This window comes from Pseudomonas sp. P1.31 (assembly GCF_001269815.1).
GTDB classification, from domain to species: Bacteria; Pseudomonadota; Gammaproteobacteria; order Pseudomonadales; family Pseudomonadaceae; genus Aquipseudomonas; species Aquipseudomonas rustica.
In genome coordinates this window covers 57672-285112 of sequence record NZ_LHVN01000032.1, presented here as the reverse complement: position 1 = coordinate 285112, position 227441 = coordinate 57672, and the positions used below count along the sequence as shown (strand labels likewise).

Here is a 227441-nt window from a genome sequence, read left to right as displayed (position 1 = left end):
GGCCAGGCCAGCAGTCAGGGTCAGAGCAGCGGCAGTAAACAGGGCAGTCAAAGTTTTCATCGGTTCAATCCTTTAGTGGTGTGTCTAATTGGGTGAGCTGTTTAAGTGAGTTCAGGTTAACCAGCGCAACTTAATTCACCCTTAAAAACTAGCACCGCCAACAAACTGCTCTTACAGGAGCGCGCCTGCTCGCGATGCAGATACCTAGATCTCCGCTCAATAACCGTTGTTCTTCAATACCTGATCAACACTGCCGGCCGCCGGACGCTTATAGAACTTCAACAGTTCGCTGGCGCGGTTGGTGAAGATGCCGTCAACACCCGCAGCCATCACTTTCTCGAAATCCACCGGCTCATCGACGGTGTAAACGTGAACGAGCATGCCTTGATCGTGGGTGTATTTATTCATCCACGGTTGCACCAGATCCGAATAGCTTTGATCGCCGCTGTTGGTCAACTTCGCGGAAGGGCCGGTGCCGATTGCACCCTGAGCCTTGGCGTAGTCGACCCACTGCTTGAACTCGGCTTCGGACTTAGGTTCCTGTTTGCCGTAGAAAACGTTTTTGTCCTTCTCGCCCGACTCGGCAAAGGTCACTTTCGATTTCGGTTCGATGCTGCCTTCGCCGACCCACAACAGGAGAATTTTCGGCACTTGCGGCATTTCTTTTTCCAGCAGTTCGAGGCTGTTTTTCTCGAATGTCTGCAGGATTACCTTGCCTTTACCCTGACCCACGCCCAACGGGCTCTTCGCCAGTTTCGAACCGGCCGGGCTCAGCCAGCCGCGATCCTGCAGTTTTTCCTTGAGGTCATGCTCGATGCCCGGGAACAGTTGCGGCTCTTTGGTTTCGATGTAAAGGCCTGGCTTGTGGTGCGGGTTGGCCTGGGCGATGTTGATGATTTCGTCCAGGGTCAGAATTTTCAGCCCGGCATAAGAAGGACGCGCGCGCTCCGGGTACTTGGCGTTGAACCAGCTGCCGGCGTCGAGGGTTTTCAGTTCGGCCATGGTGAAGGCGTTGGCCGGGCTGTCCTTGCGATCCGGGAACTTGCTCGCGACGTCGGTGGTGCGCTGCAGATTGTCATCGTGCAGGGCGAACAGCACGCCATCCTTGCTGCGCTGCAAATCCATTTCCAGATAATCAGCGCCGAGGTCGCGGGCCAGTGTGTAGGAGGCGGCGGTGGATTCCGGTGCATCGAAGGACGCGCCACGGTGAGCGATCACCGCCGGGTGCGGGATGCCATGCGCCCCGGCCACGGCGTCGGGATTGCTCTGGCTGGCGGCGTGCGCCTGACCGAATCCGAGCAACAGGCTCAGCATGAGGGCGCTTTTGGTGAAAGTGGCGGGCATGTTCGAGATCCTTTCGCGGGTCTGTTTCAAAGACGTACCTTTTAACAACTGAATCGATTGCGTGCTATCGCCAGACCGACATAAATGTATTAAAACCGAATTTTCCTACAATTCTGCTCGCCAACTGCAGTACGCTTGCCCTCGGCAGACGCCCCGGCAGAGGGCGCGCCACTCGATTACCTTGCGTGTAAACCATCGATCACTTTTCGTGAGGTTTACCATGCGCATCACCTCCCAACTCATCTGCCAGGCTGCCGACGACCTCAAGGGGTTTGTTGGCCTCAATCGTAAAACCGGTCAATACATCGTGCGTTTCAGCGAAGATTCGTTCGGCATGTACGTGGCCGATGACGGCATTATTCCGACCAGCGAATTCGTCTGGGCGCCGGCGACCGAGCAGACCATGACGCTTAAACGTGAGTTGATTCAGTTGCTGCTGGATCAGCATATTGATGAGCGGATCAACATTACCGAGCCGTTGCGGGTGTATATGCACAAGGTTGAAGTGCCGGAGATAGTGGCGGTGCGCAGCTTGGTGCGTGGTTGAGATTTTGCTGTGACTGAGAGCGCCTCTTCGCGAGCAAGCTCGGCTCCTACAAGGATTGGTGGGGCTCGCAAATCTTTTGTAGGAGCCGAGCTTGCTCGCGAAGGCGGCCTAGACTGCGCCGCCATCCTCACTTCCCAAACCGATACTCCCGCTCAACCCTGCAAACCCGCGTATGAAACTTCGAATACCAAATCGATCGCCCACGCTCCTGAATCACTCGATGCTCAGGATTCTGTCGCCACGCAAGAATCGCCGCCTCACTCTCCCAATACGACACAGTAATGCCGACACCATCCGCCCCACGAACCGACTCCACACCGAGATACCCCGGTTGCATATTCACCAGTTCTTCCATGCGCTCGGCGGCTGCGGCATAACCGTTATCACCCTCAGTGCGCGTCGAGGTGAAGATCACCGCAAAACACGAGGTCATCGCCGTGCCTCCGCGCAAACTTCGACAAACGCCCGCACCAGCGGCGGGATTTTGCCTTTGAGCGCCGCGCGTTCCGGCTGGAACAACGTCGCGACGAAGAACCGATGATCCTTGAGCTCGATCGCGCGTAAATCCCCCACCGAATCATGCCCTGTGGCGTGTAGGCCATTGCTCAGAAGATCACCCTCGAACTGCGGATTCACACCGTAGCGGCAGCGATAGCCTTCCTCAATTTCCGACGTTTCGTACGCCTTGGCGATCAGCGAGCCGGGAATCAAATGAATGCTGCCCACCGCTTCGACCAGTGAACAAGTCAACGGCGTGAGCAAAGCACGTTCGGAATCGGGCGACGTTTCGCCGTGCTCGGCGTCGACCCAGCCCAACACGTTGCGGGAAAATTCCAGCACGGCATGTTGAAAACCACCGCAGGTGCCGAGGAAAGGTCGCTGCTGCTCGCGGGCAAAACGGATGGCCCGTAGAGCGCCGGCTTCGTTTTTGTAAGGGCTGGCAGGAACGCACCAGATGCCGTCGAAACGATGCAGCGCGGTATCGGCGTGAATCTGGTCGGTGGCCAGCCATTCGAAATGCACGGGGCGGGCGAGGTGTTCAGCGACCAGCCCAAGGGCGACGGGGATGGCCTGATGGGCCGTCACCTGCGGGTCGTAATCGCCGATGAGGGCGATGGAAACAGCGTCCATGTAAATTCCTTTTTGAATAGATCGATGAACCCCTGTGGCGAGGGGATTTATCCCCGTTGGGCAGCGAAGCAGCCCCAAGATTTCAAGAGCGACGACTGCTTCGCAGCCGAACGGGGATAAATCCCCTCACCACAGAGTTTTGCGTTTGCTTTGAAGAAGGTGTGATTGCCCGCTAACGCCACTCACTATAGATTGGCGCTCACGCACTCAATATTGGCATTTCCCCAAGTGATCAATGCAGCGGCGCACTATCAGCTCGACTACCCCGATCTCGCCCTGATCCTCGCTCTAACGCGCGCCGGCTCTCTGGCCCGCGCATCTCAGCTGTTAAAAGTAGACGTCTCTACCGTGTTTCGCGCCGTGCGCCGTCTCGAAGCCGCACTCGGTCAGCAACTCTTCGAAAAAAGCCGCGCCGGTTACCTGCCGACCACCCTCGCACAGAACCTCGCCGAGCAGGCCGAACGCGCCGAGCAAGCCCTCGAAGCCGCGCGCATTGGCGTGGAGCAGGGCGGCGAAGTGATCAGCGGCACGGTGCGTCTGACCTGCACCGACTCGGTACTGCAAGGCCTGCTGCTGCCGGCGCTGGCGCAGTTCATGCCCAACTACCCGGCGCTGACCATCGAACTGAGCACCTCCAACGACTTCGCCAACCTCAGCCGCCGTGATGCCGACATTGCCCTGCGTCTCACGCGCACACCGCCGGAGCACTTGGTCGGACGGCAACTGGCGAAGATTTCCTACAGGGTCTGTGCCAGTCCGCGCTATCTGCAGAACGTCGATCCTACAGATCTGGCCGCGCTGACCTGGATCGCCCCGGATGACTTTCTGCCCGATCACCCGACCATCGCCTGGCGCCGTCAGCACTTGCCCGGCGTGGTGCCGGGTTATCGCTGCAACAGCATGCTCTCGGTGACGGAGTTGGTACGCGCCGGGCTCGGTGTGGCGGCATTGCCGGATTTTCTGATGGGCGATGACCTGCAAGCCTTGAGCGAACCGTTGCACGGTTACGACACCGCGCTGTGGCTGCTGACCCGTCCGGATTGCCGGGCGTTGCGCTCGGTGGTCACGCTGTTCGATGAACTTGGGCGGGCGCTGCGTCTGCCGTGATCAGCGCTGCGCAGACTGGCGCATGTGATCGTGCATCTCGCTGGTGAGACTTTCGATGCGCTCGGTCAGGCTTTTGGTCATCTCGGTGAGGCGGGTGTTTTGCTCCAGCAATTCCAGTAACTGCGCGGTGTTCTGTGCCGCTTGAGCCTGGCGCTCAGTGTTAGCTCGCGCGAGGTCTTCACGGTGCTGGGCGTCGGCGTCGGATTGCGCCTTGTCGCGCGCGGCCTGGCGGGTTTGCGCGAGCAGAATCAGCGGCGCGGCGTAGGCCGATTGCAGGCTGAACGCGAGGTTGAGCAGGATGAACGGGTAAACGTCGAACGTGGTCACGCCGAAAACGTTGAGGCAGACCCACAGCAACACGATCAGGGTTTGCGCGCCGAGAAATGTCGGCGTGCCGAAGAACCGCGCAAAGGCCTCGGCGCGCAAGGCGAAGGTGTCGTTGCCGAACGTGGTGGCGAGGTGGGCGTGAGGGCGGTGGAAGCGCAGGTGATCGGTGGGGTCGGTGGTGGGTTTTTCCGATGGGTCAGGGGTCATGATGGGCTCGGCGGGGTTGGGTGGCTGTGCATCACTATAGTCTTGCGTTGTGGCTGCCGGCCTCTTCGCGAGCAGGCTCGCTCCCACATTTGAACTGCATTCCTACTGATGAAACTCGGTCAAACTGTGGGAGCGGGCTTGCTCGCAAAGGCGGCGCCACGCTCACTCAAACTCTCGCGTCGTGCGCCAATGCGACACTGATCGTATTGCGCCCCGTATGTTTCGCCGTATACAACGCCTTGTCCGCATCCTCCAGCCAATCCACCGCGTCCTTATACCCGGCCTGATAGCGCGCCAGGCCAATACTCAAACTCACCCGCAAATCCGGCACATCCGGATGGCGATACTGCTCCAGTGCCTCGCGCAACTGCTCCATCAACACCTCGGCTTTGGCCAATGGCAACGTCGGCAGAATCACGCAAAACTCATCACCGCCATAACGCCCGGCCAACTCATAATCATCGAGCACACGCCTAAGCTCCTGACTCAATTGACGCAGCGCTGCATCGCCAACGATGTGCCCATAACTGTCGTTGATCACTTTGAAATGATCGATATCGATCAACGCCAATGTGGCTTGCGTGTTGTGCTGACGGCACTGCTGAAACTTTAGGTGCAACAGGTCTTTCCAGGCGCCGTGATTGAGCAGGCCGGTCAGGCTGTCGGTACGGCTGAGAGCACTCAGTGCACGTTTATGCTGGGACAGTTTGATCGCCAGTCGATAACAAACCATGCCCAGCGCCAGCGGATACAAGGTGAGCATCGGCAGACAGGCCCAGACTTGCGCCTGTGTCATCGTCAGACTGAATTTGAAACCGAAGATCAACCAGCCCAGCAACACGCCGACGAGTTGGGCGAGGGCGCCAAACACGAACAGTCGTTGGCCACCGGCCGCCACGTTGTTCATGGTCATCATCGACAGAATGGTCACGGTCGCCAGCGGACTGAACTGAAAACTCGCCGCCCAGAACCCGCCGCACAGCGAGTCATAAAGCATGTTGCGGCGCTCGGCCTGATAGGGGAAAGCAGAGCGCGTGGAGATCTGATACGCCAGATGCGGCCAGGCAAAGCCGTTAAACAGCAACAGTGGCCAGATCCAGCCCGGCATGTTCAGCGGATGCAGCGCGGCGCCGACACAGAAAAACCCGACGCCCAGACCGATGATCCGGGGCAGGTAAATACGTCTGGCGAATGACAAGCCTTTGCCGCGATTGTTTTCCATGGTGTCCTGCGCGTGATTCGTCCTGAAATACTTTGCAGTATATTTCCTCAGGTCGACCGTCTGTCGGTCGATTGTCGGACATTGTCATTTATTCCAACGGGAATGATCAGTGTCCTTCCGAGCCATTAATCGATGGCTCACGCAGAAGAGCGGCGACTTAGAGCTGATAACAGCCGAGAAACATGTCCAGAGCCGATTCAACGACGGTGTTCTGCATCTCGGCATCCAGCGGCGGTTGGCCCATGGAAATCTGTGGCCAGAAGCCAAACGACTTCAGCAGGCCTTGAACCTGATGCGCGGCGAACTCCGGATCGATAGGTTTCAATCGACCGTCGGCCACCGCCGCACGAATCCACACCGTCAGGCCTTCTTCGCGTTCGCCCATGCGCGCCACCATGTTCTGCGCACGCTCCGGGGAATGGATGGTGGCGGCAATCGCGACCCGCGCCAGGCCGAGGAAATTGTCGTCGGCCATCATCTGCAATTTGGCCAACAGCATCTGCCGCAGCTGCTCGCGCAAAGGCTTGTCGGCGCAATACGGTTCGCGCATTTCTGCGCTGATCCGCGCCCACAACTGATTCAGAATCTCGGCGAACAACTCTTCCTTGCTGGGGAAATGGTTGTACACCGTGCGCTTCGACACACCCGCCGTCGCGGCGATCTTATCCATGCTGGTGACCTCGAACCCGTTGGCACGAAATTCGGCAATCGCTGCCTGAATAATGGCTTCGCGTTTACGGTCGGTGAGGCGCTGTGGAGCTGTCATAAGTAAGCTTCGGCAGGAAATGAATGAAATTACACTCGGTAGTTTACTTGTCATCGTGTTTGATGCAACCTAGAAACTACACCGCTCAGTGTAATGTTGCGTTAATCCTCGCAACCTAAAAAACAGACAGTTCGGCCTGTGCGTGCAGCCTTGGCCATTTATCGTCCCACCGTGAAACGCCGTGAATTCCCCGGTTTTTCAGGAGTCATTCAGTCATGGCCAACCCAAATCCCGCTTCCACACCCGAAGCCTCACGCCAGGCTCAAGGGCTGTTCCGCAATCACGCGCCGGTGCAGCGCGAAGGCCTGCGCAAAATGTTGCGGATCATGTGGAACATGATCTTCCACAAACCCCGCGACACCCGGCCCGCCGCGCCGATCCCGGTGCAACCGCTGACCCGCGAAGACCTGCTGGCCGCGCCGAACCACAGCGTCTATCGCCTCGGCCACTCAACTCTTCTATTGAAAATGCGCGACAAATTCTGGATCACTGACCCGGTCTTCGCCGAGCGCGCTTCGCCCGTGCAATGGGCCGGCCCGAAACGTTTTCACCAGCCACCCATCAGCATCGACCAATTGCCGCCGATCGAAGCGGTGATCCTGTCGCACAACCACTACGACCACCTCGACTACCAAGCCGTACTTAAACTCGCTGAAAAAACCAACTACTTCCTGACCCCGCTCGGCGTCGGCGACACCCTGATCAAATGGGGCATCGACGCCAGCAAAGTGCGCCAGTACGACTGGTGGCAGGGCACCGAAATCGCCGGTATCCGCTTCATCGCCACCCCGTCGCAACACTTCTCCGGTCGAGGCCTGTTCGACGGCAACAGCACACTCTGGGCGTCGTGGGTAATGATCGACGGCGACACGCGCATCTTCTTCAGCGGCGACAGCGGCTACTTCGACGGCTTCAAACGCATCGGCGAAGAATACGGCCCGTTCGACCTGACCCTGATGGAAACCGGCGCCTACAACGTCGAATGGCCACACGTGCACATGCAACCGGAACAAACCCTGCAAGCGCACATCGACCTCAAGGGCCGCTGGCTGTTTCCAATCCACAACGGCACGTTCGATCTGGCCATGCATGCCTGGCACGAACCGTTCGACCGAATCCTCGCGCTGGCGTGGGAGCGCAGTGTGACGATCACGACGCCGCAGATGGGCGAGGCGTTTAATCTGGCGCAGCCGCAGCGGGGGAGTGCGTGGTGGTTGACGGTTGAAGGTGAGACTGAAGCAGCGGTGCAGGGCGCCTGACGCCTTATCGCGTCAAGCGAATACCACCTCAATACGCCCCTCTTTCCTTGAACGAGGGGCTGATTTCACCACTATTTGTACGTCTCGTCCGAGCCGAGAAAGACACTCCATCATCTTGGCTTCACTGATACCGCGAAATTTCCCGCGAAGCATTTCGGAGAGTTTGGGCTGAGACAAACCCAGAATTTCCGAAGCTTGAATTTGGGTCAGATGGCGTGCCTTTATGATTTCGCCGATCTTGGCCGCGAGTTGTGATTTGACCTGCATTTCACTGGCATTGGGCAAGCCGAGGTCTTGGTAGACGTTGCCGCTGCCTTCTTCAATTTCTATCATTTGATGATCCTTTGGCGTGATTCTGGGCAGCTCTAAGTCGGTTTCGGATTAGCTCAATGTCCGACTGAGCGGTTTTGATTCCAGACGTCGCCTTCTTCTGGAAACAGTGCAAAACGTAAACAGCGCTGTCGAAACGAACTGTGTAAACGGCGCGATAGGTGTTGGTATCGAAGTTCTCCACCAGTTCCAATACTCCTGCACCGCAAAAGCCCTTCAAAGGTTTTGCATCTGGGTGCTTCAGCCCATTTTGGGCGAGATCCAGTGCATAACCGAAAACGTCCTGCACGTCTGTGGGCATCTGCTTCAGGTCTTTTTTGCTGCTACACACCCACAAGAGCGGCTTCCTTGCACACATTCAAAATATACCTATGTTGGGATAATGGTCAACGATCCTTTTCATTGCTAACGCCTGGTTGAGACTTAGGCGTGATTTAGGGTGTACTGGTTTTTTGTACAGTTAATATTTGCTGGAATCAAATGCGTTTTGTATGCGTGTGAAACCATTTTCCGATCTCAGATTTTCAGTGCACAAATGCTGGCTGAATCTGGAAGAAATCACGTCAGAAAAAGCCTCCACCCAATGTAGCGGCTACAAGTCAGGCTGACTTTTCCTACTGCTGATTGTCCTTGTTGCTGACAGCGCTTTCTGACGGTGTCGGTAGGCTGTATCGCGAGTGAATGACTCACTCGCGTTTTTTCATACAAGGATGATCCACGTGAAACACCCCTTCAAACGCCGCATATACACGCTGGCGCAAGCAATCCTGATTTCGCTGACAGCCACGACCGTTGCCAGCACCGCCACCGCGAATAGCGCGCTCGAATACGCCAGCGTTACTGAGCTCGGCAACATGATGGCGAGCAATGAACTGACTGCCGTCGCACTGGTTGAGCACCTCACGCAGCGAATCGCTGACCTGGACAAACAAGGCCCGACCCTTCACGCCGTTATCGAGCTCAACCCGCAAGCGCTCGATATCGCCAAGGCACTGGATGAAGAGCGCGCAGCAGGTCAGACGCGGGGCGCGCTGCATGGCATTCCCGTGCTGCTCAAAGACAACTTCGACACCGCCGACAGTCTGCAAACCAGCGCGGGTTCTTTGGCGATGGTCGGTCAGCCGGCTGCCGCTGATGCTTTCGTGGTTAAGCAATTACGGGATGCTGGCGCGATTGTGTTGGGTAAAACCAACATGAGTGAGTGGGCTTACGTGCGGGACATGGATCTGCCGCATGGCTGGAGCGGTCGCGGTGGCCAAGGGAAAAACCCACATCTGGCGAGTGAAAGCACGTGCGGCTCCAGCTCCGGTTCGGCCTCTGCTGTGGCAGCAGGTTTTGCGCCGCTGTCCTTGGGCACTGAAACCAATGGTTCGATCACTTGCCCTGCGTCCGCCAATGGTGTGGTTGGGGTGAAACCGACATTAGGTCTGTTAAGCCGATCCGGGATCGTGCCGATCACTCGACTGCAAGACACTCCTGGAACCTTAAGCCGAACCGTTCGCGATGCGGCGCTGACCTTAAACCTCATGCAAGGCATCGATGCAGCGGACTCGGCCACCTCGGGCGCACCGACAGGAATCGATTACACCGCGCTGCTGAGCAACGATGCCCTGCAAGGCAAACGCATCGGTTATCCCGTTGCATACGTCGGCACCAACGGTAAGCCTCTGACCCCTGGCGTCGAATTTCTGATGGCCATGGCAGCGATGCAGGAACAAGGCGCCACGATCGTGCCCGTGACGATCCGCTTGCCAGACATCGATGGCTACATCCCCAGCCTGATGGGCGGAATGAAACACGAATTGCCGGAATACTTCGCAAGCCGTCCCGACCTGCCAATTCAGTCGCTGCAAGCGCTGATCGACTTCAACAAAACCAATCCCGGCACTGAAGGTCACGGACAAAGCATGCTCGAAGCGATCAACGATATGGACATGACCCATGATCAGGCACGTGCTTCGCTCGCAACCATCAGCGAAAAATTCAAGGGCGCCATCGACGAACAACTGCAAGAACACAATCTCGATGCAATGGTTGCCGAAGCCGACGGCTACTCGCAGTTCGCCGCCGCCGTCGCCGGCTATCCAGCGATCACTGTGCCATCGGGCATGGACGATGACGGACTGCCGACCTCGGTGTTCTTTTTCGGCAAAGCCTGGAGCGAACCGCAACTGTTCGCCATAGCCTACAGCTATGAACAAGCCTCGGCCGAACTGCACCATCCTGCCTTCAAGTAATCATCCGACCTGAGCAAAATCCCCACGCTCGACAGCGTTCTGCTGCATAGCCTGGGGATTCAATTTACGGCCTGGCGCGAACCCGGGAAAGAACACCAACCCCTGCGCTTCCAAGCGATACGCCAATGCCAGACGCGCCGCATCGGCCACATCCTGCTGCGCCTCAAACCGCTGAATGTCTTCGACAGACACCTGGGCCTCACGCGACAACTGCTCAGCGCTCCAGCCCAGCATGGCTCGGGCCTGCGTGCAATGCGTCGGGGTAAACTGGAAAAGCGCAATATGTTCGAGAATGAGGTTCATCGCAGAAGTGGCCATGGTGTGCTCCGGGCTCAAGAGTGCTGATTGAAAATATACTGTGTTTTTGTACAGTTGTTTTCGGCCGGGATCAAACGCATTTTTTGATTTTCCCTGATTCGCCGCCTCCAACCAGACGGACGGTGCCTGACCGAGTTGTCGCTGCTCTCTGAAACTCGTCCCGGTCTGCGGACGCAAGAACGATCGAAGGTAGGCAAGCTTACGGGTAACTGCTCTGTCGGCTGTGGGAGTGTTTGACGTGTGTTGGGACGTTGCAGAAAACTCCGACACCGTGTGGGTAGCTTTCCTTCAGGCGACACTGGGAAGGGCACGAGATCAGTGAAGTGGATACCGGTTGATCTAAGATGGCCTCAGTATTCAAAAGAGAAAACGCATGTTGATCTTCAATTGCACCGAAGCCGCCAGCAAGTTTTTCAGCCGGGTTCACAAAGGCAAAAAAATCACGCCGGTGGACAACAACCCCCCGTCGAAGGCCATTGAAGATGACGAGGCCAGCAATTCCGTAGAGCAATGGCTAGTTCATGCGATCACGGTGCAACGTAAGCACGTATTGTTGGTTATCCATGTGAAAACCCGTTACTGCATGGTCTTCGCCGAGGCGAAAAAAGCCGACGCAGAAGGTTTCGTTGCCTGGTTTGCTGATCGTTGGCGTGAAGGATTGATCCGCGATGCGATTAATCACGGCTTTATGGACTGGGTCGATGCCGGTGTCATGCCGGAGCGCATGGATCAAGGCTGTCACGATTACAGGTTTTATCGGCGTAGCCATCGCAGTGCGCAAAAACACATTGATGAAATTGCCTGGTATTTCCAAGGCAGTGCATCTGAGTCGGGCTGTTTACCACCGGGTGAACGGGCAGCCATTGGTTTCGATGCCGCGATGAATGACACGCCCAGAAGCAGCAAAGGTCAGAAAGATATGTACTGGCCGAATGTCGAAATGGTCGCTCACTGGTTGCGTGAATATTGCGCTGTTGATGAGGCGGGTATCGAACATGCCTTGAAGCGACGTCTGGAGGCGTGGCGAGAGATCAATGCTTGTCATAGGCGCTAGTGTGCAGCCCATGCTTGAGCAACTCGGGCGCGAAGTCATCAGTTATCACGCTTGTATGTTGCAGGGGGGGAATGCTGAGCAGTATGAGCGTCGCTCCAGCACTTCTGTATCCCGACATAGTCAGCCTGCTGGCGCCGTCAACCGGCAACTACCCCAAGGCTAACCGTCACTCCAGCCCCGGCGCCTCACGAATAATGAAGTGATCCAGGTTCTCGATATTGGCATTGAAGACCTCGAAGGGCTTTTCGGGGTTCTTCTTGCCGGGCACCTGCTTCAACTCCGGCGTCACCCCATAGAAGAAACAGAACAACGCCTTGTCGCTGTCCACCGCATGTTTGATCTCCTCCAGAAACGCCTTGCGCTTGCGGTAGGTGTCGATCAGCTTCTTGTTCAGATAAACGCTGACCGGATACGGCTTCTTCTTACTGTCCTCGGGCTTCTTGAACCAGACCTTGTCCTCGAAATCGATACGAAAACTGGCACTGTGGAAGTCCTCGATCTTCCTGATCCGCCCCCAGTAAATCAGCCCCTTGTTGTCCGTCAGATACTCAATCTTCTTGAAAAACGAACTGTACGGCGCCGAATGCTCGCCGACCTTCAACGGCATCCGCTTAAGCAACTCCTTGTCCGCGAAGTTGGAAACAAAACACTCCACCGGATGCGCAAACACACTGGTCTTGTCCGGCGCCGATTCGCGACTCGCCGACTCTTTACCACCGTCCGCCGCCGCCCGCACCGGATCATCCCGCAACACATCCGCCGCCCCCGCTGGCGCGACGGGCTTGCGCACATACTCACGCCGGGTCAGCAACAACTCTGATGGGAAATGTTCCTCACGCCCGTCATCCACCTCGCCATCCACCGTCTCAACGCCAGAAGCCAAAGCCTTCAAACTCACATACGGACAACCCGCCACATGCTGCGTAGTGGGCAGATTCTTGAAGTGCGGCGTGCGCACGTAGTTCACGTTCTTGGCGTTGAACGTGCCCAGTTCGTTTGACGCCTCGAACGCCGAGCGACAGGCATCGTTGGGGCACTGGAAATGTTCCTTCGCAGAGTCGAACGCCACCGTCTCATCGAAATTGAGATCGCGAACATCATAGATCGACAACTTGTCGTCGAGGCTGAGGCAGTAGGCGAGATCGAATTTCATGGTGGGGCTCGGATCCTTGAGTGGGGGAGGGGTATTAATAGCGGGAGGCGGGGCGGGTTGCACTGATTGTTTTCGGGATGATGCGGGATTTGTGGGAGCCAGGCTGCTGGCGCTTGGCGGTATCAACTCATTACCGAATCCAGACACCCGCCCGGCAGCAACACGTTTCAATTGTGGTGAGGGGATTTATCCCCGATGGGCAGCGAAGCTGCTCCCAAGGACTTTTGGCCACAAAAAAATCCGCTGCTTGAAAACTCAAACAGCGGACTCTGAAACCATCAGCCTCCACGCAACAATCGTGAAGCCTTACGCCACCAGGATTCATGACGAACAAACGGATCATTCGCCAACAAACAAGGCATATCCCGCAACCGAATCCACGGCTCATCCTGCCAGTGCAATGTACTCAGCGACATCTGCGGCCAACTCAAAACACTCAGCGTCGGCCGCTCGACAGAACGTGTCGGACGAGCATCACGCAGCATTGGCACAACCTGAAGCGTCACCCACTCACGGAGCTGTCGGTACTCAGGACAGTAGTGATAAATCAGCAAGGCGTACACTCCGGACTCACTCACCATCCACTGATCTTCTGTTTCGCCAAAAAGCTCCACGCACATCAACTGACGCTGATCTGCATCGAGTTTGCGTAGCTGGCGCTCATCAAGATGTTTACCCATCAACCGCCCTAGATCATGGACGCAGAACCACACCTGGTTCTCAACCAGAACGGCATGCAGGTGCGTTTTGTTGCGAGTAAATCGAGTCGGTAAAAGTGGCTCAGACATGGCGAGCCTCCGGGGTCGGAAGCGACGAGGGCGTTGTACGGGTACAGCGATTCACCTTCATCATGAAGGTTTGATATCCAGGCATTTCCATTTACCTCTGGCTGCTTTCTTAGGGCATTCGTTAGGGTGTCGGGAGCTAAGAAACCCACCAGAGACGGGCCGGACATATTCCCCTTTCGGGTCTTGTATTCGCCCACTCCCGACATAACGGGATTTTTCGCAGACGTAGAGAAACCGCAGACGAAAAAAAGCCGCATGACTGTCGGGTGCGGAGAACCGCTCTGGTTTAAGGCGTTTCTTAGGCGCCGAATCGAAAGCCTACGGGCTCAGCGCTAAACGGTCAACCGACCGATATCGATCAAAGTGTTTCGAAGAGGTAACGCGAATTTTAAATGTTTAATCTGAAGATTTTTTGTATTTCAGTGCGTAAAAGCTCACGATTTTTCGTTTGGCATTCCCAAATGATTGCCACTCTCCATCCATCATTTTTGAGGGATTCTTGCGCATTTTTATCTCGCTCAACGTTCTTCGCCAATTTGGGGAGCCAAAAATCCTGCCTACTTTTGGGTGTATAAGCATATTTGCAATCAGTATGTCTATGCCAAAAACAGCCATGTACAAATATGCACAAACGATGTTTGGGGAACACCAAATCAGGTTTTCCGGTTAGATCCTTCCTATGCAGACGATAACGAAGTCCCATTTCATGACATACCGAACGTACGGCCATTTCAGGCTGTGTATTTTTTCCCCTGATCATTGACATGATCTTGGAACGATGGGCCGGTGAGACTATATCTGCACTCATAAGATTTTTTCGTCGTCTCTGCGAATCGACTTTAAGGCGGATGCGTTTTGGGAGGGGGCAGTCCAAGGCGTCCTCTTGGTAAGCCTAGTGGTTTTCGAGATCCTATCTGAATTTAGTTTTCGAAAGCGGGCGCCGATTTTGGCAAGGACACTCCATGAACGACGTAGTCTGTCTTACTCGGGAAGTTTTACCCTTTAGCCTCAGTTGTAGTGCTCTTCCTTTACGCGCTTCTGACAAGTAGATATTGTGAATGGCATTGCGCCACCGTTAATCCATTTTGGTATGCCAAGAACCAAATGATTTCTTTGAGTCACGTCTGTTGGATGGCTATCGGTAAGATCCTTCAATACCAAGCTATAGGGCGTGCGAAATTGGCAAGCGGATCAAAGACAAGGAGTCGGCTCTGAAAGCAAAAAATACTTGTAGCAAGCTCATCATCGCGAAAGCAACGGTTGAGGTGAATGCATGGGTGTGTGGGTAGCGCTATGGCTAAGCTGAACCCTTTGCTTCGCATGGCAGTCATTGCCGGTGTTGAGGTTGCAGTTAAACTCCACATCAGACGGGGTGACAACCTCGATGCTAGCGATGGGAGTGGCGCAACTCCTCTAATGCTGGCCTCCGCTCGCAAGAAAGCGGGCGTTGTGCGGCTGCTGTTGGCGGCCGGAGCAAACCCACAGTTGCTCGACCCCAACGGCAAGTCTGCCCTTGAATATGCACAGAAGGCCGAGTGTTCCCAATGTATCTCTCAGTTAAGAGATGCACTTGAGTACCCCGTACGAGCGAATCATTACGACGTAAACGAAGAGCTTCTACCTCATTTCGGTGGTAAGCCGGGAGAGCTATTTCATCTACGCCAATCGAACGAGTCTCCGCGTCAATCCTCGGACAGTGAAACGCCCGCGTCCAGATGTCAGATTGAGGAGGTAGTTCTGTCTGTACAACCTCCAGATCTTGGGCCCAAAAGTGAGGAGCAGAGTTGCATCGTCGTGAATGAAGTGGCGGCGTACTCAAGTCTGATTGATCTTGACGATGAACCTCTCGATTTAGGGTTCGAAGATGAGTGGATGGTCGAGTCGGAAGCGGTTGCCCCCAAGGGAGACGCAAACGTAGCTAAAGCAATCGTTGAATTGCAAAGAGCGATGAGGCATCACAAGGCCATCGACACTGATATGGGGTGGGATGATGTCGATCTGTTTCTGCCAGAAAGGGCACATCCTTTAGAGATTAGTGATGGCGATGAAATCCGCGGTTTGCTCTTCCGAGGTTTGCGCGAAGGCACCGTATCTGAGACAGCTCTTATCGATTTATGTCTTAAGCCTGAATTCTCCAGTAATGAGAGTTTTCGGCGTCTCCTGACTATTGTATTAGGCGATCTTGGCGTCGTAATTGATGAATGGGAGAGAGACGACGAACAATCCGATCTTCTCGATCCTACAATGGACGAAGACGTCACACTATCAGAGGCCATGGAATTTGCAGCAGACCTCTCGTCAGGCCGCAATGAGCCGCTAAGATTTTATGTAAAGGGGTTGAAAAAAGAGTTACTCGGGGCAGCAGAAGAAATTTCTTTAAGCCGCGAGATGGCGGAAGCAAAAGCGCAAGCCCTGGATGAGCTTTCGTGCTGGCAATCGGGGCTTCATGTCGTTTTTGATGCTGCTGACAAGGTTGCGCTCGGGGAGGCAAGTCACGAGCAGTTCATGTCCCGAGATGATCTTCTAGGAGACTATGAGGGGCTGGAGCGCAATAGTGAGATATCTGCGGGTGAGGAAGTTTATCAGGCGGACGAAGAGTTCGGACTTGATCCTATCGCATCTTCCTTTGTCGCTGCAGTTTCAGCTGCTCGCTCTGCCGGCAACGACTCATCGAAAATCCGTGATGCACTTATTGCCGCCAACCTTTCCCGAATTTTTCTTATCGAACTTTCGAGAATTGCAAATTGTGATTTGGCAGGTGCAGGATTCGTTTCTGCAATTCAACGCCAAGAAGCTGCGCGGAAGATGATGATTCTTTCCAATCTTCGTTTGGTACTTTCTATAGCCAATAAGTATCGATGGTCCGAGCTGCCTTTTGATGATCTTGTGCAAGAAGGCAACATAGGTCTGATGAGGGCCGTTGAGCGCTACGACTGGCGTAAAGGATTCAGGTTTTCTACCTATGCTACTTGGTGGATTCGCCAGCAAATTACGCGTGCAATTGCCAATCAAGAGCGGGCGGTCCGTGTTCCTGTTCATATGCAAGATTTGGCGAGAGGTGTTTTACGAGAGCGGGATAAATTTGAGTTTCAGATGGGTGGGGCTGAAAGTGAGCGGAGTACGTCTGATCGAACAGGTATAGCTCTCGACAAACTAAAAATCCTTTTGACGGTATTTGAGAAAGTCAGCAGTTTAGACGAACCTATTGAAGAAAGCTCAAGATCGTTGGTTGATCTCTTGGTAGAGGAAGAACCATCAGACCCGGCGATTGCAGCAGAAAATGCTTCCTTAAGGGAAATTCTACTAGGCATGATTGGAGAACTCGACGAGCGTTCGGCCAAAGTTATCACTCTCCGTTTTGGCTTAGGCCAAGATGACGCCATGACCTTGGAAGAGATCGGCTGCCTATTTGATGTCACTCGTGAACGTATTCGACAGATTGAGTCAAAAGCGCTTAATAAACTATGCCATCCGATAAGAATGGAAAAGTTGATCTTGTATGTAGGCGACTACTTCGAGATTAAACAGTCCCTTTCCTCAGGAGGGCCGCCAGAATCCGGCTCAACTCAACCTGCTGAGCACAGCGGTAAAATTAAGGCAAGTAAATCGTTAGCTGTGAGTGAGGGCGAAGTCTAGATGAGGCTGCTTTATCCGGTGCTCCGACAAGACAAGTATTCTTTCACGAGCGATTTTTATTCGATCTTCTAGACTAGGGCTCTTGGCCTTTGTGTTGAAGAGCAAGCTTCCGGTGACAGGCGAACTCATGCATCGCTGCCAACACAGCTAGATGATCAGGTTCGTAGGATAGCCCGCAGTATGGCTGATGTGGGCTTCACACTTCTTTCTGGAACTACTTATTTCAAATGAACGAACGCACCAGGTATGCCCCTCCGCGAGCCAGCGCGATGTTGGAAGCCCTACGTGGCCTTGGATACTCGACCTCCTCAGCATTAGCTGATGTCATCGACAACGGTGTTTCCGCCGGAGCGTCTGAAATACATGTAACGTTCACTTGGGATGGTGACAAAAGCCGGATTTCGATTTTGGACAACGGGCGAGGCATGGACGACGCTGAGTTAGAGGTTGCAATGACTCTTGGTGCAAAAAGCCCACTTGATGATCGTGCGTCGAATGATCTCGGTCGTTTTGGGATGGGCTTGAAAACCGCGTCCTTTTCTCAGTGCCGCCGTCTCACTGTTGCATCTCGACAAATGAATGGGCCTCTTTCCTGTCTGCGATGGGATCTCGATGCCATAGCAGCATCGACGGACGTTGGATGGAGAATGTTTGAGGGGGCAGCTCATGGTTCCGAAGCTTTCGTTGAGCCTGCTTATTCCTCGCCCTCCGGAACAATAGTTCTCTGGGAAAACCTGGACCGAATCGTTACGCCTGGTTATACCTCTGATCATTTTGCCGACTTGATAGACGATGTTGAGCTACGTTTGGCAATGGTTTTTCATCGATTGCTAGAAGGGGCGAACCCAGTTTTCCGGCTATACCTCAACAGCAAAATAGTTAATCCATGGGATCCCTTTATGACGGGGCATCCTGCGAAGCCATGGCATTCGCCAGTGGCCAGAATTCACACGCCTTCAGGCATCGTGGAAGCTCAGTGCCACGTGTTACCACATAAAGATAGACTGTCTGAAGAGGAATTCAGTCGGTCGGGTGGGGCAGAGGGATGGACCTCTCAACAAGGATTTTATGTATATCGCAATCATCGCCTGCTTCTTGCCGGCGGATGGCTAGGAATTGGGCAAGGCCGTGCATGGAACCGAGAGGAGCCTCATCGGCTTGCTAGGATTAGGTTGGACATACCTAATACAGCCGATTCCGATTGGAAGATTGACGTTAAGAAATCCACCGCCCGGCCTCCTGTAACAGTGCGTCCGTGGCTTACGAAATTGGCTGAAGATACGAGAGAAAGAGCCAGAAGGGTATTTGCTTTTCGCGGCACGCCAATGCCTGGGCTTGGGGGAGTTAAGATTGAGCAACAAGCATGGCGTGTCGATAGGCTGAAGGATGGTGTTCGTTACCGCATTGATCAGCGGCATCCGGCCGTGGCCGCAGTAATTGAGGCTGTGGGTGGTAATGCAAACCTTGTGAAAGCCATGCTACGGGTTGTCGAGGAAACTGTGCCTGTGCAACGGATATGGCTCGATACAGCCGAGAATAAGGAAACGCCGCGCACCGGGTTTGAGGGGGAGCCCAACGCGGCAGTGATCGAGGTTGCAGGCGTACTTTTTAATGACTTGATCGAACGTAAGGGGTTAAGCATAGAAGATGCTCGTAAATCGATGCTTCGTACTGAGCCATTTCAAAAGTACCCAACACTGATTGCCAAATTAGGTGAAAACGAATGACCTCACCGGAAGAGATAGCTGCGCAACTAGAGCTACTGGAAAATGTGATCGCTACAGCGCAAAGGCTGGTAAAAACCGAGAAGGATAAGTCAAAAGTTACCCCAACCTTTATTGCCGAAAAGGTTCGGCTCGCGGCGGAAATGTTCTCCGGTGATTCATCTTTTATAGTGGATCAAGAAAAGGTTGTAGCCACGCTCATCCAGCGTTTCAGCCACTGGATCGGCAAATCGACCACGCTTAAAGACAACGCGGGGCACTTTGACTGGCTCACAGCCACGCGTAAACGAGATTGGCAATACTGGCGGCGTTATGAAGACTATTTGGAGTCTAAACTTTCCGACATAGTGGTCGAAGGAATTGATGAGGCTACTGATGACATCCTGGGCCTGTTGGAAGATCCGCAGCGTGTAGATGACTGGGATCGCAGAGGGCTTGTGGTCGGACACGTGCAATCCGGGAAAACCAGCAATTACTCAGGGCTTATTTGTAAGGCCGCCGATGCTGGCTATAAAATAATCATAGTGCTAGCGGGTATGCACAACAACCTGCGCTCGCAAACCCAAATGCGGCTAGAGGAAAGTTTCCTAGGCTACGAGACGACCATTGACCGTGATCCGGGCATGCCCATTGGCGTTGCGGAATTCGGCGAAGACCTAAAGACCAACTCTGCGACCACGCGAGCAGAGAACGGCGACTTCAACAACGCTATCGCTAAACATTTCCATGGTATTTCTCCTGAAGAGCGGCCGTGGCTTTTTGTGGTTAAGAAACAGAAATCTGTCTTAACTGCCCTGTTGAATTGGATACAAAAACGAGTAGCCGATAGCAACGATGCAAGTAATGGACGAAAGCTCGTCACAAAGCTGCCTCTATTGATGATCGACGACGAAGCAGATAACGCCTCGGTTGATACAGGTGAGCAGATGTTCAACGACGACGGCACGCCGGATGAGGAGCACCATCCTAAAACTATTAATAGCCTCATACGCCAATTGCTACACGCATTCTCACGTAAAGCCTATGTCGGTTACACGGCTACGCCCTTTGCAAACATTTTCATTCATCACAAAGGTGCTACGGCTAAGGAAGGCCCGGACCTTTTCCCTAGGTCTTTCATAATTAACTTGGCCGCTCCTTCCAACTACGTTGGTCCTGCCCGCATGTTCGGCAAAATGACTAAGGAAGGACGCAAAGGCGCGCTTCCCCTCTCACGAAATATCGCAGATCACTATGATGCTGAGTCGGATTCGGGATGGATGCCACCCAAGCACAAAAAGACACATGTTCCTACCTACAAAGGGCAGGAAATCATTCCGCCGTCCTTGAACGAGGCAATATGCGCTTTTGTGCTGGCTTGTGCCGTGCGAGAGCTACGCGGCCAAGATGGTCAGCACAATTCGATGCTAGTGCACGTTACCCGCTTCGTGGACGTGCAAAATCATGTACGCGAACAAATTGAGGCGGCCGTGCGTCGCATGCGCCAAAAAATCACTCGCCGTATTGATGCTCAAGAGCAAATTGAGCAGCTGCGCAATCTCTGGGAGCACGATTTTCTTCCGATACGTGATGAAGTGGTAAAACTTTCTCCTGTTGAGGATTGCCCCCCAGAGATGCCTAGCTGGGATGACATCCTTGCAGTCCTGCCTGATGTGCTGAATGACATAGAAGTTCGTTCCATCAACGGCACGGCTAAGGACGCGCTGGATTATGCGACACCCGGCGCGGTGCTGAAGGTAATTGCTGTTGGTGGTGACAAGCTTGCCCGTGGTCTGACGCTGGAGGGGCTGTGTGTGAGCTACTTCGTGCGTACGACAAAGATGTACGACACTCTCATGCAAATGGGACGTTGGTTTGGCTATCGTCCAGGCTATCTTGATCTATGTCGCCTATACACCTCTGCTGATCTGGTGAAGTGGTTTGGGCATATTGCTGATGCTTCGGAGGAACTACGGGAAGAATTCGATTTTATGGCTGAAGCGAAGCTGACGCCGGAGCAATACGGGCTTAAGGTAATGTCGCATGAGGTACTTACTGTCACCTCTCCGTTGAAAATGAGAAACGCGCAAACGCTATCGTTGACTTATAGCGGGACTCGACCACAGACCATCCTATTTCATCGTGACGCCAAGATTCAGCAACAGAATCTTGACGCTACCGACACTTTAATCAGGTCACTTGGCAATTCATGGGAGAACTCGCCAAAGCACGATCGCGATGGTGAGCCAGACTCATGGCCAAATGCGCGTCTTTGGAAGGACATAAACGTATCTGATGTTCTAACGTTCCTTGGTGCTTATGTGACGCATCCGAATGCCACCAGTGCCAAGTCTGTTTTGCTATCGGAATTCATAACCAAGATGGTCGGTACCGGGCAATTGACGAAGTGGAGCGTTGCTTTGCTCGGCGGTGGTAACGGCGTCGGTGATCAGCACGAATTCCCCGGTGGCGAACCTTCGAGCAGTTATTCGATCCGTAAGACTGAGGACTCTGTCGATCCTGAAAGGGTTGATCAAAAGAGTTTTGCCATAGGTGTGCTCACCGACCCAAAAGATGAGGGTATTGACCTAAGCGATGATGCTTGGCGAGAGGCACTAGCTCTTACTCGTGCGGCTTGGAAGCCTGAACCTTCACGCGGACGAACCTCGTTGCCGAACTTCCCGAGTGGCAAAGGCATTCGCGAAACTCGCGGAAGACTTGGTGGAGATGTGGACCGTGGATTGCTTTTGCTTTATCCGCTAACACCGCATTTTTACAAGGAAAAGACGCCTGAACGGTTGATCGTCCCCGGGTGGAGCAAGCCTATCATGGCTTTTGCCATCGCGTTCCCTAGCAGTGACAACCCAATTAGCGTGGAATACGAAGTTAACCTCCTCTACTGGATGCAAGAATATGGTCCGTCCGAATAAAGAGTTTCTGCTTGCATGGTCGTCGTTGTCCGGAAACGACATCATACCTGGCTGGCAGGTTATTTCCCTCGCTCCTGCAGGCCCTGTCGAAGTACAAGCAGGACGACGATCACCGTCCAACGTCGAGGCGATATTGTTCTGCTTTCCGACGGCCAAGCTGCCTCGCACAGAAAAATTGCCTGAAGGGCAGGGCTTTTTGGTAGAGCGAGCCGAACAATTAAATTCTCCAGGATTTAGGCTCGCACTCACTCGACAAGAAGCTGGAAGTATTGAACTCTTCACTGCGATGGTTTGTGATGTCGTCGGTGCATTAGACGAGACTGCAGCTACTGGCGTTGACGAAACTAAACTGTTGCGAGTTTTAATCGGTCGAGTATTTGCTTGGAAGCAGTTCATGTCGCGCGGTGCGAATCCTCTGAGTATTGAGGCAGAACTCGGCCTGATAGGCGAACTCAACTTCATGATTGCTCTCCTAGAAATGGGAGTTTCGGTTGAAGAGGTCCTTAAAGGTTGGGTGGGGCCAGATGACGCTCCACAAGATTTTCTATTGGGAGATGGTGCTTTTGAAGTCAAGGCGACGATGTCCACGTCTGGCTTCCCTGTGAGAATAACTTCTCTTGAGCAATTGGACGACTCCGTAGCGTCGCCTCTCTTTCTCTCCGCGGAGCGTTTCTCGCGTGAGGAGGGCGGGCAAACTCTTCCCGAGTTAGTCGTGAAAACCGAGCTACGGTTAGGTGGAGAATTTGGAACTGTTAACTTTCTAAGAGAAAGGCTTATGGTTGCTGGTTATTTCGAAGGACACTCAAGTCACTACACCAGAAAATTCGAATCGAAAGAAAGGCGGGTTTTTTCTATATCTAAAGGCTTCCCGAGATTGACACCCGGGACTGTTCCCGTTGGAGTCAGTCGGGCCCTCTATGAGATCAATCTAGACTACGCCGGAGATTTCTTATTGAGCCTCGATGTAGCACTGAAACAACTAGGAGTGAAGGGATGACGCTAGATGATTTTTTCGCAGAGACTCGGAGCGAGATAGCGATCCAGATGTTAGACGGCGCCACCTTTGGTGAGCTCGTTTTTTCCGAGGTGGTGATGCAGCACCTTGTTGACGCTGGAATGACTTTCGATCCAGTTGTTTGCCATTTTCAAGGGAAGGTAGGGAACGCAAATTTACGCTTAAGCGGATATGCGATGTCAGAGGACGCTGACCAGCTTGACCTTTTCGTAAGTCTTTACGAGGGCTTCGAAAGCCTGAGCCCGATATCCGATCAAGACATCAAAACAGCAGCGGCCCAATGTGTTCGCTTCTTAGAACTTTGCGCAGCCGGGCGCATCGCCGAAAAACTCGATCCCTCAAGTGATGTCCATTCACTTGCATTGACGATCCGCGAAATTTATGACGAGCTGGAGCAGGTTCGTGTCTACGTACTTGCAGACGGTATTGCAAAATCGAAGAGTTTCAAGCCCAGAGACGTTGGTGGGAAGCATGTGAAGCTTGAAGTCATGGATATGGAAAGGCTTTATCGACATCGTTCGGAAGGTAAGCCGCGTGATGAACTTGTAATCGATTTCAAAGAAGTTTCCGGGTCCCCGCTTCCGTGCGTATTTGTGCCAGGAGAGACTGGCGATTATGACTACGCTCTTACTGCGATCCCAGGGGAAGCACTCCGGTTTATTTATGAGAAATTTGGCCCTCGGTTACTCGAAGCTAACGTACGCTCCTTCTTAAGTGTGAAGGCGAAAGGCGTGAACGCAGGATTGCAGAACACTTTGCGGAGTGCACCTGAAAGATTCATGGCTTATAACAATGGGATTGTATTAGTCGCGGACGAGATGCGGTTGGATCGCGCTGGGGATGGATCGCCCGGTATTGCATGGTTACGTGGTATGCAAATCGTAAATGGAGGTCAAACCACTGCTTCAATTTTCTTTGCCAAAAAGAAATATGCGGATACAGATCTGAGCAAGGTTCGCGTCCCAGCTAAAATCATCGTAATGAAAGAGCAAGATCCAGCAAAAGAAGAGGCGCTTGTCTCCGATATTTCGCGGTATGCAAACAGTCAGAATGCTGTTCGGCAATCGGATCTATCAGCTAATAAGCCGTTCCATGTTGATATCGAACGGTTGTCTCTATCTGTTTATTGCCCTGATGGAATGGGAAGGTGGTTTTACGAGAGGGCTGCGGGCAGTTACAACACTCTGCTCTCCCGAGAAGGTACCACTCCAGCTAAGCTTCGAGCTCTGAGGGATTCCGTACCAACCTCAAGGAAAATTACAAAAACTGAGTTGGCTAAGTATTCAACTGCATGGGATGGATACGCTGACATTGTTAGTCTTGGCGCACAGAAGTGCTTTGATCGGTTTATGTTTGGTATGACTGACGCTGAGGCTAAAAGCACCTCCTTTAATCCGGATGTCTCCTATTTTAAGGCTATCGTCTCGAAAGCTTTGTTATTTAAGGCTGTTCATAAAGCTGCGCGACCATTGGTACCTGCTTTTTTAGCAAACGTTGCAGCATATACTGTTGCATTGATTTCCAAAACTTACGGGAAGTCTTTCAGCCACGAGCGAGTTTGGAGTAAGCAGGGGGTTTCCCCTCAGCTTGTTAAGCAAATTGAAATATGGGCGCGGGAGGTCAATGACCGCCTTTATGAGACAGCGAACGGCAGGATGATCTCTGAATGGGCAAAGCGTCCAGAGTGTCGGGAGGCTATGTTCTCTCGACCGTTCTCTTTACCGTTGGAAGTTATTCCTGAAACGTTGTAATAATTGTTTTAATCCATAAGGTCTTCAAGCCATTGGAGAAGGGGAAGTCGATTTATACCTCTGTTGTCGGAGGCAGGTCAGAAATTAAACTCCATTGTGAGTTCCTGCCTCCGAAACTACTTGTTGCCTTTGGTCGACAGCCTATCCGACTCGATCAGGTAATAGTTGATGTTTAGCTGTTTTTTCCTGATCGATACGAGTCGATGATCGCAGCAACAACTGCCGCGATTTTTCTGGCAAGAAGCGGAGGTACTGCGTTTCCGATTTGAGTGTACTGCTGTGTTCTGGTCCCTTCGAAGAAATAATTGTCAGGAAAAGTCTGCAATCGAGCAGCCTCTCGAACAGTCAGACTTCTGCACTGGCTTGGATCCGGATGAATGTAGTAATGACCATCTTTAGCTATGTGGGCGACCACTGTAGTTGAAGGGCCAGATGCTATTTGAACTCTGAAGCGGTCGTTAAAGGGAACCGAGTCGGATGTAACATTTTCATGCGCTGGGAGGAGCCGCGCAGGAAATTGATGAATTTTGGGTGAGGTGCCATTCAAAGTTGCGTAGCTTGCTGCAAATATATATCTATGGAGGTCGGAGCGCATATGGCCTCTAGCCTCGTGCTGCAATACTCCCTTCAATCGTGAGTCGAGGAACCATTCGCGCTGCTTTGTATTCATTTCTGGAAATGTTTTCCAAGGTATAAATCTATTGCCGCTAGAAGTCAGCTTGTTTGCGTCTTTAGCGGCATTTTTCATCGCATCTATTAATTTTCCCTGGCCAACTTCATAGGAAGGAAGAACCAAAGAGCTAGCTTCCTCCAAGGTGGAAAGCCAAGCTTCGAGGGAGTCTCCTCCTCTGGAAATTTTGCTCCGAATTGGAGGGAGTCCTGATAAAGCCTGCCCAACTGTAAAAGTTGTTTTGCTAGGCTCCATGACAAGCCCTTTCTGATTTTCCAGTAGAGCTCGGCAATTCGAGGCAACGTCAGAGCGGACTCCAAGTAAGATAACCCTGTGCCGAGCCTGCGGAAGACCGTAACGTTCTGCTTGAATAATAAAGTCGTGTGGATCGGGTCTATCTGCATTTTTAGGGACAACTAAGGAGCGGATGTTGTACGAAAGACCGTCACCAGGAGTCGACAAATCCTGGAGAATTTGCTCGAAAATATTCGAGCCGCTGTGCTTCGAGGACAATATGCCCTTCACATTCTCCATGACGAAGATCGTTGGTTTGAACTCGCGAATAATCCGCAGATATTCTTTGTAGAGAAAGTGCTTCTCATCGCTTTCAAACTCTTCTTGGCTTTCGCGTGTTCGACGGGAACGCCCAGCTAAGGAGTATGCTTGGCACGGAGGTCCACCAATCAGAACCCATTCATCTGCACCTGCCAGTGCTTTTCTAATCCAATTGTCCACTTCATCGGGTGATATTTTACCAAGCTCCGCGAGCTTGGCTTCTTGCGAAGCCTCCACTGCTTCCGCTGGTACGTCTTTATGTTTGAAAAACTCTTCACGAGTGATATCACCGCGAACATAGTCGTAGTAAGCCTCGGGCACTTCGCCTTTCGGAAAAGAGCGGAACAATGCGCGGAGCGACAGAGTTGCGTGAGCGACAGGATCTTTCTCGATCGACACACGAAGCTGGAACTTACGGACTCCTTTTTCATGGCCACCGATTGAAGAGAATCCCTCACCGAGTCCGCCCGGGCCAGCAAAGAGGTCGATGACCGGAATAGATTCCTTATATTTCATTGATTTATTCGATGCGCCTAAGACAAAAAATAATAAAAGCGCATGCAGCGCTTAAAGAAGTCGTATCTCCAAAGAGGCACGCACTATGTTCGATAAATGGTAACGGTTCACTAGGTGGTGGGCAAGAAATGAACCTCGGGCAGAGGATCAAAACAATACCGGATGTACGCGGAAAAGCGTCCAGTCATTTGCCTTTATTAAGCAATGCCCATAATCGTCAAATTAACGTTACGGTTGGTATGGTTTTAGGTGGGGGACGGATTGGTAGCGGTTTCAAGTGGGGTAGGATTTTTGACGTCTACGTATGAGGTAGTGAGCACCTATTTACCAATAAAAAGCCCCGATCAGATCGGGGCTTTTTGCTTTCTCGACTCGCCGACTCAAACCGCAATCGTCAAATCGTGCCAAGCGAGACTATTAGTCCCAGCTCAACGCACCACCAGTCTGATACTCAATTACCCGAGTCTCAAAGAAATTCTTCTCTTTCTTCAAGTCCATAATCTCGCTCATCCAAGGGAACGGGTTAGTCGTCCCTGGATATTCCTCTTTAAGGCCGATCTGCGACAAACGACGGTTAGCGATGAACTTCAGGTAGTCCTCCATCATCGCCGCGTTCATACCCAACACCCCGCGAGGCATGGTATCCCGTGCGTATTCAATCTCCAGCTGAGTCCCTTGCAGAATCATCTGGGTCGCTTCTTCCTTCATTTCAGCATCCCACAAATGCGGGTTTTCGATTTTGATCTGGTTGATCACGTCGATGCCGAAGTTCAGGTGCATGGATTCGTCGCGCAGGATGTATTGGAACTGCTCGGCGACGCCGGTCATTTTGTTGCGGCGGCCCATGGAGAGAATTTGGGTGAAGCCGCAGTAGAAGAAGATGCCTTCCAGAACGCAGTAGTAGGCGATCAGGTTGCGCAGCAGTTCTTTGTCGGTGTCCGGGGTGCCGGTTTCGAACTTCGGATCGGAGATCGAACGGGTGTACTTCAGGCCCCAGGCGGCTTTTTTCGCGACCGATGGGATCTCGTGGTACATGTTGAAGATTTCGCCTTCATCCATGGCCAGCGATTCGATGCAGTACTGGTAGGCGTGGGTGTGGATCGCCTCTTCGAAGGCCTGGCGCAGGATGTACTGGCGGCATTCCGGGTTGGTGATCAGGCGGTACACGGCCAGTACCAGGTTGTTGGCAACCAGGGAGTCGGCGGTGGAGAAGAAGCCGAGGTTGCGCATGACGATGCGGCGCTCGTCGTCGGTCAGGCCTTCCGGGTCTTTCCAGAGGGCGATGTCGGCGGTCATGTTGACTTCTTGCGGCATCCAGTGGTTTGCGCAACCGTCCAGATACTTCTGCCAGGCCCAGTCGTACTTGAATGGCACGAGTTGGTTGAGGTCGGCGCGGCAGTTGATCATGCGCTTTTCGTCAACGGCGACACGGGCGGAGGCGCCTTCGAGTTCGGCGAGGCCTTCGGCGACGTCGAGGGAGTTCAGTGCAGCCTTGGCGCGGGCCACGGCGGCCGAGTCGTCGGCGGTCACGGCGCGGGCTTCGATCGCGGCGGCACCGCCAGCGTTATCGAGGCGATCCATGTTGGCTTCGGTAGCGTGGCCGGCGTTGGCGCCTTTCACTGCTGCTATTTCACTGTCTTCTTTGTCGAATTCGTCCCAGCTCAGCATGACGTGTCGTCTCCTGCGTGAGGGCCTGTCGCCCGTGTGAAACCTGATTGGTTGGTTTTTCACACGGTCGTACAGACCGCGTTGGATCTTAAGGAATCGTTTTTTGCAGCTATACGCAGGCAATAAAACAGAATTTTTTCCGGGTTTCCGAGAGCCTCTGACGGGCGCAATCAGCGTTGAACACTGCTGCGGGGCTTCAGAATGGCTTTTGATCCCTGTAAGGGAATATTGCTAACCCGATTAGGGCGGCATTATAGGGAAAAAAATGAGGTCGTGGGGGAGGGCGAAAGCGCGCAGGGCGGTCGATCAGGAAGGGGATTTCAGTCGGAGCGAGGGTTTACAGGGCTTTCGCTGGGATTGGCCCCTGAGAATTTTTTTTGATTAATTTTTTCGTTGGGCTTTGGTTGCTCAAGAAATGAGCAAAAAACCGCGTTTTTCACTATATCTTGTGTTTTGCAACCCTTTTGACCGACTCCAGACACAACTGAGCCCGACCGAAGCCGGGCTGGAATCGACCCTCAATGAAGCGCTGAGAGATCCAATTCGGTGCAGTCTGCAATCATCAATTGGTGCAGCCGTTGCCCATCACGCTGTAACGCAGGATGTGGCGCTGGCCGGTGGAGTCGTCGTATTCCATTTTCATTGGCACAACTTCGCAGACATTCGGAACTTCGCTCATCGATACAACGTTGGCGATGTCCAGGTGGGTCGAGTAAGTGTATTCCTCGATGGCCGGTTTTTGCTGGGCGACATCAGTCGGGACCTCGTTTGCCATGGCGGTTGCGCACAGACTGCTGAGGGCCAGAACCAATAAAGCTTTCATTTCAAATTTACCTTTTTGAGGTCGAGTGGGGTCACGCAACCTTTTTAGGGTTGCGTGTGGAACTTCATCGTTTGCGGTTGTTACTTAAGAGCTGGATTAACGGCCTTCGTGGGGGCTGTAACGTTGTTAATCGCGTTTGCCTTGTCGGCGAGGTGAATTCTAGGGAGGTGGGGTGGGGGTAAACAGACCGGGTTTTGATAAACACTTTTCACATATTTGGTAACAATCCCCCCAAAAACACCTCAATCCCCCGTGTAGGAGCTGCCGAAGGCTGCGATCTTTTGACTTTGATTTCTAGAGGCAAGGTCAAAAGATCGCAGCCTTCGGCAGCTCCTGCACGGGCCATCGTGGGTGGGCGAGGGGTTGTTACTACCATCGTCGAATGGTTCTATGGGCCCGGCCCCGTTACAACAGGGTCATACAAAAACAACTATTACACCGAGGTAAGAAAGATGAGTGCGGCTTCTCTGTATCCCGTTCGTCCCGAGGTTTTGGCTAACACGCTGACTGACGAGGCGACCTACAAAGCCATGTACCAGCAGTCGGTCGTCAACCCTGACGGCTTCTGGCGTGAGCAAGCCAAGCGCCTCGACTGGATCAAGCCTTTCACCACGGTGAAACAGACTTCTTTCGACGATCACCACGTCGACATCAAATGGTTTGCCGACGGCACCCTGAACGTTTCCTACAACTGCCTCGACCGTCATCTGGCCGAGCGTGGCGATCAAGTGGCGATCATCTGGGAAGGCGACGATCCTTCCGAGAGCCGCAACATCACCTACCGCGAACTGCACGAACAAGTGTGCAAACTCGCCAACGCCCTGCGTGGTCAGGACGTGCACCGCGGCGACGTGGTGACCATTTATATGCCGATGATTCCCGAAGCCGTGGTCGCCATGCTGGCCTGCACCCGGATCGGCGCGATTCACTCGGTGGTGTTCGGTGGTTTCTCGCCGGAAGCCCTGGCCGGTCGCATCATCGACTGCAAATCGAAAGTGGTGATCACCGCTGACGAAGGCATCCGTGCCGGCAAGAAAATCTCCCTCAAGGCCAACGTCGACGACGCGCTGACCAACCCGGAAACCAGCAGCATTCAGAAAGTCATCGTCTGCAAGCGCACCGGTGGTGACATCAAGTGGAACCAGCATCGCGACATCTGGTACGAAGACCTGATGAAAGTGGCGGGCACCGTTTGCGCGCCGAAAGAAATGGGCGCTGAAGAAGCGCTGTTCATCCTTTATACCTCCGGCTCGACCGGCAAGCCGAAGGGCGTGCAACACACCACCGGCGGTTATCTGCTGTACGCGGCGATGACCCACGAGCGCGTGTTCGACTACCGTCCGGGCGAAGTTTACTGGTGCACCGCCGACGTCGGCTGGGTCACCGGCCACAGCTACATCGTCTACGGCCCGCTGGCGAATGGCGCGACCACGCTGCTGTTCGAAGGCGTGCCGAACTATCCGGACATCACCCGGGTGGCGAAGATCATCGACAAGCACAAGGTCAACATCCTCTACACCGCTCCAACCGCCATCCGCGCGATGATGGCCTCGGGTCAAGCCGCTGTTGAAGGCGCGGATGGCAGCAGTCTGCGTCTGCTCGGTTCGGTTGGCGAGCCGATCAACCCGGAAGCGTGGGATTGGTACTACAAGAATGTCGGCAAGTCGCGTTGCCCGATCGTTGATACCTGGTGGCAGACCGAAACCGGCGGCAACATGATGAGCCCGCTGCCGGGTGCGCACGCGCTGAAACCGGGTTCAGCGGCGCGTCCGTTCTTCGGTGTGGTGCCGGCGCTGGTCGACAACCTCGGTAACATTATCGAGGGCGAGGCTGAAGGCAATCTGGTGATTCTCGATTCGTGGCCAGGTCAGGCGCGCACGCTGTATGGCGATCACGATCGTTTCGTTGATACCTACTTCAAGACTTTCCGTGGCATGTACTTCACCGGTGACGGCGCGCGCCGTGATGCTGATGGTTATTACTGGATCACCGGGCGCGTCGATGACGTGCTCAACGTGTCCGGCCACCGCATGGGCACGGCGGAGATCGAGAGCGCGATGGTTGCGCATCCGAAAGTCGCTGAGGCGGCGGTGGTTGGGGTTCCGCATGACATCAAGGGGCAGGGCATTTATGTCTATGTCACGTTGAAGAATGGCGAGGAGCCGACCGAGCAGCTGCGTCTGGAGCTGAAGAACTGGGTGCGCAAAGAGATCGGGCCGATCGCTTCGCCGGACGTGATCCAGTGGGCACCGGGGCTGCCGAAGACGCGTTCGGGCAAGATCATGCGCCGCATTCTGCGCAAGATTGCCACGGCGGAATACGATGGGTTGGGGGATATCTCGACGCTGGCGGATCCGGGTGTGGTGCAGCATTTGATTGATACGCATAAGACGATGAATGTGGCTTAAGCGGTAGATGCTTAGGAGCCCTGTCCGGTGAATGCCGGGTGGGGCTTTTTTGTGTCTGTAGGGTTTGTGGCGGTCATGCTGGCCCCTTCGCGAGCAGGCTCACTCCTACAGGGATCGCATTCCACCTGAAGAAACGCGATCAACTGTAGGAGTGAGCCTGCTCGCGATCTGATCGTTCCCACGCTCTGCGTGGGAATGCAGCAAGGGACGCTCTGCGTCCCAGAAGCCGACGCAGAGCGTCGAGGGAGGCATTTCCACGCAGAGCGTGGGAACGATCAGCGGCTCAACCAATATTTATCGACCAGCGCCGTCAGCCCTTTCCTACTGTTACCCGCCGCCTTCCACGTAACCGAATGTGTAACCGGCCGCCCCGGAGCGGGGCATTGGGAAACGCATCGCCCCGTTTTAGAGCCTCCAAACCCCCGGTGAAAAATAAGACACAACGCTGCGCTTGCCGGATTAGAAGGGTTTGCGAATAATAGGCCCGCAATTTGCAGCATAGATCGGTTCACTGTCTTTCGCTCTTGCATGAATTTGCAAGGCTGTCAACGTGCTCAAGCGGGTTTCTCTGTGCATCTGTAATTAGTTGTCGCATTGAAGAAATATCGGCTTCGGGCCTGTCGTTAGAATGCCGATCACTCGCTCATCGTGGCTGATGTTGAAATCTCTCCAGGTTTCAACGGGAAATTTCCCACCGATGCAGCAACCGATTTCCCGATTCACCCATTCGCATATTGGGCTGTCGCTCACTCTGCCGTTTTTGCCCTTTACCGATGGAGTCCCAAGATGAAGAAACTTGTGCTGCTTGGCGCCCTGGCACTGTCCGTGCTGTCGCTGAATTCCTTCGCTGACGAAAAACCTCTGAAAATCGGTATCGAAGCGGCTTACCCTCCGTTCGCTTCGAAAGCACCGGACGGCAGCATCGTTGGTTTCGACTACGACATCGGCAACGCTCTGTGCGAGCAGATGCAGGTCAAGTGTGTGTGGGTCGAGCAAGAGTTCGACGGTCTGATCCCGGCACTGAAAGTGCGCAAGATCGACGCGATTCTGTCGTCCATGTCGATCACTGAAGATCGCAAGAAGTCGGTCGACTTCACCAACAAGTACTACAACACCCCGGCACGTCTGGTCATGAAGGCCGGTACTCAGGTCAGCGAAGGTCTGGCTGAGCTGAAGGGCAAGAACATCGGCGTACAGCGTGGTTCGATCCACGAACGTTTCGCCCGCGAAGTGCTGGCTCCACTGGGCGCCGAGATCAAGCCGTACGGTTCGCAGAACGAAATCTACCTCGACGTGGCTGCCGGTCGCCTCGACGGTACCGTGGCTGACGCAACCCTGCTGGACGACGGTTTCCTGAAAACCGACGCCGGTAAAGGCTTCGCGTTCGTCGGTCCTGCGTTCACCGACGTCAAATACTTCGGCGACGGCGTAGGCATCGCTGTGCGTAAGGGCGACGCCCTGAAAGACAAGATCAACGCTGCCATCGCGGCCATCCGCGAAAACGGCAAATACAAAGCAATCCAGGACAAGTACTTCGCCTTCGATATCTACGGCAAGTAACACGTCTCTGCGACAAGTCCGAAATGGCGCAAGCAACAGGATCTCTGAGGTTTGCGCCATTTTTTCATCCCAACTTTCGAGGACCTGAATCATGTTGAAAGGCTACGGGGCTGTCATCCTCGATGGCGCATGGCTGACGCTTCAGCTCGCCTTGTCGTCCATGGCTCTGGCCATCGTTCTCGGGCTGATCGGTGTCGCGTTGCGCCTGTCGCCAGTGCGCTGGCTGGCCTGGCTGGGCGATCTGTATTCCACGGTTATTCGCGGGATTCCCGATCTGGTGCTGATCCTGCTGATCTTTTACGGCGGTCAGGACTTGCTCAACCGCGTTGCGCCGCTGCTCGGCTTCAACGATTACATCGACCTGAATCCGCTGGCCGCCGGTATCGGCACCCTCGGTTTCATCTTCGGTGCGTACTTGTCGGAAACCTTCCGTGGCGCGTTCATGGCGATCCCCAAGGGCCAGGCCGAAGCCGGCATGGCGTACGGCATGAGCAGTTTTCAGGTGTTCTTCCGGGTGATGGTGCCGCAGATGATTCGTCTGGCGATTCCGGGTTTCACCAACAACTGGCTGGTACTGACCAAGGCCACCGCGCTGATTTCCGTGGTCGGTCTGCAAGACATGATGTTCAAGGCCAAGCAGGCGGCAGATGCCACCCGCGAACCTTTCACCTTCTTCCTCGCAGTGGCGGCGATGTACCTGGTGATCACCAGCGTCTCGTTGCTGGCATTGCGTCAACTTGAGAAGCGCTACTCGGTAGGCGTAAGGGCGGCTGATCTATGATCTTCGACTACAACGTCATTTGGGAGGCGATGCCGCTGTACCTCGGCGGGCTGTTGACCACCCTCAAATTGCTCGCGCTCTCGCTGTTTTTCGGTCTGCTGGCGGCACTGCCGCTGGGGCTGATGCGCGTCTCGAAAAATCCGGTGGTCAACGGTGCCGCGTGGCTTTACACCTACGTGATCCGTGGCACGCCGATGCTGGTGCAATTGTTTCTGATCTACTACGGTCTGGCGCAGTTCGAAGCGGTACGCGAAAGCTTTTTGTGGCCATGGCTGTCCAGCGCAACGTTCTGCGCGTGCCTGGCCTTCGCGGTCAACACCAGCGCCTACACCGCTGAAATCATCGCCGGCAGCCTCAAAGCCACGCCGAACGGTGAGATCGAAGCGGCGAAAGCCATGGGCATGTCGCGCTTCAAACTGTACAAACGCATTCTGCTGCCCTCGGCCCTGCGCCGGGCGCTGCCGCAGTACAGCAACGAAGTGATCATGATGCTGCAGACCACCAGTCTGGCGTCCATCGTGACCTTGATCGACATCACCGGCGCGGCCCGTACCGTCAACGCGCAGTACTATCTGCCGTTCGAGGCGTACATCACCGCTGGCGTTTTCTACCTCTGCCTGACGTTCATTCTGGTCAAGCTGTTCAAGCTGGCCGAGCGTCGCTGGTTGAGCTACCTCGCGCCGCGGAAGCATTGATATGGAACGCATCGACCACGTTTTGCCGTGGAGCCATCTAGGCAGCGAGCGCAAGATTTCCGTATTCCGCTTCGGACACGGCGAGCGCAAGGCTTACATTCAGGCCAGCCTGCACGCTGATGAATTGCCGGGTATGCGCACCGCTTGGGAGCTGAAAAAGCGCCTCGGCGAACTTGAAGCCAAAGGCTTGCTCAACGGTGTTATCGAGCTGGTGCCGGTCGCCAACCCGTTGGGCCTTGGGCAATTGCTGCAAGGCAATCATCAGGGCCGTTTCGAGGCGGGCAGCGGCAAGAATTTCAACCGTGATTTCGTTGAGCTGAGCGCGCCGGTTGCGGCCGCTTTGGCTGACAGTCTCGGTGATGATCCGCACGCCAATGTGCGCCTGATCCGTCAGGCGATGGCCGACCATCTCGCCGCATTACCGGAGGCGAGCAGCCAGTTGCAAGGCATGCAGCGTGTGTTGCTCAGCCATGCCTGCACCGCCGATGTGGTGCTCGATCTGCATTGCGATGCCGAAGCCGCGCTGCACATGTATGCGTTGCCGCAGCACTGGCCGCAGTGGCGTTCGTTGGCCGCGCACCTGAATGTGCGCGTGGGTTTGCTGGCGGAAGATTCCGGCGGCAGCTCGTTCGATGAGGCTTGCTCGTTGCCGTGGTTGCGTCTGTCGCGTCAGTTCCCCGATGCGCAGATTCCGCTGGCGTGCCTGGCGACGACGATTGAGCTGGGCGGTCAGGCCGACACCGGTCGCGCGGAGGCCGAGGCGTATGCTGAAGGCATTCTGGCGTTCCTCGCCGAGCAAGGTTTGATCACCGGCGAGTGGCCGAATCCTGCGCACGAAGCGTGCGAAGGCATGCCGTTTGAAGGCACCGAATTGCTCCTCGCACCGCACCCCGGCGTCGTAAGTTTTCTGCGCAAGCCCGGCGAGTGGGTCGAGGCGGGCGACGAGATTTTTGAAGTGATTGATCCTGTGTCCGATCGGGTCAGCACGGTGTGTGCTGGTACCTCCGGGGTGCTGTTTGCCATTGAACGGCTGCGCTATGCCCAACCCGGTTTCTGGCTGGCCAAGGTGGCGGGGCGCGAAGCGCTGCGTCACGGGCGCTTGCTCAACGACTGACTGACTGTTTTTGTGAGAACCGACCGCATGTACAAACTTGAAGTCCAAGACCTGCATAAACGCTATGGCAGTCACGAAGTGCTCAAGGGTGTTTCCCTGAAAGCGGCAGCTGGCGATGTGATCAGCATCATCGGCTCCAGTGGCTCCGGCAAAAGTACTTTCCTGCGCTGCATCAACCTGCTCGAGCAGCCGCACGCGGGCAAGATTCTACTCAACAACGAAGAGCTGAAACTGGTGGCGAACAAGGACGGCGCGCTGAAAGCCGCTGATCCGAAGCAGCTGCAACGCATGCGTTCGCGCCTGTCGATGGTGTTCCAGCATTTCAACCTGTGGTCGCACATGACCGCGATTGAAAACATCATGGAAGCGCCGGTTCACGTGCTCGGCGTACCCAAGTACGAAGCGCGCGAAAAAGCCGAGTACTACCTGAACAAGGTCGGCGTGGCCCATCGTAAAGATGCGTTCCCGGGCCACATGTCCGGTGGCGAGCAACAGCGTGTGGCGATCGCCCGTGCACTGGCGATGGAACCTGAGGTGATGCTGTTCGACGAACCGACCTCGGCCCTCGACCCTGAATTGGTTGGCGACGTGCTGAAGGTGATGCAAGCGCTGGCTCAGGAAGGTCGCACCATGGTTGTGGTGACGCACGAAATGGGCTTCGCCCGTGAAGTGTCGAACCAGTTGGTGTTCCTGCACAAAGGTGTGGTTGAAGAAAGCGGCAACCCGCGTGAAGTGCTGGTGAATCCGCAATCAGAACGTTTGCAACAATTCCTCTCGGGCAGCCTCAAGTAATCGCTGCCGTTATGCACCAAATTAGGTCATGCTTCGCGACCTGAAGGCTGGCTCCAATCCACTGTAGGAGCTGCCGAAGGCTGCGATCTTTTGATCTGTTTTTGAAGATCAAAAGATCGCAGCCTCGTTTCACTCGACAGCTCCTACATGGGAAAGGCATTTCATTCCGATGGTGGATCTGCGTCAGGCTCAAGATTTGTGTTCATTTACGGGCTAGCATTGGCCCATGCCTTCATCACTGTTCTTCGCTTCGGATTGCCCGCCCATGACTGCCCATCGAATTGGTTTCCTGATTTGGCCCAGCACTAAAGCGTTGACGCTGGCGCTGGCGGAGGAAGCCTTGCGTGTTGCTCAGCGGGTGCACCCGGACGTGGTTTACGAACTGTCGTTCCTGCAAGCCGAACCACCGGCCGAAGGTGCCTGGCAACTGCCCGGTGAAGCGTGGGCGGGCAAGCTCGAAAACTTCCAGAAACTGTTCCTGCTCGCTGACGAGCCGCCGACCACATTGGCCCCGGCACTCAGCAGTGCGCTCAAGCAATTGGTACGTGCCGGTACGGTCATCGGCGGTTTGTCTGCCGGTGTTTATCCGTTGGCACAACTCGGTTTGCTCGACGGTTATCGCGCGGCGGTGCACTGGCGCTGGCAGGACGATTTCGCTGAGCGCTTCCCGAAAGTCATCGCCACCAGTCATCTGTTCGACTGGGATCGTGATCGACTGACTGCCTGCGGCGGCATGTCGGTTCTCGATTTGCTGTTGGCGGTACTGGCCCGCGATCACGGTGCGGAACTGGCCGGCGCAGTGTCGGAAGAACTGGTCGTCGAGCGCATCCGCGAGGGTGGCGAGCGTCAGCGCATCCCGTTGCAGAACCGTCTCGGTTCCAGCCATCCGAAGCTCACCCAGGCGGTGTTGCTGATGGAAGCCAACATCGAAGAACCGCTGACCACCGACGAAATCGCCCAGCACGTGTGCGTGTCCCGTCGTCAGTTGGAGCGCATCTTCAAGCAATACCTCAACCGTGTGCCGAGCCAGTACTACCTGGAATTGCGCCTGAACAAGGCCCGGCAGATGTTGATGCAAACCAGCAAGTCGATCATCCAGATCGGCCTGTCGTGTGGCTTCTCATCGGGGCCGCATTTCTCCAGCGCCTACCGCAATTTCTTCGGCGCCACGCCGCGGGAAGATCGCAACCAGCGGCGCAGCAGCAGCCCGTTTGAATTGTCATCGGTGCCGCCAGAGCGCGGTTGATCGCCGCGCTTCAGTCGACGAACACTATTCGTCGATTTCCGAGCCCTCGGACGTTGAAACTTCCATCTCCGCCTCGTCGATCGTGCTTTCGATGCCAAAGTCCATGCCGTGCTTTTTGAAGTAGGCGCTGAGGATTATCTGGCTCTGCGCATCGAACGGGTTGTCGCGAAAGTTAATTGCTTCAGCAACCTCTCCGGGAAGTTCGAGGATATCGCTGGGCATCTCGGTGATCGCATTACTGCTTAAGTCGGCCTTCATCAGGCGCTTGAGCTGGAACAGGCCATCCGGGATTTGCTGGATGCCAGTGTTGTTGAGTATCAGGTCTGTCAGCGAATTCAGTTGTCGCAGATCCGGCGCCAGTGCCAAGGGATTGAAGCTCAGGTCGAGAATCTCAAGGTTCACCATCTCCCCGAGGGCCGCTCTACTGTGTGCGCTCAGAGTGATGTTGCATTCCGTCAGGTACAGCACGGTCAGATCACCCATTCTGAAAATCGCTTGAGGAATGTCCTCGAGTGAGAACTCGCGAATGTTCAGCGTCCTGAGTTTGGGAAAGCAATTCAGGAACTGGTTGGCACCCGACGTGGCGCCTTCTTCGCTAAACAAGGTCAAGGTCGACACATGACTGAAGTCTGCGTTCAGCGCCGGTAATTCCCCGATGATCGTGGTAGGCAGGTTGAGCTCATACAGCGTCTCACCATGCTCGCCGAGTTCGTCGAACTCGCTTTCTTTGCGCCAGCATTCTTCGACCAGGGCCTTGAACTCATCGCGTGCAGATTGCTCCTCCGCCAGTTCGACCAAGGTGAACGGGTTGTTGGTGAATGGATTGATGGCCGGAATATCACCGGTCCAGGCGTCCAGGCTCTCTCTGAGGTTCGAGTACTCGCTCTCCAGTCGAATCAGTTCAAGTCGGGCGTCATGTGTGAGCCCGGCCAGACGATAAAAAAACTGGCTGGCTTCCTGGTCGTTAAACAACGAATAAAGTTGTTTGACTCGCGTGATGTCGACCTCTTCACAGAGCACTCCCAGCGTCTGCCCAAACTGGTGAAAGTGCGCTCTGATCCTGTCGCGTGTCACGTTCGACCAGGGGTTGTGGGCGAAATCGAAACCTGAAGTGACTTCCGGCGGGTAATGGAAAAACCCCAAAGGAATGTCACTGATCTGGTTGTTGTTGAAAATACCGGTCGTCAGTTTCGGATGATTCACCAGGCCGTTAGGAAGATCAGCGATACCGGTGTCGCCGAGATCAATGTAGGCCAGCGCGGGCATGTTTGTGATGTCGGGCGCGCGTCCCAACGGATTGCGATACAGATCCAGCGCGCTCAGTGAGGTCAACCCGCTCAGCGTGGTCATTGCTGCGTCATCAAGGGTGATGCTGCACTCAGCCAGTATCAGTTGAGACAGATTGGGCATGACACTAACGGCTTGGGGCACTTTCCCAAGATTGAAACTGCGAATCTCCAGATGCTGCAATCGCGGGAAATACCGCAGAAAGCGGTCTGCGCCCAGCGTGCCATGACTGCCGTCCAGTGACAGGTGCGTGACGTGGCTGAAATCTGCTGTGAGCTGCGGAAGCTCCCCAACGATCGGAAGAGCGAATTGCAGCAGTGATCGTGCCTCGGGACTTTCGCTGTCGAGCGTTGTGCGTTCTAGCCAGCAACGCTGCAGAGCTTCCTTGAAGGCCAGTCGATTGTTTTTGGCTTCGGAGAACGTCGCAACATCCAGCCGCGTGCCGGTCACTGGATGCAGCCTGGGTGTTTGCGCTGTCCAGTCGTTCAGATCCTGTCGCAATTTAGCCAGTTCGGCAGTCAGCCGAGACAACTCCATGCGAGGGCCCGCCGGGTAGGTCATCAGTCTTTGCATGAATGCTTGAAATTGCTCAGGCGTAAATGACGGGTTGAGCGCCATCGCCTCTTGTTCAAGCACCGGAAGATAGGGGTTGAAGTGTCTATAGCCTTCGCTGCCTCCCGGTAAACGCATGGTGTGCGGATCGTAGGCTGGCTTGAGCTCACGGTGCAGGGCGAGGATTTTTTGCAGATCGTCGCGGGCTAATGCGTGCTTGCGGATAGTCTGCTTGAGCTTCGCGCCAGCACCGATGTCGATGCCCAGCGCGTCACGTGCATTGTCGGGCAAGGCTTGCAACACGGCGTTGTAGAAATCGAGCGCCGCCGACAATGGCTGGCTCTCATCGTCGAAAGCCTGGTAGCGGCCGTCTTCAAGCAGCACCAGGGTTTTGTGCTGGGTGGCATCGCCGGGGTCAATACTGTCGCGCAATGTGCCGCGAGTACCGTATTCACGGACGTCGATTCGCAGGTTTTTTGGCCATCCCGGGACACGTTCGAGTGAATGCAATGCCAGCCGATGAGTGTCCAGCGGGTTGATCGAATCCAGATACAAACCTTCAAAGGCGCGACTGCTACGAACGTCCTCCAGGGCCCAGCGCGACAGTTGCATGAGCCGTTTCGGGACGAGTGATTGCTTGAGTTGTTGGCGTTCTTCGCCCGTGGCAGTGCGCAGGATTTCCCGGACGACGCTGGTAGGGAGACCGGGCGTTGCGTCGATGAGTGCGCGCGAAGCGGCGTCGGTGCTGTATTCGAGTGCGCGGTAGCGTGCATTGAACAGGATGTTGCGACGTTCGGTGGCGATGTCCGCCAAGGTTTTGCGCAGTACGCGCGCACGTGCGGTAAAGGCTTGGGGAGGTCGGCCAGGTTCTTCTTTTAATAGTGTCTTGAGATCACTTTCATCGAGCTTCGCCAACAGGTTCGTGAGCAAATCACCTGACCCCGGCGGCGGTTCGTACAGCTCAATCATCGGCAAATCCTGGCGATTGCTTTGCCAGATGGTCTCACCTTTAGCGTTGAGTAAACGCAGGCTTTTGTCCTCGGGCCAAGGGCAATGTTCGGTCATTAGTTGCAATTGGGTGATCGGCTCGGCGCGGGAAAATTCTGCGAGGTGAGGGCTGTTCATTTGATCGATGAACGTGCGAATGCCTTTGTCGATGCTGAAGCGTTTGAGGGTGTCCTCCAGCAAGGGTGGAAGTGGCTCGCGCTCAGCGTGAAATTTGCGCAACACATCTTCGTGATAACCGCTGCTGCTGAGGGCGTGTTCCAGTTCGGTGGGTGACAGGCTGTCGACCGTGTGGCCGATGCGTCGCAGCAGTTTGTCGGTTGGCCAGGTGAGCGGGCGATCAAGTTCCGTTTGCCAGGTGCCCGTGTGGAAGTGTTGAAGCGCTGGAGGATAGGCATCCGCACGGGTCGGGTGATCAATTCGAAAGCCGCTGGTGCCTGGCTCAGGTCTGACGGCGAAGACTTTGCCGTCCAGCGGCAGCAGCAGTTTTCCATCGACCTGATGCAAACCGTGCTGATCAGGCAGGGATTCTTTCGCCAACGAAATCGCTTGCTCGTAGGGAGCCAGGTCAGCTTTCCAGTAGAGGGTTTTTCCGTTCGGTGCCCGAACCGGTTTGAAGCGGTCGATAAAACGCACGACTTGCTGCGGCAGTACGTTACGAAACTCGCCGGCGACCAGCATGCCGCCGGCGGCGAATATGCCCAGTTGCACGACGGATTCCACCGCGTCCAGCAGGTGCAGAAATGCCTCGGTTCGTTGCCCTTGCGCCCACTCGATAATGCCTTCGAAGGTCTCGTCCAGTAACTGATAGGCCATATAACCCAGCATCAGTTCGCCCAGAAACGGCACGAACGGCATGGCCACGAAAGCGGCGACGTTGAGCAGCGATGAAGCGATGTTCACCAGTGAATCCCAAAACGCCCAACGCGCTTGCTGATCAACCGATGCTGTTGGTACTGCAAGGCTTGGCCCGTCGTTGAGGATTTTGTTTAGTGCATCCTCAAATTGCTGCTGCCATAACGATGCCTGGATGATCTGGGCGCGAAACTGCAGGTCGGGTTTTTCAACCGCTACTTCACGCCAGGCAGGTTTTGGATCGCCTCGTTCGTGCGGGTAAAACTGAATCTGGGTCAAGCGTGCCTTGAGTGTTGAAAAGAAGCGGCCGCGCTCGCTGTGCGCAATAAACCGACTGAAAAAATCCTGGTAGTCGCTTTCGCGCAACTGACGCGTCAGTTCGGTGGAGAAGGCGACGCTGGAGGCGTATTCCTTGATCGGGTGCTCGGGGTCGTTCGGCACATAGGCCACCAGGCGACTTACGCGTTCGCTGCTGTTCAGATCCGGCGCAAAAACAATGATGCCGTGCAGTTCAGAGGACAGCAGTGACAGGCTCTGGCTGCGCAGGGGTTCGCCGTTGAGCCGCATGCCTTGCAGACCGTCGATCAAGCCGCTGATCAGACGGAACAGATCCTCCTGAATGTCGTTGTTCATCCGCGCGTACAACAGCGCCGATTTCAGTGCAGCCTTCTGACTGGTTTCAACGTGCAAACGTAAGGTCGCCGCGACGTCGGGTCGGGTGACACCCAGTTGATGTTGCAGATGCTGCTGGTATTGCGCGCCGATATCGAGCGTTCGGCACAGTTTGATGAAGTCGGGTATCGATAGCGTCCGGGTGATGTCCGGGAGCGTTTCGAACTGCTCGTGCTCGTCTGGCCGGGTGATGAAGCAGGAGTCGGGGTCGAACGCATCCGCTTCGGTTTCGTGGCGCTCGAAGTTATGCAGCGCCGCATCCAGCAATGACACGCTCCAGATCCGCTGGGCGCCCGTGGAGAATCCGAACCAGGGATTTGTCACCGGAATGTACAGGCGCACGAAGGTGTTTTTGACGTCGAGTGTCAGGCCGACTTGATCCTTGATGGCCGCTGTCAGCAACGGCGCGGCAAAGGCGTCGATATCCTTGAGATCGGCGAGCAGGCGATCCACCTGGTTTTGCGCTGTCCAGTACTGAGCATTCAGGGTGCGCAGATGAGCCTGATGCTGACGAGGAGAACTTGCCAGCCCTGGTTCAGAGTGTGGCGTGCCGCGCCGCAAAGCATGTCTTCGAAGTGCCGAAGCGTTCGCCAGCCAATCAGGCGTGGCGTGATGCAAATGCAGAAAATGTGTGTCGTCGTGCTCGGCCACGAAAGCGTCGAGACGGACGGTAGGTTGAAGCGGTTGTGACAGGTTCATACGCTCATCCATTAGCGTGTGGAGAGCGCCCAGCAAATCAGAAAAAAAATCATCATGTGCGGTACATAGTTACCGCACATGGAATTCTTCGATCAAATACAGTGAAGCCACCGCAGATCCGCCCGGGCAGTTTAAACTGCGCCTTTGCGACGCTATATGTCGCATTGCCGTAAACCCGGGAAAATCCGGGGTTTGCGCTATAAGAAGTTGTCGCTTGGCGGCAAGGCCGGGCTGAAAACTGTCCTTACAATCCCCCCATCGCTCGCCAGTTTCAGGCGGGTGTTCCTCTTCAGGAGACTCCGATGTCCGTTGAGCACGCTGCGGTACAACGCGCCGATTTCGACCAGGTAATGGTTCCCAACTACGCGCCTGCCGCTTTCATTCCGGTGCGTGGCGCCGGTTCCCGCGTCTGGGATCAGGCCGGCCGCGAGCTGATCGACTTCGCCGGCGGGATTGCCGTTAACGTATTGGGCCACGCGCACCCGGCGCTGGTCGGTGCATTGACCGAACAGGCGAACAAGCTGTGGCACGTGTCCAACGTGTTCACCAACGAGCCAGCCCTGCGTCTTGCGCACAAGCTGATCGACGCCACGTTCGCCGAGCGCGTGTTCTTCTGCAACTCCGGCGCTGAAGCCAACGAGGCCGCTTTCAAGCTGGCCCGTCGTGTTGCATTCGACCGTTTTGGCACTGAGAAGTACGAAATCATCGCCGCGCTGAACAGCTTCCACGGCCGTACTTTGTTCACTGTTAACGTCGGTGGCCAGTCGAAGTATTCCGACGGTTTCGGCCCGAAAATCACCGGCATCACCCACGTTCCTTATAACGACCTGGCCGCGCTGAAAGCGGCGGTTTCCGACAAGACCTGTGCGGTCGTGCTGGAGCCGATCCAGGGCGAGGGCGGCGTACTGCCAGCCGAATTGGCGTACCTGCAAGGTGCCCGCGAACTCTGCGACGCAAACAACGCGCTGCTGGTATTCGACGAAGTGCAAACCGGCATGGGCCGCAGCGGCAAGTTGTTCGCCTACCAGCATTACGGTGTGACCCCGGACATCCTCACCAGCGCCAAGAGCCTGGGCGGCGGTTTCCCGATCGCGGCGATGCTGACCACCGAAGCGCTGGCCAAACATCTTGTTGTTGGTACTCACGGCACCACCTACGGCGGTAACCCGCTGGCATGCGCGGTCGCGGAAGCGGTGATCGACGTGATCAATACCCCGGAAGTGCTGAACGGCGTGAACGCCAAGCACGACAAGTTCAAGGCGCGCCTCGAGCAGATCGGCGAGAAATACGGCCTGTTCACACAGGTGCGTGGCCTCGGTCTGCTGATCGGTTGCGTGCTCAGCGAAGCGTGGAAAGGCAAGGCAAAAGACATCTTCAACGCCGCTGAAAAAGAAGGCCTGATGATTCTGCAAGCCGGCCCGGACGTGATCCGTTTCGCTCCGAGCCTGGTGGTGGAAGACGCTGATATCGATGCCGGTCTGGATCGTTTCGAGCGCGCTGCTGCAGCACTGACGCAAGCCTGATAGACCCTTCGGCGCCTGAGTACTTGGGCGTCGAACCCAATTTTTGATACCGGGCAGATTCAACTGTTGGAGTCAGCCTTTGTGGTGAGGGGATTTATCCCCGACGGGGCGCGAAGCACCCCCAAAATCTGGGGCCGCTGCGCAGCCCATCGGGGCGGTGCGACGTTTCGCTAAATCCCCTCGCCACAAAGAGCCGATCCCACAATGTTCGATATTTTTTCTTCTGTGAATTGATAAGAGAAAAGGAGTGACACCATGCTGGTGATGCGCCCCGCGCAAATGGCTGATCTGGGCGAGGTACAGCGTCTGGCTGCGGACAGCCCGATTGGTGTCACTTCCTTGCCGGATGACGTGGAACGTCTGAGCGACAAGATCGCCGCGAGCGAAGCGTCGTTTTCCGCCGAAGTGAGCTTCAACGGTGAAGAGAGTTACTTCTTCGTTCTCGAAGAATCCACCACCGGCAAACTGGTCGGTTGCTCGGCGATTGTCGCGTCCGCCGGTTACTCGGAGCCGTTCTACAGCTTCCGTAACGAGACCTTCGTCCACGCTTCCCGCGAGCTGAAGATCCACAACAAGATCCACGTGCTCTCGCAGTGCCACGACCTGACCGGCAATAGCTTGCTGACCAGTTTCTACGTGCAGCGCGAGCTGGTCGGTTCGCCATGGTCGGAACTCAACTCCCGTGGCCGTCTGCTGTTTGTCGCCAGCCATCCCGAGCGTTTCGCTGATTCGGTGGTGACCGAGATCGTCGGTTACAGCGATGAGAATGGCGACTCGCCGTTCTGGGACGCGATTGGTCGTAACTTCTTCGACCTCAATTACGCCGAAGCCGAACGCCTGTGCGGGCTGAAAAGCCGCACGTTCCTCGCCGAGCTGATGCCGCATTACCCGATCTACGTGCCGTTGCTGCCGGATTCCGCCCAAGAGGCGATGGGCCAGGTGCACCCGCGTGCGCAGATCACCTTCGACATCCTGATGCGCGAAGGCTTCGAGACCGATCACTACATCGACATTTTCGACGGTGGGCCGACCCTGCATGCGCGTGTTTCGGGGATCCGTTCGATCGCCCAGAGCCGCGTGGTGCCAGTGAAGATCGGCGAGCCGGTGAAAGGCGCCGGACGCCAGTATCTGGTGGCGAACGCGCAGTTGCAGGATTACCGCGCGGTGCTGCTGGAACTGGATTACGCGCCGGGTAAACCGGTGACTCTGGATCTGGAAGCGGCCGAAGCCCTGGGCGTCGGTGAAGGTGCCAGCGTGCGCCTGGTGGCGGTTTAACGCCTTAGCGAGTTTCACGGGTGGCGAAGGCGGCCCGTTTGAGGAGATAGCATGATTGTTCGTCCCGTACGCAGCAGCGATTTATCCGCGCTGATCGACCTGGCCCGTAGCACCGGCACCGGTTTGACTACTTTGCCGGCCAACGAAGAACGTCTGGCCCATCGGGTCGGCTGGGCCGAGAAGACTTTTCGCGGCGAAGCCGGCCGTGGTGATGCGGACTACCTGTTCGTGCTCGAAGACGATGACGGCCGCGTGGTGGGGATTTCCGCCATTGCCGGCGCGGTCGGCATGCGTGAGCCTTGGTACAACTTCCGTGTCGGCCTGACCGTCAGCGCCTCGCAAGAACTGAATATCTATCGCGAGATTCCGACGCTGTTTCTGGCCAACGACCTGACCGGTAATTCCGAGCTGTGCTCGTTGTTCCTGCACGCCGATTACCGCAGCGGTCTGAACGGTCGCATGCTGTCGAAGGCGCGGATGCTGTTCATCGCGGAATTCCCTGAATTGTTCGGCAACAAGATCATCGCCGAAATGCGCGGTGTCTCCGATGACGCCGGTCGTTCGCCGTTCTGGGAAAGCCTCGGTCGGCACTTCTTCAAGATGGAATTCAGCCAGGCCGATTACCTCACCGGTGTCGGCAACAAGGCGTTCATCGCTGAACTGATGCCGAAATTCCCGCTGTACACCTGCTTCCTGTCCGAAGGCGCGCGTCAGGTCATCGGCCAGGTTCACCCGGACACCGAGCCAGCCTTGGCGATGCTCAAGGGCGAAGGTTTCAGCTATCAGGGTTACGTCGACATCTTCGACGCCGGCCCGGCCATCGAATGCGAAACCGGCAAGATCCGCGCGGTGCGTGACAGTGAAGCGCTGGTGCTCGCCGTGGGTACGCCGGGCGACGACGCCACGCCGTTCATCATCCATAACCGCAAGCGCGAAGACTGCCGCATCACCGCTGCGCCGGCGCGTCTCGCTGCTGGGACTTTGGTGGTCGATCCGCAGACCGCCAAACGTCTTCAACTCAACGCTGGCGATCAAGTGCGCGCCGTGGCGTTGTCCGCTGCACGGGAGTCGAAATAATGAATTCGCTATACATCGCAGGTGAGTGGCTGGCCGGTCAGGGCGAGGCCTTTCAATCGCTGAACCCGGTGACCCAGCAAGTGCTGTGGTCGGGGGAGGGCGCCACGGCGGCTCAGGTTGAATCGGCTGTGCAAGCTGCGCGTCAGGCGTTCCCGGGCTGGGCACGTCGCACGCTGGACGAGCGCATCACGGTGCTTGAGGCTTTCGCCGCGTCGCTGAAAAACCACGCTGACGAACTGGCTCGCACCATCGGTGAAGAGACCGGCAAACCGCTGTGGGAATCGGCGACCGAAGTGACCAGCATGGTCAACAAGATCGCGATTTCGGTGCAGAGCTACCGCGAGCGTACCGGCGAGAAGAGCGGCCCGTTGGGCGACGCCACTGCTGTGCTGCGCCACAAACCGCACGGTGTGGTGGCGGTGTTCGGCCCTTACAATTTTCCTGGCCACTTGCCAAACGGCCACATCGTTCCGGCGTTGCTGGCGGGTAACAGCGTGCTGTTCAAGCCAAGCGAACTGACCCCGAAAGTGGCCGAGTTGACGGTTAAGTGCTGGATCGAAGCCGGTCTGCCAGCGGGTGTTCTGAACCTGGTGCAAGGCGCCCGGGAAACCGGTATCGCACTGGCCGCGAACCCGGGTATCGATGGTTTGTTCTTCACCGGTTCGAGCCGCACCGGCAATCATCTGCACCAGCAATTCGCCGGTCGTCCGGACAAGATTCTGGCGCTGGAAATGGGTGGTAACAACCCGCTGGTGGTTGATCAGGTCGCGGATCTGGATGCAGCGGTTTACACGATTATTCAGTCGGCGTTCATTTCTGCCGGTCAGCGTTGCACCTGCGCACGCCGCCTGCTGGTGCCGCAAGGCGCGTGGGGCGACAGCCTGTTGAAGCGTCTGGTTGAAGTCAGCGCGACCATTGAAGTCGGCGCATTCGATCAGCAACCGGCCCCGTTCATGGGCTCGGTGATTTCCCTCGGCGCAGCGAAAGCGCTGATGGACGCTCAAGAACATCTGCTGGCCAACGGCGCAGTGTCGCTGCTGGAAATGACTCAGCCGCAAGCAAAAGCCGCGTTGCTGACGCCGGGCATCGTTGATGTGACGGAGGTCGCTGAGCGTCCGGACGAAGAACTGTTTGGCCCGTTGCTGCAAGTGATCCGCTACGTTGATTTTGAGGCAGCGATCGTTGAAGCCAACAACACCGCTTATGGCCTTGCTGCGGGTTTGCTGTCGGATTCCGAAGCGCGTTATCAGCAATTCTGGCTGGAAAGCCGTGCAGGCATCGTCAACTGGAACAAACAACTGACCGGCGCTGCGAGCAGCGCGCCGTTTGGTGGCGTCGGTGCCTCGGGCAACCATCGCGCCAGCGCCTATTACGCGGCGGATTACTGCGCGTACCCGGTGGCGTCGCTGGAGACGCCGAGCCTGGTGTTGCCATCGGCCCTCACGCCAGGCGTGAAAATGGCGTAACGGCCATTCGCGAGCAGGCTCGCTCCCACATTGGAATGCATTTCCCTGTGGGAGCGAGCCTGCTCGCGAAGGCCGCACCTCGGTCTAAAAGAATAGTTACTGAAGCCTATAACAACAGATTCTCGTGGAGCCTCGCTGATGAAATCCTATGAAGTCAATTTTGACGGTCTAGTGGGGCCGACCCATAACTACGGTGGTCTGTCCTACGGCAACGTTGCGTCCCAGAGCAACAGCCAGCAATCCTCGAACCCGAAGGAAGCGGCGCTGCAAGGTCTGGCGAAGATGAAAGCACTGATGGAAATGGGCTTTCAGCAAGGCGTACTGGCGCCGCAGGAACGTCCGGACGTGGCCGCTCTGCGCCGTCTGGGTTTCAGCGGTACCGACGCGCAAGTGATCGAGCGCGCCGCCAAAGAAGCCATGCCGCTGCTGGTCGCCAGTTGCTCGGCGTCGAGCATGTGGGTGGCTAACGCCGCCACGGTCAGCCCGAGTGCCGACACTGCTGACGGTCGCGTGCATTTCACCGCCGCCAACCTCAATTGCAAATACCACCGCAGCATCGAGCACCCGACCACCAGCCGTGTGCTCGGCGCAATGTTCGCCAATCAGCAGCACTTCGCCCATCACGCCGCGTTGCCGGCCGTGGCGCAGTTCGGCGACGAAGGCGCGGCCAACCACACGCGTTTCTGCCGTGAGTACGGCGAGGCGGGCGTTGAGTTCTTTGTGTTCGGTCGCAGCGCGTTCGACAACCGTTTCCCGGCGCCGCAAAAGTACCCGGCGCGCCAGACTCTCGAAGCTTCGCAAGCCGTTGCGCGTCTGCACGGTCTGCGTGACGAAGGCGTGGTTTACGCCCAGCAGAACCCGAACGTGATCGATCAGGGCGTGTTCCACAACGACGTGATTGCTGTGGGTAATGGCGAGGTCTTGTTCTATCACGAGGACGCGTTCCTCGACACCGAGTCGATGCTGGCCGAGCTGCAAAGCAAACTGGCCAAAGTCGGTGGTAACTTCCAATCGGTGTGTGTGCCGCGTTCGGCAGTCACCGTGGATGACGCAGTGCGTTCTTACCTGTTCAACAGCCAGTTGCTGTCGCGTCCTGACGGTTCGATGCTGCTGATCGTGCCGCAAGAGTGCCAGGCCAACGAGCGCGTCTGGGCTTACCTGCAAAGCCTGACCAGCTCCGGCGGTCTGATCCGCGAAGTGAAAGTTTTCGATCTCAAGCAAAGCATGCAGAACGGCGGTGGCCCGGCGTGCCTGCGACTGCGCGTCGCGCTCAACGAAACCGAACTGGCGGCGGTCAACCCAGGGGTTATCATGACGGCACCGTTGTACGGTTCGTTGACCGCATGGGTCGAGAAGCACTACCGCGACCGCCTGAGCGAAACCGATCTGGCGGATCCGCAGTTGTTGCTTGAATGCCGGACGGCACTGGATGAACTGACGCAAATCCTTAAACTGGGCGCGGTTTATCCATTCCAGATCAATTGATGGCCGGCGCGTCGCCCGAACGCGGCGCGCGGCTTGTCTCACCAAGAGAGTAAAAACATGAGCGATTCCCTGCAGCTGATCCTTGAAGACACCGACGGCACGCAACTGGAGACCTCCTGCACCCGCGTTGCGGTCATGTGGCAAGGCAAAGAGCTGTGGATCCAGCAGGACGGCCGTGGCCAGTTGCTGATCGGCGTGGACGTTGAAGAAGGTGACGCCGAATACGCCAACCTGCTGCTGCGCCCATTGGCGACTAATCTGGTAAGTCTGCAACTGGAAATGGAACCGGCTGACGCTGGCGACGACGAAGACCACGTGCACGGCCCGGATTGCAACCACGACCACTAAGGAAACCGTTCTATGCTCGCCCTCGGCAAACTGCTTGAACTGACCCTCGCCGGCCGCGAACCGGCGGAGAAGACTCAACTGACTGTCGAAGGCGTGCGTATGCGCTGGTTGAGCGAAGGGGCGCTGGAAGTCCGGCCACCCGAAGCGCGCGACAATGGCCTGGATCTGCTGCTGTCGGCAGGGATCCATGGCAACGAAACAGCGCCGATCGAGTTGCTTGATCGGCTGCTGCACGACATCGCACGCGGCGATCTGAAGCCGCGCGCACGCATTCTGTTCCTGTTCGGCAACCCCGAAGCGATTCGCAAAGGCGAGCGCTTTGTCGAGCAGGACGTCAATCGGCTGTTCAATGGCCGTCACGAACAAAGCAGTGGCTCAGAAGCGCTGCGAGCCTGTGAGCTGGAACGTTTGGCGGCGAGTTTCTTCAGCCTGCCGGATCGCCAGCGCCTGCACTACGACCTGCACACAGCGATTCGCGGCTCGAAGATCGAGCAGTTCGCGCTGTATCCGTGGAAGGAAGGTCGTCAGCATTCACGCCTTGAACTGGCGCGCCTGCGCGCTGCCGGGATGGAAGCGGTGCTGCTGCAGAACAAACCGTCGATTGTGTTCAGCTCTTATACCTACGACAAGCTCGGCGCCGAGGCTTTCACGCTGGAACTGGGCAAGGCGCGGCCGTTCGGGCAGAACGACGGGGTTAACGTCTCGCTGCTGGAAACTCGCTTAAAGCAAATCATCGAAGGCACTGAACCAGAGATGGCTAAAGCGCAGCTGGATGGTTTGCAGCTGTTCAGTGTGGCGCGGGAAATCATCAAGCACAGCGATGCGTTCCGCTTGAACCTGCCGCAGGACATTGAAAATTTTTCCGAGTTGGAGGTGGGTTATGTGTTGGCCGAAGATCTGGCCAATACCCGCTGGATCATTGAGGAAGAGGGCGCGCGCATCATCTTCCCTAATCCCAAGGTCAAGAACGGCCTGCGCGCGGGCATCCTGATCGTCCCGACCACAGATGAACACTTAACCTGAGTTCACCCCAGAACCCCTGTGGGAGCGGGCTTGCTCGCGAATGCGGTCTGTCGGTAACTCATTTGCTGACTGACACACCGCTTTCGCGAGCAAGCCCGCTCCCACATTTGGATTTGAGTGAGGCCCGAGACCTCACTCAGCTTTGGATTCAGACGGCTACTGCATGCGGCTCAGTACGGCGCAGTGCGCGAACCTTGCGTAGCGTATCCGCGCAAGTCCGCGCTGCTTCCTGACCCTTGTGTACAAAGTGCTCAAAGAAGAATTTCTGATGTTCGTCACCCGCATGGAAGTGATGCGGCGTCAGCGACACCGAGAACACCGGCACTTCGGTTTCCAACTGCACTTGCATCAGGCCGCTGACCACCGATTGGGCGACGAACTCGTGACGGTAGATGCCGCCATCCACCACCAGGGCTGCGGCGACGATGCCGGCGTAACGACCGGTTTTGGCCAGCAACTTGGCGTGTAGAGGCATTTCAAAAGCGCCGCCGACTTCGAAGATGTCGATGTCCGATTCCTGATAACCCAGGGCAATCATTTCGGCGACGAAGCCTTTTCGGCTCTGGTCGACGATTTCTTTGTGCCAGCAGGCCTGGATGAACGCAACGCGCTCGCCGTGTGGGTGTTTGCTTTTGCTGTCGATAGCGGTGGGTTGCATGTTCTGACTCCTGTTTGTGTGAAAAACAGGGCGTTATGAATCGAAAGGGATTCAAGGGTGCGCACACGCACAACATCGCGCGGACGGCCCTTTGGCGTTAATCCCGTTCTCTCTTCATCCGGACTATGACCGTCGGCCCCGGGATCACACCGGGTCTGCTGACCTTGCCGCCGATCTCAACCGAAGTCGTATTCGTCGCCAAGCGCTCGCGGGCTATGCGCATTGCGCGCAATTACCGCCGGTGGGGAATTGCACCCCGCCCTGAGAACGTTTTTGCCGCCCTTTCGCGGGCGGCGCAGCGTTTTTAACACATATTTTCCAGCCCTGCACAGAACCTGTGGGAGCGAGCTTGCTCGCGAAAGCGGTTTAACATTCAACGCGGATGCTGACTGCCAATCCGCTTTCGCGAGCAAGCTCGCTCCCACATGGGGTGTGCCTTCTCAAGGAGTAAGGTGCATTTTCCTTGTCCAGGGCTTGATTAATCGCCGCGATGACCGCAGTAATTCACCCTCGTAAAGGGATTTCCCCTGCTGAATTGAGGCCAGGTTTATGAGCGTTATCGATCTTCGCAGCGACACCGTCACCCAACCGACACCCGCCATGCTCGACGCGATGACCGCGGCCGACACCGGTGACGATGTGTACGGCGAAGACCCGACGGTCAATCGTCTGGAAGCCGAACTGGCTAAACGCTTGGGCTTTGCCGCAGCGCTGTTCGTGCCGACCGGCACCATGAGCAATCTGTTGGGATTGATGGCGCACTGCGAGCGCGGCGACGAATATGTCGTGGGTCAGCAGGCGCACACCTACAAGTACGAGGGCGGCGGCGCGGCGGTGCTCGGTTCGATTCAGCCGCAGCCGCTGGAAGTGCAGGCCGACGGTTCGCTGGATCTGGATCAAGTCGCGGCGGCGATCAAACCCGACGACTTCCATTTCGCTCGCACCCGTTTGCTGGCGCTGGAAAACACCATGCAAGGCAAAGTGCTGCCGCTGGAATATCTGGCGCGGGCGCGTAAATTCACCCAAGACCACGGCCTGCAGTTGCACCTCGACGGCGCGCGGCTTTACAACGCCGCGGTCAAGCTAGGTGTCGATGCGCGGGAAATCACTAAACATTTCGATTCGGTATCGGTGTGCCTGTCCAAAGGCCTTGGCGCGCCGGTGGGTTCGGTGTTGTGCGGTTCCGAGCAACTGATCGGCAAGGCCCGGCGTTTGCGCAAAATGGTCGGCGGCGGCATGCGTCAGGCCGGACTGCTGGCGGCGGCGGGGCGGTATGCGCTGGATCACAACGTCGAGCGTCTGGCGGATGACCACGCCAACGCGCAGTTTTTGGCCGATGGTCTGCGTGAAGCAGGTTTCAGCGTTGAACCGGTGCAAACCAACATGGTTTATGTGCAAATGGGCGACAAAGCCGAGGCGATCAAGGCGTTTGCCGGCGAACGCGGGATCAAGTTGAGCGCCGCCGCGCGTCTGCGTATGGTCACGCACATGGACGTCAGTCGCGCGCAAATCGAGCAAGTGATCGCGACATTCGTCGACTTTTCGCGCAAGTGACAGCGTTAGCCGTCCAATTGACCGTTTCTATCGTATAAACACGCTGTACCCCGCGCGCAGGGCCGATATAATGCGGCCCTTTGCCGTCGCTTCGTCTGTTGACGTTTCGAACAGGCCTTTGGCCGCAGCCTCCGTGGAAGAACCTAATGAAAAGCGCAGAAATCCGTGAAGCCTTCCTTCGCTTCTTCGAAGAGCAAGGCCACACCCGTGTAGCCTCCAGCTCTTTGATTCCGGGCAACGACCCAACCCTGCTGTTCACTAACGCGGGGATGAACCAGTTCAAGGACTGCTTCCTGGGCCAGGAAAAACGTGCGTATACCCGTGCGACCAGCAGCCAGAAATGCGTGCGTGCCGGTGGCAAGAACAGTGACCTGGAAAACGTCGGTTATACCGCTCGTCACCACACGTTCTTCGAAATGCTCGGTAACTTCAGCTTCGGTGACTATTTCAAGAAAGACGCGATTACCTACGCGTGGACCTTCCTGACCGGCGTTCTGCAACTGCCGAAGGAAAAACTCTGGGTCACCGTCTACGCCTCCGACGACGAAGCGTATGACATCTGGACCAAAGAAATCGGTGTGCCGGTCGAGCGCATGATCCGCATTGGCGACAACAAAGGCGCGCCGTACGCCTCCGACAACTTCTGGACCATGGGCGATACCGGCCCGTGCGGCCCGTGCACCGAGATTTTCTACGATCACGGCGACCACATCTGGGGCGGCCCGCCGGGCTCGCCGGAAGAAGACGGCGACCGTTACATCGAGATCTGGAACAACGTGTTCATGCAGTTCAACCGCACCGCCGATGGCGTGTTGCATCCGTTGCCAGCGCCGTCGGTCGACACCGGCATGGGCCTGGAGCGGATCAGTGCGGTGATGCAGCACGTCAATTCCAACTACGACATCGACCTGTTCAAAAACCTGCTGAAGGCCTCGGCTGAAGCGATCGGCTGTGAAAATGGCGATCAGTCTTCGTTGAAAGTCGTGTCCGACCACATTCGTTCGTGCGGTTTCCTGATCGCCGACGGCGTGCTGCCGTCCAACGAAGGTCGCGGTTATGTACTGCGCCGGATCATCCGTCGCGCTTGCCGTCACGGTAACAAGCTGGGCGCTACCGGCAGCTTCTTCTATAAAATCGTTGCCGCACTGGTTGCCGAGATGGGCGAAGCCTTCCCGGAACTGAAAAAGCAGCAAAGCAACATCGAGCGCGTGCTCAAGGCTGAAGAAGAGCAGTTCTCCAAGACGCTGGAGCACGGCCTGAAAATTCTCGAGCAGGATCTGCTGGAACTCAAAGGCACCGTGGTGCCGGGCGACGTAGTGTTCAAACTCTACGACACCTATGGTTTCCCGATGGACCTGACCGCCGACATCGCCCGCGAGCGCAGCCTGACTGTCGATGAAGTCGGCTTCGAACGTGAGATGGAAGCTCAGCGTGTGCGTGCGCGTTCGGCCAGCTCGTTCGGTCTGGACTACAACACCTTGGTCAAGGTTGACGTGGCCACCGAGTTCACCGGTTACAAAGACACCAGCGGTTCGGCAAAAATCGTTGCTATCTATAAAGATGGCCAGTCGGTCGACGTCTTGAATGAAGGCGAAGAGGCGGTGATCGTTCTGAATCAGACGCCGTTCTACGCTGAGTCCGGCGGCCAGATCGGCGACTGCGGTTATCTGCAGGCCGGCAGCAGCCGTTTCGAGGTGCGCGACACCACCAAAACCGGCGGCGCTTTCCTGCACCACGGTGTGCTGGATTCGGGCAGCCTGACCATCGGCGCGCCAGTGGAAACCCACGTCGACGCCGAAGTGCGTCACGCCACTTCTTTGAACCACTCGGCCACGCACTTGCTGCACGCTGCACTGCGCCAGGTTCTGGGCGAGCACGTTCAGCAGAAAGGTTCGTTGGTCGATAGTCAGCGCCTGCGTTTCGACTTCAGCCACTTTGAAGCGATCAAGCCTGAGCAGATCAAAGCGCTGGAAGACATCGTCAACGCCGAGATTCGCAAGAACTCCGCCGTTGAAACCGAAGAAACCGACATCGACACCGCGAAGAACAAAGGCGCGATGGCGCTGTTCGGCGAGAAGTACGGCGACAACGTGCGCGTGCTGAGCATGGGCGGCGATTTCTCCGTCGAACTGTGCGGCGGTATCCACGCCAACCGTACCGGCGACATCGGCCTGCTGAAAATCATCAGCGAAGGCGGTGTGGCTTCGGGTGTGCGTCGTATCGAAGCGGTCACCGGTGCCGCGGCACTGGCCTACTTGAATGCTGCAGAAGAACAACTCAAGGAAGCGGCCAGCCTGGTCAAGGGCAGCCGCGACAACCTGATCGACAAGCTGTCGGCTGTGCTCGAGCGCAATCGCCAACTGGAGAAGCAACTCGAGCAGTTGCAAGCCAAGGCGGCGAGTGCGGCGGGCGATGATCTGTCGTCCTCGGCACTGGACGTCAAAGGCGTGAAGGTTTTGGCCGCACGTCTGGATGGTCAGGACGCCAAGGCGCTGCTGGCGCTGGTTGATCAGTTGAAGAACAAACTCGGCCGCGCAGTGATCCTGCTCGGCAGTGTCCATGAGGAAAAGGTCGTTCTGGTTGCAGGCGTAACCAAAGACCTGACTGGCCAACTCAAAGCCGGTGATTTGATGAAGCAAGCTGCTGCGGCAGTGGGCGGGAAGGGCGGTGGTCGTCCGGACATGGCGCAGGGCGGTGGCGTTGATGCCGGCGCGCTGGATGGTGCACTGGCGCTGACCGTTCCATTCGTCGAGCAGGGTTTATAAGACGGTCCGTCGCGCCCGCAGTCTAGTGGCGGGCGCGGCGGCTGTTCGAGTGATTATTGGGCGCCCTTCATGGGCAGAGGCGGCTTTGAAATGGCTTTGATCGTACAGAAATTTGGAGGCACCTCGGTCGGTACTGTCGAGAGAATCGAGCAGGTCGCCGACAAGGTTAAGAAATTCCGCGATGCCGGCGATGACCTGGTGGTTGTGCTGTCTGCAATGAGCGGCGAAACCAACCGTCTGATCGATCTGGCCAAGCAAATCAGTGGCGACGGTCAACCGGTTCCGCGTGAGCTGGACGTGATTGTTTCCACCGGTGAGCAGGTGACGATTGCCCTGTTGGCCATGGCGCTGATCAAGCGCGGTGTGCCGGCGGTGTCGTACACCGGTAATCAGGTGCGGATCCTGACCGACAGTGCGCACAATAAAGCGCGTATCTTGCAGATTGATGACCAGAAGATTCGTGGTGATCTGAAAGCAGGTCGCGTGGTAGTTGTCGCCGGTTTCCAGGGCGTCGACGAGCACGGCAACATTACCACTCTCGGTCGTGGCGGTTCCGACACCACCGGCGTGGCACTGGCTGCGGCGTTGAAGGCTGACGAGTGCCAGATCTACACCGACGTTGATGGTGTTTACACCACTGACCCGCGTGTGGTGCCGGTCGCTCAGCGTCTGGACAAGATCACCTTCGAAGAGATGCTGGAAATGGCCAGCCTCGGTTCCAAGGTGTTGCAGATCCGTGCCGTGGAATTCGCCGGCAAGTACAACGTTCCGCTGCGCGTACTGCACAGCTTCAAGGAGGGTCCGGGCACCCTCATTACTATTGATGAAGAGGAAACCATGGAACAGCCGATCATTTCCGGCATCGCTTTCAACCGCGATGAAGCCAAGCTGACCATCCGTGGCGTGCCAGACACCCCGGGCGTGGCGTTCAAGATTCTCGGCCCGATCAGTGCCGCGAACATCGAAGTCGACATGATCGTGCAGAACGTCGCGCACGATAACACCACCGACTTCACCTTCACCGTACACCGCAACGACTTCCAGGCCGCACAGAACGTGCTGGAAAACACTGCTCGCGAGATCGGTGCCCGTGAAGTGGTTGGCGACATCAAGATTGCCAAGGTCTCGATCGTCGGCGTCGGCATGCGTTCCCACGCAGGCGTGGCCAGCCGCATGTTCGAATCGCTGGCAAAAGAAAGCATCAACATCCAGATGATCTCGACTTCGGAAATCAAGGTTTCCGTGGTGATTGAAGAGAAGTACCTGGAACTGGCCGTGCGCGCTCTGCACACGGCTTTCGAACTGGATGCGCCGGCCCGTCAAGGCGAGTAATTCCGTTCAACTGAAGGGCGCGGTCTGACCGCGCCCTTTATTTTTTTGAATGGCGTGAGCCCTGACTGTTCTTTTGCTCGCGCTGGTCAATACTCAGGCATGTAGGGCTACGATCGCTCCGGTTGTAGGTCGGGTGCCTTTTTTTTGCAGACTGTTGTCCCTGAACTGAATTGCGTAAGGAGAAAGGTATGCTGATTCTGACCCGTCGGTGCGCAGAAAGCCTGATTATCGGTGACGGCGAAATCACCGTGACCGTGCTCGGCGTTAAAGGAAACCAAGTGCGCATCGGTGTGAACGCGCCGAAAGAGGTTGCCGTGCACCGTGAGGAAATTTACCTGCGTATAAAGAAAGAGAAGGACGAAGAACCAAGCCATTAATTTTTATCGATTTTTATGTTTGCAAACGGGGAAAAGGTTGGTTAAGATACGCCCCGTGTTGCGGAGAGCTGGCCGAGTGGCCGAAGGCGCTCCCCTGCTAAGGGAGTACACCTCAAAAGGGTGTCGGGGGTTCGAATCCCCCGTTCTCCGCCATTATTTGCTTAGTACGTCGTAATCTGGCTTTTTCTGTAAGTTGTTGAAATTAATAGAAAAAGTGGTTGGAATAGAGATTAGACGGGCTATAATGCGGCGCAACAAATGCACTCGTAGCTCAGCTGGATAGAGTACTCGGCTACGAACCGAGCGGTCACAGGTTCGAATCCTGTCGAGTGCACCATTTAAGAGTCAGTTACAGCAATGTAAATGACTTGGCTTCAACCAGATGTGATCTGGTCTAAAAACACAAATGCACTCGTAGCTCAGCTGGATAGAGTACTCGGCTACGAACCGAGCGGTCACAGGTTCGAATCCTGTCGAGTGCACCATTTAAGAGTTACTTGCAGCAATGCAGATAACTTGGCTTCATCCAGTTGTGGTCTGGGCTAAAAACACAAAATGCACTCGTAGCTCAGCTGGATAGAGTACTCGGCTACGAACCGAGCGGTCACAGGTTCGAATCCTGTCGAGTGCACCATATACCGAAAAGCCCGCGTTTATCGCGGGCTTTTTGCTGTCCGGGATTTGGCTTTTTCCTTCACGCATCCCCTCTGATCAAAATCGATTTGTGCCGTTCGGCCTCGCTTGAGGTCGTAACGATACGTTGTCGTCGATGTCCGAATGTTGATCTTGTCCGGCTTGCCTAAAGCGCTTTCGACATCTTGCGCGCTCATCCCTGTGATAACGCGCCGATTGATGATCGCCTGGCGGCGTTGTCTCGCGTCGATCACGTTGCCGCAGATGTGCTCCGCGCCGCCGACAATGCCCGGTGCTCGGCCTCTGGTATTCATACCGGATGTTTCTTCGTGATTGGCTTCGGGCATCACCGCCACGACAGATCCGGGCGAGTAGGGGTGTACTTCCTGCACGAAGAGGTGTTCACCGTGCGCGCAACTCATCGTGGTAAACGTGATGCTGCCGTCCGCCGCTTCACAGCGATGCAATGTGGTGGTGGCCCCGGCGTGCGGTAGGCAGAGCAAAAAAGTCATTACGAAAAAAGATGATTTGAGTGGCATTCGACGTCCTCCATGACGATCTACGCTCAAGGGTAGTCGCTACATTTTGCGCTGCCGGTGTGTTTTCTTTTCAAGATGAGTCGTCGCATTTGCATGGATCAGGATGGCGCTCAGGTTTGTCTCGCAAGCGCTTGTTTCAGCCGTGATTTTTTAACGTATTAAACCGTCAGGCGTGTATCATTGCGCCCGTCAGCCCCGCCGGGGCTTATGGAAAACCTCCATGGACTTACCCAGTAGTTGTTCAGTAACCCGTTTCACCAATCATGAATTGACTGATTGATTCTTCCGGCGTGCCCCGCTGCTGGGAGTGGAGTTCGCCTATGTCCGAAATCGAAGTAAAGAAAACACAGGAAAGCCTGCAGGATCGCCTGGCCCAAGTGGTCGAGCTGCTGCAGCGCCAACGAGTCGTCGAAGACCTGACTCATCGCCAGGAAGGCGCGCACAACGACCGGGTGGAAAACCTGGTTCACCGGCAGAATCTGGTCGAGTTGCAACGCAAACTCGATGATCTGCACTCCGCTGACGTTGCCTACATTCTTGAAGCCTTGCCGCTGGACGATCGTCTGACGCTCTGGCAACTGGTCAAGGCTGATCGCGACGGCGACATTCTTCTCGAAGTATCCGATTCCGTTCGTGAAACGCTGATCGCCGACATGGACGATCACGAACTCCTGGCTGCAGCCAAGGACATGGACGCCGACGAACTTGCTGACCTGGCTTCCGAGCTGCCGCGAGACGTCGTCCATGGACTGATGGAGAGCCTCGATAACCAGCAGCGTGAGCGCGTGCGTTCGGCCCTGTCTTATGACGAGGAGCAGGTCGGTGCGCTGATGGACTTCGAGATGGTGACGATCCGTGAGGATGTCAGTCTCGAAGTGGTGCTGCGTTATCTGCGCCGTCTCAAAGAGCTGCCAGGCCATACCGACAAACTGTTTGTGGTCGATTACGACGGCGTGCTCAAGGGCGTGCTGCCGATCAAACGTTTGCTGGTCAACGATCCGGACAAACAAGTGGCCGAGGTGATGGCCAGCGACCCGGTGAGTTTCCATCCGGACGAAGACGCCTATGACGCCGCTCAGGCGTTCGAGCGTTATGACTTGATCTCGGCCCCGGTGGTCGACAAGAACGGCAAGCTGATCGGTCGTCTGACCATCGACGAAATGGTCGACCTGATTCGTGAAGAGAGCGAAAACGAAGTCCTCAACATGGCGGGTCTGCGTGAAGAGGAAGACATCTTCGCCTCCGTGTGGAAGTCGCTGCGTAACCGTTGGGCGTGGCTGGCAGTCAACCTGATCACCGCGTTTGTAGCTTCGCGAGTGATTGGTCTGTTTGAAGGCTCGATCGAGAAGCTGGTAGCGCTGGCGGCGTTGATGCCGATCGTGGCGGGTATTGGTGGCAACTCCGGTAACCAGACGATCACCATGATCGTTCGCGCCATGGCGCTCGATCAGGTCAGCACCGGCAATACCTCGCGTCTGATGCGCAAGGAACTGGCGGTCGGTTTGATCAACGGCCTGGTCTGGGGCGGGGTGATCGGTGTGGTCGCTTATCTGCTCTACGGCAGTTGGTCATTGGGTGTGGTGATGACGGCGGCGATGACGCTCAACCTGCTGCTGGCAGCGCTGATGGGCGTACTGATCCCGATGACGCTGGCCAAAATGGGCCGCGACCCGGCCATGGGCGCCAGCGTGATGATCACCGCGATGACCGACAGCGGTGGCTTCTTCATCTTCCTCGGGTTGGCGACAATCTTCCTGCTCTGACCCGCTGCAAACAAAGAGCCCGCCAAATTGGCGGGCTTTTTTGTGCCTGACAGGCAATACAAAACAATTGTGGTGAGGGGATTTATCCCCGATGGACTGCACAGCAGTCCCAAAGATTCCGGGGCCGCTGCGCAGCGCATCGGGGATAAATCCCCTCACCACAGATGCATTGCCAAGCTGCTGCTGTGTCAAATCCCAAGCAAAAAAAAGCCAGCAATCATGCTGGCTTGAGATATTCGGTGTAGCTCAGGACGCGTCTGCGGCCATCTCGGCGTCGTGTGCGATCAACGACACCAATGCGTTCTGTTGACGGTGCGACAGCTGGCGGAAGCGTTGCAGCAACTCACGTTCGTGAAGCGACAGCTCAGGGCTATCGAGGCGCATGCTCAATTCTTCGCCCAGTGCACCTTCTTGAATAAGGCTCTGCTCAAGGCGCGCGATGATTTCGGAGTTCATGCTGCGATGATGATTGCGAGCCACCTCGGCAATGCGTTCACGCATTCCGTCTGGCAGACGTACGACGAACTTGTCAGCCGTACGGCTGGAATAAATTGCCTGTTTCAATGGGCGCATATATTTAACCGGTTAGTTCAGGGGAGCGGTTCTCGGGAATGGCCGCAGGATGTGTGATAGGACAAGCATCCGGACCAAATGGTTCAACCTGAATTGTTAAGAGGCGCGCATCATGCCTCAAAATTGCCAGTTCATTGGCGTCAATTCTGTGACAAATATTGAGCCGGGTAAAGGCGTAATGCCAGCACCAATTGTCAGAAATGCGGACTGGTTTGAAATCTTTGCCTTCGTCCGAATCACTGCCCGCTTCCTGTTGCACATCAATGGGTGTCCAAAGACCTCAGAACGTGCATGCTATGCGGCTTTCTATCCTTGTTCCTTACCTGTACAGGATAGTGGCAATTTGCCGATTTACTAGGGGCAGACCCGTGCCAGAGGGCATTTTCAGGATGGATGGCAAGCTTATTTATCTGATGGGGCCGTCCGGTTCAGGCAAGGACAGCCTGATCGAGGCCGCACGCGAACCGTTGCGTGCGATGAATTGCGGAATCATTCGCCGAGTGATTACCCGATCAGCAGAGTCTGTGGGTGAGGACGCGGTCGGCGTTACGCCAGAAGAGTTTGAGCGCCGCCAGCAAGCCGGTGACTTCGCGCTGGCCTGGCACGCTAATGGCCTCGCTTACGGCATTCCAGTAGAAATGGATCGGTGGCTAAAAAAAGGGCGAAACGTCTTGGTGAATGGCTCGCGGGCCAACCTGCGTCAAGCGCAGGAGCTGTATCCAACGCTGGTGCCAGTGCTGTTGACGGTGAGGGATGAAGTGTTGCGTGAACGCTTGCTCAAACGAGGCCGTGAGACCCTTGAGCAAATCGATGCGAGGCTGGCGCGCAATGCGCTGTTCAAAGACCGACGAGCCAGCGACACGCCCGTGAATCTGATCGACAACTCCGGCGATCTGGCGACCGCCGTCAATCAATTGCTGGATGTGCTCAATCTCAACGCAGCACCGGGTCAAACTTGATCCGACGCCCGGCCACCAACGCCAGCACAAATAACACCGCAAACACGCCGCAGCCAATCAGGGGCAGGGTGACCTGGGTGTCCTCGAACAGCGAAAAATGCAAAACGCCACTCAATAAGGCGAGGATCAGAAATCCTGCAGCTGATTTGGACATGCTGTACTCCTGAAGATATTTCAAAAAACCAGACGATCGGAAACCTGCGCCGGCAAAGCCTGTTCGGCCTCGCTTACAGCTCTTGGGCCGTAGCTGCCCTGATCGCTCAGCACCGCCAGTTGCGGCTGCTTCTGCACTTGCAGGTAATGTGGCATGCGCTGGGCGACCGTCTCATGACTATCCGGGGCGAAGTGAAAGCCCACCAAGACCGCCAATGCGATTGCGTTTGCAAGCAAGAGGGTGCTGTTCATGAGGCGGACTCCGATTGTTCTTCTATGGAACAGACATAGCAGCCGCCGTGCCAACAGTCTAACCGCTGTTAAGTCCTTTAAAAACAAGCATTTGAGAGGGTTTTTCGCAACGCGCGGGTTGCAATCTGCAATGATGGCATTTTGTGGTAGTGCAAAATGCACGGTAAAACATCCCGCAGCCTTGCAGGCCGCCTGCCTACACTTAAAAAGCCCTACGGATGACATGACAAATCAGGGCCTGGCCGTTACCATGCACGCCGTCCGTCGCGCCGCGTCTGCCCGCGACAACTCAGTGTCTCAGTAGCTCAATTGGATAGAGCATCCCCCTCCTAAGGGGAAGGTTGCAGGTTCGAACCCCGCCTGGGACACCATATAATTCGGGACTTTCGAGCAGAAGCCAATGCTGGTCATCTTCCTGTGGCAGCAGGGTGACAGCCGCAGTCCCAAGAAGCCCCGTCTAGAGTTCGCTTGACGGGGCTTTTTCATATCCGCCTCGCAATTCACGAATAGCGGTATAAGTTGAAGTGCGCTCCAGCCAATGGCTCATTCGGACATATGAGGGTGAACTTTGAATCATGAATTATGGCTGGAGCCTGATGGCCTCCAACTGTTCTGTATCTCTGGGCCTCAGGGCGATGAGTCCCGCGCCCTTCTTGAGCCTGGTTCTAAGCTGATTTGGGAAGTTGAGGCGGCGAGCCGCTTCGAAGCGATGAATAAGTACTATGAGTACATGGATTGGGGGGAGTGGACCACGGATTTTCCCGAGCTGGATAAAACTCCTTACGGAGGGCCTGGCTGGGAGGATTACTCCGCATGACACATGGAAGGGCGTAATTATTTTTATCCTCCGCATGAGTCGTTGCCGAGATAATTATGCCGCTCCACCGGCGCTCACCGAATTCGGATCTCCTTCGCCCCAGCCAGCTTTCAGCATCGCGCTCTGACAAACACATCAGGAATCTTCAGTCACCCACCCTCAGGGAACGCCACCCGTTGCCGATAACGTACTCGGTGACTTCAAAGTCGCGTGAAATTCCTTGATGGCATTTTGCCGCCAGCTATCATCGTCGCGCCCGAAATTGCCCTCACTTCAATTGCCTGGAAATCTTCGATGCTGTCGTATCACCAAAAGCGTTTTCTGATCGTCGATGATTTCTCGGATTTTCGCAGTTCGGTTCGCTCGATGCTGCGTGAGCTTGGGGTCAAGGACGTCGACACTGCGGACACCGGTGAGCAGGCGCTGAAGATGTGTGCGCAGAAATCCTACGATTTTATCCTGCAGGATTTCCATCTCGGCGACGGCAAGAAGAACGGTCAGCAGGTGCTTGAAGACCTGATGCTGGAAAAGCTCATCAGCCATGAAGCGGTGTTTGTCATGGTCACCGCCGAGACCAGTCAGGCGATGGTGCTCAGTGCGTTGGAGCATGAGCCGGACGCGTATCTGACCAAGCCGTTCAACCGTTCGGGTCTGGCGCAGCGACTGGAGCGTCTGGAGCAGCGCAAGACTTTGCTCAAACCGATTCTGCAGGCCCTCGACCGTGGCAAACCGGTTGAGGTGCTTAACGCCTGCATCGCGTTGTGCAAGCAGGACATTCGCTACTCGCCGTTGTGCCTGCGTTACCGCGCCGATGCGCTGCGCGATCTCAATCAGAACGAAGCGCTGGAGCGCCTCTACGACGGCATCATTGCTGACCGGCCTTTGCCGTGGGCGTTTGCCGGGTTGGGCAAACTGTTGTTCAAGCGCGGGCAGATTGCGCAGGCCAAAGGCGTTTACGAAAAAGCCCTGAAGGTGTTTCCGATGATGCCGTCGCTGTATGACGGCATGGCCGATGTGCTGGTGGCGGAGGGTGATACCAAAGGCGCGCAGCGGGTGCTTGAAGAGGCGATTCGCTTGTCGCCGCTGGCGGTGCGCCGGCAGGCCTTGCTCGGCAAACTGGCGATGACCAATGAAGATTTTGACACCGCCTCGCGGGCTTATCGGCAGGCCGTGGCGCAGGGCGCGCAGTCGCGTTTCAAGGATGCGGAAAGCAATCTCGGTCTGGCCCACGCGTTGATCAGCAAGGGCAGCGAGCGCGGTCTCGATACGCGCACACGACTCGAGATCAACACCACGCTCAGCGCCGTGGCCAAGGAAAACCCGAGCGACCCGGGCCTGCAAATTCGTGCGCGGTTGATGAAGGCCACCAGCCTGTTGCTCAACGATGCCGAAACCGCTGACAAACTCACCGAACAAGCGATGTTGCGTCTCGACGGCATGGAGCAATTCATGAGTCCTGAGGCCGCGCTGTTGGTGGCCAAACAACTGCAAATGCTCGGTCAGGCCGAGGCGGGCACTTCAATGCTCAAGAGCTGCGCGGAGATCTACGGCGATGATCCGGCGGTGATGAAAGACATCGCCAAGCTTACCGATGACCCGACTATCCTCAGTTCGAGCAACGCCGCTGCCGACCTCAACCGTCAGGGCGTGCGCGTGTACAAGACCGGCAATCTGGTGGAGGCCCGCGATGTGTTCCGCAAGGCGCTGAAGTTGCAGCCGAAGAACATCAGTATTGCGTTGAACTTGGCCCAGTCGCTGCTGCACGGTACCGACACGTCGGTGCCGTCGGCGGAGCTGGAAGAATGTCGGGCCTGCCTGAAAATGGTCGGCCTGATGCCCGACACCGACGCGCGTCATGCGCGTTACCAGAAGCTGAAAAGCAAGGCGTTTGGCGAATGAACCACGACGAGCAAACACTGGATTTTTCCACGGTGATCGCCTCCACCGTACACGACATGAAGAACTCGCTGGCCATGCTCATGCAGGCGCACAGCCAATGGCTAGCGCGGTTGCCGCCAGCGCAGCGCGAGGGTTCTGAGCTGGGCGTGATCGACTTCGAGTTCGCTCACCTCAACGGCATGCTCGTGCAGTTGCTCGGGCTGTATAAGCTCGGTGTTAATCAGATGCCGTTGCAGCCGGCGTATCACGAACTCGACGACTTCATCGAGGCGCAACTGGCGGCGCATCAGGAAGTGTTCGCCAGTCGCGGGATCATCGCCACCTATGAAATTGATCCGCTGTGTCCGCTGGGTTTCTTCGACCGTGAACTGATTGCTTCGGTGCTCGGCAACTGCATCAACAATGCGATCCGCTATGCCCGCGAGTCGTTGCTGATTACTGTCAGCGACGAGGCGGGGCAGTTGGTGCTGACCATCAATGATGACGGCGACGGTTACCCGGCCGAGATGCTCGAGCGTCAGGCCGATTACGTGCAGGGCATCAATCACAGCAGCGGCAGCACGGGATTGGGTCTGTATTTCGCCCACCGTATTGCCGCATTGCACCAACGCAACGGCGTCGAAGGACGCACCGAAATCAGCAACGGCGGCCCACTCGGTGGCGGCCTCTTCAGCCTCTTCCTCCCCTGAGACGTTCGACTGATCGTGACGGCAACGTTCTCCCCGTGTAGGAGCTGCCGAAGGCTGCGATCTTTTGATCTTGTTTCTAACGGCAACATCAAAAGATCGCAGCCTTCGGCAGCTCCTACAGAAGATCGGATATTTATTTGACGCTGCTTGATATTCCGAACAGCCGCAGCCTATTTTGTCCGGGTCGCCGTTCGCGGCTCGCACAACAACAAGGATTGCGTCATGACAACCGATGGCCAGCGCTCACTCGCACAGCGATTGACGGGCATTGATGAGATTGAATGTGTCACGCCGGATTTGAACGGCGTGCCGCGAGGCAAGGTGATGACCGCCGAGGGTTTCCTCGAAGGGCGGCGTTTGCAGATGGCGCGGGGTGTGCTGCTGCAATGCATCATGGGCGGTTACCCGGCGGCGAAGTTTTACGGCAGCGATGACGGTGACCTGGCGCTGGTGGCCGAACCGAGCATGATTCATCCGTTGCCGTGGAGCGACGAGCCGCGCGCATGGGCGATCTGCGATGCCGATGAGCTGACCGGCGAAAGCTCCAACCTGTCGACCCGTGGCCAGTTGAAGAAAGTCATCGCCCGTTATGCGGCGTTGGGCCTGGCGCCGGTGGTGGCGACCGAGCTGGAATTCTTTGTCTTCGCACCCAATACCGATCCGAATCAACCGTTCCGCCCACCCATTGGTCTCGACGGTCGCCGCGAGGATGGGCAATCGGCGTTCAGCGTCAGTTCCAACAACGGTCTGCGGCCGTTCTTCAACGAAGTCTATAAATGCATGGCGGCCCTCGGTTTGCCGCGCGACACCTTCATGCATGAAATGGGCGTCAGCCAGTTTGAGATCAACCTGCTGCACGGTGATCCGCTGCTGCTGGCCGACCAGACCTTCCTGTTCAAACACTTGCTCAAAGAAGTCGCGCTCAAACACGGGCTGACCGTGGTGTGCATGGCCAAACCGCTGGCGCACACTCCGGGCAGTTCGATGCACATTCACCAGAGCATCGTCGAGATCGGCAGCGGCAAGAATGTGTTCAGCGACGAGAAGGGTCAGCCGACCGCAATGTTCCGCCACTTCATCGGCGGGCAGCAGGCGGGCATGGCTGAATTCACCGCGCTGTTTGCGCCCAACGTGAACTCCTATCAGCGCCTGTGTCATCCATTTGCATCGCCGAACAATGCCTGCTGGTCGCACGACAATCGCGCCGCCGGCTTACGGATTCCCGCCAGCTCGCCGGTGGCCCGTCGCGTCGAAAACCGTTTGCCGGGCGCCGACGCCAATCCGTATCTGGCAATCGCCGCCAGCCTGGCCGCGGGCTTGCATGGCATCGAGCATGAGCTGGAACCGACCGAAGCGATTCAGGGCGAATTCGAAGTGCCGGACAATCTGTCGCTGCCGTGTACCTTGCATGCCGCACTCGAGCGTCTGAAACGTAGCCAATTGGCCATGGAACTGTTCGGCAAGGAGTTCATCGAAGGCTACATCGCTTCGAAGACCATGGAGTTGACGAGTTTCTTTGATGAAATTACCCCCTGGGAACGACGTGTTCTAGCAGCCCAGGCCTGACGAACTGTCGCCACCGGGCTATCGTTTGATAGCCCGGACTCACTGCAAGGAGCCGCTCGGAACGCCGATGCGCCAAATCTGGAAATCCTTTCGAGCGCTGTATTTCGCCTCGCTGATGATGTTGATCGGCTCGGGCCTTTTGTCTACTTATCTGGCTTTGCGCCTGGCCGCCGACAATGTCGACGGGCTGTGGGTCGGTGCGCTGATGGCCTGCAACTATTTTGGTCTGGTGCTGGGCGGCAAGATCGGTCACCGCTTGATCGCCCGTGTTGGGCATATCCGGGCGTATTCGGCGTGCGCCGGGATCGTCGGTGCGGCGGTGCTCGGGCATGGTCTGGTGGACTGGCTGCCGGCGTGGCTGGTGCTGCGGACGATTGTCGGTCTGGGCATGATGTGTCAATACATGGTGATCGAGAGCTGGCTCAACGAACAGGCCGACGCCAATCAGCGCGGGCTGGTGTTCAGCGGATACATGATCGCTTCGTATCTGGGGCTGGTGTTGGGTCAGTTGATTCTGGTCATGCACCCGGGGTTGGGGCCGGAGCTGTTGATGTTGGTCGCGCTGTGTTTCGCCCTGTGCCTGGTGCCGGTGACGCTGACCCGACGGATTCACCCGGCGCCGCTGCATCCTGCGCCGATGGAACCGCGCTTCTTCATTAAACGTGTGCCGCAGTCGCTGAGTACGGTGCTCGGCGCGGGTTTGATCATTGGTGCGTTTTACGGTCTGGCGCCGTTGTATGCCTCGCAGCAAGGGCTCTCGACCGAGCAGGTCGGTCTGTTTATGGGTAGCTGCATTTTTGCCGGGCTGCTGGTGCAGTGGCCGCTGGGCTGGTTGTCCGACCGCTATGATCGTGCGCTGCTGATTCGCTGCTTTGCCGGGTTTCTCGCGGTGGCGGCGCTGCCGTTGGCGATCATGCCGGAGGTGCCGCTGGAGGTGCTGTTTGTGGTCGGCTTCTTCTGCTCGCTGGTGCAGTTCTGTCTGTATCCGCTGGCAGTGGCGTTTTCCAATGACCACGTTGAGGGCGATCGCCGGGTTTCGCTGACGGCGATGCTGCTGGTGACGTATGGCGTCGGTGCGAGCATCGGGCCGTTACTGGCAGGCGTGTTAATGAAGTTTCTCGGCAGCCAGAGCCTGTATGCGTTTTTCAGCTTCTTTGCGTTGGTGCTGGTGTGGCGAATTCGCCCGAAAGCCGTGACCAATCTGCACCAGGTTGATGACGCGCCGCTGCATCACGTGGCGATGCCGGACAGCATGTCGAGCTCACCGCTGGTGGCAGCGCTGGATCCAAGGGTAGATGAACAGGTGGTGCAGGATCAGATGCAGACGCCGGTCGAGCCCGAGCCAGAGCCGGAAGTGGAGCCTGAATCTGAGACTCCGCCGGAGCCAGTGGTGGAAACGGAGCCGGATGATGGCAGCGATAAACCGACGCCAGACATCAGTGGCGCCAGACCCTGACTATGACTGCAATATTCACCTATGGTGAACACAGATTTAATGATGAATGGATAACCCTGTGGTGAGTGAATTCTCGTGGTGAGGGGATTCATCCCCGATGGGCTGCGAAGCAGCCCCAAACCCTGAATGTACATTCTTCCTGACACACCACATTGCATGGTTTTACGACTGCTGCGCAGCCGGTCGGGGATAAATCCCCTCACCACAAGAACTCACTCACCACAGATTCTTGGTTGAATTCTCACAGGCACAAAAAAGGGCCGTCCCGCCAAGGACTGCCCTTTTTTTATTTGCCGCTATAAATCACATATCGTCTTTATCGAAACGCCGTGCTTCACGCTGCAACTGATACACAAAGCGCTCAACGTTCCGCGCCGCCTGGCCACTGATGTTGTGGAAGCGCAGACCCGCAAAGGTGATGTTGAGTTTTTCTTCGAAATGCAGATAACGCAGTTCAACCGAAGTCGGCTGATTGCCGAACAGCGGCGGGGCGATCAGGCGGTCGTAGACCTGGCCCAGTTGCAGGCGGTCAGTGATGTCGCCTTCAAAGCGCAGCTTGCAACCGGTGGCGGAGATGTCCAGCAGCTTGCCGTTGATCGGCGCCTTGAGTTTCTCGCCGCCGAGTTCGACGTTGACCAGATCGGTCAGCTTCAGCGCGGCGCGGAAGGCGTTGCGGCGCTGGTGGTAAACCACTTCGGTCGGCAGTTCGCCGGTGTAGAAGCGGTCGCCGTCGGCATCGACGATGTCCAGCGTGCCATTGCATTCCCAGGCGATGCGCACGCCTTCATGGAAACCCTCAACCTTGAACGGCTCGCCCGCCAGCAGAAAGCGTTCACCGTCACGTGGCACCATTTCATCGAGGTTGATCGAAGCGGTATCGCGGTCAACCTTGATCAGGTAGCTCTGGAAACGCTGGCTGCGCTCGTGAAAGGTGATGATCAGCGGATCATGGCTGTCTTGCAGCTGACGCAGGTTGCTGGAGATTTCCAGAGGTGTGGTGAGCACCTTTGGAGGCTGCGGAGCATCATCCGCGCTGAGGGCGTTGGACACGGTTTATCAATCTCCAGACAAAATATGACGACTAGCCAGCATTTTGCCAGCATGTTTCGCGAGTTGATAGAGCTGGCGCATCAACGACTCATGCCTGGCTGAGCGGACGCGGCATCGCGGGTTTGGCAAACGTGCCGCTGGCGTCATACAACGCTGGCGCTTCGCCCCCGGTGAGGATCTTCAGTTGGTTGCTGGTCGCGGCCTGTTGCATGAGGATCGACTGGCCGTTTTTGACGTTGGCCGCCTGACATTGGGCGATGAGATCGGTCAGGGCATCGCCCTGGGTCAGCAGCTGCTGGCCAACGCTCGATTGCGCGGCCAGTTGCTCGAGACCTTGACGGTCTGGCGTCAGGTTGAGGCTGACGAGGATTTCGCTGCGCTTGCGGCCATGCTGTTCAAGCAGAATGATCAGTGCCTGTTTGGTTGCCAGAATCTCTTCGAGCAGGGGCATGTCGCGACCGTGCAAAGCGAGGGACTCGGTTTGCAATAACTCCAGCAATTGTTGAGCTGGAGCAAAGTCGTCGTTGATCAGTTGCAATAAATTAGTGTCGTGCATGGCTGGCCTTGGGTTTTAAGCGTCCAAAAGCCTCGCGCTGGCAAAAGCCTAGCGCTGGGCTTCGAAGTTGAGCAGTTTGCTGGCTACACGGTTGCTGTCGACTTTATAGCTGCCATCGGCAATCGCGGCTTTCAACTCGGCCACACGGGCTTTGTCGACAGCAGGCTGATCGCGCAGCTTGTCAGTGACCTTCTGCAACTGTTGAGCCTCATTGCTGAGGTGTACCGATTCCCCGCTTTTAGCGGTACTGGCCGTTTCGGCCTGAGTATTCAGCGGCGCGGAAGTGCCGTTTTCGGCGGTTTCCTTGGGCGCGCTGGTACGTGTACTGCCTGTCAGTGACGAGGAGCTGTTCAAACGGCTGAAATCGATGACCATGATAAAAACCTCTGGGAATTTGGACGCTTGCCATGTTTTCGGCCATCTCCTGGAAAACTTTAGGCACATTTAGCAATGAAAGCTGCATGCACCCGCGCGCGTCCTGCTGCGGCACAGTTTAGGGAACAGCCATGGCCAGCGCCAGTTTTCTCCTCGGTGTTTACATGGAAACTTCCACCTGTCCCGGCGCGATGATTTGCGCCTTGATCACCCGTTGCGAATTGAGGTTTTTCACTCGGATCTGTTCTTTCAGTCCGCCGTTGGACAGGGCTTCACCGGGCATGCGCACGGCGAGTGTGCCGCTGCGCGCGGTGATGACCACTTGATCACCTTTGCGCACGACTTCGGCCTGTTCCAGGTGGACTTGGGTAATCACCTGATCGGCGACCGTTGGTCGGGTCAATTTTTGCCCGATCGCTTCGTCTACCGAGGTCAGAAAACCTTGATTGATCTGACTGACATCGCGCTCGCGCAAGGTCACGTCTTGAGGTTCGATAATCCCGGCGCGTCTGAGCGCTCGGGTGGTGGTGACAATCTCGCGAAACAGGCGGACTTGAGCGGGTACGAACACCGTCCAGGGCGAACTGCCTTCACAGCGAACCTTGACCGTCACTCGGCCCAAAGGACGGGGGGTGTTCTCCAGCGACGCTGTCAATTCCTTGTCGCACATCGGCATGCGCATGCGCGGATCGAGCTGCTTGACTTCGATCTCGTAGCGGCCTTCGGTTTGACTGGTTGCCAAATAGTCTTCTACGGTGAACTCAAGAAAGCCCTGAGTGACGCCGATAAGCATGTCAGGCAAGGTAACCGAATCCGCAATGGCAGGGCTGCCAGCGAGCAAACAGCAGGCGGCAGACACCGCGCAAAGCCCTTTGCGAAGGGGAGAGGTCAGGTGTCGGAAAAATGTCGTTTGAGCGTTCATACGAGTTAAAAAGCAAGCGCCGTGCCGTTTAGCAATGAATGTGCGTCGCAACAACACTTGGCGTTGAGGTAGGAGTCTGGGCATGGCTGGTGTAATGGATTCGGTAAACCAGCGCACGCAACTGGTGGGGCAGAATCGCCTGGAGCTGTTGTTGTTCCGTCTCGACGGTCAGCAGCTCTACGGAATCAACGTGTTCAAGGTGCGGGAAGTGCTGCAATGCCCGTCGCTGACGTTGATGCCCAAGTCCAGTCCTGTCGTGTGCGGGGTGGCAAATATCCGGGGGGCGACCATTCCGATCCTTGATCTGGCGATGGCGACCGGCTCCGGCGCGTTGAAAGACAAGAACAACCCGTTCGTGATCATCACGGAGTACAACACCAAGACCCAGGGTTTCCTGGTGCGCTCGGTGGAGCGCATCGTCAACATGAACTGGGAAGAGATTCATCCGCCGCCCAAGGGCACGGGTCGCGATCATTACCTGACCGCTGTGACTCGGGTGGACAATCAGTTAGTCGAAATCATCGACGTCGAGAAAGTGCTGGCGGAAGTTGCGCCGACACCGGAAGCGATTTCGGTGGGCGTGGTCGATGTCGAGACCCAGTCCAAAGCGTTGTCGCTGCGGGTGCTGACGGTCGATGACTCGTCAGTGGCGCGCAAGCAGGTGTCGCGTTGTCTGCAAACGGTCGGCGTCGAAGTGGTGGCGCTGAACGACGGCAAACAGGCGCTGGATTACCTGCGCAAGCTGGTCGATGAGGGCAAAAAGCCAGAAGAAGAGTTTCTGATGATGATTTCCGACATCGAGATGCCGGAGATGGACGGATACACTTTGACGGCCGAGATCCGCAGCGACCCACGCATGCAAAAGCTTCATATCATCCTGCATACTTCGTTGTCCGGGGTATTCAATCAGGCGATGGTCAAGAAAGTCGGCGCCGATGACTTTCTGGCCAAATTCCGCCCTGATGACCTGGCATCCCGGGTAGTCGACCGGATCAAAGCAGCAGATATCAGCTAGGAGCGCTTTGCTCCTGGCGGTCAACACGATTTAAGAGGCGGCATCATTGTCTACGGGTAATTTGGATTTCGAACAGTTCCGGGTCTTCCTGGAAAAAGCCTGTGGCATTTTGCTCGGTGAAAACAAGCAGTACCTGGTCTCGAGCCGTCTCAACAAACTGATGGAACAGCAAGGCATCAAATCCCTGGGTGAGCTGGTGCAGCGCATCCAGACCCAGCCGCGCAGCGGTTTGCGTGAGCAGGTGGTCGATGCCATGACGACCAACGAAACCCTGTGGTTTCGTGACACCTATCCGTTTGAAGTCTTGAAGAAAAAAGTCCTGCCCGAAGCGATCAAGGCCAGCCCTAACCAGCGTCTGCGGATCTGGTCGGCGGCGTGCTCGTCGGGTCAGGAACCGTATTCGCTGTCGATGTCGATCGATGAGTTCGAACGCACTAACCTCGGTCAGCTGAAGATGGGCGTGCAGATTGTAGCCACCGATCTGTCCGGCCTGATGCTCAACAACTGCAAGACCGGCGAGTACGACAGCCTGGCCATCGGTCGTGGTTTGTCGCCGGAACGTCTGCAGCGTTACTTCGATCCGAAAGGCCCGGGGCGCTGGGTGATCAAGGCGCCGATCAAAAGCCGCGTCGAGTTCCGCTCGTTCAACCTGCTCGACAGCTATGCCGCGCTGGGCAAGTTCGACATCGTGTTCTGCCGCAACGTGTTGATCTACTTTTCTGCCGAAGTGAAGAAAGACATCCTGCTGCGCATTCACAGCACGCTGAAGCCGGGCGGTTATCTGTTCCTTGGCGCATCGGAAGCGCTGAACGGTTTGCCGGATCATTACCAGATGGTGCAGTGCAGCCCGGGGATTATTTACCAGGCGAAATGAAGCATGTGCAGAAGAAGGGAGCCCTCAGGGGCTCCTTTTTTTTGCCGCATGCTTCACGTAGGAGCTGCCGAAGGCTGCGATCTTTTGATTTTGTTTTTTAAGATCAAGATCTAAAGATCGCAGCCTTCGGCAGCTCCTACAGGTGGAGGTGCTCGCAGGGCGAAGCGGCAGAAAAGCGGCATCTGGCGGAAACCGCTTGCCGCTTTTCTGGCATTGCCGCTTTGCCGGCTGCCCGCAAAGCCCCGGTTTACGGGGTTTCCTCTGTTTGGCACGCGGCTTGCTAAAGCTCATGTACGAAAAACCGGTCACCTGAAGGTTCCCGACATGAGCATCAGCTTCGATAAAGCGCTCGGCATTCACGAAAAAGCATTGGGCTTCCGCGCCCAGCGTGCCGAAGTGCTGGCCAACAACATCGCCAACGCCGATACCCCGAACTACAAGGCGCGGGATCTGGACTTCTCGAAAGTGCTCGAAGCACAGACCCAGAAGAATGCCAACGGCACCATCGCCCTGAACATGACCAACAGCCGTCACATCGAAGCTGAAGGCCTGGGCAATGGCGACGAATCGCTGCTGTATCGCACGCCGATGCAACCTTCGATCGACCAGAACACCGTGGATGCGCAACTGGAACAGTCCAACTACGCGGAAAACGCCGTGGGCTTCCAGGCCAGCTTCACGCTGCTCAACAGCAAATTCAAAGGGCTGGTCTCAGCCCTGCGCGGAGAGTAATCCATGTCCCTGTCCAGCGTTTTCAACATTGCCGGCAGCGGCATGAGCGCACAAACCACGCGTCTGAACACCGTGGCGTCGAACATCGCCAACGCCGAAACCGTTTCCTCGAGCATCGACCAGACCTACCGCGCCCGTCACCCGGTGTTCGCCACCATGTTCCAGGGCGGCCAAAACGCTGGCAGTAACTCGCTGTTCCAGAGTCAGGACGCCGCGGGGCAGGGCGTGCAGGTACTCGGTGTGGTCGAAGACCAGAGCAACCTCGAAGCGCGTTACGAGCCGAACCATCCGGCGGCCGACGCCAAAGGCTACGTCTACTACCCGAACGTCAACGTGGTGGAAGAAATGGCTGACATGATTTCCGCGAGCCGTTCGTTCCAGACCAACGCCGAAATGATGAACACCGCCAAAACCATGATGCAGAAGGTACTGACCCTCGGTCAGTAATAAGGGGCGACTGCCATGAGCGTTACCGATACCACCAGCTCCCTGAGCATGAACGACATTCTGGCCAACTCGTCGAAGACGGCCAGCAGCAGCACCTCCGGCGGCATCGCTTCGGCGACCAACAGCGCCACCGGTGGCCAGGCGCTGGGCAAAGATGCGTTCCTGCAATTGCTGGTGACCCAGCTGAAAAACCAGAACCCGCTCGATCCGCAGGACAACAGTGCGTTCGTTGCACAGTTGGCGCAGTTCAGCAGCCTGGAAGGCATCACCACACTGAACAGCACCGTCAGCTCGCTGGCCGGTAACTACAACTCTTCGCAAGCGTTGCAGGCGTCGTCGTTGGTCGGTCGCAACGTGATCGTGCAGACCAACACCGCGCAGCTCGACGACCCAACCAAAGGCCTGACCGGTTCGGTCACCGTGCCTTCGTCGATCGCCGGCGGCACCGTCACCATCACCGATAAGGACGGCAAAGCTGTTCGCACCATCGATCTGGGCAGCCGCGCGGCCGGCGATGCCAGCTTCACTTGGGACGGCAAGGATTCTTCCGGCACCGTGGTGCCGGTCGGTACTTACACCTTCAAGGCCAGCGCACCGATCGATGGCGCCGCAACGGATCTGGCCACTTACCTGCCGGCCACGGTCAACAGCGTGACCATCAGCCAGACCGGCGGCGAGCTGATGCTCAACCTGGCCGGCAAGGGCAGCGTTGCCCTGTCCAAAGTACAAACCATTGGTATATAGAGCCGATTAACCCGGCACAAAGGAGTGGAATATGTCTTTCAATATCGGCCTTAGCGGTCTCTATGCAGCCAACAAACAACTGGACGTGACCGGCAACAACATCGCCAACGTTGCCACCGCCGGTTTCAAATCCTCGCGCGCAGAATTCGAAGACGTCTACTCGGCGACTCGTCTGGGCAGCGGCAGCAAAGTGATTGGTAACGGCGTGCGCCTGGCCAACGTTTCGCAGCAGTTCACCCAGGGTGACATCAGCAACACCGGTAACGTGCTCGACATGGGCATCAACGGTTCGGGCTTCTTCACCATGAGCAACAACGGTTCGGTGTCGTACACCCGTGCCGGTACGTTCAAGGTCGACAACGCCGGTTACATCACCAACACCGATTACACCTCGCGTCTGCAGGGTTACGGTGTGGATGCCGATGGCAAGATCATCAACGGTGTACTGACTGACCTGAAAATCGACACCTCGAACCTGGCGCCGAAATCGACATCGTCGGTGACCTCGAGCATCAACCTGAATTCCTCGGTGGCGCCGATCGATGAAACGGCCAACCCGTTTGATCCGAGCAAGACCACGTCGTACACCAAGTCTTTCAGCACCCCGATCTATGACACGCAAGGCAACTCGCACGTCATGGATCAATACATGGTGAAGACCGGTGAAAACACCTGGAAGGTTTACACGCTGGTGGATGGCCGCAACCCGGACGCTACCGGCAGTGATCCAACCAAGACCCCGCCCGTGGCTTCGACGCTGTCGTTCGACTCTTCGGGCAAACTGACTCAGGTCAGCACGCCGAATCCAGCGGATCCGACCAAGCCGATTCTCAGCAGTGACCTGACGCTGAAAGGCTGGGTACCGGGGACTGTGAAAGATGGCACCTTCACGCCTAACGGTGCGGCTGCGAATGCTGACGGTGTGACCATTTCCATGGCCAAGACCACTCAGTACAACGCTGATACTGCGCGTTCGATTCCGACTCAGGATGGTTATGCCACCGGGCAGATCACTAACCTGACGATTGATGGCACCGGTACCTTGTTCGCCAACTTCAGTAACAATCAGAGCAAGGCGATTGGGCAGGTTGCGTTGGCCAGTTTCACTAACGAGCAGGGTTTGCAGGCCGTTGGTGGTACTAGCTGGAAGGAGACGTTTGCTTCGGGTATTCCGGGGTACGATGCGCCGGAGACCGGGACTTTGGGTTCGATCGCGTCGAACTCGCTGGAGGAGTCGAACGTTAACCTGACGAATGAGTTGGTTGATTTGATCAAGGGTCAGAGTAACTATCAGGCGAATGCGAAGACGATTTCTACGCAGAGCACGATTATGCAGACCATTATTCAGATGACCTGATTTTTGGTTTTGCTGTTTGAGAAGGGCCCCTCTTTTTGAGGGGCTTTTTTTTGGGTTTGGGTTTATATCCGTTGCTGCGGGGGTGGCTGATTATGGTTCCGCCCTTACGGCGGGTCACTTTTGGCAAACGCCCCAAAAGTAACCAAAAGGTCTGTGCCCTGACGTCCGGCCCTCGCTAAGGCTCGGGTTCCTTCGCTCCGGGTTCATCCGGGGGCATCGCCTACGGTTTGCTTCGCTGCACCTCCTCTCGATGCTTTCCCCGTATGAATCCCTTCACTCAGCCTCCCGACGGGCTCTAAGATCAAGATCAAAAGCAGGCGAGCTGACACTCGGCCTAGTGGTTGGCTTGGGTTCGCCGCGATTTCATGTAGGAGCTGCCGAAGGCTGCGATCTTTTGACTTTGCTGTTGTAGGAGCCGAGCTTGCTCGCGAAGGCGGTCTGACTATTCAAATGTAGGAGCTGCCGAAGGCTGCGATCTTTTGACTTTGCTGTTGTAGGAGCTGAGCTTGCTCGCGAAGGCGGTCTGACAGCCGGCCGGTTTCTGTCAGTTGAATACTATTCGAATGTAGGAGCTGCCGAAGGCTGCGATCTTTTGCTGTTGTCACTAGTAGCAAGATCAACAGATCGCAGCCTTCGGCAGCTCCTACAGGGAGTTGGGGCAAAAAAAAGCCCCCAACAAACCAGAGGTCTGTCAGGGGCTTTTTCAATCAGGTGTTTTTCAACACCCGATTTCGCTCAGCTTATTGGCAAGCTTCGCAATCCGGCTCGTCGATCGCGCAGGCTTTTGGCACTGGCGCTGGGCCGGCTGGAGCAGCCAGGACCGAATCATCACCGTGGTTGCCGCCGCTGGATACAGCGTTCAGCTTGCTGGTGCTGATGGTCGACTTCTCGGTGCTGGTCGCGGCCAGGGCACGGAGGTAGTAGGTGGTTTTCAGGCCACGGTACCAAGCCATGCGGTAGGTCACGTCGAGTTTCTTGCCCGATGCGCCAGCGATGTACAGGTTCAGCGATTGGGCCTGGTCGATCCACTTCTGACGACGGCTGGCCGCGTCAACGATCCACTTGGTGTCCACTTCGAAGGCAGTCGCGTAGAGCTCTTTGAGTTCTTGCGGGATGCGCTCGATTTGCTGAACCGAACCGTCGTAGTACTTCAGGTCGTTGATCATGACCGAGTCCCACAGACCGCGAGCCTTGAGGTCGCGAACCAGGTACGGGTTGATCACGGTGAATTCGCCCGACAGGTTCGATTTCACATACAGGTTCTGGTAGGTCGGTTCGATCGACTGCGAGACGCCAGTGATGTTGGCGATGGTCGCGGTCGGTGCGATGGCCATGATGTTGGAGTTACGAATGCCTTTCTGTACACGGGCGCGAACCGGTGCCCAGTCCAGGGATTCGTTCAAGTCAACGTCGATGTACTTCTGGCCACGTTGCTCGATCAGGATCTGTTGCGAATCCAGTGGCAGGATGCCTTTGGACCACAGCGAACCCTGGAACGTCTCGTACGCACCGCGCTCGTCGGCCAGGTCGCAGGACGCCTGGATTGCGTAGTAGCTGACCGCTTCCATCGACTTGTCGGCGAATTCGACGGCAGCGTCGGAACCGTAAGGGATGTGCTGCAGGTACAGCGCGTCCTGGAAGCCCATGATGCCCAGACCGACCGGACGGTGCTTGAAGTTGGAGTTCTTCGCTTGTGGCACCGAGTAGTAGTTGATGTCGATAACGTTATCGAGCATGCGCACGGCGGTGTTCACGGTGCGTTCCAGCTTGGCGGTGTCGAGCTTGCCGTTGACGATGTGGTTCGGCAGGTTGATCGAGCCCAGGTTACAAACGGCGATTTCGTCCTTGTTGGTGTTCAAGGTGATTTCGGTGCACAGGTTCGAGCTGTGAACTACGCCGACGTGCTGCTGCGGGCTGCGCAGGTTGCACGGGTCTTTGAAGGTCAGCCATGGGTGGCCGGTTTCAAACAGCATGGAGAGCATTTTGCGCCACAGGTCTTTAGCCTGAATGGTCTTGAACAGACGAACCTTGCCTGGGTATTCGGTCAGGGCTTCGTAGTACTCGTAACGCTCTTCGAAGGCTTTACCGGTCAGGTCGTGCAGGTCCGGTACTTCGGATGGCGAGAACAGGGTCCACTTGCCGTCGTCGAAGACACGCTTCATGAACAGGTCAGGGATCCAGTTGGCAGTGTTCATGTCGTGGGTACGACGACGATCATCACCGGTGTTCTTGCGGAGTTCGATGAACTCCTCGATGTCCATGTGCCAGGTTTCCAGGTAAGCGCAGACAGCGCCTTTGCGCTTGCCACCCTGGTTAACGGCGACGGCGGTGTCGTTCACGACTTTCAGGAACGGAACCACGCCTTGCGACTTGCCGTTGGTGCCCTTGATGTACGAACCCAGTGCACGCACCGGCGTCCAGTCGTTGCCCAGGCCGCCAGCGAATTTCGACAACATGGCGTTGTCGTGGATCGCGTGGTAGATACCCGACAGGTCATCCGGCACGGTGGTCAGGTAGCAGCTCGACAGCTGTGGACGCAGGGTACCGGCGTTGAACAGGGTTGGCGTCGACGACATGTAGTCGAAGGACGACAGCAGGTTGTAGAACTCGATCGCACGGTCTTCTTTCTGCTTCTCTTCGATCGCCAGGCCCATGGCCACGCGCATGAAGAAGATCTGCGGCAGTTCGAAGCGGATACCGTCCTTGTGGATGAAGTAACGGTCGTACAGGGTTTGCAGGCCCAGGTAGGTGAATTGCTGATCGCGCTCGTGGTTGATCGCCTTGCCCAGTTTTTCCAGGTCGAAGGTGGCCAGCACAGGGTTCAGCAGTTCGAACTCGATACCTTTGGCGATGTAAGCCGGCAGTGCTTTGGCGTACAGGTCGACCATTTCGTGGTGAGTAGCGCTTTCGGCCACACCGAGGAAGCCCAGGCCTTCGGCACGCAGGGTGTCCATCAGCAGGCGGGCGGTGACGAACGAGTAGTTCGGCTCGCGTTCAACCAGAGTACGGGCGGTCATCACCAGCGCGGTGTTGACGTCGGTCAGGGCCACGCCGTCGTACAGGTTTTTCAGGGTTTCGCGCTGGATCAGGTCGCCGTCGACTTCTTCCAGACCTTCGCACGCTTCGGTGACGATGGTGTTCAGGCGGCCCATGTCCAGCGGCGCCAGGCTGCCGTCAGCGCGGGTGATGCGGATCGACGGGTGAGCGTTGACCGCTTCTTCGGTCGGGGCGTGGGCAGCGCGTTCTTTCGAACGACCGTCACGGTAGATCACGTAGTCGCGCGCCACTTTCTGCTCGCCGGCACGCATCAGGGCCAGTTCAACCTGGTCCTGGATTTCTTCGATGTGGATGGTGCCGCCCGAAGGCATGCGACGCTTGAAGGTCGCGGTGACTTGTTCGGTCAGGCGGGCAACGGTGTCGTGGATTCGCGACGAGGCGGCAGCGGTGCCGCCCTCAACTGCGAGGAACGCTTTGGTGATAGCGACGGTGATCTTGTCATCGGTGTAAGGAACGACAGTGCCATTACGCTTGATCACGCGCAGTTGACCAGGCGCGGTGGCTGCCAGATCCGAATTCGAATCAGCGGCCTGCGGCAAGGTGCCCTGCGGGTTCTCGCGAGTTGTGTCGGTTTGCATGGGGGGTGATCTCCACATTCTCTAGTTTGTTTGGGCACCATCATGGTGCCCACCGTTCTGGCCAGAAGCACTACAACCGACGGGCGTCGGGCATAACAACTTCGGACCAGTAGGAAAAAGGCTAATGACGCCGCGTCCCTGCCGAAGTTTTTGGCTGCGAGCCAAGGCTCGAGCCGGGTTCCATCCCGGGTGACAGTAATGACTGCAACACCCGTACCGTTTCGGTCGTTTCCGACCTGAAAAACGGTGCCATCCGCAAGTGCGGTTTGGTCTTCAGAAAACTTGCTTGGTTCAACCGGAAACCGGCAATAAATCGCTTGAGTTTCAGGTCTGAAATGTGGTTGGGCTTTTCAGTCAAAAACCCTATATGTAGGGTTTTTTTTGCGCCGTGCTACAAGATAATGCGTTTCGAGGGGTGTTGCAACGTACTACCTGTGGATAAACCTGTGCGTAAATTGTGTAAGAAAGGTGGAATTCTCGTGTAGGCCGCGAACCTGCTGAGCTAGACCGTTTGTCACCGTTTTCTCACCGGGAAAAACGCTTCAGCGGATTTTTAAGGGCGCGAACCCTACCACAAAAAATCGCCTTGTCCGAACGCATTTACCGACTTGTGTTCTGGCTGTACGCCGTTTATACAATCGGGCCATGTGAACGCGACAAAAGCACGAGAGGATCCCCCGTAGGAGCTGCCGAAGGCTGCGATCTTTTGATCTTGAAAAAAACAAAATCAAAAGATCGCAGCCTCGTTTCACTCGACAGCTCCTACAGGGGATCGTCTGGATTCGGGCAATCGTCTTCCTTTATTAATAACAATAGAAAGCAGAGGTCACCGGTGGAGCAACAAGCCTGGCAGGTATTGATCGTCGAGGATGACCAGCGACTGGCCGAACTCACGCGCGACTACCTGCAAGCCAATGGACTGCGCGTGGAAATCGAAGGCAACGGTGCGCTCGCCGCAGCGCGGATCATCAATGAGCAACCGGATCTGGTGATCCTCGACCTGATGCTGCCCGGCGAAGATGGCCTGAGCATCTGCCGCAAAGTCCGCGACCGTTACGACGGGCCGATCCTGATGCTCACCGCGCGCACCGACGATGCCGACCAGATCCAAGGCCTCGACCTCGGCGCCGACGATTACGTGTGCAAACCGGTGCGCCCGCGTCTGTTATTGGCGCGGATTCAGGCGTTGCTGCGACGCAGTGACTCACCCGAACCGACCAGCGAAAAAAGCCGTCGCCTGCAATTCGGCCCGCTGGTGATCGACAACGCATTGCGCGAAGCCTGGCTCAGCGATAACGGCATCGAACTGACCAGCGCCGAATTCGATCTGCTCTGGCTGCTGGTCTCCAACGCCGGGCGCATTCTCTCGCGTGAAGAAATCTTCACTGCTTTGCGCGGCATCGGTTACGACGGCCAGGATCGCTCAATCGATGTGCGCATCTCGCGCATTCGCCCGAAAATCGGCGACGACCCCGACCATCCACGCCTGATCAAAACCGTGCGCAGCAAAGGCTACCTGTTCGTCCCTGAAGCCTGCGTAGACCTGCCGCTGTGAACTCGATCTTCCTGCGCATTTATGGCGGCATGTGCGCAGCGATCATTCTGGTGGCAGTGCTCGGCGTGCTGGCGCTGAACCTGCTCAACCAAGTGCGCAGCGAGCAGTACCGCGAGCGTCTGGCCCACGGCACGTTCTCGCTGATGGCCAGCAACCTGCAACCGATGAACGAAACCGAACGCCATCGCGCACTGTTGGTGTGGGAGCGGTTGCTGGGGATTCCGCTGGCGCTGAAAAAGTTTACCGACACTGATCTCGACCTGACCCAACGCACCCGCGTGCAGCGCGGCCAGGCTTTGGTCGAACAGACCGGCCCGCACGCGGCGAAGGTCTATCGACTGGTCAGCGACAAAGAGCAGCTTGTGCTCGTAGGCGAGGTGCAGCAGATCAGCGAGCAACTGGCCCGCGCGACTATTTACCTGCTCGCCGATGAGCTGGTGCGCGTGCCGGTCGCCGACCAACCGAAACGGCTGGCGCAGATAAAGGAAGAGAAGGGCTTCGGATTCGATTTGCGTTTGGTCACGGTGGATGACGCCGACATGGACGAAGACCAGAGCCGCCGCGTGGCCGAGGGCGACACGGTGATGGCGCTGGGCAAGGGCGGCGATTCGATCCGCGTGTTCGCCGGTATGGTCGGCACGCCGTGGGTGCTGGAGATCGGCCCGCTGTATCAGATGAATCCCTATCCGCCGGAGTGGCTGGTGCTGATCGCCGCGCTCGGGCTGAGTCTGATCGGCTTGATCGTTTACTTGCTGGTGCGCCAACTCGAACGGCGTTTGCGCGGTCTCGAAGCGGCGGCCACGCGCATCGCCAAGGGCAGTCTGGAAACCCGTGTGCCGGCGCGCGGTGCCGACTCGGTCGGACGGCTGGCGGCGGCGTTCAATGGCATGGCTGAGCATTTGCAGCAGTTGCTGGCGATCCAGCGTGAACTGGTGCGCGCGGTGTCCCATGAGTTGCGCACGCCGGTGGCGCGTCTGCGTTTCGGTCTGGAAATGATCGGCTCGGCGACCACCCCGCAAGCGCTGGAAAAATACCGCGAGGGCATGGATCACGACATCGAGGATCTCGATAAGCTGGTCGATGAAATGCTCACCTACGCGCGACTGGAGCAGGGCTCACCGGCGCTGACCTTCCAGCGGATTGATCTGGATGCGTTGGTCAATCAGGTCATCGAAGAATTGGCGCCGTTGCGCGCCGAGGTCACGGTGCAGCGCGGGCTGTGTCTGTCGGCTGCGGACAACGACGATGCCTGGGTCGAGGCTGAGCCGCGTTATCTGCATCGCGCGTTGCAGAATCTGGTGAGCAACGCCATGCGTCATGCCCGTTCGAACGTGACGGTGAGTTATCAGGTCGGGCAATTGCGTTGCCGGGTCGACGTTGAGGATGACGGGCCGGGTGTGCCGGAAGTTGCCTGGGAGAAAATCTTCACGCCGTTTCTGCGCCTGGATGACAGCCGCACGCGGGCGTCGGGCGGGCACGGGTTGGGGTTGTCGATTGTGCGGCGGATTATTCACTGGCACGACGGCCGGGCGTTGATTGGCAAGAGCAAGAGTTTGGGCGGGGCGTGTTTTAGTTTGAGTTGGCCGCGGAATCAGGAACGCCGTTGAGAAATTTAGTGATTTTGCTGGCCCCATCGCGAGCAGGCTCACTCCTACATTTGGAATGCGTTCCCCTGTAGGAGTGAGCCTGCTCGCGATGGGGTCAGCGGCCACCCTACAAATCCTCAGGCCTTAATGCTGACCAAACTCAATAACTGCCCATCCCGCACGCCAAACTGCGCATCCAGCTCCGTCCCGCTGCACCACTCAGCCGACAAATCCGTCAGCAGCCGCAACCGAACCTCACCCGCCTCAGACCATTCCAGCACTTCCGCATGCTCGAAATAAAAGCGCTTCTGCACGATCGGATACAGCGCTTTGAACAAACTCTCCTTCACCGAAAACGTCAGCGTCACCCACAACGCCAACTGATCCCGCGAGCCTGCCGCCATGCGCTGCATTTCCGCCGGCGTGAGGATTTCTCCGGCGAGGCGTTCGGCGCGTTCGGCGTTGAGCAGGTTTTCCAGATCCATGCCCAAACCGCGCCAATGCTGTTTATTGGCAACAATTGCCGCCGCGCGCCCGGTGCTGTGGGTGATCGAGCCGCATATATGCGCCGGCCACACCGGTGCACGATCTTCGCCAATCGGCGGAACCACGCTGGAGCCTTCCAGTTGCTGCAACGCTGCCCGTGCGCAGATCCGCCCCGCGAGAAATTCAGCCTGACGCTTGGCCACCGAACGCTGAATGCTCGGCGGCGGCTCGATGGCGCTGCGACGAAAGTCATCGCCGAGCAGTTGCGCCGGATCGAAGTGAGTACTGAGCAGCACGGTATCGGCCAGCACCGAGGGCAACGGCCAATCGGCATCGAGCGGGGTGCAGCAGGCGGGGAGGGTGAAGTTCATGGCGGGCATTTTGCCGGTTAGCACCCACGCTGACCAGTGCCTGCCCGTGTAGGAGCTGCCGAAGGCTGCGATCTTGATCGTTCCCACGCTCTGCGTGGGAATGCCTAAATAGACGCTCTGCGTCCGCGTTGGGACGCAGAGCGTCCCGGGCTGCATTCCCACGCAGAGCGTGGGAACGATCAGGGTCGGGGACGGTTAGCTGAAGATTTTCTGGAAGAACGCTTTCATGTCCGCCCAGGATTTTTCATCCGCCGCCTTGTTGTAACCAATATCCGGCCCACCATGTTCGCCATGGCTCAAACGATCCGCATCCGGATTGGTAAAACCATGCTTGGCGCCCTCAAGCGTGACGAACTTGTAGTTGGCCCCGGCCTTGTCCATTTCCGACTTGAAGGCGATGACATTGTTCGGCGTGACCATGCTGTCCAGCGCGCCATGCTCCACCAGAATTTTCGCCTTCACACTGCCAGGCGTCGCCGGCGTATTGGTCGCCAACGCGCCGTGGAAACTCACCACGCCCAACAACGGCGCACCCTGACGCGCCGCGTTCAGCACCACGCCCCCGCCGAAGCAATAACCGATGGCCGCGAGTTTGTTTACGTCGGTCTGTGGCTGCTTCTTCAGCAAATCCAGACCGGCTTCGAAGCGTTTGCTCGATGCCGCCGAATCCTTGGTCGCCGCCTGCATGAACGCCATTGCATCTTTCGGGTGCTCGGTGTTCTTGCCTTCACCGTACATATCAATCGCCAGCGCGCTGTAGCCAAGCTCGGCGAGATCACGCGCACGGCGTTTGGCGTAATCGTTCAGGCCCCACCATTCATGCACCACGACGACACCCGGGCGTGCGCCTTTTATAGCGTCGTCATAAGCGTAATAACCGATCAGTTTGGTGCCGTCGGCACTCTGGTAGGGGATTTCTTCGGTCTTGATCGCTGCCTGAGTCAGGCTGCTGACCGCCAGCAAAGTGAGGGCGAGGAACAGGCGCATGGTCGGGGTCTCTTTATCGAAAGTGGTCAAAACAGCCTAGTCGATTTGGTTCAGGTCAGGTTCAGAGACGGTTCAGGGGCGGTACAGGGGCTGGTCAGTAACCTTGCGCCATACCCAAACAGCACTGTGAAAGAGGAAATACCCATGACTCGTATAAACAAACTGCTGCTGGCATTTACCCTGTTGGGCTCCAGCCTCGCGGCCAATGCCGACGACACCACCAATTTCGCCGGCCTGTCCTTCGGCCAGACCAGTGACAAGATCGACAAGTCCAACGCGCTGAACGACAACCTCGGTCACCCGAACGCCACCGGCGCCATCGATGGCAACAACACTTACGGCGTACGCCTCGGTCAGCAAAACAGCCAAGGTCGCTACTACGCCACCTACGACAACGTGTCGGGCTCGCACAATGGCATTAAACTGCGACAGGAAAATCTGCTCGGCAGCTACGATCTGTTCTACCCGGTGGGCGGCAGCACCAAGTTGTTCGGCGGTGCCACGGCGGGTCTGACTAAACTCACTCAGGATTCGCCAGGCTACAGCCGCGACAGTGACATCGGTTATGCGGTCGGCGGCCAGTTGGGTGTGTTGCAGCAAGTGACCCAGAACACTTCGGTGGAACTCGGTTATCGTTACCTGATGAGCAACGCCAGCACCGAAATGAAAGAAAGCGGCGGCAGCAAACAAGGCTCGCTGGATCTGAACAGCAGCGCGCAGACTTACCTGTCGGCCAACTACAACTTCTGAGGACGACAGCGAAATTATTGTAGGAGCAAAGCTTGCTCGCGATGGCGCCGGATCAGTCGACTTCTAATTGACTGATTCACCGCTTTCGCGAGCAAGCTTTGCTCCTACAGGTGTGTTTTTGGAGATTCTGGATTTACCCGGGAGAGCGTTATGAAACTGTTGGTCGTCGAAGATGAGGCGCTGTTGCGCCATCACCTGCAAACCCGTCTCACGGAGAGCGGTCACGTGGTCGAGTCCGTGGCCAATGCCGAAGAGGCGCTGTACCAGACCGGGCAGTTCAACTTTGATCTGGCGGTGATCGATCTCGGCTTGCCGGGCATGAACGGCCTCGACCTGATCCGCCAGTTGCGCTCGGGCGGCAAGACCTTTCCGATCCTGATCCTCACCGCGCGCGGCAACTGGCAGGACAAGGTCGAAGGCCTCGCCGCCGGTGCCGACGATTACGTGGTCAAGCCGTTCCAGTTCGAAGAACTCGACGCGCGCCTGAATGCCTTGCTGCGCCGCTCCAGCGGTTTCACCCAGTCGACCATCGTCGCCGGACCGTTGCTGCTCGACCTCAATCGCAAGCAGGCGACCCTCGACGAACAACCGCTGGCGCTGACCGCCTACGAGTACCGCATCCTCGAATACCTCATGCGTCATCACCAGCAAGTGGTGCCCAAGGATCGCTTGATGGAGCAGCTCTACCCGGACGACGACGAGCGCGATCCGAACGTGATCGAAGTGCTGGTCGGCCGCCTGCGCCGCAAGCTCGAAGGCCCGGCCGGCTTCAAACCGATCGACACCGTGCGCGGCCTCGGCTATTTGTTCAATGAGCGCTGCACTTGATTCGTTCGCTTCGCGTCCGGCTGATGCTCGCCGCCACCACGTTGGCGGTGTTGTTCATGCTCGCCTTGCTCCCGGCGATGCAGGGCGCGTTCAGCCTCGCGTTGCAGGACTCGATCGAACAACGGCTGGCCTCGGACGTCACCACGCTGATCTCTGCCGCACGCATTGAAAACGGTCGGCTGGTGATGCCGAATCAGTTGCCGGACGAGCGTTTCAACCTCACCGACTTCCGCCTGCTCGGCTACATCTACGACCGCGAAGGGCACTTGGTCTGGCGCTCGAAAGCCACCCAGGAAGAACAGATCAACTACAAACCGCGCTACGACGGCCTCGGCAACGAGTTCGCGCGGATTCGTGAGGCCAACGGTCAGGAATTCTTCGTCTATGACGTCGAAGTGAAACTGCTCGGCGGCAAAAGTGCGGCGTTCAGCATCGTCGCGCTGCAACCGGTGCGCGAATACGAAGTCACCCTCGAAGGCTTGCGTGAAAACCTCTACCTCGGTTTCGGCGCAGCTTTGCTGGTGTTGCTGGCGCTGTTGTGGATCGGCCTGACCTGGGGCTTAAAAGCTTTGCGCCGACTCAGTCAGGAACTCGACGAAATCGAAGGCGGCACCCGCGAAAGCCTCACCGAACAACACCCGCGCGAACTGCTGCGCCTGACCGGCTCGCTCAACCGCTTGCTGCACAGCGAACGCCAGCAGCGCAGCCGCTACCGTGACTCCCTCGATGATCTGGCGCACAGCCTGAAAACCCCGCTGACGGTGTTGCAAGGCGTCAGCGAAGACATGGCCCAGCGCCCCGAAGATCGCGATCAGGCCTGGGTGCTGCAATCGCAGATCGAACGCATGAGCCAACAGATCGGCTACCAACTTCAACGCGCAAGCCTGCGCAAAAGCGGCCTGGTGCGCCATCAGGTGCGTCTGCAACCGGTGCTGAAAAGCCTTTGCGACACGCTGGACAAGGTCTATCGCGACAAACATGTACGCGTGGCGTTTGACCTGCCGGAGCATTGTTACGTGCCGATCGAGCAGGGCGCCTTGCTGGAGATGATGGGCAACTTGCTGGAGAACGCCTATCGCCTGTGTCTGGGCGAAGTGCGCATTAGCGTGCGTGAAAATCACGCCGGGGTTGAACTGTGCATCGAAGACGACGGCCCGGGCGTACCGCCGGATCAGCGTGCGCGGATTCTCGAGCGTGGCGAACGGCTGGATGCCCAGCATCCGGGGCAGGGGATCGGCTTGGCGGTGGTCAAGGACATCATCGAGAGTTACAGCGCCAAGCTGACGCTGGGGGATTCACCGATGGGTGGGGCGGCGTTCAGGATTCATTTTCCGGCGGTGTGATTGGGAGCTGCCCTCACCCTAACCCTCTCCCAGAGGTAGAGGGGACTGACCGAGGTGTCTGGCGTTATCCATCGACCTGAAATAGCCAGTCGATTATGGATTCAGCAGCGAAGTTTCAGGTCGGCGGAGATTTCGAGCATCCCCCAATCAGTCCCCTCTCCCTCCGGGAGAGGGTTAGGGTGAGGGGCTTTTGATGTAATGCCTCACTGCTCCTGCGCCCGATAAGCCCCCGGCGTCAGCCCCGTCCATTTCTTGAACGCCCGGTGAAACGCCGACGGCTCAGAAAACCCCAACTGCTCGGCAATCTGCTGCAACGACAAATCCGCGCGCCCTAAATGGTAGATGGCGATATCCCGCCGCAGCTGATCCTTCAGCTCCTGAAAACTCGTGCCTTCCTCACGCAAATGCCGGCGCAACGTCTGCGGGCTGATGTGCATCTGCGCGGCCACCGCTTCCAGATCCGGCCAATTCACGCTGTCGCGACTGAGCAAGCGGCGCAGCCGACTACTCAGGCTGTCACCGTCATCCGGGCGCGACAGCAAGTCAGCGGGGGAACGTTCGAGGAAGTGTTTGAGCGTGCGCTCGTCCTGCAACAACGGCATGTGCAGGTAGCGGCTGTGAAACAGCAGGCTGCTCTGATCGCTGGCAAACGTCATCGGGCAGGGAAACAGCAAATCGTATTCCGCGCCGTGTTCGGGGCGTGGGTAGCTGAACGTCACCTGCTCCAGCCGGATGCGCTGGCCAATCAGCCAACTGCCGAGGCGATGCCAGATCACCAGCAGGCTCTCGGTGAGAAAGTGATCCGGATCCCACAATTGCGCATCGGCGAGGCTCAAACGTACCCATTCGTCTTCGCGGCTCAGGGTCAGGCGCGGGCCTTGCGGGAATAGGCTATAAAACAATAAGCCGCGTTGCAGAGCCTTCTCCAGATTGCGGCAATGAATCGAGGCGTGGCACATCATCGCGAAGCTGCCTGGCTTGCTCGGTGCGTCGCCGAAACCGAGGTATTCGTCGTCCAACGCCAGCCACAGGCCCTGGATCAACTGAGTGAACTGTTCCGGCGCGAGACGCGCGCGAGGTTCGTCGAGCAATTCCGGGCTGATGCCGAGTTGCAGCAACAGACCCGAATAATCGAAACCCAGGCGGCGTGCGCCACCGAGGGCGGCACGGGCGAAATGACTGGCGATGGTGCGTTCGCGCATAAGCGACAAATCCTTCCTCAGGCGCCGGATGGTAGCCGGGGGCGGTACGAGCAACAAGGCGGATTTCCGCCAAATTGTAGGACGACAAGCGGCGAGTTGGCGGAAATCCGCCACACTCAACTCACCGGAAGGTGACACTGAAAACACCTGCAGCCCTTGATGTCAAAAGGCTTGCCGGGAAATGCACCAAAGTGGCACGGCGTTTGCGATAAGAGCGACAGAAGCGTGCGTTTATCCCGCCCGGAAAACGCCGCTCCAACAACAAATCCCTCCAGTGCAGGAGGGTTCGCAATTCAGGTTTCGCGGTGTAACAGATGGATGTTGCACGCGGGGCTCTTGAGGAAACTTGCAATGACGACTCGTCAGCCACTGTACAAATCCCTGTATTTCCAGGTGATCATCGCGATCATCATCGGTATCGCGCTTGGTCATTACTACCCGCAGTTCGGCGTGGCGGTAAAGCCGCTGGGTGACGGGTTCATCAAACTGATCAAAATGATCATCGCTCCAATCATCTTCTGCACCGTGGTCAGCGGCATCGCTGGCATGCAAAGCATGAAATCGGTCGGCAAGACCGGTGGTTACGCGCTTCTGTACTTCGAAATCGTTTCGACCATCGCTCTGCTGGTTGGTCTGGTTGTGGTCAACATTGTGCAGCCGGGCAACGGCATGCACATCGACGTCGCCACCCTCGACGCTTCGAAAGTCGCTTCCTATGTCGCGGCGGGCGCTGACCAAAGCGTTGTCGGCTTTCTACTCAACGTGATCCCGACCACCATCGTCGGCGCGTTCGCCACCGGTGACATCCTGCAAGTGCTGATGTTCTCGGTGATCTTCGGCTTCGCCCTGCATCGCCTGGGTGACTACGGCCGTCCGATCCTCGACTTCATCGATCGCTTCGCCCACGTGATGTTCAACATCATCAACATGATCATGAAGCTCGCGCCAATCGGTGCCTTCGGTGCCATGGCCTTCACCATCGGCGCTTACGGCGTGGGTTCGCTGGTGCAGCTGGGTCAACTGATGATCTGCTTCTACATCACTTGCCTGCTGTTCGTGTTGATCGTGCTCGGCGGCATCGCCCGCATGCACGGTTTCAGCGTGCTGAAAATGATCCGTTACATCCGTGAAGAGCTGCTGATCGTACTCGGCACTTCGTCGTCGGAATCGGTACTGCCACGCATGCTGATCAAGATGGAGCGTCTGGGCGCGAAGAAATCGGTAGTGGGTCTGGTGATCCCGACCGGTTACTCGTTCAACCTCGACGGCACCGCGATCTACCTGACCATGGCCGCTGTGTTCATTGCTCAGGCAACCGACACGCACATGGACATCACGCACCAGATCACGCTGCTGGTGGTGCTGCTGCTGTCCTCCAAAGGCGCAGCCGGTGTGACCGGTTCGGGCTTCATCGTGCTGGCCGCGACTCTGTCGGCGGTAGGTCACTTGCCGGTGGCCGGTCTGGCGCTGATCCTCGGTATCGACCGCTTCATGTCCGAAGCACGCGCACTGACCAACCTGGTGGGCAACGCTGTTGCGACCATCGTGGTTGCCAAGTGGGTGAAAGAGCTGGACACCGACGTACTGCAATCCGAGCTGGCCTCGGGCGGTCGCGGTATCGCTGATACCCGTCCTGAAGATGATCTGGGTGTGGCTGAAGGCCCAACCCCGAGCAGCGTCAAGTAAGTAAAAAAGCCCTTGTGGCGAGGGGATTCATCCCCGATGGAGTGCGCAGCAGTCCCTTCTTTTTAGTGGTAGAAGGGAGCCGCTACGCGACTCATCGGGGATAAACCCCCTCACCACAGGGTTTTTTATTGCCTGCGATTTGAGCGTAACGGTCACACCCGCTGACATATCCGGTGATTGCTGCATCGGCAATGGCTGCCTAGGCTGAGTGCATCGCCCAAGGAGTTCGCTCATGTCTGCACCGCTGGCCTCACTGAAAATCCTCGATTTCTCCACGCTGTTGCCGGGGCCGTTCGCGTCGCTGTTGTTGGCGGACATGGGCGCCGAGGTGCTGCGTATCGAATCGCCGACGCGCATGGATCTGCTGCGCGTATTACCGCCGCACGATGGCGGGATGTCTGCCAGTCACGCCTATCTCAATCGCAATAAGCGCAGTCTGGCGCTGGATCTCAAGCAGCCCGAAGCGCTCGAGGTGATCAAGCAATTGCTGGCGGATCACGACATCGTTTTGGAACAGTTTCGCCCCGGCGTGATGGAGCGTTTGGGGCTCGGATACGAGGCACTGAAGGCGATCAATCCAAAGCTGATCTACGTGTCGATCACCGGTTACGGCCAGACCGGCCCGTACAAGGATCGCGCCGGGCATGACATCAACTATCTCGCCCTCGCCGGGCTCTCCAGTTACACCGGTCGTGCCGACAGCGGGCCGTTGCCGTTGGGTATGCAGGTGGCGGATGTCGCCGGTGGTTCGTTGCACGGGGTGATCGGTTTACTCGCAGCGGTGATTGCGCGTCAGCAAACGGGGCAGGGTACCCATCTGGACGTGAGCATGACCGATTGCGCATTCAGCCTGAATGCCATGGCCGGCGCCGGGTATCTGGCTTGCGGCGAAGAGCCGGGCTGGGAAGACCAGATGCTCAATGGCGGCAGCTTTTACGACTATTACCGTTCGCGGGATGGGCGCTGGATGTCGGTCGGCAGTCTGGAGCCGGCGTTCATGCAGCAGCTGTGTACGGCGCTGGGCCGGCCGGAGTTGGCGGCGCAGGGCTTGTCGCCGAAACCTGCACAGCAGCGGGCGCTGAAGGAAGCATTGAAGATCGAGTTCGAGCGACATGACTTCGCTGAACTGTGCGAACTGTTTGCCGGGATCGATGCGTGTGTCGAACCGGTGTTGAATTTGAGTGAGGCGGTGCGGCATCCGCAGTTGCAGGCGCGCGAACTGGTGACGCAAGTGCCGCGCGGGGATGGCACGACGCAGGCGCAGATGGCGTGTCCGTTGAAGTTTTCCGAGGATTTACCGGCACCACGGCATGTGGGGGCGGTGTTGGGGCAGCATACGGATGAGGTGTTGGGGGCGTTGGGGTTTAGTCCTGCGAAAATTGCGGAGCTGCGGCGGGCCAAGGTCATTCTTTAGCTCGTTCCCACGCTCTGCGTGGGAATGAATCCCGTGACGCTCTGCGTCACAGTGGACGCGGAGCGTCCATGGCGGCGTTCCCACGCCGAGCATGGGAACGATCGGGGGGTCATTCCACCCGCATCTCACCACTGAACACCAACGTATTCCGGCAACTACGACACAAATATCGCCGCCCCTGCCGCACCAGGCTATGCCGCTGCGCCGAGAACGGAAAATCACTGTCCACGCACGGGCATTTGTAGATATAGCGGGTAACGCTGCGACGTTTAATGGCGTAGGTATGGCAGCGATCCGGCGGCAGTTCGTAAACACCGCGCATGATCAATTGCCATTCCTCGCCGTGCGGCTGAATGCGGTCGCCAAACAACTGATGGGCGATCAGGTGCGCAACTTCGTGGGCCACGGTTTGTTTGAGGAAATGTTCGGTGTTTTCCCGGTACAGCTGCGGATTGAAGCGCAGCAGGTTCTCGTGCAAATGCGCGACACCGGCTTTTTGCCCGCGCAGCTTGAGACTGACGACAGGGCGTTGGAAGTGACGTTTGAAAAAGGATTCAGCGAGTTGGTAACAGTCTTCGACGCGGGTATTGAGTTGCTCGGGCATGCTTGATGGATCTCCAGAGACGTCGAGTATGCCGCAACCCTGGGGACTTGCGAATCGTCGAGCTGCCGAATGGTCGTCCGGCAAACGACAAGGCCGCCTCGCGGCGGCCTTTATGAACAAGACGTTTGCTAGTTGGTGTATACGGGCCCCACGCCCAGCCCCCAGACGATCACGGTAAACGCCATGATGGCGACCAGCACCACCAGACCCACCGCCAGCACTGAGCTTGAGAACAGGAAACCTTCGTCCGACGGAATATTCATGAACGTCGGCAGCCCCACGTACAACAGATAAACCGTGTAACAGATGGCCGCCGTGCCGACGATCATCCCCAGCCACATATGCGGATACAGCGCCGCCAGCCCGCCGACAAACAACGGAGTTGCGGTGTAAGTGGCGAATGCGACACAACGGGCCAGACTCGGGTTGGCGTCGTATGTACGTGCCATCCAGTGCACGAAAGCGCCCATGACCGCGACGCCGCCAAGCATCGCCAGGTACGACATGACGGTCATCCAGATCGCGCTTTCGACGGTGAGCATCACCGGTGCGCGGTTGCCGATCACCCAGCCGACCTGAGTGGTGCCGATAAATGCCGAAATGGCGGGGATCGCCGCCAGAATCAGCGTGTGCGTCAGGTACATGTGGCTGATGCTTTCCTCTTGGTCGCCACGGATTTCCTTCCATTCCTGATCGGGGTGGGTAAAAAGTCCCACTACGTGATGGATCATGCCAGTCACTCCTCTTGTTATTGCCATCGCCCCCCAACGGAGCGCCTACGGGCCAATGAGGCCGAGCAAAGTCAGGTCATGGATGTGTGCGACCTTATGTCGCAGTATAGAAAGGACTTAACCGCACAGGTATTAGGGGCTTAGAGCAAATCGCGCTGTAAACACGGGGCTTAATCGCCGTACAGTCTTGAGTGATCGAACATCCAATCCTGTAGGAGCTGCCGAAGGCTGCGATCTTTTGATCTTGTTTTTTAAGATCAACATCAAAAGATCGCAGCCTTCGGCAGCTCCTACATGATTATGCATTTCAGAATGCGGCCGGTCGGTATGCTTCGCCCACGCGAGGTTTTTGCGTAAAATGCCGGCCTTTCGTCACACCTCACGGATTTCGCGTCATGGGCACTCTTACGGTCAACCAGAACAAACTGCAAAAGCGCCTGCGCCGCCTGGCCGGCGAAGCGGTTGCTGACTTCAACATGATTGAAGACGGCGACAAGGTCATGGTCTGCCTGTCCGGGGGCAAGGACAGTTACACCATGCTCGACGTGCTGCTGCACCTGCAGAAGGTTGCACCGATCAAGTTCGAGATCGTCGCGGTGAACATGGATCAAAAGCAGCCGGGCTTCCCCGAGCACGTGCTGCCGGCCTATCTGAAAGAACTGGGCGTCGAGTACCACATCGTCGAGAAAGACACCTACTCGGTGGTCAAGGAACTGATCCCGGAAGGCAAGACCACTTGCTCGCTGTGCTCACGTCTGCGTCGCGGCACGCTGTACACCTTTGCCGACGAAATCGGCGCGACGAAAATGGCCCTCGGTCATCACCGCGACGACATCGTCGAGACGTTCTTCCTCAACATGTTCTTCAACGGTTCGTTGAAAGCCATGCCGCCGAAGCTGCGCGCCGACGATGGCCGCAACGTGGTGATCCGTCCGCTGGCGTACTGCAACGAGAAAGACATTCAGGCCTATTCGGACTTGAAGCAATTCCCGATCATCCCGTGCAACCTCTGCGGTTCGCAGGAAAACCTGCAGCGTCAGGTGGTCAAGGAAATGCTCCTGGACTGGGAACGCAAGACACCCGGTCGAACGGAAAGCATCTTCCGCAGTCTGCAGAATGTCATCCCGTCGCAACTGGCCGACCGCAACCTGTTCGACTTCACCAGCCTGAAGATCGACGAGACCGCGGCTTCGCGCTTCGTTAACGTCGTCAATCTGTAAACCCCATTTTTATGTGGCCGCGCTTTTTGTGGCGAGGGGATTTATCCCCGATGGGCTGCGCAGCAGCCCCAGCTTTTCTGGGGAGCTCCGCTCCCCATCGGGGATAAATCCCCTCACCACAGGGCCCCGCATTAGTTTCTTTATTCAATTCACCAGGAGAGGGCATGCGCGATTACAAGTGGCTGCACGAATACTGTCTGAACCGCTTCAGTTCGGCGGCTGAACTGGAAGCCCATCTGCCCGTTCCCAAGACTCCCGCACAACTGCGCAAAATCAGCGACGACCGCTACCTTTCGACCATGGCCCTGCGCGTGTTCCGTGCCGGCCTCAAGCACAGCCTGGTCGATGCCAAGTGGCCGGCCTTCGAAGAAGTGTTCTTCAAGTTCGATCCGGAAAAAGTCGTGCTGATGAGCGCCGAACACCTCGAGCGCCTGATGCAGGATGCGCGGATCATTCGCCACCTCGGCAAGCTGAAAAGCGTGCCGCGCAATGCGCAGTTCATTCTCGATGTGGAAAAGGACAAGGGCAGTTTCGGCGCACTGATCGCCGACTGGCCGGTGACCGATATTGTCGGATTGTGGACGTACCTGAAAAAGCATGGCCATCAACTCGGCGGGCTGTCAGCGCCACGGTTTTTGCGCATGGTCGGCAAGGATACTTTTGTGCCGAGCTACGACGTGGTCGCGGCGCTCAATGCACAGAAGATCGTCGACAAAGTGCCGACCAGCCAGCGTGATCTGGCGATTGTGCAGAATGTCTTCAATCAGTGGCATGAAGAGAGCGGCGGACGGCCGATGAGCCAGATTTCGATGATGCTTGCTTATACCGTTAACCATTGAATCGCTGAAAGATCGCAGCCTTCGGCAGCTCCTACAGGGAAATGCATTCCACAAGTAGGAGCTGCCGAAGGCTGCGATCTTTTTCCATCAGGCGACGGAGATTTCCCCCTCGCCCGCCAACTTGCGATTCAACTGATACCGCCACCGCACATACAACAGCGCCGAGCAAAACACCGCCAGGCTCGCGACCATCTCCAGCACGCCAAACAACTGCCGGTTCGGGTCATACGCCGCCAGTGCGCCTTTGATGAAATACAGATTCACCACAAAACACATCCACGAATGACCACGGGCGCTGCCCATGATCATCGCCGGGGCGAGAACCAGCCACGGGATCAGCTCGACCAGCAGAATCACCCACGGCCGCGCGCCGTGCAGATCGGCGAAGATCAGATAGTACGCAGCGAGCAACCCGGCCAAGGCAAAAAAGCTCAGCAGACTGACCACCCGCATCGCTTTCACGCGCGGCTCAAGCCACTCGACCGAGGGCAGGATTTTCGGCTTCTTCGCCACCGTCAGCCCTCCAGTTTCTGCGCAGTCTTGGCCAGACGATGGCCGAGCGCACGGCACAGCGCGACTTCGTGCTGATCCAGACCCTTTTTGCCGTCCGCCCCAGCGTGATGGCTGGCGCCGTAAGGCGTGCCGCCGCCCTGGGTTTCCAGCAGTGCCGATTCGCTGTACGGCAGACCGGTGATGAGCATGCCGTGGTGCAGCAGTGGCAGCATCATCGACAGCAGCGTGGTTTCTTGACCGCCGTGCAAACTGGCGGTGGAGGTGAACACGCCGGCCGGTTTGCCAACCAGAGCACCGGTCAGCCACAGGTTGCTGGTGCCATCGAGGAAGTATTTCAGCGGCGCGGCCATGTTGCCGAAACGCGTCGGGCTACCGAGGGCCAGGCCGGCGCAGTTTTTCAGATCATCCAGCGTGGCGTAGAGCGCGCCTTCGTCCGGAATGCTCGGCGCAACGGCTTCGCACTCGGTGGAGATCGCCGGCACGGTGCGCAAACGCGCTTCGAGGCCAGCCTGCTCGACACCGCGAGCAATCTGCCGCGCCATCTCGTTGGTCGAGCCATTGCGGCTGTAATACAACACCAGAATGTACGGCGCGCTCACGGCAGCAGCTCCAGCACATTTTCCGGCGGACGACCGATGACGGCTTTGTCGCCAACTTCAAGAATCGGTCGCTCCATCAGTTTCGGATGCTGGGCGATGGCGTCGATCAATTGCGCTTCGCTGAGGCTTTCATCCGCCAGTTGAAGCATTTTGTATTCATCTTCCCCGGTACGCAGCAACTGGCGTGCGCTGATCCCGAGCTTGCCGAGCAGGGCCTTGATTTGCGCCGCATTCAGCGGGGTTTCGAGGTAACGCACGACGTTTGGGCTCAGGCCGCGAGCTTCAATTAGTTCCAGCGCGCCGCGGGATTTCGAGCAGCGCGGATTGTGATAAAGCGTCAGATCGGTCATGGCGGGTCGCTTCTGGCGTAAAGTGGCGGCTATTCTAACTGTGCAGCGCGCAATCCAGAACCGTCAGAGGCGATGGGTCGCAGGCGCGTTTAAATTTTCACAAGGAACATGACATGACACGGCGATTGGCAGCGGCATTGACGATTATCGGGGCGTTGATGCTGGGGGGCTGCGGTAACGACTACGGCATCGACCAGAACGGGCAGAAAGTCGCGTCCGAGCGTCTGGACAAACAATGGGTAGTGCTTAACTACTGGGCCGAATGGTGCGGTCCGTGCCGAACGGAGATTCCGGAACTCAATCATCTGGCTGACGAGCTCGAGGGCAAGAACGTCGGCGTGTTCGGGGTCAATTTCGACAACGTGCAGGGCGCGGAGCTGAAAGAGGCCAGTGAAAAACTCGGTATCAAGTTCACCGTGCTGGCGCAGGATCCGGCGGAGCTGTTCGACGTGCCGCGCAGTGAAGCGCTGCCGGTGACGTACATCATCGACAACAAAGGCAAGGTGCGTGAACAGCTGATGGGCGAGCAGACGGCGGCGGGGGTGATGGCGAAGCTGGAGGCGTTGCAGGCTACTAAATAGGTTGTTGCCGGTCAGGCTCGTTCCCACGCCGGAGTGTGGGAACGATCAAAAGATCGCAGCCTTCGGCAGCTCCTACAGGGGGTACGCGGACTCATGTAGGAGCTGCCGAAGGCTGCGATCTTTTTTGCGGCTGAACAATCAGCCCTCTTCCAGCCACCAACGCAAAGGCTTGCCTTCAGCCGGCCAGAAGCGCATCTGCTCGATTGGCGAGATGTCCCAGCGCTCGACATGCTCCAGCGCTTCGAGGAAGCGTTGCTCCTGCTCCATCAACGCCGGCGCGCACAGTTTGCGGGTCTTGCCGATTTTGCCGAAGCTCAGCTTGTCGCCTTCCAGCGTGTATGGCGCGAACCAATGGTTGCAGCCGCCGTTGCCGTAAGCGCGACCATCCTCGCCGAGGGTCACGGTCAGATGGCTGTAATCCATCAATGGCCGTTCACCGATCCACTCCAGAATGTAGCTGCGGTTTTGTTGCAGTTGCACAGGCTCAGCCGCACAACCCACCAGACCAACACCGACCAACGCGGTCAGGGCAAAGCGTTTCATCACGCAGGCTCCTGGCATTTCGGGCACAGGTGCTTGTCGCCAACGGCTTTCCAGCCCAGCTCGGCAATCCGCGCGGTGGCGGCCGGTTTCTCTGCGGTTTTGCCCAGCTTGGCGTCCACGGCGAACTCAAAGCTCAGCTCTTTGGCGCAGCTGTCGCAGTTGACCTGCCAGGTGTGGATCGCCAGTTCGCCGAACACCGGGCCGGTGGTCATCGCAGTCCATTGGCCCGGCGGATTGATCAGGTGGCGGACGGTTTCGACGGTCAGGCGCATGGACAAATCCTTGCTGCCTTTGAGGGTGACCAACAGCGCGTCACCGATGCGGATCGAACCACCGTTGCCGGTGACCTGATAGCGGCCCGGAACGAGGGCGCGGCATTCGGTGAGGGTGTGTTGCGGGTTCATCAGCGTGTAGCGGAAATCGTGTTCGACCATGGGTCCTCCAAATATGCGCGACATGCTAGCACGGGCTCGATTGCAGGATGATGCGCGCGTGCGACCTTCGATCCGGTTCAAATCGACCCGCACCCATGGCAAACTGCCGCCCTCGACTCTGAAGGAACGGAACATGGCGCTGATCGAATGTTATGAATGCAAGCGGAACATCAGTTCCGAAGCCTTGGTGTGCATTCATTGCGGGGCCCCGATGGCCGAGCAAGCGGCGCATGTGCAAGCGCAGGCCGCCGCTGCCCCCACGAAGGCCTCGACGATTTCTTTCGGCAGTCTGCCGCGCAACAAGGCTGTGCCGGAGGCCGTTGTCCCGCCCGCCGCTGAACCGCTACCGAAAGTGATGCCCGCCGCAGCAGGACGCCGCCGTCGTCAGCAAGCGGCGCAACCGGTTTCACCGCAGATCAATGCCGATGGCAGCCGCCCGGTCGAAGGCTGGCTGAAGATCATGATCTTCCTGCTGCCGATGGTGTTTGTCTGGTTCCTGCTGCGCAACGGGCATTCGGCGAAACAACGGCTGTTCGGCTTCGGCTGGCTGGCCTTGCTGATTCTGGCGTCGTCGCTGTCGCCGAAATAACCGTCAGCCCTCGACCTGGTTCTGCGGCGCACCCGCCGCCCAGGTCGCGATGTTGTGCAGCGTGGTTGCCGCGATCGCGCCCAGTGCCTCGCGCGTGAGAAACGCCTGATGCGCGGTGATGATCACGTTAGGAAAGGTCAGCAACCGCGCCAGCACATCGTCCTGCAACGGCAAGTCCGAGCGATCCTCGAAAAACAGCTGTGCTTCTTCTTCGTAGACATCCAGCCCCAGATAACCGAGTTGCCCATCCTTCAGTGCGTCGATCAGCGCTGGCGTGTCGACCAGTCCGCCGCGCCCGGTGTTGATCAGCATTGCCCCGGCTTGCATGTGCGCCAGTGAATCGCGGTTGATCAGGTGTTTGCTCTGCTCATTGAGCGGGCAGTGCAGGCTGATGATTCGCGACTGCGCGAGCAACTCCGGCAGGCTCAAATAACGCGCGCCCAAAGCGACAACGTCCGGGTTTGGATAGGGGTCGTAAGCGAGCAACTCGCAGCCGAAACCGTGCATGATTTTCGCGAAGGTCGCACCGATCTGTCCGGTGCCGACGATGCCCACCGTTTTGCCAACCAGATCGAAACCAGTCAGACCGTGCAGGGTGAAATCACCTTCGCGGGTGCGGTTGTAGGCGCGGTGCAGACGACGGTTGAGGGCGAGAATCAATGCCACCGCATGTTCAGCGATAGCATGCGGCGAATACGCGGGAACACGCACGACCGCCAGTCCCAAACGTTTCGCGGCAGGCAGATCGACATGGTTGTAACCCGCCGAACGCAAGGCAATCAACCGTGTGCCGCCAGCGGCGAGACGTTCCAACACTGGAGCGCTGAGATCGTCATTGATAAACGCGCAAACCACTTCGTGTTGGTCGGCGAGGGCCGCTGTGTCGAGGCTGAGCCGGGCCGGTTGGAAGTGCAGTTCGAGATTCGCCGGGCAGTCGGCGGCGAGGAAGCTGTCGCGGTCGTAGGTCTGACTGCTGAAAACGATCGTGCGCATGAAATCCTCCTGGAGCATCGACGCGGGTTGAAACACCCGCGAGCACTTTAGCGGCAACAGCGGTAAGCGGTGTTGCGCTGGGTCAGGCGCTGATCTTCGCTTGCGTGGCCAGGCGATTGATCGAGCGTTCCAGTTCATCCAGCGCTGCCGAGGCCTTGGGGTCGTCTTGCTTGAGCAAGGTTTCGCTGCGCTGGCAGGCCGCGCGCAATTGCGGCACGCCGCAGTAACGGGTGGCGCCGTGCAGGCGATGCACGCGCTCAAGCAAAGCGTTTTGATCGTGGCTGTCGCGGGCCGTGCGAATCGCTTCACGGTCGGCTTCAAGCGAGGCCAGCAGCATCGCCAGCATGTCCGCCGCCAGATCGGCTTTGCCGGCGGCCAGACGCAAACCTTCGTCGTGATCGAGCACTGGCAATTCATGGTTGAGTGCAGCGCTGTCGCTGAGTCGATCCGGCGCCTGATTGCGTAACGCCAGACCGGTCCACTTCAGTACCACCTGCGCCAGTTGCCGCTCGCTGATCGGTTTGGTCAGGTAGTCGTCCATGCCGCTTTGCAGCAGCGCGCGTTTTTCGTTGGCCATCGCGTGGGCGGTGAGGGCGACGATTGGCAGCGGCGTGCAATGCCGCTCGCTTTCCCACTGGCGGATGGTTTCGGTGCTCTGGCGCCCGTCCATGCCGGGCATCTGCACGTCCATCAGCACCAGATCGAAGGATTCCGTTTGCACGGCTTTGACAGCGGCGTAACCGCTCTCGACCGCGAGCACTTTGGCGCCCATGTCTTCGAGCAAGGTCTGCACCAGCAACAGGTTTGCCGGGTTGTCATCGACGCACAGCACACGCGGCGCGCGACTCGACAACGGTTCGCCCGGTTCGCTGCGCATCTGGCGCGGATTGACCAGATCGGACAGGGCCCGGCGCAACTTGCGCGTGCAGGCCGGTTTCGCCTGCAACTGGCTGTGCGGGTTGGGCACCGACAGATGGAACAGTGTCTGTTCGGTGGTCGGGCACAGCACCAGTACTTTGCAGCCGAGGTGTTCGAGATCCCAGATGTGCTGGTTCAAGCGCTCCGGCAACATGTCGTTGCTGGTGATGCCGATGACCGCCAGATCAATCGCCTGATCCGTCTGGTGCGCGCCGGTGACGCCATTGGTCAAGGTTTCCAGGGTATTGAACGGCGTGACGTCGAGGCCGCAATCTTCCAGTTGATGCTGCAAGGCCTGGCGCGCCAGTTCGTGATTTTCCAGCACCGCCACGCGACGCCCGAGCAGCGGCGCGGCGGGCAGGTCTTCGGCATCATCACGGGTTTTCGGCAGGCTCAGGCTGATCCAGAATTCCGAGCCTTCGCCCGGCGTGCTGTCGACGCCGATTTCGCCGCCCATCTGCTCGATCAAACGTTTGGAAATCACCAGCCCCAACCCGGTGCCGCCGGGCTGGCGCGACAGCGAATTGTCGGCCTGACTGAACGCTTGAAACAGTGCGCGCACGTCCTGATTCGACAGGCCGATGCCGGTGTCCTGAATGCTGATGCGCAGTTGCACGCTGTCTTCGTGCTCTTCTTCGAGCATGGCGCGGGCGACGATGGTGCCTTCGCGGGTGAACTTGATCGCGTTGCTGACCAGATTGGTGAGGATCTGCTTGAGGCGCAGTGGATCACCGACCAGCGACAGCGGCGTGTCGCGATACACCAGACTGACCAGCTCCAATTGCTTGGCGTGCGCGGCGGGGGCGAGGATGGTCAGAGTGTCCTGCAACAGGTCGCGCAGGTTGAACGGAATATGGTCGAGCACCAGTTTGCCGGCCTCGATTTTCGAGAAGTCGAGGATCTCGTTGATGATGCCCAGCAGGCTATCGGCGGATTTTTCGATGGTGCCCAGATAGTCGAGCTGACGCGGGGTCAGTTCGCTTTTCTGCAACAGATGCGTGAAGCCGAGAATGCCGTTGAGCGGCGTACGGATTTCGTGGCTCATGTTGGCGAGGAATTCGGACTTGATCCGGCTCGCTTCCAGCGCTTCTTTGCGCGCCAGATCCAGCTCGATGTTCTGGATCTCGATGGTTTCCAGATTCTGGCGCACGTCTTCGGTGGCCTGATCGACGCTGTGCTGCAACTCTTCGCGGGCATTCTGCAGGGTGCCGGCCATGCGATTGATGCCGGAAGCGAGTTCATCCAGTTCCTGACTGCCGAGCGGCGGCAGGCGGGTTTCCAGATGACCGTCCTTGAGTTGTGCGACGGCCTGTTTGATCTGGCCCAGCGGACGGTTGATGGTGCGGCCCATGCGCAACGCGAGCAGCGCGGCACCGGCCAGACCGGCGACTATTAATAGAAGGCTGGCAAACAGACTGCGATAACCGCGCAGCAGCATGCCGTTGTGCGACAGCTCCAGTTCAACCCAGCCCAATAAGCGATCGGACTCTGCCGGGATCAGTTCGCCGGCGAGGTTGCGGTGCTTGCCGAACACCGGCATCAGGTAACGCGTCGCATCATTGCCGCTGCGTCGTTGCAGTTGCGCGCTGTCACCGCTCGGCGCTTGATTGAGCATGGTCGGGCCGGCGTGGGCCAGCGGTGAGCGATCCGGCGCAAGGAAGGTCACCGCGCGCACGTCGGGTTGTTCAAGGGATTGCGTGGCGATGCGCTCCAGCAACTCATTGTTGCCGTGACCCATGGCGGGCGCGACCAGCGGGGCCAGTTGTTCGGCGATCATTTCGCCGCGCTGCATCAATTGGCTCTGCAAGTCGGACTGCTGCATCCAGGTGAAATAGCCACCCAGCACCAGCGCCATCAGGCTGGTCGGCAACAAGGTCAGCAACAACACGCGACCTTTGATTCCCAGTTTCTTGAGCACGCCTATCTCCTGCATCCCGCTGATCTGTTGACTCATGCGTGCATCCGGCACGCGACATTGGCGCAGTGTAGCGATTTGCTCGCGGGCAATCTCCGGAAAAATGGTGTCGCCATCGGTCAGCGTGTGGGTGCTCGTTTGTCCGAAGGGCTAACCATCAGTTGCCCGATGCCCGGCAATCTTGAATAATCGTCCTCAACTGAGAATGACTTGCAGATACTCATGACTCCTGTTTCCGTTGGCCAGCCACGCATACTTTCCATCGAGGACGATCCGGTACTCGGCGCCTATGTTCACGAACATCTGGGCCGCAGCGGCTTTCAGGTGACCTGGTGCCAGAACGGTCAGGAGGGCTTGAACATTGCCAAGCGCCAGCCGTTCGACGTGGTGCTGATGGATATTCTGCTGCCGGGCATGGACGGTTTGAACGTGCTGACCCAATTGCGCCAGAGCCATTCGACGCCGGTGCTGCTGATGTCGGCCCTGGGTGCCGAGGCCGATCGCATCAGCGGTTTCCGTCTCGGCGCCGATGATTATCTGCCCAAGCCGTTCAGCATGGCCGAACTGCATGTGCGCATCGAAGCGATCCTGCGCCGGGTCGCGCTGGATCGGCGTCCCGCAGCGATTGCGCCTGCCGCGACGATCAGCGCGCTGCATTTTGACGATCAACAGTGCGACGTATTCTTCCGTGAACAGCCTGCCGGGCTGACCCGCAGCGAATTCCGTCTGCTGGAAACCCTCAACCGCAATGATGAAGAAGTGCTGAGCAAAGCCTTCCTTTATCAGCACGTTTTGCAACGCGGCTACGCGGCCCACGATCGCAGCCTCGACATGCACATCAGCCAGATCCGCCGCAAACTCAAAGCCATCGGTTACATCGAGCGGGAAGTGCGCACGGTGTGGGGCAAGGGCTATGTACTGAGCGGTGCCGATGAAACTGTCTGAACTGCCGGGCCGCCATTCGCTGTTCTGGAAACTTGCCTGCTTGCTGGTCGCGTTCTGCCTGCTGATGATCTGGCTGAGCTGGTCGTGGGGCCGCTATATGGAGGAGCGCAATCAGTTCCTCTCCGACGAGGCGCGCGGCACGCTGGCGCGGTATGCCGGTGAGGCCGAACGTGCCTGGCAGCGCGGCGGTCGCAGCGGTATTGATGACTGGTTACAGAGCATGGAATTGCGCGAGGCCAGTTGGGTCGGCGTGATCGGCGGCAATTTGCAGTCGCTGAGCAACGACCCGCTGAATGATCAGGAAACCCAGCACCTGACCTTTTTGCGCGGCCTCGACTGGCCGATTCACAAACAGGGGCGGCCGTGGCTGCGCATTCCATTTCCCAAAGACCCGGCCGCCGGCAGTCTGGTGATCGAATTGCCCGAGCGTTTTCTGCCGGGCAAATATCGGGTGTTCTGGCGGGTGATCACCAACGGCGTGATTCCGGGACTGTTCACTTTGCTGTTGTGTGTCGGGTTGTATCGCTTGCTGGTGGTGCCGCTGAATAATTTGCGCGAACAGGCCAACGCCTGGCGTGCCGATCAATTGAATGTGCGGTTGTCGAGCGGGATTACCCAGCGCCCGGATGAACTCGGTGAACTGGCAAGGGCGTTTGACTCGATGTCCGAGCGACTGCAATCCACCGTCGCCCTGCAACAGCAATTGCTCCGCGACCTGTCCCACGAATTGCGCACGCCGCTGAGCCGCCTGCGCGTGGCCAGCGAAAGTGAGCAAGGTCTGCCGCAATTGCGCGAGCGCATCGGGCGTGAAGTCGACGGCATGCAACGGCTGGTCGAAGACACCTTGCAACTGGCCTGGCTCGACACCGACCGCACGCCACTGCCCGACGAGGCAATCCAGATTCAGGCGCTGTGGGAAATGCTGACCGACAACGCCTGTTACGAAAGCGGCTGGCCGAGCCTGCAATTGCAGTGTTCGGTCGAGGCATCGTGCTGGGTGCGCGGCAATCTCAACACGCTGGCGCAGGCGCTGGAGAACATTTTGCGCAACGCGATTCGGCATTCGCCGGAAGGCGGGATCGTCCGGCTCGATGGACGGCGTGATGGCGATTACTGGCATTTGTGGCTGGAGGATCAGGGCGGTGGCGTGGCTGACGCGGATCTGCAGCGAATCTTTTTACCATTCACCCGACTCGACGGCTCGCGGCCCGGCGACGGTGGGTTTGGTTTGGGGCTGAGCATTGCGCGCAATGCGGTGCAGCGTCAGGGCGGGTTTATTTGGGCGGAGAATAGCGGGACGGGGTTGCGGCTGAATTTGCGCTTGATGGCGGATGATTGTGTTGCGCCGACTGACGCCATCGCGAGCAGGCTCACTCCTACATTGGATTTGCGTTCACCGCAAATCGTCTGAACAACATCGATCCCCTGTAGGAGTGAGCCTGCTCGCGATGAGGCCCTTCGATTCAGTATTCACCTTAAAAGTCTCACCAGTGGTGAGACAAATGCTGCTTATTCCCATAAACCATAAGCACCGTACTTTGCGTGATATGGCCTGCGCGGGTTTGCCGGTATGATAGGCGCCCCCGCACGTCTGGATTGCGAATACGCCATGACCTTGCAGTACCCAACCATCGCCGATTGCGTCGGCAACACTCCGCTGGTGCGTTTGCAGCGCCTGCCCGGTGCCACCAGCAACACCCTATTGCTCAAGCTCGAAGGGAATAACCCGGCGGGTTCGGTCAAGGACCGTCCGGCGTTGTCGATGATCACTCGCGCCGAGTTGCGTGGGCAGATCCACGCCGGCGATACGCTGATTGAAGCGACTTCGGGTAACACCGGCATTGCGCTGGCCATGGCCGCCGCGATCAAGGGTTACAAGATGATCCTGATCATGCCGGACAATTCCAGCGCCGAGCGCAAAGCGGCGATGACCGCTTACGGTGCCGAGCTGATTCTGGTCAGTCAGGAAGAAGGCATGGAAGGCGCGCGCGATCTCGCGCAGCGTATGGAAGCCGAAGGCCGTGGCAAGGTGCTCGATCAGTTCGCCAATGGCGACAATCCTGAAGCGCACTACACCACCACCGGCCCGGAAATCTGGCGTCAGACCCAGGGCACCATCACCCATTTCGTCAGTTCGATGGGCACCACCGGCACCATCATGGGCGTGTCGCGCTACTTGAAAGAGCAGAGCGACAACGTGCAGATCGTCGGTTTGCAGCCGATGGAAGGCTCGGCCATTCCCGGCATTCGCCGCTGGCCGCAGGAATACCTGCCGAAGATTTATCAGGCTGACCGTGTTGATCGTATCGTCGACATGGCGCAAAGCGAGGCCGAGGACGTCACCCGTCGTCTGGCCCGCGAAGAAGGCATCTTCTGCGGCGTGTCCTCGGGCGGTGCGGTGGCAGCGATGCTGCGCCTGTCCAAAGAAGTTGAAAACGCGGTGATCGTCGCGATCATCTGCGACCGTGGCGACCGTTACCTGTCGACCGGCATTTTCGACGCGCCCAACTGATGGCCAAGCACGAGAGAGGCCTGCGCTTTCAGCCCACTGGCGGAAGCAAGGCCCCGCAAATTCCGACCGGCAAGAAGCAGCGCTTGAGCATCGAGCGCCTGGCCAATGACGGTCGCGGTATCGCGTTTTTCGAAGGCAAAACCTGGTTCGTCCTCGGCGCCCTTGCCGGTGAAGAGGTCGAAGCGCGGGTGCTCGGCGCCCACGGCAAAGTGGTCGAGGCGCGCACCGAACGCGTGTTCACCGCCAGCGAACTGCGCCGCCCGGCGCCGTGCCAGCATGCTGGTCGTTGCGGCGGTTGCAGCGTTCAGCATTTGCCCCACAGCGAACAGCTTGCCCTGAAACAGCGCATGCTCGCCGAGCAATTGTCGCGCGTTGCCGGTGTCGAACCTGAAGAGTGGGCAGCGCCGCTGACCGGCCCGGAATTCGGCTATCGCCGTCGTGCCCGGATCGCGGTGCGCTGGGACATGAAAGCGAAAAAACTCGAAGTCGGTTTCCGCGCGGCTGGCAGTCAGGACATTGTCGCGATCAGCGAATGCCCGGTGCTGGTACAGCCCTTGCAACCGATCATGACCCGCTTGCCGGAGATGCTCCGTCGCTTGAGCAAGCCGCAAGCGTTGGGTCACGTCGAATTATTCAGCGGCTCGTCGCTGGCGGTATTGCTGCGGCACATGGCGCCGTTGTCCGAGGCGGATCTGAGCATCCTCAAGGACTTCTGCCAATTCCATGAAGCGCAACTGTGGCTGCATGGCGAAGGCGAACCACAGCCGGTCGATGCCACGCAGTCGCTGGGCTATCGCTTGGAGCAGTGGGATTTGAACCTGGCGTACCGGCCGGGCGACTTTATTCAGGTCAACGCTGGCGTCAACGAAGCGATGGTCGCGCAGGCGCTGGATTGGTTGAAGCCAGGCAGCGAAGAGCGCGTGCTGGATCTGTTCTGCGGCCTCGGCAACTTTGCCTTGCCGCTGGCCAAATCCGTGCGTGAAGTGGTGGCGGTCGAAGGCGTGCAGACCATGGTTGATCGCGCCGCAGCCAACGCTGCTAGTAACAATTTGCATAACACAAAGTTTTTTCAAGCCGATTTATCCCAGCCTTTGAGCCATGCTCAGTGGATCGGAAACGGTTTTTCTGCGGTACTCTTGGATCCACCGCGTGACGGTGCTTTCGAGGTGGTACGCAAGCTGGCGACCCTGGGCGCGAAGCGGTTGGTGTATGTGTCGTGCAACCCGGCCACGCTGGCGCGCGACACGGTCGAATTGATCAAGCAGGGCTACCGGTTAAAACGTGCCGGGATTCTCGATATGTTTCCTCAGACGGCACATGTCGAGGCCATGGCGTTATTTGAAGCGAGCCAGGACGGCTCGTCTGAATCAGCCTGACCTGTCCGCGCAGCGCTCGCATCAGCCCCGCGAGCGCAAACGGGCAGTAGAGGTCAGCGATTTGACGCATTGAATCTGCGTCGTAGGGAAGGTAAAGCAAGATGGTACAGGTGAGAGCACACCAGCCGATCAACACTGACGGCAGTATCAATCTCGAGGCTTGGCTCGATCACGCGGTCAGTGTCGATCTGGCACTGGATCGCGAAGCCTTGAAAGAAGCCTGCGAGTTCGCTCGCGAGGCCGAACAACAGTCCAATGCCAAGAAGAATCTGTGGGCCGAAGGCTCCGGCAGTTTCAGCACGGGACTTGAGATCGCCGAGATTCTCGCCGACCTCAAACTCGATCAGGATTCGCTGGTCGCTGCGGTGCTGTATCGCGGCGTGCGCGAAGGCCAGATCGAACTCGCGGCCATCAGCCAGCGCTTCGGCCCGGTGGTGGCCAAACTGATCGACGGTGTGCAGCGCATGGCTGCGATCAGCGCCAGCCTCAGTCCGCGTCAGTCGATGGTGATGGGCACGCAAGGGCAGGTGGAAAACCTGCGCAAGATGCTCGTGGCGATGGTCGACGACGTGCGCGTCGCGCTGATCAAACTGGCCGAACGTACCTGCGCGATTCGTGCGGTGAAAACCGCCGACGATGAAAAGCGTAACCGTGTCGCCCGCGAAGTGTTCGACATCTATGCGCCGCTCGCGCACCGCCTCGGCATCGGTCATATCAAATGGGAACTGGAGGACTTGTCCTTCCGTTACCTCGAGCCGGATCAATACAAGCAGATCGCCAAGTTGCTCCACGAGCGACGGCTTGATCGCGAGCGTTTCATCGCCGACGTGATGACCCAGCTCAAGGACGAATTGCAGGCCACCGGCGTTGACGCCGACATCAGCGGCCGGGCCAAACACATCTATTCGATCTGGCGCAAAATGCAGCGCAAGGGTCTGGAATTCAGCCAGATCTACGACGTGCGTGCGGTGCGTGTGCTGGTGCCGGAAATGCGCGACTGCTACACCGCGCTCGGTATCGTCCACACCTTGTGGCGGCACATCCCGAAAGAATTCGACGACTACATCGCCAACCCGAAAGAGAACGGCTACCGCTCGCTGCACACGGCGGTGATCGGCCCTGAGGGTAAAGTGCTTGAGGTGCAGATTCGTACGCACTCGATGCACGAAGAGGCCGAACTCGGCGTCTGCGCGCACTGGCGCTACAAAGGCACCGACGTCAAATCCGGTTCGAATCACTACGAAGAGAAAATCTCCTGGCTGCGTCAGGTGCTCGAGTGGCACGAAGAACTGGGCGATATTGGTGGTCTGGCCGAACAGTTGCGCGTCGATATCGAACCGGATCGGGTCTACATCTTCACCCCCGACGGTCACGCCATCGACTTGCCGAAAGGCGCGACGCCGCTGGACTTCGCTTACCGCGTGCACACCGAGATCGGTCACAACTGCCGTGGCGCGAAGATCAACGGGCGCATCGTCCCGCTCAACTACAGCCTGCAGACCGGTGAACAGGTCGAGATCATCACCAGCAAGCACGGCACGCCGAGCCGCGACTGGCTGAACTCGAACCTCGGTTACGTCACCACCTCGCGGGCGCGGGCGAAGATCGTTCACTGGTTTAAATTGCAGGCGCGCGATCAGAACGTCGCCGCCGGTAAAACCCTGATCGAACGCGAACTGGCGCGCCTCGGTCTGCCAGCGGTGGACTTCGACAAGCTGGCCGACAAGGCCAACATGAAAACCGCTGAAGACATGTTCGCCGCCCTTGGTGCCGGCGACTTGCGTCTGGCGCAACTGGTCAACCTCGCGCAACAACTGGTCGAGCCGGAGCGTGGTAACGAGCAGCTGGAACTGATACCGCGCAAAGCCACCGGTTACAAACCGGGCAAGCGCGGCGACATTCAGATTCAGGGCGTCGGTAACTTGATGACGCAGATGGCCGGCTGCTGCCAGCCGCTGCCGGGCGATGCGATCGTCGGCTACATCACACAGGGCCGTGGTGTGAGCATTCACCGTCAGGACTGCGCCTCGGTGCTGCAACTGTCGGGGCGTGAGCCAGAGCGGATCATTCAGGTCAGCTGGGGCCCGGTGCCGGTGCTCACCTATCCGGTGGACATCATCATCCGTGCTTACGACCGTTCCGGTCTGCTGCGTGACGTTTCGCAGGTGCTGCTCAATGAGCGCATCAACGTGCTGGCGGTCAACACCCGCTCGAACAAAGAGGACAACACCGCGTTGATGTCCCTGACCATCGAGATCCCGGGTCTGGATGCGCTGGGACGGTTGCTGGGGCGTATATCGCAGTTGCCGAACATCATCGAAACGCGGCGTAACCGTACCCCGTGAAGATGGCTTCGATTGATCGTTCCCACGCAGAGCGTGGGAACGATCAAGATCGCAGAAAGGGTTGAGTGAGATTTTTATGTACAGCCTTGAAGACCTGCTCCATCTGATGAGCCGCCTGCGCGATCCGCAGTTCGGTTGCCCGTGGGACATCAAGCAAACCTACGCGACCATCGTTCCGCACACCCTTGAAGAAGCCTACGAAGTGGCCGACGCCATTGAGCGTGGCGACTTCGATCATTTGCAGGGCGAGCTCGGCGATCTGCTGTTCCAGGTCGTCTATTACAGCCAGTTGGCCAAGGAAGAAGGGCGCTTCGAATTTGCCGGGGTGATCGACAGCATCACTCGCAAACTCATCCGTCGTCATCCGCATGTGTTCCCAACGGGCGATCTGTACGCGCCGCTGGACGTGCCGCGCTTGAGTGAAGAACAGGTCAAGCAGCGCTGGGAAGAGATCAAGGCCGAAGAACGTGCCGAGCAATCCGCTGCGCCCGAGCAACTGTCGTTGCTCGACGACGTGCCGGCCACGCTGCCAGCCTTGTCGCGTTCAGCCAAGTTGCAAAAGCGAGCAGGGCAGGTCGGTTTCGACTGGCCGGAGGCTTTGCCGGTATTCGACAAGGTGCGCGAAGAGCTCGATGAAGTCCTTGAAGCCATGTCGCAAAACGATCCTGTCGCGGTGGCGGACGAGATCGGCGACTTGCTGTTTTCCGTGGTCAATCTTGCCCGGCATCTGAAGGTCGACCCGGAAACTTCGCTGCGTGGCGCCAACAGCAAATTCGAAAGACGCTTCCGTTTTATCGAACAGGCATTGCGCGACACCCACCGTCCCATAGAAGATTGCACCCTCGAAGAGTTGGACGCCCTGTGGGGCGAAGCCAAACGTCAGGAAAAGAATGCGCCCAGCTGCGGCTGAGCAACTGCCCAAGTGAGTAAGCATTAATGAGTATTTCCCTTCGCGACCAGTTGCTCAAAGCAGGCCTGGTCAACCAAAAGCAGGCCAAACAGGTCGGCAAAGACAAGCAGAAGCAGCAGCGTCTGGCGCATAAAGGCCAGATCGAACTGGATGACTCGCAACAGCGCGCCGCTCAGGAAGCCAAGGCCGAGAAGGTCAAGCGCGACCAGGAGCTGAACCGCCAACAGCAGGAGAAAGTAGAAGCCAAGGCGCGTGCTGCTCAGGTCAAGCAACTGATTGAAGTCTCGCGTCTGCCGAAGCTGACCACCGAGGACTACTACAACTTCGTCGACGACAAGAAGGTCAAGCGGATCTCGGTCAACACGCTGATGCGCAACAAGCTCAGCAGCGGTTCGCTGGCGATCGTCCACCATGCCGGCGGCTACGAAGTGATCCCGCGTGAAGCGGCCTTGAAGATCCAGGAGCGCGATCCGCAGCGCATCGTCCAACTTAACGTGCAGACCGAAGAAGTCAGCACCGAAGATGATCCGTATGCGGCGTATCAGATTCCTGATGATCTGATGTGGTAATGGTTTTAATGTTCTAGCGGCTTACATCTTTGCTAGTACTTTGAAAGTGTTTATAGATTGAACCCGCCGATTCGTATCGATACGATCGGCGGGTTTTCTTTTGGCAGAAATTAACGTGTTTGAAGTGTGAGGATTTTGCGCTGCTTATAAACAGCGCGTTGCATTTTTATATAGGTTTTTTTGTAGGGGAGAATAAATGGAATTAACTTGAATGAATAAGGATATTGCTAATGTTATTAAGCATTGCTTCGTTGCGCCAACCGACTTTTGAACCGCAGTTTTTTGAGTTGCGGGCGCCTGGCCAGTCAATTACCGATTACGTGATCAGCGAACTGGATGTGCGGGCCGATTACGTACGCCGCAAGATCAGGATCGCCGCCAAGGCCGCTGCCGCGGATCACGATGGCGCGGACTGTCTGTTCTTCACCCTGCCAGAGTTTTTCTGGAATATCCCTTGGCGTGAAGTCGACAGCGAAGAAGAACTGCACGAACTAACGACCGCTTACCTGGAAAAAGTCCCCGCGTACATTTCGTCGTTAATGAAAGATTTGCCCATGGAACGCTATGGCAAGATTGTACTGTTGGCGGGAAGTTGTGCGACGTTGGTAAAGATAGGCGAGGGTGACGCAAGTTATTACGAGGTTATCAACTATTTGCTGACCATCACAAATAAAGAATACGAGGCAGATATACCGTTGATGTCGATGTGGCCCAAGCGTCATGTTTCCGGCATCGATTTTGGTCAGCATATTGGCAATGAAGATGGTTTCTGGTTCTTCAGGCTGTTTGATGAGTTTGTCATCAAGGTCAAGGATTACAGTTCCGTCAGCGCGGAGCACAGTTACTTTGACGGATACGAAGGGCTGTTTATCAATAGCCTGGTGCCGGGATGCCCGTTCGGCATTAACGTGTGCCTTGACTATGCCGTGCTGAGGGAAGGTGAGCGGGATAAGGAAGTTGAAATCCCTGAAGTGAAAATCGACTTTCTGATTGCCTGCGGCATGTCTTTGGACTACGACAAGCAGCACCCGACTGCCGTGCAATACTCGATCAGGAATGACGGCATGGGCCGTGGTGCATGTGAGGTGGTCAGACTCGAGGAGGGGCTGATCGTCGATGAAATAGCTTCGGAGGAGATCGACGACAACCTTTATTTGAGTGTGATTCGCGTGGTGTGAAGGTTCTGATGTTGTTGCAGCCTGCCACCCTGAAAGGGACAGGCTGCAACCCTGAAGAGTGGTGAATCAGGCGAATCGTAGATCCCGTTGCTGTTCTTGCACTTCCAGTTCGGCCTTGTAGTTGTGGGCATCGATCTCGTTGTGGAACATGCCGACCAGCAAGTCTTGTTGATGCACATCCCAGATCCGTATACCCGCGGCTACGCCTTCATGGGACATGTGTGAATCGTCGCGTTCAGTTACTTTTACAGTCATCTGCTAGCTCCAATCTCTGGTTTATCTGCAGCAAGGCGTGTGCAGGACTCTTTTATATGTTTTGTTAGCTTGCTAAGTAAACGGCTGATTTGTGCAATGTGTTGTTGCGGTTTTTGCAACAGTGCTGCAGCCCCCGTAAACCGCGACATTCGGTCGCAGGGGGTAAAGTTTCATGACAGAAGTTTCATTTCCAGACGCACGCAACCCTGTGTAGGAGCTGCCGAAGGCTGCGATCGTTGATCGTTGATCGTTGATCGTTCCCACGCTCTGCGTGGGAATGCCTCTTGGGACGCTCTGCGTCCAGTGACGCGGAGCGTCACGGGCAGCATTCCCACGCAGAGCGTGGGAACGATCAGATCAAAAGATCGCAGCCTTCGGCAGCTCCTACATGGGGGGATTTGTGTTGGGCCAAGAGTTTTCTTCAGACGAAAAAAAACGCCCCGAACCAGTCGGGGCGTTTTTATGTGTGGCTCAAGCTCGGGGAATTACTTGCCTTCCCAGCGCTTCAGTACCAGCGTGGCGTTGGTGCCGCCGAAGCCGAAGCTGTTGCTCATCACGGTGTTGATGGTGGCGTTCTCGCGGGTCTTGGTCAGCACCGGCAGATCGGCCACTTCAGGATCCAGCTCGTCGATGTTGGCGGAGCCGGCAATGAAGTTGCCTTCCATCATCAGCATGCAGTAGATCGCTTCGTGAACGCCGGCAGCGCCCAGGGAGTGACCGGACAGGCTCTTGGTCGAGCTGATCGCAGGTGCCTTGTCGCCGAACACTTCACGCACACCTTTCATTTCCGCAACGTCGCCGACCGGAGTCGAAGTGCCGTGGGTGTTCAGGTAGTCGATCGGGGTATCAACGGTGGACATTGCCATCTGCATGCAGCGGATCGCGCCTTCGCCGCTCGGGGCAACCATGTCGTAGCCGTCGGACGTCGCGCCGTAGCCAACGATTTCGGCGTAGATTTTCGCGCCACGGGCCAGAGCGTGTTCCAGCTCTTCAACCACGACCATGCCGCCACCGCCAGCGATGACGAAACCGTCACGGTCTTTGTCGTAGGCACGGGAAGCCAGTTCCGGAGTGTCGTTACGCTTGCTGGACAGAGCGCCCATGGCGTCGAACAGGAACGACTGGCTCCAGTGCTCTTCTTCACCGCCACCGGCGAAGACGATGTCCTGCTTGCCCATCTGGATCTGTTCCATGGCGGTACCGATGCAGTGAGCACTGGTGGCGCAGGCAGAAGCGATGGAGTAGTTCAGGCCCTTGATCTTGAATGGCGTGGCCAGGCAAGCGGAAACGGTGCTGCTCATGGTCCGCGTTACACGGTATGGGCCAACGCGCTTCACGCCTTTCTCGCGCAGGATGTCCAGCGCTTCCATCTGGTTCAGCGTGGAAGCACCACCGGAGCCAGCAACGAGGCCGGTACGCGGGTTGGACACTTGCTCTTCGGTCAGGCCGGAGTCAGCAATGGCGTCTTTCATGGCCAGGTAGGCGTAAGCCGCTGCGTGGCCGACGAAGCGATAGATCTTGCGATCGATCAGCTCTTCAAGGTTGAGGTCGATGGAGCCGGAAACCTGGCTACGCAGACCCATTTCGGCATATTCCGGGTTGAACCGGATGCCAGGGCGGCTTGCACGCAGGTTAGCGGAGACGGTCTCTTTGTCATTGCCCAGGCACGAAACAATGCCCAGACCAGTGATAACGACGCGGCGCATGCGAATAACCCTTAGAAGTTGTCAGTGGAGGTGAACACGCCGACGCGAAGGCCTTCGGCGGTGTAGATTTCGCGACCGTCAACAGACACCGAACCGTCGGCAATAGCCAGGTTCAGCTTGCCCTTGAGGACGCGCTTGATTTGAATGTTGTAAGTGACTTTCTTGGCGGTCGGCAGTACCTGACCGAAGAATTTCACTTCGCCCGAACCCAGCGCACGGCCACGGCCCGGCAGGCCTTGCCAGCCCAGGAAGAAGCCGACCAGTTGCCACATGGCATCCAGACCCAGGCAGCCCGGCATCACCGGATCACCTTCGAAGTGGCACGCGAAGAACCACAGGTCAGGGTTGATATCCAGTTCGGCGACCAATTCACCTTTGCCGTACTTGCCACCCTCTTCACTGATATGGGTGATGCGATCCACCATCAGCATGTTCGGGGCGGGCAGTTGCGCGTTACCTGGGCCGAACAGCTCACCGCGACTGCAGCGCAGCAGATCTTCCCGAGTAAAGGCGTTTTGTTTGGTCATGCGAGCTCCTCAATAATCCCATGCGGCAGGTGGGGCAAATCTTCCCGACCGTTCGAAGCGTTCATGCCTCGAACCGGCAGCCTACTCATAGACTATTGCGTTGTGGTGAAAGTCACAGCACCAAGGACATGAATGTACACTTGTGCACTGAAATTTTTAATCAAGCCCCTTTTGAGGCTCGTTCGGGTGCCTAAGACTGCCGCACTTTCGCTTTTCACGCCAGTCGCAGATGGTCGAAAGGCCCACTCTACGACACCCAGCGCTGCAGAATCTGCTGCAGATCATTACGTTTGAACGGCTTCGCCAGATAATCGTTCATACCCGCCTGCAGGCAGGTTTCGCGGTCGCCCTGCAAAGCGTTGGCAGTCAGCGCGATGATCGGCACGTCGGTGCGCCCGGGCAGACAGCGAATCTGCCGAGTCGCCTCGTAGCCGTCGATAATCGGCAAGCGGCAATCCATCAGAATCACTTCGAAATCATTTTCTTCGGCACTGCGCACCGCTTGCGCGCCGTCGGTGGCCACGCTGACAGTAAAGCCCAGACTGCGCAGCATCGCTTCAATCACCGTTTGATTGACCGGGTTGTCCTCGACCAGCAGCACATTGCGCCCTTCACCGTGGCCGTCGCCATTCAGCGTGCGCGGCGCGGTCAATTGCGGCAACGCCTGCTTCGACAGCGCCAGCGGAATCTCCAGGGTGAACACCGAGCCGCGGCCTTCCTCGCTTTGCGCGCGCAATGTGCCGCCCATGCGCTCGGCCAGCGTTCGGGCAATCGGCAAACCGAGGCCGGTACCGCCGTAACGCCGTGAAATCGAACTGTCCGCCTGCTGGAACGCGTTGAACATCAGCTCCAGACTCTCCGACGAAATACCGATGCCGCTGTCGCGCACCGAGCAGGTGAACCACAGCAATTCGTGATCCAGCGACTGCCACTGCGCCTCGATGCTGACCCGGCCCTGTTCGGTGAACTTCAGCGCATTGCCGACCAGGTTGACCAGAATCTGCCGGATCCGCGTCGGATCGCCCTGTACCTGCAAGCCGCGCATGTCCTCGGGAACCCGCAGATTCAGCGCCAGACCCCGTTGTACCGCGCTGTGCTGGAACGACTGCGCGCAGGCACTGATCAGCTCGGCAAGGTTGAACGGAATATGTTCCAGCTCCAGCTCTGAGCGTTCGATCCGCGAGAAATCGAGAATATCGTTAATGACTTTCAGCAAGTGTTCGGTGGACTCGGAGGCGAGGGCGGCGTACTCGACCTGCTCTTCGGTCATCTCAGTGGTTTCCAGCAGTTGCAGCATGCCGAGTACGCCGTTCATGGGCGTGCGCAGTTCATGGCTCATCATCGCCAGAAAGTCGGATTTGGCGTTGTTGGCCTTCTCCGCTTCCTCGCGGGTCTGGATCAATTGCGCCATCGCCTGATGCTGTTCGCGGCTGGCCTGTTCCAGTGCTTGGGCAAGGTTATTGATGTGCTGCGAGAGCGCGCCGAGTTCGGTGTCATCGACAATCGGCAGCGGAGTTTTGTACTCGCCCTCCTGAATCGCCTTGACCGCATTGCCGATGTCGCGGATCGGCTGCGACAGACTGCCGGCCAGACGCCGCGCCAATACGAAGGTGAAGAGCAGGGCAAACAGCGCGAGAATTCCGGCCTTGAGCAGAATTTCCTGCTGACGCTGATTAAAAGCATCGTTGGACAGACCGACAATCACCCGCCCCAGATAATCCTCGCCGGCCGCCGCGTTATTGGCTTTGGTGTCCTGGAAAAAATCATTGTGCAGAGCGATCCGTTGCAATCGCACCGGCGCCTGAAACACCTCGACCTGATGCGGTTGGCTGTGGGACGCCGCCGGTTGCTCGACGTACACCAGAATCCGGTTGGCGCTGTCCTGCACCTCAAGGAAACGCACATTCGGCGTGGCCAGCGTGGCCCTGAGCAGACTTTCCAACACTTCATTGTTGCCGGAAATCACCCCGTATTCGGTAGCGGGCGCCAGTTGGTTGGCGATCAGCTGACCGGTGTGAGTCAGCTCTTGCCGCAAATCCTGAATGCGCACAAAGGTGAAGAAGCTGATCAACAACAAGGTCAGCAACAGCGCCGGGCCCAGGCTGATCAGTTGAGTGCGGGTGTTGATGTCCCAACGGCGACGGAAACTCATCAGTGGCGTTCTCCTTCAGCCAGCGTTCTGGCGACAGACGCTTCATTCAACGGTTCGATCCCTAAGGAACGCGCCACCTGCGCATTACTTGAGACTTTAAAACGTTCGGGATAGAGCGTTCGCGGCCAGCGCGTGGTGGGCTGGTCGAGCAAATCATCCAGAATCGCCAGCCAGTCGCTCTGGTCGCTGTAACTGCTGGCCAGGCTGCCGGCGCGTACGAAGGCAGCATTCGGTCCGATTAGCGCAACGTGCCGCGCGTAGCTGCTGAGCAGCAGGTTCTTCGCGGTTTTCGGGTTGTACAGGTCAGGGTCGTCGAGGCCGAGCAGCACGTCGCTGTTTTTCAGGACTATTTGTAACGGGCGACTGTCGTTGGTGTTGTCCCAGCGCTGGCTGAAGATCTGCAGATTCAGCGGCTCGGCAACCATGTTCAATTCCTTGAGGAGGAATTCGCTGTGCTCATCGAACAGCACGCCGACCCGCTTGGCCTGCGGCAGAATCCGTCGGATCAATTGCAACTGTCGAGCCAGCGGCGGATCGCTCCACAACAGGCTCAGGTGCGGTGGTTGCGCTGTGCCAAAACGTTGCCGCGCTTGCAGACGGCTGATGCGCAGCACCAGCGTCGCCGGGCCTTGGGCATCTTGCAGGCGCCAATCCAGCGCGGGCAGGTCAAGCAAGATAAGCCGCAGGCTGGACGGTAATTTGCCCGGTGCCGGCAGGCTTGCCAGTGGCTGAAAACGCACGTTATCGGTCGGGCGCAATTCGCTCAGCGCTTCGACGAACGCCTGCACACCGGGGCTTTCTTCGGTGCCGGTCAACAGAATGTCGGCGGCCTGCACCCCGACGCCGTGCAGCCACGCGGTCAAAAACAGGCAGAGCCCGGCCAGCCAGTGGCCCAGGGTTGGCGTCTTCCGTGACGTGCCCAATCCCATCCTAGAACTCCAACTCGGCGCTGAAGTACATGACTCGGCGCTCGTCGTAGTTGTTGTCAACGAAAGTGGTCGGCTCATGGTCGAGGCGCTGTTGCAGCACGCCGGCCAGTTGCAACTGCGCCTTGCCCAGCGCGATGCGTTTGGCGATGCGCGTGTCGATCCGTTCGAAGCGGTAGCCGTTGAGGGCGTTGTCGCCGTAATAGAAGAGGGCGCTGTTCCAGCCGTGGCCCCAGTCGCGCAGCCAGCCGGCGGAACCGCTGTTGCGCGAAGTGAATTGCTGATCCAGTGGATTACTCGCCTCGGCATCGACGAAGGCATAGGTGAAGCGCAGGCGATCGGCCCGGCTCACGCGCCAGTCGAGCTGGGTTTCAGTGCCGCGAAAACGTGAGCTGTTGGCGTTGCTGGCGATGTACTGATTGTTGCGCAACGGCTCGCTGATCATCCCGGTGATTTCGTCGTAGAACAGTTTCACGTCGACGGCCAGACCGAGCTCGGCGAAATAGCCGTTGTAGCCCAGCTCTCGCGAGCGCATGTGTTCCTGATCGAGATCGCCCGGGCCACGGGTCTTGACGAAATAGCGCGCCGAAGACTGGCCGTAGGCCGAGGGCCGCAGGTTGCTCACCTGATAGCTCCAGTTGACGTTGTTTTCGAACATGTCCGGCGAGCGGATCGCTTCCGAGTACACCGCGCGCAGGCTGTGGCGCGGATTGATCAGGTAGTTGATCGCAAAGCGCGGGGTCAGCGAACTGCCGATCAGTTGCGTGTCCTCGAACATCGCGCCGCCCTGCAACAACCAGTGTTCTGTCGCGCGCCATTCCAGTTGGCCGAACGCGCGCCAGGTGGTGTCGTCCAGTGTGCCGTTGAAATAGGTTTCGGAGTTGGCGCGGTCGTAACGATAGTTCATGCCGCTGACCAGACGCAGGCTGTCGGACAGGCTGAGGGTGTCCTGCAATTCGAGGTCGTAGCGCGATTCGCGGGCGCTCTGGTCGATGTCACCGCACAGGGTTCGGCTGGCACCGTTGCGCCATTGATCCAGCACTTGGTTGGCCAGGGCCATTTCCTGCGGCGTACCGGGCGCGGCACCGGGGCCGGTGAACTGGGTGATGTTGCGCGCCAGGCGTTCGGTGTAATTCGGGTTGAGCTGCCACAGTTGCGTCAACTCAGGGCTGAACGACACTTCGGCATCACAGGCGCGCCACGTTTGCTGACGATCCCAGTGTTGCGCCGAAGCTTGTACATAAAGGCTGTGCTCGGGATTGATGTCGAGATTCCAGCGCACCGAACCAGCGTAATCCTTCGCCACCACGTCGGAATTGTTCCCGGCGGCGGTAATCCCCGAGAACACCGGGTGGTAGGTGTAGGGCCGCTGGTTGGTGCCGTCCTTTGCGTTGACCTGCCAGTCGAGGCTCTGGTTATCGCTGAGGGTGTGGCTGACCGCGAGGCTGAAGCGGTTCAAGCGGCGGCTGTCGCGATAGTCGTCGCCACGGCGGTCGCTGTCGAAACCGTCATCTTCCTGACCGGACAGCGACAGGCGCAGATCGCCGCCATTCCAACCGTTGCCCTGACTGGCATAGAAATCATTGATGCCGCGCTGGCCACGGGTGATTTTCAGTCGCGTGCCGTGGCTGTCCGCCGGGTGACGGGTGATGATGTTGACCACCGCCATCAGCGCGTTGGCGCCGTAGCTGACGGTGTTCGGGCCGCGAAAGACTTCGATGCGCTCGATGTCTTCCATGGCCACCGGAATATCGCTCCAGTCGACCGTGGCCAAACCGGCGCGGTACACCGAACGGCCGTCGATCAGCACTTGCATGCGCCGCGCTTCGGTGGCGTTGGTGCCGTGGTAATTGACCGCCGCCTGATTGCCGCTGATGTTGCCGACCATCATTCCCGGCACCAGCCGCAGCAGTTCGCTGATGTCGCGGGCGCCGCTGGCGTTGATCAATTCACTGTCGAGTACGGTCATGCTTCCCGGCACTTCCGCCGGCGTCTGCTTCAAACGCGTGGCGGTCAGCACCTGTGGCAGCGCTTCGCTGTCGATAAACAGGTCGTCTGCCAGCACCACCGGGCTGAATAACAGCGCCAGCAACAGTGACGAACGCGGAGGAGGGGAACCGACGGACACGACACAGCCTTGAAAGCAAAGAATTGGCGCGCATGTTAACCGAGGACAGCGACTTTTCCAGTCACGTTGCGGGCATTTTCCTAGGTTTTATTGGTCTTCTTCCTACAAGTGTCGGTAATTGTTGCGGGGGCTGGCCGCGACCGGGTCGCCCCGTATAATGCCGCCATCGCCACTGGTATGGATTAACGGATTGCATATGACTGAACAGCGCCCGATTGCGGTCCTGGGAGGCGGAAGTTTTGGTACCGCCGTGGCCAATTTACTGGCCGAGAACGGCCATCAAGTCCTGCAATGGATGCGTGACTCCGAACAGGCTGAAGCCATCCGGGTCAATCGCGAAAACCCGCGTTACCTCAAAGGCATCAAGATTCTGCCGGGCGTGACTGCGGTCACCGACCTGCAAGCCACGCTCGACGCCTGTGATTTGTGCTTTGTCGCGCTGCCGTCCAGCGCGCTGCGCACGGTGCTCGCTGCCCACGCCGAGCGCCTCAGCGGCAAGATGCTGGTCAGCCTGACCAAAGGCATCGAAGCGCAGACCTTCAAACTGATGAGTCAGATTCTCGAAGAGATCGCCCCGCAAGCGCGCATCGGCGTGCTGTCCGGGCCGAACCTGGCACGCGAGATCGCCGAGCACGCGCTGACCGCCACGGTGGTCGCCAGTGAAGACGAAGATCTGTGCAAAGCCGTGCAAGCCGCGCTGCACGGCCGCACCTTCCGCGTTTATGCGAGCGCCGACCGTTTTGGTGTCGAGTTGGGCGGGGCGTTGAAAAACGTCTACGCAATCATCGCCGGCATGGCGGTGGCGCTGGAGATGGGTGAGAACACCAAAAGCATGCTGATCACCCGTGCCCTCGCGGAGATGACCCGGTTTGCGGTGAATCAGGGCGCGAATCCGATGACCTTCCTCGGCCTGGCCGGTGTCGGCGATTTGATCGTCACCTGTTCGTCGCCGAAGAGCCGCAACTATCAGGTCGGTTTCGCCCTCGGTCAGGGTCTGAGCCTTGATGAAGCGGTGTCGCGCCTCGGTGAAGTCGCCGAAGGCGTAAATACACTGAAAGTGCTCAAGGCCAAGTCGCAGGAAGTCGGCGTGTACATGCCGCTGGTCGCCGGGCTGCACGCGATCCTGTTCGAAGGACGCACGCTGGAGCAGGTCATCGGTCTACTGATGCGCGCCGAGCCGAAAACCGACGTCGACTTTATTTCCACCAGCGGTTTCAACTGAGTGAGCCGGGAGTAGCAAGCCATGAACGATCCGAAAACCGAAGCCAAGTACGAATCCATCCTCCTGCGTGTGCTGTGGATGATCGTTTACGTACTGGTCTGGCAAGTGGCGCAGTTCATCCTCGGCGCGGTGGTGCTGGTGCAACTGATCTATCGTTTGATCTATGGCGCGCCGAGCGCCAGCCTGATGAATTTCGGCGACAGCCTGAGCCAGTTTCTGGCGCAGATCGGCCGTTTCGGCAGTTTCCACAGCGACCAGAAACCGTGGCCGTTCGCCGACTGGCCAACGCCGCGTACCCCGGAAGGTGAAGCGCCGCACGCCGTCGCGCCGGCACCGCATCCGGTTCGAGATGAGGAACCCAAACTATGAAACTCTGGGTATTGCGTCACGGTGAAGCGGTGCCTTACGGCTCGTGCCCCGATTCCGAGCGGGAACTGACCGACCACGGTCGCAAAGAAGCCTTGAGCAGCGCCGCCCATTTGATCGGCCAGCCGCTTACAGCGATCTACGCCAGCCCTTATTTGCGTGCGCAGCAGACCGCGCAGATTGTGCGCGAGGCGCTGGGTTTTGAGCCGGAGATTCGCACGGTTGAATGGCTGACGCCGGAGGTTGATCCGGACAAGGTCACCGATCAATTGGTCTCGGTGAGCAATGTGCTGTTGGTCAGCCACAATCCGTTGGTGGGCAATCTGCTCAGCTATTTGCAGCATGGCGCTGGGTATCCGCCGGAGAAGGTCAGCACTGCCGGGTTGGCCGAGCTGGAAAGCCCTGAGTTGCTGATTGGCTCGATGACCCTTAACAGTCTCAAACATCCTTAAAAGCAAAGATCGCAGCCTTCGGCAGCTCCTACATTGGAATGCATTTCCCTGTAGGAGCTGCCGAAGGCTGCGATCTTTTGATCTTGTTTCTTTTGGTAAAAAATCCAACCAAGCACTTGCTTGGTTGACTACGCTTGCTCCAGACCTAAAAACAGGAGCGAGTCGCATGTCTGCCGCCTTCCGTTTGCCGCTGGACGTGTTCTACGAACGAGAAGCCCGGCACCCGCGCCAGCGCTTTCTCGTGCAGCCCATCGGTGGCGGGCAAGTCGAGACCCTGAGCTGGGCCGACGTCGGCCATCAGGCCCGTTGCGCCGCGCATTGGCTGCGTGCTCGCGAATTGCCGCAAGGCAGCCACATCGCCCTGATCTCGAAAAACTGCGCGCACTGGATCATCGCCGACCTCGCGATCTGGATGGCCGGGCATGTCTCGGTGCCGCTCTATCCCAATCTCACCGCCGATTCCGTCGCGCAGGTGCTCAATCACTCGGAAAGCGTGCTGGCGTTTATCGGCAAACTCGATGACTGGTCGAGCATGTCCAAAGGCGTGCCGGATGATTTGCCGACCATCAGCCTGCCGCTGCATCCACCGGGCGACTTCGATTTCAGTTGGGCTGACCTGCAGCGCAGTTCACCGATTCAGGACGATCCGCGTCCCGCCGCCGAGCAACTGGCGACGATCATCTATACCTCCGGCACCACCGGCCTGCCCAAAGGCGTGATGCACAGTTTTGCCAATCTCGGTTTCGCCACGACGCGCGGTACGCAGCTGTTCGGGCTCAACGAGAACGATCGGCTGCTGTCGTACCTGCCGCTGTGTCATGTTGCCGAACGGATGTTTGTGGAACTGGCCTCAATCTACACCGGGCAAACCGTGTTCTTCGCCGAAAGCCTCGACACCTTCATTACCGACCTGCAGCGCGCACGGCCCACCGCGATGTTTGGCGTGCCGCGTATCTGGACGAAGTTCCAGATGGGCGTGTACAGCAAGATCCCGGCGAAGCGTCTGGATTTCCTCCTCGGTCTGCCGTTCATTGGCAAACGCGTCGGCCACAAAGTGCTCGCGGGGCTGGGGCTGGATGCCTTGCGCGTGGCGTTGTCCGGCGCGGCGCCGGTGCCGCAGACCTTGCTCACCTGGTATCAGAAACTCGGCCTCGATGTACTCGAGGTTTATGGCATGACCGAGAGTTGCGGTTATTCGCACATCTGCCTGCCGGGGCAATACAAACAGGGCTGGATCGGCAAACCGTGCCCGGATGTCGAGGTGCGCATCGATGAAACCGGCGAAGTGCTGGTGCGCAGTCAGGCGACCATGCTCGGCTATTTCAAGGATCCCCAGAAAACCGCTGAAACGCTCACCGAGGATGGCTTCCTGCGCACCGGCGACAAGGGCGAACAGGATGCCGAAGGGCGCTTGCGTCTGACCGGGCGGCTGAAGGAAATCTTCAAAACCAGCAAGGGCAAATACGTCGCCCCGGCGCCGATCGAAAATCGCCTGGCAGTGCATTCGCGGATCGAACAGGTCTGTGTGGTCGGCGATGGTTTGAGTGCGCCGCTGGGCTTGTGCGTGCTGTCGACGGTCAATCAGGAGGAGGGGCGGGCGAGTCTGCATTCCAGCCTGGAAAAACTCCTCGAAGAGGTCAACGCCGCGCTCGACAAGCACGAACGCCTGCGCCGGCTGGTGGTGGTCAAGGACAGTTGGGCGGTGGAAAACGGTTTTCTCACGCCGACCTTGAAGATCAAACGCAACGTCATCGAAGACACTTACGGCGCGCGCTTTGAAGAATGGAGCGAGCGTAGCGAGGCGGTGCTGTGGCAGGATTGAGCGACGACTAAAACAACAAAGGAAGTCTGCGATGAGCTTGTGGCGTACCACTCCGAACATCGAGCAGTTGAACGCGATCCAGAAAAACACCATCGGCGAAGTGCTGGACATTCGCTTTGAATCTTTCGACGAAGAGTCGCTGACCGCGAGCATGGTCATCGACCATCGCACCCATCAGCCGTACGGTTTGCTGCACGGCGGCGCATCGGTGGTGCTGGCGGAAAGCGTCGGTTCGATGGCCAGTTATCTGTGCATCGATGCCAGCAAGTTTTATTGCGTGGGGCTTGAGATCAACGCCAACCATTTGCGCGGTTTGCGCAGCGGTCGGGTGACGGCAGTGGCCAAGCCGATCCACATCGGCCGCACCACGCATGTCTGGGATATCCGTCTGACCAGCGATGAGGGTAAAGCCAGTTGTGTGTCGCGGCTGACCATGGCGGTGGTGCCGTTGGGGCAGACGCCGCCTGCGCAGTGACTCAATGGCTGGATTGGCTTCGCCGAGAGCCAAAGGATCGCATGGGCAGGTCAACCGCATGCGGTGTCTCCGGATGATAACTATCAGGTGTGGCATTTCTCCACTCTCTGTTGGGAGGCGTGAATCGATCCAGAACGAAGTCCGCGTCCCCGGCTATTTGGAGTAACTCGTAAGCGCCCAGCTCTACATGTTGCCCAAGGTAGGTGCGGGCTTCGCTGGGCGTTGCCAGGCTGGTGACCGCGGCGTTTCTCAGGTTGATATCGTCGATGGCTGCTGTAGCGGAGGCCGTGCCCAATGCGAGCGAGGCGGTCAAAGTAGACCCGGCCGTGCGTGTCGTGACGCCGTATAACATCTCCCCGAACTTCGGTATGGAGAGCTGGTTATTTTCCGGACTTTGATATGCGCCACCTCGAAAGGCGTTAATCGTGGCGATGGACACGCCATCGAGACCTTCGACGACAGCCCCGGCAACCACGCCCACGCCGGCGGATAACTCTGTTCGGACGAGGCCAGAGCTAAACAGCAGGCCGCCATAAGCAACGGTGCGCACCGCCGTGGTGATGGCGGAAGGTGCAACCGTGACGTTGGGGCCAACATCGGCCAGTATCCGCTGCCCGGCTTCCCTTGTCAGATTCCCGGGGGCGCTGGCTAGCAGACTGATGGCCGTGACGTTCAACGCTTCACGGTTGGCGAGATAGGCATAAACGGGGGCGGCGGCTCCCAGTGCGGCGCCCGTCAGACCCAACACGCCAGCCATGATTTTTTGTGTCGTGCGACTGTAATTACGGCTGCTGGCAATCCGGCTACCAGCTCCCAATCCCATCGATCCTCCGGCAGCGGCACCGACAATCGCGCCTGCGATGGTCAATCCCAGATTGACACCGGCATCCGGGGGCGAGTCCGTATCGCCAGAGGCCCATTGCTCCAATCCTGCGGCGGCAAAATATTTCACCGAACCGCCGGCCAGTGCGCTCGCGCCATCTCGGGCAAACGTGGCGAGCGCCGCGCTGGCGCCTTCTTTCACCGTGACCAGCCCCTGAAAATCGACATTGCCGACCGGATTGCCATGCACCATGGCAAACAGATTCAGGCCGTCCGCAGTGCCCAGCGGATCAGCATTGAGCCAGCGCTGCAGCCATGGCGCGTAGTAACGAAAACCGTAGTAATACAAACCCGTGGCGTCACGCTCTTTGCCCGAATAGCGCAGGGTTTTGTAACTGGCTTGGACCTGACTGCGCCCGGCCCACCAACAGGTTTCTCCGTAGGGGTAATAGTCCTCCCGCGAAATCAGTTGTGCCTGTGCGTCCAGCTCCACGGTGCTGGAATTCAGGTGATCGCTGAAGCTGTAGCGTTGCTGATCCTGCACCATGCCCGCCGGCAGGCCTTTCGCCCAATGCAACACCTGGAGGGTGGCGCGTGCGGCCTTGATCGAGATGACGTGGACAATCTGGTCTGGCTCAGTGCGAATCTCCAGACCGGGCAAGTAACGGGTTTCACTATCGCGCGTCAGCGTGCCGGTGAAACGCTGACTGATTTTGCGCTGACGCTGGCCACCACCGTCATACACATAGAACTCGATGTCATCTGGCTCATCGGCACGGACGATCTGGCTAACCTGCCGTAATTCATTACGCCGATCCCATTGCAGATCGTGTCCATGCTGCAAAAGCAGGCGATTGCCGCTGGCGTCGTACCTCGCAGCAATTTCGCCTTCATCCGGCAACTGGCCGTCAGGTTTTTCCGCCAGGCTACGATTGCTGGAGTGGGCGACGGCGGTGCGTTCGGTGCGGTTGCCGCTGGCGGCGCGGTGTTCCATGCGCAGTAAATTACCGGCGCAATCGTAGGTGTAGGTACGCGTGTAGTTTTCCAGTTGTGCCGGATCGGCAGGCGAGGAAAACTCCGGTAACTGTGGGCCGCCAGTGGCGTTACGGATCTGCCGGCCACTGGCCTCAATCAAGCGCGAGAGACTGTCGTAGCGATAGCGACAGATCGCTTCGGTGCGCTGGTTGCGGTGAAAGTGAGCGGGCGCTGCGTGATCGGCGATGCGGGTGATGTTACCGCTCGCGTCATATTCGTACGTCAGATCCTGCACCGTCTGGCCATCATTTGTCTGACTGAGCAGATGCTGCAGGCGACCGTCGTCAGCGCCGAACCGTGCTCGAGACACCACACCGTTCCCTGCACGTTGATGTTCCAGATGGCCTTCGGCGTTGTACTGAATATCGCTGGCTATCGTCTGGCTCTGCGGGTTGGCTGCCAGCGTCAGATGGATTTCGCGTAACTGACCGACGCGATCCTGCAACAGTGTTTGCCGATTGCCCAGCGCATCGGTCTGGCTGATCAGTTCCCCCATGGCGTTGTAGATGCAGAACGTCGTTGCGGGGTCTCCTTCCAGAAAGTGATCGCGCTCGGCGCGCGTTTCCGGCCAGTTCACCGCCCAGACGGGGTCAGCGCAGAAGGCACGACCGCATTGCAATGGCAGGCCAGTCAGACTGAATTGCGCAAAAAGCAGGGTGCCTGCCGTATCGTCGTGCCGAATCAATCGGCCGCGACGGTTATGGACGATTTCCGTCGATTCATCGCCAAAGGTGAAACGCTCCGTGCAGTGTTCAGGCTCGCTCTCTGCGTGCTCGAATATCGCGCTCGGGCGGCGCAGCGAATCGAGGCCCGTGCGTCGGTGGTTGCGTTTCTGATCCCAGCCTTCAAGGCTGAAACCGTCCGCTGCGATCAGGCTCAAGCGCCAGCCAGCGTCGGTGTTTTCACTTAACAGCGGCGATCCCGAAAGGCTGAACACGTTGCTCTGATTCGCCGGGGCCGAAGGATCGAGCTGATGTCGGAGGAACAGTCTCGGATCGCGGCTCTGGAGCGCGCGTCCTGATGCATCGTAAATCTGTTGAGTGACGTAGCTTTCAATTGCCGCACTCGCGTCGCGGTGATGATAGGCCACGCTGCGCACGGGCAGCCCCCTCGGATCGCGCGATTGAATGGCCGGCGTGTTCGCGTGAGTCATGAGCAGCCAGCACCAGACAAAGGGGATAGGTTTTTATCGGCCTGAGCAGGGCGCCTGTCAACTGACAGAACTGACAGTTGACAAGTGCCACAACGGCGCGCGCCATAGCCGTGGCGCGACTGTCATCATTCCTGGCAGTTACGGTCATTGCTGTCGCGCGCCGTCTTGCGGACAATCAACGCCACGTTTCCCGCTCATGGATGTACCGGTATGTCGCAACCCATCTTTTTCGCCCACGCCAACGGCTTCCCTTCGGGCACCTATGGCAAGTTGTTCGCGGCGCTGGCGCCCGAATACCGGGTCGCGCATCTCGAGCAGCATGCCCATGACCCGCGCTTCCCGGCGGATGACAACTGGTACAACCTCGTCGATGAGTTGATCCACCATTTGCAGCAGCAGGATCAACCGGTGTGGGGCGTTGGCCATTCGTTTGGCGGCGTGCTGCATCTGCACGCGGCGCTGCGTTGCCCGGAGTTGTATCGCGGCGTGGTGATGCTCGATTCGCCGGTGCTCACGCGCACCGATCAATGGGTGATTCGTGCGGCCAAGCGTTTTGGCTTCATCGACAAACTGACCCCCGCCGGTCGCACCTTGGGCCGCCGCGAAGAGTTCGCCGACCTCGACAGTGCGCGCAGTTATTTCGCCGGCAAAAGCCTGTTTCGCGGGTTTGATCCGGAATGTTTCGACGCTTATCTGCAACACGGTTTGCACAAGGTCGGCGACAAGCTGCGCTTGCGCTTCGACCCCGCCACTGAGATCAGTATCTACCGCGGCGTGCCGCATACCAGCCCCGGTCGCACCGGGCAATTGCAGGTACCCCTGGCGGTGGTGCGCGGGCACAAAAGTCGCGTGGTCATGCGCCATCACACGCGTTTTGTGTCGCGGCTGGCGCAGGGCGAGGCACTGAGCATGCCCGGCGGCCACATGTTTCCCCTTGAGCGCCCGCAGGACACCGCGCGGCTGCTGAAGACTCTGTTCACGCGCTGGGAAAACCGTCAGGACAAGGATTGCGCATGAGCCCGACTTTCGAAGAAGTGCGCCTGAGCCTGCCACATATCGAACTGGCGGCGCATTTGTTCGGCCCCGAGGACGGTCTGCCGGTGATCGCCCTGCATGGCTGGCTCGACAACGCCAATAGCTTCGCGCGGCTGGCACCGAAGCTCAAAGGCTTGCGCATCATTGCACTGGACATGGCCGGGCACGGCCATTCCGGGCATCGTCCGAACGGCGCCGGTTACGCCCTGTGGGACTACGCCCATGACGTGCTGCAAGTCGCCGAGCAACTGGGCTGGAAGCGTTTCGGTCTGCTCGGGCATTCGATGGGCGCTATTGCTTCGCTGGTGCTGGCGGGTTCGTTGCCGGAACGCATCACCCATCTGGCGCTGATCGACGGCGTGATTCCTCCTACAGACAAAGGCGAAAATGCCGCCGAGCGCATGGGCATGGCCCTGCAAGCGCAACTGGATCTGCGTGAGAAGCGCAAACCGGTCTACAACACCCTCGACCGTGCGATCGAGGCACGGATGAAAGGGTTGGTTGCGGTCAGTCGTGAGGCGGCCGAACTCTTGGCCCAGCGCGGTTTGATGCCGGTGCCGGGCGGTTACACCTGGCGCACCGATAATCGCCTGACCTTGCCGTCGCCGTTGCGCCTGACCCAGGAACAGGCGATGGCTTTTGTCGCGCGCATCAGTTGCCCGGCGCAACTGGTCGTCGCGGCCGACGGCATGCTGGCGAAACATCCGGAGCTGCTGGAACGTCTACCCTTTAGCCGGGAACAGCTGCCGGGTGGCCACCATTTGCACCTGAACGATGAGGCCGGTGCCGACCTTGTCGCAGACTGTTTCAATCGGTTCTTCGCCATTCCTTGACTTGCTGCGGGCAACTGTCGAGGCTGGGCGGGTTGAAATGGGAGACAACCACGATGGATTTCTATACCGCTGCGACCTCGAATCACACAGTCATGCCGATCCGATGAGCCTGACTATGCGGTCACTCAGTCTGTTGGCGCTGTGCTGTTTCAGTACCTTTTCATTCGCCGCCGATGTGCCCGGCAGTCAGGATCTGCAGATCGTGCCGCGCCTGGCCGATGCGCAGATTGTCGACTATCGCCCTCCGGTGGAGCTGGAGCGCATCTACCCGATGGGCTCGATCCGCAAGATCAGCGGCCAGTTGCGCTTTGACGGCCAGGTCACCGCCCGAGGCCAAACCACGGCGGTGACCTATGAGTTGCCACCCGAACATTCCGCCACGGAAGCCTTCACCGCTGCTCGCGAAGCCCTGCAAAAGCAGGACGCCGAGTTGCTGTTCTGGTGTCAGGCGCGTGATTGTGGCGAGAGCAGCCTGTGGGCCAACGAGGTGTTCGGCAACTCCAAGCTTTATGGCGCTGATGAACAGCAGGCGTACTTGCTGTTGAGGCTGGCAGCTCCGCGCGACAACACGCTGGTGGCGCTGTACAGCATCACTCGCGGCAATCGCAAAGCCTATCTGCACGTTGAACAGTTCGAAGCAGCGGCGCCGCTGGGCGAGCTGCTGCCGACCTCGGCGACCTTGTTGCGTCAATTGAAAAGCACCGGTGAGCTGGATTTCCCGAACCGCGTGGATGCTCCGGATGACGCTTGGCTGCGGCTGATTTCCCGTGGCTTGAATCTCGACACGACGTTACGCGTGACGGTGTCCGGGCCCAAGGCCGAGGCGTGGCGTCAGGCGTTGATCAATCAGGGCGTACGTGCGGCGCGCATGGAGACCGGCAGCGTCGACGGCGTTGGCCTGCGCATCGATCTGTTGCGATAAGCTGTATCGGGCGAGCGCGCGCGGCGTGTTCGCCTACTCTTGGCCTGACTGACTTTTTCGGAATCTTACATGCTCAATAACGATCGCCTGCTGGTGCAGATCCTCCTGCTGGTGTTGTTTGGCGCCAGCCTGTGGGTGATGGCGCCATTCTGGTCGGCGCTGTTCTGGGGCGCAGTGCTGGCATTCGCCAGTTGGCCGTTGATGCGCCTGCTGACCCGCTGGCTCAATGGCCGGGAATCGCTGGCGGCAGCCATTTTGACGCTGGGCTGGATGTTGCTGGTGGCGGCGCCGCTGGTTTGGCTGGGGTTCAACCTGGCGGATCATGTGCGCGATGCCACGGGTTTCATCAAGGACGTGCAGGTCGACGGTTTGCCGGAAGCGCCGGTGTGGCTGGGGACTGTGCCGTTGGTGGGCGAGCGTCTGGTCGGCATCTGGGACAGTATCGATCAGCAGGGCGCGGCGCTGATGGTGTCGATCAAGCCTTATCTGGGGCAGGTCGGTAACTGGTTGCTGGCGCGCAGTGCGCAGATCGGGGGCGGCATTCTTGAGCTGACGCTGAGTATTGTGTTTGTGTTCTTTTTCTACCGTGACGGGCCGCGACTGGCGGCGTTTGTTCATGGTTTGCTGGAGCGGTTGATTGGTGATCGCGCCGGGTATTACATCGAGCTGGTGGCCGGTACGGTGCAGCGGGTGGTCAACGGGGTGATCGGCACGGCAGCGGCGCAGGCGGTTCTGGCGTTGATCGGGTTTTTGATTGCCGGGGTACCGGGGGCGCTGGTGCTGGGGATTGTGACGTTCCTGCTCAGTCTGATTCCGATGGGGCCGCCGCTGGTTTGGGTGCCGGCGACGGCCTGGCTGGCGTGGAAGGGTGAGTATGGGATGGCGGTGTTTCTCGGGATTTGGGGGACGTTTGTCATCAGTGGCGTGGATAACGTGCTCAAGCCGTATTTGATCAGCCGCGGGGGGAATTTGCCGTTGGTGATTGTGTTGCTTGGGGTGTTTGGCGGGTTGATTGCGTTTGGGTTTATCGGGTTGTTTATTGGGCCTACGTTGTTGGCGGTGGCTTACAGTTTGTTGACGGATTGGAGTAAGAGTCAGGGGCGGGTTGAGGATCGGCGCTGAGTTGTTTGGGCATATCCGTTGCTGCGGGTGTGGCTGATTATGGTTTCGCCCTTACGGCGAGTCACCTTTTCCAAACGCCGAAAAGGTAACCCAAAAGGCTTTGCCCTGACGTCCGGCCCTCGCTAAGGCTCGGGTTCCTTCGCTCCGGGATTGATCCGGGGTTCATCGCCTACGGTTTGCTTCGCTGCACCTCCTCTCGATGTGTTTGGCTGCGCCAAACGGTCGCTGCGCTCCCACCCCGGATCAATCCCTCCACTCAGCCTACCGACGGGCTCCGAGATCAAAATCAAAAGCTTGTCGAGCTTGCGCTCATCCTGTGTAGGAGCTGCCGAAGGCTGCGATCTTTTGATTTTCGTTGATTTCGCCCCTCACCCCAGCCCTCTCCCGAGGGAGAGGGGGCCGATTGGTGGGCTTTTCAAAACTTGAGTTCAACTCGGTATCCCACGTCGGCGTACTTCTACCAAACCACTCGATCAGTCCCCTCTCCCTCCGGGAGAGGGCTAGGGTGAGGGGCTCTTGATTCAGCTCTTCAAACTCGAGTTCAACTCGGTATCCCTCGTCGGCGTATCTCTCCGAATCCACGCGGTCAGTCCCCTCTCCCTCTGGGAGAGGGCTAGGGTGAGGGGTTTTTGATTTTCCGCTGTAGATTGCGTCGCAGGCTCAAGTCGCCACGTTCAAATACTTGCCGACCGGCGCCGCGTTATCGAGCGAGTACTGCTTGCTCAAATTGGCAATCATGCGATTCAGCGCTTCTGTCGTGCTTTGAGTCGAAGCCGTCTGTTCTTCATCCGGGCGTTCGCGTCCAGCCTGTAAAGCGGCTTTCAGTTCATCACTGCTTACGCCGCCACTGCTGTCGCTATCGAGTGCTTGGAGCAGGGCGGCGCTGGTGTCGGTGTTGCTCGTTGAGGTGCTGTCGCTGGTTTGCAACGCGCTGCTCAGTTCGGTGGCGGTGACACTGCCGTCGCCATCGGCATCGAGTTGGCTGAACAGTTCGTCGCTGTTCATTTGTGGCGGTGGCGGTGGCGGGGGTGGCGTCAGGCTGGCGGTGAGTTCGTCCTGGCTGACGGTGCCGTCCTTGTTTTTGTCCAGGGCGGAGAAGATTTCGCTGCTGTCGGCGGAGCTGCCGACGCTGGTCAGGCCGCTGCTGAGCTCGTCGCTGTTGATGGTGCCGTCGCCGTTGCTGTCGAGTTTGGCGAACAGTTCTTTTTGCAGTTCCTGACTGCGGGCGTTCCGTGTGGTGTTGCTGGTGCTGGTATAGCTCGTGTAGTTGCTGACGCTACCGATCATTGGACTCACTCCCTGGAATGAAAACCGGTGGGTGTACCGGCTTATGCAGCGTCGGGGCGCAAGTTGTCGGGGGTATGTGCGATTTGTACCGGGTGGTACACAGATCAAAAGAACATCACTAAACCCTTTGGGAGCGGGCTTGCTCGCGAATGCAGTGGGTCAGTCAAATCATTGCTGGCTGACACGCCGCTTTCGCGAGCAGGCTCACTCCTACAAGGGGATGATGGTGGTTTCAGGGGCGGGGCAGGCGGATGATGGCGGTGAGGCCGCCGCCCGGGGTTTCTTCCAGATTCAGCTGTCCGCCCAGACGCTGCGCGGCTTCGCGGGCGATGGTCATGCCGAGGCCGACGCCGCCGGAGTTGCGGTTGCGTGAGCCTTCCAGTCGGTAGAACGGCTCAAACACCGCTTCACGTTTGTCGGCGGCGATGCCCGGGCCGTGGTCGATCACGCGAATCAGCAGTTGTTCACGCTGATCCTCCAGTTCGATCCGCGCCTGCCCGGCATAGCGCAGCGCGTTGTCCATCAGGTTGTTAAGGCATGAGCGCAGCGCCATCGGTTGCACGGGCAGCGGCGCGCAATGGCCGCTGACCTGCACGTCGGCGCCCTGATCCTGGGCGTTTTCGCACAACGATTCGACCAGCGCCTGCACGTCCATCAGTTGCAGGGCTTCGCTGGTGCGCTGTTCGTGCAGGTAGGTGAGGGTGGCGTCGAGCATGCCGATCATGTCGTCGAGATCCTGACGCATCTGGCCTTGCAGCTTTTCATCGCTGATGTTTTCCAGGCGCAGTTTCAGGCGTGACAGCGGCGTGCGCAGGTCGTGGGAAACGGCGCCGAGCATGCGCGCGCGTTGCTGCACCTGTTCGCGGATGCGCTGTTGCATCAGGTTGAAGGTGTGCGCCGCTTGCCGGGCTTCTTTCGGGCCTGATTCGTCGAGCGGCGGGCTGTCGAGGTTTTCGCTGAGGCGTTCGGCGGCGTCGCTCAGGCGCTGGATCGGTCGGGTCAGCAGTTTGGCGCCGTACCATGCGGCGATCATCAGCGAAATGAACTGAAACGTCAGCGGCACCAACGGCCCGCCAAACCATGGGCGCGGTGGACGCGGTTCGAAGCGCGGATCCATCGGCGGACGCGGGCCGTCGACGCCCTCGGAAAATTCCGGCGGTGGCGGCGGAGGAGGCGGGCCGTAGTGGTGGAACCAGGCAAACGCCAGCAAGTGCGCCAGGACGATCGCCACGAACAGCATGCCAAACAGGCGGCCGAACAGCGTGTCGAAGCGCGCTCGCATCAGCCGATGTCCCGCGCGTCGAACAGGTAACCCTCACCGCGCACGGTTTTGATCAACTGCGGGGCTTTCGGATCGTCGCCGAGTTTCTGTCGCAAGCGTGACACCAGCAAATCGATGCTGCGGTCGAACGCTTCGATCGAGCGACCGCGCGCGGCATCGAGCAGTTGTTCGCGGCTGAGCACCCGGCGCGGGCGTTCGATAAACACCCAGAGCAAGCGGAATTCGGCGTTGGACAGCGGCACCACGAGGCCGTCATCGGCGATCAACTGGCGCAGGACGCTGTTCAGGCGCCAGTTGTCGAAGCGAATATTCGCACGCTGTTCGGTACGGTCGTCGCGCACGCGGCGCAGAATCGTCTGAATGCGCGCCACCAGTTCGCGCGGTTCGAACGGCTTGGCCATGTAGTCATCAGCGCCGAGTTCGAGGCCGATGATGCGGTCGGTCGGCTCGCAGCGCGCGGTGAGCATCAGGATCGGGATGTCCGATTCGCTGCGCAGCCAGCGGCACAGCGACAAACCGTCTTCGCCGGGCAGCATCAGGTCGAGCACCACCACGTCGAAATGTTCGGCCTGCATCGCCAAACGCATCGCCGCGCCATCGGTCACACCGCTGGCGTGGATATTGAAACGCGCAAGGTAGTCGATCATCAGCTCGCGGATCGGCACATCGTCGTCGACGATCAGCGCGCGAATGCTCCAGCGTTTGTCGTCTTTGGGCTCATCAGTCGCGGTCATTTGGGTGTTGTGCATGAGGCTGTTCGTCTGCCAGGTAGGCCGCCAACCACAAAGATGGGCTGCGAGGTAGTGGTTTCAGCATAGGCGTCCGGCCGTGAGGCGGGAAGTGCTGATGTAAGGACGTGTTGCGGCTGGCGAGGCTAGCGCGGGTGCTTGTTGCTGGCGTGTCGGCTGTGTATCGGAGTCGACACAATAGCAGCGAGCGCTATGCTGATCACGGTTGGCGCGACGATTTACCGATCATCGGGTGCCGCGCCGCCGCCGGTTCCGCTACAATGCGCGCCGATTTCGTCCTGCCTGAGAGCCCATTCATGTCCGCCTGCCAGACTCCTATCATCGTCGCCCTGGATTTTCCCACCCGTGACGCCGCACTGAAGCTGGCCGACCAGTTGGACCCGAAACTGTGCCGGGTCAAAGTGGGCAAGGAATTGTTCACCAGCTGCGCCGCAGAAATCGTCGGCACCCTGCGTGACAAGGGTTTTGAGGTATTCCTCGACCTGAAATTCCACGACATTCCCAACACCACCGCGATGGCCGTGAAAGCCGCTGCCGAGATGGGCGTGTGGATGGTCAACGTTCACTGCTCCGGCGGTATGCGCATGATGGCTGCTTGCCGTGAAGTGCTCGACAAGCGCACGGGCCCGCAACCGTTGCTGATCGGCGTGACCGTGCTGACTTCGATGGAGCGAGAAGATTTGGCCGGTATCGGTCTGGACATCGAGCCACAAGAGCAAGTGCTGCGTCTGGCTGCACTGGCCGAGAAGGCTGGCATGGACGGTCTGGTGTGCTCGGCGCTGGAAGCCACCGCACTGAAAACCGCGCACCCGTCGCTGCAACTGGTGACCCCGGGGATTCGCCCGGCGGGCAGCGCGCAAGACGATCAGCGCCGCATTCTGACCCCGCGTCAGGCGCTGGATGCCGGTTCGGATTATCTGGTGATTGGCCGTCCGATCAGCCAGGCGGCGGATCCGGCTCAGGCATTGGCTTCGGTAGTCGCCGAAATCGCCTAAAAGATCGCAGCCTTCGGCAGCTCCTACAGGGCTATGTGAACACCTGTAGGAGCTGCGGCACGCTGCGATCTTTTGATCTTCTGCTTTAAACCTTCAACACCAACTTGCCAAAGTTCTCGCCGCTGAACAATTTCATCAGCGTCTCCGGAAACGTCTCCAGACCTTCGACGATATCTTCCTTGCTCTTGAGCTGCCCCTTGGCCATCCAGCCGGCCATTTCCTGCGCCGCGCTGGCGTACTGCGCCGCGTAATCCATCACCACAAAACCTTCCATCCGCGCGCGGTTGACCAGCAGCGACAGGTAATTGGCCGGGCCTTTGACCGCCTCTTTATTGTTGTACTGGCTGATCGCGCCGCAAATCACCACCCGCGCTTTCAGATTCAAACGGCTCAGTACCGCGTCGAGAATGTCACCGCCAACGTTATCGAAATACACGTCCACGCCTTTCGGGCATTCGCGTTTGAGCCCGGCGATCACGTCTTCGTTTTTGTAATCGATGGCGCCGTCGAAACCCAGCTCATCAATGAGGAATTTGCACTTGTCGGCGCCACCGGCGATGCCCACCACGCGGCAACCTTTGATCTTGGCGATCTGCCCGGCAATGCTGCCCACCGCGCCGGCCGCGCCGGACAACACCACGGTGTCGCCCGCTTTCGGCGCGCCGACGTCCAGCAAAGCGAAGTAGGCGGTCATGCCGGTCATGCCCAGCGCTGACAGATACACCGGCAGCGGGGCCAGTTTCGGATCGACTTTGTAGAAACCTCGTGGCTCGCCGAGGAAATAATCCTGCACGCCAATGGCACCGTTAACGTAGTCGCCGACGGCAAATCCCGGATTATTCGAGGCGACGACTTTTCCCACGCCCAATGCGCGCATGACTTCACCGATGCCGACCGGTGGGATGTAGGACTTGCCCTCGTTCATCCAGCCACGCATGGCCGGGTCGAGGGACAGGTATTCGTTCTTGATCAGAATCTGGCCCGCCGCCGGCTCGCCGACCGGTACTTCCTGATAGGTGAAAGTCTCGCGGGTGGCTGCGCCCACCGGGCGTTTGGCGAGCAGGAACTGGCGATTGGTCTGGTTGGTCATGGCAGGCACTCGAACGGAATGAAGCCTTGTTGATAGACCTTCATGGCCGATGCCGCAAGGTTGGCTGATGCGGCGAATGCACGTCGATCCAGTGCAGTGATGATCACCGGGCCGGTTTTATCACTGCAACGCATGGGCGCCTAAACAGCCACTGGATAGTGCTGACGCCCGGCCAACCGCTGTGGCTATGCTGCAACGCTAAGCATTCCCCCTGCATCTATGCGTTCGAGGACATAACAATGAGCATGACGTTTTCCGGTCAGGTTGTCGTAGTCACAGGCGCGGCCAACGGCATCGGCCGTGCGACCGCCCAGGCATTCGCCGCCGAAGGCTTGAAAGTGGTGGTCGCCGATCTGGATTCCGCAGGGGGCGAGGGCACCGTGGCGCTGATTCGTACAGCCGGCGGCGAAGCGACCTTCGTCCGCTGTAACGTGACCGTCGAGAGCGAAGTGAAAAATCTGATGGACGAGGTGATCAATACCTACGGCCGTCTCGACTATGCCTTCAACAATGCCGGGATCGAAATCGAGAAGGGCAAGCTGGCTGAGGGCTCGATGGACGAGTTCGACGCGATCATCGGCGTCAATGTCAAAGGCGTCTGGCTGTGCATGAAGTACCAGTTGCCATTGCTGCTGGCACAGGGCGGCGGGGCGATCGTCAACACCGCTTCGGTCGCCGGTCTTGGCGCAGCGCCGAAGATGAGCATCTATGCGGCGTCGAAACACGCAGTGATCGGCCTGACCAAATCGGCGGCCATCGAATACGCCAAGAAGAAAATCCGCGTCAACGCCGTGTGCCCGGCGGTGATCGACACCGACATGTTCCGTCGCGCCTACGAGGCCGACCCGAAGAAAGGCGAGTTTGCCAACGCCATGCACCCGGTCGGCCGCATCGGCAAGGTCGAAGAAATCGCCAGCGCGGTGTTGTACCTGTGCAGCGACGGTGCGGCGTTCACCACCGGTCATTCGCTGGCAGTAGATGGCGGTGTGACCGCGTTCTGAACCTGCTCCCTCACCCAGCAATGTGTATCAAATAGTTAGATCGAGCGCTTTTGTCGGCTTTGTCGCACAGCCTCCTGACGGCGGCTGTGATTTACTGCGGCCAGCAAAACGGACAGGAGTTTGTGCGCTCATGGAATTGAGAATCGACCGACAGGCATTGGTGCCAGTGGTGCAGCAAATCGTTGATGGAATGACGGAGTGGGTCGCGCAGAGTGGCGTCGCGCCCGCCACTCGTTTGCCCTCGGTTCGGCAAATTGCCCGGGGCAACTTGCTCAGCCAGTCCTGTGTGACCGAGGCCTGCGAGCGGCTGGTCGCGCAGGGGATTCTGGCTTCATGCCAAGGCACGGGGTTCATGGTGGCCGCATCACCCAAGACGCTGTGCGGACAGGGCGAGGGCGAGGCTGGTTGCAGCGGCTTCTACGGCGCTGCTGGCGGATTGAAGCTGGGCAGCGGCGGCTTGCCCGAGAGTTGGCGCGAGTCCGATGACTTGAGCTATGCGATCCGCGAGGTTGCCCGCACGGACATGGCCAGCCTGTTCAACTACAGCAGCGCGGCAGGCCTTCCGGCGCTACGCGAGCAGATCGTCAAACGCCTGAAAATATTCAATATCGATGCGCCTGCAGAGCAATTGCTCACCACGGCGGGTGCCAGCCATGCACTGGATTTGATCGTGCGCACCCTGTTGCAAGCGGGAGATTGCGTGGTCGTGGAAACACCCGGATACGCGCCACTGTTCAATCTGCTGCGCTTGAACGGAGTGAACATGATCGAGGTGCGCCGCACGCCGACCGGGCCTGATCTCGACGCGCTTGAAAGATTGCTGGGTGAATTTCGCCCGGTGGCGATGTTCATCAACAGTCATCACCACAATCCCACGGGTACCAGCCTGACAGCGGCCGCGGCTCAGCAGGTTTTGTACTTGTGCAGGCTGCATGATGTCCGCCTGATCGAAGACGATGTCTACGCCGATCTACACAGTGGTAACGGTACCCGGCTGGCGGCGCTGGATGACCGGGTGATTTACGTCGGCAGTTTTTCGAAAACCCTTAGCAGTTCATTACGGGTCGGTTTCGTCCTCGCCGAACCTGAAGTGATTGCCCGTCTGGCGCAAGTGAAGATGATCAGCAGCATGGGCGCCTCGAGCTTCAGTGAGGCGGTTGTGGCAAGCCTCATGGCCAGCGGCGCTTATCGAAAACTGGTGCAGCGCCAGCGTCAGCGCCTGAATACCGATCGCACCGCCGCATTGCAGTTGCTGGAAGACGCCGATTGGGAAGTGTTCGGCAAGCCTACGGGCGGATTGTTCATTTGGGCGCGGGCGCCGCAGACCGATGATGTTCGGTTGTGCCGCCAGGCTCAGCTCAGTGGTGTGTTGCTGTCGGCGTCCAGTGTGTTCAGTCCGAGTGGCGAAAGCAGCGATTGGCAGCGGATCAATGTGGCGCATGCCTGTGATCCGCGCGCGCGGCAGTTTTTTCGCAACACTTGTGCGGATCGACCTCGAGTGTTCTGAAAACGACGCGGACGTAGCTTTTTGCCATTATTCCGACGCCAGAGACTTGTGCTGCCTGTTGGCCGTTGCGACTCTGCGTTCACAGACTTTGGCAGGGGATTAAGCGCAATGATTTCGGCCGTGCAAGGACGTTTTGCCAACCTCGGTATGGCAAAAAAACTGGGTATCGGATTTGCACTGGTGCTGCTGTTGACCGCGCTTGTCGCGGCGATTGGCGTCTGGTCTCTGCAAACCATCAGTCAGCGTTTTGATGGGCTCAAACAGATGTCATCGCTCAATAGCGGTCTGCTCGATGTGCGGCTGCTGGAGCAGGAATATGCGCTGCGCGGCAATCCGAAAACCGCCGATGCCTTGCGTGAAGGCGTCGATGGGCTGATTGCTCAATCCAACGCGCTCAAGGCGCAATCAGCGGCCAACGTGCCGGTGATGAACGATGTCGTGCAATCGCTGGAGGCCTATCGCAAGGCCTTCGATGAATTTGTTTCGCTGACCCAGACCAAGGATCTGGCACTGGAGATGGCCAGTTGGTCGGTGTCCAGCGTCGCCAATAACCTTGATGTGTTGCAGGCCGGGTTGGCGGACGACGGCGCCTATACCCTGAAAGAGTCCGAGGGCAAGGACGGTGCGCAATTCATCGAGCAAGCCAGTCAGGTCAGTCAGGTGTCGCGGCTGATGTTGCAGGCGATGAACGAGGCGCGGGTTCGTCTGGATCAAAGTCGCAAGGGCGATGCTGACGGCGCCGACAAAGGCAATATCGAGCAGGCCGCGCAGGCTCAGGCGCAGGCCGAGGCGCTGAAGTCGACGGTCAAGGACGAGGGTTATCTGACGGTGCTCAATGAAGTATCGGGGCACATCGCCGGTTTCAACGAGAAGCTGGCGGAGTACACCGGGTTGTTGGCGCAGGAAAAAACCGTCTACGGCCAATTGCATCAGCGGGCCGCGCAAGTGGTGGAACGGGTCAATCAGGCGTACGTCGCTGAAGACGGCGCGATGCAGGCTGAGCTGAAGGAGAATTCGCTGCTGATTATTGCTTCGTCGGCGTTGGCGCTGTTGGTCGGGTTGATTGCGGCGTGGGTGATTACGCGATTGATCGTTGCGCCGTTGCGCAGTGTGATTCAGGTGGCGCAGCAGATTGCGGCGGGGGATTTGAGTGCGACAGTGCCGGTGACGCGTCGTGATGAAATTGGCCAGTTGATGCTGGCGATGCAGCAGATGGGCGCGGGGTTGAGCACGATTGTCAGCGGGTTGCAGGCGGGTATCGAGCAGTTGGCGAGTTCGGCGCAATCGCTATCGGCGGTGACTGAGCAGACCAATCTTGAGGTCAGCAGTCAGAAGGAGGAAACCGAGCAGGTTGCCACCGCGATGAATCAGATGACGGCGACGGTGCATGATGTTGCGCGCAATGCCGAAGAGGCGGCGTTGGCGGCGCAGACGGCGGACAGCAAGGTCGAAAGTGGTCAGCGGGTGGTGCGGCAGAGCATGGCGCGGATCGAGCAGTTGGCGGATTCGGCAACATCGGCGAGTTCCAGCATCGAGAGCCTGAGTGCCGAGATTCAGAATATCGGCACGGTGCTGGGGGTGATCAAGAGCGTGGCCGAGCAGACCAATCTGTTGGCGTTGAACGCGGCGATCGAGGCGGCGCGCGCCGGGGAGCAGGGCAGGGGTTTTGCGGTGGTCGCGGATGAGGTGCGTGCGTTGGCGCGGCGTACGCAGCAGTCGACCGAGGAGATTGAGCGCTTGGTCAGTGCGTTGCGGGCGGCCGCGCATTCATCGGTGCAGCAGATTCAGAGCAGTGGTGAGTTGGTGAAGCTGGCGGTGAGTGATGCGCTGCAGACGGAGAGTGCGCTGGGGAGTATTGCGGCGGCTGTGTCGTTGATTCAGCAGATGAATCAGCAGATTGCGGCGGCGGCGGAGGAGCAGAGTTCGGTGGCGGAGGAGATTAATCGCAGTGTGACGAGTATTCGTGCGAGTGCGGATCAATCTTCGTTGGCTATGCGGGGGAATGCGGCTTCTAGTGTGGAGTTGGCGCAGTTGGGGGTTGGGTTGCGGGGGATGGTTGGGCATTTTCGGCTTTGACGCTTTTGGTGTGGCTTGGCGGCCTTTGGGCCGACCATGTTCTTGGGGTTTTGGGTGTATATCCGGTTCTTCGGGGGTTGCGGCTGGCGGTTTCGCTCTTACAGCGACTCCCTTTGGCAGACGCCCCAAAGGAAGCAAAGGTCTGGGCCCCGGCGTTCGGCCCGCTCGCTGGGGCTCGGGGTTCCTTCGTTACGGGATTCATCCGGGGGCATCGCCTCCGGTTTGCTTCGCTGCACCTCCTCTCGATGTGTTTGGCTGCGCCAAACGTCGCTGCGCTCCTACCCCCGGATAAATCCCTCCACTCAGCCTTCCGAAGGGGCCAGCACGGCAAGATCAAAAGCCGCAGCCGAGCTTGCGCTCATCCTGTGTAGGAGCTGCCGAAGGCTGCGATCTTTTGATCTTGCTTTTGATTTTGTAGGAGCAGAGCTTGCTCGCGAAGGCGGCCTGACAGCCAACCATGCTCTGTCTGATCCAACACCATCCAACTGTGAAAGCTAGCCTGCTAGCGATGGCGATCTCCCACCACCCAATTCCCATCCATCACCCACAAAAAAGCCACCTCCCGGTGGCTTCTCTCGCTACTTCTTCAATCAGTCGTAAATCACTTTCTTCTTCCAGTCCGCATCCGCCTCTACATCTTTCAAACCTGTGGTCAGTTGGTTCTCTTCGCCTTCGACCGGTGCAATTTTGTCCATGACCTGGGCGTTGGCGCGGGCCAGCAGTTTTTCCAGGTATTGCAGTTGTTCGGCGTAGGCCTGCGGGTCTTGTTGTTTGCGCAGGTATTGCACGCCGCGTTCGAAGGCGAGGCGGGCTTGGCCGGGTTGGTTTTGTTGCAGGGATTGTTGGCCGAGGTTGTTGAAGAATTCGATGTGCAGCAGTACGAGGATGTGGCGGACTTCGCGGATCCACTGTTTGGCTTCGTTCGGTGGCAGGAAGCCGTCGTGGGCGGCGCGGGTGATTTGGCCGTGCAGGGCTTCGAGCAGGAAGCGCACGTCTTTGGCTTTGGCTTCGGTCAGGATCGGTGCCGGCGGGTTGTTGACCGGGATCGATTCGCCCTGGGCGACCAATGCGCTGAGTTCGCTGATGCGCGCTTTGGTGGTGGCGCTGGTTTTTTCCAGGTTGAGCAGGCGCTGGCAGACGTTGAGTTCCAGTCGGGTCAGCAACAGTTTCAGCGCAGGGGTCATGAACTGGCCGGGAAAGGTCTCGGTCAGTTCGCCGCAGCGGCGCAGGCGGTCGTTGAGTTCGACCTTGGTGCGGGCCTTCTCCAGTTTGTTGTTTTCCACCACATGGTTCATGTAGCCAATGGCGATCAGAATTGCGATCCCGGCTACGACTAGCAGGGTGATCATGAGTGGTGTCACCGGTAAGACCTCTTTATAGGGTTCACTTGCGAGTTCAGTGGCTCGGCATTCAGCTGGCTGCCGCTGCTCGACACGTTGGATCGGTAGCTTCTGTCTATATCGGCCACGCACTGCTTAGATGAATGCTGGCGCGGTAAGCGCATATGGCCATCACTGTGCGGTGGACTATAACGCCTTGGCGTGTGGCGGAATATAGGCGTCAATCGTCGGGCGACGGAAAAGCCTGATTGACTTGGTAAAGCAGGTCGAAGTCATTGATTTAAATAAATTTATATCAAGGGGTTGACGACCCCTTAATCCATCCATAGAATGCGCGCCACTTACAGCGTAAAGCACACAGCGAAACGCGGTAGGGAGTGAAGTTGTAGCGTGTCCCCTTCGTCTAGTGGCCTAGGACACCGCCCTTTCACGGCGGTAACAGGGGTTCGAGTCCCCTAGGGGACGCCATTGCGGGAATAGCTCAGTTGGTAGAGCACGACCTTGCCAAGGTCGGGGTCGCGAGTTCGAGTCTCGTTTCCCGCTCCATTTTTAAACAGCAGTGCTTTCGGGCGGTGCTGAGTGAAACCAGAACCAAGTCTTCGGATGCGGATCTGGACACCGAAACACACACCATGTGTTCCGGGTAGCGTGTCCCCTTCGTCTAGTGGCCTAGGACACCGCCCTTTCACGGCGGTAACAGGGGTTCGAGTCCCCTAGGGGACGCCATTTGCGGGAATAGCTCAGTTGGTAGAGCACGACCTTGCCAAGGTCGGGGTCGCGAGTTCGAGTCTCGTTTCCCGCTCCAAATTCTAGAAACGCCGCTCAGTGAGCGGCGTTTTTATTAGTGAAAGTTGTAGCCTGTGTCCCCTTCGTCTAGTGGCCTAGGACACCGCCCTTTCACGGCGGTAACAGGGGTTCGAGTCCCCTAGGGGACGCCATTGCGGGAATAGCTCAGTTGGTAGAGCACGACCTTGCCAAGGTCGGGGTCGCGAGTTCGAGTCTCGTTTCCCGCTCCATATTCAACAAAAACGCCGATCAGTGATGATCGGCGTTTTTGTTTGTGCGCGATTTATCGTCGCCCATAAAAAAGGACCTTTACGGTCCTTTTTTTGTTTCCGTTACAGCTTCGGCAGTTGCCCGATGCGCCCCATCATTTCGGTGACGATCTGCAGATCCAGCAAGAACTGGTCAACAGTCTTGAATTCGCCATCGGTGTGCCCGGTGTATTTCACCTCGGGACGCGCCAGACCAAACTGCACGCCATTCGGCAATTCATGCACCGACGTCGCGCCGGCAGAGGTGCCGAACTCGTGCTTCATGCCAAGGTTTTCCGTCGACACTGCCAGCAGCGCCTTGACCCATTCGCCTTCCGGGTTGCGGTACATCGGCTCGGCGATCGAGTAATCGAAGGTCACGGCAACGTGGGTTTTCTTCGTCCACGCGCTCAGCTTGTCAGCAATTTCAGCCTTGAGTTTTTCTGGCGATTTGCCCTTCGGCACGCGCAGATTGACTGCCAGTTTGAAGGCTTTGTCGTTCTCACCAACGTAGGTCAAAGAAGTGGTCAGCGGGCCCATGAAGCTGTCGGCGAAACCGACTTTCAAGGTGTTGCCCAGATAATCCAGGCCCCAATTGTCGGCGGCGTAGCGGGCTGCGTCGGTGAACTGGTTGTGCTTGAGGGCGACTTTGCCGTTCAGGCTATTGATGAACACCAACATGCGCGCCACCGGGTTCACACCCGATTCCGGCTCGGAGGAGTGCGCAGAAACACCGGTCACCGTCAGTTTGACGTCTTTGCCATCAACCTTGGCCGCCACTTCGAAGTTGCCGCCGTTGTTTTTGGCGAACTCATTGCCGGCCTTTTGCAGACTCGCCGCCAGTTCGGCAGGTTTGTCCGTCACCAACGTCACGACGGAGGCCGATGGAATCTGGTTGGTCGCCAGGCCGCCGGTCATCGAAGTGATTTCGGCGCCTTTGCCTTCAGCTTTGCGCTTGGCGAAGTTGGCCATCACGGTGCCGTAACCTTTCTCGGCAATTACCACCGGGTAACCGCCATCCAGCGCCATGTTGTAGGCCGGCGTCGGGTTGTGTTCGAAGTAGTAAGGGATCGCGTCACCGGTGGTCTCTTCGGTGGTGTCGACCAGCAGCTTGAAGTTGCGTGCCAGTGGCAGCTTTTCTTCTTTGATGACCTTCATCGCGTACATCGCGACGACGATGCCGTTCTTGTCATCCTCGGTGCCGCGACCGTACATGCGATCGCCAATCAGCGTGACCTTGAACGGATCGAGTTTGGTGCCGTCCTTGAGCACCCAGTTTTCCGGGGTAACCGGCACCACGTCGGCGTGCGCGTGAATGCCGACGACTTCATCGCCCTGGCCTTCCAGCGAAATCTCGTAAACGCGGTTATCGACGTTGCGGAAATTCAGGTTGAAAGACTCGGCCAGGCTTTTGATCTTGGCGGCGATCTTGATGAACTCAGGGTTGTCGTGCTGTGCTACACCTTCCTTCTGGAAGGTCGGAATCTCGACCAGTTCGCGCAGGGTTTCCAGCGCGGCTTTGCCGTACTTCACGCGGGTGTAAATGCCTAACAGACGATGAATCTCGTTCTGCTGCTCAGCGTTCAGGGTTTTGTTGTCGAGGAAAGCGCTGATGGCCGGGCCGAGGTTGTCGGTTTTAGCGATATCGCTTTTGGCCAGACTGCCCAGAAACTCGCGAAAATCCGTGACGGTTTTGGCGTCGAAGGATTTCAGGATGACCGCGCTCTGCTCTGGGGTGATGTTGGCTTGAGCGGCGGTGGTGAACGAGGCGAGGCTGGCCAGCATCAGGGTAGCGGCGGCCAGTTGCTTGAGGGAAAAGTCCATTACGGAGGCATTCCTTTGCAGGCGGTTAATGAGATGTTGCCGACGGGTGTGTCAGAAACATTTCGCAAACTAACACTGCAAGCACCTGCCGTGGGAGGCTCTAAACGGGATGTGTCGCACAGAACTGCAAAAGAGGCGCACAAATGAAAAAGTCCCGGCAGGCATCGCCGGGACTTTTTTTGCATTACATGGAGAGCATCAAGCGCCCGGCGAACAGAATCAAAATCACCCCCATGCTGCGTTCGAACCAGTGGCCCATGCGCATAAACAGTACGCGCACTTTGTTGCTGGAGAAGAACAGCGCGACGATGACAAACCACAGCGCGTTTACAAAACACATCCACAAACCATAGAAGGCCTGGATTTGCAGGGGCGTGCTGGCGCTGATGATCGTGGTGAAGATCGCCAGGAAAAACAGGGTTGCTTTGGGATTGGTCGCATTGGTCAGAAAACCGGTGCTGAACGCTTTGAACAAAGACTGTTCCACCAGTGGCTCCTCAGCCGTTTTTTCCCCTTCCAGTGCTGTCTTCGGTTTGCTGCGTATCAGACTGACACCGAGGTACAAAATGTAAGCACCGCCAACCACTTTGGCCACGGTCAGCAACCACGGCGTGGTGTGCATCAGCGCGCCGACCCCAAGCAATGTGTACAGCACGTGCACGGAAATTCCCGCACCGATGCCCAGCGCTGTGCAGATTCCCACCAGTCGCCCGAAGCGCACGCTCTGGCGGATGGTCACCGCGAAATCAGGGCCGGGAGCGACCACGGCAAGGAAGTGAATGGTGGCCAGCGCCAGAAACTCGCCCAGGTAATTCGAATACATCTCAGCTCCAGAAAGTCAGGGGTGAAGCATTGCCGCGATAGCCGACAAAGAAGGAAAGGCTCAAACGCGGATCGGCCACGCCCGGGGTCACCGAGTGCATGCAGCGCGAATTGAACATGATGAAATCGCCGGGTTCGGGGCGTACCTCAAGGGCTGGGCGGCCTAACAGCGCCGGGTCGATGCCGTAGCTGTCGCCGCGCATTTCGTCGAACTGATCCGGCGTGATGTCGTCGTCCCACATCTGCAATGCGCCACCCTCGGTGGGCATGTTCAGGTACACGTTGCAGGCGAATTGCGCATCGAGGCTGCGCGCCTGAAAACTGTCCGGGGCGTCCTTGGCGAAAATGTCGTGGTGGGCGAGAAAGCACACGCCGGGCTTCACCACGCGCGACAGGCCGACGTACATTTTGCGTCCGTAGAGGTTTTCCAGATGCGCACCGGCCGGCCAGGATTCGTCGAGCATGCAGCGCAGCGTGTCGACCGGCGAGGAGTAGGGCGCGCAGCGATGGCGTAGTTCGGCGATGTTGCGGGTGGCGAGTTCGAAGTAGTCCTCGATCAGCATCGGCTGATTTTCTGCCTCGTAAAACGCCATGCCGATTCGGCCGATACTCGGCGCGTTGATGTAGCCCTCATAGCCCGGGGCGAGAATCTTGTCGCCAATTTCGATCGCCAGCGGCTTGGGCAAAAAGCCTTTGACGCGGATGGCGAGGACTTCTTCGTTGGCCAGTTTTTTTATGCACGTCTCATCGAGACGCTCGACGTCTAGCATCATTTTATTTTAGGTCCATCTATCGATAGTCAACGGAACCGGCGAGTGCGGTTCCACGGCGTCGGGCGCTGCGTGGCGGCAGCGCCCGAAATGCTCAATCCACGCTGTAGTGGACGGACAGCGTGCCCTTCTTCTGCGAGAGGGACGCGATCGTGACTGTGCCCAGATCCTTCAGGCTACGTACATGGGTGCCGCCGCAACCGTAGGCTGGCAGCTCACCGAAACTGATTTCCCGCGCGCCTTCGCGCAGCGAAGTGAGGCGTGGCAGATCGTGTTCGATCCACTGGCCGACGCCGTATTGAACGGTCTCGGCATCGACTTCCTGAGCGACATCGCTCGGCTTGAATTGCACTCGGCCTTCGTCCGGCCAGTGATGCGCCTTGATCGGTGTCCAGCCCATGGCTTGAATGAAATGGCCGATCAGGTGACCGGCCGAATGCATGCGTGTGTTGAAACGACGGCGATCTTCGTCGACGCGGATACAAGTCATGCCGAGCGCTACCGGGCGATCAACGAAATGCACGATGCGCTCTGGCTCCTGCACCACACGCAGCACCTGGCTTTCGCCGATCCAGCCAGTATCGCAAGGCTGACCACCGCCCTGCGGGTGAAACAGGGTGGCACGGAGCACCACGGCATATTCGTTTTCGTGGGGTGTGCAGTCGAGGACTTCCACGTTGGCCTTGAGGTCATCACTGTGGAAAAACAGGCGAAGCGTCATGTTTCAGGCCTTATTAAAGTTCTGTTTTTATTATATGAATCGTGCAATAACGTGATAATCCATCCAAACATCAAAGGACTTGTGCGCTGTGAGCATCAATCTGCCGCTACCGCTGCTCGGTGAAATGGCGATTTTCGTCAAGGTCGTGGAGACCGGCAGCTTCTCTGAAGCGGCTCGCCAACTGGGCTCTTCGCCGTCGGCGGTCAGTCGCAGCATCTCGCGGTTGGAGAAAGCCTTGGCCACGCGCTTGTTGCAGCGCACCACGCGCAAACTGCGCTTGAGCGATGGCGGCGAAGAGGTGTTCAAGCGCTGTCAGGAGATGGTCAGCGCGGCCAAGTCGGTGATGGAAATCAGCGGCCAGTTCACCCACGAAGCGGAAGGGCTGGTGCGCGTCAGCGTGCCGAAAGCGGTGGGGCGTTTTGTGATTCATCCGCACATGCCGGAGTTTCTGCGGCGCTATCCCAAAGTCGATGTCGAGTTATTGCTGGAGGATCGGCAGGTCGATCTGATCGATGATCATGTTGATCTGGCCATCCGCATCACCGATCGGCCGCCGGCGGGGTTGGTCGGACGTCAATTACTGACCATCGACCATATGCTCTGCGCCACGCCGCAATACCTCGCCGAACACGGCACACCCACACATCCGCATGACCTTCTCAATCACAGCTGTATTTATCTGGGCGAAACCCCGAGCGATGCGCGCTGGAAATTCAAGAAGGGCAGCAAAGCAGTGACGGTCGGCGTGCGTGGTCGCTATGCCGCCAATCACACTGGCGTGCGACTGGGCGCGGTGTTGCAGCACATCGGCATTGGCAGCCTGCCGTACTTCACTGCGCGTTATGCGTTGGAGCAGAAGTTGGTGGTGCAGGTGTTGCCGGACTGGACGTTCCTGGCTTCGTATCACGGTGGGCTGTGGCTACTGCATTCGCCGACGCGGTATCTGCCGCCGAAGCTGCGGGTGCTTATCGATTTTCTGGTGGAGTGTCTGGAGAAGGAACCGACCTTGAGCAAGCCGGGGAAGGTGGGCAATGCGAGTAACGCCGCGATGGCGTATGAACTGCCTGAAAGCGAAGGGTTGTTGTAGCGCAAAAGCAAAAGATCGCAGCCTGCGGCAGCTCCTACAGGGGATTGCGTAATTCCCCTGTAGGAGCTGCCGAAGGCTGCGATCTTTTGATCTTCAACCAATCTATTTGATCAGTGCTTGCTGTCCTGAGCAGACATCGCCAGCAACTGCTTTTCCTGATTCCAGTCGAACGGTTCATCGTTCTGTTCAGCTTCGAAACGACGTTCTTCCAGCGCCTGATACAAGTCGATTTCTTCATCGGCCAGATAATGCAGACAGTCACCGGCGAAGAACCACAGCAGATCCCGCGGGATCAGGTGGGCAATTTGCGGATAACGGCTAATCACTTGAGTCAGGATGTCCTGGCCCAGGTATTGGCTTTCGATCGGATCGATCGGCAACGAAGCGAGCAGTTCGTCGAAACGCTCCAGAAACAAGGCATGGCTTTCTTCGGGAACCTGTTCGGCCTCACCTACGGCGACCAGGATACTGCGCAGGTGGTCGAGCAACACAAGATGATCGGCAACGACGTTGGACACGAGATAAGTCCTCAAGAGCAAAACGGGCGCGGGAGTATAAAGCTCCTGCGCCCGCTTGGACATGGGTCTCAGGATCAGCGGACTTTGCCCTCTGCCTGTTTCAGCTCTTCTTTGTCGAAATCATCGACATCAATCACCTTGCGCCGCGCCGCTTCGGCATCGCGCAAGCTCTGCGCTTCCACTGCTTGCAACACGCCAGCCTCCAGTGCCGCATCGATCGCGTGTTCGCCGGCGACCGGTTTGACCTGACCGCTTTTCAGCGACGCATGCAGCTTTTTATGCAGCGGTTGCGCAGTCGTCAGCAGGTCGCTGGCGTGTTGCAGCGCACCGACCGCATCGTCCGGCGATTGCGGGCGATAGCAACCGGCGAGCAGTTCTTCCAGCGCCGGATCACCTTTCGCCCGACCAATCACGCCAGCTACTTCGGCCCCGAGTTTGTCCGACGGGCCTTTGTGACGACGGCCAAACGGGAAGACGATGACGCGCAGCAGGCAACCGAAGACTTTGTTCGGGAAGTTGCGCAGCAACTCATCCATGGCCCGCTCCGCCTGGCCGAGGCTTTCTTCCATCGCCCAGCGGAACAGCGGCTCCATGTAGGCCGGCGAATCCAGATCGTGATAACGCTTGAGCGCAGCCGAAGCCAGATACAAGTTGCTCAACACATCGCCCAGTCGTGCCGACAGACGCTCGCGGCGTTTCAGCTCACCGCCAAGCAGCATCATGCTGAAGTCGGCAAGCATCGCGAACGCCGCTGCCTGACGGTTAAGCGCGCGGAAATAGCCTTGGCTGATCTTGTCGCCCGGCGCATGTTCGAAGTGGCCGAAACCAAGGTTCAGCACCAGCGTGCTGGCGGCGTTGCTCACGGCAAAACCGATGTGCTTGAGCAGCAGGCCGTCGAACTCTTTCAGCGCCTGATCCTTGTCCTCACGACCGGCGAGGGCCATTTCCTTGAGCACAAACGGATGGCAGCGAATCGCGCCCTGACCGAAGATCATCAGGTTGCGCGAGAGAATGTTCGCGCCTTCCACGGTGATGAAAATCGGCGCACCGTTCCAGCTGCGCCCGAGGTAGTTGTTAGGGCCCATGATGATCGCCTTGCCGCCGTGGACATCCATGGCGTGGCTGATGCATTCGCGGCCGCGTTCGGTAAGGTGGTACTTGAGAATCGCCGACAGTACTGAAGGCTTCTCGCCGAGATCCACCGCGTTGGCGGTGAGCATCCGCGCCGCGTCCATCATCCACGCGTTACCGCCGATGCGCGCCATCGCTTCCTGAATGCCTTCGAACGCCGACAGCGGCACGTTGAACTGCTCACGAATCTGCGCGTACTGGCCGGTGACCAGACTGGTGAATTTCGCCGCACCGGTACCCACCGCTGGCAGCGAAATCGAACGGCCGACCGACAGGCAGTTCATCAGCATCATCCAGCCTTTGCCGAGCATCTCTTGACCGCCGATAAGGAAGTCCAGCGGGATGAACACGTCTTTGCCCGAGTTCGGGCCGTTCATGAACGCGGCGCCCAATGGCAGGTGACGACGGCCGATCTCGACGCCGTCGGTGTCGGTTGGGATCAACGCCAGGCTGATGCCGAGGTCTTCCTTGTCGCCGAGCAAGTGCTCTGGGTCATAGGCTTTGAATGCGAGGCCGAGCAGTGTCGCCACCGGGCCGAGGGTGATGTAGCGTTTTTCCCAGTTCAGGCGCAGACCAATGACTTCCTGACCTTCCCACTGACCTTTGCAGATAATCCCGGTGTCGGGCATCGCGCCGGCATCGGAACCGGCGAGCGGGCCGGTGAGGGCGAAGCACGGAATGTCGTCGCCACGGGCCAGACGTGGCAGGTAGTGATTGCGTTGTTCGTCGGTGCCGTAGTGCAGCAACAATTCGGCCGGGCCGAGGGAGTTGGGCACCATCACGGTGGAGGCGAGGTCGCCACTGCGGGTCGCGAGTTTCATCGCCACTTGCGAGTGGGCGTAAGCCGAGAAGCCTTTACCGCCAAATTCTTTCGGAATGATCAGGGCAAAAAAACCGTGTTCCTTGATGTGTGTCCAGGCTTCCGGCGGCAAGTCCATCGACTGGCCGATCTGCCAGTCAGTGACCATCGCGCACAGTTCTTCGGTCGGGCCATCGATGAAGGCTTGTTCTTCTTCGGTCAGGTGCACCTTGGGATAGGCCAGCAGTTTGTCCCAGTCCGGACGGCCGCTGAACAGCTCACCATCCCACCACACGGTGCCGGCATCGATCGCGTCGCGCTCGGTCTGCGACATCGGCGGCAGGGTTTTCTGGAACCAGTTGAACAGCGGCGCGGTGAAATGTTTGCGGCGCAGATCAGGTAGCAGCAACGGCGCGGCGACCACCGCCAGCAGCACCCAGAACACCAGCAGCAGCCAGCCCGGTGCGTGACTGAAAATGCCCATTGCCAATAAGTAGACGGCAACGATGCCCAACGCGGGCAGCGGGGCGATACGCCGGTGGGCGATATACGCCACGCCGACAATCAAAACCAGTATCCACAACAACAGCATATTTCAGTCCTCCGTGAACCAAGGCAAATCGACCCTCCAGAGCTTAGACCGCATCTGCAAAACCGGGTGGTCAGACCAAGGTGATTGAAATCGTGGGAAACCCCGGATGGTGTTCGTAGGTTTGGTGGGCAACACGTGTGGGAAATCGTTCGGTGATCCCGCGTCTTTGCGTCCAAGTTTGGCCGAAACGTCGTTATCTCTGTGCTTGAGCTGTCGCTAGACTCCAGTTTCATCAAGGAGATTGTCGTCATGCACGAATATCTGAGTCCCGGCCGCTTCACCGATAGTGACCACCCGGCGGTGGTGGAGTTCGCTGAACGACACCGGGGTGCCAGCCGCGACCCGGTCGAGCAGGCGATCAATCTTTATTACGCCGTGCGCGAAGCGGTGCGCTACAACCCTTACACCTTCAGCCGTGATCCGCAAACTCTGCGTGGCAGCTATGCATTGGCGGCGGGGGAGAGTTATTGCGTGCCCAAAGCCACGCTGCTCGCGGGTTGCGCGCGGCATTGCGGGATCCCGGCGCGGATCGGTCTGGCCGACGTGAAGAATCATTTATCGACGCCACGTCTGCTCGAATTGCTGAAAAGCGACATGTTCGCCATGCACGGCTACACCGAGTTTTTCCTCAACGATCATTGGGTAAAGGCCACACCGGCGTTCAACCAGAAACTCTGCGAACTGTTCAACGTCGCGCCGCTGGAGTTCGACGGCATCAACGACAGTGTTTTCCACCCGTTCAACCGTGATGGCGCGCAGTTGATGGAGTACCTGGTCGATCACGGCCAGTTCACCGATGTGCCGGAAACCTTCTTCTTCGAACACCTGGAAAAATGCTATCCGCACCTGTTCGGCGATCAGCAGCCACAACTGTTGGGTGACATGCACAGCGATGTAAGCCGCGTCTGATCCGGCGTATGCTGGCCGCCCACTCATTTGAAAAGAGGCGGTCATGCTGAAGATCTGGGGACGGAAAAACTCATCGAATGTCAGGAAGCCATTGTGGGCTGCCGAGGAACTCGGTCTGGCTTACGAGGCGATTGATGCCGGGGGCGCGTTCGGTGTGGTCGACACGCCGGAGTACCGGGCGATGAATCCGAACGGGCGCGTGCCGGTGATTGAAGACGACGGTTTCGTGCTGTGGGAATCCAACGCCATCGTGCGTTATCTGCTGGGCAAACATGCGCCGAACAGCGCTTGGTATTCGGCCGATCCGCAAGCCCGCGCCCTCGCAGACAAGTGGATGGACTGGACGACCTCGAGTTTTGCCGGGCCGTTCCGCACGGTGTTCTGGGGCGTCTTGCGCACCCCGGCGGACAAGCAGGACTGGCCCGCGATCAACGCCGCGATCAAGGAATGCAGCGAGTTGCTGAGCATGGCCGACGACGCGCTGGCCAGCCAACCGTACCTGTCCGGAAAAGACATCGGCATGGGCGATATTCCACTGGGCAGTTTCATTTATGCCTGGTTCGAGATGCCCATCGAACGCGCCCCGCAACCACACCTGCAAGCCTGGTACGAGCGCCTGAAGCAGCGTCCGGCCTACAAAAAAGCCGTTATGACCGCGTTGACTTAATACCTACTATCGACACACTTGACTGTACTTGTACGGCGGCGGCAAGCACCATTGCGCACTTGCGCTGCGGTTGGATCCATCGCCGCCGTCTCCTTTCTCCCTTCCATGGTGCGTAAATCAGATATGAGTTCCGCTCTGTCCATCCGGCAGCTAACCAAAACCTACGGCAACGGGTTCCAGGCCTTGAGTGGTATCGATCTGGACGTCGCCGAAGGTGACTTTTTCGCCTTGCTCGGCCCCAACGGTGCCGGCAAATCCACGACCATCGGCATTCTCTCGACCCTGGTCAACAAGACCAGCGGCAGCGTGAATATCTTCGGTCATGACCTCGACAAGAATCCTGCGCAGCTCAAGCGCTCGATCGGCGTGGTGCCGCAGGAATTCAACTTCAATCAGTTTGAGAAGACCTTCGACATCGTCGTCACTCAGGCCGGTTACTACGGCATTCCGGCGAAGATCGCCAAGGAACGCGCCGAGCAGTACCTGACGCAACTGGGCCTGTGGGACAAGCGCGATGTGCCGTCGCGCTCGCTGTCCGGCGGCATGAAACGCCGTTTGATGATCGCCCGCGCGCTGGTGCACGAACCGCGTCTGCTGATCCTCGATGAACCGACCGCAGGCGTCGACATCGAGTTGCGCCGCTCGATGTGGACGTTCCTCACCGAACTGAACCAGAAAGGCATCACCATCATCCTCACCACGCATTATCTGGAGGAGGCTGAGCAGCTGTGCCGCAACATCGGCATTATCGACCACGGCACCATCGTCGAGAACACCAGCATGAAACAGCTGCTGGGCCAGTTGCACGTGGAAACCTTCTTGCTCGATCTGAAAAACGACTTGAGCGTCACCCCGCAATTGCTCGGCTACCCCGCGCGGTTGATCGACAGCCATACCCTGGAAGTCCAGGTCGATAAATCCATGGGCATCACGGCGTTGTTCACTCAATTAGCGCAGCAGAACATCGAAGTGCTGAGCCTGCGCAACAAAACCAATCGCCTTGAGGAGCTGTTCGTGTCCCTGGTGGAGAAAAATCTGTCGAAGGTGGCGGTATGAGTTCCGAGTTACGTCCCAACCTCGTCGCCCTCAACACCATCGTTTATCGCGAGGTCCGACGCTTCACGCGGATCTGGCCGCAGACCCTGCTGCCGCCGGCGATCACCATGGTTTTGTACTTTGTGATCTTCGGTAACCTGATCGGTCGACAGATCGGCGACATGGGCGGCTTCACCTACATGCAGTACATCGTGCCGGGGCTGATCATGATGTCGGTGATCACCAACTCCTACGGCAACGTGGTGTCGAGTTTCTTCGGCAGCAAGTTCCAGCGCTCCATCGAGGAATTGATGGTCTCGCCGGTGTCGCCGCACACGATCCTGATCGGTTATACCTGCGGCGGCGTGCTGCGCGGTTTGATGGTCGGCGTGATCGTGACGATTCTGTCGATGTTCTTCACCGATTTGCAGGTGCATCACCTCGGCGTGACGATTTTGGTGGTGGTACTGACGGCGACGATCTTCTCGCTGCTGGGCTTTATCAACGCCGTATTCGCGCGCAACTTCGATGATATTTCGATCATTCCGACGTTCGTGCTGACGCCGCTGACCTACCTGGGCGGCGTGTTCTACTCGATCACCTTGCTGCCGCCGTTCTGGCAGACCGTATCGCTGGCCAACCCGGTGCTGCACATGGTCAACGCCTTCCGTTACGGCATTCTCGGTGTGTCGGACATCAAGATCGGCATCGCCATCACCTTCATGCTGGTGGCGACGGTGGTGCTGTACCTCGGTTGTGCGCGGTTGCTGGTGAGTGGACGCGGGATGCGTACCTGATCCGAGACCTCGTCTACCGCTTCGCGAGCAAGCCCGCTCCCACACGGGATCTGTGTCACGACGCAGACCCCATGTGGGAGCGGGCTTGTTCGCGAAGGCGTCAGTCCCGACAGCACAAAACAAAACGGCCTCCCATCGCGGAGGCCGTTTTGCATTCAGGACTTGCGACTTTTCTTGCGCCGTGCCCACTGCCGCGCCACCCACCAACGCCAATACATCATCACCAGAAAGTAGGCGAGGGCACCGAGCACCAGTCCCACCACCACCGATCCCAGCAAAAACGGCTGCCACAATGTCGACAACTCACCGCTGATCCATTCCCAGGTCAACTCATCGGGCAGATGCCGGGCGGGCACATCCATCAGCCACGCCCCGGCTTGATAGGTGCAGAAAAACACCGCCGGCATGGTGATCGGATTGGTCAGCCAGACCAGACTCACCGCAATCGGCATATTGCCGCGCACCATGACGGCAAGCGCAGCAGCCACCAGCATCTGCGCCGGAATCGGCAGGAAAGCGGCAAACAATCCGACCGCCATCGCCCGCGCGACCGAGTGGCGATTGAGGTGCCAGAGGTTCGGGTCATGCAGCAACTTACCGAGAAAGCGTAAGGATTTGTGTTCCCTGATGCTCGTCGGGTCGGGCATGTAACGTTTGAATAAGCGCCGGGGCATAAGGCTTCTCGGTCGGTTAAGGCGGCAAGTATGTCTGGATTCGATGAACCGCCCATTCAGACTTTGTGACAATTGTTGACGGCGCGAGTGCGCAACACCCGCTATGCCTAAGAACGGGACTCTCAAGGACGGGCTTATGCGCATAGGGATGATGGCGCTGGCAGTCGGTCTGCTGGCCCCGATGTTTTTACCGGCATTACCGCCGGTCGGGTTGATGCTGGTGTTGCCGGCGGTGGGTTTGATGTTGCTGCCATTTCGCAGCTATCCGTTGGCGTTTTGGTTGTTTGGCTTTACCTGGGCCTGTGTCAGTGCGCAATGGGCGCTGAATGATCGATTGCCCGCCCATCTCGACGGTGAAACCCGTTGGCTCGAAGGGCGGGTGGTTGGCTTGCCGCAAAATGCGGACGGCGTGGTGCGTTTCGAACTGGCCGATGCGCACTCGCGACACGAAAAACTGCCGTCGCTGCTGCGTCTGGCCTGGTACGCCGGGCCGCCGGTCAACAGCGGCGAGCGCTGGCGATTGGCGGTCAAACTCAAGCGTCCCGTTGGTTTGCTCAATCCGGATGCGTTCGATCACGAGGCGTGGCTGCTCGCGCAACGTGTCGGCGCGACCGGCACAATCAAGGATGGCCAGCGCCTGAGTGAAGCACGCTGGGCCTGGCGCGACAGCATTCGTCAGCGCTTGCTGGCAGTGAACGCGCAAGGTCGCGCCGGAGCATTGGCGGCGCTGGTGCTGGGCGACGGTTCGGGGCTCAGCCGTGAGGATTGGCAGATTTTGCAGGACACCGGCACCGTGCATTTGCTGGTGATTTCCGGGCAGCACATCGGTTTGCTGGCGGCGGTTATGTACCTGCTGGTCGCCGGGCTCGCGCGTTTTGGACTGTGGCCATTGCGCTGGCCATGGTTGCCGTGGGCCTGCGGATTGGCGTTCGCGGCGGCGCTGGGGTACGCCTTGCTCGCTGGTTTCGACGTGCCGGTGCAGCGCGCCTGCGTGATGGTCGGATTAGTGTTGTTGTGGCGCCTGCGCTTTCGTCATCTGGGCGCGTGGTGGCCGCTGCTGCTGGCGTTCAACGGCGTGCTGTTGCTGGAACCGCTTGCCAGTTTGCGTCCGGGTTTGTGGCTGTCGTTTGCGGCGGTGGCGGTGTTGATTTTCACCTTTGGCGGACGCTTGGGCGCGTGGCGTTGGTGGCAAACGTGGACGCGGGCGCAATGGTTGATTGCCATCGGTTTATGCCCGGTGCTGCTGGCGCTGAACCTGCCGATCAGTCTCAGCGGGCCGCTGGCGAATTTGCTCGCGGTGCCGTGGATCAGTCTGGTGGTGTTGCCGCCGGCGCTGCTCGGCACTGTGTTGTTGCCGGTGCCGTATGTCGGCGAAGGACTGCTGTGGCTGGCCGGAGTTTTGATCGATTGGCTGTTTCGCGCGCTGGCACTGATTGCCGGGCAATGGCCTGCGTGGACTGCGCCGTCGATACCGTTCTGGGTGTGGATTCTCGGCAGTCTCGGTGCCGTGCTGTTGCTATTGCCACGCGGGGTGCCGCTGCGACCGCTGGGCTGGCCGTTGCTGCTGATTCTGCTGGTGCCGCCGCGCGAGCGATTGGACGAGGGATTGGCCGATGTCTGGCAGCTCGATGTCGGCCAAGGCCTGGCGATCCTGATCCGAACCCGCCATCACACGCTGCTCTACGACGCCGGCCCGCGCTTCGGCGATTTCGATCTCGGTGAACGCGTGGTGCTGCCAGCCCTGCGTAAACTCAGCGTGGACAATCTTGATGTGATGCTGCTCAGTCACGCCGACGCCGATCATGCCGGCGGTGCGCTGGCGATTGCGCGGGGCATGAAAGTCGTCCGTGTATTGAGCGGCGATCCGCCGGGCCTGCCTGCCGAATTGAGCGCTGAAGCCTGCGAAAGTGGCGAGCAATGGCAGTGGGACGGTGTGCGTTTTCAACTGTGGATGTGGGCGGACGCCCGCGACAGCAACCAGCGCTCCTGTGTATTGCAGATCGAAGCCAACGGCGAGCGTTTGCTGCTGACCGGCGATATCGATGTCCATGCTGAGCGCGTTCTGCTCGACAGTCCGTTGGCGGTGCCAACGCAATGGCTGCAATCCCCGCACCATGGCAGTCGTAGCTCATCATCCATGGCCCTGCTCAACGCGCTGAAGCCCGAAGCCGTGCTTATCTCCCGAGGCCACGGCAACGCCTTCGGCCATCCGCACCCGACCGTGCTGGCGCGTTATCGCAAACAAGGCCTGCGCATCTACGACAGCGCCGAGCAGGGCGCCATTCATCTGCAACTGGGCCGCTTCAAAGCGCCGTGGACGATGCGTCAACAGCGGCGTTTCTGGCGCGATCCGCCTGCGCTCGCCCGTTGATCGGTGCCAGCATGGATGGCACATCACGGTCGTCGGAGCGGCGGGTCTTAATCGCGGATCGGTATGGTAAAGTGGCGCACTTTTTCGAGGGGACTGTCACTGTGTGGGAATTGGTCAAATCCGGCGGCTGGATGATGTTGCCGATCATTCTGAGCTCCATCGCGGCCATGGCGATTGTCGCCGAGCGCCTGTGGACCCTGCGCGCCAGTCGCGTCACCCCCGAGCATTTGTTGGGCCAGGTCTGGGTCTGGATCAAGGACAAACAGCTCAACAAAGAAAAACTCAAGGAACTGCGTGCCAACTCGCCGCTGGGGGAAATCCTCGCCGCCGGTCTGGCCAACTCCAAGCATGGTCGCGAGATCATGAAAGAGTGCATCGAAGAGGCCGCCGCCCGCGTCATCCACGAGCTCGAACGCTACGTCAACGCGCTGGGCACCATCGCTGCGATGTCGCCGTTGCTGGGCCTGTTGGGTACGGTGCTGGGCATGATCGACATTTTCAGTGCCTTCACCGGTTCCGGCATGACCACCAACGCCTCGGTATTGGCCGGTGGTATCTCGAAAGCGTTGATCACCACGGCAGCGGGCCTGATGGTCGGTATTCCGGCGGTGTTCTTCCACCGGTTCCTGCAACGCCGCATCGACGAGTTGGTGGTCGGCATGGAGCAGGAAGCGATCAAACTGGTTGAAGTGGTGCAGGGCGACCGTGACGTCGATCTGGCCGAGGGCCGCGCGTGAAATTCCGTCGCAAACCACGGGAAACGATCGACATCAACCTCGCGTCGCTGATCGACGTGGTGTTTATCCTGCTGCTGTTTTTCGTCGTGACCACCACGTTTACCCGCGAAACCCAGTTGCGCGTTGATCTGCCGGAAGCCGTCAGCGGCTCGCCCGCCGAAGATCAGCAGCTCAAGCAGATCGACGTGGCCATCAGCGCTGAGGGCGTGTTTTCGGTGAACAACAAGATTCTGCCGAAAAACGATCTGGCGACGTTGATGGACGCGATGCAGAAAGAATCCAACGGTGACACCAATATGCCGTTGTCGATCAGTGCTGACGGCAAGACTCAACACCAATCCGTGATCACCGCCATGGACGCGGCCGGCAAGCTCGGTTTCAGCCATCTGCGCATGACCACGGTCGAGGCGGCGCCCAAATCCTGATGAGCCTGTCCGATCGCTTGCTCGCCGCGTGGTATCAGGGGCACCCGGCCCTGACGCTGCTGCGGCCGCTGGAAATGTTGTATCGCCGCGTGGTGGTCAACAAGCGTCAGCGTTTTCTCGATGGCCAAGGCGAAATTTATCAGCCGCCGGTGCCGTTGATCGTGGTCGGCAACATCACCGTGGGCGGCACCGGCAAAACGCCGATGATTCTCTGGTTGATCGAACACTGTCGGCGCAGTGGTTTGCGCGTCGGCGTGGTCAGCCGTGGTTACGGCGCCAAACCGCCGCAATTGCCATGGCGCGTCGAGGCCGACCAGACCGCTGACATCGCTGGCGACGAGCCACTGCTGATCGTCCAGCGCACCGGCGTGCCATTGATGATCGACCCCGATCGCAGCGCCGCCGTCAAAGAGTTGCTCGCCAGTGAACCGCTGGATCTGATCCTCTCCGATGACGGCATGCAGCATTACCGGCTGGCGCGGGATATGGAGCTGGTGTTGATTGATGCCGCTCGCGGTCTCGGCAACAAGCGCTGCCTGCCGGCGGGGCCGTTGCGTGAGCCGATCGAACGTCTGCAAAGCGTCGACGGCGTATTGTTCAACGGTGCCACCGAAGATCGCGACGACGGTTTCGCTTTTCATCTGCAGCCGACCGCGCTGGTCAATCTGCGCAGTGGCGAGCGCAAGTCGCTCGAGCATTTTGCGCCGGGTCAGAGCGTCCACGCGGTCGCCGGGATCGGCAATCCGCAACGTTTCTTCAATACCCTCGAAGCGCTAGACTGGCGCGCAGTCCCGCATGCGTTTGCCGACCACGCTGAATACAGCGTGCAGGCGTTGAATTTCACACCGTCATTGCCGTTGGTGATGACCGAAAAGGACGCGGTGAAGTGCCGTGCCTTCGCTGCTGCCGACTGGTGGTATCTGGCGGTCGATGCCGTGCCGTCGCCGGCCTTCGTGGCCTGGTTCGACACACAGCTGATGCGCCTGCTGCCGGATCGGCTTTTGCCTTAACTCATTTATCAGGGAAAGTTCATGGACACCAAATTGCTCGACATCCTCGCGTGCCCGATCTGCAAAGGCCCGCTCAAGCTCAGCGCCGACAAGACCGAACTGATCAGCAAGGGTGCCGGCCTGGCGTACCCGATCCGCGACGGCATTCCGGTGATGCTCGAAAGCGAAGCCCGCACTCTGACCACCGACGAGCGTCTGGATAAATGACCACCGCCTTCACCGTTGTCATCCCGTCGCGTTACGCCTCGACCCGTCTGCCCGGCAAACCGCTGCTGGACATTGCCGGCAAGCCGATGATCCAGCACGTCTGGGAACAGGCGAGCAAAAGCAGCGCGAGCCGCGTGGTCGTTGCGACTGACGATCCGCGCATCGTCGAGGCCTGCAAAGGCTTTGGCGCCGAAGTGGTGCTGACCCGTGAAGATCACAATTCCGGCACCGATCGTCTGGCTGAAGTCGCGGCGAAACTGGGCCTTGAGCCTGACGCGATCGTGGTCAACGTGCAGGGCGACGAGCCGCTGATTCCGCCGAGCGTGATCGATCAGGTCGCTGCCAACCTGGCCGCACACACCGAAGCGCGCATGGCCACCCTGGCCGAGCCGATCGAAGACGTGGAAACCCTGTTCAATCCGAACGTGGTCAAGGTCGTCAGCGACATCAACGGTCTGGCGCTGACCTTCAGCCGCGCGACTTTGCCATGGGCACGCGATGCCTTCGCCAAAAGCCGCGAGCAACTGCCGGAAGGTGTGCCGTACCGTCGCCATATCGGCATTTATGCCTACCGCGCCGGGTTCCTTCAGGACTTCGTGAGCTGGGGCCCGTGCTGGCTGGAAAACACTGAATCCCTCGAGCAACTGCGTGCGCTGTGGCACGGCGTGCGTATTCATGTTGCTGACGCGTTGATCGCGCCGCCGACTGGTGTCGATACCGTCGAAGACCTCGAGCGCGTTCGTCGCCTGCTGGGGGCCTGATGCGCGTTCTGTTTGTGTGCCTGGGCAACATTTGCCGTTCGCCCACGGCTGAAGGCGTGTTACGCCACAAGTTGCGCGCCGCAGGGCTGGCGGATCAGGTTGAAGTGGCGTCCGCCGGCACCGGTGACTGGCACGTCGGCAATCCGCCGGACAAACGCAGTCAGGCCGCCGCCAAAGTGCGCGGTTATGACCTGTCGGCGCAACGCGCGCAGCAAGTCAGCCGCGCCGATTTCGCCAGTTACGACCTGATTCTGGCGATGGACAACAGCAACCTGCGCAACCTCAAGGCCCTGCAACCGTCCACCGGCCGCGCCGAACTGGATCTGTTTCTGCGCCGTTATGCCGGGCTCGTCGATGAAGTGCCGGATCCGTATTACGACGGCGATCAAGGGTTTGAGCAGGTGCTGGATCTGATTGAAGCGGCTTGTGACCAATTGTTGATCGAAGTAAAGGGCCGGTTATGAGTTTGCAGGTGCAACCGCAGGTTTCCCTGAAACCGTTCAACAGTTTTGGCGTCGACGTTCGCGCGCAACTGTTCGCCGAAGCCCATAGCGATGGCGATGTTCGTGAAGCGCTGGCCTATGCCGTTGCTCATGATGTGCCGCTGCTGGTGATCGGCGGTGGCAGCAATTTGCTGCTCACGGCAGATATTCCGGCGCTGGTGCTGCGCATGGCTACACGCGGGATTCGTGTGATCAGCGATGACGGCAACCGTGTGGTGATCGAGGCGGAAGCGGGCGAACCGTGGCATCCGTTCGTGCAGCACACGCTGGCGCTAGGATTTTCCGGACTGGAAAACCTCAGCCTGATTCCTGGCACCGTTGGCGCTGCGCCGATGCAGAACATTGGCGCTTACGGTGTAGAGATTAAAGATGTGTTTGCCGGGCTCACCGCGCTGGATCGCCAGACCGGCGAGCTGCGCGACTTCAGCCTCGAAGAATGCAACTTCGCCTACCGCGACAGCCTGTTCAAACAGCAGCCGGGGCGTTGGTTGATTCTGCGCGTGCGCTTCAAACTGGATCGCGTCGCCCATCTGCATCTGGAATACGGCCCGGTGCGTCAGCGCCTGACCGAGCAGGGCATCGAACAACCGACGCCGACCGACGTCAGTCGCGCGATTTGCAGCATCCGCAGCGAAAAACTCCCGGATCCTGCGGTGCTCGGCAATGCCGGCAGTTTCTTCAAGAACCCGCTGGTGTCGGCGGCCATCGTCGCGCAGATCAAAGCGCAGCACCCGGATGTGGTGGCTTATGCGCAGCCGGACGGGCAGATGAAGCTGGCGGCGGGTTGGCTGATCGAACGCGCCGGTTGGAAAGGTTTCCGTGAAGCCGATGCCGGCGTGCATAAATTGCAGGCGCTGGTGCTGGTCAATTACGGCGCGGCGACCGGCCTGCAATTGCTCGATCTGGCGCAACGTATCCAGAAAGACATTGCCGAACGTTTCAATGTCGACCTGGAAATGGAGCCCAATCGGTATTGAGGCTACGCTTTCCAGGCGCCATCCAGAGCCCTGCACTGATGAAAAAGTGCAGGGCTTTTTTGTTAACGCTGGGTTAACTTAGCGAGCTAACGATAACCGTCATTTGCTCCACCAAAGGCCCGGTGCAGACGTTCGCGTCGACACAAGAGAGCCTCATTAGCCTGAGTCGATCTGCGTGAACCACCGCCGATGCAACGGCGGCAGATTGCTCGACCCCATAACCACCAAAAATATGCGGGCGTGCCCATGATTACCCTGAAACTCAATGGCCAGGATCATTCTCTCGACGTCACGGAGGACATGCCGCTGCTTTGGGCGATCCGCGACGTTGCCGGTTACAACGGCACCAAGTTCGGCTGCGGCATGGGCCTGTGTGGCGCGTGCACCATTCATATCGATGGCTTGCCGGCGCGCAGTTGCATCACGCCGATCGGCTCGGTGATCGGGCAGAACGTCACCACCATCGACAATCTGCATGCCGATCCGGTCGGGCAAGTCGTTCAGCAAGCCTGGCTCGACACGGCGGTCGCGCAGTGCGGTTTCTGTCAGGGCGGGCAAATCATGTCGGCCACCGCGTTGCTCAAAACCAATCCAAACCCGAGCGACGAGCAGATCGAAGAAGCCATGGTCGGCAACATCTGCCGCTGCGGCACTTATAACCGCATCAAAACCGCGATCCGCCAAGCCTCCACGCATTTGAAGGAGGCGAAAGCATGAGCCGCCTTCCGAACGATTTCGCCCTGAGCAATCTCAGTCGCCGCGGTTTCCTCAAAGGCGTCGGTGCGACGGGCGCGTTGGTGCTGGCCGCGAGTTGGGGTTGGCAGGATGCGCTGGCCGACGAGAAAGAAAAGAAATTCGGCGCTGATGGCATGCCCAACGGCTGGATCGATGACCCGAAAGTCTACGTGAGCATTGCCGCTGACGGCACGGTCACCGTGGTCTGCAACCGTTCGGAGATGGGGCAGGGCGTGCGCACCAGTCTGACCATGGTCGTCGCCGATGAACTGGACGCCGATTGGGCCAAGGTCAAAGTGCAGCAGGCGCCAGGCGATGAAGTGCGCTTCGGTAATCAGGACACCGACGGTTCGCGCAGCATGCGTCACTGGTACGAACCGATGCGGCGTTGCGGTGCTGCAGCGCGGACGATGCTTGAACAAGCGGCGGCCACGCAGTGGAAAGTGCCGGTCGGCGAATGCCACGCGCAGTTGCACAAAGTCATTCACAAACCGTCTGGCCGTGAGCTGGGTTATGGCGAACTGGCCGCTGCCGCGAGTGCGTTGGCGGTGCCAGCGCGTGACAGCCTGCGCCTCAAGCAACCGTCGGAATTTCGCTACATCGGCAAGGAAGGCACCAAAGCCATCGACGGTGCCGATATCGTCAACGGCCGCGCGGTGTACGGTGCCGACGTGCATTTCGACGGCATGGTTTACGCGACCATCGCCCGTCCGGCGGTGTATGGCGGCAAGGTCAAATCGCTGGATGACAGCGCTGCACTGAAAGTCCCCGGAGTGCTTAAAGTGCTCCAGATTGAAGGCCGTCCACTGCCTTCGGAATTTCAGCCATTGGGTGGCGTGGCGGTGGTGGCCAGCAATACTTGGGCTGCAATCAAGGGCCGCGAGGCGCTCAAAATCGAATGGGATGACGGCCCCAACGCCAGTTACGACTCGATCGCCTATCGCAAGGAGCTGGAAGCCGCCTCGCTGAAACCCGGCAAAGTGGTGCGCAACACCGGCGATATCGACAAGGCTTTGAGCGGCGCTGCCAGCACCCTCGAAGCGTCTTACTATTTGCCGCATCTGGCGCAGGCGCCGATGGAACCAATGGTCGCCATCGCTCGTTACAAGGACGGTGTCTGTGAAGCCTGGGCACCGAGTCAGGCGCCGCAAGTCACCCGCGAGCGCATTGCCGAGCGTCTCGGTCTGCCGTTCGACAACGTCACCTTTAATGTCACGCTGCTTGGCGGCGGTTTCGGGCGCAAGTCGAAACCGGACTTCGTCGTTGAAGCGGCGATCCTCGCCAAGGAGTTTCCCGGCAAAGCCGTGCGGGTGCAGTGGACGCGTGAAGATGACATCCACAACTCGTACTTCCACACCGTGTCCGCCGAATATTTGAAAGCAGGCATCGGCAAGGACGGCATGCCGTCCGGCTGGTTGCATCGCACCGTGGCACCGAGCATCACCGCGCTGTTCGCGCCGGGCATGAACCACGAAGCGGCGTTCGAGCTGGGCATGGGTTTCACCAACATGGCCTACGCCATTCCCAACGTACGTCTGGAAAACCCCGAAGCGACCGTGCACACGCGGGTCGGCTGGTATCGCTCGGTGTCGAACATTCCTCATGGTTTCGCCATCCAGAGTTTCGTCGATGAGCTGGCGCACAAGGCCGGTGAGGATCCGCTCAAGTACCAGATCAAACTGCTCGGCCCGGATCGGCAGATTGACCCGCGCACCTTGAGCGAAGAGTGGAATTACGGCGAATCTCCAGAGCGTTATCCGATCGATACCGGGCGCATGCGCACCGTGCTGGAAACCGCTGCCAAAGCCGCCGGTTGGGGGCGTAAATTACCCAAGGGCCGTGGCTTGGGGCTGGCGGTGCATTACAGCTTCGTCACCTATGTGGCGGCGGTGATCGAAGTCGAGGTTAAAGACGATGGCACGCTGATCGTGCACAAAGCTGACATCGCCGTGGATTGCGGGCCGCAGATCAACCCTGAGCGGATTCGCTCGCAGTTCGAAGGCGCCTGCGTCATGGGCCTCGGTAACGCGGTGCTGGGTGAAATCAGCTTCAAGGACGGCAAGGTTCAGCAGGACAACTTCCATATGTACGAAGTGGCGCGCATGTCGCTGGCGCCGAAGGAGGTCGCAGTGCATCTGGTGACGCCGCCGGGCGACGTGCCGTTGGGCGGTGTCGGCGAACCGGGTGTGCCGCCGATTGCGCCGGCACTGTGCAATGCGATTTTTGCTGCCACGGGCAAGCGCATTCGTAACTTGCCCGTGCGTTATCAACTGCAGGATTGGCAGAAGGCGGACGCCTGATGGACAGTGTCGACCTCAACGTTCTGCGCAGCGTGCTCGAATGGCGCCGCGCCGGGCAGCGGGTGGTGTTGTTTAGCGTGGTGCAAACCTGGGGCACCGCGCCTCGGGCGCCCGGTGCGATGCTCGCCTTGCGCGAGGATGGCGTGGTGATCGGTTCGGTGTCGGGCGGTTGCGTCGAGGATGACTTGATCGCCCGCCTTCACGACGGGCGGATTGTCAGTGATGGGCCGCCGGTGCAACTGATCACCTACGGCGTGACCCGGGAGGAGGCGGCGCGGTTTGGCTTGCCCTGCGGAGGTACGCTGCGCCTGACTGAAGAGCGGGTTGGCGATCCGCAGTGGGTCGCCGAGCTGCTCGCGCGTTGTGAAGCCCACGAAATCGTCGCCCGCGAACTGAATATCGAAACCGGTGAAGTGGTTTTGACAGCGGCGAGCAAAACCGATGCTCTGGAGTTCGACGGCAAGCTTCTGCGCGCGATTTACGGCCCGCGCTGGCGGCTACTGTTGATCGGTGCCGGGCAATTGTCACGCTACGTCGCGGACATGGCGCGGTTGCTGGATTTCGAAGTGCTGATCTGCGATCCGCGCACTGAGTTCGTTTATGGCTGGGAAGAGCAGCACGGTCGTTTTGTCGCGGGCATGCCGGATGAGGCGGTGTTGAGCATTCAGACCGATGAGCGCACAGCGATTGTCGCGTTGACCCACGATCCGCGTCTGGATGACATGGCCTTACTGACCGCGCTGGATTCGCCGGCGTTTTATGTCGGCGCACTCGGCTCGCGGGTCAATAGTTTGAAGCGCCGGGAGAATCTGGCTCAGCTAGGCTTGTCGGTAGAGGCGATTGCTCGATTGCATGGGCCGATCGGTCTGCACATCGGCAGTCATTCGCCAGCGGAGATTGCCTTGTCTTTGCTCGCAGAGATCGTCGCGATCAAAAACGGCGTTGAGTTGAAGCAGAAGAAACCCGTGGAGGGCGCATGAGCCGAACCATTGGCGTGATTGTGTTGGCCGCAGGCGAGGGCAGCCGCTTTCGCAAAGTGGCGGGTGCGGACAAGGATAAGTTGCTCGCCGATTGCACCGGTCGCGATGGCGCGGTGCGCTCGGTGATCGAGCAGGTGCTGGTGAATCTGCCGGCGAGCCTCGACAAACGTGTACTGGTCACGACGGAAGAACGACCGCAAGCGATGCGTATGGCTCAGGCGTATGGCTGTGAAGTTGTGACGATTGGCACGACCGGCATGGGCGACAGCATTGCGGCGGGAATTGCGACGTGCCCGCAAGCGGATGGCTGGCTGATTGTGCTGGGGGATATGCCGTTTATTTTGCCCTCGAGTATTGAGCGGGTTGTTGCGGCGATGGCTGATGATGCGGTGAGCGTGCCGGTGCAGGACGGTGAGTTTGGGCACCCGGTGGGGTTTGGCCGGTCGTTTGGTGCGGGGTTGCTGGCTTTGAGTGGTGATCGTGGGGCTCGGCCGTTGTTCAAGCAGGGCAGGGTGGTTCAGGTGGCGGTGGATGATCCCGGGGTTTTGTGGGATATCGATGTGCCGGAGGCTTTGGTTTTTAAATAACAGCAAGATCAAAAGATCGCAGCCTTCGGCAGCTCCTACAGGGGAACGTATTTCAAATTGTTGGAGCTGCCGAAGGCTGCGATCTCTTGATCTTTTAAATGGCATAAAAAAAGCCCCGCCAGGCTTTCACCGGGCGGGGCTTTTTTACAGCTTCAGGAATCAGACGAGGGGTTTAGGCTCGTGTTCTTTTTCCTGGGCTTCTTCGTGGTGCTCTGCTGCGTCTTGAACGGAGCGAGGCGCTTCAGCGATGACCGCTTCAACAACCGCTTGTTCAGCGACGACTTCTGCCACCGGAGCAGCAGCGGCAGCCTGTTCGGCTTCCTTCTGCAGGCGCTCTTCTTCACGCTTGCGACGACGCACTTCACGAGGATCGTTCGGTGCGCGACCGTTTGCAGCCAGAGCGCTGACCGGAGCCACTTCAGCCACCGGAGCAGGAGCTTCGACAACTACCGGCGCTTCGACGACTGGAGCTGGTTCAGCAACAACCACTGGCTCGGCAGCTTTGGTCTCTTCAACCACTGGAGCTTCGGCAACAGGCGCTTCGTACGCTGGTGCTTCGAACACTGGCGTCTCAACAACCGGCGCTTCAACCACTGGCGCTGGCGTTTCAGCGACAACCGGCTCTGCGACCCAGTTGAAAGCGGTCTGCTCTTCGCGAACTTCACGCACGGTTTCGGTCACGGTTTCAGCGACGGTTTCAACCACCGGCTCAGCAACCACAACTGGAGCCGGCTCTACCTGAGGCAGCGTTTCCTGAACCGGAGCCACTTCGACTTCCGGAGCAGCAACCACTTCTACTGGAGTGGTCGCTTCAACAACCGGCGCTTCCACTGGAGCAGTTTCCTGAACAGCAGCGGTGGCGCGTTCGGCTTGCTCAAAGGCTTGGGCTTCGGCCGGAGCGCTGATCACGGTGCTGGCAACGGCTGCGGTAACAGCCAGGCCGGCGGCCAGATCGGCAGTGCTTGGCTCTTCAGCGTTTTCGCCGGCTTCGGATTCTTCCGAACCTTCGATCACGTTGCCGTTGGCATCACGCTGACGCTCACGACGGTTGCTGCGACGACGCTGACCGCGCGAACGACGACGTGGGCGATCGCCTTCGGCGCTCTCCGAACCGTCTTCCGGCAGTTGCTCTTCGTTGGTGTTCACTTCTTCTTCAGCGACGGCAGCGGCGGCCTGTTCGGCGCGCGGTTGACGCTCTTCACGCGGCGGACGCGGTGCGCGCTCTTCGCGTGGCTGACGAACCGGACGCTCTTCAGCAGCCACCTCGGTGGTCACGGCAGGAGCGGCGTCGAGTGGCTCGCGCAGTTCACGTACACGTTCTTCACGCTCGCCACGTGGCTTGCGATCTTCACGCGGAGCGCGCGGAGCACGTTCTTCACGCGGCGCACGTGGCGCGCGTTCTTCACGAGCGGCCGGCGCTGCTTCGGTACGGGCTTCACGCGGCTCGCGAACTTCACGGGCTTCACGAGGTTGACGCTCTTCACGTGGCTCGCGTGGGGCGCGTTCTTCACGCGGTGCACGCTCTTCGCGCGGTTTGCGTTCTTCATCGCGGCGACCATTACGGTTGCGGCTCTGTTGACGACCGTTGCGACGCTCTTCGTTACGGGCTGGACGCTCGGCAGCCGGTTTTTCAACCACGGCTGGAGCAACTGGCTCTTCTTTGGTAGCGAACAGGCTGACCAGCGACTTCACCAGACCTTTGAACAGGCTTGGTTCTGGCGCGGCAGCCGGAGCCGGCGCGGCGGCAGCAGCAGGTGCGGCCACTTCGGTCGGCACCGGAGCGTTGGCACGAGCCGGTGCAGTTTTGACTGCGGCTTCCTGGCGAACCAGGGTGCGGGTCGCGGCGGCTGGCTGAACTTCTTCAACTTCGGCAGCGGCGGCAGCGATTTCGTAGCTGGACTGGTTGGTCGCGGCTTCCGGGCTGTCGTCACGCAGGCGCTGAACTTCGAAGTGCGGCGTTTCGAGGTGATCGTTCGGCAGAATGACGATGCGAGCACGGGTGCGCAGTTCGATCTTGGTGATCGAGTTGCGTTTTTCGTTGAGCAGGAACGCGGCCACCGGGATCGGCACTTGTGCGCGAACTTCGGCGGTGCGGTCTTTCAGGGCTTCTTCTTCGATCAGGCGCAGGATCGCCAGCGACAGCGATTCAACGTCACGAATGATGCCGGTGCCGTTGCAACGCGGGCAGACGATGCCGCTGCTTTCGCCCAGCGATGGACGCAGGCGCTGACGCGACATTTCCAGCAGGCCGAAGCGCGAGATACGGCCGATCTGCACGCGAGCGCGGTCGGCTTCCAGGCATTCGCGGACTTTCTCTTCCACGGCGCGCTGGTTCTTGGCAGGGGTCATGTCGATGAAGTCGATGACGATCAGGCCGCCGATGTCGCGCAGGCGCAACTGACGGGCGATTTCTTCGGCGGCTTCAAGGTTGGTCTGCAGAGCGGTTTCTTCGATGTCGCTGCCTTTGGTGGCGCGCGCCGAGTTGATGTCGATGGACACCAGGGCTTCGGTCGGATCGATAACGATGGAGCCGCCGGAAGGCAGTTCAACGACGCGCTGGAAAGCGGTCTCGATCTGGCTTTCGATCTGGAAACGGTTGAACAGCGGCACGCTGTCTTCGTACAGCTTGATCTTGCTGGCGTACTGCGGCATTACCTGGCGGATGAAGGTCAGAGCTTCGTCCTGGGCTTCAACGCTGTCGATCAGCACTTCGCCGATGTCCTGGCGCAGGTAATCGCGGATGGCGCGGATGATCACGTTGCTTTCCTGATAGATCAGGAATGGCGCGGAGCGATCCAGCGAGGCTTCTTTAATAGCGGTCCACAGTTGCAGCAGGTAATCGAGGTCCCACTGCATTTCTTCGCTGCTGCGGCCAAGGCCGGCAGTGCGCACGATCAGACCCATGTCGGCCGGTGCAACCAGACCGTTCAGCGCTTCACGCAGTTCGTTGCGCTCTTCGCCTTCGATGCGACGGGAGATACCGCCGGCACGCGGGTTGTTCGGCATCAGCACGAGGTAACGACCGGCCAGGCTGATGAAGGTGGTCAGGGCTGCGCCCTTGTTGCCACGTTCTTCTTTTTCGACCTGAACGATAACTTCCTGGCCTTCGCTCAGGACGTCCTTGATGTTGACGCGGCCTTCGGGGGCTTTCTTGAAGTATTCGCGGGAGATTTCTTTGAGGGGCAGGAAGCCATGGCGCTCAGAGCCAAAATCGACAAAGGCAGCCTCAAGGCTTGGTTCGATGCGAGTGATACGGCCTTTATAAATGTTGGCCTTCTTCTGCTCGCGTGCACCGGATTCGATGTCCAGGTCGTAGAGGCGTTGGCCATCTACCAGTGCAACACGCAACTCTTCGGGTTGAGTTGCGTTAATCAGCATTCTTTTCATGTAGTACCGTCGGTTTCCGGGCTGCCGGAAACGGCGTTCGGCACACACGACTTCTCACGGTCGGTGTCAGGTGCGTCGGGAGTGGTTGGCCATTCCCGTGTCCAGCGATATGCGGCCAATTGGGCCGATATAGCGACGTACGCGTCCTGCTTGCTGTGGCTACTTAAGCACTCAGTCAGGAGGAGGAATCAACCGTGGCTGTGGACGAGATGAAGCGTCTTGATAAAGCCTATTGCTACACAGTCCAGCGGTTGTGCATCTCCACCCTACACGTATCCCTGATAATTCGGGTGCTGCCGCGCGCAGAATCCGCAGCGGGTTGGCATTTACCGTGAGCTCCGAAAGGGGAGGTCACGCATCATGGCTAATCAGGCGGTGTTTCCGAAGCTTTCGCTCGGGGTCATCTGCGGTTGACTGCACTTTGTGAACTGGCCGTGAATATCTGCCTGTCAGGCGAGTAAAAACTCTGCTCGACGGTGTAATTCAGGCCTCATGTCACCTGCGCTTGTTACAACTGCAAACTCCACCGTTACGTAGCAAAAGCCCCGTAGGACGGCCTCGCGTCCTGGTGAATTGCGATGGTCAGGGCCGGTTTTTGACCGTGGTGCCGCTGTCCAGGCCGCTTTTGGCGGCGTTCGCGACTATAGCAGCAATGATTAAGTGCTTCAATTCCATAAAAATTGTTATCATCCGCGGCATGACAACTACTGCCCCTTCGACTCCAGGCGTTCAATTGCTTGAAGTCTCGCCGGAGTATGCCGGCCAACGAATCGACAATTTCCTTCTCGCCCGGCTCAAAGGCGTGCCCAAGACCTTGATTTACCGCATTTTGCGCAAAGGCGAAGTGCGCGTGAACAAAGGTCGGATCAAGCCCGAATACAAGCTGCAGGCCGGCGATATCGTGCGCGTGCCGCCCGTTCGCGTGCCTGAGCGCGACGAACCGGTGCCATTGGCCCAGGGTCTGTTGCAGCGCCTGGAAGCCTCGATTGTCTTCGAAGACAAAGCCCTGATCGTGATCAACAAGCCCGCGGGCATTGCGGTTCACGGCGGCAGTGGCTTGAATTTCGGTGTGATCGAAGCCTTTCGTCAGTTGCGCCCGGATACCAAAGAGCTGGAGCTGGTTCACCGTCTCGACCGTGACACCTCCGGCCTGCTGATGATCGCCAAAAAGCGCAGCATGTTGCGTCACTTGCATGAGCAATTGCGCGGCGATGGCGTCGACAAGCGCTACATGGCGCTGGTGCGTGGCAACTGGGCGACCTCGATCAAGAAAGTCAGCGCGCCATTGCTCAAGAGCAACCTGCGTTCCGGCGAGCGCATGGTCGAGGTCAACGAAGAAGGCAAAGAAGCTCTGACGATGTTCAAGGTGCTGCGCCGCTTCGGTGATTTCGCCACCATGGTCGAAGCCAAGCCGGTTACCGGTCGCACCCACCAGATTCGCGTGCACACTTTGCATGCTGGCCATTGCATTGCTGGCGACAGCAAATATGGCGATGAAGATTTCACCAAGGAAATCCGCGATCTGGGCGGCAAGCGTCTGTTTCTGCACGCTTACATGCTGACCGTGCCGCTGCCGGATGGCGGCAAGCTGACCTTGCAGGCGCCGGTCGACGAAATGTGGGCCAAGACCGTGGAGCGATTGAGTGCGCCCATCTGATTACAAGCTGCTGATTTTTGATTGGGACGGCACGCTGGCCGATTCCATCCATCGGATCGTCGAGGCGATGCACTCGGCGTCCGGTCGCTCCGGTTTCGAGTTGCGTGATGATTTCGCCGTCAAAGGCATCATCGGCCTGGGCCTGCCTGAGGCGATTCGCACGTTGTATCCCGAGATCAGCGACGCTGAAATGACCTTGTTTCGCGAGTATTACGCGGATCACTACATCGCCGCCGAAGCCGTGCCTTCGCCGTTGTTCGAAGGGGTCGTCGAGTCGATGGCTTCGTTCCGCGAGCAGGGTTATCACCTGGCCGTGGCCACCGGCAAGAATCGCCGGGGTCTGGATCGAGTGCTCAAGGCCAATGGCTGGGAAGATTATTTCGATATCACCCGCGCTGCCGATGAAACTGCGAGCAAGCCGCACCCTCTGATGCTGGAGCAGATCCTTGCTCATTGCGGCGTGCGCGCCGAACAGGCGCTGATGGTTGGTGATTCGTCCTTCGATCTGCTGATGGCGCGTAACGCGGGGATGGATTCGGTGGCGGTCAGTTATGGCGCGCAATCGATCGAATCGCTGCAGCAGTTCGAGCCACGCCTGTCGATCGACCGTTTTTCCGAATTGCATGCCTGGCTGGCGCAGCAGGCTTAATACGTTTTTGCTGGGGTGGATGGCATGACCGACGAATGGAAAGCACCGGCCAAGGCAGATGCCGACGGCGGTGACGAGAAAAGCTGGAAGCTGCTGGAGAAGACTCTCTTGGCCGGCGTGCAAGAGCAGCGTCGTTCGCGGCGTTGGGGGATCTTCTTCAAGCTGCTGACGTTTGTTTATCTGTTTATTGCGCTGATCCTGTTCACGCCGCTGATGGACATGGAAAAGAGCGCCACCCGTAGCGATAACTACACCGCGTTGATCGATGTCACCGGGGTGATTGCCGATAAAGAGCCGGCCAGCGCCGATAATATTGTCGGCAGTCTGCGCGCTGCGTTTGAGGACAAGAAGGTCAAAGGCGTCGTCCTGCGCATCAACAGCCCGGGCGGCAGTCCGGTGCAGTCGGGTTATGTGTATGACGAAATCAAACGCCTGCGTGGCCTGCACCCGGATATCAAGGTGTATGCCGTGATTTCCGATCTGGGTGCTTCCGGTGCTTATTACATCGCCAGCGCGGCGGATCAGATTTATGCCGACAAGGCGAGTCTGGTCGGTTCGATCGGTGTAACGGCGGCCGGTTACGGTTTTGTCGGCACCATGGAGAAGCTTGGCGTTGAGCGTCGCACGTACACCTCGGGCGAACACAAGTCGTTCCTCGATCCGTTCCAGCCGCAGAAGCCGGATGAAACGGCGTTCTGGCAGACGGTGCTGGATACCACGCACAAACAGTTCATCAATAGCGTCAAGCAGGGTCGTGGTGATCGTCTGAAGGACAAAGAGCATCCGGAGCTGTTCTCCGGGCTGGTCTGGTCGGGCGAGCAGGCGCTGCCGTTAGGTTTGATCGATGGGCTGGGCAATGCCAGTTCGGTTGCGCGGGATGTGATTGGCGAGAAAGAACTGGTGGATTTCACTGTTCAGGAATCGCCGTTTGACCGCTTCTCGAAAAAGCTTGGCGCCAGCGTGGCTGAGCAGTTGGCGATGTGGATGGGTTTCCACGGGCCTTCGTTGCGTTAATTTGTTGTAAAGATCAAAAGATCGCAGCCTGCGGCAGCTCCTACACGTTTCATGTCCGATCACATTTTCGTGATGATATGAATCCTGTAGGAGCTGCCGAAGGCTGCGATCTTTTGCTTTTAAGGAATCTGCACGCCTTCCACCAACAGCATGTCAATCAGCCGAATCAATGGCAGGCCAATCAGGCTGGTCGCGTCAGGCCCTTCAGTAGCCTGAAACAGGCTCACCCCCAATCCTTCAGCTTTGAAGCTGCCAGCGCAGTCATAGGGCTGCTCAATGCGCAGATAGCGCTCAATCCGCGCCTGATCGAGCTGACGCATGTGCACGGTAAACGGCACGCAGTCGACCTGGCATTCGCCGGTCTGGCTGTTGAGCAGCGCCAGGCCGGTCAGGAAGGTCACACTGGCGCCGCTGGCGGCCATCAGTTGCTCGCGGGCCTTCTCGAAGGTGTGCGGCTTGCCGATGATCTGCTCACCGAGCACGGCAACCTGGTCAGAGCCGATGATCAAGTGCGCAGGATGACCGTCGGCCAATGCCCGGGCTTTTTGTTCGGCGAGGCGTTTGACCAGTTCGATGGCTGGCTCGCCCGGACGATGACTTTCATCGATATCCGGCGAGGAGCAGACGAACGGCACGTGCAGTCTGGCGAGCAATTCGCGACGATATGTCGAGCTTGAAGCGAGTAATAAAGGCAGCATTCGTGTCTCCTGAGGCAGGTGCGAATTCTAGCGGAGGCGTGCAAGTGACGGACAGGGAACAATTTCCTTTGACATGGGTGGGTGCATCCCTATAATGCTGCGCCTATGTTGAATGACCCGATTCCACCTCACGTTGACCCGCGCAAATTGGCTGATCGTGGCACCACCCTTCAAGGTGAATTGCTGCTAGCCGATTTGAAGAGACTCTGCGACCCGCTTTCCGACGATGTCGGTACGGTGCAGGCGAAATTCGTTTTTGAACGAGATGAACGTAAATCTGTGGTGATCCACAGCTTTATCGACACCGAGGTCAAAATGGTTTGCCAGCGTTGTCTTGAGCTGGTCACCCTGCCGATCCACAGCGAATGCAGTTATGCTGTGGTGAAAGAGGGTGCGAATACCCAGTCGTTGCCGAAAGGTTATGACGTGCTGGAACTGGGCGAAGATCCATTGGATCTGCAGTCACTGATCGAGGAGGAGCTTCTGCTCGCCTTGCCCATTGTGCCTGCTCATCATCCGGAAGAATGCCAGCAGCCGGCGGGTCTCGATGAGCCCGAACCGAGCGAGGACGAGTCAACGCGGTCCAACCCGTTCAGTGTATTGGCGCAGTTAAAGCGTGACCCAAACGTTTAGGAGTTAATCAATTATGGCTGTTCAGCAGAACAAAAAATCCCGCTCTGCCCGTGACATGCGCCGTTCGCACGACGCTCTCGAGGCTAGCACCCTGTCTGTAGAAAAAACCACTGGTGAAGTTCACCTGCGTCACCACGTATCGCCAGAAGGCGTATACCGTGGCCGTAAAGTGATCGACAAGGGCGCTGACGAGTAATCACTTGTCCGCTCAAGTCATCGCGATTGACGCAATGGGCGGGGACTTCGGTCCCCGCAGCATTGTTCAGGCCAGCCTTGCTTGCCTTTCTGCTACGCCCTCGCTGCACCTGACCCTCGTCGGTCAACCCTCCCTTCTTGAAGAATTGATCCACGGCCAATCGGCTGCCGATCGCGCGCGCCTGACGATTGTGGGTGCCAGCGAAGTCATCACCATGGACGAAAAACCGACTCAAGCCTTGCGTGGCAAGCCGGACTCGTCGATGCGTGTCGCCCTGGAGCTGGTGCGTGATGGCAAGGCGCAAGCCTGTGTCAGTGCCGGCAATACCGGTGCGTTGATGGCGCTGTCGCGATTTGTGCTGAAGACCTTGCCGGGTATTGATCGCCCGGCGATGGTGGCGGCAATTCCGACGCAGAAGGGTTTTTGCCAGTTGCTCGATCTGGGCGCCAATGTCGATTGCAGTGCCGAGCATCTGCTGCAATTTGCGGTAATGGGTTCGGTGGCGGCGCAGACGCTGGGGATCAATCGTCCGCGTGTGGCGCTGCTGAATATTGGCACTGAAGACATCAAGGGTAACCAGCAGGTCAAACTGGCGGCGACGTTGTTGCAGGCTGCTCGTGGCATCAACTACATCGGCTTCATCGAAGGCGACGGGTTGTATCGTGGCGAGGCGGATGTGGTGGTGTGCGACGGTTTCGTCGGCAATATTCTGCTCAAATCCAGCGAAGGTCTGGCGACGATGATTGCTGCGCGCATCGAGGCGCTGTTCAAAAAGAATCTGGCGTCCCGTGCGGTGGGTGCGTTGGCGCTGCCATTGATGAAGCGTTTGCAGGCGGATCTGGCGCCGGCGCGACACAATGGCGCAAGCTTTCTCGGCTTGCAGGGCATCGTCGTGAAAAGTCACGGTTCGGCCGGTGTTCAGGGCTTCCAGAGTGCGATCCAGCGTGCGCTGATCGAGATTCAAGAGAACTTGCCCGAGCGTCTCCACGGTCGTCTGGAGGATTTGTTGTCTTAGGCGTTTTCGTCGGACAATGCTTAAATGTGACCGCCCGGTTCAAAGGGCCATCCAACTGTCAGTTTCTTGCGTCCCCAAGCGGGGCGTCATTTTCCGACGACAAGATCATTAGGGGCTTGTTACATGTCTGCTTCCCTCGCATTCGTCTTTCCAGGACAGGGTTCGCAGTCCCTCGGCATGCTGGCCGAGCTGGGCGCGCAATACCCGCTGATCCTCGAAACATTCCAAGAAGCCTCCGCTGCTCTGGGCTATGACCTGTGGGCACTGACCCAGCAGGGCCCGGAAGAGCTGCTCAATCAAACCGATAAAACCCAACCGGCCATTCTGACCGCTTCGATCGCCCTGTGGCGTCTGTGGCTGGCAGAAGGTGGCGCGCGTCCGGCCTTTGTTGCCGGTCACAGCCTGGGTGAATACAGCGCGCTGGTTGCCGCTGGCAGCCTGACGCTGGCTGACGCGGTGAAGCTCGTTGAGCGCCGTGGCCAACTGATGCAGGAAGCGGTTCCGGCCGGGCAGGGTGGCATGGCCGCCATCCTCGGTCTGGAAGACGCTGACGTGCTGGCAGCCTGCGCCGAAGCAGCGCAAGGAGAAGTGGTCAGCGCCGTCAACTTCAACTCGCCTGGCCAAGTCGTTATCGCCGGCGCCAAGGCTGCCGTTGAGCGCGCCATCGAAGCCTGCAAGGCCCGTGGTGCCAAGCGCGCGATGCCGCTGCCGGTAAGCGTGCCGTCGCACTGCGAATTGATGCGTCCGGCCGCCGAGCGTTTTGCCGAATCCATCGCCGCCATCGACTGGCAGGCGCCGCAGATCCCGGTGGTGCAGAACGTCAGCGCGCAAGTGCCGGCTGATCTGGAAACCCTCAAGCGTGATCTGCTCGAACAACTCTACAAGCCAGTCCGCTGGGTTGAATCGGTACAGACGCTGGCAGCCAAGGGCGCGACCAATCTGGTCGAATGTGGCCCGGGCAAAGTCCTCGCCGGTCTGAACAAACGTTGCGCTGAAGGCGTGGCGACTTCCAACCTCAATACCCCAGACGCTTTCGCTGCCGCTCGCGCAGCGCAAGCCTGAATCAGGAGAAACTTGCATGAGTCTGCAAGGTAAAGTTGCACTGGTCACCGGTGCAAGCCGTGGCATCGGCCAGGCCATCGCGCTGGAACTGGGTCGTCAGGGCGCCATCGTTATTGGCACCGCGACCTCGGCTTCGGGTGCTGAGCGCATTGCTGCAACCCTGAAGGAAAATGGTATTCAGGGCACTGGCCTTGAGCTGAACGTGACCAGCGATGAATCGGTCAGCTCAGTGCTGGCGAGCATTCAGGAGCAGTTCGGTGCGCCAGTGGCGATCCTGGTCAATAATGCCGGCATCACCCGCGATAACCTGATGATGCGCATGAAAGACGATGAGTGGTACGACGTGATCGATACCAACCTGAACAGTCTATTCCGCCTGTCCAAGGGTGTTCTGCGCGGCATGACCAAGGCGCGCTGGGGTCGAATTATCAGTATTGGCTCGGTAGTGGGTGCCATGGGCAACGCTGGCCAAGTAAACTATGCAGCCGCCAAGGCCGGTCTGGAAGGTTTCAGCCGTGCCATGGCGCGTGAAGTCGGTTCGCGTTCGATTACGGTCAACTCGGTAACCCCAGGGTTTATCGACACCGATATGACCCGCGAACTGCCTGAAGCACAGCGTGAAGCCTTGCAGACGCAGATTCCGCTGGGTCGTCTGGGACAAGCTCAAGAGATCGCGTCTGTGGTCGCTTTTCTTGCATCCGACGGTGCGGCATACGTCACTGGGGCTACAATCCCGGTGAACGGTGGGATGTACATGTAAGTAAAATGTGACGGATTGCTTCAAAAAAATGTCATACGAGCTGTCTAAAATCCGTTATAAAGCTGCAATCTATTTATAGGCAGAGGGCCACCGGGTTTGAGGAGTGAAGCTTTCAGTTGAAATGCTGAAAAGTCTTTCTATACACTTACCCACTGGCCAGCTGCCTGAATTTGTCCATTAGGAGTGAAAACAAGGTATGAGCACCATCGAAGAGCGCGTCAAGAAAATCGTTGCCGAGCAACTGGGTGTTAAAGAAGAAGAAGTGGTTAACACCGCTTCCTTCGTAGAAGACCTGGGTGCCGACTCCCTTGACACCGTTGAGCTGGTGATGGCTCTGGAAGAGGAATTCGAGACCGAAATCCCTGACGAAGAAGCTGAGAAGATCACTACTGTACAAGCTGCAATCGACTACGTTACTAGCCACCAGGCGTAATAGTTTGTAATCGTTGTTTGCTGTCATGGAAAAACCGCACTGCCATCATGGCGTGCGGTTTTTTCTTTAGGCCTGATGCAAAGTCGTCGTCATTTGAAAAAGGAGAGTGCTGTGTCGCGTAGACGCGTCGTAGTCACCGGTATGGGTATGTTGTCGCCACTGGGCACGGATGTGCCGAGCAGTTGGCAGGGCATTCTGGCTGGCCGCAGTGGCATTGGTCTGATCGAACACACCGACCTTTCTGCCTATTCCACCCGCTTTGGCGGCTCGGTAAAGGGCTTCAATGTCGAGGAATACCTGTCGGTCAAGGAAGCACGCAAGCTCGACCTATTTATTCAGTACGGTCTCGCCGCCGGTTTTCAAGCCGTGCGCAATTCCGGTCTGGAAGTCACCGACGCCAACCGTGAACGCATTGGCGTGGCCATGGGTTCGGGTATCGGCGGTCTGACCAACATCGAAGAAACCAGCCGTACCCTGCATGAGACGGGCCCGCGTCGAATCTCGCCATTCTTCGTGCCAGGCTCGATCATCAATATGATTTCCGGTTTTCTGTCCATCCATCTGGGTGCACAGGGGCCTAACTACGCCATCGCCACTGCATGCACCACCGGTACGCACTGCATCGGCATGGCCGCGCGCAACATCATGTACGACGAAGCCGACGTGATGATTGCCGGCGGTGCCGAAATGGCCGCGTGCGGTCTGGGCATGGGCGGCTTCGGCGCGTCCCGTGCGCTGTCGACCCGCAACGATGAGCCAACCCGTGCGAGCCGTCCGTGGGACAAGGGCCGTGACGGTTTCGTCCTGTCCGACGGTGCCGGTGCACTGGTACTCGAAGAGCTGGAGCACGCCAAGGCACGCGGCGCGACCATCTACGCCGAGCTGATCGGGTTCGGCACCAGCGGCGATGCGTTCCACATGACTTCGCCTCCTGCCGACGGCGCCGGTGCAGCACGCTGCATCACCAATGCGTTGCGCGACGCGAAGATCAACGTCGACCAAGTGCAGTACATCAACGCCCACGGCACCTCGACTCCGGCCGGCGACCTTGCCGAAGCCAACGCGATCAAGTCGGTGTTCGGCGAGCACGCCTACAAGCTGGCGGTCAGCTCGACCAAATCGATGACCGGCCACCTGTTGGGCGCGGCGGGCGCGGTTGAAGCGATCTTCAGCGTGCTGGCGATCAACAGCCAGGTGGCACCGCCGACCATCAACCTCGATGAGCCGGACGAAGGCTGCGATCTCGATTTTGTGCCGCACACTGCGCGCAACATGGACATCGATGTCGTGCTGTCCAACTCCTTCGGTTTTGGCGGCACTAACGGCACCCTGGCGTTCCGTCGGTTCGCAGGCTGATGGACTGCTGGGTCGACGGTCAACCGGCTGACGCTCTGTCGCTGAAAGATCGCGGCCTGGCTTACGGCGATGGTCTGTTTGAGACCATTGCTGTGTGTGGCGGCCAACCGATCCTGCTGGATCGGCATCTGACGCGACTGGCCGATGGCTGTTCGCGTCTGGCCATCGCCGCCGATATCGAGTTGATTCGTCATGAGCTGCTGAGCTATGCGGCAGCGATGGGCGAGGGCGTGCTCAAGCTCATCCTCACCCGTGGCGACGGTTTGCGCGGTTATGCGTCAGATCCTGCGGCACCGGGCCGACGCATTCTGCAAGGCAATCCACCGGCGGCTTATCCCGTTGTTCATGCTGAACAAGGCGTTCGCCTGTTTCCGTGCAGCACACGCTTGGCCATCCAGCCGCTGCTTGCCGGACTCAAACACCTCAACCGACTCGAACAAGTGCTCGCCCGTGCCGAATGGCAGGACAGCGAGCACGCCGAAGGCTTGATGCTCGATCAGGCTGGTCGCGTCATCGAAGGGGTGTTCAGCAACGTGTTTCTGGTGCGTGACGGTGTGTTGATCACGCCTGATCTGAAACGCTGCGGTGTTGCCGGTGTGATGCGCGCCGAAATATTGTTTCAGGCCGAGTCATTGGCCATCCCCACGCAAATCGCCGACATCAGCCTCGAACAGCTGCAATGGGCTGATGAAGTGTTCCTCTGCAACAGTGTTTATGGCGTGTGGCCGGTACGCGCCTACGCTGCACTGAGCTGGCCGGTTGGCCCGCTCACCCGTAAACTGCAAACCATTGCCCGCGCGCTACTGGATGCCTGATTCGTGAGACGTAAACTTTTGCTGCTGCTGGAAACCGGACTGGTTCTGGCAGGGCTGTTGTTGGGCGCCAGCGCCTGGAAGATTCACTCCGCACTGGAACAACCCCTGAACATCACGCAGGAAGAGCTGCTGGATGTGCCGAAAGGCTCTACCCCCACCCGTACTTTCCTCGAACTCGAAACCGATGGCGTCATCAAAGACGCGTTCTGGCTGCGGGTTTACTGGCGCTTCAACCTCGCCGGCACACCGATTCACAGCGGCGAATACCGCATGCAGCCGGGTATGACCGTCAATGGTCTGATCGACTCTTGGAAGCGCGGCGACGTGGTTCAGTACAGCCTCACGCTGGTGGAAGGCTGGAACTTCCATCAAGTGCGTGCTGCATTGGCCAAGGACGAGAAAATCGAGCAGACCCTGAGCGGTTTGAGCGACAGCGACGTAATGGCGAAGATTGGCCACAAAGGCCTGTTTCCGGAAGGGCGTTTCTTCCCTGACACCTACCGCTTCGTGCGCGGTATGACCGATGCCGAGCTGCTGAAGAAGTCCTTCGACCGTCTCGACGAAGTGCTGGCCAGCGAATGGGAAAAACGTGCGTCTGACGTGCCTTACCGAGAGCCGTATCAGGCGCTGATCATGGCCTCGCTGGTCGAAAAAGAAACCGGCGTCCCGCAAGAGCGCGGACAGATTGCCGGGGTCTTCGTACGGCGGATGGCGCTGGGCATGCAGCTGCAGACCGACCCGACGGTGATCTACGGTTTGGGTGATCGCTACACCGGCAAGCTGACCCGCGCGCATTTGAAAGAGCCGACGCCTTACAACACCTATGTGATTCCCGGCCTGCCGCCGACGCCAATTGCGATGGTCGGGCGTGAAGCGATTCATGCGGCGCTGAATCCGGTCGATGGCACCAGCCTGTATTTCGTCGCGCGTGGCGACGGCAGCCATGTGTTCTCGGATGATCTCGATGCGCATAACGCGGCGGTGCGTGAGTTTCAGCTCAAGCGCCGTGCGGATTATCGTTCCAGCCCGACGCCTGTAGTTGCACCGGAATCTGCGCAAGATCCGATTCCTGCGGCATCTCCGGACACGGCGCCGGAAGCGTTGCCGCAAGTTCCCGCCGAGGAACCTGCGCCAACCCCGGCACCGGACGCCGCTGCACCCTCCAACGCGCAATGACTTTGACTAAGGACTGCCTGTGACTGGCTTGTTTATTACTCTGGAAGGCCCGGAAGGCGCCGGTAAAAGCACCAACCGCGAGTACCTCGCCGAGCGTCTGCGCGCCGCCGGTATCGAAGTGGTGCTGACCCGTGAGCCCGGCGGTACGCCACTGGCCGAGCGGATCCGCGATGTGCTGCTGGCCCCGGCCGACGAAGTCATGAACCCGGATGCCGAGCTGTTGCTGGTGTTCGCGGCGCGCGCTCAGCACTTGGCCGAAGTGATTCGTCCGGCGCTGGCCCGCGGTGCAGTGGTGCTGTGCGACCGTTTCACCGATTCGACGTATGCCTATCAGGGCGGCGGTCGTGGCTTGTCGCTGGAGCGCATTGCCACGCTGGAGAACTTCGTGCAGGGCGATCTGCGTCCTGATCTGACACTGATTTTCGATTTGCCGGTGGAAATCGGCCTCGCTCGTGCCAGCGCCCGTGGTCGTCTCGATCGTTTCGAGCTGGAAGGCCGGGCGTTTTTCGAGGCGGTGCGCAATGCGTTTCTGAAGCGCGCCGAAGCCGATCCTGCGCGCTATGTGCGCATCGACGCCGGCCAACCATTGGCCAAGGTTCAGCAGTCGCTGGATACCTTGCTGCCGAACTTGCTGGAGCTGGCCCGTGGCTGAGGCCTATCCATGGCAGGACAGCCTCTGGCAGCAACTGGCCGGGCGTAAGCAACACGCGCACGCGTATTTGCTGCACGGCCCGGCCGGGATCGGCAAGCGCGCGCTGGCCGAGCGCTTGATGGCGAGCCTGCTGTGCCAGCGTCCGACCCCGGAAGCGTGCGGCGAGTGCAAATCCTGCATGCTGCTCAGGGCCGGCAGTCATCCGGATAATTACATCCTCGAACCGGAAGAGGCCGACAAGGCGATCAAAGTCGATCAGGTGCGTGATCTGGTCAGTTTCGTGGTGCAAACCGCGCAACTGGGCGGGCGCAAAGTGGTGCTGATCGAGCCGGTCGAGGCGATGAACATCAACGCCGCCAACGCCTTGCTGAAAAGCCTTGAAGAACCGTCCGGCGATACTGTGTTGCTGTTGGTCAGTCATCAGACCAGCCGTTTGCTGCCGACGATCAAGAGTCGTTGCGTGCAACAGGCCTGTCCGCTGCCGAGCGAGGCGATGAGCCTGCAATGGCTGGCTCAGGCTCTGCCGGAATGTTCTGAAGATGAGCGTGTCGAGCTGCTGACGCTGGCGGCCGGTTCGCCGTTGATGGCGGTCAGTCTTCAATCCCAGGGTGTGCGCGAACAGCGCGCGCAAGTGGTCGAAGGCGTGAAGAAGTTGCTCAAACAGCAGCAATCGCCGACGCAACTGGCCGAAGTGTGGAAAAGCATTCCGATGCTGCGCCTGTTCGACTGGTTCTGCGACTGGTCGAGCCTGATCCTGCGCTATCAACTGACGCAGGATGAAGCGGGCCTTGGCCTGACCGATATGCGTAAAGTTGTGCAGTACCTGGCGCAGAAAAGTGCGCAGGGCAAAGTCCTCGAGATTCAGGACTGGATTCTCGCCCAGCGGCAGAAAGTCATGAGCAAGGCCAACCTCAATCCGGCGTTGCTGCTGGAGGCATTGTTGGTGCAATGGGCGGGATTGCCTGGCCAAAGATAAGAATGTGTACCTAGACTCTGAACATCAGCAGTGGAGGTCAACATGAATGAACCCGTCAGCCCGGGGCCGCGTAATGGCATCTTGTCCCTGACCATCAAGGACAAGTCGGTGCTTTACGCCGCCTACATGCCGTTCATCAAGAACGGCGGTCTGTTCATCCCGACCAACAAGAGCTACAAGTTGGGCGACGAGGTGTTCATGCTGCTGAACCTGATGGACGAGGCGGAGAAGATTCCGGTGGCCGGCAAGGTCGCCTGGATCACGCCCAAAGGTGCGCAGGGCAATCGCGCCGCCGGTGTCGGCGTGCAGTTTAATGATGGCGACAACACCGCGCGCAGTCGCATCGAAACCCATCTGGCCGGAGCCCTCAAGTCCGACCGTCCCACTCATACGATGTAAGTAGCCGTCCTTTTTATGCTCGTAGATTCCCATTGTCACCTTGATCGCCTCGACCTCGCCGCCCATGACGGTTCGCTGGATGCCGCACTCAATGCCGCCCGGCAGCGCGGGGTAGGGCACTTTCTGTGCATCGGCGTCAGCGCCGACAACGCTGCCGACGTCAAAGCCCTTGCTGAGCGTTACGACGACGTCGATTGCTCGGTCGGCGTGCATCCGCTGGATGTGCAGCCGGGCGCTGCGCCTGCGCTGGATTGGCTGCTGCACGAACTCAATCATCCGAAAGTGGTGGCGATCGGCGAAACCGGTCTGGATTATCACTACGAGCCGGAAGCCGCTGAATTGCAGCAGGAGTCATTTCGTCTGCACCTGCAAGCGGCTCAGCAGACGGGCAAACCGGTGATCATCCATACCCGTGGCGCGCGGGCCGATACTCTTGAACTGCTGCGCGAAGCGGCGTTGCCTCAGGCCGGTGTGCTGCATTGCTTCACCGAAGACTGGGACATGGCCAAGGCTGCGCTGGACATGGGTTATTACATTTCCCTGTCGGGGATCGTCACGTTCCGTAATGCCGATGCGTTGCGCGATGTCGCGAGCAAAGTCCCGGCGGATCGCTTGCTGGTGGAAACCGACTCGCCGTACCTGGCGCCGATTCCGTACCGCGGCAAGCCAAACCTGCCGCAATACGTGCGTGAAGTCGCGGAATTCCTCGCAATGCTGCGCGGTGAGAACTACGAGCGCTTTGCCGAGCAGACCACCGAAAACTTCAAACGCCTGTTCCCGCTGGCCTCCGTTAAATCTGCCATGTAGGAGCTGCCGCAGGCTGCGATCTTTTGATCTTGATTTTGACAGGCAAAGGCAAAAGATCGCAGCCTGCGGCAGCTCCTACAGGTGTGATGTTCGGGTAGCTGGGGTAAAGGTCAAATCGCAGGCAAAAAAAACCCGGGTTCTGGGGGGTGAATCCGGGTTAAGACCATTAGGAGTAAAACAAAGGCACGCGGTCCGTTGGTACCTTTATCGGCGCGACACTTGGGGGAGATGTCGCCCGACAGTTCAAGTATTGATCAGTCTGGCGTGCAGTCCAGTGAGCCGGTCGGGGTTTTTAAACAAATTTGGAATACGTTTGCTTCAGTTGAGTTCTCATTGCGTCCAAAACGTTCTCAAAATGAACAAGAAACGCAGATATGGTCGGATGATCCGTGCATTTTTGCGCAAGTTAGGCATAATACGCGGCTTCGAATTTTGACCCTTCAGACCTTTTCTTATGCACAAAGAACCTCGTAAGGTCCGTGAGTTTCGTCGCCGCGAGCAAGAAATTCTCGATACCGCGCTCAAGCTGTTCCTCGACCAAGGTGAAGACAGTGTCACCGTCGAGATGATTGCTGATGCCGTCGGTATCGGCAAAGGCACGATCTACAAGCACTTCAAATCCAAGGCGGAAATCTACCTGCGCCTGATGCTCGATTACGAACGCGATTTGAACGAGCTGCTGCATTCGGCCGACGTCGACAAGGACAAGGAAGCGCTGTCCCGCGCCTATTTCGAATTCCGCATGCGCGACCCGCAGCGCTATCGCCTGTTCGATCGCCTCGAAGAGAAGGTGGTCAAGGGCAATCAAGTGCCGGAAATGGTCGAAGAGCTGCACAAGATCCGTGCCTCGAACTTCGAACGTCTGACCCTGTTGATCAAGGGCCGCATCAGCGAAGGCAAACTCGAAGACGTGCCGCCGTACTTCCACTACTGCGCATCCTGGGCGCTGGTGCACGGCGCGGTGGCGCTGTATCACTCGCCGTTCTGGAGCAACGTGCTGGAAGATCAGGAAGGTTTCTTCCAGTTCCTGATGGACATCGGCGTGCGCATGGGCAACAAGCGCAAGCGCGACCCGGAAACCCCAAGCAGCTGAGCCATTCAGCCGCCTTATTGCGCCATGATTTCGCTACATGTCGCAGTACCGCAGGAATATACTCAGGCATAGGGCTTGCTAAAACTTGATTTGTGAGTCAAGTTTTAGCGGCTCGAAATTTTTCCGCCGGAGTGATCATGATCGTTGACCGTCAAGGCAGGCGTTTTCGCAATTTGCGCATCAGCCTGACCTCAGCCTGCAATTACGCTTGTACCTACTGCGTGCCCAACGGCAAGCGGCTGGTGGCTGCGCAGGATGAACTGTCGGCCGAAGCCATGGCGCGCGGCGTTGAGTACCTGATCGAAGCGGCCGGTATCGAGCGCTTGCGCATCACCGGCGGCGAGCCGCTGGTCAGCCCGAAACTCGAATCGTTCATGACCGCCGTCGGCAAGATGGGCCTGGAAGACATCAGCCTGACCACCAACGGTCAACTCCTCGCCAAGAAACTCCCGCTGTTGGTCGATGCCGGTATACGCCGGATCAACGTGTCCCTCGATACCCTCGACGCTGGCGCTTTTCGCAGTATCGCCCGTGGCGGCGATCTGGCCACCGTGCTTGCTGGCATGGATCAAGCCGCCGCCGCGGGGATGAAGATCAAGGTCAACATGGTGCCGTTGCGCGGGCAGAACCTCGATCAAGTGATGCCGCTGCTTGATTACTGTCTGCAACGAGGTTTCGAACTGCGCTTTATCGAATTGATGCGCATGGGCCACTTGGCTAAAGACTCCAATGCGTTTCTGCAACAGTTCGTCAGCCTTGAGCAATTGCTCAGCCTGATCGGCGAGCGCTACGAGTATGCGCAGACTGATGCGCCGATCGATGCCACCGCTGTGCGCTATGCGATTCCTGGCTTGGGCAACTTCGGCGTGATTGCCAACGAAAGCGTGCCGTTCTGTCGGACATGCTCGCGCTTGCGACTGTCGTCGACGGGTTGGCTGCATGGCTGCCTGTCGTCGAGCAACCGCCACTATGTCGGTGATCTGCTCGACAAGCCGCGTCATCAGGCGTTGCCGGCCCTGCAGCGTTTGTTGGTCAAGGCGTTGGGCGACAAGCAGGAAGTGGCGTTCTCCGGTGGTGCCACCGTCATGAAGATTATCGGCGGCTAATATTCCCTATTCGCGGGCAAGCCTTGCTCCTACAGGATCGCGTAAATCTGTAGGAGCAAGGCTTGCCCGCGAAAGCATTCTATAAATCAACGAAGATCCCGAGCTGGCGCAAAAGCTGCATCCAACGGCCATTCGCCGGTTTTCCGTCACCGGCCTCTGGAGGAATAGGATGCGTAGCCTGGTTTTGCTGCTGGCCGTTTTGGCGCTTGGCGGCTGTATGACTGTCAGCGATATGGCCGAAGGCACTCGCTACCAGATGAGCGACGCCGGTTTGCTCGATCACAGCGACAGCCGTCGCGTGAACAACTTCCGCATTCAGCCTGATTCGTTCATCTACATCGCCCAAGGCGCGTTCGCCCCGCCGGGCGGTTCTTACCCTCGTCCAAACGTGGTCGCCGAGGAAGCCTTCAAGGGTTTCGTCGAATACTTCCCGATGGTGCGCCGCGCTCGCGCGCCGGAAGGCCTCGATCAAGCAATGGGCGAAGCCCGCGATGCCGGTGCTCACTACCTGCTGTACACGCGTTTCGCCAAGGCTGATGACCGCATTGGTAACTCTGATGAGTGGCTTGATGAAGAAGCGGTCGACCGTCTCGGCATTGACGGTGGCGTGATTCAGATCATGTTGATCGAGACCAGCACCCAGTATTTGATTGATACTGCACGCATCAAAAGTCGTGGCGGTTTACTGACGTTCCACGACAATAAACCCGAAGACCTCATCGGCCCGCCGCTGGCACAGTACGCGCGCAGCCTGTTGGGGATCGGCGACCAATAAATTCAAGGAGAACGCCATGAGTGGCCCGCAAAAAGCCAATGACCTGTTGGGACAAATCCCCAAAACCAAAGGCTTGCCGCCGGTGCACTTGTGGAACCCGGACTTCTGCGGCGACATCGACATGCGCATCGCCCGCGACGGCACCTGGTATTACCTGGGCACACCGATCGGGCGCAAGCCGATGGTCAAACTGTTCTCGACGATCATGCGCCGCGATGGCGATGATTATTTCCTGATTACTCCGGTCGAGAAGGTCGGGATCAAGGTCGACGACGCGCCGTTTGTGGCGATTGCGGTTGAAGTGGAAGGCGAGGGTGAGGCGCAGCTTTTGCGTTTTACCACCAACGTGGATGAGACGGCTGAGGCCGGGCCTGAGCATCCGATCCGCGTCGAGATTGATCCGACGACGCAAGAGCCTGCGCCTTATGTGCATGTGCGTACCAATCTTGAGGCGTTGATTCACCGCAATGTGTTCTACCAACTAGTGGAATTGGCGGTCAGCCGCGAAATCGATGGCCAGCGCTGGCTGGGCGTGTGGAGCGGCGGCGAGTTCTTCCGCATCGGCCTCGAACCTTAAAAGATCGCAGCCTTCGGCAGCTCCTACAGGGCATACACCTGTAGGAGCTGCCGAAGGCTGCGATCTTTTTTGTCGTTGACACCCAATCATATGATGATTAGCTTTATCACCCATCGCACTCCGCTTTGAGGTGTTCATGTCCAGCAGCTTCCACGCATCCACGGTTGACTGGCTCGGCAGCTGGATCGCCGCGGGCCAGGTCAAACCGGGGCAGACCATCAAGGTCGAGGCGGATCTGGGTGAACAGCTTGGCGTCAGTCGCACGGTGATCCGCGAAGCGATCAAAACCCTCGTTGCCAAAGGCATGCTCGAAGTCGGGCCGAAAGTTGGCACCCGCGTGCTGCCGGTTCGGCGCTGGAATCTGTTCGATCCGCAAGTCGTCGGTTGGCTGTCGCGTAACGGCTTGCCGGAAAACTTCGTCGATGACCTGCTTGATCTGCGCCGCACCATCGAACCGATGGCCGTACGCTGGGCCTGCGAACGCGCCACCTTCGAACAGATCGAAGCCGTTCAACTGGCCTACAACGCCCTCGAACGCGCGGTCGACAGCGGCATCGATTACAACCGCGCCGATCAGGTCTTTCACGAATGCATCCTCGCGGCCAGTCACAATCAATTCATTGAACAAATGGTGCCGGCGCTCGGCGCGTTGTTGGCGGTGTCGTTTGAAGTGTCTGCCGCCGATCCCGATGAACTGCGCCGCACATTACCGATCCACAAAGACATGGCCGATGCCATCGCCGCTCGGGATTCCGCGCGCGGTGTGTGGGCGTGCATGACTTTGATCGATAACGCCGATCTGGCGATCAAACGTTTTTACCCGAAAGTCATGGCCGACAAAAAAGCCAGCTGAACACACCCATATTCCCTGTGGGAGCGAGCTTGCTCGCGAATGCGTCAAGTCAGATACATCAGTCATCGACTGACACGACGCCTTCGCGAGCAAGCTCGCTCCCACAGTAAAACAACAACAAAGAAGGAGTTGATATGCCGTGTACCGCCCTGACCCAACACCGCGCCCAACTCGGTGAAGGCCCGTTCTGGGACGCGCCGACCCAGGCGCTGTACTGGGTCGACATCGCCGGCAAACAGGCCTTGCGCCTGATCGGCCAGAACGTACAAATCTGGCAGATGCCCGAGCACGTTTCCGCGTTCATCCCCTGTGCCAGCGGCGATGCGCTGGTCACGCTCAGCAGCGGCGTCTATCGCCTCGACCTCGATTCCCCTGGCCTCGAACCGCGCCTGACCCTGTTCTGCGTCGCCGACCCGCAACCCGGCAATCGGCCCAACGAAGCGCGTTGCGATGGCCAAGGCCGTTTGTGGCTCGGCACCATGCAAAACAACATCGGCGAAAATGGCGAAGACCTGCCGATCACTCGCCGCTCCGGTGGCCTGTTCCGCGTCGATGCGGATCAACGTGTCACGCCATTGCTGCGCGGTTTGGGCATTCCCAACACGCTGCTGTGGAGTGACGACGGCACCACAGTTCTGTTCGGCGACAGCATGGACAGCACGCTCCATCGCTATTTCATTCAAACGGACGGCCATCTCGGTGCCGCCGAAACCTGGTACGGCCCCGACCAACAGGGCGGCCCGGACGGTTCGGCGATGGACGCCGAAGGTTACGTGTGGAATGCCCGTTGGGATGGCAGTTGCCTGCTGCGCCTGACGCCTGAAGGCAAAGTCGAGCGCAAAATCGAGTTGCCTGTCAGCCGCCCGACCAGTTGCGTGTTCGGTGGCGATGACCTGAAAACCCTGTACATCACCAGCGCCCAGAGCCCGCACAAGCATCCTCTGGACGGTGCAGTGCTGTCGATGCGCGTTGATGTGCCGGGAAAACTCTGTACGCGCTTTGCTGGTTAAATCCCAAAATATGGGATGCAAAATTATATATTGAGATTATTTGGCCGGCGGGTTTATAGTCGGCTCCAGCAGTAACACGCACTCACACTTAAAAAGAACAAAACAGGTGAAGTGATGCAGCGAATCTCCATCGCACTCCCACGCGGAGTCCGCGTCTCGCAACGGCCCCATGCCGTCAGCGACGCCTGCCTGTTTTGTTTCAAACGCCTTCCGAACCGGACATCGTCAGCTGTCCGGTTTTTTTGTGCTTGCGAAACAGGAGTCGAGATCCATGGCTGAACCCCTTTCCCTGCCGCCGGTGCCTGCACCGCCGAAGGGCGAGCGTCTGAAAGACAAAGTGGTCTTGCTGACCGGTGCCGCACAAGGCATCGGTGAAGCGATTGTTGCCGCATTTGCCTCACAGCAAGCGAAGCTGGTGATCAGCGATATTCAGGCCGAAAAGGTTGAGAAGGTTGCCGCCCACTGGCGCGAGCAGGGCTATGACGTGCAGGCGCTCAAGGCCGATGTGTCGCGCCAGCACGATCTGCACGCGATGGCCAAACGCGCCGTTGAATTGCACGGCCGTATCGACGTGCTGGTCAACTGCGCCGGGGTCAACGTGTTTCGTGATCCGCTGGAAATGACCGATGAAGACTGGCATCGCTGCTTCGCCATCGACCTCGATGGTGCCTGGTTCGGCTGCAAAGCCGTGCTGCCGCAGATGATCGAGCAGGGCGTTGGCAGCATCATCAACATCGCCTCGACCCATTCCAGCCACATCATTCCCGGCTGCTTCCCGTACCCGGTGGCCAAACACGGTTTGCTCGGCCTGACCCGCGCCCTCGGCATCGAATACGCGGCGAAAGGCATTCGCGTCAACGCCATCGCGCCGGGCTACATCGAAACCCAATTGAATGTTGATTACTGGAACGGTTTCGCCGATCCGCACGCCGAACGTCAGCGCGCCTTCGATCTGCACCCGCCGAAACGCATCGGTCAGCCGCTGGAAGTGGCGATGACTGCGGTGTTTCTGGCCAGTGATGAAGCACCGTTTATCAACGCGTCATGCATCACCATCGATGGTGGCCGCTCGGTGATGTACCACGACTGAGCGCAGCGGCTTTCACGCGGATAGATCCGGGTGAAATCCAATCATCATACGATATGACTATTTTCAACAGGCTTTGCAGCAGTACGTGTCACGCCACCACACCTGTGGCGAGGGAGCTTGCTCCCGCTCGGCTGCGCAGCAGTCGTAAATTCGGGCTATGCGGTATGTCTGATTGACCGAGGTAACCGGTTTTAGGGCCGCTTCGCAGCCCAGCGGGAGCAAGCTCCCTCGCCACAAGCTGTTTAATTTGCTCAAAAAAAATAACAAGGAGTCAGCTTATGAAACGTCGTTTCGGGATTCGTACCCTGTGCACTACCGCCCTGGCGGTCACTGCATTCAGCCTGAGCAGTTCGCTGCTCGCTGCCGACACCGTGAAAATCGGTTTTCTGGTCAAGCAGGCTGAAGAGCCGTGGTTCCAGACCGAGTGGGCTTTCGCCGAGAAAGCCGCCAAGGACAAGGGCTTTGAACTGATCAAGATTGCTGTGCCGGATGGCGAGAAAACCCTCTCGGCCATCGACAGTCTCGCCGCCAACGGTGCCAAGGGCTTTGTGATCTGCCCGCCGGACGTGTCGCTCGGCCCGGCGATCATGGCCAAAGCCAAACTCAATGACCTGAAAGTGATTGCCGTCGACGACCGTTTTGTCGACGCCAACGGCAAGTTCATGGAGGACGTGCCGTACCTCGGCATGGCCGCGTTTGAAGTCGGCCAGAAGCAAGGCAACGCGATGGTCGCCGAAGCGAAGAAGCGTAACTGGGACTGGAAAGACACCTACGCGGTGGTCAACACCTACAACGAACTCGACACCGGCAAGAAGCGCACCGACGGCTCGGTGAAATCCCTTGAAGACGCCGGCATGCCGAAGGATCACATCCTCTTCGCCGCGCTGAAAACCCTCGACGTACCGGGCAGCATGGACGCCACCAACTCGGCGCTGGTGAAACTGCCGAGCGCGGCGAAAAACCTGATCATCGGCGGCATGAACGACAACACCGTGCTCGGCGGCGTGCGCGCCACTGAAGCGGCCGGTTTTGCCGCGACCAATGTGATCGGCATCGGCATCAACGGCACCGACGCCATCGGCGAATTGAAAAAGCCTAACAGCGGCTTCTTCGGTTCGATGCTGCCAAGCCCGCACATCGAAGGCTACAAAACCGCCGAGATGATGTACGAGTGGGTCACCACCGGCAAAGAACCGCCGAAGTACACCGCCATGGACGACGTCACCCTGATCACCCGCGAGAACTTCAAGCAAGAGCTGGAAAAAATCGGCTTGTGGAACTGATGCAGCGACGGCCCGGGCAGCCGGGCCGTTTTTCGGTGTGAAGAGGTGGCTTTATGCACGCGCAAGTACAGACACAACAACACAGCTCCAGCGGCAGCCTGCGCTTCAACGGGATCGGTAAAACCTTTCCCGGTGTGAAGGCGCTGGACGCCATCAGCTTCGTCGCGCATCCGGGGCAGGTTCATGCCTTGATGGGCGAGAACGGCGCCGGCAAATCGACCCTGCTGAAAATCCTTGGTGGCGCTTACATCCCGAGCAGCGGCGAGTTGCAGATCGGCGAGCAGACCATGGCGTTCAGGTCGACCGCTGACAGCATCGGCAGCGGCGTCGCGGTGATTCACCAAGAGCTGCATCTGGTGCCGGAAATGACCGTCGCCGAAAACCTGTTTCTCGGCCACCTGCCGGCCAGTTTCGGTTTGATCAATCGCGGCGCGCTGCGTCAGCAAGCGTTGAATTGCCTCAAAGGCCTGGCCGACGAAATCGATCCGCAGACCAAAGTCGGACGCCTGTCCCTCGGCCAACGGCAACTGGTGGAAATCGCCAAAGCGCTGTCGCGCGGCGCGCATGTCATTGCCTTCGACGAGCCGACCAGCAGCCTCTCGGCCCGTGAGATCGACCGCTTGATGGCGATCATCGGTCGTCTGCGTGACGAGGGCAAAGTCGTGCTCTACGTCTCGCACCGGATGGAAGAAGTGTTCCGCATCTGCGACGCGGTCACGGTGTTCAAGGACGGCCGCTACGTGCGCACCTTCGAGGACATGAGCCAGTTGACCCATGATCAACTGGTGACCTGCATGGTCGGTCGCGACATTCAGGACATCTACGATTATCGCCATCGTCCACGTGGCGCCGTCGCGCTGAAGGTCGACGGTTTACTCGGCCCGGGTCTGCGTGAGCCGATCAGTTTCGAAGCGCACAAAGGTGAAATTCTTGGCTTGTTCGGATTGGTCGGGGCAGGGCGCACCGAGCTGTTTCGCCTGCTCAGCGGCCTTGAGCGCAACACCGCCGGACGCCTCGAACTGCGCGGTCACGAATTGAAACTGCGCTCACCGCGCGACGCGATTGCCGCCGGGATTTTGCTCTGCCCGGAAGATCGCAAAAAGGAAGGCATCATCCCGCTGGCCAGCGTCGCCGAGAACATCAACATCAGTGCCCGTGGCGCGCATTCGGGTCTTGGCTGCCTGATTCGCGGCTTGTGGGAAAAGGGCAACGCCGACAAACAGATCAAAGCGCTGAAAGTGAAAACCCCGCACGCCGGTCAGCAGATCAAATTCCTTTCCGGCGGCAATCAGCAGAAAGCCATTCTTGGCCGCTGGCTGTCGATGCCGATGAAAGTTCTGCTGCTCGACGAACCAACGCGCGGCATCGACATCGGCGCCAAAGCGGAGATCTACCAGATCATCCACAACCTCGCTGCCGAGGGCATTTCGGTGATCGTGGTGTCCAGCGACCTGATGGAAGTGATGGGTATTTCCGACCGCATTCTGGTGCTCTGCGAAGGCGCCCTGCGCGGCGAAATCAGCCGCGACCAGGCTAACGAATCCAACCTGCTGCAACTGGCTTTGCCGCGCCACCGCGCTGACGGCGTGGCGAACTGAGAGGTGACTATGATGACAACCCAAAACGAAACCCTGCCCAAAGAGCGCAAACCGCTGGACATGCGCCGCTTCCTTGATGACTGGGTCATGCTGCTGGCGGCGGTGGGCATTTTTGTTGCCTGTACGCTGCTGATCGACAACTTCCTTTCGCCGCTGAACATGCGTGGTCTGGGCCTGGCAATTTCCACCACCGGGATCGCGGCGTGCACGATGTTGTATTGCCTGGCGTCGGGGCACTTCGACTTGTCGGTGGGCTCGGTGATCGCCTGCGCCGGCGTGGTCGCGGCGGTGGTGATGCGCGACACCAACAGCGTGTTTCTTGGTGTCAGTGCGGCGTTGGTGATGGGCCTGATCGTCGGGCTGATCAACGGGATTGTGATCGCCAAGTTGCGCGTCAATGCGTTGATCACGACGTTGGCGACCATGCAGATCGTTCGCGGTCTGGCTTACATTTTTGCCAACGGCAAAGCGGTGGGCGTGTCGCAGGAATCGTTCTTCGTGTTTGGTAACGGCCAGTTGTTTGGCGTGCCGGTGCCGATCCTGATCACGATTGTGTGCTTTCTGTTTTTCGGCTGGCTGCTGAATTACACCACCTACGGGCGCAACACCATGGCCATCGGCGGCAACCAGGAAGCGGCGCTGCTGGCGGGCGTGAACGTTGATCGCACCAAGATCATTATCTTTGCCGTGCACGGTGTGATTGGTGCGCTGGCGGGGGTGATTCTGGCGTCGCGGATGACCTCCGGGCAGCCGATGATTGGTCAGGGGTTTGAACTGACGGTGATTTCGGCTTGCGTGTTGGGCGGGGTGTCGTTGAGCGGCGGGATTGGCATGATTCGGCATGTGATTGCCGGGGTGTTGATTTTGGCGATTATTGAGAATGCGATGAACTTGAAGAACATTGATACCTTCTACCAGTACGTGATTCGCGGGTCGATCCTGCTGCTGGCCGTGGTCATCGACCGCCTCAAACAACGCTAAGATCAAGAGCCCCTCACCCCAGCCCTCTCCCAGAGGGAGAGGGGGAAAGGGAGCAGATCTCCTGGCTGTTCAAAACCTGAGTTCGACTCGATATTTCAGGTCGATGTAAGTAGAACAAACACCTCGATCAGTCCCCTCTCCCTCTGGGAGAGGGCTAGGGTGAGGGTGCTTTTGACCTTCAACCTTCCGTCACTTCCCCTAAATTTCCCTTGCTCGCCCGAACCCGTTTCGGTTATCACTTTGTACATGATTAGACAGGTACGATTTGACAAGAAACAACGGGTGGTCGACGAGCTCGTCCGGCGCATCGAAAGCGGCCTCATGGAGGACGGCTTTCTGTTGCCCGGCGAACATCAGTTGGCTCAAGAATTCAAAGTCAGCCGTGGCACGCTGCGCGAAGCGCTGGCCGAACTGAAGCGGCGTAAATATATCGCCACACAAAGCGGGGTCGGCTCGATCGTCACCTTCGACGGTGTCGCCCTCGACCAGCGCAGCGGTTGGGCGCAGGCGCTGGCCGACAGCGGCGCGATGATCAACACCGAAGTGTTGCGTCTGGAAGCCGTGACCCGGCCCGATCTGCTCGCGCGTTTTGGCACTGACCAATTCATCACCCTCGACCGTCGTCGCCGTTCCACTGAAGGCACGCTGGTGTCCCTTGAACGTTCTTTGATGCCGGCCACCGGCGGCCTGGAAAGCCTGCCGCGCGTCGGTCTGATCGACAATTCCCTGACCATCACCCTGGCGGCCTATGGCTACGTCGGCGAGCGCGGCGATCAATGGATCGGCGCCGAACCGCTGAATGCCGTCGACGCTGAACTGCTCGGTCGCGTGGAAGGCACGGTGTTCCTCAAGGCCCTGCGCACCACCTACGATCGGCAGAACCGTTTTATGGAGCTGGTCGAAAGCCTGCTCGACCCGGTGCATTTCCGTCTGCACCTGCAATTTGGAGAATCGAAATGACCCCGCTCAACCGTGCCCTCGGCGCTTTCTATGGCCTGGCCCTCGGCGACGCGCTGGGCATGCCGACGCAATCGCTGAACCGCGAAACCATCAAGGCGCGCTTCGGCCAGATCACCGATCTGCAAGATGCCGGGCCATTGCAACCGATTGCCGCGAACATGCCTAAAGGCTCGATCACCGATGACACCGAACAGGCGATTCTGGTCGGCGAATTGTTGGTTGATGGCAACGGCCACATCGAACCGGCGATCCTCGCGCAACGCCTGATCGAGTGGGAAGCCGCGATGCAGGCCAAGGGCTCGCAGGATTTGCTCGGCCCGTCGACCAAACGCGCTATCGAAATGATCCTCGCCGGTCACTCACCGGAAGAGGCCGGGCGTTACGGCACCACCAATGGCGCGGCGATGCGCATCACACCGGTGGGGATCGCGGCGGATGTCGCCAATCCTGAGCGCTTTATTGGCGCCGTGGTGCAGGCCTGCCAGGTCACTCACAACACCACGCTGGGGATTTCCAGTGCGGCGGCGGTGGCGGCGGTGGTGTCTGCGGGCATCAACGGCATGGATCTGGGCGAGGCGTTGAACCTCGGTCAGCAAATCGCTCAGCAAGCGGAAGCACATGGTCACTGGGTTGCCGGTGGGCGTATCGCTTCGCGGATCAGTTGGGCGCGCAGCATCAGCGTCGACAGCGACAACGCGTTGCTCGCCGATCTGCTCTACGACGTGATCGGTACATCGGTGGCGTCGCAGGAATCGGTGGTGGTCTCGTTCGCGCTGGCGCAGCAAGTGGCCGTCGGTGAGATGAGCGCGTTTGATGCGCTGTGCATGGCCGCCAGTCTCGGTGGCGACACCGACACCATCGCGGCGATTCTTGGGGCGATGCTTGGGGCCTGCCTGGGTCTTGAGAGTTGGCCTGTCGAGATGATCGAGACAGTGAAAACCGTCAACGATCTGGAGCTGGAACCCCTTGTGAAAGGACTCCTCACTCTTCGCTGAGGACACCCATGTGTAGGAGTTGCCGAAGGCTGCGATCTGTTGATCTTCAGCAGTCTTCAGGCCGCCCCGAAATCGAGATCAAAAGATCGCAGCCTGCGGCAGCTCCTACAGGGGAGAGGCACAGGTATTGAATTGCCCATAAACACAAGAATGGCAAACAGGAGCATTTTTCATGAGTTCATCAAACGCCGGGCAAAGCGCCGGGCAACTGGAAACCCGCGGCATCGAGCCGGTGCCGGAAGCCGAGTGCAACGGTCATCCGCTGCAACTGTTCTGGGTCTGGTTCGCCGCCAACATTTCCATCCTCGGTCTGCCGCTGGGCGCCACGCTGGTCGCGTTTCGCGGGTTGGCGATCTGGCAAGCCATCATCGTCGCAATCATCGGTGCTGCCGGCTCGTTTGCCGTGGTCGGGATCATCTCGATTGCCGGTCGCCGTGGCCGTGCGCCGAGCCTGACCCTGTCACGCGCAATCTTCGGCGTGCGCGGCAATATCGGCCCGACGCTGGTCTCGCTGATGTCGCGTCTGGGCTGGGAAACGGTCAACACCACCACCGCGGCATTCGTGCTGCTGTCGCTGTGCTCAATCCTCTTCGGCTCGCCGGTTGAAGCGAAAAGCGCTCCGGTACTGACGCTGATTTTCATCGCCATTTTCGTCCTGCTGACCTTGTCGGTTTCCGGCCTCGGTCACGCGACGTTGCTGGTGATCCAGAAGTGGGCGACCTACGTGTTCGGCGCGCTGAACATTCTCGTCGGCGGCTTCCTCTGCGCCACCATCGACTGGAGCGCGGTGTTCAACGCCACGCCGGCACCGATGAGCGCAATGATCATCGGCATCGGCACCATGGCTGCCGGCACCGGCATCGGTTGGGCCAACGCCGGCGCCGACATGTCGCGCTATCAACATCGCAGCGTCAAAGCCGTACGCTTGGTCGCGTCGGCAGCATTCGGCGCAGGCATTCCGCTGGTGTTGTTGATCACCCTTGGCGGCTTGCTCTCGGTGGGCAACAACGACCTGGCCTCGGCGACTGACCCGATCGTGGCGATCCGCGACATGCTGCCAACATGGATGGCCGTGCCGTATCTGATCACCGCCTTCGGTGGCCTGCTGCTGTCGAATAATCTGTCGGTTTACTCCGCCGGTTTGACCACGCTGACCCTCGGTCTCAAGGTCAAACGCGTCTACGCCGTGGTGGTCGATATCGTTGCGATCTTCGCCGGTTCGATTTACTTCATGCTGATCGCTGACAGCTTCTACGGCCCGTTCATCACCTTCATTTCCTTGCTGGCAGTGCCGATCACCGCGTGGGTCGGGATCTTCATCGTTGACCTGATTCACCGTCACTACTACAGCCCGACAGACTTGCTCGACGTCAGCCCGCGCAGCGCCTACTGGTACAACGGCGGCATCGAGTGGCGTGCGTTCGGCGCATGGGCGATTGCCATCGTGCTTGGCTTCAGCTTCACCACCATTGGCACCACCGCTGAAAATGTCTGGTTCAAAGGCTTCCTGTCCGACTCGTGGCTGGGCCACAACGGCCTCGGCTGGATCGTGACCTTCGTGGTCGCCGGTGGCATTTACTTCGTCCTCGGCGGGGCGAAAGATCGCCGCGCCGCGCCAACCGAGAATGCTCATGCCTAAGATGTTGCACACCGGCCAGGTCATCATCGACCTGGTCATGGCCGTGGATAAACTGCCGCAGATTGGCGGCGACGTGCTCGCGCAGTCAGCCGGTTTCGAGGCCGGCGGCGGCTTCAACGTGATGGCCGCGGCGGTACGTAATGGCTTGCCGGTGGTGTACCTCGGTCGCCACGGCACCGGGCGTTTCGGCGATCTGGCGCGTGACGCGATGACTGTCGAAGGCATTCACATCGGCATCAAAGAACGTGCGCAGCGCGACACCGGTTTGTGCGTGGCGCTGACTGATGCGTCGGCTGAGCGCAGTTTCATTTCCTACATCGGCGCTGAGGGCGAAGTGACCGAGGACGATCTGAATAGCGTTGCCGCCGAGGCGGGCGATTACGTTTATCTCAGCGGTTACAGCTTGCTTCACGAAGGCAAGGCACAGGCGTTGCTCGACTGGACGCTGGCGTTGCCGGGCTCGGTCAACGTGGTCTTCGATCCGGGCCCGCTGGTGGAATCGCCGGATTCGCCGATGATTCAGGCGCTGCTGCCACGCATTGATGTGTGGACGAGCAACAGTGTTGAAGCGCTGCGGTTTACCGGCGCTGAAGACATTGCGCTGGCGCTGGATCGGCTGGCTGAGCATCTGCCAAAAGAGGTGTTGATGGTGGTGCGCGACGGCCCGCAGGGTTGCTGGATTCATCAGGCTGATGAGCGTCGGCATGTGCCGGGGTTCGCCGTTAAAGCGGTGGACAGCAATGGCGCGGGCGATGCGCATGCCGGGGTGTTTGTTGCCGGGTTGGCGCAGGGTTTGAGCTCGCATGAAGCGGCACGACGGGCGAATGCGGCGGCGGCCATTGCGGTGACACGCTGGGGGCCGGCGACCTCGCCGGGGGCGGCTGAGGTGGATGCGTTTATCCGCGAGTCTGGCGGTGCCTGATAGATCGCTTTCGCGAGCAAGCCTCCCACATTGGATCTGTATCGCACCTAAATCCCCTGTAGGAGCTGCCGAAGGCTGCGATCTTTTGATCTTGAATGAGGCAAAAGATCGCAGCCTGCGGCAGCTCCTACAGGGGATGTGTCAACTGGCCTTGCGCAGCGCCTCGATCAACTGCTGCTTACGCATCGAAGACCGCCCCGGAATTTTCTTGGCCCGGGCCTCCTTCATCAAACTATCAACCGTCTGCGCATCCCGCGAAGCCGTGCTGTTACGCGAATGTCCCTCGCGACTGGCCACTGCTCGTCGCGACGACTCTTTGCGATCTTCAGACTTGGCACTCGCCGGTTTCTTGCGCCCGGAACCGCCGGCCTTGTCGCCGCCGCCCGATTGTTTGTTCACCGTCGCCCAGGCTCGCGCTTCGGCTTCATCCTTCGATACGCCCTTATTTTCGTAGCTGTCTTCGATGTGCTCGGCTTTGCGCTTTTGCTCGGCGGTGTATTTTTCTTTGCTTCCACGAGGCATGGGATTTCTCCTTGCATCCGTAGATGAATTGCCATGTAGGAGCTGCCGAAGGCTGCGATCTGTTGATCTTGAAAATCAAAAGATCGCAGCCTCCGGCAGCTCCTACATAATTTACGATCACACGATCACACGATCACACGATCACACGATCACACGATCGCACGATCGCACGATCACATTGCTCAGCTGTCGAGCTTACGCGCCGCTTCAACCCCGGCCGCGCTGAGCTTGATCGGCAGGTTCAGCGAATGTTCGCCGGCTTCGTTGCAGGTCACATGGCCGTGGTGAATCAGTCCGCGATCCTGCAAAGCGGCGAGGGCGCCGGCCACGACTTTCTCGCCCCGGTAATTGTCCAGCACCTCCTTGCCCAGTCCACTCGGGTGGGCGTGCAGCAGGCGGGTGAGGACTTCTTTTTCCAGGTTTTTATCGACGTTCATGGTTACCTCTTCATTGGATTGAATAGGACGCTCGCGTCGGCGAACTACTGACCGGAGCCTTCGGAACCGGAACCACCCGTGGTGGATTTAGAGCCGACGCCGGGGCCCGCGTTGTCGGGCATGCCGGGGGCGTCGGGGGTGTTCATGCCGCCCTGACGACCCGGATCACTGCCCTGCGTGCGCGGATCAGTGCCGGTGGCCGGCGGCTGATTGATCAACGGCACGCCCGAACCATCGGTGTTCATGCCGGGAGCACTGTTAATGGCGGGGGCGCGAGGCGGGGTCGGGTCGGTAGGGCCGGTGCCTGCCGCAGTGGCGGATGCGGCGAACACCGCAGGGCAGAGCAGGGCGCTGAATACGAAAGCGGTCAACCTTGACGAGATCATAGGGCTTCTCCAGTGATTGGAATCCTTACCTGTCGTTGGTCTGCCCTGGGATCGGATTGGTGCCTGATGAACGACGAACGGTCTAAATCGCCTCCGCAGTGTTTACGTTGAGGCGACGCCAGAGCAGACGGCTCAAGGTGATAAGCCAGTTGATCAAAGCCACCGCCAATACCGTGAGCAACAACGTCGCCATGCCGTGTTCAACGATGATTTTCCCGGCCAGCAATGGAAAGCCAAACACGCCGATAAAATACGAAAGGCTGAACAGCAGCAGCGCTTGTGAAGTGGTACCCGTCGGTGCTTCGTTCGCCGCGAGTCCGTTGATCACCGAATAGGTCAGGCCATATCCAACGCCAAGCATCAGCGCCGCCAGCAGATAGGTGAACCCGCTGTGCACACCAAACGCGAACAGCACGATCGAGCCAAGCATCAGCCCGGACAACAGACACGAAGCGCGCAGCGGATCACGCTTGACCACGTAACCGGCGATCAACATCCGGCTGCTGATCGCTGCGCTCATGAAACCGAGGAAGAACAGCGAATAATCCAGCGAGCGCGCCGCCGCATAACTGGTCTGAAAACTCGACAGCCCGCCGAACACACAGCCGCCGAGCCCAACCATGATGATCGGAAACACGGCGCGCGAGCTGAGCACTTGGCGGGTCGCTTGCCAACTGATTCTCGCGGCAGACGTGGCTTGCGTGCTTTTCAGTCGGGCGCCGAGACGCCAGAACAGCAGCACGCCGATCAGGCTCGCCAATGCCGCCAGATAAAACGCCGACGTCACCGGCAACCCCAGCGCACTGGCTGCGCGCCCGAGTAACGGGCCGCTGCCGATGCCGGTCATCATGCTGCCGGAGAGCAGCGCGAAGTACTTGGCCCGCTGCGCCGGAGTTACCAGACTGGCAACAATAATCGGCCCCAACGTGTAAAAAACACCCCAGCCCAACCCCAGCAGCAAACCGAAAAACAGCAGCAGATGCCCGAACCCCGGCGTCATCGCAAAACCCAGGCTCGCCGCCACCAGCAACAACCCGAACAGCGCAATCGACCGCGCCGCACCGAGCATGTCCGACAAATGCCCGGACACCAGCACCGCGACAAACGTACTGACCATCGCCGCCGAAATTACGCTGCCGGCATCGTGTTCATTACCGCCGCGTGAACCGATCAACAGCGACAGCAAAAACGTCGAGCCATACGACAGCGACAACAGATAACTGGCGAGGCAGAACAGGCCGAACAACTTGCCTGACACCTGGGGTGTTGCTTGCGACATGACGCGGTTCCTTGACCGGGAAAATTGAGCGTCATCTGTTTAACACGTTGGGCCTGTGGGTTAGGTGCGCGGTTGGCGAAGTCAGGTTCAGCATTGGCCGGAGTAACCATTCAGTCGATGCCGATTTCTTCCATGAATTGCTCCATGAAACCCTTCAGACGTTGATGACGAATCTGCGCCAGACGCTGGCCAGCGACGGTCTGGAAACCGTCGGCGAGGTGCAGCAGTTTGGTCTGGAAGTGGTCGAGGCAAAAACGCTTGTCGTCGTAATCGCGATGTTTCGCCTGCGGATCTTGCGGGTCGTACAGCGCCGACCCCATGCGCCCGGCGATATAAAACGTGCGGGCGACGCCGAGCATGCCCAGCGAATCGAGGCGGTCAGCGTCCTGGACGATCTTCGCTTCGAGGGTGAGAGGGGTGATGTTGGCGGAGAAGCTGTGCGCTTCGATGGCGTGGGCGACGCTGGCGATTTTATCGCTGGGCCAGTTCTGTTCGGCGAGCACTGACGACGCTTTTTCTGCGGCCAGACGCGAGGCTTGTGAGCGCGACGGCGAGTTCTTTTCGACGGCGACGCAATCGTGCAGCAGCACGGCGGCGAGCAAGACCTCGAGATCGCCACCTTCTTCCTCATGCAACGTGCGCACGTTGTGCCAGACCCGCTGCAAATGCGCGAGGTCGTGCGCGCCGTCGTCGGATATTTCCAGAGCGTGGGGCAGTAACCCGGCGGCGAGTGAAATCAGTGGTGCAAAAGCAGCATCGTTCATAAGCATCCTTGCAGATTTAAGGAGATCTAACGTTCATGGTACCCCTGTGGTGAGGGGATTTATCCCCGACGGGTTGCGAAGCAGCCCCTTTTTTTTGGGGGCGCTGCGCACCCCGTCGGGGATAAATCCCCTCACCACAAGGTTCTCTACCAGGTTTGGAGTGTGACGAGCAGCGCCCACGGCCTTAGTATGGCGTTTTCCTTTTCCGACAAGGCCCGTCCATGACGATCGAAATCCGCCCGGCGACCCCCAGCGATGCCCCGCAAATCCTCGCCTTCATCACTGAACTCGCCGATTTCGAAAAGGCCCGCCACGAAGTGATCGCCAGCGTCGCCGACATCGAACGCAGCCTGTTCGGCGAAGGCGCCACCGCGCACGGTCTGATCTGCCTGCGCGACGGCTTGCCGATCGGTTTCGCCGTGTTCTTCTTCAGCTACTCGACCTGGCTCGGCAGCAACTGCCTGTACCTCGAAGACCTCTACATCACCCCCGAACAACGCGGCGGCGGCGCCGGCAAAACCCTGCTGCGCCACCTGGCAAAAATCGCCTGCGACAACGACTGCGGCCGCTTCGAATGGAGCGTCCTCGACTGGAACACGCCAGCGATCGACTTCTACAAATCCCTCGGTGCGCAACCGCAGGAAGAGTGGGTGAGGTATCGCATGGACGGCAAGGTGTTGCGCGAATTCGCTGAAGGCTGAACGTCAATAAGAGCTATACGCTGCTAATTTGATTGTCGGCACTGCTCTAGTCCTGCATTCTACGCGCGCATTTTTGCGCGCTCATGGATGACACCTGCAATGCCTCTGGCACCCTTTCTCCACGCCCGTGGAGCCTTCGCTGCGTCAATGAGTGACCGGCCAATGAGTCAGCTACGGGCGTCGATGCTTTATTTAGCAAACAACGATGTTGGTCGACCTCTGCAAACTGCCGCCACCTCGATCGGCTTGAGTACTGTCGCGTCTTGTTCGCCCCAGTCGACAACTGCAATCGATATCCGTAGCCGCACCCGAAATCTTTGAAGCAAGGAGCTTTGAATTGAGTGGTAAACCTGCTGCCCGCGTCACCGACCCTACCGCCTGCCCATTGCCAGGCCATGGCACCAACCCAATCGTTACCGGCTCGCCGAATGTTTTCTTCGACGGCCTCGCCGCCGCGCGCATGACCGATACATCGGCGTGTGGCAGCCCGATTACCGGAGCTGTGTCCGGTACGGTATTTATCAACGGCTTAAATGCCGCCACGCTAGACAGCACCGGCGGGCACGGCAATGTCGTGATCGGTGGCTCGGGCACAGTAATCATCGGCCAGAGTGGCGGCGGTGCGGCGTTTACCGGGTTACTGCCGATGCCGGTGCATTTCAATGACCGGATGCAGATCGTTGATGAACACAGCGGTGAACCGCTTTCCTATATTGCCTATGTCATCGAACGGGCGGATGGAGCGTTGGAACGAGGCGTAACTGACGCCGGAGGGCATACTCATACGGTCAGTTCGCACCTCAAAGAAACCATCAAACTTTACGTGGAGTAACACTGATGGGAGCCCAATCCGGAGCCATTCAAGGATGCATCGGGAGATTGGTCGCCAGCCATGAGCTGACGACCAAAGAGGATCAGACAGTCAAACCGGTGACACTTGCCAGAGAAGTTGTAGCCTTTTTCATTGGTGGTGCTGGCGATTCGGAAAGTTACTACGGAGACGGGCCGAGCAACTACACGTTGCGTGCCATGGAAGCTTTGCAGAGTCGTTTGGGCACGAGCTTTGGCGGAAAATTCCAACCCTATTACATGGGATACAACGATGTAAAAGGGGAAGGCGATCTGGAGGAGTTTATATTCTCGAGGCTGCCTCACAAGTCCGCTCACGTCTACATCGTTGGTCATAGTCTGGGCGGGTGGAACGGCGCGCATTTGTCGCAGATTCTGACCGATAAAGGTTTTATCGTGAAAATGCTCGTCACGCTGGATCCTGTGGGCGAAGGTGTGATGGTGGCGTTGATTTCCGATATTTACTGGTCGGAGCCGACGCCCAAGGCTGAAACCTGGATCAACGTTCGTGCGGAACCTGACGAGATAGATCGAACTGACGTAGTCGCTTGGGTGGGGGGTAAATGGGATATCGAATCCGGGCCGGATGTTATCGGGATCGTTAAATTCAACCATTACTCGGCGTTGAGGCTTTATGAATCCCGGTTGGAGTGCGGACAGTCCGCATTGGATTTATCGGCGAACTCAATCGCGGGTTACTTGGGAGCAGGCGCATGAGATGGGTATTGCTTCTCGTTGTGTCGTTCTTGTGCGTTGCCTGCGCTAAGTCTCATGACATTACCCCCGCAACGTTGGGCTATGAATCGATTACACCTCGCCCGGACAGTGTTTTTTTTGAGGTCAATTTCAGTTCCGATGTAGAACTGCTGGAGATTTTCTGGCGGGAGAAGAACGCGAACAGTTTTGATCAGGTGTTTATCTGTGCCCTGGGTGATGACACTGATTTTTCGATTGAGCACACGATATCGAAAGCAGCCATGGGTTTGATCACAGAAAACAAGAAGCACTCGAAGATCGCCGGATTCGGTTATACCGCGAGCATTTCTTTCAAAGACGTTGGGGAAAAGAAAAGAACCTCGGCGTATCTGAGTCGTGACGCCATAAAGAGCTTATTGAAAGACAAGCAAAAGATTCCGTGCAAAGTGGTGGTCACGGCAACCGGTTATGACGCGTATTTCACAAGGTCACTGTTTATTCCGGTTGCAGATGTTTTTTCTGCCTTGTCGGACTACGACAGCCTTCGATGAGGCGCCCTGGTGTTGGCTTATGGAGTGGTAATGGCAAGGTTGCTTTTGGTTTTTTTGTTTGCGTTGTGTTCCTCCTGCATGCACTTGGATGTTCCGCCCGCCAGGCTTGAGTTTGCCTCGATCAATCACGAGATGTCCTCCTACTACGACCTGCGTTTCACCTCAGACCGAAATTTGATTGACCTCTATGAAGATCACGGGCGGCAAGGTCAGATTGGTACCTGGATCCATTGCTCGCTAAATGGTGATGTGGATTTTTCCATCGAACATGAAATTGTTCTCGAAGCTTCGGGAATCGTCAGCGGCATGCGTTTGATTGAAGGTGATCGTCGATTCGAAATGTTGGCCAGCATCAACGTCGAGAATCACGCGATCAACGATGGACATAAAGACGTCCGGCCCGCCGAACTGGTGCAAATTCTCAAACCGCAGGAATACATTCCCTGCAAGGTCGTCATCACCGCGTTCCCATTCGTGGCGTATTACTCGAAAGTCATGTACATGCCCACGTCGAGATTCATTGCGGCCATAGAAAATCCTCGAGTGGCACCAGCCCGTATTTTGCTAAAACCGTCCGATCAACCGAGGTCATTACTGCCTTTTTCGTCAGTGTGCATCGTGCGCTGGCGCTATGAACTGGCGCTCGGATATGACCAGATCGACAGGCTCGGGCTCTGCAGTGACGTGCCCTATGCCGGCCTGCTGGCCTCATTTGCGCCGAACAAAACGAAGTTGAAGATTGTTTCAGGTTCAGAGCAGACATCAGCACCGTTTGCGGCGTACACCATCATTCGCGGTGATGGACGTTTGGAGCCCGGGATCGCTGATGAAAATGGCCGTACGCACGAGGTGGGTTCCACTGAGTACGAAACGCTGAGGATCCAGATCAACAAGGAGTTGGATGTCGTCGAGCGCTGGACAAAATGGACTGATGCCTTCCCATAATATGGGATGCAAAATTACATATTGAGATTTTGTTCTCGGAGGGGCTATAGTCCATCGCACTCACTGCCAAAAACAAAACAGGTGAAGCGATGCTGGCGCAATTGATCGCGCTCGATTGGGGGACGACCTCATTACGTGCTTACAAACTCGCGGCGGACGGTGTGGTGCTGGAGCAGCGCTCGCTGTCGTCCGGGATCATGCAGTTGCCCAAGACCCCGCGAATCATCAACGGTCGCGAATGCGCCGATGGTTTTGAATTGGCTTTCGATGAAGCCTGCGGCGACTGGCTCGATGCGCAGCCGGATCTGCCGGTGATTGCTTGCGGCATGGTCGGCAGTGCGCAGGGCTGGCGTGAAGCGGCCTACTGCGAGACGCCGGCGAACGTCGCCAATCTCGGAAACTCCCTACAAACAGTTATCAGCATTCGCGGCACCGTGGTGCATATCGTGCCGGGCGTGATTCAGCGCTCGCGTTTGCCGAACGTGATGCGCGGCGAAGAAACCCAAGTGCTGGGTGTTCTGCAGAATCTGCCGGTCGAGGCGGGCGCTGATCTGTTGATCGGTCTGCCGGGCAGTCATTCGAAGTGGGTCGACGTGGTCGATGGCTGCATCACCCGTTTCGACACGTTCATGACCGGCGAAGTGTTCGCCGTGCTCAGCGAACACAGCATCCTTGGCCGCACCCAGCAAGTCAGCGCGACGTTCGATGCTCAGGCATTTGACCGTGGTGTGCAGATTGCGCAGTCGGCGGACGGCGAACTCGGCGTGCTGTCGACCTTGTTCAGTGCCCGCACGCTGGGACTGACCGGTGAACTGAGCCCGACGGCGCAGGCGGATTATCTGTCCGGCCTAATGATCGGCCATGAATTGGCCGCACTGGCCAGCGCTCAACGCCGACGCCGCAACAACCCGAATCTTCCTTCGATCATCCTCATCGGCAACGCGCAACTGTGCGCGCGCTACCGCCGTGCCCTCGACGCCTGTGGTTTCACCAAGGTGACGCTGGCCGAGCAGGCCACCGAGCGTGGTTTGTGGCAACTGGCGCTGGCCGCCGGACTGATCGATTCCTCATCCCGTTAACCCTGACTGGAGGCCTGACATGCTCAAGCAAGCATTGGCGCAAAACGGTCTGATCGCGATTCTGCGTGGCCTGCACCCGCAGGAAGCCGCCGCTGTCGGAGAAGTCCTGTATGCCGCCGGATTTCGCGTCATCGAAGTACCGCTAAATTCCCCATCGCCGTACGAAAGTATCCGCATCCTGCGCAAGACCTTGCCCGCCGATTGCCTGATCGGTGCCGGCACAGTGTTGACGCCGGAGCAGGTCGAGTTGGTGAAAGAGGCCGGCGGCCAAGTGATCGTCATGCCGCACAGCGATGCCAAGGTGTTGCGCGCGGCGAAAGCGGCGGGGCTGTTTCTGTCGCCGGGTGTTGCGACGTCAACGGAAGCGTTTGCGGCGCTGGCGGAGGGCGCGGACATTCTCAAACTGTTCCCGGCCGAGCAGATGGGGCCGGCAGTCGTCAAAGCCTGGCTTGCGGTGTTGCCGTCCGGGACGGTGCTGGCGCCGGTTGGCGGCATCACGCCGGACAACATGCAGGCGTTTATCGACGCTGGCGTGAAAGGTTTCGGCCTCGGTTCCGGCCTGTTCAAACCGGGCATGACCCCGGAGCAAGTGGCGGTGAATGCCAAGGCCTACGTGGCCGCGTGGAAGGCCCTACGCTAAGACTTTTTGGCGCTGCGTGCGCTGCATCTAATAAGAGCTGCATTTACAAAAGAGAGCAGAGATGAAAATCACCAAACTCACGACCTTCATCGTTCCGCCGCGCTGGTGCTTCCTCAAGATCGAAACCGACGAGGGCGTGACCGGTTGGGGCGAGCCTGTGGTTGAAGGGCGCGCGCACACCGTTGCCGCCGCTGTCGAAGAATTGTCCGATTACCTGATCGGCAAAGACCCGCGCAACATCGAAGACATCTGGACGGTGCTGTATCGCGGCGGTTTCTACCGTGGCGGCGCGATCCACATGAGTGCGCTGGCCGGCATCGATCAGGCGCTGTGGGACATCAAAGGCAAGGCCCTCGGCGTGTCGGTGAGTGATCTGCTCGGCGGCCAGGTGCGCGACAAGATTCGTGTGTATTCGTGGATCGGCGGCGACCGTCCGGCCGACACCGCGCGTGCGGCGAAAGAGGCGGTGAGCCGTGGTTTCACTGCGGTGAAAATGAACGGCACCGAAGAGCTGCAATTCCTCGACTCCTTCGAGAAAGTCGATCTGGCACTGGCCAACGTTGCCGCCGTGCGTGACGCGGTCGGGCCGAACGTCGGTATCGGCGTCGACTTCCATGGCCGCGTGCACAAGCCGATGGCCAAGGTGCTGATGAAGGAACTCGATCCATACAAACTGATGTTTATCGAAGAGCCGGTGCTCAGCGAAAACTACGAAGCGCTGAAAGAGCTGGCGCCGTTGACCAGCACGCCGATTGCCCTCGGCGAGCGCTTGTTCTCGCGTTGGGACTTTAAACGGGTGTTGAGCGAAGGTTACGTCGACATCATCCAGCCGGACGCTTCCCACGCCGGTGGCATCACCGAAACCCGCAAGATCGCCAACATGGCCGAAGCCTACGACGTCGCGCTGGCGCTGCATTGCCCGCTGGGGCCGATTGCGCTGGCAGCGTGTCTGCAACTGGACGCGGTTTGTTACAACGCGTTTATCCAGGAGCAAAGCCTGGGCATCCATTACAACGAGAGCAATGATTTGCTCGACTATGTGAAGGATCCGCGCGTGTTCGATTACGACAAAGGCTTCGTGAAGATTCCGAACGGGCCGGGATTGGGCATCGAGATCAACGAGGAATACGTGATCGAGCGTGCGGCGGTCGGGCATCGCTGGCGCAACCCGATCTGGCGCCATACCGATGGCAGCTTTGCCGAGTGGTGAGTCGTCCCTGACACACCACAATTCCCTGTGGGAGCGAGCTTGCTCGCGAATGCGGCAGGTCAGTCACATTGATGCCGGATGTGCCGCCGTCTTCGCGAGCAAGCTCGCTCCCACAGGGTGCAGTACAGGCCTCAGGCCGACCTCAATAAACATAAAAAGAGGCTCTCCCCATGCAACCGCAAACCCTCACCGGGCAGGCGTCTTTAGTCGCGCCCAGCCGCAAGCGGTTTTTCATCATGGTGCTGCTGTTTATCACCGTGGTCATCAACTACCTCGACCGCAGCAACCTGTCGATTGCTGCGCCGGCGCTGACCAGTGATCTGGGCATCGACCCGATCCACGTCGGCCTGATCTTCTCCGCGTTCGGCTGGACTTACGCTGCCATGCAGATCCCCGGCGGCTGGCTGGTCGATCGCGTGCCGCCGCGCATTCTCTATAGCGTCGCTTTGCTGTTGTGGTCGATTGCCACGGTGATGCTCGGTTTCGCCGCCAGTTTCATCGCGTTGTTCGTGCTGCGCATGGCCGTCGGCGCGCTGGAAGCACCGGCCTATCCCATCAACAGTCGCGTTGTAACAACCTGGTTCCCCGAGCGGGAACGCGCCACGGCCATCGGTTTCTACACCTCCGGGCAATTCGTCGGCCTGGCATTTCTGACCCCGGTACTCGCTTGGCTGCAACACGAATTCGGCTGGCACATGGTCTTCGTCGCGACCGGCGCCGTCGGCATTATTTGGGCGGCGATCTGGTACGCGGTGTATCGCGAGCCACGGGATTTCAAAGGCGCCAACGAAGCCGAAATCGACCTGATCCGCGAGGGCGGTGGCCTGGTTGATATTCAAAAAGAATCGGCCAAGGTCAAAGCCAAATTCAGCTGGACCGATCTCGGCATCGTCCTGACCAAACGCAAATTGTGGGGCATCTACCTCGGCCAGTTCTGCCTGAACTCGACGCTGTGGTTTTTCCTGACGTGGTTCCCGACGTACCTGGTGAAATATCGCGGTATGGACTTCATCAAGTCCGGCCTGCTCGCGTCGCTGCCGTTTCTCGCTGCGTTTGTCGGCGTGCTGTGTTCGGGATTCTTTTCCGACTTCCTGATTCGTCGCGGCTACACCGTCGGCTTTGCGCGCAAGTTGCCGATCATTGGCGGGCTGCTGATTTCCACCTCGATCATCGGCGCCAATTTCGTTGAGTCGACGCCGCTGGTGATTGCCTTTCTGGCGCTGGCGTTCTTCGGCAATGGCCTGGCCTCGATCACCTGGTCGCTGGTTTCGACACTGGCGCCAGCACGGCTGCTCGGATTAACCGGCGGGGTGTTCAACTTCATCGGCAACCTCTCGGCGATCACCACGCCGATCGTGATCGGCTTCCTCGCCAGCGGCGATTCGTTCGCGCCGGCAATCACTTATATCGCGGTGCTCGCATTGATCGGTGCTTTGTCCTACGTGCTGCTGGTCGGCAAGGTCGAGCGTATCGAGTTGTAGTGGTCTGCGTCGGGCGACCATAATGCCGCCCGTTCCCTCGCTCAACGGTAAAGGCTGGATATGCAGGAAGACGCTCCGGAAAAAACCAAGGACGCCGCGCCCACCGGCACCCAGACGCTGTTGCGCGGCCTCGGTGTGGTGCAAGCGGTGGCCAGTGGCGCCCGCGATCTCAAGGAAATTGCCCGACTGATCGGCACCACGCGCAGCACCACCCATCGTCTGGCCAGTTGCCTGGTCGATGAACGCTACCTGCGCGTGGTGCCACAAGTCGGTTATCTGCTCGGGCCGAAGCTGATCGAACTGGGTTTTCAGGCGCGCGAAGAGTTGCCGCTGGTGAGCCTGGCCGGGCCGTATCTGGACGAGTTGTCGGCGCTGACCGGCGACACCGTGCACTTGGGCATTCGTGAAGGTGATGAAGTGCTGTATCTGCTGAAGAACCCGGGGCGCAATGGCCCGGAAATGCGTTCGCGGGTCGGCCATCGCATGCCGTTGGCGCGCACCGGGATTGGCAAGGCGTTGATGCTCGATGACTCGCCGAAAGATTGGCAGCGGCTGTACGACATCAGTCTGCCGGCGGGTGGGAAAAGTCAGTTCTGGCCGCAGCATCCCCAGCAGTCGTGGGAACAGCTTGAGCAGCGCATGACCGAGTACGTCGCCGGTGGCTACGCGTTCGATCTGGAAGACAACGAACCGTCGATCCGCTGCGTGGCGGCGCCGATTCGCGATGCGAGCAAGGGCATCGTGGCGGCGATCAGTATCGCCAGCACCGTGCCGTACATGCCGTTGGAAAAAATGGCCGAGCTGATTCCCCTGATCAAAGGAGTCACAGCCCGGCTCTCGGCGGAGCTTGGCTTGAAGGTTTAAGCGGGTTTAAACCTTGAGCGTCGCCATGTCGATGACGAAACGGTACTTCACGTCTCCGGCGATCATGCGCGCGTAAGCCTCGTTGATCTGGCGAATGTCGAGCATTTCAATGTCGCAGGTGATGTTGTGCTCGGCGCAGAAATCCAGCACTTCCTGGGTTTCGGCGACGCCACCGATCAACGAGCCGGCCAGGATGCGGCGACCCAATACCAGTTTGGCGGCATGCACGGGCGGATCGATCGGTTCGATCAGGCCAACCAGAATGTGCACGCCGTCGAAGCGCAGGGTGTCGAGGTACGGGTTGAGATCGTGCTGCACCGGAATGGTATCGAGCAGGAAGTCGAAGTAACCGGCAGCGGCTTTCATCTGCTCGGCATCGGTAGACACGATCACGTGATCGGCACCCTGACGACGACCTTCTTCAGCCTTGCTCGCCGAGCGGGTGAACAGGGTGACTTCGGCGCCCATGGCTTTAGCGAACTTGATACCCATGTGGCCCAAACCGCCCATGCCGAGAATCCCGACCTTGTCGCCAGCCTTGACGCCGTAGTGCTTGAGCGGTGAGTAGGTGGTGATGCCGGCGCACAGAATCGGCGCGGCGCTGGCCAGTGCCAGTCTTTCCGGAATGCGCACGACGAAGTGTTCGCTGACGACGATGCTGTCGGAATAACCGCCCATGGTATTGCTGCCATCAACTCGATCCGGGGTGGCGTAGGTCATGGTCGGGCCTTCGAGGCAGTATTGCTCAAGGTTCGACTGACAGGCTTCGCAGGTGCGGCACGAGTCGACCATGCAGCCAACCCCGACCAGATCGCCTACTTTGTGTTGGGTGACATTCGCACCGATCGCGGTGACTTTTCCGACGATCTCGTGGCCGGGCATCAACGGGTAAACAGCGATGCCCCATTCATTGCGGGCCTGGTGGATGTCGGAGTGGCAGACGCCGCAGTAGAGGATCTCGATCGCGACGTCGTCGGCGCGTGGGCTGCGACGTTCGAATTTCATCGGGGCGAGGGGGGTGGTGGCCGATTGGGCGGCATAGCCGATGGCGGTGTACATGTAAAACCTCGCAAAAGCAGGAACAAGTGAGGCGGCGCATTCTGGGCGTCGACTGACAGTCCGGCCATGACGATTCCTCCGGGTCTCATGCCTAATCCTCCGGCATGCGGGTTTCATTGGCCGCAGCGGCAAAAGGATCTGCCATCATGCTTTCATCGCCTTTTTCCGCCTTATTTTCAGTGAAGAGTTTTGATGCAATTAACCCGTCATCTTGATGCCAATGCCCGGCTGGTTTCGTTGATCGAACCGTTGGCGCTGCGCGATGGTTATTCCCCGACCGGGTTGCCCGGTGTGCAAGTGTTGCGCGCCAGTTGCGACGTCGCCCGTGGCCCGCATATTTATGAACCGAGCCTGATGATCATCGCCCAGGGCAGCAAACTGGCGTTCTTGGGGCCGCGGACGATGGAATATGGCGCCGGGCATTATCTGATTCAGGCGCTGCCGGTGCCGTTCGAGTGCGAGACATTTGCCTTGCCGAATGCGCCGTTGCTCGGCGTGAGCGTGGCGATTGATCGGGTGTTGCTCGGTGAACTGGTATTAGCCATGGGACTGGCCCCGGGGCGGCATATTCCGGCGCAGACACCAGAGTCGATGACCTCGGTGGTGCTCGACGATGACATGCGTGGCTGCGTCGAGCGCCTGTTGAGTTGCCTGCACGATCCGCTGGAGTGCCAGATTCTCGGGCCGGCGCGGGTACGTGAATTATTGTTCGTTGCGTTGCGCGGGCCGCAGGCGGATGTGTTGCGCGCATTGGTCGAGCAGCAGGGGCAGTTTGCCCGGGTGGCGGCGTCGATCAGTCATCTGCATGCGCATTACACCGAGCCGTTGAATGTCGAGACACTGGCCGGTTGCGCGAACATGAGCGTGTCGACGTTTCATGAGCATTTCAAACGCAGCACGTTGCTGTCGCCGGTGCAGTATCTGAAGCGTTTGCGCTTGTTGAAGGCGCAGACGTTGCTGGTGGCGGAGGGCTTGGGTGTGGCGCAGGTGGCGCATCGCGTCGGGTATCAGAGTACGTCGCAGTTCAGTCGCGAATATAAGCGCTACTTCGAGCGCAGCCCGGGCGATGAGCGCGCTGCCTGATTCACTGATGACTATGTGGGAGCGAGCTTGCTCGCGAAAGCGGACTTTCAGTTGATAAAGACGTTGAATGTTGAATTGCATTCGCGAGCAAGCTCGCTCCCACAGGTGTTGAGGCGATGATCTGTTTTTTGGGCAACAAAAAGGCCCCCATTTCGGGAGCCTCGTTGTTCAGCGGTTCGGCTTACATATTCGGGTAAGTCGGGCCGCCAGCGCCTTCCGGCGTGACCCAGGTGATGTTCTGCGAAGGATCCTTGATGTCACAGGTCTTGCAGTGCACGCAGTTCTGGGCGTTGATCTGGAAGCGCTTCTCGCCGTCTTCCTTGGTGATCACTTCATATACGCCGGCCGGGCAGTAGCGCTGCGCCGGTTCGTCGTACAGCGGCAGGTTTTTGCTGATCGGGATGCTCGGGTCTTTCAACTTCAAGTGGCAAGGTTGTTCTTCTTCGTGGTTGGTACCGGAGATGAACACCGAGCTGAGTTTGTCGAAGCTGAGTTTGCCGTCCGGCTTCGGATAGTCGATCTTCTTGCAGTCCGCCGCGAGCTTTAGGCAAGCGTAATCCGGCTTGGTGTCGTGCAGGGTGAACGGCAGTTTGCCGCCGAAGATGTTCTGATCGAGCCAGTTGAAACCGCCGCCAACGATGGCGCCGAACTTGTGAATCGCCGGGCCGAAGTTACGGCTGGCGAACAGTTCGTCGTAGAGCCAGCTTTTCTTGAACGCGTCCACATAAGTGGTCAGCTCTTCAGTGCCGTCCTTCTCAGCGAACAACGCGTCAGCCACCGATTCAGCGGCGAGCATGCCCGACTTCATCGCGGTGTGGCTGCCTTTGATCTTGGCGAAGTTCAGGGTGCCGAGGTCGCAACCGATCAGCGCGCCGCCCTTGAAGACCATTTTCGGCAGCGAGTTCAGGCCACCTTTGCAGATCGCGCGGGCGCCGTAGCTGATGCGCTTGCCGCCTTCCAGGTACTGCGCCAGCACCGGGTGATGCTTGAGGCGCTGGAACTCGTCGAACGGCGACAGGTACGTGTTGCTGTAGGAAAGATCGACGATCAGACCGACCACCACCTGATTGTTTTCCAGGTGATAGAGGAACGAGCCACCGGTGTTCTCGGTGCCCATGATGTCCAGCGGCCAACCGGCGGTGTGCACCACCAGACCTGGTTGATGCTTGGCCGGGTCGATTTCCCAGATTTCTTTCAGGCCGATGCCGTAATGCTGAGCGTCGGCATCGCTGTCGAGGTTGTAGCGCTTGATCAGTTGCTTGCCGATGTGACCACGGCAGCCTTCGGCGAACAGCGTGTATTTGCCACGCAGTTCCATGCCCGGGGTGTACAGGCCTTCCTTCGGATTGCCTTCGCGGTCGACGCCGAGATCACCGGTGATGATCCCGCGCACCACGCCTTGCTCGTCGATCAGCGCTTCCTGAGCGGCGAAGCCCGGGTAGATTTCTACGCCAAGGTTCTCTGCCTGCTGGGCCAGCCAGCGGCACAGGTTGCCGAGGGAGATGATGTAGTTGCCTTCGTTGTGCATGGTCTTGGGCACAAAGAGGTCTGGAATTTTTTGCGCGCTTTCGGCGTTTTTCAGCACGAAAATATCGTCGCGGGTGACGGGCGTGTTCAGCGGGGCGCCGAGTTCTTTCCAGTCCGGGAACAGTTCGTTCAGAGCGCGTGGTTCGAACACGGCACCGGACAGGATGTGTGCGCCGACTTCGGAGCCTTTTTCGACCACGCAGACGCTGATTTCCTTACCGGCTTCGGCGGCCTTCTGCTTCAAACGGCAGGCGGCGGACAAGCCAGCGGGGCCGGCACCGACGATGACCACGTCGAATTCCATGTATTCGCGTTCCACAGGCTATCTCCTACTCAAGGCTCACAGTTTTTTTTCTAATTTGGAGGTTCGATCTCGCATCCGAATTGCCTTTACGTTAACGTCAAAGGGAATATCGGGAAACCCACCTTTCTCTCTAGGCGGCGCATTATATCTACACCACTCTCAGCGTCCAATACAAACGTTTGTTTGAATTGGCTCCAGCCCAGAGAAATCAAAGAAGCGCGGCTTATGAATGGTCATTTTGCTGTATTGACCGGAATAGGCGTTCCGGTCAAGATACGGGCGGTTTTGCGCTCGTCGTAGGCAGACTGGCGGTTTCAAGAGCACCTCTAAAGACAGGGCGTAGGCAGAAAGGGTGATGCGCAGCGCAGGTCTGGCGCGCAGTTTACACACCGCGAAGTTGAATGACTGAATGGTCACCACTGACGAACGGTCACGCACTTCGCAACGTGAAATCATCCCGAGTACAAGCCGGCGTTTTTAGAGGTGCCCTTGTAGCCCGATGAGCATCAACCGCCAGGTTCGCCTAGGCGACTTTCTTTTCACCGGAGAGTAACGAGGAATCCATGAAGGTTCTTGTAGCTGTCAAACGCGTTGTGGATTACAACGTCAAGGTTCGCGTCAAGGCGGACAATTCCGGCGTAGACCTCGCCAACGTCAAGATGTCGATGAACCCGTTCTGCGAAATCGCAGTGGAAGAAGCCGTACGCCTGAAAGAGAAAGGTGTTGCGACTGAAATCGTCGTCGTCTCCATCGGCCCGACCACCGCTCAGGAGCAGCTGCGTACCGCACTGGCTCTGGGTGCCGACCGTGCCATCCTCGTCGAATCCGCTGAAGATCTGACCTCGCTCGCCGTGGCCAAGCTGCTCAAGGCTGTGGTCGACAAGGAACAGCCTCAGCTGGTGATCCTGGGCAAGCAGGCCATCGACAGTGACAACAACCAGACCGGCCAGATGCTCGCTGCATTGAGCGGCTACGGTCAGGGCACGTTCGCGTCGAAAGTCGAAGTCTCGGGCGACAGCGTTGCCGTGACTCGCGAAATCGACGGCGGCGCGCAGACGGTTTCCCTGAAACTGCCGGCGATCGTCACCACCGACCTGCGTTTGAACGAGCCGCGTTATGCGTCCCTGCCAAACATCATGAAAGCCAAGAAGAAGCCTCTCGAAGTGCTGACTCCGGACGCTTTGGGCGTTTCCACCGCCTCCACCAACAAGACCCTGAAAGTCGAAGCGCCGGCTGCACGCAGCGCAGGCATCAAGGTCAAGTCGGTGGCTGAACTGGTCGAGAAACTGAAAAACGAAGCGAAGGTAATCTAATCATGACTATCTTGGTAATCGCTGAACACGACAACAAAGTGCTGGCCCCGGCCACACTGAATACCGTGGCTGCTGCTGCCAAAATCGGCGGCGACATCCACGTTCTGGTTGCAGGCCAAGGCGCTGGCGCCGTGGCTGAAGCCGCAGCGAAAATCGCTGGCGTGAGCAAAGTCCTGAACGCTGACAACGCCGCTTACGCGCATCAGCTGCCGGAAAACGTTGCTCCGCTGGTCGCTGAGCTTGGCGCTGGCTACAGCCACATCCTGGCTGCCGCGACCTCCAACGGCAAAAATATCCTGCCGCGCGTTGCTGCGCAGCTGGACGTTGACCAGATCTCCGAGATCATCTCGGTCGAAAGCGCTGACACCTTCAAGCGCCCGATCTACGCCGGTAACGCCATCGCTACCGTGCAATCGACCGCTGCGATCAAAGTGATCACCGTGCGTGCCACCGGTTTCGACCCGGTTGCTGCTGAAGGTGGTTCGGCGGCTGTTGAAGCCGTCGGCGCTGCACACGACGTGGGCACTTCGAGCTTCGTTGGCGAAGAACTGGCCAAGTCCGATCGTCCAGAACTGACCGCTGCCAAGATCGTCGTTTCCGGCGGCCGCGGCATGCAGAACGGCGACAACTTCAAACACCTGTACGCCCTGGCCGACAAGCTGGGCGCTGCGGTGGGTGCTTCGCGCGCCGCCGTCGACGCAGGTTTCGTACCGAACGACATGCAGGTCGGTCAGACCGGCAAAATCGTTGCGCCACAGCTGTACATCGCCGTCGGTATCTCCGGCGCGATCCAGCATTTGGCCGGCATGAAAGACTCCAAAGTGATCGTTGCGATCAACAAGGACGAAGAAGCGCCAATCTTCCAGGTGGCCGATTACGGTCTCGTGGCGGATCTGTTCGAAGCAGTACCTGAGCTGGAGAAGCTGGTTTAAACCGGCGGCTTCACTTATAAAGAGCCCGACCTGTTGGTCGGGCTTTTTTTTGTCTTGGATTTGAGTGGGAGCGTTTCGCCATGGATCTGCGCTGCGGATGGTTGTTGGGTTTGGCCCTGTTGCCCGGTTTGGCGATGGCCGCTGGCAAGTGCGAGCGCCTTGTCGTCACCGGCAGCCCGGATGCGCCGCCGTACCTGTGGCAGGATCCGCAAAATCCCAAGCAACTGATCGGCGCCAGTGCCGACCTGCTTCAACAAGTGGCCAAGGATCTCGGCATCAAAGTCGAGTTGCTCTACGCCGGTAAACGCTCGCAAGCCCTCGACGAAGTGCGCAGCGGGCGCATGGACATGCTCGCCGACGCGCCGCTGATCTTCAACGAGCTGGAAAGCCTCGACTACATCTACCCGCCACTGCTGGAAAACGACTACCTGGTGTGGACGCGCAAAGGCTCGACACTGGTCTATAGCGAAGCCAAAGACCTGCAGGGTCACGCGGGCGCGTTGTCGGAAAAGTCTCGAATGACGCAAGGATTCAGTACTTTCGCCGAGCAGAATCTGGCCCTGACCAAGACAGCCAACCTCACCCAGGCCCTGCAGAAATTGCTCCTTGGCGAAGTGGAATATGTACTCGCCGGCCGCTACTCGGGCATGGCCGCCGCGCAGGCATTGGGCATGGCCAATGATCTGTTGGCGTTCGAGCAGCCCATCGACCGCCCGGGCCTGTTCCTCGCGGTTTCCCACAACTCGGCCTGCAACGATCCGTGGTTGCGCGGACAGCTAGCCAAAAAGATGACAGAATTGCCCGCGTCCGGACTGACGGAAGCCGTGCTGCAACGCAATATCGAGCGCTGGAAGGCGCAGCAGCAACAGCCGCGACAACCTGTCAGTGCCCCAAAACAGTAGGGATTCTTAGTGAGTATTCGACCTCTTTTCGCGGCGATGGCCGTTCTGGCTCTGGCCGGTTGCGCCAGTGATCCGGCACCCAACGAACAAATGCGCCTCACCGAGCAGGCCATCACCCAGGCCAAGGCTGTCGGTGCCACCGCTGATGATGTGCCGGAAATGAAACTGGCCGAAACCAAATACGATCGAGCCAAGGGCAACATGGCCGACGAGTCCTACCGCAATGCGCGGATGCGTGCCGAACAGGCCGAACTGGATGCGCGTCTGGCCGAAGCCAAAGTGCTGACGCAAAAAAGTGAAGAACAGGTGAATGTGCTCAACACCCGCATCGTCCGTCTGCGCAAGCAACTGGGGGATGCCCAATGAGCCTCAAGTCGAAAGTCCTTGGCGGTCTGATTCTCGCCGGTTGCGCCAGTCTTTACGGCTGCGCCGGTCAACACAGCGAAACGGCATTGCAAGAAGCGGGCGCTGACTTTCAGAAAGTCAAAGAAGACTCGAACGTGCTGCGCATCGCGCCGAAAGACGTGATCCGCGCCGGGGAATCCCTGGCCCGCGCCGATCGCCTGTCGACCTATTGGGGCAGCGGTTCGGACGTGGTGCATTACGCCTACCTGAGCCAGCGCTACAGCGAAATCGCCCGCGAGCACACCAATCAGGTGCTCAACGAAGAACGCATCGCCAAGCTCGAACTCGAACGTCAGCGCCTGCAACTGGCCCTGCGCGAATCGAAACTGCTCAGCGTGCAGCAGCAAGGCAAATGGCTCGAAGAGCAGATCGTTGCACTGGCCACCACGCAGACCGACCGTGGTCTGGTGATGACCCTCGGCGACGTGCTGTTCGACACTGGCGAAGCGGAGCTGAAAAACTCGGCCAACCGTGTCGTACTGAAAATCGTCCAGTTCCTGCAACTGAACCCGAAACGCGTAGTGCGCATCGAGGGTTACACCGACAGCACTGGCGGCAAGCAGGAAAACCTCAAGCTGTCCCGCGACCGCGCGCAAGCGGTGGCTGACGTGCTGATGGATCTCGGTATCGAGGACAAACGCATTCAGGTCGAAGGCTACGGCGACGAATACCCGGTGGACGTCAACGCTTCCGAGCGTGGGCGCGCACAGAACCGTCGCGTGGAAATTGTCTTCTCCGACGAAAAAGGCCAGCTCGGCGCCGCCCGCTAAGCAACGCAAAACCCTGTAGGAGCTGCCGAAGGCTGCGATCTTTTGACTTTTCTTTTTGAACATCAAAAGATCGCAGCCTGCGGCAGCTCCTACAAAAGCCCGGCCTGTCATGCAGCGCCGGGCTTTTTTACGTCTGTCGATTGGCTCGCAAATCGGTACAGTCGGGGGCAGACACTGCACTGTATGGTCGAGTATTGTGGCAACTGTCCCCGTACACTTCTAAACTGTTCCGGTATTGTTTCACACAAGAATAAAATGCCCGTGAAATCGAGTGCTGCGTCATGACCAATCTCTTGCTCTACCAACGTATTGCTCAACAACTGGCCGAAGATATCCGTCGTGGTGTCTATCAACCGGGGGAGCGCGTGCCTTCGGTGCGCAAGATGAGTTCGCAGCTCAACGTCAGCCATGCCACGGTGTTGCAGGCGTACGCCAATCTCGAAGATCAGGGGCTGATTCGCGCCCGCCCGCAGTCCGGTTATTACGTCCACCAGACCCCCGCACTGACTGCGCCAACGCCGGACATTGCACGGGTTGAGCGTCCCGGTCTGGTGACGCGCAGCAGCATCATTCAACAGGTTTTGGTCGAGTCGCGCCGCGAAGGTGTGTTCCCGTTGGGTGCCGCCGTGCCGAGCGTCGATTATTTGCCGGTGCGCGCGCTGCATCAGCAACTGGCGAAAGTCACCCGATTCCACAGCCCGCGCGCGTTCAGTTACATGTTCAGCCCCGGTTTCGAACCGTTGCGCCGGCAAGTGGCAATTCGCATGCGCGACGCCGGTGTCGTCGTCGATCCGTCAGAAGTGGTGATCACCCACGGTTGTGTCGATGCCTTGCAGATGTCGCTGCGCGTGCTGACCCGCCCGGGTGATCTGATCGCCGCTGAGTCGCCGACTTATTACGGCTTGCTGCAACTGGCTGATCTGCTTGGCTTGAAAGTCATCGAAATCCCGAGTGATCCAGCCACCGGCATGAGCCTGGAGGCCCTGCAACTGGCGGCCAACCAATGGTCGATCAAAGCGCTGGTGCTGACCACGCGCCTGAGCAATCCGTTGGGCGGCACCATGCCCGAAGAGCGCCAGAAACAGTTGCTGCGACTGGCCTCGGATTTCGATATCCAGATCGTCGAAGACGACATCTATGGCGAGTTGATGTTCGAGCAGGGCAAGACCAAAGCGCTCAAGGCTTATGATCGACTGGATCGGGTTATTTACTGCTCGAGTTTTTCCAAGACCTTGTCGCCCGGCGTGCGTATCGGCTGGATGATTCCCGGCAAGTATCAGCAGGAAATCCAGCGTCTGCAGACCTTCAGCACCCATTCAGCGTGCAGCGTCACGCAGATGGCGATTGCTGCGTATCTGGAAAACGGCGGCTATGACCGGCATTTGCGCTACATCCGTCAGGAGTACCGCAAGAATCTCAGCGCTTTCCAGTTGGCGGTGCAGCAGTATTTCCCCGAAGGCACGCAAATGACCCGGCCCACCGGCGGTTTCATTCTCTGGGTGAGCTTGCCAGGGAGGGTGAATACGCAGGACTTGCACGTGCGCGCCTTGCAGCAGGGCATCAGTATCGCGCCGGGGCTGATCTTCAGTAATACCGAGCAGTTCAACCACTGTATCCGCCTGAATTGCGGGATTCCGTGGAACCGCGAGGCGGAGCGGGCGTTGATGACTCTAGGCTTGCTGGCAACGCAACTGTGTCAGGAAACGGCGGGCGGTTTCTGAACGAACGGCGCGTCATGCTTGTCATGTGACGTGCAACAGGCCAGCATATGGCCCTCTGCCGTTAATGTCGTTGGAGTTCATGAAAGCGATTTTTCCTGCCGCCTGGGTTGTGCTTTGCCTGCTGATGATCGGCCATGTGCCCGATGTCATGGCGTCTGGCCCGGAAAAACCGGCAGCGACCACGCCGGCGAAAAAAGCGCCGGCAGTGAAGAAGGCCGCAGCTGCGAAACCAGCCCAGCAGAAAATCGTGAAGAAACGCCCACCTGTGGCTTCCAAATCGAAGTCCGCCCGTGAAGTGGCGAAAACCCCGCTGCCGTCGACCAAACTCGATCTGAGCCTGCCCAAAGACATGGTTCAAGAGTTGAAGCCTAAGGGCACCGTCGAGATGCCCAAGCGCGAGCCGATCCTGCCGCAGATGTTCGGCGAGAAAAACACCGGGTTCCAGCTCAATGGCCGTCTGCTCAGCAACGAAATGCAGTTGCAGCTGCGCAACGAAGAGCGTCGGGAAGTGGAAGGCGCGGCGCTCGATTTCGAATTCAAGCAATAAACAGCACGTTGCTGTGACCCGCAGACCAGACGCTTTGTCGGAGACTGGTCAGTCACATTCAGTAATCGCTAAAAACCCCGGTTCAGGCAATTTAAAACAGCCGTTTTAGCGGTTACTCTGTTCCGCGTCCCTTTTACACATCGCCCGTCGCGAGGAAATGTTCGTCATGAAATGCCGTGAAGGCTGTGGCGCTTGCTGCATCGCCCCCTCCATCAGTTCGCCGATTCCCGGCATGCCTGATGGCAAACCTGCCGGCGAACGTTGCGTGCAACTCTCGGTCGAAAACCTGTGCAATATTTTCGGCCGCCCCGAGCGCCCGGCAGTCTGTTCCGGCTTCTCGGCCGACATCGAAGTCTGCGGCAGCAGCTCGGAAGAAGCGATCAGGCTGATCGGCTGGTGGGAACAAATGACGGCGGCGTGATGTGTCAAACGAACGGAACTTCAACAATAAGGAATAAGACTATGGGTTCGCTGCATCGTATCGCTGTGTTGTGTGGTTTGACCGCTGTGCTGGCCACCTCGGTTGCCCAGGCGGAAGACTGGAAAGTCGCCAAGAACGAAGACGGCATCAAAGTCTCCCTGAGCGAAGTGCCGGGTTCGGACTACAAGTCCTATCAGGGCGTCGCGCTGATGAAGACCACCGTCGCCAAACTGCGCGCGCTGCAGGAAGACGTGTCCGGCGCCTGCGCCTGGATTCACGAGTGCAAGACCCAGAAATTGCTCAAGCACGAAGGCGATCAGAGCTGGACTTACACCCAGTTCAACACGCCTTGGCCGGTCACCCCGCGTGACTCGGTGCTGAAAGTCACCACCGTTGAAGGCGCCGACGGCAGCCTGACCCGTAACCTGGAAGGCCTGCCGAAGTACATTCCCGAAGAAAAAGGCTTCGTTCGTGTTGAACAGGTCAAAGGCTTCTGGAAGTTCGTACCAAAAGGTGATCAGGTTGAAGTGACCTATCAGGTTCACACTGAGCCAGGCGGCAGCGTGCCGGCGATGGTTGCCAACAAGTTCGTGGTCGACGCACCGTTCAATACCCTCAAAGCTCTGAAAGAACGCGCCGAGAAGTAATCAGCCCGCTCTACACAAAACGCCCCGACCGATTCGGGGCGTTTTGTTTTGTATCTATATTGTGTTTCCAGATATGCGTTGCACGAAATTTTCACAAAGTGTTCCAGACAATTCGCCCGCGCTGTTTGCACGTTGCCGCTGTCTGCTGCCGCTTGAAATGAAACTGTCTGGCGGCGGGGCAGTAATCAATGGCAATGGTGCGAACGATCGTGCAACATTTGCGCACCGCGCACGCCCCGGGGCCTGGAATGGCCAATAGAGGGCAGGGCGCCGCTGTATTTTTGCAACTTCAACTAATGGGTCCTAAAACGACATGGCAAACCCGGACGCCCTGAATCAGCAGCGATCTTCTGCTCGCCTGCTGCAACCGACCGTCAAATCGCATCTGGCCTACACGCTGCTTTGTGCGCTGGTCATGATGGTGATGTTTTCCGTGCTGCGCCTCGCGCTGCTGGTCTACAACCGCGAGATGATCCTCGATACCCCCGCTTCGACGTTCCTCGAAGCTTTCGCCAACGGCCTGCGTTTCGACCTGCGCCTGGTGGTTTACCTGTGCATTCCGCTGGTACTGGCGCTGTTCAGCGCACGGGCCATGGCAGCACGCGGTTTCTTCCGTCTGTGGCTGACCATCGCTTCGAGCATCGCGCTGTTCCTCGGCCTGATGGAGATGGACTTCTACCGTGAGTTCCACCAGCGCCTTAACGGTCTGGTGTTCCAGTACGTGAAAGAAGATCCGAAAACCGTGATGAGCATGCTCTGGTACGGTTTCCCGGTGGTGCGTTATCTGCTGGCGTGGGTCGTCGGTACGGTGATTCTGACCCTGGCGTTCAAAGGCGCTGATCGTGCAACGCGTCCGCGCGGGCCGTTCAGCGGCGGTACCGTCAGCAGCCGTCAGGTGGCGCCGTGGTACACCCGCGCTGCGGTATTCGTGGTGTGCCTGTTGATCTGCGTGGTTGCCGCGCGTGGCACCCTGCGTCAGGGCCCGCCAATGCGTTGGGGTGATGTCTACACCACCGATTCCAACTTCGCCAACCAGCTCGGCCTCAACGGTACGCTGTCGCTGATCGCCGCTGCGAAAGACCGCATGGGCGAAGACCGCGACAACATCTGGAAAGCCACGCTGCCGCAAGAAGAAGCGCAGAAAGTGGTGCGCGAGATGTTGGTGATGCCGGACGACAAACTGGTCGATGCCGACATCGCTGCCGTGCGTCGTGATTACACGCCGCCGGCCGACAAGACCCTGCCGATCAAGAACGTTGTCGTGATCCTGATGGAAAGCATGGCCGGTCACTCGGTCGGTGCATTGGGCGCGCCGGGCAACATCACGCCGTACCTCGACAAACTGTCGAAGGAAGGCCTGCTGTTCGACCGTTTCTTCTCCAACGGCACGCACACCCACCAGGGTATGTTCGCGACCATGGCCTGCTTCCCGAACCTGCCGGGTTTCGAATACCTGATGCAGACCCCGGAAGGCAGTCACAAACTGTCCGGCCTGCCGCAGTTGCTCAGCCACCGTGACTACGACGACGTCTATGTCTACAACGGTGACTTCGCCTGGGACAACCAGTCGGGTTTCTTCAGCAACCAGGGCATGACCAACTTCGTTGGCCGTAACGATTTCGTCGATCCGGTGTTCTCCGATCCAACGTGGGGCGTGTCCGACCAGGACATGTTCGATCGCGGTCTGGTCGAATTGAAGGCGCGTGAAAACGGCAAGCCGTTCTATGCGTTGCTGCAAACCCTGTCCAACCACACGCCATACGCCTTGCCGTCGCCATTGCCGGTCGAGCGCGTCACCGATCGTGGCAGCCTCAACGAACACTTGACCGCCATGCGTTACTCCGACTGGGCATTGGGTCAGTTCTTCGAGAAGGCGCGCAAAGAGCCGTACTTCAAGGAAACCCTGTTCGTCATCGTCGGTGACCACGGTTTCGGCAATGAGCGTCAGATCACCGAAATGGATCTGGGCCGCTTCAACGTGCCGATGCTGATGATCGCGCCGGGCATCCAGGAGAAGTTCGGCACCCGTGACCACACCGTGGGCACGCAGATCGACATCGTACCGACCATCATGGGTCGCCTCGGTGGCGAAGTGCGTCACC

Annotated in this window: 208 protein-coding genes, 11 tRNA genes, 1 pseudogene and 1 riboswitch (2 of these 221 cut by a window edge); of the genes and pseudogenes, 152 read left to right on the top strand and 68 right to left on the bottom strand. The window is 58.5% G+C overall.

Annotated elements, in window-relative coordinates; translation table 11 throughout:
- Nucleotides 1-60, bottom strand: partial view of a PepSY domain-containing protein gene (locus AD669_RS20030; protein ID WP_053122931.1) — the beginning only. The gene continues 246 nt to the left of window position 1, outside the view; the window shows 60 of its 306 coding nt (coding positions 1-60); the start codon lies at nt 58-60; its stop codon lies beyond the left edge, outside the window.
- Nucleotides 61-216: 156 nt separating this feature from the next.
- Nucleotides 217-1344 (bottom strand): glycerophosphodiester phosphodiesterase, encoded by a 1128-nt coding sequence (locus tag AD669_RS20025; RefSeq protein ID WP_053122929.1) that lies wholly within the window; start codon nt 1342-1344, stop codon nt 217-219.
- A gap of 220 nt (nt 1345-1564) precedes the next feature.
- On the opposite strand from AD669_RS20025, the gene AD669_RS20020 reads away from it, so the two are divergent.
- Nucleotides 1565-1891 (top strand): DUF2025 family protein, encoded by a 327-nt coding sequence (locus AD669_RS20020; RefSeq protein ID WP_053122928.1) that lies wholly within the window; start codon nt 1565-1567, stop codon nt 1889-1891.
- A 127-nt stretch (nt 1892-2018) separates the two neighbouring features.
- Here AD669_RS20020 and AD669_RS20015 read toward each other — a convergent pair whose 3' ends face one another.
- The gene (locus tag AD669_RS20015) at nt 2019-2324 is read right to left on the bottom strand and encodes an antibiotic biosynthesis monooxygenase (protein WP_053122926.1); all 306 of its coding nucleotides are present in this window, start codon (nt 2322-2324) and stop codon (nt 2019-2021) included.
- Entirely contained in the window at nt 2321-3022 is a 702-nt protein-coding gene (locus tag AD669_RS20010; RefSeq protein ID WP_053122924.1) for a CTP synthase, read from the bottom strand. Before AD669_RS20010 ends, AD669_RS20015 begins: the two co-directional genes overlap by 4 nt.
- Before the next feature lie 228 nt (nt 3023-3250).
- On the opposite strand from AD669_RS20010, the gene AD669_RS20005 reads away from it, so the two are divergent.
- Entirely contained in the window at nt 3251-4129 is an 879-nt protein-coding gene (locus tag AD669_RS20005) for a LysR substrate-binding domain-containing protein (RefSeq protein ID WP_053122921.1), read from the top strand.
- Here AD669_RS20005 and AD669_RS20000 read toward each other — a convergent pair whose 3' ends face one another.
- From AD669_RS20000 to AD669_RS19990, 3 genes are all read right to left on the bottom strand, one after another.
- Nucleotides 4130-4663 (bottom strand): DUF1003 domain-containing protein, encoded by a 534-nt coding sequence (locus AD669_RS20000; protein WP_053122919.1) that lies wholly within the window; start codon nt 4661-4663, stop codon nt 4130-4132.
- 166 nt (nt 4664-4829) lie between these two features.
- Nucleotides 4830-5885, bottom strand: a complete 1056-nt coding sequence (locus tag AD669_RS19995) for a diguanylate cyclase (protein WP_053122917.1) — start codon at nt 5883-5885, stop codon at nt 4830-4832.
- A 157-nt stretch (nt 5886-6042) separates the two neighbouring features.
- Nucleotides 6043-6651: a TetR/AcrR family transcriptional regulator gene (locus AD669_RS19990; protein ID WP_053122915.1), complete on the bottom strand. Its 609-nt coding sequence runs from the start codon at nt 6649-6651 to the stop codon at nt 6043-6045.
- 215 nt (nt 6652-6866) lie between these two features.
- Between AD669_RS19990 and AD669_RS19985 the strand changes: the two genes are divergently transcribed.
- Nucleotides 6867-7910 (top strand): MBL fold metallo-hydrolase, encoded by a 1044-nt coding sequence (locus AD669_RS19985; RefSeq protein WP_053122913.1) that lies wholly within the window; start codon nt 6867-6869, stop codon nt 7908-7910.
- A 12-nt stretch (nt 7911-7922) separates the two neighbouring features.
- Here AD669_RS19985 and AD669_RS19980 read toward each other — a convergent pair whose 3' ends face one another.
- Complete coding sequence (locus AD669_RS19980) at nt 7923-8243, bottom strand: helix-turn-helix domain-containing protein (RefSeq protein WP_053122912.1); 321 nt, start codon at nt 8241-8243, stop codon at nt 7923-7925.
- Nucleotides 8230-8598: a type II toxin-antitoxin system RelE/ParE family toxin gene (locus AD669_RS19975; RefSeq protein WP_053122908.1), complete on the bottom strand. Its 369-nt coding sequence runs from the start codon at nt 8596-8598 to the stop codon at nt 8230-8232. Before AD669_RS19975 ends, AD669_RS19980 begins: the two co-directional genes overlap by 14 nt.
- Nucleotides 8599-8959: 361 nt before the next feature.
- On the opposite strand from AD669_RS19975, the gene AD669_RS19970 reads away from it, so the two are divergent.
- Complete coding sequence (locus AD669_RS19970; protein ID WP_053122906.1) at nt 8960-10477, top strand: amidase family protein; 1518 nt, start codon at nt 8960-8962, stop codon at nt 10475-10477.
- On the opposite strand, the gene AD669_RS19965 is transcribed toward AD669_RS19970, so the two are convergent.
- On the bottom strand, nt 10478-10795 hold the full coding sequence (locus AD669_RS19965; protein ID WP_053122904.1) for an XRE family transcriptional regulator: 318 nt from the start codon (nt 10793-10795) through the stop codon (nt 10478-10480).
- A gap of 373 nt (nt 10796-11168) precedes the next feature.
- Between AD669_RS19965 and AD669_RS19960 the strand changes: the two genes are divergently transcribed.
- The gene (locus tag AD669_RS19960) at nt 11169-11849 is read left to right on the top strand and encodes a hypothetical protein (protein WP_053122903.1); all 681 of its coding nucleotides are present in this window, start codon (nt 11169-11171) and stop codon (nt 11847-11849) included.
- A 166-nt stretch (nt 11850-12015) separates the two neighbouring features.
- Here AD669_RS19960 and AD669_RS19955 read toward each other — a convergent pair whose 3' ends face one another.
- The 3 genes from AD669_RS19955 to AD669_RS28220 form a co-directional block, all read right to left on the bottom strand.
- Entirely contained in the window at nt 12016-13002 is a 987-nt protein-coding gene (locus AD669_RS19955; RefSeq protein ID WP_053122901.1) for a hypothetical protein, read from the bottom strand.
- Nucleotides 13003-13280: 278 nt separating this feature from the next.
- Nucleotides 13281-13790, bottom strand: a complete 510-nt coding sequence (locus AD669_RS19950; RefSeq protein WP_053122899.1) for a Bro-N domain-containing protein — start codon at nt 13788-13790, stop codon at nt 13281-13283.
- Nucleotides 13791-14178: 388 nt separating this feature from the next.
- Entirely contained in the window at nt 14179-14598 is a 420-nt protein-coding gene (locus AD669_RS28220; protein ID WP_082341476.1) for a very short patch repair endonuclease, read from the bottom strand.
- A 485-nt stretch (nt 14599-15083) separates the two neighbouring features.
- On the opposite strand from AD669_RS28220, the gene AD669_RS19945 reads away from it, so the two are divergent.
- The 5 genes from AD669_RS19945 to AD669_RS19925 all read left to right on the top strand — a co-directional run bounded on the left by AD669_RS19945 (nt 15084) and on the right by AD669_RS19925 (nt 24825).
- Nucleotides 15084-17426, top strand: a complete 2343-nt coding sequence (locus AD669_RS19945) for a sigma-70 family RNA polymerase sigma factor (RefSeq protein WP_172680143.1) — start codon at nt 15084-15086, stop codon at nt 17424-17426.
- 269 nt (nt 17427-17695) lie between these two features.
- Entirely contained in the window at nt 17696-19153 is a 1458-nt protein-coding gene (locus AD669_RS19940) for an ATP-binding protein (RefSeq protein WP_053123308.1), read from the top strand.
- Nucleotides 19150-22059 (top strand): Z1 domain-containing protein, encoded by a 2910-nt coding sequence (locus AD669_RS19935; protein WP_053122895.1) that lies wholly within the window; start codon nt 19150-19152, stop codon nt 22057-22059. The genes AD669_RS19940 and AD669_RS19935 overlap by 4 nt, the downstream gene beginning before the upstream one ends.
- On the top strand, nt 22043-23056 hold the full coding sequence (locus AD669_RS19930) for a PD-(D/E)XK motif protein (RefSeq protein WP_053122892.1): 1014 nt from the start codon (nt 22043-22045) through the stop codon (nt 23054-23056). The genes AD669_RS19935 and AD669_RS19930 overlap by 17 nt, the downstream gene beginning before the upstream one ends.
- On the top strand, nt 23053-24825 hold the full coding sequence (locus tag AD669_RS19925; protein ID WP_053122890.1) for an AIPR family protein: 1773 nt from the start codon (nt 23053-23055) through the stop codon (nt 24823-24825). The genes AD669_RS19930 and AD669_RS19925 overlap by 4 nt, the downstream gene beginning before the upstream one ends.
- A 172-nt stretch (nt 24826-24997) precedes the next feature.
- Here AD669_RS19925 and AD669_RS19920 read toward each other — a convergent pair whose 3' ends face one another.
- The 3 genes from AD669_RS19920 to AD669_RS19910 form a co-directional block, all read right to left on the bottom strand.
- On the bottom strand, nt 24998-26566 hold the full coding sequence (locus AD669_RS19920) for a DNA cytosine methyltransferase (RefSeq protein ID WP_053122888.1): 1569 nt from the start codon (nt 26564-26566) through the stop codon (nt 24998-25000).
- Nucleotides 26567-26983: 417 nt separating this feature from the next.
- Nucleotides 26984-28234 carry a ribonucleotide-diphosphate reductase subunit beta gene (locus AD669_RS19915; protein ID WP_053122886.1) on the bottom strand — a complete coding sequence of 417 codons (1251 nt, stop codon included), beginning with the start codon at nt 28232-28234 and terminating at the stop codon, nt 26984-26986.
- Nucleotides 28235-28796: 562 nt separating this feature from the next.
- Complete coding sequence (locus AD669_RS19910; RefSeq protein ID WP_053122884.1) at nt 28797-29057, bottom strand: DUF2790 domain-containing protein; 261 nt, start codon at nt 29055-29057, stop codon at nt 28797-28799.
- A 452-nt stretch (nt 29058-29509) separates the two neighbouring features.
- Here AD669_RS19910 and acs point away from each other — a divergent pair, with 452 nt between their 5' ends.
- From acs to argR, 7 genes are all read left to right on the top strand, one after another.
- Nucleotides 29510-31465, top strand: a complete 1956-nt coding sequence (gene acs / locus AD669_RS19905; protein ID WP_053122882.1) for an acetate--CoA ligase — start codon at nt 29510-29512, stop codon at nt 31463-31465.
- Nucleotides 31466-32251: 786 nt separating this feature from the next.
- A complete protein-coding gene (locus tag AD669_RS19900; RefSeq protein ID WP_053122880.1) occupies nt 32252-33025 on the top strand; it encodes an ABC transporter substrate-binding protein in 774 nt (257 codons plus the stop codon).
- Between the two features lie 91 nt (nt 33026-33116).
- On the top strand, nt 33117-33806 hold the full coding sequence (locus AD669_RS19895) for an ABC transporter permease (RefSeq protein WP_053122878.1): 690 nt from the start codon (nt 33117-33119) through the stop codon (nt 33804-33806).
- A complete protein-coding gene (locus tag AD669_RS19890; RefSeq protein ID WP_053122875.1) occupies nt 33803-34501 on the top strand; it encodes an ABC transporter permease in 699 nt (232 codons plus the stop codon). Before AD669_RS19895 ends, AD669_RS19890 begins: the two co-directional genes overlap by 4 nt.
- A 1-nt stretch (nt 34502) precedes the next feature.
- Nucleotides 34503-35615 (top strand): M14 family metallopeptidase, encoded by a 1113-nt coding sequence (locus AD669_RS19885; protein WP_053122873.1) that lies wholly within the window; start codon nt 34503-34505, stop codon nt 35613-35615.
- Between the two features lie 27 nt (nt 35616-35642).
- Nucleotides 35643-36407, top strand: coding sequence for an ABC transporter ATP-binding protein (locus AD669_RS19880; RefSeq protein WP_007912705.1), 765 nt, complete (start codon nt 35643-35645; stop codon nt 36405-36407).
- A gap of 265 nt (nt 36408-36672) precedes the next feature.
- Complete coding sequence (gene argR / locus AD669_RS19875) at nt 36673-37653, top strand: transcriptional regulator ArgR (protein WP_007912706.1); 981 nt, start codon at nt 36673-36675, stop codon at nt 37651-37653.
- Nucleotides 37654-37677: 24 nt separating this feature from the next.
- Here argR and AD669_RS19870 read toward each other — a convergent pair whose 3' ends face one another.
- Nucleotides 37678-42723 carry a dermonecrotic toxin domain-containing protein gene (locus tag AD669_RS19870; RefSeq protein ID WP_053122871.1) on the bottom strand — a complete coding sequence of 1682 codons (5046 nt, stop codon included), beginning with the start codon at nt 42721-42723 and terminating at the stop codon, nt 37678-37680.
- Between the two features lie 302 nt (nt 42724-43025).
- On the opposite strand from AD669_RS19870, the gene AD669_RS19865 reads away from it, so the two are divergent.
- The 7 genes from AD669_RS19865 to astE all read left to right on the top strand — a co-directional run bounded on the left by AD669_RS19865 (nt 43026) and on the right by astE (nt 50920).
- A complete protein-coding gene (locus AD669_RS19865; protein WP_053122869.1) occupies nt 43026-44246 on the top strand; it encodes an aspartate aminotransferase family protein in 1221 nt (406 codons plus the stop codon).
- A 255-nt stretch (nt 44247-44501) separates the two neighbouring features.
- Entirely contained in the window at nt 44502-45521 is a 1020-nt protein-coding gene (aruF, locus tag AD669_RS19860) for an arginine/ornithine succinyltransferase subunit alpha (protein ID WP_053122867.1), read from the top strand.
- A gap of 51 nt (nt 45522-45572) precedes the next feature.
- A complete protein-coding gene (astA, locus tag AD669_RS19855) occupies nt 45573-46598 on the top strand; it encodes an arginine N-succinyltransferase (protein ID WP_053122864.1) in 1026 nt (341 codons plus the stop codon).
- Entirely contained in the window at nt 46595-48064 is a 1470-nt protein-coding gene (astD, locus tag AD669_RS19850) for a succinylglutamate-semialdehyde dehydrogenase (protein ID WP_172680147.1), read from the top strand. The genes astA and astD overlap by 4 nt, the downstream gene beginning before the upstream one ends.
- A gap of 138 nt (nt 48065-48202) precedes the next feature.
- Nucleotides 48203-49549, top strand: coding sequence for an N-succinylarginine dihydrolase (astB, locus tag AD669_RS19845; protein WP_053122860.1), 1347 nt, complete (start codon nt 48203-48205; stop codon nt 49547-49549).
- 57 nt (nt 49550-49606) lie between these two features.
- Nucleotides 49607-49897 (top strand): hypothetical protein, encoded by a 291-nt coding sequence (locus AD669_RS19840; protein WP_008077915.1) that lies wholly within the window; start codon nt 49607-49609, stop codon nt 49895-49897.
- A 12-nt stretch (nt 49898-49909) separates the two neighbouring features.
- A complete protein-coding gene (gene astE / locus AD669_RS19835) occupies nt 49910-50920 on the top strand; it encodes a succinylglutamate desuccinylase (protein ID WP_053122858.1) in 1011 nt (336 codons plus the stop codon).
- Nucleotides 50921-51068: 148 nt separating this feature from the next.
- On the opposite strand, the gene AD669_RS19830 is transcribed toward astE, so the two are convergent.
- Complete coding sequence (locus AD669_RS19830; RefSeq protein WP_007919335.1) at nt 51069-51578, bottom strand: 6,7-dimethyl-8-ribityllumazine synthase; 510 nt, start codon at nt 51576-51578, stop codon at nt 51069-51071.
- A 101-nt stretch (nt 51579-51679) separates the two neighbouring features.
- Nucleotides 51680-51851: riboswitch (FMN riboswitch) on the bottom strand.
- 276 nt (nt 51852-52127) lie between these two features.
- Here AD669_RS19830 and ltaE point away from each other — a divergent pair.
- From ltaE to AD669_RS19790, 8 genes are all read left to right on the top strand, one after another.
- Nucleotides 52128-53132 (top strand): low-specificity L-threonine aldolase, encoded by a 1005-nt coding sequence (ltaE, locus tag AD669_RS19825; protein WP_053122856.1) that lies wholly within the window; start codon nt 52128-52130, stop codon nt 53130-53132.
- A 146-nt stretch (nt 53133-53278) separates the two neighbouring features.
- Entirely contained in the window at nt 53279-55897 is a 2619-nt protein-coding gene (gene alaS, locus AD669_RS19820) for an alanine--tRNA ligase (RefSeq protein ID WP_053122854.1), read from the top strand.
- 90 nt (nt 55898-55987) lie between these two features.
- On the top strand, nt 55988-57229 hold the full coding sequence (locus AD669_RS19815; protein WP_053122853.1) for an aspartate kinase: 1242 nt from the start codon (nt 55988-55990) through the stop codon (nt 57227-57229).
- A 188-nt stretch (nt 57230-57417) separates the two neighbouring features.
- The gene (gene csrA / locus AD669_RS19810) at nt 57418-57606 is read left to right on the top strand and encodes a carbon storage regulator CsrA (RefSeq protein WP_002554426.1); all 189 of its coding nucleotides are present in this window, start codon (nt 57418-57420) and stop codon (nt 57604-57606) included.
- Nucleotides 57607-57668: 62 nt separating this feature from the next.
- Nucleotides 57669-57759 (top strand) — tRNA-Ser (locus tag AD669_RS19805).
- Between the two features lie 107 nt (nt 57760-57866).
- A tRNA-Arg gene (locus AD669_RS19800) sits at nt 57867-57943 on the top strand.
- Between the two features lie 71 nt (nt 57944-58014).
- Nucleotides 58015-58091, top strand: a tRNA-Arg gene (locus AD669_RS19795).
- Nucleotides 58092-58163: 72 nt separating this feature from the next.
- A tRNA-Arg gene (locus tag AD669_RS19790) sits at nt 58164-58240 on the top strand.
- Nucleotides 58241-58259: 19 nt separating this feature from the next.
- Here AD669_RS19790 and AD669_RS19785 read toward each other — a convergent pair.
- Entirely contained in the window at nt 58260-58778 is a 519-nt protein-coding gene (locus AD669_RS19785) for a cell envelope protein SmpA (RefSeq protein WP_053122851.1), read from the bottom strand.
- Nucleotides 58779-59098: 320 nt separating this feature from the next.
- Here AD669_RS19785 and mgtE point away from each other — a divergent pair, with 320 nt between their 5' ends.
- Entirely contained in the window at nt 59099-60541 is a 1443-nt protein-coding gene (mgtE, locus tag AD669_RS19780; protein WP_053122849.1) for a magnesium transporter, read from the top strand.
- Between the two features lie 246 nt (nt 60542-60787).
- Here the strand turns inward: mgtE and AD669_RS19775 are convergent, their stop codons facing one another.
- Nucleotides 60788-61114 (bottom strand): Arc family DNA-binding protein, encoded by a 327-nt coding sequence (locus tag AD669_RS19775; RefSeq protein ID WP_003178899.1) that lies wholly within the window; start codon nt 61112-61114, stop codon nt 60788-60790.
- A 389-nt stretch (nt 61115-61503) separates the two neighbouring features.
- On the opposite strand from AD669_RS19775, the gene phnN reads away from it, so the two are divergent.
- Nucleotides 61504-62073 (top strand): phosphonate metabolism protein/1,5-bisphosphokinase (PRPP-forming) PhnN, encoded by a 570-nt coding sequence (gene phnN / locus AD669_RS19770; protein WP_053122847.1) that lies wholly within the window; start codon nt 61504-61506, stop codon nt 62071-62073.
- Here phnN and AD669_RS19765 read toward each other — a convergent pair.
- Both AD669_RS19765 and AD669_RS19760 read right to left on the bottom strand, forming a co-directional pair.
- The gene (locus AD669_RS19765; protein WP_053122845.1) at nt 62048-62227 is read right to left on the bottom strand and encodes a PA3371 family protein; all 180 of its coding nucleotides are present in this window, start codon (nt 62225-62227) and stop codon (nt 62048-62050) included. The two genes, phnN and AD669_RS19765, sit on opposite strands and share 26 nt — an antisense overlap.
- A 20-nt stretch (nt 62228-62247) precedes the next feature.
- Nucleotides 62248-62478: a hypothetical protein gene (locus AD669_RS19760; protein WP_053122844.1), complete on the bottom strand. Its 231-nt coding sequence runs from the start codon at nt 62476-62478 to the stop codon at nt 62248-62250.
- Nucleotides 62479-62772: 294 nt separating this feature from the next.
- On the opposite strand from AD669_RS19760, the gene AD669_RS19755 reads away from it, so the two are divergent.
- The 5 genes from AD669_RS19755 to AD669_RS19730 all read left to right on the top strand — a co-directional run bounded on the left by AD669_RS19755 (nt 62773) and on the right by AD669_RS19730 (nt 68905).
- A tRNA-Arg gene (locus tag AD669_RS19755) sits at nt 62773-62849 on the top strand.
- Between the two features lie 740 nt (nt 62850-63589).
- The gene (locus tag AD669_RS19745) at nt 63590-65194 is read left to right on the top strand and encodes a tetratricopeptide repeat-containing response regulator (protein ID WP_053122840.1); all 1605 of its coding nucleotides are present in this window, start codon (nt 63590-63592) and stop codon (nt 65192-65194) included.
- Nucleotides 65191-65883, top strand: a complete 693-nt coding sequence (locus AD669_RS19740; protein ID WP_053122838.1) for a sensor histidine kinase KdpD — start codon at nt 65191-65193, stop codon at nt 65881-65883. The genes AD669_RS19745 and AD669_RS19740 overlap by 4 nt, the downstream gene beginning before the upstream one ends.
- A 324-nt stretch (nt 65884-66207) precedes the next feature.
- Nucleotides 66208-67449: a glutamine synthetase family protein gene (locus AD669_RS19735; protein ID WP_172680146.1), complete on the top strand. Its 1242-nt coding sequence runs from the start codon at nt 66208-66210 to the stop codon at nt 67447-67449.
- Between the two features lie 67 nt (nt 67450-67516).
- Nucleotides 67517-68905, top strand: a complete 1389-nt coding sequence (locus tag AD669_RS19730; protein WP_053122834.1) for an MFS transporter — start codon at nt 67517-67519, stop codon at nt 68903-68905.
- A 303-nt stretch (nt 68906-69208) separates the two neighbouring features.
- Here the strand turns inward: AD669_RS19730 and AD669_RS19725 are convergent, their stop codons facing one another.
- The 4 genes from AD669_RS19725 to flgA all read right to left on the bottom strand — a co-directional run bounded on the left by AD669_RS19725 (nt 69209) and on the right by flgA (nt 71808).
- On the bottom strand, nt 69209-69955 hold the full coding sequence (locus AD669_RS19725; protein WP_053122832.1) for a flagellar brake protein: 747 nt from the start codon (nt 69953-69955) through the stop codon (nt 69209-69211).
- An 88-nt stretch (nt 69956-70043) separates the two neighbouring features.
- Nucleotides 70044-70511 carry a flagella synthesis protein FlgN gene (locus AD669_RS19720; RefSeq protein WP_053122830.1) on the bottom strand — a complete coding sequence of 156 codons (468 nt, stop codon included), beginning with the start codon at nt 70509-70511 and terminating at the stop codon, nt 70044-70046.
- Nucleotides 70512-70559: 48 nt separating this feature from the next.
- The gene (flgM, locus tag AD669_RS19715; protein WP_053122828.1) at nt 70560-70886 is read right to left on the bottom strand and encodes a flagellar biosynthesis anti-sigma factor FlgM; all 327 of its coding nucleotides are present in this window, start codon (nt 70884-70886) and stop codon (nt 70560-70562) included.
- Between the two features lie 160 nt (nt 70887-71046).
- The gene (gene flgA, locus AD669_RS19710; protein WP_082341472.1) at nt 71047-71808 is read right to left on the bottom strand and encodes a flagellar basal body P-ring formation chaperone FlgA; all 762 of its coding nucleotides are present in this window, start codon (nt 71806-71808) and stop codon (nt 71047-71049) included.
- An 82-nt stretch (nt 71809-71890) separates the two neighbouring features.
- On the opposite strand from flgA, the gene AD669_RS19705 reads away from it, so the two are divergent.
- From AD669_RS19705 to flgE, 6 genes are all read left to right on the top strand, one after another.
- The gene (locus tag AD669_RS19705; protein WP_053122823.1) at nt 71891-72823 is read left to right on the top strand and encodes a chemotaxis protein CheV; all 933 of its coding nucleotides are present in this window, start codon (nt 71891-71893) and stop codon (nt 72821-72823) included.
- Nucleotides 72824-72869: 46 nt separating this feature from the next.
- The gene (cheR, locus tag AD669_RS19700; protein ID WP_053122821.1) at nt 72870-73697 is read left to right on the top strand and encodes a protein-glutamate O-methyltransferase CheR; all 828 of its coding nucleotides are present in this window, start codon (nt 72870-72872) and stop codon (nt 73695-73697) included.
- Nucleotides 73698-74021: 324 nt separating this feature from the next.
- The gene (flgB, locus tag AD669_RS19695) at nt 74022-74429 is read left to right on the top strand and encodes a flagellar basal body rod protein FlgB (protein ID WP_053122819.1); all 408 of its coding nucleotides are present in this window, start codon (nt 74022-74024) and stop codon (nt 74427-74429) included.
- A gap of 3 nt (nt 74430-74432) precedes the next feature.
- A complete protein-coding gene (gene flgC, locus AD669_RS19690; RefSeq protein ID WP_053122816.1) occupies nt 74433-74876 on the top strand; it encodes a flagellar basal body rod protein FlgC in 444 nt (147 codons plus the stop codon).
- Nucleotides 74877-74891: 15 nt separating this feature from the next.
- Nucleotides 74892-75620: a flagellar hook assembly protein FlgD gene (gene flgD, locus AD669_RS19685; RefSeq protein WP_053122813.1), complete on the top strand. Its 729-nt coding sequence runs from the start codon at nt 74892-74894 to the stop codon at nt 75618-75620.
- Nucleotides 75621-75651: 31 nt separating this feature from the next.
- Nucleotides 75652-76977 carry a flagellar hook protein FlgE gene (flgE, locus tag AD669_RS19680; protein ID WP_053122811.1) on the top strand — a complete coding sequence of 442 codons (1326 nt, stop codon included), beginning with the start codon at nt 75652-75654 and terminating at the stop codon, nt 76975-76977.
- 740 nt (nt 76978-77717) lie between these two features.
- Here the strand turns inward: flgE and AD669_RS19675 are convergent.
- Entirely contained in the window at nt 77718-80612 is a 2895-nt protein-coding gene (locus AD669_RS19675; protein WP_053122809.1) for a ribonucleoside-diphosphate reductase subunit alpha, read from the bottom strand.
- A gap of 832 nt (nt 80613-81444) precedes the next feature.
- Here AD669_RS19675 and AD669_RS19670 point away from each other — a divergent pair.
- Nucleotides 81445-82167 (top strand): response regulator, encoded by a 723-nt coding sequence (locus AD669_RS19670; protein ID WP_053122807.1) that lies wholly within the window; start codon nt 81445-81447, stop codon nt 82165-82167.
- Nucleotides 82164-83774 (top strand): ATP-binding protein, encoded by a 1611-nt coding sequence (locus tag AD669_RS19665; RefSeq protein ID WP_053122805.1) that lies wholly within the window; start codon nt 82164-82166, stop codon nt 83772-83774. The genes AD669_RS19670 and AD669_RS19665 overlap by 4 nt, the downstream gene beginning before the upstream one ends.
- Before the next feature lie 116 nt (nt 83775-83890).
- Here AD669_RS19665 and AD669_RS19660 read toward each other — a convergent pair whose 3' ends face one another.
- On the bottom strand, nt 83891-84610 hold the full coding sequence (locus tag AD669_RS19660) for a 4'-phosphopantetheinyl transferase (protein WP_082341471.1): 720 nt from the start codon (nt 84608-84610) through the stop codon (nt 83891-83893).
- Nucleotides 84611-84805: 195 nt separating this feature from the next.
- Nucleotides 84806-85597: a dienelactone hydrolase family protein gene (locus AD669_RS19655; RefSeq protein WP_053122802.1), complete on the bottom strand. Its 792-nt coding sequence runs from the start codon at nt 85595-85597 to the stop codon at nt 84806-84808.
- 144 nt (nt 85598-85741) lie between these two features.
- Here AD669_RS19655 and AD669_RS19650 point away from each other — a divergent pair, with 144 nt between their 5' ends.
- The 3 genes from AD669_RS19650 to AD669_RS19640 all read left to right on the top strand — a co-directional run bounded on the left by AD669_RS19650 (nt 85742) and on the right by AD669_RS19640 (nt 88518).
- Entirely contained in the window at nt 85742-86347 is a 606-nt protein-coding gene (locus tag AD669_RS19650) for a hypothetical protein (RefSeq protein WP_053122800.1), read from the top strand.
- 150 nt (nt 86348-86497) lie between these two features.
- Nucleotides 86498-87175 carry a response regulator transcription factor gene (locus AD669_RS19645; protein ID WP_053122799.1) on the top strand — a complete coding sequence of 226 codons (678 nt, stop codon included), beginning with the start codon at nt 86498-86500 and terminating at the stop codon, nt 87173-87175.
- The gene (locus AD669_RS19640; protein WP_053122797.1) at nt 87172-88518 is read left to right on the top strand and encodes an ATP-binding protein; all 1347 of its coding nucleotides are present in this window, start codon (nt 87172-87174) and stop codon (nt 88516-88518) included. Before AD669_RS19645 ends, AD669_RS19640 begins: the two co-directional genes overlap by 4 nt.
- A gap of 203 nt (nt 88519-88721) precedes the next feature.
- On the opposite strand, the gene AD669_RS19635 is transcribed toward AD669_RS19640, so the two are convergent.
- Nucleotides 88722-89720: an AraC family transcriptional regulator gene (locus tag AD669_RS19635; protein WP_053122795.1), complete on the bottom strand. Its 999-nt coding sequence runs from the start codon at nt 89718-89720 to the stop codon at nt 88722-88724.
- A 351-nt stretch (nt 89721-90071) separates the two neighbouring features.
- Here AD669_RS19635 and AD669_RS19630 point away from each other — a divergent pair, with 351 nt between their 5' ends.
- Together AD669_RS19630 and AD669_RS19625 are read left to right on the top strand one after the other, a co-directional pair.
- Complete coding sequence (locus tag AD669_RS19630; RefSeq protein ID WP_053122793.1) at nt 90072-91406, top strand: dicarboxylate/amino acid:cation symporter; 1335 nt, start codon at nt 90072-90074, stop codon at nt 91404-91406.
- A gap of 232 nt (nt 91407-91638) precedes the next feature.
- Nucleotides 91639-92820: a CaiB/BaiF CoA-transferase family protein gene (locus tag AD669_RS19625; protein ID WP_053122791.1), complete on the top strand. Its 1182-nt coding sequence runs from the start codon at nt 91639-91641 to the stop codon at nt 92818-92820.
- A 109-nt stretch (nt 92821-92929) separates the two neighbouring features.
- On the opposite strand, the gene AD669_RS19620 is transcribed toward AD669_RS19625, so the two are convergent.
- Together AD669_RS19620 and AD669_RS19615 are read right to left on the bottom strand one after the other, a co-directional pair.
- Nucleotides 92930-93424, bottom strand: a complete 495-nt coding sequence (locus AD669_RS19620) for a SprT family zinc-dependent metalloprotease (RefSeq protein ID WP_053122789.1) — start codon at nt 93422-93424, stop codon at nt 92930-92932.
- A gap of 128 nt (nt 93425-93552) precedes the next feature.
- Nucleotides 93553-94155, bottom strand: a complete 603-nt coding sequence (locus tag AD669_RS19615; RefSeq protein WP_053122787.1) for a Yip1 family protein — start codon at nt 94153-94155, stop codon at nt 93553-93555.
- A gap of 395 nt (nt 94156-94550) precedes the next feature.
- Here AD669_RS19615 and ttcA point away from each other — a divergent pair, with 395 nt between their 5' ends.
- Nucleotides 94551-95375, top strand: coding sequence for a tRNA 2-thiocytidine(32) synthetase TtcA (gene ttcA, locus AD669_RS19610; protein ID WP_053122785.1), 825 nt, complete (start codon nt 94551-94553; stop codon nt 95373-95375).
- 164 nt (nt 95376-95539) lie between these two features.
- On the top strand, nt 95540-96214 hold the full coding sequence (locus AD669_RS19605; RefSeq protein WP_053122784.1) for a DNA-3-methyladenine glycosylase I: 675 nt from the start codon (nt 95540-95542) through the stop codon (nt 96212-96214).
- Nucleotides 96215-96301: 87 nt separating this feature from the next.
- Here the strand turns inward: AD669_RS19605 and AD669_RS19600 are convergent, their stop codons facing one another.
- Genes AD669_RS19600 through arsC form a run of 3 tightly spaced genes read right to left on the bottom strand, consistent with a single transcriptional unit; the run spans nt 96302 to nt 97676 of the window.
- Nucleotides 96302-96727 (bottom strand): DUF2069 domain-containing protein, encoded by a 426-nt coding sequence (locus AD669_RS19600; RefSeq protein WP_053122782.1) that lies wholly within the window; start codon nt 96725-96727, stop codon nt 96302-96304.
- Between the two features lie 2 nt (nt 96728-96729).
- Nucleotides 96730-97326 carry an NAD(P)H:quinone oxidoreductase gene (gene wrbA, locus AD669_RS19595; RefSeq protein ID WP_053122780.1) on the bottom strand — a complete coding sequence of 199 codons (597 nt, stop codon included), beginning with the start codon at nt 97324-97326 and terminating at the stop codon, nt 96730-96732.
- Complete coding sequence (gene arsC / locus AD669_RS19590; RefSeq protein WP_053122778.1) at nt 97323-97676, bottom strand: arsenate reductase (glutaredoxin); 354 nt, start codon at nt 97674-97676, stop codon at nt 97323-97325. Before arsC ends, wrbA begins: the two co-directional genes overlap by 4 nt.
- A gap of 113 nt (nt 97677-97789) precedes the next feature.
- Between arsC and AD669_RS19585 the strand changes: the two genes are divergently transcribed.
- Nucleotides 97790-98257: a TlpA disulfide reductase family protein gene (locus tag AD669_RS19585; protein ID WP_053122776.1), complete on the top strand. Its 468-nt coding sequence runs from the start codon at nt 97790-97792 to the stop codon at nt 98255-98257.
- 138 nt (nt 98258-98395) lie between these two features.
- Here the strand turns inward: AD669_RS19585 and AD669_RS19580 are convergent, their stop codons facing one another.
- Nucleotides 98396-98800: an META domain-containing protein gene (locus AD669_RS19580; RefSeq protein WP_053122774.1), complete on the bottom strand. Its 405-nt coding sequence runs from the start codon at nt 98798-98800 to the stop codon at nt 98396-98398.
- Complete coding sequence (locus AD669_RS19575) at nt 98800-99234, bottom strand: hypothetical protein (RefSeq protein WP_038367468.1); 435 nt, start codon at nt 99232-99234, stop codon at nt 98800-98802. Before AD669_RS19575 ends, AD669_RS19580 begins: the two co-directional genes overlap by 1 nt.
- Before the next feature lie 133 nt (nt 99235-99367).
- On the opposite strand from AD669_RS19575, the gene AD669_RS19570 reads away from it, so the two are divergent.
- On the top strand, nt 99368-99823 hold the full coding sequence (locus tag AD669_RS19570; RefSeq protein ID WP_053122772.1) for a hypothetical protein: 456 nt from the start codon (nt 99368-99370) through the stop codon (nt 99821-99823).
- Nucleotides 99824-99826: 3 nt separating this feature from the next.
- Here AD669_RS19570 and AD669_RS19565 read toward each other — a convergent pair whose 3' ends face one another.
- A complete protein-coding gene (locus tag AD669_RS19565) occupies nt 99827-100816 on the bottom strand; it encodes a 2-hydroxyacid dehydrogenase (protein WP_053122770.1) in 990 nt (329 codons plus the stop codon).
- Nucleotides 100817-100898: 82 nt separating this feature from the next.
- Nucleotides 100899-103652, bottom strand: coding sequence for a response regulator (locus AD669_RS19560; protein WP_053123306.1), 2754 nt, complete (start codon nt 103650-103652; stop codon nt 100899-100901).
- 219 nt (nt 103653-103871) lie between these two features.
- Between AD669_RS19560 and AD669_RS19555 the strand changes: the two genes are divergently transcribed.
- The 8 genes from AD669_RS19555 to AD669_RS19520 all read left to right on the top strand — a co-directional run bounded on the left by AD669_RS19555 (nt 103872) and on the right by AD669_RS19520 (nt 113484).
- On the top strand, nt 103872-104594 hold the full coding sequence (locus tag AD669_RS19555) for a response regulator transcription factor (protein ID WP_053122768.1): 723 nt from the start codon (nt 103872-103874) through the stop codon (nt 104592-104594).
- A complete protein-coding gene (locus tag AD669_RS19550; protein ID WP_053122766.1) occupies nt 104581-106005 on the top strand; it encodes a sensor histidine kinase in 1425 nt (474 codons plus the stop codon). Before AD669_RS19555 ends, AD669_RS19550 begins: the two co-directional genes overlap by 14 nt.
- Nucleotides 106006-106203: 198 nt before the next feature.
- On the top strand, nt 106204-107106 hold the full coding sequence (gene cysM / locus AD669_RS19545; RefSeq protein WP_053122764.1) for a cysteine synthase CysM: 903 nt from the start codon (nt 106204-106206) through the stop codon (nt 107104-107106).
- On the top strand, nt 107106-108482 hold the full coding sequence (gene rlmD / locus AD669_RS19540) for a 23S rRNA (uracil(1939)-C(5))-methyltransferase RlmD (protein WP_053122762.1): 1377 nt from the start codon (nt 107106-107108) through the stop codon (nt 108480-108482). The genes cysM and rlmD overlap by 1 nt, the downstream gene beginning before the upstream one ends.
- A gap of 101 nt (nt 108483-108583) precedes the next feature.
- Nucleotides 108584-110827, top strand: coding sequence for a GTP diphosphokinase (gene relA, locus AD669_RS19535; RefSeq protein WP_053122760.1), 2244 nt, complete (start codon nt 108584-108586; stop codon nt 110825-110827).
- A 76-nt stretch (nt 110828-110903) separates the two neighbouring features.
- Nucleotides 110904-111737, top strand: a complete 834-nt coding sequence (gene mazG / locus AD669_RS19530; RefSeq protein WP_053122758.1) for a nucleoside triphosphate pyrophosphohydrolase — start codon at nt 110904-110906, stop codon at nt 111735-111737.
- Nucleotides 111738-111763: 26 nt separating this feature from the next.
- A complete protein-coding gene (locus AD669_RS19525) occupies nt 111764-112306 on the top strand; it encodes a DUF2058 domain-containing protein (RefSeq protein ID WP_053122756.1) in 543 nt (180 codons plus the stop codon).
- 230 nt (nt 112307-112536) lie between these two features.
- Nucleotides 112537-113484, top strand: coding sequence for a hypothetical protein (locus AD669_RS19520; RefSeq protein WP_053122754.1), 948 nt, complete (start codon nt 112537-112539; stop codon nt 113482-113484).
- 66 nt (nt 113485-113550) lie between these two features.
- Here the strand turns inward: AD669_RS19520 and AD669_RS19515 are convergent, their stop codons facing one another.
- The 6 genes from AD669_RS19515 to AD669_RS19490 all read right to left on the bottom strand — a co-directional run bounded on the left by AD669_RS19515 (nt 113551) and on the right by AD669_RS19490 (nt 121178).
- The gene (locus AD669_RS19515; protein ID WP_053122752.1) at nt 113551-113739 is read right to left on the bottom strand and encodes a hypothetical protein; all 189 of its coding nucleotides are present in this window, start codon (nt 113737-113739) and stop codon (nt 113551-113553) included.
- 485 nt (nt 113740-114224) lie between these two features.
- On the bottom strand, nt 114225-115445 hold the full coding sequence (gene fabB, locus AD669_RS19510; protein WP_053122750.1) for a beta-ketoacyl-ACP synthase I: 1221 nt from the start codon (nt 115443-115445) through the stop codon (nt 114225-114227).
- Nucleotides 115446-115456: 11 nt separating this feature from the next.
- The gene (gene fabA / locus AD669_RS19505; protein WP_003172830.1) at nt 115457-115972 is read right to left on the bottom strand and encodes a 3-hydroxyacyl-[acyl-carrier-protein] dehydratase FabA; all 516 of its coding nucleotides are present in this window, start codon (nt 115970-115972) and stop codon (nt 115457-115459) included.
- Between the two features lie 247 nt (nt 115973-116219).
- Nucleotides 116220-118124, bottom strand: coding sequence for a response regulator (locus AD669_RS19500; RefSeq protein ID WP_053122748.1), 1905 nt, complete (start codon nt 118122-118124; stop codon nt 116220-116222).
- The gene (locus AD669_RS19495; protein WP_053122746.1) at nt 118124-119053 is read right to left on the bottom strand and encodes an ABC transporter substrate-binding protein; all 930 of its coding nucleotides are present in this window, start codon (nt 119051-119053) and stop codon (nt 118124-118126) included. The genes AD669_RS19500 and AD669_RS19495 overlap by 1 nt, the downstream gene beginning before the upstream one ends.
- A 1-nt stretch (nt 119054) precedes the next feature.
- Nucleotides 119055-121178 carry a TonB-dependent siderophore receptor gene (locus tag AD669_RS19490; RefSeq protein ID WP_053122744.1) on the bottom strand — a complete coding sequence of 708 codons (2124 nt, stop codon included), beginning with the start codon at nt 121176-121178 and terminating at the stop codon, nt 119055-119057.
- Between the two features lie 196 nt (nt 121179-121374).
- On the opposite strand from AD669_RS19490, the gene AD669_RS19485 reads away from it, so the two are divergent.
- From AD669_RS19485 to AD669_RS19465, 5 genes are all read left to right on the top strand, one after another.
- A complete protein-coding gene (locus AD669_RS19485; RefSeq protein ID WP_053122743.1) occupies nt 121375-122400 on the top strand; it encodes an NAD(P)H-dependent glycerol-3-phosphate dehydrogenase in 1026 nt (341 codons plus the stop codon).
- Between the two features lie 21 nt (nt 122401-122421).
- Nucleotides 122422-122769 (top strand): DUF4389 domain-containing protein, encoded by a 348-nt coding sequence (locus tag AD669_RS19480; protein WP_008087808.1) that lies wholly within the window; start codon nt 122422-122424, stop codon nt 122767-122769.
- The gene (gene sixA, locus AD669_RS19475; RefSeq protein WP_053122740.1) at nt 122766-123218 is read left to right on the top strand and encodes a phosphohistidine phosphatase SixA; all 453 of its coding nucleotides are present in this window, start codon (nt 122766-122768) and stop codon (nt 123216-123218) included. The genes AD669_RS19480 and sixA overlap by 4 nt, the downstream gene beginning before the upstream one ends.
- 166 nt (nt 123219-123384) lie before the next feature.
- Nucleotides 123385-125040, top strand: a complete 1656-nt coding sequence (locus AD669_RS19470) for an AMP-binding protein (protein ID WP_053122738.1) — start codon at nt 123385-123387, stop codon at nt 125038-125040.
- Nucleotides 125041-125071: 31 nt separating this feature from the next.
- Nucleotides 125072-125515 carry a hotdog fold thioesterase gene (locus AD669_RS19465; protein WP_053122736.1) on the top strand — a complete coding sequence of 148 codons (444 nt, stop codon included), beginning with the start codon at nt 125072-125074 and terminating at the stop codon, nt 125513-125515.
- A 1-nt stretch (nt 125516) separates the two neighbouring features.
- Here AD669_RS19465 and AD669_RS19460 read toward each other — a convergent pair whose 3' ends face one another.
- A complete protein-coding gene (locus AD669_RS19460; protein ID WP_053122734.1) occupies nt 125517-128525 on the bottom strand; it encodes an RHS repeat-associated core domain-containing protein in 3009 nt (1002 codons plus the stop codon).
- Nucleotides 128526-128735: 210 nt separating this feature from the next.
- Between AD669_RS19460 and AD669_RS19455 the strand changes: the two genes are divergently transcribed.
- The 4 genes from AD669_RS19455 (at nt 128736) to AD669_RS19440 (ending at nt 132437) form a co-directional block, all read left to right on the top strand.
- Nucleotides 128736-129542 (top strand): alpha/beta fold hydrolase, encoded by an 807-nt coding sequence (locus AD669_RS19455; protein ID WP_053122732.1) that lies wholly within the window; start codon nt 128736-128738, stop codon nt 129540-129542.
- Nucleotides 129539-130393, top strand: a complete 855-nt coding sequence (locus tag AD669_RS19450; RefSeq protein ID WP_053122730.1) for an alpha/beta hydrolase — start codon at nt 129539-129541, stop codon at nt 130391-130393. Before AD669_RS19455 ends, AD669_RS19450 begins: the two co-directional genes overlap by 4 nt.
- Before the next feature lie 115 nt (nt 130394-130508).
- Nucleotides 130509-131315 carry a DUF4892 domain-containing protein gene (locus AD669_RS19445; RefSeq protein ID WP_053122728.1) on the top strand — a complete coding sequence of 269 codons (807 nt, stop codon included), beginning with the start codon at nt 130509-130511 and terminating at the stop codon, nt 131313-131315.
- Nucleotides 131316-131384: 69 nt separating this feature from the next.
- A complete protein-coding gene (locus tag AD669_RS19440; RefSeq protein WP_053122726.1) occupies nt 131385-132437 on the top strand; it encodes an AI-2E family transporter in 1053 nt (350 codons plus the stop codon).
- Nucleotides 132438-133097: 660 nt separating this feature from the next.
- On the opposite strand, the gene xopAW is transcribed toward AD669_RS19440, so the two are convergent.
- From xopAW to AD669_RS19420, 3 genes are all read right to left on the bottom strand, one after another.
- Nucleotides 133098-133724: an EF-hand domain-containing protein gene (gene xopAW / locus AD669_RS19430; protein WP_053122722.1), complete on the bottom strand. Its 627-nt coding sequence runs from the start codon at nt 133722-133724 to the stop codon at nt 133098-133100.
- Between the two features lie 232 nt (nt 133725-133956).
- Nucleotides 133957-135006, bottom strand: a complete 1050-nt coding sequence (locus AD669_RS19425; protein WP_053122721.1) for a HAMP domain-containing sensor histidine kinase — start codon at nt 135004-135006, stop codon at nt 133957-133959.
- Nucleotides 135006-135755 (bottom strand): response regulator, encoded by a 750-nt coding sequence (locus AD669_RS19420; protein WP_053122719.1) that lies wholly within the window; start codon nt 135753-135755, stop codon nt 135006-135008. The genes AD669_RS19425 and AD669_RS19420 overlap by 1 nt, the downstream gene beginning before the upstream one ends.
- Before the next feature lie 296 nt (nt 135756-136051).
- Here AD669_RS19420 and pyrF point away from each other — a divergent pair, with 296 nt between their 5' ends.
- Complete coding sequence (gene pyrF / locus AD669_RS19415) at nt 136052-136750, top strand: orotidine-5'-phosphate decarboxylase (RefSeq protein WP_172680142.1); 699 nt, start codon at nt 136052-136054, stop codon at nt 136748-136750.
- A gap of 85 nt (nt 136751-136835) precedes the next feature.
- Here the strand turns inward: pyrF and AD669_RS19410 are convergent, their stop codons facing one another.
- Complete coding sequence (locus AD669_RS19410; RefSeq protein WP_053122715.1) at nt 136836-137840, bottom strand: NADP-dependent oxidoreductase; 1005 nt, start codon at nt 137838-137840, stop codon at nt 136836-136838.
- A complete protein-coding gene (locus AD669_RS28490; RefSeq protein WP_156316174.1) occupies nt 137837-137974 on the bottom strand; it encodes a hypothetical protein in 138 nt (45 codons plus the stop codon). The genes AD669_RS19410 and AD669_RS28490 overlap by 4 nt, the downstream gene beginning before the upstream one ends.
- Before the next feature lie 105 nt (nt 137975-138079).
- Between AD669_RS28490 and AD669_RS19405 the strand changes: the two genes are divergently transcribed.
- The 4 genes and pseudogenes from AD669_RS19405 (at nt 138080) to AD669_RS29045 (ending at nt 142424) form a co-directional block, all read left to right on the top strand.
- Entirely contained in the window at nt 138080-138841 is a 762-nt protein-coding gene (locus AD669_RS19405; protein WP_053122713.1) for an SDR family oxidoreductase, read from the top strand.
- A 130-nt stretch (nt 138842-138971) separates the two neighbouring features.
- On the top strand, nt 138972-140348 hold the full coding sequence (locus AD669_RS19400; protein ID WP_053122706.1) for a PLP-dependent aminotransferase family protein: 1377 nt from the start codon (nt 138972-138974) through the stop codon (nt 140346-140348).
- 108 nt (nt 140349-140456) lie between these two features.
- Nucleotides 140457-141563 (top strand): annotated as a pseudogene (locus tag AD669_RS29050) (HAMP domain-containing protein); the annotation flags it as partial.
- On the top strand, nt 141543-142424 hold the full coding sequence (locus AD669_RS29045; protein WP_371262382.1) for a methyl-accepting chemotaxis protein: 882 nt from the start codon (nt 141543-141545) through the stop codon (nt 142422-142424). The pseudogene AD669_RS29050 and the gene AD669_RS29045, both read left to right, overlap by 21 nt.
- 590 nt (nt 142425-143014) lie before the next feature.
- Here AD669_RS29045 and AD669_RS19385 read toward each other — a convergent pair.
- Nucleotides 143015-143773 (bottom strand): hypothetical protein, encoded by a 759-nt coding sequence (locus AD669_RS19385; RefSeq protein WP_053122697.1) that lies wholly within the window; start codon nt 143771-143773, stop codon nt 143015-143017.
- 383 nt (nt 143774-144156) lie between these two features.
- Here AD669_RS19385 and AD669_RS19380 point away from each other — a divergent pair.
- From AD669_RS19380 to AD669_RS19355, 6 genes are all read left to right on the top strand, one after another.
- A tRNA-Glu gene (locus AD669_RS19380) sits at nt 144157-144232 on the top strand.
- Between the two features lie 2 nt (nt 144233-144234).
- A tRNA-Gly gene (locus AD669_RS19375) sits at nt 144235-144310 on the top strand.
- Nucleotides 144311-144414: 104 nt separating this feature from the next.
- Nucleotides 144415-144490: transfer RNA gene (locus AD669_RS19370), tRNA-Glu, on the top strand.
- A gap of 3 nt (nt 144491-144493) precedes the next feature.
- A tRNA-Gly gene (locus AD669_RS19365) sits at nt 144494-144569 on the top strand.
- A 57-nt stretch (nt 144570-144626) separates the two neighbouring features.
- Nucleotides 144627-144702: transfer RNA gene (locus AD669_RS19360), tRNA-Glu, on the top strand.
- Nucleotides 144703-144704: 2 nt separating this feature from the next.
- Nucleotides 144705-144780: transfer RNA gene (locus tag AD669_RS19355), tRNA-Gly, on the top strand.
- A 102-nt stretch (nt 144781-144882) separates the two neighbouring features.
- Here the strand turns inward: AD669_RS19355 and AD669_RS19350 are convergent.
- From AD669_RS19350 to AD669_RS19335, 4 genes are all read right to left on the bottom strand, one after another.
- Nucleotides 144883-146622 (bottom strand): dipeptidase, encoded by a 1740-nt coding sequence (locus tag AD669_RS19350; RefSeq protein WP_053122694.1) that lies wholly within the window; start codon nt 146620-146622, stop codon nt 144883-144885.
- A gap of 184 nt (nt 146623-146806) precedes the next feature.
- Nucleotides 146807-147445 (bottom strand): LysE family translocator, encoded by a 639-nt coding sequence (locus tag AD669_RS19345; RefSeq protein WP_053122691.1) that lies wholly within the window; start codon nt 147443-147445, stop codon nt 146807-146809.
- Nucleotide 147446: 1 nt separating this feature from the next.
- Nucleotides 147447-148217 (bottom strand): 2OG-Fe(II) oxygenase, encoded by a 771-nt coding sequence (locus AD669_RS19340; protein WP_053122688.1) that lies wholly within the window; start codon nt 148215-148217, stop codon nt 147447-147449.
- Between the two features lie 91 nt (nt 148218-148308).
- Entirely contained in the window at nt 148309-148935 is a 627-nt protein-coding gene (locus AD669_RS19335; protein ID WP_053122685.1) for a serine-tRNA(Ala) deacylase AlaX, read from the bottom strand.
- An 88-nt stretch (nt 148936-149023) separates the two neighbouring features.
- Here AD669_RS19335 and AD669_RS19330 point away from each other — a divergent pair, with 88 nt between their 5' ends.
- Nucleotides 149024-150022, top strand: coding sequence for a LysR family transcriptional regulator (locus AD669_RS19330; protein WP_053122682.1), 999 nt, complete (start codon nt 149024-149026; stop codon nt 150020-150022).
- Nucleotides 150023-150132: 110 nt separating this feature from the next.
- Here AD669_RS19330 and AD669_RS19325 read toward each other — a convergent pair whose 3' ends face one another.
- Nucleotides 150133-150540, bottom strand: coding sequence for a PA2817 family protein (locus tag AD669_RS19325; RefSeq protein ID WP_053122680.1), 408 nt, complete (start codon nt 150538-150540; stop codon nt 150133-150135).
- 74 nt (nt 150541-150614) lie between these two features.
- Nucleotides 150615-153062, bottom strand: a complete 2448-nt coding sequence (locus AD669_RS19320; RefSeq protein WP_053122677.1) for an acyl-CoA dehydrogenase — start codon at nt 153060-153062, stop codon at nt 150615-150617.
- A 249-nt stretch (nt 153063-153311) separates the two neighbouring features.
- Here AD669_RS19320 and AD669_RS19315 point away from each other — a divergent pair, with 249 nt between their 5' ends.
- The 4 genes from AD669_RS19315 (at nt 153312) to AD669_RS19300 (ending at nt 156470) form a co-directional block, all read left to right on the top strand.
- A complete protein-coding gene (locus AD669_RS19315; RefSeq protein WP_053122674.1) occupies nt 153312-153971 on the top strand; it encodes a transglutaminase family protein in 660 nt (219 codons plus the stop codon).
- A 43-nt stretch (nt 153972-154014) separates the two neighbouring features.
- Nucleotides 154015-154638 (top strand): glutathione S-transferase family protein, encoded by a 624-nt coding sequence (locus tag AD669_RS19310; RefSeq protein ID WP_053122671.1) that lies wholly within the window; start codon nt 154015-154017, stop codon nt 154636-154638.
- A 123-nt stretch (nt 154639-154761) separates the two neighbouring features.
- A complete protein-coding gene (locus AD669_RS19305; RefSeq protein WP_053122667.1) occupies nt 154762-155694 on the top strand; it encodes an ABC transporter ATP-binding protein in 933 nt (310 codons plus the stop codon).
- Entirely contained in the window at nt 155691-156470 is a 780-nt protein-coding gene (locus tag AD669_RS19300; RefSeq protein ID WP_053122664.1) for an ABC transporter permease, read from the top strand. The genes AD669_RS19305 and AD669_RS19300 overlap by 4 nt, the downstream gene beginning before the upstream one ends.
- A 155-nt stretch (nt 156471-156625) precedes the next feature.
- Here AD669_RS19300 and AD669_RS19295 read toward each other — a convergent pair whose 3' ends face one another.
- Nucleotides 156626-157144: a DUF2062 domain-containing protein gene (locus tag AD669_RS19295; protein ID WP_053122655.1), complete on the bottom strand. Its 519-nt coding sequence runs from the start codon at nt 157142-157144 to the stop codon at nt 156626-156628.
- 136 nt (nt 157145-157280) lie between these two features.
- On the opposite strand from AD669_RS19295, the gene AD669_RS19290 reads away from it, so the two are divergent.
- The 12 genes from AD669_RS19290 to AD669_RS19235 all read left to right on the top strand — a co-directional run bounded on the left by AD669_RS19290 (nt 157281) and on the right by AD669_RS19235 (nt 168737).
- Nucleotides 157281-159515 carry a DNA internalization-related competence protein ComEC/Rec2 gene (locus AD669_RS19290; RefSeq protein WP_053122652.1) on the top strand — a complete coding sequence of 745 codons (2235 nt, stop codon included), beginning with the start codon at nt 157281-157283 and terminating at the stop codon, nt 159513-159515.
- Nucleotides 159516-159616: 101 nt separating this feature from the next.
- On the top strand, nt 159617-160252 hold the full coding sequence (locus AD669_RS19285; protein WP_007908216.1) for a MotA/TolQ/ExbB proton channel family protein: 636 nt from the start codon (nt 159617-159619) through the stop codon (nt 160250-160252).
- The gene (locus AD669_RS19280) at nt 160249-160677 is read left to right on the top strand and encodes a biopolymer transporter ExbD (RefSeq protein ID WP_053122649.1); all 429 of its coding nucleotides are present in this window, start codon (nt 160249-160251) and stop codon (nt 160675-160677) included. The genes AD669_RS19285 and AD669_RS19280 overlap by 4 nt, the downstream gene beginning before the upstream one ends.
- Nucleotides 160677-161687: a tetraacyldisaccharide 4'-kinase gene (gene lpxK / locus AD669_RS19275; RefSeq protein ID WP_053122645.1), complete on the top strand. Its 1011-nt coding sequence runs from the start codon at nt 160677-160679 to the stop codon at nt 161685-161687. Before AD669_RS19280 ends, lpxK begins: the two co-directional genes overlap by 1 nt.
- Before the next feature lie 21 nt (nt 161688-161708).
- Nucleotides 161709-161894: a Trm112 family protein gene (locus tag AD669_RS19270; protein ID WP_003174668.1), complete on the top strand. Its 186-nt coding sequence runs from the start codon at nt 161709-161711 to the stop codon at nt 161892-161894.
- The gene (gene kdsB, locus AD669_RS19265; protein WP_053122642.1) at nt 161891-162655 is read left to right on the top strand and encodes a 3-deoxy-manno-octulosonate cytidylyltransferase; all 765 of its coding nucleotides are present in this window, start codon (nt 161891-161893) and stop codon (nt 162653-162655) included. The genes AD669_RS19270 and kdsB overlap by 4 nt, the downstream gene beginning before the upstream one ends.
- Nucleotides 162655-163119, top strand: coding sequence for a low molecular weight protein-tyrosine-phosphatase (locus tag AD669_RS19260; protein WP_053122639.1), 465 nt, complete (start codon nt 162655-162657; stop codon nt 163117-163119). The genes kdsB and AD669_RS19260 overlap by 1 nt, the downstream gene beginning before the upstream one ends.
- Entirely contained in the window at nt 163116-164135 is a 1020-nt protein-coding gene (murB, locus tag AD669_RS19255; protein WP_053122636.1) for a UDP-N-acetylmuramate dehydrogenase, read from the top strand. Before AD669_RS19260 ends, murB begins: the two co-directional genes overlap by 4 nt.
- A 246-nt stretch (nt 164136-164381) precedes the next feature.
- Nucleotides 164382-164852 carry a (2Fe-2S)-binding protein gene (locus tag AD669_RS19250; protein WP_053122632.1) on the top strand — a complete coding sequence of 157 codons (471 nt, stop codon included), beginning with the start codon at nt 164382-164384 and terminating at the stop codon, nt 164850-164852.
- Nucleotides 164849-167170: a xanthine dehydrogenase family protein molybdopterin-binding subunit gene (locus AD669_RS19245; protein WP_053122629.1), complete on the top strand. Its 2322-nt coding sequence runs from the start codon at nt 164849-164851 to the stop codon at nt 167168-167170. The genes AD669_RS19250 and AD669_RS19245 overlap by 4 nt, the downstream gene beginning before the upstream one ends.
- The gene (locus AD669_RS19240) at nt 167170-168150 is read left to right on the top strand and encodes an XdhC family protein (RefSeq protein WP_053122627.1); all 981 of its coding nucleotides are present in this window, start codon (nt 167170-167172) and stop codon (nt 168148-168150) included. Before AD669_RS19245 ends, AD669_RS19240 begins: the two co-directional genes overlap by 1 nt.
- Nucleotides 168147-168737 carry a nucleotidyltransferase family protein gene (locus AD669_RS19235; protein WP_053122624.1) on the top strand — a complete coding sequence of 197 codons (591 nt, stop codon included), beginning with the start codon at nt 168147-168149 and terminating at the stop codon, nt 168735-168737. Before AD669_RS19240 ends, AD669_RS19235 begins: the two co-directional genes overlap by 4 nt.
- A 159-nt stretch (nt 168738-168896) precedes the next feature.
- Here AD669_RS19235 and rne read toward each other — a convergent pair whose 3' ends face one another.
- Complete coding sequence (rne, locus tag AD669_RS19230) at nt 168897-172124, bottom strand: ribonuclease E (RefSeq protein ID WP_053122621.1); 3228 nt, start codon at nt 172122-172124, stop codon at nt 168897-168899.
- Nucleotides 172125-172821: 697 nt separating this feature from the next.
- Between rne and rluC the strand changes: the two genes are divergently transcribed.
- From rluC to sppA, 3 genes are read left to right on the top strand one after another with little or no spacing between them, the layout of a single operon-like run.
- Entirely contained in the window at nt 172822-173781 is a 960-nt protein-coding gene (gene rluC, locus AD669_RS19225) for a 23S rRNA pseudouridine(955/2504/2580) synthase RluC (RefSeq protein ID WP_045123283.1), read from the top strand.
- Nucleotides 173768-174430, top strand: coding sequence for an HAD-IA family hydrolase (locus tag AD669_RS19220; protein ID WP_053122618.1), 663 nt, complete (start codon nt 173768-173770; stop codon nt 174428-174430). The genes rluC and AD669_RS19220 overlap by 14 nt, the downstream gene beginning before the upstream one ends.
- Before the next feature lie 24 nt (nt 174431-174454).
- On the top strand, nt 174455-175444 hold the full coding sequence (gene sppA, locus AD669_RS19215) for a signal peptide peptidase SppA (protein WP_053122616.1): 990 nt from the start codon (nt 174455-174457) through the stop codon (nt 175442-175444).
- 119 nt (nt 175445-175563) lie between these two features.
- Here sppA and AD669_RS19210 read toward each other — a convergent pair whose 3' ends face one another.
- Nucleotides 175564-176142, bottom strand: a complete 579-nt coding sequence (locus AD669_RS19210) for a nucleoside triphosphate pyrophosphatase (protein WP_053122613.1) — start codon at nt 176140-176142, stop codon at nt 175564-175566.
- Nucleotides 176143-176247: 105 nt separating this feature from the next.
- Between AD669_RS19210 and AD669_RS19205 the strand changes: the two genes are divergently transcribed.
- The 27 genes from AD669_RS19205 (at nt 176248) to AD669_RS19075 (ending at nt 201304) form a co-directional block, all read left to right on the top strand.
- A complete protein-coding gene (locus AD669_RS19205; RefSeq protein WP_008086273.1) occupies nt 176248-176775 on the top strand; it encodes a YceD family protein in 528 nt (175 codons plus the stop codon).
- A gap of 13 nt (nt 176776-176788) precedes the next feature.
- Nucleotides 176789-176971, top strand: coding sequence for a 50S ribosomal protein L32 (gene rpmF / locus AD669_RS19200; RefSeq protein WP_003179396.1), 183 nt, complete (start codon nt 176789-176791; stop codon nt 176969-176971).
- 4 nt (nt 176972-176975) lie between these two features.
- Entirely contained in the window at nt 176976-177986 is a 1011-nt protein-coding gene (plsX, locus tag AD669_RS19195) for a phosphate acyltransferase PlsX (protein ID WP_082341469.1), read from the top strand.
- Nucleotides 177987-178109: 123 nt separating this feature from the next.
- Nucleotides 178110-179048, top strand: coding sequence for an ACP S-malonyltransferase (gene fabD / locus AD669_RS19190; protein ID WP_053122610.1), 939 nt, complete (start codon nt 178110-178112; stop codon nt 179046-179048).
- A gap of 16 nt (nt 179049-179064) precedes the next feature.
- Nucleotides 179065-179808: a 3-oxoacyl-ACP reductase FabG gene (gene fabG, locus AD669_RS19185; RefSeq protein ID WP_053122607.1), complete on the top strand. Its 744-nt coding sequence runs from the start codon at nt 179065-179067 to the stop codon at nt 179806-179808.
- 196 nt (nt 179809-180004) lie between these two features.
- Nucleotides 180005-180241, top strand: a complete 237-nt coding sequence (gene acpP, locus AD669_RS19180) for an acyl carrier protein (RefSeq protein WP_003175607.1) — start codon at nt 180005-180007, stop codon at nt 180239-180241.
- Nucleotides 180242-180352: 111 nt separating this feature from the next.
- Nucleotides 180353-181597 carry a beta-ketoacyl-ACP synthase II gene (gene fabF / locus AD669_RS19175; protein ID WP_053122604.1) on the top strand — a complete coding sequence of 415 codons (1245 nt, stop codon included), beginning with the start codon at nt 180353-180355 and terminating at the stop codon, nt 181595-181597.
- The gene (gene pabC, locus AD669_RS19170; RefSeq protein WP_053122600.1) at nt 181597-182412 is read left to right on the top strand and encodes an aminodeoxychorismate lyase; all 816 of its coding nucleotides are present in this window, start codon (nt 181597-181599) and stop codon (nt 182410-182412) included. Before fabF ends, pabC begins: the two co-directional genes overlap by 1 nt.
- Nucleotides 182413-182415: 3 nt before the next feature.
- Nucleotides 182416-183588: an endolytic transglycosylase MltG gene (gene mltG, locus AD669_RS19165; protein ID WP_053122598.1), complete on the top strand. Its 1173-nt coding sequence runs from the start codon at nt 182416-182418 to the stop codon at nt 183586-183588.
- Between the two features lie 19 nt (nt 183589-183607).
- Nucleotides 183608-184240 (top strand): dTMP kinase, encoded by a 633-nt coding sequence (gene tmk / locus AD669_RS19160; RefSeq protein WP_053122595.1) that lies wholly within the window; start codon nt 183608-183610, stop codon nt 184238-184240.
- A complete protein-coding gene (locus tag AD669_RS19155) occupies nt 184233-185216 on the top strand; it encodes a DNA polymerase III subunit delta' (protein ID WP_053122592.1) in 984 nt (327 codons plus the stop codon). The genes tmk and AD669_RS19155 overlap by 8 nt, the downstream gene beginning before the upstream one ends.
- Before the next feature lie 42 nt (nt 185217-185258).
- Nucleotides 185259-185615: a PilZ domain-containing protein gene (locus AD669_RS19150; protein WP_007950801.1), complete on the top strand. Its 357-nt coding sequence runs from the start codon at nt 185259-185261 to the stop codon at nt 185613-185615.
- Nucleotides 185616-185630: 15 nt separating this feature from the next.
- Nucleotides 185631-186422: a TatD family hydrolase gene (locus tag AD669_RS19145; RefSeq protein ID WP_053122588.1), complete on the top strand. Its 792-nt coding sequence runs from the start codon at nt 185631-185633 to the stop codon at nt 186420-186422.
- Nucleotides 186423-186876: 454 nt separating this feature from the next.
- The gene (locus AD669_RS19140; protein ID WP_007908276.1) at nt 186877-187515 is read left to right on the top strand and encodes a TetR/AcrR family transcriptional regulator; all 639 of its coding nucleotides are present in this window, start codon (nt 186877-186879) and stop codon (nt 187513-187515) included.
- Between the two features lie 137 nt (nt 187516-187652).
- The gene (locus tag AD669_RS19135; protein WP_053122585.1) at nt 187653-188621 is read left to right on the top strand and encodes a GTP 3',8-cyclase MoaA; all 969 of its coding nucleotides are present in this window, start codon (nt 187653-187655) and stop codon (nt 188619-188621) included.
- Nucleotides 188622-188790: 169 nt separating this feature from the next.
- The gene (locus tag AD669_RS19130) at nt 188791-189396 is read left to right on the top strand and encodes a DUF4823 domain-containing protein (RefSeq protein ID WP_053122582.1); all 606 of its coding nucleotides are present in this window, start codon (nt 188791-188793) and stop codon (nt 189394-189396) included.
- Between the two features lie 16 nt (nt 189397-189412).
- Nucleotides 189413-189973, top strand: a complete 561-nt coding sequence (locus AD669_RS19125) for a DUF1285 domain-containing protein (protein ID WP_053122580.1) — start codon at nt 189413-189415, stop codon at nt 189971-189973.
- A gap of 136 nt (nt 189974-190109) precedes the next feature.
- Nucleotides 190110-190826 carry a FadR/GntR family transcriptional regulator gene (locus AD669_RS19120; protein WP_053122577.1) on the top strand — a complete coding sequence of 239 codons (717 nt, stop codon included), beginning with the start codon at nt 190110-190112 and terminating at the stop codon, nt 190824-190826.
- A gap of 134 nt (nt 190827-190960) precedes the next feature.
- Nucleotides 190961-191836 (top strand): SMP-30/gluconolactonase/LRE family protein, encoded by an 876-nt coding sequence (locus tag AD669_RS19115; RefSeq protein ID WP_053122574.1) that lies wholly within the window; start codon nt 190961-190963, stop codon nt 191834-191836.
- Nucleotides 191837-192107: 271 nt separating this feature from the next.
- Nucleotides 192108-192926: an SDR family oxidoreductase gene (locus AD669_RS19110; RefSeq protein ID WP_053122572.1), complete on the top strand. Its 819-nt coding sequence runs from the start codon at nt 192108-192110 to the stop codon at nt 192924-192926.
- A 278-nt stretch (nt 192927-193204) separates the two neighbouring features.
- The gene (locus tag AD669_RS19105) at nt 193205-194209 is read left to right on the top strand and encodes a substrate-binding domain-containing protein (RefSeq protein WP_008087257.1); all 1005 of its coding nucleotides are present in this window, start codon (nt 193205-193207) and stop codon (nt 194207-194209) included.
- A 53-nt stretch (nt 194210-194262) separates the two neighbouring features.
- Nucleotides 194263-195807 (top strand): L-arabinose ABC transporter ATP-binding protein AraG, encoded by a 1545-nt coding sequence (gene araG, locus AD669_RS19100; RefSeq protein ID WP_008087259.1) that lies wholly within the window; start codon nt 194263-194265, stop codon nt 195805-195807.
- A 12-nt stretch (nt 195808-195819) separates the two neighbouring features.
- Complete coding sequence (gene araH / locus AD669_RS19095; RefSeq protein ID WP_026000669.1) at nt 195820-196788, top strand: L-arabinose ABC transporter permease AraH; 969 nt, start codon at nt 195820-195822, stop codon at nt 196786-196788.
- 246 nt (nt 196789-197034) lie between these two features.
- On the top strand, nt 197035-197748 hold the full coding sequence (locus tag AD669_RS19090; RefSeq protein ID WP_053122569.1) for a GntR family transcriptional regulator: 714 nt from the start codon (nt 197035-197037) through the stop codon (nt 197746-197748).
- A complete protein-coding gene (locus AD669_RS19085) occupies nt 197745-198743 on the top strand; it encodes an ADP-ribosylglycohydrolase family protein (RefSeq protein ID WP_053122566.1) in 999 nt (332 codons plus the stop codon). Before AD669_RS19090 ends, AD669_RS19085 begins: the two co-directional genes overlap by 4 nt.
- A gap of 172 nt (nt 198744-198915) precedes the next feature.
- Nucleotides 198916-200382: a cytosine permease gene (locus AD669_RS19080; protein WP_053122564.1), complete on the top strand. Its 1467-nt coding sequence runs from the start codon at nt 198916-198918 to the stop codon at nt 200380-200382.
- The gene (locus AD669_RS19075) at nt 200375-201304 is read left to right on the top strand and encodes a PfkB family carbohydrate kinase (RefSeq protein ID WP_053122562.1); all 930 of its coding nucleotides are present in this window, start codon (nt 200375-200377) and stop codon (nt 201302-201304) included. Before AD669_RS19080 ends, AD669_RS19075 begins: the two co-directional genes overlap by 8 nt.
- Before the next feature lie 141 nt (nt 201305-201445).
- On the opposite strand, the gene AD669_RS19070 is transcribed toward AD669_RS19075, so the two are convergent.
- The 5 genes from AD669_RS19070 to AD669_RS19050 form a co-directional block, all read right to left on the bottom strand.
- The gene (locus AD669_RS19070) at nt 201446-201826 is read right to left on the bottom strand and encodes a Rho termination factor N-terminal domain-containing protein (protein WP_053122560.1); all 381 of its coding nucleotides are present in this window, start codon (nt 201824-201826) and stop codon (nt 201446-201448) included.
- Nucleotides 201827-202008: 182 nt separating this feature from the next.
- Nucleotides 202009-202263 (bottom strand): hypothetical protein, encoded by a 255-nt coding sequence (locus AD669_RS19065; protein WP_053122559.1) that lies wholly within the window; start codon nt 202261-202263, stop codon nt 202009-202011.
- A 44-nt stretch (nt 202264-202307) separates the two neighbouring features.
- Complete coding sequence (locus AD669_RS19060; protein ID WP_053122557.1) at nt 202308-202649, bottom strand: hypothetical protein; 342 nt, start codon at nt 202647-202649, stop codon at nt 202308-202310.
- A gap of 82 nt (nt 202650-202731) precedes the next feature.
- Nucleotides 202732-203928, bottom strand: a complete 1197-nt coding sequence (locus tag AD669_RS19055; RefSeq protein WP_053122555.1) for an MFS transporter — start codon at nt 203926-203928, stop codon at nt 202732-202734.
- Between the two features lie 110 nt (nt 203929-204038).
- The gene (locus AD669_RS19050; RefSeq protein ID WP_053122553.1) at nt 204039-204692 is read right to left on the bottom strand and encodes an HD domain-containing protein; all 654 of its coding nucleotides are present in this window, start codon (nt 204690-204692) and stop codon (nt 204039-204041) included.
- A 221-nt stretch (nt 204693-204913) separates the two neighbouring features.
- On the opposite strand from AD669_RS19050, the gene AD669_RS19045 reads away from it, so the two are divergent.
- The 10 genes from AD669_RS19045 to AD669_RS19000 all read left to right on the top strand — a co-directional run bounded on the left by AD669_RS19045 (nt 204914) and on the right by AD669_RS19000 (nt 213708).
- A complete protein-coding gene (locus AD669_RS19045) occupies nt 204914-205393 on the top strand; it encodes a GNAT family N-acetyltransferase (protein ID WP_053122551.1) in 480 nt (159 codons plus the stop codon).
- 337 nt (nt 205394-205730) lie between these two features.
- A complete protein-coding gene (locus tag AD669_RS19040; protein WP_053122549.1) occupies nt 205731-206225 on the top strand; it encodes a PAAR domain-containing protein in 495 nt (164 codons plus the stop codon).
- A gap of 5 nt (nt 206226-206230) precedes the next feature.
- Nucleotides 206231-206959 (top strand): hypothetical protein, encoded by a 729-nt coding sequence (locus tag AD669_RS19035; protein WP_053122547.1) that lies wholly within the window; start codon nt 206231-206233, stop codon nt 206957-206959.
- Nucleotides 206956-207489 (top strand): hypothetical protein, encoded by a 534-nt coding sequence (locus AD669_RS19030; protein WP_053122545.1) that lies wholly within the window; start codon nt 206956-206958, stop codon nt 207487-207489. The genes AD669_RS19035 and AD669_RS19030 overlap by 4 nt, the downstream gene beginning before the upstream one ends.
- A 30-nt stretch (nt 207490-207519) precedes the next feature.
- A complete protein-coding gene (locus AD669_RS19025) occupies nt 207520-208434 on the top strand; it encodes a hypothetical protein (protein ID WP_053122544.1) in 915 nt (304 codons plus the stop codon).
- Between the two features lie 89 nt (nt 208435-208523).
- On the top strand, nt 208524-209513 hold the full coding sequence (locus AD669_RS19020) for a 2-dehydro-3-deoxygalactonokinase (protein WP_053122542.1): 990 nt from the start codon (nt 208524-208526) through the stop codon (nt 209511-209513).
- Nucleotides 209514-209532: 19 nt separating this feature from the next.
- Nucleotides 209533-210153 (top strand): 2-dehydro-3-deoxy-6-phosphogalactonate aldolase, encoded by a 621-nt coding sequence (locus AD669_RS19015; protein WP_053122539.1) that lies wholly within the window; start codon nt 209533-209535, stop codon nt 210151-210153.
- 61 nt (nt 210154-210214) lie between these two features.
- Complete coding sequence (gene dgoD, locus AD669_RS19010; RefSeq protein WP_053122537.1) at nt 210215-211363, top strand: galactonate dehydratase; 1149 nt, start codon at nt 210215-210217, stop codon at nt 211361-211363.
- 170 nt (nt 211364-211533) lie between these two features.
- On the top strand, nt 211534-212844 hold the full coding sequence (locus tag AD669_RS19005; RefSeq protein ID WP_053122535.1) for an MFS transporter: 1311 nt from the start codon (nt 211534-211536) through the stop codon (nt 212842-212844).
- A gap of 60 nt (nt 212845-212904) precedes the next feature.
- On the top strand, nt 212905-213708 hold the full coding sequence (locus AD669_RS19000; RefSeq protein WP_053122534.1) for an IclR family transcriptional regulator: 804 nt from the start codon (nt 212905-212907) through the stop codon (nt 213706-213708).
- 6 nt (nt 213709-213714) lie between these two features.
- Here AD669_RS19000 and AD669_RS18995 read toward each other — a convergent pair whose 3' ends face one another.
- Nucleotides 213715-214767 (bottom strand): NAD(P)-dependent alcohol dehydrogenase, encoded by a 1053-nt coding sequence (locus AD669_RS18995; RefSeq protein ID WP_053122532.1) that lies wholly within the window; start codon nt 214765-214767, stop codon nt 213715-213717.
- A gap of 192 nt (nt 214768-214959) precedes the next feature.
- Between AD669_RS18995 and AD669_RS18990 the strand changes: the two genes are divergently transcribed.
- Nucleotides 214960-215850, top strand: a complete 891-nt coding sequence (locus AD669_RS18990) for an AraC family transcriptional regulator (protein ID WP_053122530.1) — start codon at nt 214960-214962, stop codon at nt 215848-215850.
- A gap of 181 nt (nt 215851-216031) precedes the next feature.
- On the opposite strand, the gene AD669_RS18985 is transcribed toward AD669_RS18990, so the two are convergent.
- The gene (locus AD669_RS18985; RefSeq protein WP_008085524.1) at nt 216032-217696 is read right to left on the bottom strand and encodes an electron transfer flavoprotein-ubiquinone oxidoreductase; all 1665 of its coding nucleotides are present in this window, start codon (nt 217694-217696) and stop codon (nt 216032-216034) included.
- Nucleotides 217697-218244: 548 nt separating this feature from the next.
- Between AD669_RS18985 and AD669_RS18980 the strand changes: the two genes are divergently transcribed.
- The 10 genes from AD669_RS18980 to AD669_RS18935 form a co-directional block, all read left to right on the top strand.
- Nucleotides 218245-218994 carry an electron transfer flavoprotein subunit beta/FixA family protein gene (locus AD669_RS18980; RefSeq protein ID WP_007908338.1) on the top strand — a complete coding sequence of 250 codons (750 nt, stop codon included), beginning with the start codon at nt 218245-218247 and terminating at the stop codon, nt 218992-218994.
- A 2-nt stretch (nt 218995-218996) separates the two neighbouring features.
- Nucleotides 218997-219926 (top strand): electron transfer flavoprotein subunit alpha/FixB family protein, encoded by a 930-nt coding sequence (locus AD669_RS18975; RefSeq protein ID WP_053122528.1) that lies wholly within the window; start codon nt 218997-218999, stop codon nt 219924-219926.
- Between the two features lie 80 nt (nt 219927-220006).
- The gene (locus tag AD669_RS18970) at nt 220007-220828 is read left to right on the top strand and encodes an ABC transporter substrate-binding protein (protein WP_053122526.1); all 822 of its coding nucleotides are present in this window, start codon (nt 220007-220009) and stop codon (nt 220826-220828) included.
- 9 nt (nt 220829-220837) lie between these two features.
- Nucleotides 220838-221194 carry a DUF4398 domain-containing protein gene (locus AD669_RS18965; RefSeq protein ID WP_172680141.1) on the top strand — a complete coding sequence of 119 codons (357 nt, stop codon included), beginning with the start codon at nt 220838-220840 and terminating at the stop codon, nt 221192-221194.
- Nucleotides 221191-222003, top strand: a complete 813-nt coding sequence (locus AD669_RS18960; protein WP_053122522.1) for an OmpA family protein — start codon at nt 221191-221193, stop codon at nt 222001-222003. Before AD669_RS18965 ends, AD669_RS18960 begins: the two co-directional genes overlap by 4 nt.
- 281 nt (nt 222004-222284) lie before the next feature.
- Complete coding sequence (locus AD669_RS18955; RefSeq protein ID WP_053122520.1) at nt 222285-223724, top strand: PLP-dependent aminotransferase family protein; 1440 nt, start codon at nt 222285-222287, stop codon at nt 223722-223724.
- Nucleotides 223725-223803: 79 nt separating this feature from the next.
- The gene (locus tag AD669_RS18950) at nt 223804-224271 is read left to right on the top strand and encodes a hypothetical protein (RefSeq protein WP_053122518.1); all 468 of its coding nucleotides are present in this window, start codon (nt 223804-223806) and stop codon (nt 224269-224271) included.
- A 166-nt stretch (nt 224272-224437) separates the two neighbouring features.
- Nucleotides 224438-224692 (top strand): YkgJ family cysteine cluster protein, encoded by a 255-nt coding sequence (locus tag AD669_RS18945; protein ID WP_053122516.1) that lies wholly within the window; start codon nt 224438-224440, stop codon nt 224690-224692.
- Nucleotides 224693-224733: 41 nt separating this feature from the next.
- Nucleotides 224734-225339 carry an START domain-containing protein gene (locus AD669_RS18940; RefSeq protein ID WP_053122514.1) on the top strand — a complete coding sequence of 202 codons (606 nt, stop codon included), beginning with the start codon at nt 224734-224736 and terminating at the stop codon, nt 225337-225339.
- A 313-nt stretch (nt 225340-225652) separates the two neighbouring features.
- Nucleotides 225653-227441, top strand: partial view of an LTA synthase family protein gene (locus tag AD669_RS18935; RefSeq protein WP_053122512.1) — the 5' portion only. Its footprint extends 305 nt past the window's final position; 1789 of the gene's 2094 nt are visible here — the first part of the coding sequence; it begins with the start codon at nt 225653-225655; its stop codon lies beyond the right edge, outside the window.

Excerpts from the sequence above, each read along its gene's own strand:
- AD669_RS19900 (WP_053122880.1), top strand. The coding sequence starts at position 32,252 with ATGAAGAAACTTGTGCTGCTTGGCGCCCTGGCACTGTCCGTGCTGTCG.
- flgM (WP_053122828.1), bottom strand. The coding sequence starts at position 70,886 with ATGGTCATCGATTTCAGCCGTTTGAACAGCTCCTCGTCACTGACAGGC.
- AD669_RS19785 (WP_053122851.1), bottom strand. The coding sequence starts at position 58,778 with ATGCCACTCAAATCATCTTTTTTCGTAATGACTTTTTTGCTCTGCCTA.
- AD669_RS19890 (WP_053122875.1), top strand. The coding sequence starts at position 33,803 with ATGATCTTCGACTACAACGTCATTTGGGAGGCGATGCCGCTGTACCTC.
- AD669_RS19135 (WP_053122585.1), top strand. The coding sequence starts at position 187,653 with ATGATCGTTGACCGTCAAGGCAGGCGTTTTCGCAATTTGCGCATCAGC.
- AD669_RS19995 (WP_053122917.1), bottom strand. The coding sequence starts at position 5,885 with ATGGAAAACAATCGCGGCAAAGGCTTGTCATTCGCCAGACGTATTTAC.
- AD669_RS19885 (WP_053122873.1), top strand. The coding sequence starts at position 34,503 with ATGGAACGCATCGACCACGTTTTGCCGTGGAGCCATCTAGGCAGCGAG.
- AD669_RS19565 (WP_053122770.1), bottom strand. The coding sequence starts at position 100,816 with ATGCGCACGATCGTTTTCAGCAGTCAGACCTACGACCGCGACAGCTTC.
- AD669_RS19345 (WP_053122691.1), bottom strand. The coding sequence starts at position 147,445 with ATGTATTCGAATTACCTGGGCGAGTTTCTGGCGCTGGCCACCATTCAC.
- ltaE (WP_053122856.1), top strand. The coding sequence starts at position 52,128 with ATGAGCGTTATCGATCTTCGCAGCGACACCGTCACCCAACCGACACCC.
- AD669_RS19090 (WP_053122569.1), top strand. The coding sequence starts at position 197,035 with ATGATTAGACAGGTACGATTTGACAAGAAACAACGGGTGGTCGACGAG.
- AD669_RS20000 (WP_053122919.1), bottom strand. The coding sequence starts at position 4,663 with ATGACCCCTGACCCATCGGAAAAACCCACCACCGACCCCACCGATCAC.
- AD669_RS19735 (WP_172680146.1), top strand. The coding sequence starts at position 66,208 with ATGACCGCCGAGGGTTTCCTCGAAGGGCGGCGTTTGCAGATGGCGCGG.
- flgE (WP_053122811.1), top strand. The coding sequence starts at position 75,652 with ATGTCTTTCAATATCGGCCTTAGCGGTCTCTATGCAGCCAACAAACAA.
- AD669_RS19460 (WP_053122734.1), bottom strand. The coding sequence starts at position 128,525 with ATGACTCACGCGAACACGCCGGCCATTCAATCGCGCGATCCGAGGGGG.
- AD669_RS19745 (WP_053122840.1), top strand. The coding sequence starts at position 63,590 with ATGCTGTCGTATCACCAAAAGCGTTTTCTGATCGTCGATGATTTCTCG.
- AD669_RS19675 (WP_053122809.1), bottom strand. The coding sequence starts at position 80,612 with ATGCAAACCGACACAACTCGCGAGAACCCGCAGGGCACCTTGCCGCAG.
- AD669_RS19980 (WP_053122912.1), bottom strand. The coding sequence starts at position 8,243 with ATGATAGAAATTGAAGAAGGCAGCGGCAACGTCTACCAAGACCTCGGC.
- AD669_RS18945 (WP_053122516.1), top strand. The coding sequence starts at position 224,438 with ATGAAATGCCGTGAAGGCTGTGGCGCTTGCTGCATCGCCCCCTCCATC.
- rpmF (WP_003179396.1), top strand. The coding sequence starts at position 176,789 with ATGGCTGTTCAGCAGAACAAAAAATCCCGCTCTGCCCGTGACATGCGC.
- AD669_RS19000 (WP_053122534.1), top strand. The coding sequence starts at position 212,905 with ATGCAGGAAGACGCTCCGGAAAAAACCAAGGACGCCGCGCCCACCGGC.
- AD669_RS20015 (WP_053122926.1), bottom strand. The coding sequence starts at position 2,324 with ATGACCTCGTGTTTTGCGGTGATCTTCACCTCGACGCGCACTGAGGGT.
- astA (WP_053122864.1), top strand. The coding sequence starts at position 45,573 with ATGATTGTTCGTCCCGTACGCAGCAGCGATTTATCCGCGCTGATCGAC.
- AD669_RS18990 (WP_053122530.1), top strand. The coding sequence starts at position 214,960 with ATGCAATTAACCCGTCATCTTGATGCCAATGCCCGGCTGGTTTCGTTG.
- AD669_RS19110 (WP_053122572.1), top strand. The coding sequence starts at position 192,108 with ATGGCTGAACCCCTTTCCCTGCCGCCGGTGCCTGCACCGCCGAAGGGC.
- AD669_RS19425 (WP_053122721.1), bottom strand. The coding sequence starts at position 135,006 with ATGCGAGCGCGCTTCGACACGCTGTTCGGCCGCCTGTTTGGCATGCTG.
- AD669_RS19880 (WP_007912705.1), top strand. The coding sequence starts at position 35,643 with ATGTACAAACTTGAAGTCCAAGACCTGCATAAACGCTATGGCAGTCAC.
- AD669_RS19740 (WP_053122838.1), top strand. The coding sequence starts at position 65,191 with ATGAACCACGACGAGCAAACACTGGATTTTTCCACGGTGATCGCCTCC.
- AD669_RS20020 (WP_053122928.1), top strand. The coding sequence starts at position 1,565 with ATGCGCATCACCTCCCAACTCATCTGCCAGGCTGCCGACGACCTCAAG.
- AD669_RS19470 (WP_053122738.1), top strand. The coding sequence starts at position 123,385 with ATGTCTGCCGCCTTCCGTTTGCCGCTGGACGTGTTCTACGAACGAGAA.
- argR (WP_007912706.1), top strand. The coding sequence starts at position 36,673 with ATGACTGCCCATCGAATTGGTTTCCTGATTTGGCCCAGCACTAAAGCG.
- AD669_RS19480 (WP_008087808.1), top strand. The coding sequence starts at position 122,422 with ATGAACGATCCGAAAACCGAAGCCAAGTACGAATCCATCCTCCTGCGT.
- fabA (WP_003172830.1), bottom strand. The coding sequence starts at position 115,972 with ATGACCAAACAAAACGCCTTTACTCGGGAAGATCTGCTGCGCTGCAGT.
- AD669_RS19130 (WP_053122582.1), top strand. The coding sequence starts at position 188,791 with ATGCGTAGCCTGGTTTTGCTGCTGGCCGTTTTGGCGCTTGGCGGCTGT.
- pyrF (WP_172680142.1), top strand. The coding sequence starts at position 136,052 with ATGTCCGCCTGCCAGACTCCTATCATCGTCGCCCTGGATTTTCCCACC.
- flgC (WP_053122816.1), top strand. The coding sequence starts at position 74,433 with ATGTCCCTGTCCAGCGTTTTCAACATTGCCGGCAGCGGCATGAGCGCA.
- AD669_RS19865 (WP_053122869.1), top strand. The coding sequence starts at position 43,026 with ATGTCCGTTGAGCACGCTGCGGTACAACGCGCCGATTTCGACCAGGTA.
- AD669_RS19465 (WP_053122736.1), top strand. The coding sequence starts at position 125,072 with ATGAGCTTGTGGCGTACCACTCCGAACATCGAGCAGTTGAACGCGATC.
- AD669_RS20010 (WP_053122924.1), bottom strand. The coding sequence starts at position 3,022 with ATGGACGCTGTTTCCATCGCCCTCATCGGCGATTACGACCCGCAGGTG.
- AD669_RS19720 (WP_053122830.1), bottom strand. The coding sequence starts at position 70,511 with ATGCACGACACTAATTTATTGCAACTGATCAACGACGACTTTGCTCCA.
- AD669_RS19450 (WP_053122730.1), top strand. The coding sequence starts at position 129,539 with ATGAGCCCGACTTTCGAAGAAGTGCGCCTGAGCCTGCCACATATCGAA.
- AD669_RS18960 (WP_053122522.1), top strand. The coding sequence starts at position 221,191 with ATGAGCCTCAAGTCGAAAGTCCTTGGCGGTCTGATTCTCGCCGGTTGC.
- AD669_RS19140 (WP_007908276.1), top strand. The coding sequence starts at position 186,877 with ATGCACAAAGAACCTCGTAAGGTCCGTGAGTTTCGTCGCCGCGAGCAA.
- AD669_RS19305 (WP_053122667.1), top strand. The coding sequence starts at position 154,762 with ATGAGTTCCGCTCTGTCCATCCGGCAGCTAACCAAAACCTACGGCAAC.
- fabD (WP_053122610.1), top strand. The coding sequence starts at position 178,110 with ATGTCTGCTTCCCTCGCATTCGTCTTTCCAGGACAGGGTTCGCAGTCC.
- AD669_RS19075 (WP_053122562.1), top strand. The coding sequence starts at position 200,375 with ATGCCTAAGATGTTGCACACCGGCCAGGTCATCATCGACCTGGTCATG.
- AD669_RS19500 (WP_053122748.1), bottom strand. The coding sequence starts at position 118,124 with ATGAGTTTCCGTCGCCGTTGGGACATCAACACCCGCACTCAACTGATC.
- AD669_RS19340 (WP_053122688.1), bottom strand. The coding sequence starts at position 148,217 with ATGATGCTAGACGTCGAGCGTCTCGATGAGACGTGCATAAAAAAACTG.
- AD669_RS19295 (WP_053122655.1), bottom strand. The coding sequence starts at position 157,144 with ATGCCCCGGCGCTTATTCAAACGTTACATGCCCGACCCGACGAGCATC.
- AD669_RS19050 (WP_053122553.1), bottom strand. The coding sequence starts at position 204,692 with ATGAACGATGCTGCTTTTGCACCACTGATTTCACTCGCCGCCGGGTTA.
- rlmD (WP_053122762.1), top strand. The coding sequence starts at position 107,106 with ATGGCCAAGCACGAGAGAGGCCTGCGCTTTCAGCCCACTGGCGGAAGC.
- AD669_RS19065 (WP_053122559.1), bottom strand. The coding sequence starts at position 202,263 with ATGAACGTCGATAAAAACCTGGAAAAAGAAGTCCTCACCCGCCTGCTG.
- xopAW (WP_053122722.1), bottom strand. The coding sequence starts at position 133,724 with ATGATCGGTAGCGTCAGCAACTACACGAGCTATACCAGCACCAGCAAC.
- AD669_RS19910 (WP_053122884.1), bottom strand. The coding sequence starts at position 29,057 with ATGAAAGCTTTATTGGTTCTGGCCCTCAGCAGTCTGTGCGCAACCGCC.
- AD669_RS19960 (WP_053122903.1), top strand. The coding sequence starts at position 11,169 with ATGTTGATCTTCAATTGCACCGAAGCCGCCAGCAAGTTTTTCAGCCGG.
- AD669_RS19580 (WP_053122774.1), bottom strand. The coding sequence starts at position 98,800 with ATGAAACGCTTTGCCCTGACCGCGTTGGTCGGTGTTGGTCTGGTGGGT.
- AD669_RS19315 (WP_053122674.1), top strand. The coding sequence starts at position 153,312 with ATGCACGAATATCTGAGTCCCGGCCGCTTCACCGATAGTGACCACCCG.
- AD669_RS19440 (WP_053122726.1), top strand. The coding sequence starts at position 131,385 with ATGCTCAATAACGATCGCCTGCTGGTGCAGATCCTCCTGCTGGTGTTG.
- AD669_RS19350 (WP_053122694.1), bottom strand. The coding sequence starts at position 146,622 with ATGGACTTTTCCCTCAAGCAACTGGCCGCCGCTACCCTGATGCTGGCC.
- AD669_RS19115 (WP_053122574.1), top strand. The coding sequence starts at position 190,961 with ATGCCGTGTACCGCCCTGACCCAACACCGCGCCCAACTCGGTGAAGGC.
- AD669_RS19515 (WP_053122752.1), bottom strand. The coding sequence starts at position 113,739 with ATGACTGTAAAAGTAACTGAACGCGACGATTCACACATGTCCCATGAA.
- astB (WP_053122860.1), top strand. The coding sequence starts at position 48,203 with ATGAAATCCTATGAAGTCAATTTTGACGGTCTAGTGGGGCCGACCCAT.
- alaS (WP_053122854.1), top strand. The coding sequence starts at position 53,279 with ATGAAAAGCGCAGAAATCCGTGAAGCCTTCCTTCGCTTCTTCGAAGAG.
- AD669_RS19270 (WP_003174668.1), top strand. The coding sequence starts at position 161,709 with ATGGACACCAAATTGCTCGACATCCTCGCGTGCCCGATCTGCAAAGGC.
- AD669_RS19915 (WP_053122886.1), bottom strand. The coding sequence starts at position 28,234 with ATGCTGAGCTGGGACGAATTCGACAAAGAAGACAGTGAAATAGCAGCA.
- aruF (WP_053122867.1), top strand. The coding sequence starts at position 44,502 with ATGCTGGTGATGCGCCCCGCGCAAATGGCTGATCTGGGCGAGGTACAG.
- AD669_RS19655 (WP_053122802.1), bottom strand. The coding sequence starts at position 85,597 with ATGCGCCTGTTCCTCGCCCTCACTTTGCTGGCGGTCAGCAGCCTGACT.
- AD669_RS19645 (WP_053122799.1), top strand. The coding sequence starts at position 86,498 with ATGAAACTGTTGGTCGTCGAAGATGAGGCGCTGTTGCGCCATCACCTG.
- AD669_RS19760 (WP_053122844.1), bottom strand. The coding sequence starts at position 62,478 with ATGAACAGCACCCTCTTGCTTGCAAACGCAATCGCATTGGCGGTCTTG.
- AD669_RS19035 (WP_053122547.1), top strand. The coding sequence starts at position 206,231 with ATGGGAGCCCAATCCGGAGCCATTCAAGGATGCATCGGGAGATTGGTC.
- fabB (WP_053122750.1), bottom strand. The coding sequence starts at position 115,445 with ATGCGCCGCGTCGTTATCACTGGTCTGGGCATTGTTTCGTGCCTGGGC.
- AD669_RS18955 (WP_053122520.1), top strand. The coding sequence starts at position 222,285 with ATGACCAATCTCTTGCTCTACCAACGTATTGCTCAACAACTGGCCGAA.
- AD669_RS19985 (WP_053122913.1), top strand. The coding sequence starts at position 6,867 with ATGGCCAACCCAAATCCCGCTTCCACACCCGAAGCCTCACGCCAGGCT.
- AD669_RS18970 (WP_053122526.1), top strand. The coding sequence starts at position 220,007 with ATGGATCTGCGCTGCGGATGGTTGTTGGGTTTGGCCCTGTTGCCCGGT.
- AD669_RS19300 (WP_053122664.1), top strand. The coding sequence starts at position 155,691 with ATGAGTTCCGAGTTACGTCCCAACCTCGTCGCCCTCAACACCATCGTT.
- AD669_RS19930 (WP_053122892.1), top strand. The coding sequence starts at position 22,043 with ATGGTCCGTCCGAATAAAGAGTTTCTGCTTGCATGGTCGTCGTTGTCC.
- AD669_RS19120 (WP_053122577.1), top strand. The coding sequence starts at position 190,110 with ATGTCCAGCAGCTTCCACGCATCCACGGTTGACTGGCTCGGCAGCTGG.
- AD669_RS18975 (WP_053122528.1), top strand. The coding sequence starts at position 218,997 with ATGACTATCTTGGTAATCGCTGAACACGACAACAAAGTGCTGGCCCCG.
- rne (WP_053122621.1), bottom strand. The coding sequence starts at position 172,124 with ATGAAAAGAATGCTGATTAACGCAACTCAACCCGAAGAGTTGCGTGTT.
- AD669_RS19965 (WP_053122904.1), bottom strand. The coding sequence starts at position 10,795 with ATGGCCACTTCTGCGATGAACCTCATTCTCGAACATATTGCGCTTTTC.
- AD669_RS18950 (WP_053122518.1), top strand. The coding sequence starts at position 223,804 with ATGAAAGCGATTTTTCCTGCCGCCTGGGTTGTGCTTTGCCTGCTGATG.
- AD669_RS19520 (WP_053122754.1), top strand. The coding sequence starts at position 112,537 with ATGTTATTAAGCATTGCTTCGTTGCGCCAACCGACTTTTGAACCGCAG.
- araH (WP_026000669.1), top strand. The coding sequence starts at position 195,820 with ATGACAACCCAAAACGAAACCCTGCCCAAAGAGCGCAAACCGCTGGAC.
- AD669_RS19775 (WP_003178899.1), bottom strand. The coding sequence starts at position 61,114 with ATGCGCCCATTGAAACAGGCAATTTATTCCAGCCGTACGGCTGACAAG.
- AD669_RS19485 (WP_053122743.1), top strand. The coding sequence starts at position 121,375 with ATGACTGAACAGCGCCCGATTGCGGTCCTGGGAGGCGGAAGTTTTGGT.
- AD669_RS19765 (WP_053122845.1), bottom strand. The coding sequence starts at position 62,227 with ATGTCCAAATCAGCTGCAGGATTTCTGATCCTCGCCTTATTGAGTGGC.
- AD669_RS19070 (WP_053122560.1), bottom strand. The coding sequence starts at position 201,826 with ATGCCTCGTGGAAGCAAAGAAAAATACACCGCCGAGCAAAAGCGCAAA.
- AD669_RS19240 (WP_053122627.1), top strand. The coding sequence starts at position 167,170 with ATGGACAGTGTCGACCTCAACGTTCTGCGCAGCGTGCTCGAATGGCGC.
- AD669_RS19955 (WP_053122901.1), bottom strand. The coding sequence starts at position 13,002 with ATGAAATTCGATCTCGCCTACTGCCTCAGCCTCGACGACAAGTTGTCG.
- AD669_RS19085 (WP_053122566.1), top strand. The coding sequence starts at position 197,745 with ATGACCCCGCTCAACCGTGCCCTCGGCGCTTTCTATGGCCTGGCCCTC.
- cysM (WP_053122764.1), top strand. The coding sequence starts at position 106,204 with ATGACCTTGCAGTACCCAACCATCGCCGATTGCGTCGGCAACACTCCG.
- AD669_RS19525 (WP_053122756.1), top strand. The coding sequence starts at position 111,764 with ATGAGTATTTCCCTTCGCGACCAGTTGCTCAAAGCAGGCCTGGTCAAC.
- AD669_RS19605 (WP_053122784.1), top strand. The coding sequence starts at position 95,540 with ATGCGCGATTACAAGTGGCTGCACGAATACTGTCTGAACCGCTTCAGT.
- AD669_RS19615 (WP_053122787.1), bottom strand. The coding sequence starts at position 94,155 with ATGATCCATCACGTAGTGGGACTTTTTACCCACCCCGATCAGGAATGG.
- AD669_RS19840 (WP_008077915.1), top strand. The coding sequence starts at position 49,607 with ATGAGCGATTCCCTGCAGCTGATCCTTGAAGACACCGACGGCACGCAA.
- AD669_RS19575 (WP_038367468.1), bottom strand. The coding sequence starts at position 99,234 with ATGGTCGAACACGATTTCCGCTACACGCTGATGAACCCGCAACACACC.
- AD669_RS19445 (WP_053122728.1), top strand. The coding sequence starts at position 130,509 with ATGCGGTCACTCAGTCTGTTGGCGCTGTGCTGTTTCAGTACCTTTTCA.
- AD669_RS19550 (WP_053122766.1), top strand. The coding sequence starts at position 104,581 with ATGAAACTGTCTGAACTGCCGGGCCGCCATTCGCTGTTCTGGAAACTT.
- AD669_RS19660 (WP_082341471.1), bottom strand. The coding sequence starts at position 84,610 with ATGAACTTCACCCTCCCCGCCTGCTGCACCCCGCTCGATGCCGATTGG.
- AD669_RS28220 (WP_082341476.1), bottom strand. The coding sequence starts at position 14,598 with ATGAGTGCAGATATAGTCTCACCGGCCCATCGTTCCAAGATCATGTCA.
- AD669_RS19235 (WP_053122624.1), top strand. The coding sequence starts at position 168,147 with ATGAGCCGAACCATTGGCGTGATTGTGTTGGCCGCAGGCGAGGGCAGC.
- AD669_RS19005 (WP_053122535.1), top strand. The coding sequence starts at position 211,534 with ATGCAACCGCAAACCCTCACCGGGCAGGCGTCTTTAGTCGCGCCCAGC.
- AD669_RS19870 (WP_053122871.1), bottom strand. The coding sequence starts at position 42,723 with ATGAACCTGTCACAACCGCTTCAACCTACCGTCCGTCTCGACGCTTTC.
- lpxK (WP_053122645.1), top strand. The coding sequence starts at position 160,677 with ATGAGCCTGTCCGATCGCTTGCTCGCCGCGTGGTATCAGGGGCACCCG.
- AD669_RS19635 (WP_053122795.1), bottom strand. The coding sequence starts at position 89,720 with ATGCGCGAACGCACCATCGCCAGTCATTTCGCCCGTGCCGCCCTCGGT.
- AD669_RS19410 (WP_053122715.1), bottom strand. The coding sequence starts at position 137,840 with ATGACCAACCAGACCAATCGCCAGTTCCTGCTCGCCAAACGCCCGGTG.
- murB (WP_053122636.1), top strand. The coding sequence starts at position 163,116 with ATGAGTTTGCAGGTGCAACCGCAGGTTTCCCTGAAACCGTTCAACAGT.
- AD669_RS19030 (WP_053122545.1), top strand. The coding sequence starts at position 206,956 with ATGAGATGGGTATTGCTTCTCGTTGTGTCGTTCTTGTGCGTTGCCTGC.
- AD669_RS19570 (WP_053122772.1), top strand. The coding sequence starts at position 99,368 with ATGGCGCTGATCGAATGTTATGAATGCAAGCGGAACATCAGTTCCGAA.
- acpP (WP_003175607.1), top strand. The coding sequence starts at position 180,005 with ATGAGCACCATCGAAGAGCGCGTCAAGAAAATCGTTGCCGAGCAACTG.
- csrA (WP_002554426.1), top strand. The coding sequence starts at position 57,418 with ATGCTGATTCTGACCCGTCGGTGCGCAGAAAGCCTGATTATCGGTGAC.
- AD669_RS19025 (WP_053122544.1), top strand. The coding sequence starts at position 207,520 with ATGGCAAGGTTGCTTTTGGTTTTTTTGTTTGCGTTGTGTTCCTCCTGC.
- AD669_RS18940 (WP_053122514.1), top strand. The coding sequence starts at position 224,734 with ATGGGTTCGCTGCATCGTATCGCTGTGTTGTGTGGTTTGACCGCTGTG.
- kdsB (WP_053122642.1), top strand. The coding sequence starts at position 161,891 with ATGACCACCGCCTTCACCGTTGTCATCCCGTCGCGTTACGCCTCGACC.
- AD669_RS19945 (WP_172680143.1), top strand. The coding sequence starts at position 15,084 with ATGGCTAAGCTGAACCCTTTGCTTCGCATGGCAGTCATTGCCGGTGTT.
- AD669_RS19405 (WP_053122713.1), top strand. The coding sequence starts at position 138,080 with ATGAGCATGACGTTTTCCGGTCAGGTTGTCGTAGTCACAGGCGCGGCC.
- AD669_RS19205 (WP_008086273.1), top strand. The coding sequence starts at position 176,248 with ATGTTGAATGACCCGATTCCACCTCACGTTGACCCGCGCAAATTGGCT.
- AD669_RS19250 (WP_053122632.1), top strand. The coding sequence starts at position 164,382 with ATGATTACCCTGAAACTCAATGGCCAGGATCATTCTCTCGACGTCACG.
- AD669_RS19620 (WP_053122789.1), bottom strand. The coding sequence starts at position 93,424 with ATGCCCGAGCAACTCAATACCCGCGTCGAAGACTGTTACCAACTCGCT.
- AD669_RS19145 (WP_053122588.1), top strand. The coding sequence starts at position 185,631 with ATGCTCGTAGATTCCCATTGTCACCTTGATCGCCTCGACCTCGCCGCC.
- AD669_RS19310 (WP_053122671.1), top strand. The coding sequence starts at position 154,015 with ATGCTGAAGATCTGGGGACGGAAAAACTCATCGAATGTCAGGAAGCCA.
- phnN (WP_053122847.1), top strand. The coding sequence starts at position 61,504 with ATGGATGGCAAGCTTATTTATCTGATGGGGCCGTCCGGTTCAGGCAAG.
- AD669_RS29045 (WP_371262382.1), top strand. The coding sequence starts at position 141,543 with ATGCTGGCGATGCAGCAGATGGGCGCGGGGTTGAGCACGATTGTCAGC.
- AD669_RS19055 (WP_053122555.1), bottom strand. The coding sequence starts at position 203,928 with ATGTCGCAAGCAACACCCCAGGTGTCAGGCAAGTTGTTCGGCCTGTTC.
- AD669_RS19020 (WP_053122542.1), top strand. The coding sequence starts at position 208,524 with ATGCTGGCGCAATTGATCGCGCTCGATTGGGGGACGACCTCATTACGT.
- AD669_RS19335 (WP_053122685.1), bottom strand. The coding sequence starts at position 148,935 with ATGACGCTTCGCCTGTTTTTCCACAGTGATGACCTCAAGGCCAACGTG.
- flgB (WP_053122819.1), top strand. The coding sequence starts at position 74,022 with ATGAGCATCAGCTTCGATAAAGCGCTCGGCATTCACGAAAAAGCATTG.
- AD669_RS19730 (WP_053122834.1), top strand. The coding sequence starts at position 67,517 with ATGCGCCAAATCTGGAAATCCTTTCGAGCGCTGTATTTCGCCTCGCTG.
- pabC (WP_053122600.1), top strand. The coding sequence starts at position 181,597 with ATGGACTGCTGGGTCGACGGTCAACCGGCTGACGCTCTGTCGCTGAAA.
- AD669_RS19495 (WP_053122746.1), bottom strand. The coding sequence starts at position 119,053 with ATGGGATTGGGCACGTCACGGAAGACGCCAACCCTGGGCCACTGGCTG.
- AD669_RS19290 (WP_053122652.1), top strand. The coding sequence starts at position 157,281 with ATGCGCATAGGGATGATGGCGCTGGCAGTCGGTCTGCTGGCCCCGATG.
- AD669_RS19950 (WP_053122899.1), bottom strand. The coding sequence starts at position 13,790 with ATGTCTGAGCCACTTTTACCGACTCGATTTACTCGCAACAAAACGCAC.
- AD669_RS19455 (WP_053122732.1), top strand. The coding sequence starts at position 128,736 with ATGTCGCAACCCATCTTTTTCGCCCACGCCAACGGCTTCCCTTCGGGC.
- fabG (WP_053122607.1), top strand. The coding sequence starts at position 179,065 with ATGAGTCTGCAAGGTAAAGTTGCACTGGTCACCGGTGCAAGCCGTGGC.
- acs (WP_053122882.1), top strand. The coding sequence starts at position 29,510 with ATGAGTGCGGCTTCTCTGTATCCCGTTCGTCCCGAGGTTTTGGCTAAC.
- AD669_RS19320 (WP_053122677.1), bottom strand. The coding sequence starts at position 153,062 with ATGCTGTTGTTGTGGATACTGGTTTTGATTGTCGGCGTGGCGTATATC.
- AD669_RS19555 (WP_053122768.1), top strand. The coding sequence starts at position 103,872 with ATGACTCCTGTTTCCGTTGGCCAGCCACGCATACTTTCCATCGAGGAC.
- AD669_RS19830 (WP_007919335.1), bottom strand. The coding sequence starts at position 51,578 with ATGCAACCCACCGCTATCGACAGCAAAAGCAAACACCCACACGGCGAG.
- dgoD (WP_053122537.1), top strand. The coding sequence starts at position 210,215 with ATGAAAATCACCAAACTCACGACCTTCATCGTTCCGCCGCGCTGGTGC.
- sppA (WP_053122616.1), top strand. The coding sequence starts at position 174,455 with ATGACCGACGAATGGAAAGCACCGGCCAAGGCAGATGCCGACGGCGGT.
- AD669_RS20025 (WP_053122929.1), bottom strand. The coding sequence starts at position 1,344 with ATGCCCGCCACTTTCACCAAAAGCGCCCTCATGCTGAGCCTGTTGCTC.
- AD669_RS19625 (WP_053122791.1), top strand. The coding sequence starts at position 91,639 with ATGTCTGCACCGCTGGCCTCACTGAAAATCCTCGATTTCTCCACGCTG.
- AD669_RS19935 (WP_053122895.1), top strand. The coding sequence starts at position 19,150 with ATGACCTCACCGGAAGAGATAGCTGCGCAACTAGAGCTACTGGAAAAT.
- mgtE (WP_053122849.1), top strand. The coding sequence starts at position 59,099 with ATGTCCGAAATCGAAGTAAAGAAAACACAGGAAAGCCTGCAGGATCGC.
- AD669_RS18995 (WP_053122532.1), bottom strand. The coding sequence starts at position 214,767 with ATGTACACCGCCATCGGCTATGCCGCCCAATCGGCCACCACCCCCCTC.
- flgD (WP_053122813.1), top strand. The coding sequence starts at position 74,892 with ATGAGCGTTACCGATACCACCAGCTCCCTGAGCATGAACGACATTCTG.
- AD669_RS19940 (WP_053123308.1), top strand. The coding sequence starts at position 17,696 with ATGTTGGAAGCCCTACGTGGCCTTGGATACTCGACCTCCTCAGCATTA.
- relA (WP_053122760.1), top strand. The coding sequence starts at position 108,584 with ATGGTACAGGTGAGAGCACACCAGCCGATCAACACTGACGGCAGTATC.
- AD669_RS19245 (WP_053122629.1), top strand. The coding sequence starts at position 164,849 with ATGAGCCGCCTTCCGAACGATTTCGCCCTGAGCAATCTCAGTCGCCGC.
- AD669_RS19975 (WP_053122908.1), bottom strand. The coding sequence starts at position 8,598 with ATGTGTGCAAGGAAGCCGCTCTTGTGGGTGTGTAGCAGCAAAAAAGAC.
- AD669_RS19990 (WP_053122915.1), bottom strand. The coding sequence starts at position 6,651 with ATGACAGCTCCACAGCGCCTCACCGACCGTAAACGCGAAGCCATTATT.
- rluC (WP_045123283.1), top strand. The coding sequence starts at position 172,822 with ATGACAACTACTGCCCCTTCGACTCCAGGCGTTCAATTGCTTGAAGTC.
- AD669_RS18980 (WP_007908338.1), top strand. The coding sequence starts at position 218,245 with ATGAAGGTTCTTGTAGCTGTCAAACGCGTTGTGGATTACAACGTCAAG.
- AD669_RS19815 (WP_053122853.1), top strand. The coding sequence starts at position 55,988 with ATGGCTTTGATCGTACAGAAATTTGGAGGCACCTCGGTCGGTACTGTC.
- AD669_RS19150 (WP_007950801.1), top strand. The coding sequence starts at position 185,259 with ATGAATGAACCCGTCAGCCCGGGGCCGCGTAATGGCATCTTGTCCCTG.
- flgA (WP_082341472.1), bottom strand. The coding sequence starts at position 71,808 with ATGAACGCTCAAACGACATTTTTCCGACACCTGACCTCTCCCCTTCGC.
- AD669_RS19705 (WP_053122823.1), top strand. The coding sequence starts at position 71,891 with ATGGCTGGTGTAATGGATTCGGTAAACCAGCGCACGCAACTGGTGGGG.
- arsC (WP_053122778.1), bottom strand. The coding sequence starts at position 97,676 with ATGACCGATCTGACGCTTTATCACAATCCGCGCTGCTCGAAATCCCGC.
- araG (WP_008087259.1), top strand. The coding sequence starts at position 194,263 with ATGCACGCGCAAGTACAGACACAACAACACAGCTCCAGCGGCAGCCTG.
- AD669_RS19925 (WP_053122890.1), top strand. The coding sequence starts at position 23,053 with ATGACGCTAGATGATTTTTTCGCAGAGACTCGGAGCGAGATAGCGATC.
- AD669_RS19080 (WP_053122564.1), top strand. The coding sequence starts at position 198,916 with ATGAGTTCATCAAACGCCGGGCAAAGCGCCGGGCAACTGGAAACCCGC.
- AD669_RS28490 (WP_156316174.1), bottom strand. The coding sequence starts at position 137,974 with ATGCGTTGCAGTGATAAAACCGGCCCGGTGATCATCACTGCACTGGAT.
- AD669_RS19210 (WP_053122613.1), bottom strand. The coding sequence starts at position 176,142 with ATGCTGCCTTTATTACTCGCTTCAAGCTCGACATATCGTCGCGAATTG.
- AD669_RS19400 (WP_053122706.1), top strand. The coding sequence starts at position 138,972 with ATGGAATTGAGAATCGACCGACAGGCATTGGTGCCAGTGGTGCAGCAA.
- AD669_RS19630 (WP_053122793.1), top strand. The coding sequence starts at position 90,072 with ATGACGACTCGTCAGCCACTGTACAAATCCCTGTATTTCCAGGTGATC.
- AD669_RS19015 (WP_053122539.1), top strand. The coding sequence starts at position 209,533 with ATGCTCAAGCAAGCATTGGCGCAAAACGGTCTGATCGCGATTCTGCGT.
- mazG (WP_053122758.1), top strand. The coding sequence starts at position 110,904 with ATGTACAGCCTTGAAGACCTGCTCCATCTGATGAGCCGCCTGCGCGAT.
- AD669_RS19585 (WP_053122776.1), top strand. The coding sequence starts at position 97,790 with ATGACACGGCGATTGGCAGCGGCATTGACGATTATCGGGGCGTTGATG.
- astE (WP_053122858.1), top strand. The coding sequence starts at position 49,910 with ATGCTCGCCCTCGGCAAACTGCTTGAACTGACCCTCGCCGGCCGCGAA.
- ttcA (WP_053122785.1), top strand. The coding sequence starts at position 94,551 with ATGGGCACTCTTACGGTCAACCAGAACAAACTGCAAAAGCGCCTGCGC.
- AD669_RS19060 (WP_053122557.1), bottom strand. The coding sequence starts at position 202,649 with ATGATCTCGTCAAGGTTGACCGCTTTCGTATTCAGCGCCCTGCTCTGC.
- AD669_RS19105 (WP_008087257.1), top strand. The coding sequence starts at position 193,205 with ATGAAACGTCGTTTCGGGATTCGTACCCTGTGCACTACCGCCCTGGCG.
- AD669_RS19125 (WP_053122580.1), top strand. The coding sequence starts at position 189,413 with ATGAGTGGCCCGCAAAAAGCCAATGACCTGTTGGGACAAATCCCCAAA.
- AD669_RS19650 (WP_053122800.1), top strand. The coding sequence starts at position 85,742 with ATGACTCGTATAAACAAACTGCTGCTGGCATTTACCCTGTTGGGCTCC.
- AD669_RS19045 (WP_053122551.1), top strand. The coding sequence starts at position 204,914 with ATGACGATCGAAATCCGCCCGGCGACCCCCAGCGATGCCCCGCAAATC.
- sixA (WP_053122740.1), top strand. The coding sequence starts at position 122,766 with ATGAAACTCTGGGTATTGCGTCACGGTGAAGCGGTGCCTTACGGCTCG.
- AD669_RS19420 (WP_053122719.1), bottom strand. The coding sequence starts at position 135,755 with ATGCACAACACCCAAATGACCGCGACTGATGAGCCCAAAGACGACAAA.
- AD669_RS19895 (WP_053122878.1), top strand. The coding sequence starts at position 33,117 with ATGTTGAAAGGCTACGGGGCTGTCATCCTCGATGGCGCATGGCTGACG.
- AD669_RS19920 (WP_053122888.1), bottom strand. The coding sequence starts at position 26,566 with ATGAAATATAAGGAATCTATTCCGGTCATCGACCTCTTTGCTGGCCCG.
- AD669_RS19260 (WP_053122639.1), top strand. The coding sequence starts at position 162,655 with ATGCGCGTTCTGTTTGTGTGCCTGGGCAACATTTGCCGTTCGCCCACG.
- AD669_RS19385 (WP_053122697.1), bottom strand. The coding sequence starts at position 143,773 with ATGATCACCCTGCTAGTCGTAGCCGGGATCGCAATTCTGATCGCCATT.